We start from the raw sequence: 227,865 nt of genomic DNA, 5'->3' as shown, positions 1-227,865 counted from the left end.
CGCCGAACGAGGCGTGATCGACACCCTGCGGGTCCACGTGCCCGATGACGTGGCGGACCATCCCGCCCTTGCCCGCGGTGTCCATGCCCTGGAGCACGAGGAGCACCGACCGCCGGTCGCCGGATCGTCCGTTGGCGTAGAGCTTCTCCTGCAGGGCGGACAGCACCGCGCCGCGTTCCTCGAACAGCAGGACGCCGTCCGACTTGTCGCCGACGAATCCGGGGGTGCTCCCGCAGTCGAGTTCGGCGATCCGCCGGCCCGAGTGCGACCGCAGGGCCTCGGTGGCGGGCGTCTTCCAGAATCCGCGTGCGTTCTCTGCCATGTACAGACAGTGCCACAGGAGCGTTTCATGGAGGTGTGGGCGGCGAGGTGCATCCGTGTCGTGTCCTGGTGATCGGGACAGGGTTCTCCGGTCTGGGCACGGCCATCCAGCTACGCAAGCGTGGGCGCGACGACTTCATCCTGCTGGAGAAGGCGCAGGAGGTCGGTGGCACGTGGCGGGAGAACACGTACCCGGGCTGTGCGTGCGACGTGCCCTCGCACCTGTACTCGTTCTCGTTCGAGCCGAACGCGGACTGGACGCAGATGTGGTCGGGGCAGGCGGAGATCTTCGACTATCTGCGCGGACTGGCCGACAAGTACGACCTGCGGCGCAACATTCATTTCGGCCGCACGATGACGGGCGGCCACTGGGACGCCGAACACCGCCGGTGGCACATCCACACCGCGTCGGGCGACGAGTACGTCGCGCAGTTCGTCGTGTCCGGGATCGGCTCCCTTCACATCCCGAACGTCCCGGACCTGCCGGGCGCCGACACGTTCGAGGGCACCGCGTTTCATTCGGCGCGGTGGAACCACGACTACGACCTGCGGGGCAAGAAGGTCGCGGTGATCGGGACGGGCGCCAGCGCGGTTCAGTTCGTTCCCGAGATCGTGGGCGAGGTCGCCGAGTTGCAGTTGTATCAGCGGACGCCGCCCTGGGTCATCCCGGGCCTCAATTTCCGTATTCCGCCGAGGGCGCGGCGCCTGTTCGGCCGGGTTCCGCTGGTGCGGCGGATGGTGCGCGCCGCGGTCTACTGGACGTACGAATCGCTCGCGCTCGGATTCAACGGCCACTTCCGCCTGATGAAGCCGCTCGAGAGCGCGGCGCGGGGGAATCTGAACAGGACCGTCACCGACCCCGAGTTGCGCCGCAAGCTCACCCCGTCCTACGTCATCGGCTGCAAGAGGATCCTCGGATCGGACCGGTACTACCCGGCGCTGATCGCACCGCATTCGGTCGTGATCACCGAGGGCATCGCGCAGGTCCGGCCGCACGCCATCGTGGCGGGGGACGGGACGGAACGGGATGTGGACGCGATCATCTACGCCACCGGGTTCCACGTCACCGACGGCTTCGACAGCATCGCCCTCACCGGGGTCGACGGCAGGCGCCTCGCCGACGAATGGCAGGAGCACGGGATTCGCACCCACCTGGGAATCACCGTCGCGGGTTACCCCAACGCGTTCTTCCTCCTCGGCCCCAACACCGGGCTCGGTCACAATTCGGTGGTGTTCATGATCGAGTCGCAGATTCGTTACGTTCTCCGGCTGATGGATCTCGTCGACCGGCGCGGCGCGGACGCTGCGGTCGTCCGTTCGGCGGTGCAGAGCAGCTCCAACTCGGATATTCAGCGGAAGCTGTCGAAGGGTGTGTGGTCCCGCGGCGGATGCGTGAGCTGGTATCTCGACTCGCACGGCGTGAACCGCGCGATCTGGCCGGGCTCGACCGTGCGGTACTGGCGGCAGACGCGGTCGGTCGATCCGGCGGACTTCGAGTTCACACCCGGCTGAAGGGTGGGGGCGTCACTCCGTCGACGAGATGGCTTCCCCAGAGATCGACTCCGGTGATCCGGGCGGTGGCCGTGCCTTCCGGGGCGGTGATCCGGAGTTCCTTGCCTGCGGACAGGTCGGCGTCCGCGCCGAGGGCGTCCGTCAGGGTGCGGACGCGGCCGTGCCAGACGTATCGACCGCTGATGGGTTCGAAGTTTCCCGCCAGCTGGACCTGCACGGTCACGGCGGGACGGTCGCCCACGACGACGTCGGCGGGGCCGCGGTAGCCCTCTTCTTCTTCCTCGTGTTCGTTCACACGGGCGAGTTTACCTGTAACTGCTAGTTACACAAGAATCGGTCCGCGCCTAATCGGTCGCGTCGGCAGGCGGCAGCAGCGGGTGCGGGATCGCATTGAAGCGGGCGGGCGAACCGTTGACCGCGGCAATGCCCGTGACTCCACCCCAGGTCATCATCGTGAGGTAGTTGATCAGATCCTCGACCGACATAGACCGGTTGGAGATCCACCAGTGGGTGGCCAGTTGCACGCCGCCGACGATGCCGTACGCCCACGGAACTGCGCCGCCGGAGTCCATCTCCATCTGCCGCAGCCGCTCGCCGAGAACGGTGGAAAGCACCTCGGCGATCATCCGCTCGGAGTCGGCGACCGTCTCGCGGCCGGGGCCGGAACCGTTGGCCATGATGTAGAGGTAGACGTCGGGATCCGACGCCACCGTCTCGACGTACGCGGTGATCGTGGCGCGGGTCAGCTCGAAGTCGTCCAGGTCTCCGCCGATGGCCTCGTAGATCCGGGGGGCGAGCGTGGTCTCCACGTACCGAGCCATGGTCGCGTTCGTCAGGTCGCTCTTGTCCGCGAAATACCGGTACAGCACGGTCTTGGAGACACCGATCTCGGATGCGATCTCGTCCATCCCGATATCTCGTCCACGCAGGCGGATGGCGGCGATCGTTCCGTCGACGAGTTCTTCTCGGCGCGCGATCTTGTGCTCACGCCAGCGGCGCTTGCGCCCGTCGGGCTTAGCCGCCTTGTCCAGCTTCGTCATCGACCCGGTCACCTGCTCGGGATCCTTCACGTCGTCGTTCGCCACTGCGTCTCTTCACATCCGTTTCGTGTCGCGATCTCCTGCCAGCTTAGTGCGCGGGTCTTGTCGCACGGCACAACGCCGCTGTGCGGGCGCGCGTCCCGCGGCTGGGCGACCGCTCCCACGCCGACCTTGGGCACAATGGCGTCTGTGGATCAATTGAGCCTTTCCGCCTTCGACGACGAAGCGAAGCGTCGCGATCTTCGCAAGATGAAGGCTGTCGCGACGGGCTTCCTCGTCTTCGCCACCGTGGTCTACCTCGTGTGCCGGTGGCAGGAATCGCGAGGCGCCGGCGAATGGGTCGGATACGTCCGGGCCGCGTCGGAGGCCGGTATGGTCGGCGCGCTGGCCGACTGGTTCGCGGTGACGGCCCTGTTCCGGCATCCTCTGGGGTTGCCGATCCCGCACACCGCGATCATCAAGCGCAAGAAGGATCAGCTGGGGGCGAGCCTCAGCAGCTTCGTCGGCCAGAACTTCCTGGCCCCCGAGGTGGTGTCGGCCAAGGTGGAGGCCGCGGAGATCCCGCTCCGGCTGGGCACCTGGATGGCGCAGCCCAAGCATGCCGCGCGGGTCGCCGCCGAGACAGCCACCATCCTGCGCGGCTTCGTCGAGATCCTGCGCGACGAGGACGTGCAGCAGATCATCGACACCACGCTGGTGCGCCGGCTGGCCGAGCCCCAGTGGGGGCCGCCGATCGGACGGGTGCTCGGCGAACTCCTGCGCGAGAACCGGCAGCTGCCGATCCTGGATCTGCTCGCCGAGCGGGCTCACCAGTGGGCGCTCGGGAGTCAGGAGACCATCGACCGGATCGTCAGCCGCGATTCGCCCGCCTGGTCGCCCAAGTTCGTGGACGCCATGCTCGGCGAGAAGATCCACCGGGAACTCGTCGAATTCACCTGGAAGGTGCGGTCCAACCCGGAGCACGAGGTGCGGCAGGCGGCCAACCGGTTCCTCGTCGACTTCGCCGACGACCTGCAGAACGATCCCGCGACCATGGAGAAGGCCGAGAAGATCAAGGCCGAGATCATGGGACGCGAGGAGGTGACCGGCCTCGCCGCGGCGACGTGGAAGGTGGCCAAGCGCCTGATCATGGAGTCCGTCGACGACCCGGACAGCACGCTGCGCACGAAGGTCGCGGAGAACGTCGTCCGCTTCGGCGAGCGGCTGCGCGACGACCACGAGCTGAGGACCAAGGTCGACGGGTGGGTGCTCGCCGGTACGCGGTACATCGTCGTCCACTACACCGACGAGATCACCGCGATCATCTCCGACACCGTCGAGCGCTGGGACGCCGAGGAGGCGTCGAAGAAGATCGAGCTCCAAGTGGGACGCGATCTCCAGTTCATCCGGATCAACGGCACCGTGGTCGGGTCGATCGCGGGCCTGCTGATCTACACGTTCTCGACACTGCTGTTCGGCTGAGGTCCGGTGTTCGGCTGAGGTCCGGGTCACAACGACCCACCCGTTAGCTGGGTGCTAACAGGGTGCTTGCAATTGCTAGCACCCTGCTTTAGGCTTGGTGCTGCCCAGCAACACGGAGGACTGATGGCCAGCGATGACCGCGATGCGGCCGGTGCAGGAGATCTGGCAGCTCGCGTAGTCAGCAACGCCGCTCACGACATCGGAGGTTTCATTCGTGCCCAGCGCGAAGCGGCCCAGGTGTCGATGCGGCAGCTGGCGCAGCTGGCCGGTGTCAGTAATCCGTATCTGAGTCAGATCGAGCGTGGGTTGCGCAAGCCCTCGGCCGAGGTGCTTGGGCAGATAGCCAAGGGGCTCCGGGTCTCTTCGGAGGTCCTGTACGTCCAGGCGGGTTACCTCGAGCAGCGGCCACACGGTCCCCTCCGTGACGCTCTGCTCGCGGATACGGCCATCACGGAGCGGCAGAAGCAAGTGCTGCTCGAGATCTACGAGTCGTTCTGTCGTGAGAACGAATCGGCGGAAGCGGCCGAATCCCGGACGTCCGAGCTTCGGACAGAAGAACACCAGCGTTCTGATTCCCAGACGCCGGAACCAGAACCCCCCACCGTTGAAGAGGAGAAAGCCGATGACTGACCAGAAGACCATCGACAGCGTCAAGACCTCGCTGTACGCGGCCGTAGGTGCCGGAGACGTCGTGGTGCAGGCCGTGGCCGACGTCGTCGCCCAGGTCCGCTCGCGCGCCGAGTCCACCCAGGGTGACGTCGAAGAGCGCGTCGGCGGCGCCAAGGAGCGCTTCGCCGGACTGCAGGAAGAGGTCACCGAGGGTGTCGAGAACCTTCGCGACCGCCTTGCCGGACTGCCGTCCGAGCTGCCCGAGGAGCTTGCCGAGCTGCGTGAGAAGTTCACCGCCGACGAGCTGCGCAAGGTCGCCGAGGCCTACCTGAAGGTCGCATCCGACCTGTACACGTCCCTCGCCGAGCGCGGCGAGGACACCGTCGAGCGCATCCGCAAGCAGCCGGTCGTCGAGGAGGGTATCGGCCGCGCCGAGACCGCCTTCGGTGACGCCGTCGAGCTGACCGAGGAAGCTCTCGGCACCGTGGCCCGCCAGACGCGCGCCGTGGGCGAGCAGGCCGCGAAGCTCGCGGGCCTCGCCTCGGGTCGTATCTCCGACACCGCCGAGGGACTCGGCGAGGCCATCGCCGACGCCGGCGACGAGGCTGCCCTGAAGGTTCTCGACCTGGGCGATCAGGCCGAGGAGGCGTCGAAGGACGCCGCCGATCGCGTCACCGCCACTGCGGCCGACGTCGCCGACAAGACCGCTCCGGCCAAGCACGCTGCTCCGGCCCCCGCGAAGAAGGCTGCTCCGGCCAAGGCCGCGGCAACTCCGGCTCCCGCCAAGAAGGCTGCTCCGGCCCCCGCGAAGAAGGCTGCTCCGGCCAAGAAGGCTTGATCCTTCACGCTTTTCGGCCCCCGCACCGTTGGTGCGGGGGCCGTTTGCGTGCCGACCTCGTAGGATGGAGCTGTGATTCAAGTTGACGGCGTCGTCTCGGTGATCTTGTTGGTGATTCGCATCGTCGCTCTGGGTGGTGCGGCGTTCGCGCTGTTTCACGCGGCCCGCCAGCGCAAGGACGCATTCACCGCCGTGGACAAGCTGAGCAAACCGATCTGGCTGAGCATTCTCGCCGTCGCGTTCCTCGTTCTCCTGCTGTTCCCGGCGGTTCAGTTGTTCGGCATCGTCGCGGTCGTCGCGGTGTGCGTCTACCTCGTGGACGTGCGCCCCCGGGTCGACGACGTCCAGCGCGGGCCTCGCTGGTAGGCATTCCGGCCGGATAGGCCTCGCTCCTCGCGCACGGTCGTGCGAAAACCAGGTTCTTTCGCATCCTAATTATGACAATGGACATTGTGACAATGCTATTGTGGTGATACGGCTACCGAGGAGCGCATCGTCCGATGAAGGAGTACCGGATCGACGACCTCGCCCGCGAGGCGCGGGTGAGCGTGCGCAACGTGCGCGTCTACCAGGACCGCGGACTACTCCCGCCGCCGCGGAAGCAGGGGCGCACGGGGTGGTACAACGAATCGCACCTCGCCCGGCTGCACCTGATCGGGCGCATGCTCGATCGCGGCTACACGTTCGCGACCATCAGCGAGCTGCTCACCGCCGCGCACTACGGACTCCAGGTCAAGGACGTTCTGGAAACCGACGACCCGGGAAGCCGCTGGAAGAAGCGCAGGCGGGCGGCACGCCTGACGATCGCCGAGCTGAAACGCATGTTCGGGGCGCAGACCACCGAGGCCAACATCGCCCGCGGCACCGAACTCGGTGTGCTCGTTCCCGCCGGAGACGCCTATTCGGTGAACAATCCGAGACTGGTCGAGGCGGCGCAGGTGCTCGTCGACGCCGGCATCCCGCTCGAGGACGTCCTCGAGCAGACGGCGGCGGTGCGACGTGCCCTCTCGGACGTCGCCGCGCGGTTCGTCGCCGTCGTCGCGGACCGCTATCTCGCGGCCGAGGGTGAGCCACTCGAACTCGACGAGGCGAAGGTCTCGGACATCGCGCGACTCGTCGACCAGATGCGTCCCCTCGCACACGACGCCGTCCAGTCGCTGTTCGAAGAAGCGATGGAGGAGCAGATCTCCCAGGCCCTCGGGCGGGCGGCCCGGCAACTCGGCGAGACGCCGGGTCCGGCGTCGGGCACAGACACCAACAGAGCAAGTTAGACAGGACAGGGGTAGGAATGACCAGCAGTTCGCGCACCATCGCCTTCCGGGCGCTCGCAGGCGCAGCCGGGGTCGCCGCCGCCGCAGCAGCGGTAGCGGCAATCCGTTCCAAGCGGGCCACCCGCGGGTTGACGTTGTCGACCGAGGTCGCCCCGAACGAGTTGCTGCGCACCCCGGACCTGCGCCCGGACGTGACGGAGATCCTCACCGACGACGGCGCGACGCTGTACGTTCGCGCCTACGGTCCGGTGGACGGCGATCCCATTGTGCTGAGCCATGGTTGGACCTGTTCGACCGAGTACTGGTACCCACAGGTGAACGCGCTCGCCGAGGAGTACCGCGTCATCACCTACGACCAGCGAGGGCACGGCCGCAGCTCGGTCGGCTCGCTCCCGCTCGGCCCCGACGTCCTCGCCGACGACCTGTCGGAGGTACTGAAGGCGACGGTGCGCGAAGACAAGAAGGCCGTGCTCGTAGGCCACAGCATGGGCGGCATGAGCATCATGGCGTGGGCAGGCAGGCACCCGGACGAGGTCGGGAAATATGCGTCGGCGGTCCTGCTCGCCAGCACCGCGTGCGACCGGCTCGTCGCCGAGACCACCGTCATCCCGCTACCGAATCGCTTTCCGCGCGTGCCGGTTCCGGTCGGCCGCGCCGTTCTGAGCACGCCCGTGCCGTTGGTGTCTTCGCCGGTGATGACGCGCGCGCTGCAGTACGTGTCGATGTCGCCGAACGCCACTCGCGCCGAGGTCCAGTTCTGCGAGAACATCGTCCGGGACTGCAAGCCGCGCATCCGCGGCGGCTGGGGGGCTGCGCTCAGCGGCCTCGACATCCACGAGGCGCTCGACAACCTCGACGTCCCGACCACGGTGCTCGTCGGTTCCATGGACCGGTTGACCCCACCCGTCCACGCCCGCAAGCTTGCTCGCGTCCTGGACGAGGCCGGTCACCTCGAGCGGCTGATCGTCCTGCCCGGCGTCGGCCACATGAGTTCCGTCGAGAGCATCGACGAGTTCGACAAGGAGATCGTGCGGCTGCGAAACCTCTGACCTCAGGCTGCCCTGTAGTCGATCGGGCCCACACGCCGGTGGCGTGTGGGCCCGATTTTTGCGCCGGTGTGAGGCTTGACACATATCATCGTGACAACTAACGTAATTTGTATCACTGTAAAACGTGATGCGATTCAGCGTTCACCGATCCGGTCATCAGGCGATAGGAGCTCACGTTGGCTCATGTAGTTACGCAATCCTGCTGCAACGACGCGAGTTGCGTCGCGGTGTGCCCCGTCGATTGCATCCATCCCACTCCGAACGAGCCCGGCTACGGCCGGGCGGAGATGCTGTACATCGATCCGGTCGGTTGCATCGACTGCGGCGCCTGTATCGACGCGTGCCCGGTCGACGCGATTCTCCCCGACTATGACCTGACGCCGGAAACTGCGCGCTACGAGGAGATCAACGCGGCGTACTACCTGAACAGGGAGCCGCTCGCCCCGGCCGTGGAACCGCCCGGTGCCGCGGAGGTCCAGGTATCCGAACGCGCGTTGCTGCGGGTGGCGATCGTCGGGTCCGGGCCGTCCGGTTGCTACGCGGCCGAGAGCCTGCTGTCCCGGATCGGTCCCGCCGTGGAAGTTTCCTTCTTCGAGAAGCTTGCGACACCGTTCGGGCTGATCCGATTCGGTGTGGCACCGGACCATCAGGGGACCAAGGCGGTCGCCTCGCTGTTCCAGAAGACGGCGTCGCGGAAGAACGTGGACTTCTACCTCAACGTCGAGGTCGGCGAACACCTGACTCACGACGACCTGCTCGCGCATCACGACGCGGTGATCTACGCGGTCGGCGCTCCTGCCGATTGTGCGCTGGGGATTCCCGGCGAGGATCTTTCCGGAAGCCACTCGGCGACGGAATTCGTGGCCTGGTACAACGGTCATCCCGACCAGGCGCACCGCACCTTCGACTTGTCGGGTGAGCGTGCCGTGATCATCGGCAACGGGAATGTGGCGCTGGACGTGGCCCGGGTTCTCGTCGCGGGCACCGCCGAACTGGCGAAAACCGACATCGCCCCGCACGCGTTGGAAGCGTTGTCGGAGAGCAGGATCAGAGAAGTGCTCGTCGTCGGACGGCGCGGTCCGGCGCAAGCGGCGTACACGAGCCCGGAGTTGCTCGCACTCGGCTACCTGCCCGGCGTGAATGTCTCGGTGCAGCCCGGGGAGATGGTGGGGGAGGCGCAGGCGGGTGGGCGAGCCGACCCGATCGAGGCGATGAAAGCCAGGATCGTCGCAGAATTCGCTGCGGCCCCGCACGCGCCGGAGAACAAGCGTATTGCGTTGCGCTATCTGCTCTCTCCGGCCGAACTGATGGGACGAGGCCGGGTGGAGGGAATCCGCCTGGTCCGCAACGAGCTGGTTCAGGATCCGGACGGCCACTCGCGCGCGGTGCCGACAAGCGTCGTCGAGGACATCGATTGCGGGCTGGTCCTGCGATCGGTGGGGTACCGGGGGATCCCGGTTGCGGGGATTCCCGTGTCGGGTGCGCGCTCGACGATGCAGAACGACGGAGGTCGTGTGCTGGATCCGGATTCGGGAAGTCCGATGCCGGGCGTGTATACCGTCGGGTGGATCAAGCGTGGTCCTTCCGGCGTCATCGGCACCAACAAGGCCTGCGCCGCCGAAACTGTCGACAAACTGGTCGACGACTTCCAGGCCGGTCGATTGACCGTTCCCGCGGCCGGGCGGCAGGAGCTCCGCAGCCTCGTCGCGGATCGAAGGCCCGAGCGTATCGACTACGACGGATGGAAGGCGATCGACGCGCACGAGCGGCGACTCGGCAGAGAATCCGGCCGCCCGCGCGTGAAGCTGGTCGACACCGCCTCCATGGTTGAAATTGCTACGCGTGCAGCAGTTTCCGTATGACGCAATTCGGGCGCGCGGATTCGCCGCGCGCCGAAGAAAGTGATTGACGTCTCACCGCCTAACGGTATAAGGTTTATTTGGATCGGAGATGCGGCCCGCACCCGATCCTCTCGACCGGCGACAGCCCCCGCCGTCGAGGATCGGAACAGTCTCGCCGCCCGACTTCGCCGGACGATGTCCTCACACACCGCGAGTCTCCGGCATCTGAAAAATCATCACAGAGGAGTTCACATGAAACTTCAGGACAAAGTCGCCGTCATCACCGGAGGTGGGTCCGGGCTCGGGCGCCAGGGTGCGCAGTTGTTCGCATCGGAAGGTGCGAAGGTGGCGGTCGTCGACATCGACGGCGACCGGGCTGAACAGACCGCGAAACTGGTTGAGCAGCAGGGTGGAACGGCTATCGCCATCACCGCCGACGTGAGTGACGAGGCGGCCGTCTACCGCAGCGTAGAGACCACCGTCGAACAGTTCGGCAAGCTCGACATCATGTGGGCCAACGCGGGTGTCGTCTCCCGTGGCGGAGTCCCGTCGGTGGCGGGCGGCGAACACGTGGAGTTCCAGGACCTCACGGATGCCGACTGGCAGCACGTTCTCGGAGTGAACCTGAGCGGCGTCGTGTACTCCTGTAAGGCCGCGGTGCCGGCGATGCGGGCCAACGGCGGCGGCACCATCCTGGCGACGTCGTCTGCGGCGTCCTTCGCCGCCTATCACAGCATCGCGATGTACTCGGCGACGAAGGCCGGCGTCAACGGCCTGGTCCGCGGACTCAGTCTGGATCTCGGGCGCTACGGGATTCGCGTCAACGCCCTCGCCCCCACGCACGGAATGTCCCCGAACTTCCTGATGGGCCCGGGAACCCCGGTGATCGGCCAGTCCTATGAGGAGACGGCGGGACCGTGGGATCCGGGTGTCTCGCCGATTCCGCTCAAGCTCCAGCGACCGCCGTCGCTCGTCGACAACGCGAAGGTCGCACTCTTCCTCGTGTCGGACGACTCCGCATACATTTCCGGTCTCACGCTGCCCGCGACGGACGGCGGCACCCTGTCGCGTGTGGCGATGATGTTCGAGGAAGACACTCCGACTCCGACCCTTCCCGTCGACTGAGCGGGGCTGTCGTCGATGACCATTCATGCGCAGAACCGTGAGCAGTCGTTGAAAGTCGACCGATCCGCCTGTGCGGGGCACGGCCTCTGCTACGGCGCGGCGCCCGACATAGTCGACTGCGACGACCAGGGCTACCCCGTCGTCGTGGCCGAACCGGTTCCCGCGGAACTACGAGACCAACTGGGCGCCCTCGTCGAGATGTGCCCCGAACGCGCGCTGAGCGTCGAACTCCCGACTTCGGAAGGCTGAGAAGCAGTGACGACTACCCAACTACCCGACAAGCTCGTCGTGGACTTCGACGTCTACGACCAGACCTTGGCGATGCCCGAGGACGTATTCCAGGAACGTGCCGCGGAGCTGAGGGCCATCGGGCCCGTCGTGTATTCCACGGCTCACGGCGGACACTGGATCGTGACGCGTTACGAGGAAATCCATCAGGTCCTGCGTGATCCGGAGACGTTCTCCAGCTACCCGAACAACCTCGTGAACGCGGGCCAGGGAAAATTCATCCCGATCGAGCTCGACCCGCCGGAGCACACGTTCTACCGGCAGGCGCTGCAACCGCTGTTCAGTCCCAAGCGGATGAAGGAACTCGAGCCCCAGATCCGCGACGTCATCAACGAGCTCATCGACGCCTTCGTGGCGCGCGGTGAAACCGAGTTCATCTCGGAGTTCGCCCACGAACTGCCGACCCGGGTGTTCCTGGCCCTCATGGGCTGGCCGCTCGAAGACGCCGAGATGTTCACCAAGACGACGGACGTTGCACTGCAGGGCATTCCCGGTGGAACGGAGGAAGAATCCGCGAAGGCGCGTGAGGATGCGGCCAATCAGATCTTCGGCTACTTCGGTGCCATCGTGGCCGGGGTGCGCTCGGGTGAGAACACCTCGGACAGCCTGACCGCGCAGATCATCAACACCCCGATCGAGATGGAGGACGGTGTACGGCTGCTCACCGACGAAGAGCTGTACCGCATGTTCTTCCTCCTGCTCATCGCGGGCCTGCACACCGTCCAGGGATCACTTGCCTGGGGAATCATCCACCTCGCGAACAATCCGGGCCAGCGGCAGGAGATCGTGGACGATCCCGACACCATCCCGGCCGCGGTGGAGGAGATCCTGAGGATCGAGGCTGCCGTCATCGCGGGCCGGCGAGCGACCCGTGAGGTCGAGCTCGGCGGAGTCACGATCGCGCAGGGCGACCAGCTCATCGTGCTGCTCTGCTCGGCGAACCGCGACGGTGGCGAGTTCGAGGATCCCGACGAGCTGCGCATCGACCGCTCGCCGAACCGTCACCTGTCGTTCGGTGCCGGGCCGCATCGGTGCATCGGGTCTCACCTGGCTCGAATCGAGCTCAAACTGGCCATGGAGGCGATTCACCGGCGGTTGCCCGACTACCGCCTCGTTCCGGAGGACCCGCCGATCCTGCACGCCACGCAGGTGCGCGGTTGCATCCGGCTCCCGATCACCTTCACGCCCTCGTCCTAGGTTCGAGGCATGTTCGAGGCAGTTGTCCGCGGTCCCGAGGGCTTCGGGCAGCTGCCTCGCTCTTTTGGTGTAATGAACAGGGCGTGGCGGCCACCCTCGGTGCAACACTTTACGTGTATTGTCATTTGTATCGCGGCCGAGCGGGGTGGCCGGCCGGAAGTGACAGTGTCTGGAGCGAGGATGGCAAGAAGAAAGACCGCCGGGGTCCTGAGTCAGGACGCCGATGTGGCACGGTCTCAGATACTCGTGGCTGCTCAGACGATGATTCTTCGATTCGGTATCGCGAAGACGACCATGGAGGACATCGCGAAGGAGGCGGGGGTGTCTCGCCCGACCGTCTACCGGTACTTCCAGGATCGCGAAACGCTCACCACCGAGTTGATCAGGTGGCGATCGCGTCAGACGCTCGAGCGCGGCCGGAAGTTCCTGATGGAATGCGCGACGTTCGAGGACAGGCTGATCGAAGGCCTCATCTACCTGGTCTACGACGGGATCAACGATCCGATCGTACGCATCCTCGTCAGCCCCGAACACGTCGGCGGGGATTCGTGGCTCGAGACGATCCCTCTCGCGACGAGTCTCACCACCGAGCTGTGGGGGCCGATCTTCGACGACGCCAAAGCCGACGGCGAGATGCGGGTGGATATCGACACCGACGAGGCGTGCTCCTGGATCACCCTCGTGCAGCTGATGCTCGCACCGCGACTGGACAATTCGGATCCTGCCGATCCCTCGCACCGGCAGATGATGAGGCAGTTCGTCCTACCGGCCTTCCTGCCCTAGTTCGCCCGCGTCCCAGAGAAGCCGTGCCCTGAGAGGGGCACGGCTTCTTTGTGCTTTCTCGGGTAAATCTAACGTTCTTAGCTACGATGGTCGGCGGTTCCCGTGCCTGGTCACGGTCGGCTCGTGCGGGAATGCCTATGCCGGCAGGCATTTCGCGGGTGGGCTAATTCGTCTCCCGCCCTTGCGGCAAGAGTCAAAAGTCGTATAACGTAATACGTGCGACGTAATCTGTATCACAGTTAGAAGTCGTGACCTCGCCGTCGATCGAACGCGGCACACGATGAAAAGCACTGCGAACAAGCCCAATTCGAACAGTCCGGTCACCCGGCTGGGGCTTCGGCGTGGGCCGACGAGACGGCTGTGGGTTCCGGCCCGCCGTCGCAACGGCCCCGTGGGCACCCGAGTCGGCCCCGACACCTGAATACACGGAGGTAATGGTGGGAGTGGAGGTATCCGTCGAGGGACTGACCAAGTCCTTCGGCTCGCAGAGGATCTGGCAGGACGTCACGCTGACCCTTCCGGCCGGTGAGGTCAGTGCGTTGCTCGGGCCGTCGGGCACGGGTAAGTCGGTGTTCTTGAAGTCGCTGATCGGTCTGCTCCGTCCGGAGCAGGGGTCGATCGTGATCGACGGCACCAACATTCTGGAGTGCTCGTCGAAGGAGTTGTACGAGATCCGGAAGTTGTTCGGGGTGCTGTTCCAGGACGGTGCGTTGTTCGGGTCGATGAACCTGTTCGACAACGTGGCGTTCCCGTTGCGGGAGCACACGAAGAAGTCCGAATCCGAGATCCGCAAGATCGTGATGGAGAAGATGGAGCTGGTCGGTCTGCTGGGGGCCGAGGACAAGCTGCCGGGGGAGATTTCCGGTGGTATGCGCAAGCGTGCCGGGTTGGCGCGGGCGCTGGTTTTGGATCCGCAGATCATCTTGGTGGACGAGCCGGATTCGGGTTTGGATCCGGTGCGTACCACCTACATTTCGCAGACGTTGATCGATATCAATGCGGAGATCGATGCGACGATTCTGATCGTGTCGCACAACATCAATCTGGCGCGGACGGTGCCGGACAACATCGGGATGTTGTTCCGTCGTCATCTGGTGATGTTCGGTCCGCGGGAGGTGTTGTTGACCTCGGAGGAGCCGGTGGTCAAGCAGTTCCTGAACGGCACCATGATCGGTCCGATCGGGATGTCGGAGGAGAAGGACGAGGCGCAGATGGCGCAGGAGCAGGCGATGGTCGATGCCGGGCATCATGCCGGTGGTGTCGATGATGTGGAGGGGATCGTTCCGCAGATGAAGGCGACGCCGGGGATGCCGTTCCGGCAGGCGGTGGCGCGTCGTCAGGAGCGGGTGCGGCACATCATGCACACGTTGCCGGAGAACGCCCAGATCGCGATCCAGGAAAGCCTCGGAGCGGACTGCCTCGACGACGAGTGGGCCTCGAACGACGCGGATACGCAGGCTCTTCCGGTGATCACAGGAGTGGCACAGTGACGAGTGTGAGGGAGCCGATCGCGGTGGACGCCGTGCCGGCCGGGCCGGCGCAGGCAGATCGATCCGCACCGGAGAAGCGGCGGCGGCCGCGTCTCTCGGTTGCCGCGGTGGGGAAATACCTGAAGGAGACGCCCATCCGCAGCCTCGCGACGCTGGGCCGATCGGGTGAGCTCGCGGCGAACATTCTGAGATACACGGTGTCCGACACGATCGCCCTCCGATTGCCTCTCGAGGAGGTGGCCACCCAGATGTGGAAGCTCCTCAAGGTCACCGCACTGCCCGCGCTGCTGATGGCGGTGCCGATCGGTGCCGAGGTCTCGGTGCAGGTCGGTGGAATCATGAACCAGGTCGGCGCGAACTCGCTGGCAGGAGCGGCCAGTGGTCTGGGCGTGGTGGGGCAGGGGGCGCCGATGGCGGCGGGACTTCTGATGAGCGGCGCGGCCGCATCGGCGATCGCGTCCGACCTCGGTGCCCGCGCGATCCGCGAGGAGATCGAAGCGATCCGGGTCATGGGGATCGACCCGGTCCAGCGACTGGTCGTTCCGCGGTTCATCGCGATGATCGCCATCGCGCCGATGCTGTGCATCGTCATCGTCGCGGCGGGTGTGGCGGCGGGACTGGTGATTTCGGCCAACGTCAACGACGTGGTGCCCGGAAGTTTCTGGCAGTCGTTCGGCTCGTTCGCGACACCGACCGATCTGGTCTTCTCCGTCCTCAAGTCGGTGATCTTCGCGGCGCTCGTCGTGTTGATCGCAAGCCTGCGAGGTCTCGAAGCCAAGGGCGGCCCGAAAGGCGTGGCCAACGCGGTCAATGCCTCGGTGGTGCTCAGTGTCTTCTGCATCTTCATGACCAATCTCGTGGTCAGCCAGATTCAGATGATGTTCTTTCCGGCCCGGTTGGCGTGACGTGAACATACACTCCACGCACCGCAGAGGCTCGTCCGGTGGAATCCTGCTGCAACCGATTCGCTCGGTGGGCCGCGCTGCCACATCGGTGATCGAAGAAATCGGTCAGGTCACGGTCTTTTCCGTCAAGACGGTCGCATTGCTGCCCAAAACGCTGCGGCACTACCGCAAGCAGACCATGACCACCATGAACAACATGGCGTGGGGGAACGGATCCCTCGTCGTCGACGGCGGTGTCGTCAGCCTGATGTTCTTCCTGGGACTGGCTGTCGGCGCCGTGGTCGCGATCCAGGCGTTCATGGCCTTCGATCTGCTGGGATTCGGGGCGTTGACCGGCATCATCGGATCGTTCGGCAATGTCCGGGTCATCGCCCCGATCATCACCGGAATCGGATTCGCCGCGCAGGCCGGCTGCCGGATGACCGCCGAGATCGGCTCGATGCGCATCTCCGAGGAGATCGACGCCACCGAATCGATGGGCCTGCAGGCCATTCCGTTCGTGGTCGGGACGCGGCTGATCGGAAGCATGCTCATCGTGATCCCCGGGTATCTGATGGCGCTCGTGGTCAGTTTCTTCACCGGAGGGTTGATCATCAAGACGTTTCACCGTCAGCCGTCGGGCACCTACGACCATTACTTCAGTCAATTTCTCAGTGTTCCCGACCTGATGGCGTCGCTCCTCAAGGCAGTCGTCTTCTGCGCCGTCGTCACGATGATCCATTGCTACTACGGATACTTCGCGGACGGTGGGCCCGCCGGTGTGGGCGCGGCGTCCGGGCGCGCGATCCGGGCGAGCCTCGTCGCGATCGTCGTCCTGAATTTCTGTATGACTGTGGCGATCTGGGGTCTCAGTCCCGAACTGGTGTTCAAAGGATGAGTCAATGAGCAGAGCGAGGAGTCAGGACTTCCTGAGAGGGGTTCCCGGCCGTCAGAGCCGAGTGCTGCATGGGGCGGGGCTGGGGGTCGTCGTGACGACCTGTGCAGTTTTCGCCGCAGTCTGGGCATACCCGAGCGGTGCGGACACGGACGGGTTGCCGATCAGCATCGACGTCCCCTATGTGGGCCCGGGCGTCGACTCCGGCACGAAGGTGATTCTGCGGGGCGGTGAAGTCGGTGTCGTCACCGGACTGGAACGCACGGGAGCGGATTCCGTTCGCATGGACCTTCAGCTCGATCCGGATGAGATCGGCGGCCTGACCGATGCCTTCGATGTCGACTTCCGGCCGCAGAACTACTTCGGTTCCACCGCTGTCAATCTGGTCGGCAGGCCCGGCGGTTCCGATCTGGAGGCGCACCGCACGCTGGACCGCACGCCCACAGGAGATTTCACCATGTCGACCATGATCGAGAAGGGTTCGCTGGCCGTCGACGGCACGCTGACCGAATCGATGATCACCAGCCTGGACAAGGTCGTCCGCTACACCGACGGACTGACACCGATGTTCGATGCAGCACTCGTGCTCGCCGACCGGGTCGCCCAGACCCAGCAGGCGCTTCCGGCCGACCTGCTCGGGCGTGTCAACGACGTCCTCGACGTGTTCCCGGCGTTCAATCGCCAGGCGATCGATTCGCTGGCCCACATCTACAACAGCACCTACAACCAGCGGACCGACGGTTCGGTCGGCGTCGACGACCCGTTCATGGACGAGACGGACGCCGGCCTGACCCTGGCTGCCGGGCAGTTGTTCGGACAGGCCGGGCAGTTGCTGAAATCGCACGGCGACGAACTGGTGCCGGTCACCGAGGTGGTCTCGGAACTCGCAGGCGTGGTGCCGCACCTCTACGACGGCGGGGCGCGCCCCGAGCGACTGCGTACCGCGGTCGAGCGGCTCGAGTCCGCGTTCGAGGACAGCGGCGACGGGCAGCGACTGAATCTGCGGATCGTCCTGGACGATCTGCCCGCGCTGGCGGCTCCGCTGGCGTTGACCGGTGCCCCGCCGTCCGAGGACGGGGCCGGCCGATGAGCAACCGAACCAAGTACATCGTCACTGTCGTCAAGCTCGCCGTCGCGGCCGCGGTCTCCGTGGTCCTCTTCATCATCGTGATCAGCGCGATGAAAAGTCCGGTGACGAACGAGACAAACAGCTACACAGCGGAATTCACCGACGTATCCGGGCTCGGTGCGCACGGCGACATCCGGACGAAGGGGGTCCGGATCGGCAAGGTCGAATCGGTCGAACTGATTCGGGACGGCGGGCGGAGTCTGGCGGAAGTGCACTTCACGATGGAGAAGCCGTATCAGCTCACGTCCGACACGATCCTCGCGGTGAAGTACCAGAACCTCACCGGCGTTCGCTACCTCGACGCCGAATTCCCCGCCGATCCGGGCGACGCAGTCGATCGACTGCCCGCGGACAAGACACGGGCCTCGTTCGACATCACCGAGTTGTTCAACGGACTGCAACCGGTACTCGCCACCATGAGCACCGACGACATCAACACCTTCACCGAGAACGCGATCTCGCTTCTGCAGGGAGACGGAAACGGATTGTCACCGATGCTCGAAGACGCACAGAAACTCGCCGGCCTCGCCCACGACCGCGAACAGGTCATCTCGACCCTCACCGGCAACCTCGCACGGATCTCCGACAGCATGGGAGGCCGGTCCCCCGAGGTCGTCGAGTTCCTGCGCTCGGTGAGTTTCCCGATCGCGAAGGCGATGACGGTCATCGACGAGTTCCCGAAGACGGCTGCGTTCGGCCCCGAATTCCTCACACCGATCAAACGATTGATCGATGCTCTCGGTCTGCAACCCGGTATGGATATCGAGCAGATGCTGTCCGACGCATTCGCGTCGGTGCCGGAGACCGCCGAAGCGTTGCGACTGCTGCCGGCCGCCGTCGCCGGACTGCAGGTCCCGCAGACCGCCGCGGCAGGCCCGGGCGGTGTCCAGTGCACGAACGGTGTCGCGCAGCTACCCACCGACGTCGAGGTCCTGCTGAGAGGGAGCGAGGTCGTCGTATGCAACCCGTGACGAGAAGCAGCGGCCGGCGTCCGGCCCGGGTATTGAGCACGGTGCGGTTCTTGATGGGCCGGGAGGTGGCGTTCGGCGCGGGCATCGTCCTCCTGGTGGTTGTCGCGCTCGCGTCCACCGCCGTCCTCTACGCGAACCCACCGGGCCGCGCGTCGTTCTCGTTCCGCACCGACGACGCCTCCTCGATCGACATCGGTCAGGACGTCCGGGTGGCGGGCATCGGCGTGGGAACCGTCACCGACGTCTCGATCGAGCCGGACGCGGTACTGGTGACGGCAGAGATCGACGACGCGGTACCGGTCGGCTCGGATTCCCGGGTGGAGGTGCGGATGCTCACCCCGGTCGGGGGGTACGCGATCACCCTCGTCCCCCTCGGCGATCTGCCGCTCGGGGACGCGGCTCTGCCCGCCGAGCAGGTCAGCGTTCCGTATTCGATCGGCGACGTGCTCCAGGCCGCGCCGCACACGACCGACAACGTCGAGGGCGGCACCGTCGACGCGAACCTCGACGAGATGGCCCGGGCGCTCGAAGAGAACCCGACCTCCGTCGCATCGATGATCTCGGGTCTGACCAGCATCGCCCGCGTGATGGATCAGCAGCGAGCCCAGGTCCGCACGATCGCCGACCTCGCCGCGGAGTATCTCCAGAGCTTCGAGGCCGATCAGGGCATGGTGTTCGAACTGATCCGCGAGATCGATGTGGTCCTCTCGACGTACAACACCACTCACGCGGGTTTCAACGAGGCCTATTCCCTGCTCGGCAACGTCCTGATGACGATTCAGCCGTTCGAGGCGTTCTATCTCGACCACAAGACGGAGGTGCTCGACGCTGTGAACCACGCGAAGGGTGTGATCGACGAGTTCCGGACGTCGATGAGCCCGGCCATCGACAATCTTCAGTCGTTGCGCACTCAGCTCGCCGAATGGCTGACGCCCGAAGGGATGGCCGCGATCAAGGGCGGCACACTGATGGCCTCGGACTTCTGTGTCCCCGTTCCCGGACGGACGTGCTGAGATGTCCGGAAGATCACGCCTGATCGTCAAGGTGCTGGCCGTGGTGTGCGTGGCCGCCGCCGTGTGCGGCGCCGGTGTCGCGGTCGCGACGACACGGGAGCCGGCGGACCGGTCGGCGTTCTGCGCGCTCATGCCCGACGCCATCGGCCTCTACGCCGGAAACCCGGTCACCCAGATGGGGTACGAGGTGGGCCGTGTCGAAGGCATCGAGCCGCAGGGCGACCACGTGCAGGTCACCTTCTCGCTCGCGAGTGGCCGGTCCTATCCGTTCGATGTCCGGGCGGTCACCCGCTCGAAGTCCCTGCTCGCCGACCGGAGTCTCGAACTCGTCGGCAACTACACGACCGGTCCGGAACTCGCACCGGAGCAGTGCATCCCGCTCGAGCACACTCACACTCCGAAAAGCATCTCCGAGATCGCCGGTTCGGCAGCCGATTTCATCGACGCACTCGCCCCGGACGACGGTGGGGAGAACGTCCGGAGGACGGTGCTCGGTCTCGACGAGGCGCTGCGTGGCCAGGGGGAGAGCGCCGCGGACATGATGAGGCATGCCGCCGAGGCCGCGGCCGATCCGGACAAGCTCGTCGCCGATATCGGTTCGTCGATCGCGAACATGGCCCCGCTGACGGACGAGGCGCTCCGGCGGTGGAGTTCGATCCGGTCGATCGTCGAGCAGATGCCCGCCGTCGTGGCGGCCGGCATCGATCTGTGGCCCGGCGTGATCGAGGTGTGCGAGGGAATCGGTTGGCTGGTAGCGACTTTGCACGACATCCAGCAGAACTACGGTGCCGACATCTGGCCCTTCGTGCACGGACCGGCGACAGACGCCCTGAAGCTGGCGGCGACACGGTCGAACGACATGGCAGGCCTGATCTCGACGATACCGTCCGTCGCACCCTTCCTCGCGCAGCAGACGACGCGCGACGGCGCGCTCACCATTGCCTACCAGCCACCGACCGTGGCTCTGACGACCGCCGGAACCGAGGTGCCGATGGATCGGCTGCTGGACCTCGTGCGGACGGGGAGGAACTGAGATGAACCTGTCGAGAAGAACGCGGCAGATTCTGGGTGCCGCGTCCGTGAGCGCGGTGGTGCTGACGGTGCCGGCCTGTTCCCTGGGGCCGGACGACCTGCCCTCGGTCCGCGGCGGCGTCGGAGACACCTACGACCTGTCGCTCGAGTTCGCCAGCGTGATGAATCTGCCCGCCGGTGCCGACGTGGTGATGGACGGATTGCGGGTCGGCGAGGTCCGTTCCCTGCAGGTGTCCGGATCGACGGTGACGGTGTCGGCCGGCATCGGAAGCGGCACCAGGATTCCCGCCGACGCGCGGGCGATCGTCCGTCAGGACACACTGCTGGGCGACACGTACATCGCTGTCACCGATGAGGACGGCGGTGCCGGCGGCGGGTATCTGCCTGCCGGGGGCACCATCCCCGTGAGCCGCACCATCTCGCCGCCGCAACTCGAGGACACGATCGCCGTGCTGGCGAACTTCGTCAACGGCGGCAGTATCCAGCGAATCGAAGACGTGATGGCCCGGGTGAATTCCGTCGTGCCGCCGCTCCCGGCCGTGCGCGACGTGGCGTCCGTGGCGGCGCTGGACCTGCGGGACCTCGCCGGGCGAACCGAGGAGATCGACCGGACGTTGTCGGGGTTGAACGAGACCGCGCTGTCGTTCGACGACCGCACCGACGCCCTGTCGGCCATGTTCGACAGTTCCAGCGTGCACTACTGGCGGCGACTCGCGATCTCGGTGGTGTCGCACATCGGCCAGATCCTGCCCTCCGTCGGCAGCGTCTACGAAGGCGGACTGTGGATGGTTCCCATGCTGAACACGCTCGCCGACACGGGGGACGTGGCGCGCGAGACCTGGGACGAGGGGCCGGACACGACCGTCGTGCTGTCGCGTTTCCTGCGCAGCAGGATCGTGCCGTTCGCACAGAAGCCTTCCGTCGAGATCGAGGGCATCGAATCTGCCGGGGGAGACCAGATCGTGGCCGACGCGGAGAACCTGCTCCGCATGCTGGGAGCAGTGAAATGACCGTCAAGACTTCGTTGTCCATTCTCGGCATGGTGGTGATCGCCGTGCTGTCGTTCCTCTACATGGGCCGGGCGGGCCTGCACGTCGCCCGGTTCGACGACGTACGCACCGCCACGCTGGACGTACCGGACACGAATGGTCTCGTCGTCGGCTCCCGGGTGCTGCTCCGGGGGGTCGCCATCGGACACATCAGTGACGTGACGGCGTCGGCCGATCACATCGAGGTCGCGTGGAACTACGAGAGTGACCGGTCGATCCCCGCCGACAGCGAATTCCGCGTCGACAATCTGTCGGCCCTGGGTGAACCGTTCCTTGCGGTGCTGCCCTCGTCGGCCTCGGGACCGTATCTCGAGGACGGCGCCACCGTCCCGGCGGACCAGGTCGTGGTACCGACCACGTTCAAGGAGCTTTCGGAGCGCCTGACGCGGCTCCTCGAACAGGTGGATCCCGTTCGGGTACAGGCGATCTTCGACACCATCGATGTCGCACTGCCCGACGACTTCGCTGTCCTGAACAATCTCACGCGGGCCGGCGAGCTACTCGCGGCGACGCTCACCCAGCAGTCCGACAACCTCACGACGCTGTTCGACACCCTGCAACCGCTGTTGATGGACAGCGCCACCCTCCCGGAGGGTTTCCGGGGTGCGACACCGATCGTCGCCGAGTTCGGCAGTGGGTTCCGCGACGTCCTCGGCGGAATCCGGTTCGCCACCGAGAAGGGTCCGCTGCGCGACGGAATCGCCAACGGAGCAAGCCCTTTCATCGGGGAGCTGCAGACGTTCCTCGACCACACCGCCCCGGACCTGCAGGTGATCGGCGTGAATCTGCTGCCCTCGGTCCAGGCTGGAGCGGCCGCGATGCGGACCGTCGACGTGGGCCGCCTGCTCGACAACGTTCTGGCGTCCACCACATCCGGAGATGCACTGACCGTCCATCTCAGCCCCCCGGGACGGTAGACACAACCGCATCCCGAGACGTACTCGATCGTCCACCCCGGAGATCGGACAGCCCAGCGAAAGGCGAACGATGCAGAAATCAATGGAACTCGTGAACTCCGGAACCACCCCCGAGACGGATCCCTCCGATGGTGCGGGCGATCGCGAGCGTGGCGGGGGCAGGAACGTGCCGCTGCGGTCGGTGGTGGCCGGGGGTCTGGTCGCCGTGCTCGTCGTCGCACTGGCGGCGCTCGGGTGGCAACTGCGGAGCACGACGGACGAACTCGACCAACTCCACGACGCGGCGGCGAACAAGCAGCAGGCGGAACGAATCGCCCTCGACTACGCGACCGGCGCCGCCGAGATGGACTTTCGCGACCTGCCCGCGTGGCGGACACGGCTGACGGCGGGGACGTCCCCGGAACTGTCGAACCGTCTCACCCAGGCGGCGACGTCGATGGAGCAGATCATCGCTCCGCTCCAGTGGACGTCGACCGCGCAACCGATCTCGGCGAAAGCCGAACCGGGGCCGGACGGTACCTATTCCGTCGATTGCTTCGTGAGTGTCCTGACGAAGAACAGCCAGGCACCGGACGGACTGCAGTCGACGGCGACGTACGAGATGACGGTCGACGGCGGAAACGACTGGAAGATCACCGAGATCAGCGGCATCGACTCGGCACTCGACGGTGACAAGGCGCCGCGGTAGCCGGGGTCCGGGGTAGTCTGCCGGCGTCGTCGTACCTCGCGTACTTCAGGCGCCGGCAGGCAGAACCGAGGGAACCAGGAACGTGCGGATCTTCTCGCGGAACCGTTCCAGCGAGCCGGTGCCGCCGTTGAGTTGGCTGATACACATGATCTCGAGTTCCGAGATCCATTCGCACAGCAATGTCAGATCGAGGTCGGCGCGGAGGTCGCCGGCCTCCTGCGCTTCGCGCAGAATCGGCTCCCACAGCTCGCTCGTCAGTTCGACGGCCTTGCCCGACGTGGTCAGGAGCGAGTTGGCCAGCGTCATCTCCGACGGGGAGACCAGCAGGTGGACCATCGGGTCCCGCAGACCGCTTTCGACGTTCTGGCTGATGCCCTCCACGAGTCGCTCCTCGATCGTGGGCCACTTCGCTATGAAGGCGCGGGCGGGCGCCATGTTCATGCGCGCGCGTCGCGCGACCGATTCGATGATCAGACTCTCGCGGTCCGAGAAGTACCGGTAGACGGTCGCGCGGGACATGTCCGCGGCGCGGGCGACGTCTTCCATGGTCGTCTTGGTGATTCCGAAGCGTTCGAAGCACGACTCCGCTGCACCGAGGATCGTCGAGCGGACGTCGGTCGCGGGTTCGTTTCCAGTCCTTGCAGCCACCAGGAAACAGTACCGCCATCATTTCGCGTGAGACGCTAGACAATGAATGTCTCATGTGCCACTCTCGGTGTATGGAGCGCGCAGACAAGATCACACTCACCGAGCGACTGATCGCACACGTCGACAACAACAGCACCGACTACGCGGACGACCTGCTTCGAGTGCCGTTCTCGGTGTTCAACGACCCCGAACTCGCCGAACGGGAGCGCACGGTGGTCCGGCGCCTGCCGCACATCGTCGCCCACGTCGACGAGCTGAAGAAGGCGGGCGACTTCGTCACGACCGAGCTGATCGGCACTCCGCTACTGGTGGTCAAGCAGACGGACGGCAGTGTCAAGGCCTTCTCCAACGTCTGCAGGCACCGGGGCTCGAAGGTGGAGTTCGAGGAAGCCGGCTGCAAGCGTGTCTTCAGCTGCCCCTATCACAACTGGGCGTACGGCCGCGGCGGCGACCTGCGGGGAATGCCGCACGCCGAGGGCTTCGACGGCATGGACCGTTCGCAGTACGGGCTCGTCGAATTTCCCTGCGAGGTGCGGCACGGCCTGGTCTGGGTGGTCCCGACGGTCGGTGCGGAACTCGACATCGCCGGGATCCTCGGCCCCAAGCACGACGCGGAGGTCACGGCGACCGGCATGGCCGAGTCGTTCCAGGTGCGCAAGGAAACCTGGAAACTCGACATGAACTGGAAGATCGCCGTCGACGGCGTCCAGGACTCGTACCACCTGTGCCAGCTGCACACCAAGACCGTGTGCAACTACCTCGAGGGCAACATCACGGCGTACGACCTGGTCGACCGTTCGTGGCGAATCGTCGTGGCCCGCAAGTCGATCACCGAGGTGCGCGGAGCGGACCCTGACTCGTTCGACGTCCGCGACTACTCCCTCGCGAACTACACGATCTACCCGGGCACGATGCTCGTGACCGAGCCCAACCACTTCGAGATCTGGACCATCGTGCCCGACACCGAAGATCCCAACGTGTCGTACTGCACCATTCGCCTGCTGTCCCCGAAGGAACCCGAGACACCGCGGGAGAAGCGGATTCTCGACAAGAACTGGGAACTTCTCATGGAGACCCTGCACGCCGAGGACTGGTTCGTCACGAAGACGATCACGGCCAACGCGGCGCACGGGCAGGTCGACGAGCTGATCTACGGACGCAACGAGCTGCCCGGTCAGGTATTCCACAAGATGATCACCCGGGACGCCGAGGAGGTCGCTCGGCAGGAGGCCGCGGCCGGCGGTGTGAGGTGACGACGGGCGACCTGCGCCGATCGTCACCCGCATCCGGAGTGCTGCAACTCGACCTCGCGCGGCCCGACGTGCACAACGCGATCACCCTCGGCCTGCAACGTGAACTCGATGCCGCGCTCGCCGAGGCGGCGGACGACCCGGACGTCCGGGTGGTGCTGCTGGCAGGGGAGGGTACCGCCGCATTCTCGGCGGGATACGACCTGAAGGAACTCCGGGCGATGACGGCGGACGCCTGCGCCCTCAGCCTGCTCGAACGGGACGAACTGCTGTGGAGATACTTCACGTTCCCCAAGCCCACCGTCGCCGCGGTCCAGGGCATGGCCTACGGCGCGGGCACCCTGCTGGCGGTGTGTTCCGATCTGCGCGTGGGCGGCCCCGGCACCAGCATCACCGTCACCGCGGCGAAGTACGGCGGCGCCGACCTGACGTGGGTGCTCGACCACCTGATCGGCGCGGGGCAGGCCCGCGACCTGCTGATGACGTCCCGGGCGGTGACCGGTGAGGAGGCCTACAGGATGGGTGTCGTCTCCCGGTACGCGGCCGACGGCGACGTCCTCGCTGCCGCGCTCGAGGCGGCCGGGCAGATCGCCGCTCAGCCTCCGGAGTCGATGCGCGAGATCAAGGCTCTACTGCTCGACGGACCGGGACGCGACCTGCGGAGCCGGTACGACCGGGAGAACGTCGTGTCGCGCACGACGCTCCGACCGCGTCCGGTCGAGGAGATGTTCGGCTCGTACTTCGGACGGCGCGCCCGGTGAGCCGCACGTCGCCACTCCTCACCACCGAAAGCGAGGTCCGGGTGAACGGCACCGTCACGACCGACGACGACATCTGGAGCCCCAGCTGGGACGACCCGTTCGAACCGACCGCGGACGGCGACGACGAGTTCGCTGAACTGGCCGAGGCTTTGCGCTCCGTGCAGGAGGCCGTCACCCGCAGCCGACCGAGTCCGGACGCGGCTGGTCGCGCGGCGCGTACGCTCCGTGACCTCGCAACGCGACTGGCGGAGTTCGAGGTCGGCGAGGACGAACAGATCGCAGGCCGCCGCTGGGACCTTCCCGGCCGGGCACAGGCGCTCACGCCACCCCTCCATGTCGACGAGGTGACCGCGACCCGGGCGCGGGGGCGCGTCACGGTGGGCAGATTCCATTCCGGGCGCTACGCGATGAACGGCGGCGTGACGCCGCTGATCTTCGACGAAATTCTCGCGCGCCTCGCCAACAGCTCCGGCAGGCCGTGGGCCCGCACGGCGTACCTGCACGTCAACTACCGGGCCCCCGCTCCGCTCGGCGTCGAATTGCGGGTGGAGGCGGAGTTGGCCGGGCAGGAGGGCCGCAAGCGGTTCCTGCGCGGCGCAATGTATCACGGGGACGTTCTCGTCGCAGACGTCGACGGCCTCTGGATCGAACTGAAACCTGAACAGACGCACAATGTCTCGCTGGCCGACGGCCGGGAAATGGAGGATTCATGAGTGGGTACTCGCTGCTGGACGGCGTCCGGGTCCTCGAGGTCGCGCAGCTGGCGCCGTCGTCACTGGGCGGACATCTCGCCGATCTGGGCGCCGACGTGATCAAGATCGAATCCGGCCCGCTCGGGGACCCCGTGCGCGTCGGTGGCAGCCGTGCCGTCGGAGCGGAGGACGGTCCGGCGTTCATGCATCTGCGGTGGAACCGCGGCAAGAAGTCCGTCGCACTCGACCTGCGCAGCCCCGAGGGCAAGCAGGCCTTCCTCGATCTCGCGCGCTCGTGCGATGCCGTCGTCGAGGGCATGCGAGGCGGATATCTCGACTGGCTCGGCATCGGGTACGAGCAACTGCGGCAGGTGAATCCGAAGATCGTGCTGTGCACGGTGTCGGGTATGGGCACCGACGGTCCGTACCGTGTTCTCGGCACCGGTGGTCCGGTGTTCGACGCGTACGCCGGGCTCCGTTCCGTCGACACTCCCGCGGAGCCGCCGACCGAGGGTATGGCGGGGTCCACGACGCCGCCGATCGCGATGTACGCCCTCGGCGCCTACGGCGCGATGGGTTTGCTCGCCGCGCTGCACAAGGCCGGAGCCACCGGTGTCGGCTGCCACGTGGAGGTGGCGGGCATCGACGTCGCCGCCGCGTGGATGCCGGACCTCGTGGACGCGGAGTTGAACAAGGGCCGCTCGATTCCCCGCCCGACGTGGCTGCCCGACGGACGGCTGCCCGACTGGCCTCGGCTCGAGGCCTACCGTACCGCCGACGGCGAGGCGATCCTGTTCGGCTCGCACGTGGAGAAGTTCTGGCACAACTTCCTCGCCGCGGTCGGGCGTGACGATCTGATCGGCGTCGACCTCACCGGCACGGATGACGGTGCCGCCGCCCGCGCGGACCTGGTGTGGCGGGCGCTGACGGAGATCTTCGCGCAGCGCACCCGTGCCGAGTGGGTGCAGCTGTTCCTCGAACACGGTATCGCGGGAGGCCCGGTCAACAGCGTGGTCGACATGCTCGACGACCCGCACTTCCGGGCGCGGGAAAACACCTACCGGGTCGACTACCCGGGGGTCGGTGAGCTCGAGTTCGTCGTCAGCCCCGTGCGCGTCGCCGGGGAGAAGTTCGCGCCCGCGCTGCCGCCGGTCGTGGGCGCGGACACGGCGGAGGTACTGCGGACGGTGGCGCGGTACGACGCCGTGCGGATCGCCGCGGCGAGCTCCCGGCGCGAGGTCCCGCCGGCCGGCTGAACGCGCCCATTCCACGGAAGCGACACCCACACGAAATATACTGTGTGGGTGTCGTTTTCGTGCACGGAAACGGTTCTGCCGGGTGTCCGAATTTTCCGAATCGAGCATTGCGTCTCTCGCCTACAACTGTTAGGTTTACGGCACACGAAGTGAGGGTGGTCACACCCGGTTGACGAGCACGAGGAGCACAGATGAATCTCGCGGACCTGACCCGGTTCTGGGGTAAGACACGTTCGCAGCAGCAGGCCATCGTGTTCGGGGACACGTCGCAGACCTGGGCCGAGGTCGATGCGATCACCGACGCACTCGCCCGCGGTCTGGCAGCCCGGGGCGTCCGCAAGGGCGACCGGGTGGCGGTGATGATGCTCAATCGCCCCGAACTCGCCCACGTCATCCTCGCCACGCTCAAGCTCGGCGCCATCAGCGTGCCGCTGAACTTCCGGCTCACCGCGAAGGAGCTCGCGCCGATGGTGGTCGACTCCGCGCCGCGCGTGGTGATCGTCGAGGACGGCTTCGCCTCGCTGCTCGAGGTCGCCGCCGAGCAGGCGGAGTTCGAGACCTACGCGATCGGGGGCACCGCCCACCCGCCGTACGAGCGGCTGATCGACCCCGGGACCGCGCCCGTCGTCGCCATCGACGCCGACGACCCCGGCTTCATCTGCTACACGTCCGGGACCACCGGCGTGCAGAAGGGTGCCCTGATCACCCACCGCAACGCGATGACCCCCGGCATCTCCCAGTCGGTCACGTTCGGCTTCTCCTCCCAGGACCGGGTGCTGTGCTCGGCGCCGCTCGTGTACACCGGCTCGATCCTGTCGATCTTCATGCAGCTCGTCGTTCTGCCCGGCGCGACGATGGTCCTGCTGCGCGAGTACGACCCGGAGATCGCCCTCGACACGTTCGAGCGCGAGCAGATCACCGCCACCACCACCGTCCCGGTGATCTGGGAGCGGATGACGATGCTGCCCGACTTCGGCGCCCGCAAGCTGGCGAAGTTCACGTTCGCCGGCACGGGTGGCGCCCCGGTCAGCCTGGACCTGCTCGACTTCTACCGCTCGCACGGCATCCCGCTCACCCAGTGCTACGGCCTGACCGAGGCGTCCGGCATGGTCTCGACGCTCGCCTACGAGGACGCCGTGACCCGTCCCGGCTTCGCCGGGCTGCCGCTGGTCGGCACCCACATCCGGATCGGGGATCCGGGAGTCGACACCCCGGCCGGGGAGGTCGGCGAGATCCTGGTCCGCGGCGAGCACGTGCTGCGGGAGTACTGGAACAAGCCCGACGCCACCGAGGCGACCCTGGTCGACGGCTGGCTGCGCACCGGTGACCTCGGCATGCAGGACGAGGGCGGCTTCCTCAAGATCGTCGACCGCAGCAAGGACATGCTGATCTCCGGGGGCCTCAACGTCTACCCCGCCGAGATCGAGAACGCCCTGCACGGCATCGAGGGCCTCGTCGACCTCGCGGTCATCGGCGTCAAGGACGACCGGTGGGGCGAGGTGCCGATGGTGGTGTTCCACAGCGAGCGTCCCGCCGCCGAGATCGTCGCCGACATCGCCGAGGTCGCGGGCGAGAACCTGGCGAAGTTCAAGCGTCCCAAGCACGCCGTCGCGCTGGGTGAGCCCCTGCCGCGCACGTTCTCCGGCAAGCTCGCCAAACCGTCTCTGCGCCAACGGTTCCCCGAGGTGCCCGCCGACGCACTCGCGGTCGACGGCACCGTCACCCCGGTCTAGCGACACCAGTCCAGTCCTGAGGCTTCATCTCCGCGGTTCCCCCTCCCGAGAGGAATACACGTCGTGGCCCCAACTCGTGAAGTCGACATCTCCCAACTCATCGACACCGCCCCGGTGTCGGCCCTCCAGAAGCGCGCCATCGCGTTGTGCCTGGCGCTCGCAATCCTCGACGGCATGGACGCCCAGCTCATCGGATTCGCGATTCCCGCGCTGTCCGAGGACTGGGGCCTGTCCAAGGCCTCGTTCGGGCTGCTGCTCGCGCTGAGCAGCGGCGCGATGGTCGTGGGCAGCCTGCTGTTCGGTCCCGTCGCCGACCGCTGGGGCCGGCGCCGGGTGATCCTGCTGTGCACCGTGCTGTTCGCGGTGTTCACCCTCGCCTCCGCGTTCGCGCCGTCGATGGGCGTGCTGATCGTGCTGCGCATCCTCGCCGGAATCGGGCTCGGCGGTGTCACCCCGAACCTGATCGCACTGACCAGTGAGTACAGCCCCGCGCGCAGCCGCTCCACCCTCGTCACCATCGTCGTTGCGGGTATGTCCCTCGGCGGATTCCTCGGCGGACTCGCCGCCGCTCAATTGATTCCGGCATACGGCTGGCAGTCGATCTTCGTGGCCGGTGGCGTCCTCCCGTTGATCGTGGCAGCGCTCGCGTGGGCCGGACTGCCGGAGTCGGGCAAGTTCCTCGCCGCCCGGGGCGATCACGCCGGCGCCGCGAAGATCCTCTCGGCGATCGCCCCGCGGGCCGGAATCGACGGTTCGGTGACGTTCACCGTGGACGCGGCGGTGGCCACCAGGTCGCCCATCCGTGCACTGTTCGCGCGGGGCCGGGCGCTGGACACGATCCTGCTGTGGGTGGTCTTCGTCATCAACTTCCTGGTGATCTACTTCCTGTTCGGGTGGATGCCGTCGCTGTTCAGTCAGGCCGGGCAGAGCGCGTCCCACGCGATCCTCGCCGCGGCGCTGTTCAACCTCGGCGGTATGGCAGGCGCGCTGTCCGTCGGGTGGATCACCGACCGGGTCGGCACCATGTGGGCCCGGTCCCGGGGCTCGGACGCCGCCTACGCGGTGGTGATGGCCGGATACACGATCGGGGCCCTGTTCATCGGCGCCGTCGCGATACTGCTGGCGAATTCCACACTGCTGCTGATCACGATCTGCATCGTCGGATTCGGGATCTCCGGCAGTTCGGCCGGCATCATCGCGATCGCCGCATCGATCTATCCGGTGGCGGCGCGCTCCACCGGCATCGGCTGGGCCATGGGAGTCGGGCGCATCGGATCGATCGCCGGACCGACGCTGGGCGCCGCCCTGATCGCGGCCGGAATGGACGCCCGCACGATCTTCCTGCTCATGATCGTGCCGACCGCCACCGCCGTTCTCACCCTCGGGGTGCTGTTCGTGCGGGAGCGTCTGCGCGGACGCACCATGGTCGACGCCACGGAGTCGGTGTCCGTGGTCGAGGCGCACTGACCCCATGCGATCCGTCACCTCGAGGGTTACGTCGTTCTGCAGGCTGTGTGCGTCCTCGTGCGGTGTCCTGCTCGACGTCGAGGACGGACGGATCGCGCGGGTGCTCGGGGATGCCCACCACCCGATCTCCGGTGGGTACACCTGCCCGAAGGGGCGCCGTGGCGGCGACCTCGTCCACGGCCCGGACCGGCTGACCACGTCGATGCGGCGCACCGCCGCCGGCACCCACGAGCCGGTGCCGGTGGCCGGGGCCGTCACCGAGATCGCGGCCCGGCTGCGCACCATCGTGGACCGGCACGGGCCGGATGCGGTCGCGCTGTTCATGGGGACGCAGCAGAACTTCGCCGCACTCACCCCGCCGATGGCCCGGGCCTGGTTCCGGGGAACCGGCTCGCACAAGCTGTTCTCCACGATGACCATCGACCAGTCGGCGAAATGGGTTGTCGCCGAACGGATGGGAACATACCTCGGCGGCAGGCAGCGGTTCGAGGACGCGGACGTGTGGCTGCTGGCCGGCACCAACCCCGTCGTCTCCGCCAACGGCGGGGACGGGGACGGCGCGGTCGTGCAGAACCCGTCCGTCATCCTGCGGGCGGCGCGGGACCGGGGACTGCGGCTGATCGTCGTCGACCCGCGACGCACCGAGACCGCCGCCCTCGCCGACATCCACCTGGCGCCCCGCCCGGGAACGGACGCGGTGCTGTTCGCCGGACTCCTCCACGTCGTCCTCACCGAGAACCTGCACGACGCCGATTTCTGCGGGCGGTACGTCGCGGACCTGCCGGCGCTCGCGGCAGCGGTCGTCGGGGTAACACCCGCTGTGGTGCAGCGGATCTGCGGTGTCCCCGCCGACCGGGTCCGCGACGCCGCCCGGGTGTTCGCGGGCGGAGCGCGGGGGATGGCGACCACCGGGACCGGGCTGTGCATGGGCCCGCACTCGAACCTCGCCGAGCACCTCGTCGCCGCCCTCAACGTGGTGTGCGGCCGCTACCTGCGCGAAGGGGAGCGGGCCGACGACCGCGCCGTCCTGACCCGGCACGTGCCCGCCCGGGCGGAGGTCGCCCCGCCCACCCGCGCCTACGAGCACGGATTCCGCAGCCGGATCGGCGACGTGCGGGCGATCCGCGGCGAACTGCCGTCCGGCATCCTCGCCGACGAGATCCTCGAACCCGGTCCCGGCCGGGTGCGGGCGCTGATCGTCTCCGGCGGCAATCCGGCCGCGGCGCTGCCCGACCGCGGGAAGGCACTGCGCGCGCTGCGATCACTCGACCTCCTGGTGTGCGTCGACCCCCGCATGTCGGACACCGCCCGGCTCGCCGACTTCGTGATCGCGCCGACCACGATGTACGAGCGCGCCGACCACACCGCGATCATGGAGCCGTTCTTCCCGCGCCCGTTCGCGCAGTTCACTCCCGCTGTCGTGCCGCCGCCGCCCGGCGTCGTCGACGACTGGCGGTTCTTCCTCGACCTCGCCGCCGCCTCCGGGCAGCCGGTCAAGTTCGCCGGCCGCATCCTCGACCCCGCCGCACCGCCGACGTCGGAGCAGTTGCTGGCGATGATGGCCGAGCGGGGGCGCGTCCCGTTCGCCGACCTGGTCGCCGCCCCGCACGGGCATCTCGCCGGAGACAGTGGCGCCGTCGTCGGTCCGGCCGGCAAGGAAGGTGCCGGGCACCGTCTGGTGCTGATGCCCGGCGACGTGCGCGGCGAACTGCGCGCAGCACTGACGGACAGCCCTGTCACACCGCAGTTCCCGTTCCTGCTGACGGTGCGACGGATCCGCGAGGCCGTCAACTCCACCGGCACCCGCGTGCCCGGTCTCGTCCCCGGAGGAACGAACCCCGCGAGCCTGCACCCGGACGACCTCGCCGCCCTGGCCATCGCCGACGGTCAGGCGGTGACCGTGCGCTCGGCGTCCGGACGCCTGCGTGCGACCGCACGGGCGGACGGCACCCTGGCCCGGGGGACCGTGTCGATGACGCACTGCTTCGGGGGCGTCGACCCGCGCGACGACGTCGGAGTGAACGTGAACGCGCTGACCGGAACCGGTGACGGTGTCCAGTCGATCAACGCGATGCCCACCATGACCGCGGTTCCCGTCACGGTCGAGCCCACCGCAACCGAACAGGATGTGTGATGACCACGGCCACCGAACCGATTGCCGGGCACAGGATCTGCCCGCTGTGCGAGTCGACGTGCGGGCTGCTCGTCGAACTCGACGGACGAGCCATCGTGCGGGTGGCGCCGAACCCCGACGACGTGATGAGCGCCGGGCACAGTTGCGCGAAGGGGCTCGGCCTCGGCCGCATCGAGAACGACCCCGACCGGATCCGGACCCCGCTGCTGCGCACCGCGGACGGTGGATTCCGGGAGGCCGGCTGGGACGAGGCGTTCGCCGAGATCGAGCGGCGGCTACCGGAGTTCGTCACCGGCGACCCGGGCAGTTGCGCCGTGTACCACGGCAATCCGGCTGCCCACCACCTGGATTCGACGTTCTACCTGGGTGAACTGATCGGCGCGGTCGGCACCCGGAACATCTACTCGCCGGCCAGTGTCGACACCTGGCCGAAGAACCTCGCGCACATGCTGCTGTACGGCACCGGCCTGGGCATGACCGTCCCCGATCTCGACCGCACCGACTACCTGCTGATCCTCGGCTCGAACCCGATGGTCTCCAACGGCAGTACCGTCACCGCGCCGGGCATGCACCTCCGGTTGCAGGCGCTGCGCGAGCGGGGCGGCACCCTCGTCGTGGTGGACCCGGTGCGGACCCGCACCGCCGAGGTCGCGGATCTGCACGTGCCGATCCGGCCCGGCACCGACGCCCTGTTCCTGCTCGGGGTGCTGTCGGCGATCGCGACCGAGGGTCTGGCCAGGCCCGAGCGGCTACCGGACGTGGTGGACGGACTGGACGCCGCGCTCGCGATGGCGGCGGAATTCGACGCCGAAGCCGTCGCCGCAGCATGTGGGATCGACAGCGACCTGATCCGCGCGGTGGCCCGCGGGTTCGCGGGCGCTCCTGCGGCGGTAGCGCATTCGCGAATCGGGACGTGCATGCAGGAGTTCGGCACCCTCGCGAACTGGCTCGTCGAGGTGCTCACCATCGTCACCGGCAATCTCGACCGGCCCGGGGGCGCGATGTTCGCGCTGCCGCCGGCCGGCGGACAGAACACCTGGCCGGTGACCAGACCGCCGAAGCTGATGTTCGACCGGTGGCGTTCGCGGGTGCGGGGGCTGCCGGAGGCGATGGGGGAGCTGCCCGCGGTGTGCTTCGCGGAGGAGATCCTCACCCCCGGACCGGGCCGCACCCGGGCATTGATCACCCTCGCCGGGAATCCGGCCCGGTCCCTGCCCAACAGCGGTGCGATCGAGGAGGCGCTCGGTGCCCTCGAGTTCATGGTGTCGGTGGACTGCTACCTCAACGAGACCACCCGCTACGCCGACGTGATCCTGCCCCCGCCGCCGGTGACGACCCGAGGCCACCACGACGTGACGCTGGCGCACTTCCAGATCCGGAACGTCGCGCGGTACACCCCGCCCCTGCTCGACCTCGCCGACGGCGAACTGGCGGAATGGCAGATCCTGTTGCGGCTGGCCGCGATCGCCAAGGGAACCCCGCACCGTCCGGTGGAGGAGCTGGACGACGAGGTGGCAGTCGTCGCGGCCCGGCGCGCCGCGAAACTCGCCGGCTGCGAAACGGAACAGGCGCTGCGCGCGGTCACCGACCGCCGCGGCCCGCAGCGCCTACTGGATCTGCGTCTGCGCAGCGGGCCCTACGGCGACCGGTTCGGTCTCGACCCGGACGGGCTGACTCTCGCACTGCTGGAGGACAGCCCGGACGGCATCGACTACGGGCCGCTGGCGCCGCGCGTCCCGGAGGTGCTGCGCACGCCGGACGGGCGAATCGACCTGATGCCGGAGATGATCGTCGCGGATCTACCGCGGGTGCGGGCGAGCATGACGAGGGCGACCCCGGATCTGCTGCTGATCAACCGGCGTCAGCGGCGCGGCATGAACTCGTGGCTGCACAATGCGCTACCCCAACCGGACGGCGGCCAGTGCGCCCTGCTGATCAGCCCACGCGACGCGGCCGAGCGCGGCCTGGTCGCCGGTGACCGGGTTGCGGTGACGTCCAAGGTCACCACCGTGACGGCCGAACTGCGGATCGACGACACGCTGCGTCCCGGTGTGGTCAGCATGCCGCACGGGTGGGGCCACGACGGGCCGGGCCTGCGGACGTCCCGGTCGGCCTCGGTGCCCGGCAGCAACTACAACGCCCTGGTGGACGACACCACCGACCTCGAGGCGCTGACGGCGTCCCCGATCTTCAACGGCGTCCCGGTCACCGTGACGCGCACGAGCGAGGAGCATCCCTGATGGCGTACGTGGTCACCCAGAACTGCTGCAACGACGCGACCTGTGTCGCGGTGTGCCCGGTCGACTGCATCCACCCGACCCCCGCGGAGCGGGAGTACAAGCGCACCGAGATGCTGTACATCGACCCCGGCGCCTGCATCGACTGCGGCGCGTGCTCCGACGTGTGCCCCGTCGACGCGATCGTCCCCGGCGACGCGCCCGTACCCGACATCGACCGGTACCGCGACATCAATGCCGAGTACTTCCAGCGGAATCCGCGCAGCGCCGCGCCGGGTGCGCACGTGCAGCCGCTTCCGATCGCCCTCGCGACCGCCGGCGTCGACGACCCCCCGGCGCTGCGGGTGGCGATCGTCGGATCCGGGCCGTCGGCGTTCTACGCCGCCGAGGAACTGCTGGCGCGTCGCGACATCGCCGCTGAGGTCACCATGTTCGAACGGCTGCCCGTCGCCGGCGGACTCGTGCGGTTCGGCGTCGCGCCCGATCACTGGCACACCAAGACGGTGGACCGGGTGTTCGACCGCACCGCGCGGCGGGACGGCTTCACGTTCCATCTCGGCGTCGAGGTCGGGCGGGACGTGACGCTCGACGAGGTGCTGGCCCACCACCACGCGGTGATCCACGCGTCCGGGGCGTCGGGGGACCGCCGCCTCGGCATCCCCGGCGAGGACCTGCCGGGCAGCCACGCTGCCCGCGAATTCGTGGCCTGGTACAACGGGCACCCCGAGCACGCCGACCGCGAGTTCGACCTGACCGCGGAGCGTGCGGTCGTGGTCGGCAACGGGAACGTGGCGCTCGACGTCGCCCGCATTCTCGTCTCCGATGTGGAGACCCTGCGCCGGACCGACATCGCCGACCACGCGCTCGACGCCCTGGCCGGCAGCCGGATCGACGAGGTGGTGGTACTCGGTCGTCGGGGACCGGAGCACGCGGCCTGCACCACCCCGGAACTGCTCGCGCTCGGCTCGATGCCGGGTATCGACGTCCTCGTCGACGGTCTGGTCACGGCGGGACCGGATGCCCCGGCGAAGCTGAAGATCCTGGCCGAGTACTCCCGGCGGGAGGCGATTCCGGGGAACAAGCGCATCGTGTTCCGATTCGGTTGTTCCCCACAGGAAGTGGTCGGCGAGGACCAGGTGTCGGCGCTGGCGGTGTCGAACGACGACGCCGTCGACCGGATCGAGTGCGGACTGGTCCTGCGGGCCGTCGGGTACCGCGGACTGCCCATCGCCGGGTTGCCTTTCGACGAGTCCACCGGAACGGTTGGCAACGTGGCGGGGCGTGTGGTCGACGCGGGCACCGGGGAGGCCGTCACCGGCCACTACGTGGCGGGTTGGATCAAGCGCGGCGCGACCGGTGTGATCGGCACCAATCGCTACTGCGCGGCGGAGACCGTCGAGGCCCTGCTGGACGATCACCGCGCGGGCCTGCTCACCGCGCCGACCGGGGCCGCTGCGGACCTGACGGCGCTGGTGCACGAACGCCGGCCCGACGCGCTCGGTGGTGCGGACTGGCGCGCGATCGACCGTTTCGAGCGTGAGCGCGGCCGCGAGGAGGGCAGGCCCCGCATCAAGATCGTCGACGCCCGGGAGGCGGCGGTCGTCGTCGCGGGTGCGGCGACCCGATGAGCCCGGCGGAGGCGACGCGCGTACACACGTTCTGCCGGATCTGCGAGCCGGGTTGCGGCCTGCTCGCGGAGGTACGGGACGGCGAGGTTCTCCGGCTGCAACCGGACCGGGATCATCCCGTGCACAAGGGGTTCTCCTGCCACAAGGGCGTGCACTACCTTCAGGTTCACCAGGATCCGGATCGACTCGACCGGCCGCTGAAACGGACGAATCCGCGGAGCGAGGAGCGCGGCGTCTTCGAGCCGGTCGAGTGGGACGTCGCGGCGCGCGAGATCGCCGACAGGCTTGCAGAGGTGCGGCGCGTGTACGGCCGTAACGCCCTCGCCGTCTATCAAGGCAACCCGTCGGCGTTCAACGGCGCCTACTACGCGAACGCCGCCACGATCGCGCGCGGCTTCGACACCCGGATGCGCTTCAGTGCGGGAACCCAGGACACCTCGGCGAAATATGCTGCGAGTGAGGCGATCTACGGCGCGTCGATGGCACATCCGATTCCCGACCTGCTGCACACGGACTACTTCCTGTGCCTGGGCAGCAATCCGCAGGTGTCGCACATGACGCTGATCCACATCTCGGATCCGATGGCCAAGATCCGCGCCGTCAACAAGCGTGGCGGGACCGTGCTGTTCGTCAATCCGCGCCGCATCGAGTCGTCGTCGCCGGAGACCGGTGACGTCCTGCAGATCAAGCCGGACACCGACTTCTACTTCCTCGCAGGGATTCTGCACGAGATCGTCTTCCGGATCGGGTACGACCGGGCCGAGGTGGAACGTCACGCGCGACGCGTCGACGAGTTGCTCGACTTCGTCCGGCAATATCCCGTCGACCGGATCGCCGCGGTCACCGGAATCGACGCCGGCACGATCCGTCGGGTCGCGGACGACTTCTGTGCGGCGCCGAGCGCGAGCATCTACATGGCCACCGGTGTGAACCAGGGCCGGCAGGGCGCGCTGGCCTACTGGATGCTGACCATGGTCAGCCTGTTCTCCGGCAACCTCGGCAGGCGCGGCGGCAACATCTACTCGCGCGGAGTCTCCGACGTCGTGCAGGGCTCGAAACGCAAACGGAACGATCCGTTCTTCGATGGCCCCTTCGGGGAAATGCGCACCATCGGCGGTGACCTGCCCGCGGCCCTGCTCCCGGAGTTCATCGAGAACCCCGACGACCCGATCCGCGCACTGATCGTGGTGTCGGGCAACCCACTGCTGTCGGTCGGCGGCGACGACCGGCTGCGCCGGGCGCTCGAGCAGCTGGACCTGATCGTCACCGTCGATCTGTACCGTACCGTCACCGGGGAGATGGCCGACTACGTTCTGCCGGCGACGGATTGGCTGGAGCGAGAGGACGTCAACTTCCTCAACACCATGGGCGTCGCGATGGAGCCCTACGTCCAGTACACACCGGCGGTCGTCCCGGCGAAGGGGGAGCGTCGCGACGACTGGTGGATCCTGTCGCGCATCCAGCAGGCGATGGGCGTCCCGACCCTGCTCGACGAGCCGGATCCGAATCCGTTCGCCGCGGTCGACGCGACGATGCGGGAGTCGGGTCTGAGCATCGAGGCGTTGAAGGCGATGCCCTGCCAGACCGCGGTGCTGCCGGAGGCCGATCCCTCGCACGTGTTCAGCATCGCGGTCCAGCACGACGACGGCCTGATCGACTGCTGCCCGACGCTGTTCCAGCGCTCGTACGAGACCGCCGAACGCATCTTCGAGGAACTGGCCGCGGAGCCCGCCGACCAGCTCAAGCTGGTCACCCGCCGCACCCACTACATGGTCAACAGCTGGCTGCACAACCTTCCGGTGTTCAAACAGGGCGTCCACCAGAGCAATCCGCTGTGGATGAACCCGGACGACGCGCGGTTCCGTGGCCTCGTCGAGGGCGACGACGTCACCGTGCGCAACCGTCACGGCGAGGTCGACGCGGTGCTGGTGTGCGACGACACTCTCCGGCCAGGTGTCGTGGCGATGACCCACGGCTGGGGCCAGGGCACGGCCCGGGGTCTGGACGTCGCGCGGCGCAACCCTGGTGTGAACGTCAACCGGCTCGCGCCCACCGGCCGAGAGGGCTACGACCCGCTCAGCAATCAGTCGCAGCTCACCGGGATCAACGTGGAGGTCGTGCGGCTTCGCCACCCGTGAGTACTTGTCAACCGCCCGACGTCAATAAGTACTCACGGGTGGGGTTTCACTGAAACCTTGCCGGATTTAACAACAACCTTTAGATTTAGCGCTGTGATCGGCGCCACGGAGCATCCGTATGCACGAGGCCGTGTCACGGAGAACTTCGGGTTCGATCCCGCCGGTCGCGACCGGGCACACAGGAGGAATTCCATGAGCGGAACCGTTATCGACGCACTCACGTACTGGGTGCGGACCGTCCCCGACCAGCCGGCGATCGACTTCGCCGGCGACGTGGTGACCTACCGCGAACTCGACACCTGGGCCGACGCCGTCGCCCACGACCTTGCGGCGCGCGGCGTCACACCAGGCGACCGGGTCAGTTTCCTCGGAACCAACTCGCTCGAGTGGTGCGTGGCCGCGCTGGGCGCGATGAAGGTGGGGGCGATCGCGGCGCCGTTCAATCAGCGGATGCTCGCCGGCGAGCTGACCACCCTGGTCGAGGATTGCGAACCGGCCGTCGTGTACTGCGACGGGGCGCTGCGCTCGCGTCTCGACGACGTGTACGCGGCGCGCGGCACCTTCGCCATCGTGGAGTTCGAGCGGGACGTGCGGCCTCTTCGTGGCGGCACGCATCCGCCGTTCCGTACGCCGGTGACGGAGCAGTCCGAGCCCACCGCGATCGTGTTCACCAGCGGCACCACCGGCAAGCCGAAGGGTGTCGTGTTCACCCACGCCACGATCGCCGGCGAGATGCACGAATGGGCCCTGATGGAGCCGATCGAGCAGAACCGCTTCCGGCCGCTGCTCGTGCTGCCGCTGTTCACCGCGGCAGGCATCATCTGGGGCATCTCCCGCACCGTGCTGCACGGCGGCACCTTGCTGCTGCAGCCCGGGTTCGACCCCGAGGCCGCGCTGCGGGTGATGATCGACAGCCGGGCCACCACCCTGACCGGCCCGCCGATCCTGTTCGAGCAGATCTCCCGCGTGCCCGGCTTCGAAGGAGCGGACCTGAGTCACCTGACCACCGCCCACGTCGGTGGTGCCCGGGTCCCGTCGGCGCTGGTCGGGACGTGGCTCGCCCGGGGCGTCCAACTGCGGCAGATCTACGGGCAGACCGAGATCGGCGGGTCGGCCACCGCGATGCCGCGGGACGAGGCGGCCGAGCATCCCGACAAGTGCGGGTGGGGTGGCATCTTCACCAAGATCCGCGTCGTCGACGCCGACGGAACGGACTGCGCCCCCGACCAAGTGGGGCAGATCCTGCTGCGAGGCCCGGGCATGATGCCGGGGTACTGGTGCAACGAGGACGCCACCCGATCCGCGCTGATCGACGGCTGGCTGCACACCGGCGATCTCGGAAAGCTCGACGACAACGGCTACCTCACGTTCGTCGACCGGCTCAAGGACATGATCATCTCCGGTGGCCTCAACATCTCGCCCGCGGAGATCGAGCAGGTGATCAACCGGCTGCCCGGGGTGCAGGAGGTCGCGGTGATCAGCGTGCCCGACGAGAAGTTCGGCGAGACTCCGGCCGCGATCGTGAAGAAGGTCGAGGGACTCACCGAGGCGGACGTCGTCGAGTACTGCAACCAGAACCTCGCCGACTACAAGGTGCCGCGGTACGTGGTGTTCGTCGACGACGGACTGCCCCGGATGGCCAGCGGCAAGATCTCCAAGCGGGACCTGCGGGAAACGTACTCCGATGTGCCGCAGACCTATCCGAAGGTCCGGTGACGGCGATGACGGTCGTGAAAGCAGTGACGCAGCAGCGAGTGGCGGTCGTGACGGGCGGTGGCCGCGGTATCGGGGCCGCGATTTCCCGGCGGCTGGCGGCGGACGGATTCGCGGTCGCGGTCAACTACTCGTCCAGTGCTGCGGACGCACAGGGCGTGGTGGACAAGATCGTCGCCGGCGGCGGCCGGGCCACGGCGATTCGCGCGGACGTGTCCGACGCGGCGCAAGCCGAGGAGCTGATCGCCGCAACGACCACCGAACTCGGCGCGCCGACCGTGCTGGTCAACAATGCGGGCATGAACCTCGCGGGAGCGGCCCGCAAGCAGTCGCCGAGCGACTGGGACCGGGTGATCGGCGTCAACCTCAGCGGCGCCTTCTACACCACCCACGCCGCACTTCCCGCCATGTACGACAGCGGCTGGGGCCGCGTCGTCTTCGTCAGCAGCGCGTCCGGCGGGCGGCGACCGTCCCCGGGCATGAGCGCGTACTCCGCCGCGAAAGCGGGACTGGTGGGCATGACCCGGTCGATGGCGCTCGAGGTGGCGCGGCGCGGCATCACCGTCAACGCGGTGATGCCGGGGTTCGTGGAGACCGACATCATCGCCTCCGGCGGCGAGAACGCGGTCGAGACCCTCGCCGCCCACTGGCCGCGGATCCCGGCCGAGTCGATCGCGTCGACGGTGTCCTTCCTCGTCAGCGAGGACGGTAGACACGTGTCCGGGGAAGAGGTCGGTGTCTGGCTGGGCGGACCTGTCGGGGTGTAGGCGCCTTCGGCACCCGTGCGCACTTTTGGTAGCTACCACTACCAAAAGTGCGCACGGGTGCGTCAGCGCCTATCGGCCTCGGCGCGGTAGTTGCCGGGCCACGCCTTGCCGAGGGTGAGGCCACCGTCGACGACGATGTTCTGCCCGGTCACGAACGTGGCGTCGTCGGAGACCAGGTAGGCGATGGCGCCGGCGATGTCCTCGCCCTCGCCGGCGCGGGGGATCGGCTGGAACGACGCCAGCCCCTGCCGCACCCGGTCGACGCTGTCGTCCAGTGCGTCGCCATCCAGGCCGGCGCCGTGACCGACGATCCGGGTCGCGATTCCACCGGGGGTGACGGCGTTCACCCGGATGTGGAACTCGGCGAGTTCGCGCGCCGCACTGCGGGTGAGCTGCAGCACGGCGGCCTTCGCGGCGCCGTACGGGTGCGGGCCGAAGCCGGTGCGCACCCCCGCCACCGACGACACGTTGACGACGGTGCCGAAACCCTGTTCGCGCATGACGCGGGCGGCGTGTTTGGTGCCGAGGAACGCGCTGCGCGCCAGGACGGCGAACGAGGAGTCCCATTCGTCGACGGTGGTGTCCGCGACGTACGTCCAGGCGCCGACCCGGCCTGCGTTGTTGACCATGGCGTCCAGCCGCCCGAAGCGCTCGGTCGCGGTGCGGACCGCGGCCGCGACGTCCTCCTCGCGAGTGACGTCGGTATGGAGGTAGACGGCGCGCTCGCCGAGGGCGGCCGCGACCGTCTCGCCGCGCTCGTCGTCGATGTCCGTGACCACCACGGTCGCGCCCCGCTCCGCGAGAAGTGTGCAGGTCGCAGCCCCGATTCCGCTTGCGCCTCCGGTGACCACCGCGACCTTGCCGTGCAGTTCTGACATTGTGTCGAGTCCCTTCTCGCCGTCCGTTCGAACTGTGGATCTTGAGGTATTAACCTAAAGGTATTAGCTTGAGATGTCGACGGTCGTCAATGCGAAGCGGAGCCGTCGGCACCACACGAGGGGAAGGCCCCGAATGTCCGAACTGATACTGACCGAGCGCCCGCGGCCGGGCGTTCTGCTGATCCGCCTGAATCGCGCGGACGCCCTGAATGCGATGAACGTCGAACTCGTGGAGGCGCTGCACAGAGTGCTCGCCGACGTCCGCCACGACTCCGGGACCCGCGCGATCGTGCTGACCGGAAACGGGCGGGCGTTCTGCGCGGGAATCGATCTGCGCGGCTACGGCACCCCGCCCGGCGCGGTCGAGGGCGAGGGCCGGGCGCAGGCGGGCATGCGTGTACAGCAGCACATCGCCTCGCTCGTCGAGGCGTTCCGCGGCGCCAGGCCGCCGGTGGTCGCCGCGATCAACGGCGCCGCCGCGGGAGGTGGGATGGCGTTGGCACTGATGGCCGACGTCCGGATCATGGCCGACACCGCCGCGTTGCATGCGTCGTTCATCAACCGCGGACAGTCCAGCTGCGACATCGGCGTCAGCTGGTTGCTGCCCCGGATGATCGGATTCTCCAGGGCGGCAGAGATTCTCCTCACCGGCCGCCCCGTCGACGCAGCCGAGTGCGAGCGCGTGGGCATCGTGTCGTCGGTCGAACCGGCGGAGCGACTGCTGGACGCGGCGCTGGACACCGCCGAGAACATCGCGCGCAACAGCCCGTTCGGCGTGTGGATGACCAAGGAGGTGATGTGGTCCAACCTCGAGGTCCCGAGCCTGCGCGCCGCGATCGACCTGGAGAACCGGACCCAGATCCTCGCCGCCATGACCAAGGACCACCGCGAAGCCGTGTACTCGTTTCTCGAGAAGCGCCCGCCGGTCTATCGGAACCACTGAAAGACGACAGCTGTGACGAATCGAGACAGGGACGGGGGTCGACGGTGAAGGTCGGTATCGCCGCGGGTTATTGGGGCTCCGGTCCGCCGCGCAACGTCGAACGGATGCTCGCCGAAGCCGAGGCGCTCGGCGTGGACAGCTTCTGGACGGCGGAAACCTACGGGTCGGACGCGCTGACGCCGCTCGCCTGGTGGGGATCGCGCACCTCCACCATCAAGCTCGGGACCGCGGTCTGTCAGATGTCGGCCCGGACGCCGACCGCGCTGGCGATGGCGGCGCAGACGGTCGACCACCTCAGCGGGGGCCGGGTGATCGTCGGTATCGGCGCCTCGGGCCCGCAGGTGGTCGAGGGCTGGTACGGGCAACCGTATCCGCGCCCGCTCGAGCGGACCCGTGAGTACGTCGAGATCATGCGTGCGGTGTGGGCCCGGGAGAAGCCGGTGACTTATCAGGGACGGCACTACCAGCTCCCGCTGGACGGTGGCAGTGGTCTCGGAAAGCCGTTGAAGTCGATCGTTCACCCGCTGCGCGAGGACATCCCGGTGTACCTCGGAGCCGAGGGACCGAAGAACGTCGCGCTCGCCGCGGAGATCGCGGACGGCTGGACCCCACTGTGGTTCTCGCCCAAGAGCGACGAGTTCTACCGCGCCGCCCTGGCCGAGGGGTTCGCCCGTGACGGGGCACGCCGAACGCCGTCGGATTTCGAGATCGCCAACGTGTGCTGGCTGATCGAGAACGACGACGTGGAAAAGGCGGCGGCCAAGATCAAACCCGTCGTCGCGTTGTATGCCGGCGGAATGGGCGCGAAAGGCGCCAATTTCCACAACGACGTGTTCACCCGCATGGGCTGGGCCGATGCCTGCGCCGAGATCCAGGATCTGTATCTGCGCGGTCGGCCCGATCTCGCCGCGCAGGCGGTCCCGACCGAGATGGTCGAGGACGTCGCGCTGGTCGGGCCCGCCGACAAGATCTGCGAGGACATCGTGAACCGCTGGAAGCCCACCTGCCTGACGACGCTGATCCTCGGCGGCTGGCCCAGGCCCGAGAACCGGGAACGCATCCTCGAGGCGGTGATGTCATGACACTCGATCCGCGCACCCCGATCCTCGTCGGAGGCGGGCAGATCAACGAGCGGAGCGGGGGAGTGGAACCCGTCGACCTCATCGTCGCGGCGGCCCGTGCGGCCGCCGCCGAGGCGGGATCGTCGCGTCTGCTCGGACTCGTCGACTCCGTCCGGCTGATCGGCATGCTGTCGTGGCGGTACCGGGACCCGGGCGCCCTGGTCGGCGAACGCATCGGCGCGGCCGTCCGGCACACCGGGTACACCGGCAGCGGCGGCAGCGGACCGCAGGTTCTCGTCAACCAGGCCGCCGAGGACATCGCGGCGGGCCGGGCCGACGTGGTCCTGGTGGGCGGCGCCGAGTCGTGGCGGACCCGAATGAAGCTGCGGTCTCAGGGCATTCGCCCGGAGTGGACGGTTCAGGACGAGTCGGTTCCCTCCGCCGAGATCCTGGTTCCCGAGGTTCCGATGGTCTTCGACGGTCAGGCCAGGATCGGCCTCGACCGGCCGGCGTACGTGTACCCGCTCTTCGAACAGGCACTCCGGATCTCGGCGGGACGGTCGGTGGACGATCACCGCGCGGCGATCGGCGCCCTCTGGTCGGGGTTCAGCAAGGTGGCGTCGACGAACCCGCACGCCTGGTCCGGTCGTGAATACACGGCCGAGGAGATCGTCACGCCGTCCGAGGACAATCGGTGGATCAGCCGGCCGTACACCAAGCTGTTGAACTCCAACAACATGGTCGAGCAGGGCGCCGCACTGCTGCTCTGCTCGGTCGAGGTCGCCACCCGCCTCGGGATCGCCCGCGACACCTGGGTCTACCCGCAGGCGGGCACCGAGGCGCACGACACGTACGACATCTCCGAGCGGGAGGCGCTCGACCGGTCGCCGGCCATCCGGATCGCCGGGGCCCGTGCGCTGGAACTGTCGGGAATCGGGCGGGACGACGTCGCGCACGTGGACGTGTATTCGTGCTTCCCGTCGGCCGTCCAGGTCGCGGCGGCCGAGTTGGGTCTGCCCCTCGACGATCCCGGCCGGCCGCTGACGCTCACCGGCGGCCTCACCTTCGCGGGTGGTCCGTGGAACAACTACAGCACGCACGCGATCGCCACGCTCGCGACCCGGCTGCGCGAGGCGCCGGGAACGTACGGGCTGATCACGGCGAACGGCGGTTATCTCACCAAGCATGCGTTCGGTGTGTATCGGACCGAGCCGCCGCGCAGCGGTTTCCGGCGTCAGGACGTTCAGACCGAGGTCGATGCGCAGCCGGCCACGCGAGCGCTCACGAGCTATGAGGGATCCGGCTCGATCGAGTCCTGGACGGTGGTGCACGGCCGGGACGGCGCCCCGGAGCGCGGCTTCGTCGCGGTGCGGACCGGCACCGGCGAACGCACACTGGCCGCGACGACGGAGGTGGACGCGCTGACCCGGTTGATCAGCGCCGACGTCGCGCGGGACACGGCGGCCGTCGCGGCCGACGGCACGTTCCGGTTCGCCGACGATTGACGCGGGTTTACCTAACGACATAAGGTATTGGCAGTGAGAGCGTCCGCCGTGAGGCGTGAGGGCCTCACGGAGGAAAGGAGTTCGAATGTCTGTCGAAGACTTCCGCGAACTGTACGAGCGACACGTCGGATACGTGGTGTCCGGAGACATGAAAGCCGCCCTGGCCGACATGGTGCAGGAGAATCTGCCCGCCGTATTCGACGGCGTCACCGTTCCGCGCGGCGACGTCGACGGGTTCGAGATCAAAGATGTCCGGGCCGACGGTGACCGGCGCATCGGCGAGACGGTGTACACGACGCCGAAGGGCGTCATCGGCCTGCGCTCGATCTGGGAGCGCCACGACGGCCGCTGGCTGGCCGCGGCGCTCGAGAACTTCCCCGCGGACGAAGGGCAGCCCGCATGACGGACGAACCGTGGGGACCGTCCGCCGACGGCCTCGACCAACCCTATTGGGACGGTCTCACCGAGGGTGAGCTGCGCCTCCAACGGTGCGGCAACTGTAAGACCTGGATCTGGGGACCGCAATGGGTCTGCGGATCCTGCCACACCCTCGACCCGAACTGGGAGTCCGTGACGCCCGCCGGGACCGTGTACAGCTGGTCGCGTAGCTGGTACCCGTTCATCACCGAACTGGCCGACCAGGTCCCGTACGTGACGGTGCTCGTGGAACTTCCCGGGGCCGGGCACCGCCGGGTACTCGGAATCCTCACCGGCGACGACACCGACGCCATCCGCATCGGCGACCCGGTCGTCGGGCACATCGAACACGACGAAGGCGCGACCTGGCCGCTGCTGCGCTGGCGTCGATCCACGGAAGGAGCGCAGGCATGAGTGCACTCGCCATGCGTGGAGCGGCCGCCGTGGTCGGCGTGTCCGAACTCCACTACCGCCGCGGCGAAGCGCCCGCGGGTGAGCTGAGGCTGACCCTCGAGGCCATCCTCGCCGCGTGCTCGGACGCCGGCATCTCGCCGCGCGAGCTGGACGGGTTCGTGTCGTACGCGGGCGGTGGGCACGACGGCGCCGTGATCGGCGGTGCCCTGGGCGTCGACGACGTCCGGTGGTCGAACATGATGTGGGGCGGCGGCGGCGGGACGGTCGCCGCCGCGGTCAACAACGCCGCCGTTGCGATCGCGGCGGGGCAGGCCGAGTGCGTCGTCGTCTACCGCGCCATGGCGCAGGCGGACACCGGACGGCTCGGATATGCGAAATACCACTACGGTCCGCACTTCCTCGCGCACGGCGTCGGCTCGCCCGCCCAGGTCTGCGCATTGCGGACACAGCGACTGCTCGAGCACGACGGGGTGCCGCGGGAGACGATGCGGGCACTCGTGCTCGCGGCGTACCGGCACGCCCAGAACAACCCGACCGCGCAGGGCTACGGCAAGCCGCTCGACGAGGCGACGTACGAGTCGTCCCGGCTGATCACCGAGCCGTTCCACCTGTACGACTGCTCGCGGGAGAGCGACGGCGCCGTTGCGCTGGTGCTGGTCTCCGCCGCGCGTGCGAAGTCGCTGCGACCGGATCCCGCGTACGTTCTTGCGGGAGCCCAGGGCGCACCGGGCGGCTACTCCTCACTCATCGACAACGACGACCAGTACGCGACAGCGGGTTTCGCGGGCGCCGCCGGGCGTCCGGGCGTCGCGGACCGGCTCTGGGCCGCCGCCGGCCTCGGGCCCGACGACGTCGACGTCGTCCAGGTGTACGAGAACTTCAGCGGGCCCGCCGTCGCCGCGCTCATCGACCACGGCCTGGCACCGTCCGGTCCCGCCGCCGGCGAGGTCCTCACCGTCGACAACCTCACCGCGGGCGTGGGCAAGCTCCCCGTGAACACGAGCGGCGGCAACATCGCCGACTCGTTCGTCAACGGAATGGGCCTCGCGGTCGAGGCGGTGCGGCAGATCCGGGGCACGTCCACCAATCCGGTGGCGCACGCCAAGACGTCGCTGTTCATCGGCGGTCCGATGGCGCCGCTCGTCAGTTCGACGCTCTTCGCCCACGAAGACGTGCTGTAGCACCACCGACTCTGTGAGAAGGATCGACATGGACAACAAGACTGTGGACCGCGACGCGCTGTTCATCGGTGGCCGTTGGGTCGCCCCGCAGGAGGGTGCGACCGTCGACGTCGTCGAAGCTGCCACGGAGAAGGTGCTCGGACGTTCGGCCGTCGCCTCCGCCGCCGACATCGACGCCGCCGTCTCCGCCGCACGCGACGCACTCCGCGGTCCGTGGGGACAGCTCGACAACCGTGCTCGCGCAGACGTTCTCGATGCATTCGCGTCTGCCCTGAAGAAGCGTGGTCGCGACACGGCGACCCTGGTGAGCCGCGAGAACGGAATGCCGATCTCACTCTCCGCCGGGGTCAACGGATTCGGCCCGGCCGCCATGATCCGCTACTACGCCGCGCTCGTCCGCGAGGCTGCGCCGGAGGACGTCCGTCCCAGCGCGTTCGGCGGGCGCACCGTGGTCCGGCGGGAGCCGGTGGGTGTCGTCGCCGCGATCACACCGTGGAACTACCCGCAGCCGCTCGCCGCGATGAAGATCGCGCCCGCGCTCGCGGCCGGGTGCACCGTGATTCTCAAGGCGGCTCCCGAAACCGCGCTCGACGCGTTCGCGTTCGCCGATGCCGCCGAGGAGGCGGGTCTGCCTGCCGGCGTCCTGAACATCGTGCCCGCGGGCCGCGAGGCGAGCGCGTACCTGGTGCAGCATCCCGGGGTCGACAAGGTCGCGTTCACCGGTTCGACCGCGGCGGGACGAGCAATCGGCGAGGTGTGTGGCAGGCTGCTGCGCCCCGTCACGCTCGAACTCGGTGGCAAGTCCGCTGCGATCGTGGCAGCCGACGCCGACCTGTCCGTCTTCGCCGCGAACCTCGCCGAGGTGTCGCTGGTGAACAACGGCCAGACCTGCCACGCGAGCACCCGGATCCTCGCCCCCCGTGCCCGGTACGCCGACGTCGTCGAGGCCGTCACCGAGACCGTCCGCGGACTGGTCGTCGGTGATCCACTCGACAAGGCCACCGCGATCGGGCCGCTGGTCAGCGCCGCTCAGCGCGAGCGCGTGCTCGGGTACATCGAGGACGGACGCAGTGCGGGCTACCGCATCACGACGGGTGGAGGAGCACCGGATTCGCAGCCGCTCGGCTGGTTCGTCGAGCCGACGGTGTTCGTGGACGTGGACAACTCCGCCCGCATCGCCCAGGAAGAGATCTTCGGCCCCGTCCTCACGATCACCCCTTATGCGGACGAGGACGAGGCCGTCGCGATCGCCAACGACTCCGAATACGGCCTGGGCGGCACGGTCTGGACCGCCGACGAGGAGCACGGCCTCGCGCTGGCCGCCCGGATCCACAGCGGGACCGTCGGCGTCAACCACTACGCCCTCGACCTCGACGCGCCGTTCGGCGGCGTCAAATCCTCCGGACTCGGACGCGAACTCGGTCCGGAAGGCCTGAACCCGTATTTCGCGACGAAGTCCGTCTACTTCGGAACACGCTGAACACAAACGCTTTTCATCGACTATCAGATCTGATCGAACGGAGCAGGCGATGACGCTACCGCTGACCGGTATCCGCGTACTGGACCTCACCGACGGCCTCGGTGAGTCGTGTGGCCGGTACCTCGCCGACCTCGGCGCACAGGTGACGAAGGTGGAAGGTCCGGGAGGTGCGCGCTCACGCCGCGCCGAACCGGTGGTGGACGGCGTCAGCATCCCGTTCGCGCTGCGCAACGCGAACAAGCGGGGGATCGTCGTGGACCTCGACGATCCCGCAGGCCGGGACCGGCTCCGCGAACTCGCGACGGAATCCGACATTCTGGTGGAATCGCACGCGCCGGGGTGGCTGAGCGAACGGGGGGTGGGCGCGGCCGAACTCTCCGCTCTCGCACCGGCGCTGGTGTGCGTGTCGGTCACGCCGTTCGGGCAGACCGGGCCGTACCGGGACTGGGTGGCCACGGAGCAGGTGCTCTACGCACTGAGTGGCGTGCTGTCCCGCTCGGGTGCTCCCGGAGCCGAACCCCTGCTTCCTCCCGCCGGCCTGGTGGAGGAGACCGTGGGGATGCACGCGGCCTGGTCGGCGTTGCTCGCGTTCTACGGCCGCCTCCGGACCGGTCAGGGTCAAGTTGTCGATCTGTCCGCGTTCGAAGCGCTCGTCCACGGCTTCGACCCCGGATTCGGCACACAGGGTTCCGCCGCGGCGGGACGCTCGGACGACTTCCCCCGGGGGCGGCCGGACGCGTCGAACTTCTATCCGGTGTTCCCCTGCGCCGACGGCTACGTACGGATCTGCCTGCTGGCCAGGCGGCAGTGGCGGGGCATGTTCGAATGGCTCGGCGAGCCCGCAGAATTCGCCGACCCGAAGTACGACACCATCCCGGCCCGCTTCGCCGCCGCGGGCGCCCTGCACCCCCTCATCGAGGCGCTCTTCGCGACCCGCACCCGCGACCAACTGGTCGCGGAGGGTGCGGCCAGGGGAGTGCCGGTCGGCGGTGTGCTCTCGCTCGGGGAAGTCCTGACGACCGAGCACTTCGACGTGTCCGGTGCACTCGCGGACGTGGAGATCGCCACCGGGGTGCACGCCCGCGTTCCGACGGGATACGTGTCGATCGACGGCGCACGCGTCGGAATGAGGACCCCGGCGCCCGAGGTCGGGGAACACGACGCCGTGCCCGCGGCGACGAGGGAGAACCCCACTCGTGCGGGGCTCGGGAACCCGCAGCCGGGCACTCGCCCCCTCGACGGCCTTCGCGTCCTCGACCTGGGCGTGATCGTCTTCGGCGCCGAACTCAGCCGGCAGTTCGCCGACTACGGCGCCGACGTCGTCAAGGTCGAGAACGCCAAGTTCCCCGACGGGCTCCGCCAGTCGAAGCGGGGTGCGGCGCTGGCCGCGTCCGTCGCCTGGGGGCACCGCAACAAGCGCAGCCTCGGTCTGGACCTGCGCAGCCCGGGGGGCCGGGACGTGTTCCGTCGCCTCGTCGTCGAAGCCGATGTGGTGCTGGCCAATTTCAAGCCCGGCACACTCGCGTCGATGGGTCTGTCGTACGACGAACTCGCCGCCCTCAACCCGCGCATCATCGTGTCCGAGAGCAGCGCGTTCGGCAGCACCGGGCCGTGGAACAACCGACTCGGGTACGGCCCGCTGGTGCGTGCCGCGTGCGGTGTGTCCGCGCTGTGGCGGTACCCCGAGAACGAGGACCTGCTCTGTGACGGCTCGACCGTCTACCCCGACCACATCGCGGCGCACGTCACGGCGATCGCGGTGCTCGCAGCGCTGATCCAGCGGACCCGCACGGGTCGGGGCGCGGCGCTCGAGGTGGCGCAGGCGGATACCGCGCTCGTCCAGCTCGGTGCCCAACTCGTCACCGAATCGCTGCGTCCGGGCACCGTCGCCGCGCCCGGCAACTCCGACCCGTTCGCTGCGCCTGCCGGGGTGTTCGCCTGCGCGGGTGACGACGAGTGGTGCGTCGTGTCGGTCCGGGACGACGACGACTGGGTGCAACTGTGCGGAGTCATCGGCCGCCCCGAATTGGCGGACGTTCCGGCATTCCGCACACGGGCCGAGCGGATCCGGAATCGCGCCGACGTCGACGACGTGCTGGACGAGTGGCTGCGGACGCAGACTCCCGCACAGGCGGTCGCGGCGTTGCAGGCAGCCGGAGTGCCCGCCGGCATGATGCTGCGACTTCCCGAACTGCTCACCGACCCGCACCTGGCGGCCCGCGACGCCTACACGCTCACCCATCACGACCTGCTGCCCAAGGCGCTGCCCACGGCAGCCCGCGTCGCGCGCTTCTCGGCCATTTCCGATCCGCCGTTGCGGCAGGCCCCGGTCGCCGGGCAGCACAGCCGGGAGATCTGCGAGGACGTGCTGCGCATGACGACCGACGAAGTGGATCGCCTGGTGGCGGAGGCAGTCCTGCAGCCGCCCGTCGAGGAACCGGCACCGGTCTCCGAGACCGCCGCCGCGCTTCGGTGACGCGAACGGTTCAGGGCAGGACCGGTTTCAGGGCAGGGGCGGTTTCAGGGCGGGGGCGCCACGGGATGGTAGGCGGGAGCCACGGCCGTCTTGAACGACGACGTTGGACACGTTCGGCCCGGGTGGTCACTGAGACTCGTGCAGTTGCACGACGAGATCGGATCGCGAACTGACGGTGGCGTACTCGACTCCCGGGCGGGTCATCCCGCCCTGCCCGGTCTCCGTGACGAACGCGGAGCCTGCCGTCCCGTCGTCGACCGCCGGAATTACGCTTCCGACAGCGTCTTTCGCCTCGCGGTGCGCGGCGAGAAAATTCAGCATTCCGTAGGCGCTGATGCCGTTGGTGGCGGGAGCGACCCCGATCATGGTGCCGATCTTCGACTCTCCACCGAGATGGTTGATGAAGTACAGCGGCACGAGTCCGCCCTGGGAGTGCCGACGAGATCGACCCGGTCCGCACCGGTAGCGGCGAGCACCGTCTCGACGAAATCGCCGACCTGCCGGGCGGACACGCGCATGTCACCCGTCTGATGGAACGGGCCGGCGTCCGGTCCGCCGTAGTCCAGGCCGAAGACGCAGTAGCCGTCGGCTTTCAGCTGGGGGGAGTACATCGCCCAGTTGGCATAGCTGTTCTCGAATGTTCCATTGACGAGGACGACGGGCCGCGGATGAGCGGCGTCCGGCCTGCACGAGAAATCGTTCATGCCCTGCGGGATCGCGTCGGGGTGCTCGATGGAATAGGCCCACGCGGCAGGCCAGTTCGTTTGCGGCGGACCTTCGGGAGCTCGGTGGGGGGCCCCGCCGGCCGCACTCATCTCGTCCGACTCCTCCACCGCGGCCGATTTACCTATTCAGTGTAGTTCCCGGGCCGGTGCGCGCGGGGTGGGAACGGCGAAGAAGGGGTGCGGCGAATATTTCTTCGCCGCACCCCTTCTTGCCGGAATCGTTCAGGCCTTCATCAGGTCTCGATGGATGATTTCCTTCATGATCTCGTTGGTGCCACCGTAGATCCGCTGGATCCGCGCGTCGATGTACGCCTTCGCGACCGGGTACTCCATCATGTAGCCGTAACCGCCGTGGAACTGCACTCCGGCATCGATCACGCGACCCTGCAGTTCCGTGGCCCACAGCTTGGCCTTGGCGGCGTCCACGGCGGTGAGGGTGCCCGCATTGTGCTCACGCACGCACCGGTCGATATAGGCGCGGGACACCTCGACGGCCGTCTGCAGTTCGGCGAGGGTGAAGCCGAGGCCCTGAAACTCCCCGACCCGCTTGCCGAAGGCCGTGCGCTCCTTGACGTAGTCGAGCGTCCACCCGAGCACCGCCTCCGCGGACACCTGCGCGGCGATGCCGATACCGAGCCGTTCGAGGGGAAGGCTCTGCATCAGGTATGCGAAGCCCGAACCGACCTCGCCGAGCAGGTTCTCCTTCGGGACGCGGACGTCCTCGAAGAACAACTCGGCGGTGTCCTGCGCGTGCAGACCCAGCTTGTCGAGCTTGCGGCCCCGGGCGAATCCCGGCGTCCCGTCCTCGACGACGAAGAGGCTGAATCCGCGGGAACCGGCAGCGGAATCGGTCTTCGCGAACACGATCACCAGGTCGGCGAGAATGCCGCTGGTGATGAAGGTCTTGGACCCGTTGATCACCCAGGTGTCGCCGTCGGCGACGGCAGTGGTCTGGATGGCGCGCAGGTCGCTGCCCGCGGCAGGCTCACTCATCGCGATCGCACCGATCGTCTCGCCGGTGACGAATCCGGGCAACCAGCGGCGTCGCTGCTCCTCGTTGGCGTGCCGGAGCAGGTAGTTCAGAACGATGTCGTCGTTCGTCGAGAACCCGGACTGCAGGGCCGACGCGCCGACGCGGGCGATCTCCTGCTGGATCACGACGCGGAAGCGGTAGTCGAGTTCGCCCGGGCCGCCGAACTCCTCGGGAACGGTGAGCCCGAGCAGGCCCTGGCGACCTGCGGCCAACCAGGTCTCGCGATCGATCAGGCGATCCGCGTCCCATTTCTCGAGCTGGGGAACGACGTGCTTGTCGACGAATCCGCGGACGGATTCGCGGAACAGTTTGTGGTCCTGATCGAAGAGATCGCTCTGCATGCTTTCCTCCTGCGGCGGGGCGCCCGCCGGGCGCCCCGCACATCATGTGTTGTCGGTTAGTTCGTTGCCAGCAGTTTCTGGGTTTCGCGACGGAACACCTGATTGGCGACCTCGTTCTGGCCCAACACCATCCGTCCGGCGTTGGCGCTCGTCATGCCGTGCTGGGAGTCCCGCAGGAGCGGGAAGTCCTCGGCGTGCAGAACTGCGAGCAGAATCTCCCAGTTCTTGTTCCACAGGCGGGTCCACTTCTCCTCGGTCATCTCGGTGTCCGCGACCGGCGGCACGATCAGGCGCATCTCCATGCGGCAGCGCTGCGGATCGGTGGGGTGCGGACGGAACGTGAGGAGCTGGAAGTGATCCGGCTGCCGCAGCAGGGTGCTATTGGGCAGCAGGAAGTGGGTTTCCGTGATGTCCTTGGCCAGGCTGCGGTCGCCGGGATCCTCCTCGATCCACCGGTCGATCGACTTGCGCGGCGCGATGAAACGGCAGTGCCTGCCGAAGTCCTCGAACGCCATCACGTTGGTGTGGATGTGCTTGGCCGCGGTGTTGGGGTGGGCGTACTGGATGTGGTAGCCGTCGAGGAAGGCGTCCTGCATGATCTTCCAGTTGACCGGCTCGTCGAACCCTTCGGCCTGGAAGGCGATCTTCGAACCGAGGTCGTAGCCGGAGAGGATCGTGTCCATCTCCTCGCCGAGCCAGCCCGCCACGTCGATCTCGGCGTTCGCCTCGTCCACCACCCAGATGAACCCGTGACGCTCCTCGGTCGGCAGTTCCACCAGGCCCATGTTCGTGGTGTCGGTCTCGCCGAAGGTGTTGTCGCGGGTGATCGTCCGCAGGGAGCCGTCCGTGTCGTACGACCACCGGTGGTACGGGCAGGAGAAGAGGCGGCAGCGGCCCTTCTCCTCCTTCTCGAGGAGGGCGCCCCGGTGCCTGCAGAGGTTGACGAACGTCTTGACGCCGCCGTCGCGCTGGCGGACGACGATGATGTTGTTCCGCGGCATCTGCAGGGTGAAGAAGTCGCCGGAGCGGGGGATCTCCGAGCCGTGCGCGACGATCGAGGGAACCCGGCCGAAGATGAGGTCGCGTTCCTGCTTGGCCACGGCCGGATCGGTGAACTCCTCCGGCTGGAACCAGGTGATGTGCTCGAACTCGTCCGTCGTGTCGTTGCGCAGGTGATCCAGGGCCCGGCGAATGCGTTCCTCGCGGGGTGCTCCGACCTCGGTCATTGCGTTTCCTCCAGTGTCGTGCGGAGTCGATGGGCCGGCGTGGTCGCCGCTTCCCGCCACCGTCTCCGAGTGCGGTGTGGATCGACCCCATAAATCTAACTCACATAGATTTATGTGTAAACCCTCGCAGGTCCGGCCGTTGCGGGTTTAATCAATGAACATTAGGTTTGGGTGACACCGTCCGATGAGGAGTGATACGGATGATTTCCTGTCAGTGGTGCGAGGAACTCGCAGACGACGACCGCGACGAAGTGCTCGCCCTGGTGGCCGCGGCCGCGGAATACGACGACGAGGCGGGGTTCTCGCGCATCGAACCGCGCGACGTCACGGCCCGTTCGCGGAAGGGGGTGCGGGTATCGCACCTCGCGGTCAAGGCGCGTCGAGGGTTGAGCGCCCTCGAGGACGTGCCGCTCGTCGTCGTCGCATACCTCCACCTTGCTGTGGACGACGAGGGCCTCGGCACGGTCCAGTTCGTCGTGCACCCCGACTATCGATCGCGCGGAATCGCGACCCTGCTCGTCGAGGAGATGGGCCTCGACGTGGACCGCCCCGACGGCTGGATGGGTACCGGTGCGCGCGCCCTGCGCACCTGGGCTTTCGGTACGCACCCGGCGGCGGAGCGACTGACTCGGAGGTTCCGGATCGCGTCGGTCAGCCGGCTGTGGACCCTGTTCCGCAGCCTGACCGGGCCGTTCGCGGCTCCGCTCGACCCGGTGGACCTCCCGCAGGGGACGGTCCTGGAGGAACCGCGCGGGCTGGACGACCCTGCGTCGGAGAAAGCCCTCGACGACGTACTGGGCCGCGCGGGAATTCCCCCGGTGCAGCTCGAGAAGCTCTCGGAGAGTCGTGCCCACGGAGCCGGGTCCGTGATCGTCGCGTCCGGCGACGCCGGACGGCCCCGGGGTTTCGTCTGGCTGGACCCGTCGCTGCACACGCACCTCGAGCTGCGAGCGTCGTGGATCCGGGCTCTGGTGCTCGAAAAGGAGTCGCGTGGCGGCGGTCTGGGTGCCGGGCTGCTCGTGCGGGCGCTCGAGGTGCTGCGCGACGCCGGGGCTCAGATCGCCTTGATGCGAATCGATCCCGACGACGAGGGGGCCGTCCGCCTGTGCCGGTTGCTGTCGTTCGAGCAGGAGGATGCGCACACGTGCTACCAGGTCGGCGACTGGCACGAGGCTCCCGGCTACCTCTGAGGCATGAGACGTAGAACGATATTTGTCGCACTGTTGACGAGCGACGGTCGCCGCGCTACTGTCCTGTGACACGGCTCACAAGCGATGTCCGTGACGAGGGCGTCTCGCAGACGGCCCTCGAACCCAGGCTCACATCCAGTGCTACCGCGCGCACGCCGCGCGACATTTCGGCGCTCATCACCGACATCTCAGACTCGGTTGAACGGAAGGACACGTCATGACACGACTCGAGGGGAAGGTCGCGTTCGTCACCGGTGCCGCTCGCGGACAGGGACGTTCGCATGCCATTCGGCTGGCAGAGGAGGGCGCCTCGGTCATCGCGATGGACATCTGCGAGCAGATCGACACGGTCTTCTACCCGATGGCCACCACGGACGACCTCGCCGAGACCGAACGTCTGGTCAAGGAGGCCGGCGGCTCCATCGTCACGTCGGTGGGCGACGTTCGGAACCGGGCCGACGTCCAGCGCGCGTACGACGCCGGAATCGAACAGTTCGGGCACGTCGACATCGTCCTGCCCAACGCCGGGATCATGCCCGTCATCGAACCCGGTGATCAGCCGCAGGCGTGGCACGACGCGATCGACGTGATGCTCACCGGCGTGTGGCACGTCCTGGAGGTGACGGTGCCCGGACTGATCGAGCGCGGACAGGGCGGGTCGATCGTCATCACCAGTTCCGCCGCGGGCCTCACCAGCATCGGGCTGAACACGTTCCCCGGACAGGCCGGCTACTCCGCGGCCAAGCACGGCGTCGTCGGGCTCATGCGCCTGTACTCGAAGCAGCTGGCCAAGCACAGCATTCGAGTCAACACCGTGCATCCGACCGGGGTGAACACCCCGATGGTGGCCAACGCCGAATACGGCGAGTTCGTGAATTCGCACCCCGAGGTCGCGAACGACGAGTCGTACAAGAATCCGATGCCGGTCGAGCTGATCGAGGCCGTCGACATCAGCAACGCCATCGTGTTCCTCGCCTCCGACGAGGCGCGCTACGTCACGGGCGTGACCCTGCCGGTCGATGCCGGCTACAACAACCGCTGAGCGAAGGAGTTATCGAATGACGACAACAGAGTCGACGGCAGCAGCGCCGCCGAAGATCGCCGATCGCGAGCAGGTATTCGTGGGCGGCCGTTGGGTGGAGTCGACGGGAGACGAATGGATCGACCTCGTCGACCCGTGGACCGAGAAGCAGACGGCGCGAATCCGCAGCGCCACAGCGGAAGACGTCGCACGGGCCGTGCGGGAAGCGCGCGCGTCGTTCGACTCCGGCGAGTGGGCGTCGCGCACGATGGCCGAGCGCGCCGATGTTCTCGACGAGATCGCGAACCGGCTCGAGGGCCGGGTCGAGGAGTTGACCCCGCTCGGGGTCGTCGAGGTCGGCATCCCCGTCGCGGTCAGCGGACCGACCCAGCAGATGACTGCCGGATTGTTCCGCGCCGTCGCCGCGGTGGCCCGGAACTTCTCCACCCGTGAGGACCGGACCCGGGCCGACGGCGGAATCTCCCGCATCCTCAAGGAGCCGACCGGTGTGGTCGCCGCCATCATCCCCTGGAACGGGCCGATCGGGACGATCGCGTTCAAGCTGGCGCCGGCTCTCGCCGCCGGTTGCTCGGTGATTCTCAAGACGGCGCCGGAGGCCCCCCTCTCGCCGTCCGTGTTCGCCGACATCATCGGGGAACTGACGGCGGAAGGCGTGATTCCGCCCGGGGTCGTCAGCGTTCTCTGCGCCGATCGCGAGATCTCCGAAACTCTGGTCACCAATCCCGACGTCGATCACATCACCTTCACCGGAAGCACTCTCGCCGGGCGCCGCATCATGTCGCTCGCCGGCGAGCGGATCGCGCGGGTGTCCCTCGAACTCGGTGGGAAGTCGGCGGCCATCATCCTCGACGACGCCGATCTGGGGCACGTCATGCAGTCTCTCCCGATGGGTGGCTGCATGCAGAGCGGCCAGGCATGTATCGCGCTGACCCGTGTCCTCGTCTCCCGCAAGCGGCACGACGAGGTGATCGAAGCGTTCAAGGGTGCCCTGAGTTTCCTGCCGATGGGAAATCCGTGGGAGCAGACGAACTTCCTCGGACCGCTCGCCATGGAGCGGCAACGCGACCGCGTCGAGGGCTACATCGCCTCGGCCAAGGAGGAAGGCGCGACGATCGTGCTCGGCGGCGGGCGGCCCGCCGGGGTCGAACACGGCTTCTTCGTCGAGCCGACTCTCATCGACGGCGTGCGCAACGACATGCGAGTCGCGCAGGAGGAGATCTTCGGACCGGTCATCTCCGTGATCACCTACGAGGACGAGGAGGAGGCGATCGCCATCGCCAACGACTCGATCTACGGCCTGTCCGGTGCGGTGTACACCGAGGACCTCGATCACGGTTTCGAGGTGGCTCAGCGGATCCGGACCGGAACGATCAGCGTGAATGCGGCCATCATCGACTTCACGGTGCCGTTCGGCGGCTACAAGCAGTCCGGCGTCGGGCGTGAAGGCGGAATCGAGGGCCTCGAGGAGTTCTTCGAGACCAAGACGGTGCACCTGCCGGCGACCGGATAGCCGGCGCGCTCGCAGAGACGACGAACGGCCCCTGGAATCGAAGTCCAGGGGCCGTTCGCGTGCTCGGGTGGTGACGCTTCAGGCGGAGCGTTCCTCGGTGGCGGTCCCGGCGCCGGCCTGGTTCCGCATCACCCCGTACAGGAAGCTGCGGATCATCTCCTCGAACAGCCTCTTCGACGAGAGTTCGTTGGCAGCAAGGGCTTCCGCGAGGAGAGGCTGCGAGTCCGGGTCGACGTTCGGGAAGATCGTCGCGCGGGTGCTCGGTTTGCGCATCGCCTCGGTGAGAACGGCGCCGACGGACAACGTCTCCATTCCGTCCAGGATCTGCACGTGGAGATGCGTCGGGACGCCGGAGTCCAGGAGGAAGCGGGCCGTGTCCTCGTACGTGCCGATCAGGAGGTCGCGGGGCAGGTACTGCAGCAGGATCGGTGCCGCGTTACGGTGCCGGAGAATGGCCTGGCGGAAGTTCATGCTCAACGCCACGAAGAACTCGGGCCAGTCGGGACCGGGCTTGCGGCGGGGACGCACGACGGTGGCGCCGGCGATGTGGCGTGCCACCGCGGACAGGATCGCGCTCTTGTCCGCGAAGTGGTGGTACAACGACGGTGCCTGCACCCCGAGGTGCTTGGCCAGTCGCGGCAGGCTGAATGCCTCGAGCCCTTCGGAATCGATGATTTCGATGGACGCCTGCACCGCAGTTGCACGGCTGATCAGGGGCTTCGATGGTCGGGGCATGTCAGGCTTTCCGGTGGGGTTCGCTCGAGTGGTTATTTGGCATGGTGAGGTGAATCGTAGCGGGTCGCGGTCACCTCATGGGTGTAGGCGACCTCTCGGTCGAGGAAGTCGAGCAGTCCCTCGCTGAGCAGGTCGTTGTCGTCGCCGCTGACCATGTGCCCGGCGCCTCCGACGTCGATCTGCCGGGCCGTGGGGATCAGTTCCAGCAGGTCACGGGCACCGTCCGCGCTGACGACGTCGGACTGCGCGCCCCGGATCAGGAGGGTCGGGACGGTCACCGCGCGGGCCGCGGCACGGGCCCGTGCCTCCCGGGTCGCGGCCTCGTCGACGCTGTTCTCCCGATGCGTGATCATCCGGGGATCCCAGTGCCAATACCAGCGTCCGTCACGCTGTCGGAGGTTCTTGCGGAGGCCGTCGATCCGCGGCGGACGACGGCGGTGCGGGTTGTACGCGACGACCGCGGCGAGCGCGTCGTCGAGCGTGTCGAAACCGGAGAGTCCGCTCTCCAGGAACGCCGTGATCTTGGCGAGTCCGACGGGCTCGGCGCGGGGGGTGATGTCCACCAGGACCAGTGCGCGGCCGATGCCGTGGTCGCCCTGCGCGAGCAGCGACGCCATTCCGCCCATGGACGCGCCGACCAGTACCGGGGGTTCGCCGAGATCGGCGACGACGGCGGCGAGATCCCGCGCGTGGGCGTTGCTGCCGTAGTCGCCGTCCTCGGCCCACTCGCTCTCACCGTGACCGCGGGCATCGATCGCCAGTGCGCACCAGCCGTTGTCGGCGAGCCGAATTCCGGTGCGCTGCCACGAATGGCGGGTCTGCCCGCCGCCGTGGAGAAGCAGGACGATCCCCTTCTGCGGGGAGGTCGGCTCCCATCGGTCTGCGGTGAGCACGACTCCGTCGCCGCGGAGTTCGGTGCGAAGGGTGGTGAGGGGCATGATGTTCTCGCCTTTCGTCGGTCAGTGACCGGAGGTTCCGCCGTCGACGGCCAGCGTCGAACCGGTGATGTATCCCGACGCCCGGCTGGCGAGGAAGACCACCGCCGCGTCGAGCTCGCGCTGGGTGGCCGTCCGTCCCAGCGAGCAGTTGTGGAGGAAGGCCGCGAGGGTGTCCGCCGACATCTCACCGATCATGTCGGTGTCGACGAAGCCTGGCGCGATCGCGTTGACCCGGATGCCCTTCCGTCCGGACCACTGGTTCGACAGATCCCTGGTCAGCCCGATGAGCCCGGCCTTGCTCGACGAGTACGCGGCCTGTGGGAGGACGGACTTCACCAGGCCGAGCATGCTGGTGATGTTGACGATGCTGGAGCCGGGCCCCATCACGCGGGCGCAGGCCTGGGCGGCCCAGTAGGCGCCGAAGAGATTCACGTCGAGGACCGCCCGGTAGTCCTCGGGCCGTTCCCGGGTGGCGGGTGCGGCATGGGTGACCCCGGCGTTGTTCACCAGGACGTCGAGCCTGCCGAACCGGTCGATCGCAGCCTGTGCGAGCGCGTCGCACTGTTGCGGGTCGGTGACGTCGGTGGGGACCACGAGGCAGTCGCGACCGCGTTCGGTCACCGATCGGGCGACCGCGTCGAGTCTGTCGCGTCGTCGCGCGGCGATCACGACGTCCGCGCCGGCCTCCGCGAGGGCGCACGCGAACCCCGCACCGAGGCCGCTGCCCGCTCCGGTGACGACGGCCACGGAGTCGGTCAGGCGGAACAGGTCGAGCACCGATTCGGTTGCCGGCTGGTTCATGAGTGAGTACTCCCGTCGATAATTCTAATGATCATAGGTTTATCTCAGGTGCGGCCGCGGGGCAACACCTCCGACGGGCGCCTTGCGCGACATTAACCTAATTGCATAAGATTTATGGGCAAGCCGAGTCGAGTGGAACGAGACGTGAATGACCAGCAACGCGAACCAGCAACGGCGGCAGATGCAGGTTGCAGGCAAGGACACGCTCGCCGACGGCGTCGTGCGACTCACCCTGGTCGACCACGACGGTGCGACGGCCCCGGCCTGGACACCGGGTTCGCACATCGATCTGATCCTCGACGACACCACCACCCGCCAGTACTCGCTGTGCGGCGACCCCGGTGACACGACATCGCTGACCGTGGCCGTGCTCCGCGAGGCCGACGGCCGGGGTGGCTCGATCCGCGTCCACGACAAGCTCGAGTCCGGTGACCTCGTCGACGTCGGCGGCCCCCGCAACCACTTCGCGCTCGTCGATGCCGACTCGTACCTGTTCGTGGCCGGCGGCATCGGCATCACGCCGCTCCTTCCGATGACGAGGGAAGTGGACGCCAAGGGAGCGCCGTGGCGCCTGCTCTACGGTGGGCGGACCCGCGCGAGCATGGCATTCGCCGACGAACTCGCGGCAGCACACCCGGACCAGGTGCGCATCCGCCCGCAGGACGAGCACGGCCACCTCGACCTCGCGACGGCTCTCGCCGAGGTCGAGCCCGGAACCGTCGTGTACTGCTGTGGCCCGGAACCGTTGCTGCAGGCCATCGAATCGGCGTGCCGGGAACGTCCGCACGTCACACTGCACGTCGAACGCTTCGCGCCGAAGGAGCCCCCGGAGCACGGCGACGACGGAGCCTTCGAAGTCGAACTCGCCCGATCGGGGCGGACGGTCCAGGTCGCCGCGGACGAGACGATTCTCGACGCCGTCCTCCGGGAGGGCGTCGACGCCGACTTCTCCTGCCGGGAGGGCACCTGCGGAACGTGCGAGGTGGCGGTGCTCCGCGGCACTCCCGATCACCGCGACTCCGTCCTCAGCGAGGACGAGCAGGCGGAGAACGACGCCATGATGATCTGCGTGTCCCGGAGTTGCACACCCAAGCTGACCCTGGATCTGTGACAGATGGTCACGAAGGACGCCGAGTCGGTCACCGTCACGAACCAGACCCGGCGCCCGGCGTCCCGCGACCGATTCCTGGTCCCGGCGCTGTGCTTCGTCGTCATGACCACGGCCGTCATACAGACGGCGGTGGTACCGCTGCTCCCTGCTATGGCGTCGCAACTCGGAGTCGATTCGGCCGCAATCGGCTGGGTGGTGACGGCTAACCTGCTCGCCGCGGCAGTGAGCACGCCGGTCCTCGGCAGACTCGCCGACCGGCGCGGTCCGCGCCCGGTGCTGCTGGGGATTCTCGTCGTGGTCCTCCTCGGTTCGGTGCTGTGTACCGGCACCGGCCGACTCCCGCTCCTCGTGCTCGGCCGAATCCTCCAGGGGGCGGCGTTCGCGCTGTTCCCGATCGGCGTCGCCGTGCTGCGACGCCGGCTCGGCCCGCGACGGCTCCTGAGCGCCATCGGGCTGATGTCCGGGATCCTGGCCATCGGCGGAGGGCTCGGGATGATCGCCGCCGGGGTGCTGTGCACCGAGGGCGCGGATTTCCGGCGGGTGTTCGGGCTGCTCGTGGTGCTGAATCTCGCCGCACTGGTGGTTGCCTGGGTGACCGTCCCGCGTGGCGGGGCGGAAACATCCCGGGGTGGTCTCGATCCGGTCGGAGTCGCCCTGATGGCAGTGGGGCTGTCCGCGATTCTGATCGCCCTCGCCGAAGGCGGCCGGTGGGGCTGGGGGTCGCCGCAAACGGTCGGCGCCGCGGCGCTGGGGATGGTCGTCTCGGCCGGGTGGTATCTGCACGAGCGTCGGACCCGGAGCCCCCTCGTCCCTCCGATGCTGCTGTCCGGCCGGCGGGTTGCCGGCACTCATCTCGCGGCGTTTCTCGTCGGAATGGCCATGTACATCCAGTTTCTCGGCTCGGCCCAGTTCGTCCAGGCCTCGCGCGCGGCCGTCGGCTACGGCTTCGACGCGTCGGTGCTGCGGACGAGTCTTGTCGTGCTGCTCCCGGGTTCGGTCGCGGGCGTGACAGCGGCAATGGCGAGCGGCCGCTTCGTGCACCGCTTCCGCGCCGACCGGGTGTTCGTCGCGGCCTGCGGGATCGGGGTGGCCGGATTCGCGGTGCTGGCGGTGGCCCACACCCGGCTGTGGCAGGTTGTCGTCGCGCTCGTCGTGATCAACGTCTTCGTGAGTGCGTCGTTCGCGGTGCTGCCCGCGCTGCTCGTCGACGCGGTGCCGCCCGAATTCACCGGGGTCACCAACGGCATCAACGCGATTGCGCGGACCTTCGGTAGTTCGGTCGCCGGCGCCCTGGTGGCGACGCTGCTCGCCTCCGTGACCGTCCCCGGCACAGACCTGGCGTCCGAGCGCGCGTTCGTGATCGCGTTCTGGGTGGGCGGGGTGGCGGCGGGTGCTGCCGGACTGGTGGCAGCTGGTGCGGAGCGCGCGCGGAGAAAACATGCCGATCGGGGTGTCCGATTCGGTGCACCATCAGTTAATCTATAGATCGTAGGTTTTGAGCGGTGGCGCGAGGCGTCTGCCGTGACATCGATGTCGCCCGGCGGCGACGGCGGAAGGTTGAGTGGAGATGGCTGCGACAATCGGGTCGGCATTGCACTGGTGGGCGGCGACGAAGGGCGACCAGCGCGCGATCGTCGTCGACGACGACGCGCTCACGTACCGGGAACTGCAGGACTGGTCGAGCCGAGTTGCACGCCGGATCGCCGAGGCCGGGATCGGGCCGGGAGATCGAGTCGGTGTCCTCGGCCCGAACTCACTCGACTGGCCGGTTATCGCCCTCGGCGTGCTGAAGGCGGGAGCGGTCCTCGTGCCGTTGAACCCGCGACTGAAGCCCGCGGAACTCCGCAAGGTGGTCGACGACGCGGGAGTCCGGCTGGTGCTCGCGCCCGCCGAGTTCGGCGACTCCGTCGACGCGACGCGCTCCCTGGGCGGGGTTTTCGATTCGCTGCCGTTCGACGAATTCTCGGTGCTGCGCAGCGGCGGTATCGACGACTTCCGGATCGACGTCGGGCCCGAAGAGCCGACGGCGCTGCTGTTCACCAGCGGCTCGACGGGGCTCTCCAAGGGCGTCATCTGCACCAACCGCACCCTGCTCAATATCGTCTTCGAGGCGTCGCTGACGGAAGAGGGGCTGCGGCCCGGGTCGACGACGCTGCTGGTTCTTCCGCTCGTCTTCACACCCGGCCTCGTGTGGGGTCTGCTCATGACCACCGTGCTGGGTGGCACCATCATCATCGAACGCGAGCTGAAACCCGGTCGTGCCGCGGCGTTGCTGAGCGAACACCGGGTCCAGGCCCTGTTCGGTGTTCCCCTGATCTTCGACGCGATCTCCCGGGCCCCGGAATTCGAGAACGCCGACCTCGGTTCCCTGCGGACGGCGATCGTCGGCGGCGCTGCGGTCGCGCCTGCGCTTCTGCAGCGGTGGGCCGACAAGGGGGTGGCACTCCGGCAGATCTACGGCATGACGGAGGCCGGGGGAGTCGCGACCGCCACACTCGTCAGCGAGGCCTTCGACCATCCCGCGACGTGCGGAAACGGCTCCATCTTCACCGAGATGAAGGTGGTCCGCCCCGACGGAACCGAGGCAGACCCCGGCGAGGAAGGCGAAATTCTCCTCAGCGGACCCGGCGTCACGCCCGGCTACTGGAACGACGAGGAATCGACGGCGGCCGCGCTGCGGGACGGCTGGCTGCACAGCGGCGACCTGGGAACGCGGGACAGCGAGGGGCGGCTGCAGTTCGTCGACCGGCTCAAAGACCTCATCATCACCGGAGGAATCAACATTTCACCGGTCGAGTTGGAGCGCGTGATCGGTGAGATCGAGGGCGTCGAGGAAGTCGCGGTGATCGCCGCGAAGGACGCGCGGTTCGGCGAAACTCCCGCGGCGATCGTGACGGTCACCGGCGACGTCGACGAAGCCGCCATCATCGAGCACTGCGACCGGCTGGTCGCCGACTACAAGGTTCCCCGATATGTCGTGATCCGGAACGAACCCCTGCCGCGCCTGCCCAGCGGAAAGCTGTCGAAGACCGCGATCCGATCCGAGTACCGCGACGTGTCCGAGAGGTTCTCGAAGGTGCGCTGACGCTACACCCCCAGCGTGATTCGACGAAGAGGAAGAAGAAGAAATGACGTCTGTCGATGTCGAGAGCGTGGTCTTACTGGAACGCCGCGAGGAGATCGCCGTCGTGCGGCTGAATCGCCCGGAACGGCTCAACGCGTTCACTCTCGGAATGCGGGACCGCATCATCGAGGTCTTCGACGAGTGCGACGCGGATGATTCGATCCGGGCGATCGTCCTGACGGGAACCGGTCGCGCCTTCTGCGCCGGGGCCGACCTCGCGGCCGGCGGCGACACGTTCGTCATGGACGGCGATCCGGACACCGGCGAGGCGCCGCCGGATTCGGGAGGCCAGACGGCGCTGCGGATCTATCGGTCGACGAAACCGGTGATCGCGGCGATCAACGGTCCGGCGGCCGGCGTCGGTGTCACGATGACGCTGCCCGCCGACATCCGGATCGCCTCGGACACTGCGAAGTTCGGGTTCGTGTTCACCCGCCGAGGGCTCGTACCGGAGGCGTGTTCCACCTGGTTCCTACCCCGGATCGTCGGCATCTCGACCGCCGTCGAATGGGCCGTCGGCGGCAAGATGGTGCCGGCGGCGGAGGCCCTCGATCGCGGACTCGTCCGCGAGGTCGTCCCCGCCGACGATGTGCTGCCGCGAGCGATCGAGGTGGCGCGCGAACTGGCGGCGGGCACCTCGCCGGTCTCCGTCGCACTGACCCGGCAGTTGATGTGGAGAATGCTCGGGGCCGACAGCCCCGAGGTGGCGCACCGGGCCGAGTCGATCGCCATCCACGTGCGCGGCGCCTCGGCCGACGTCCGCGAAGGAGTCGCGGCGTTCCTCGACAAGCGGCAGCCCGACTTCCCGCAGTCGGTGTCCGACGGCCTGCCCGACGTCTTCCGCTGAACGCCGGAATCTACTGCTCGGCGACCACACCGAACCGGCGGAGCGTCAGCGCCGGATTCTTGGCGCGGACCTCGGCGACGCGGTCGGGGGAGACGGTGCCGATCGCCGTCCCGACCCGTTCGCCGAGGGACGCGATCACCACCCCCATCGGATCGACGATCAGCGACGCGCCCGAACCCACCGGGCCGCTCTGATCGGCCGCGGCGACGTACATCGTGTTCTCGATGGCCCGGGCGCGGACGAGCGTGGTCCAGTGGTCTTCCTTGAGCGGGCCCGACATCCACGCGGCCGGCAGGACCAGGACGTCCGCGCCCGCGTCGACGATGCGCCGGGTCACCTCCGGGAACCGCAGGTCGTAACACGTCTGCATGCCGACGGTGACGCCGTCGACGGTGAACGTCTCGGGGGCGCCGATCGAACCGGCCTGTACGACGTCCGACTCCCGGTAACCGAACGCGTCGTACAGGTGCAGCTTCCGATAGGTGGCGGCGATGCCGCCGTCGGGGGCGACCGCGACGAGGGTGTTGAAGATCCGGCGCTCGCCGGGGATCGCCTCGTTGATCCCGGCGACGACGGTCATCGCGTGCCGGGCGGCGACCTCGCGGAGGCCGGTGACGAACTCGCCGTCCAGGGATTCCGCGGAGTCCACGAATCGCTCGTCCATCGTCGGGATCGTGAACATCGCGAACTCGGGCGCCACCAGCATCCGCGCCCCGCCCGCCGCCGCCTCCGCGGCGAACTTCGCGATCAGCGCAAGGTTGTCCGCCTTGTCCGGGCCGGCAGCGAACTGTGCAATTGCTACGTCGACCATGTCAATGCCCTTTCCGAAGTGGACCGTGTGCGACGAAACTAGCTGAACACCACCGTCTTACGGCCGTGCACGAGGACGCGATCCTCGAGATGCCAGCGCAGGCCGCGGGAGAGGACGAGCTTCTCGATGTCGCGGCCCTGCCGGACCATGTCCGCGACCTCGTCGGCATGGTCGACGCGGATCACGTCCTGCTCGATGATGGGCCCCGCGTCGAGTTCGGCCGTCACGTAGTGGCACGTGGCGCCGATCAGCTTCACACCGCGGGCGAACGCCTGGTGATAGGGGCGCGCGCCGACGAACGACGGCAGGAAGCTGTGGTGGATGTTGATCGCCCGGCCCGCCCAGTGCTCGCACAGTTCCGACGGCAGCACCTGCATGAATCGGGCCAGCACCACGGCGTCGGGATCGTGGGCGTCGACCAGTTTCCGCACCTGCTCGAAGGCGGGGCCCCGGTCGGCGGGGTCCTTTGCGAACGGCACGTGATGGAAGTCGATGCCGTGCTGTCGCGTGACGTTCTCGAGGTCGCGGTGGTTGCCGATCACCGCGCAGATGTCGGCGGGCAACTCGCCGCCCGCCGCACGTCCCAGCAGGTCGTGGAGGCAGTGCGCCTCCTTGCTCACCAGCAGCACCACCCGCTTGCGCTGACCCGAGTCCGCCACCGTCCACTCCGTCTCGGGGCCCAGTTCGGCGGCGACCGCGGCGAACCGTTCCCGCAGCTCCTCGATGGACATGTCGACCGAAGACGCACGCACGGCCTGACGGGTGAAGAACCAGCCGGTGTCGGCGTCGGCGTGGTATGCCGCCTCGACGATCCAGCCGCCCACGTCGGCGAGGAACGTCGAGATCCGGGCGACGATGCCGGTGCGGTCGGGGCAGCCGAGTGAAAGAACGTACCGGTGATCCTCGGTCGAAGCAGCGCTCATGGTCAACAGTCTTTCAGGTCGCACTACGGCCGTTCACCACGGCGGTGCCCACGAGGGTCCCGGCGTCGACGTCGTGAATCGCGCGCTCGGTGAGCAGCTGCAGGAGATCGAGGCGGATCTGCTCGACCGTCCGGTCGTCGAACGGGGCGAGCGCGCGGCGGAAGTTCCCACCCAGGACGAGGTCCCAGGCGAACTCCGGGGTGGCGGGAATGATGTTGGACAGTTCCCGGACCTCGGTCGAGTGCGCGCCCAGCTCGCCCAGCCACTGGTGGAGCGCATCCGGGGTGTCGATGCGCGCGAGCGGGTCGAACGGCGATCCGGCCGGTTCCGGCGTGGGTTCCCGATGCCGCGCCACGGCGTCGTGGAACGCGTCCGCGAAGTCGCGCAGCGCCCCCCGCCGCCACACCGTCATCCCGACCTTCCCGCCGGGGCGGACGAGGCCCGCGAGCCGGGTGAAATCGGCGTCCATGTGGGGCAGGAAGAACACGCCGTACGAGCAGGCGAGCGCGTCGTAACCGGCTTCCGGGACGGTGCTCGGCGGCTCCCAGGTGGTGGCGTCCGCGCAGACGAACTCGATGTTCTGCAGCCCGCGTTCCGACGCCTTGACCCGGCCCTGCTCCAGGAGCTCGTCGGACAGGTCGACGCCGTGGACGAGGCCCGTCGGCCCCACCGCGGTGGCGGCCGGCAACGCGGAAGACCCTGCGCCGCAACACACGTCGAGGACGGCATCGCCGGGGCCGAGGCCGAGCTGGAAGGCGAGCGACTGGCCGGCAGGTGCCCACACGGCTGTCGACAGCCGGTCGAACTCGAGCCGTGCCTCGTCGAAGATCGATCCCGGATCACTCATACGGCGATGCTAGGCCGTGCCGCGACCCCCGGGCGGCATTGTGCGAAGCTCACAGGTATGTCCGACGTTGCACTGACCCGCTCCCAGGTGGCCGACCTCGTCGACCACACGCTCCTCAAGCCCGAGGCCACCACCGACGACGTGACGGCGCTGATCGACGAGGCGCGTGCACTCGGTGTGCTCGCCGTCTGCGTGTCGCCGTCGATGCTGCCGGTCAGGGCGCCCGGTCTCGTGACCGCGGCGGTGGTCGGGTTCCCCTCGGGGAAGCACCACTCGCTGGTCAAGGGGGCCGAGGCCAGGCTCGCCGTGGATCAGGGCGCGCAGGAGATCGACATGGTGATCGACATCGGCGCCGCCGTCGCCGGCGACTTCAACGCCGTGCTGGCCGACGTCCTCACCGTGCGCGAGGCCGTCGGCGACAGCACCGTGCTCAAGGTGATCCTGGAGACCGCCGCGCTGAGCGACGAGGCGATCGTGGAGGCATGCCGGGCCGCCGAGCGGGCAGGCGCGAACTTCGTGAAGACGTCCACCGGGTTCCATCCGGCGGGGGGAGCGACCGTGGAGGCGGTGCGGTTGATGGCCCAGACCGTCGGCGGGCGGATGGGCGTCAAGGCGAGCGGCGGCATCCGCACCGCGCAGGCCGCGCTCGAGATGATCGCGGCCGGGGCGACGCGGCTGGGCCTGTCGGGAACCCGTGCCGTCCTCGACGGGCTGCCCGACTGACCCGGCCGCCGATCAGACGAGGAGGCCGCAGCTGCTCTGCTGTTCCTGCTGCTGTTGCTGGGTGGGGGCGGCCGGCATCGTGTAGGCGCCGCCTTCGAGGGTGATCTCGATGGCGTCGTCGGTGACCTTCAGCGACGTCGGCTGCATGCCCAGCGGGTAGGTCTGCAGGCTCGAGGTCAGGATTTGGACCACCCCGTCGACGAGGTCGGTGGGGAGCCCGAAACCGAGGATCGCGGCACCCACCGTGTCCACCTTCACGGTCCCGTTCACGACCTCCGGTTTGACGGTCAGATCCGCGAGCCCGGCCGGGCCGACGGAGAACTTCAGGGTTCCCGCGCTCGAATCGGCGGTGACTCCGCTGATCAGTGAACCGAACGCCTGCTGCTGCAGCGTCGCGAGGATGCCTGCGGTCGACCAGGTGACGTCCGCGTCGGAGCTGCCGATGGTGCCGCTGCTGTCCGCGGTGTTCTCGATCCGGATGTCGTTGACCTGGGCGTGCACCTGCATCCCCTGCGCGGGGCCGAACTTGGTGTCGTCGCTGTCGATGGTGATGTACGGGACGTTCTTGTCGACGGACTGCAGCAGGACCGGCTTCCAGCTCAGTCCCACGTCCACCTGCGAGCCGAGTTGGCTCTCGAACTGGTCTGCCATGCACGTCTTCACCCTGTGGCGGACGAAGAGTTCGCCGCCGACGAGTACCGCCACGAGCGCGGCGATGACGACCAGAGAGATGACGAGCACACGGTTACTTCGGGGTGCGGAGTTCGTTCGGGCTGCCATTACACGGATTCTTCCCGACAACTCTGAACAAATTCTGTGAATGCGTCGGCGGCGCGTCGCCGAGATCCGCAGAAATTGTGATACGTGCCACAATTGCCCAGTAATGTAGGGGAATGTCCGGATGGTTGGCTCCACGTCCCGGTGACCCGGAGCGCGAAGGTGTCGGTGAAGAGCTGACACGCGTCGCGACGGCTCAGGCGGGTTTCTTCACCACTGCGCAGGTGCTGCGCCTCGGTTTCGCTGCCGACGAGATCGGCGAGCGACTCGCCGACGGCTCGTGGGTCAAGATAGAACGAGACCTGTTCCGCTTGAAGGATTGTCCGCACTCCGATCTCGAGGAGTTCGCGAAGTGGTGCACCTGGTTCGGTGCCGCCGCCGCGGTCTCCCACCAGAGTGCCGCCGAACTTCACGGTCTCGGACACCTGTACCCGCGGTTCATCCACCTCTCGACGGTGCTGTCGCCGCCCTCGCCGACGCAGCAGTTGGCGCTGCACCGGCGGTCGCTGCGCCCGGAGGACTGCGAGCAGGTCGGCCCCCTGCGCATCACCACGCCGCTGTGCACGGCACTCGACCTCGCCGCCAGCGGAATCTCGCAGGAACTGCTCGACGAGGTGGTCGCCGACGGCGTCGCGATCGGGCGACTGAACGCGCGCGCACTGCACAGCGAGTGCGGATCCCTGCCGGCACAGGTGGCGCAGCGCGTCGAACACGCACTGGCCACCTGCACCTGACGGGTCTCCCTGGGACTCAGAACGGCCACTCGCCGTCCCGGGTGCCCTCCAGCAGCGGGATCATCGAGAACCCCGCGTCCGACAGTCCGCCGAACGTGTGGCGGTTCGCGGACCCCGTCGGTCCGTGACCGTGCCGGTAGCCCGCCACGTTCCACGTGTACACGGGGACGTCTGCCGGGACGTGCCGGGTCGGATCACCCCACGTCGCCTGCTCGTCGGTGACGACGACGGCGCGATCGTGGCCGCGGTAATGCTTCCGCACTGCCGCCGCCGTGTCCGTGCCGCCCAGGTCGCCGAAGCTGTCGACCACCCGCAGCACTGCCTGATGCTCGAACGGCACGTTCCGGCTGTCCGTGCCGAACTCGACGAGATCCGCCCGCTCGGCGCGTGCCGCCAGCACGGTGCCGAACACGGCGGCCGCGTCCGCCCGCGTCAGTTCCGACCGCGCCGAGACGCGGCTGTAGAACATCGATCCCGACCGGTCGACGAGTACCAGGGTGCGTCCGGGCAGCGACGGGACCGCGGACAGTGACGCCCCGAGCGCACACTCGAGCGCGTGACCCCACCGCAGGCTCGGCGCGTTCCGGTACGCCGCGAGGAATCGCATCGGCAGCTGCCGCGACTTCGCGACCTCACCCGGATCCGCGATCCGGGCCGCCACCTGCTCCGCGACGTGGTCGGGGATCCCGGCCTCGTCGAAGTTCCTCAGATTGCGGAGAAGCGCCGTGTATCCCATGGACGGGATCACCGCCTGCCACGCCGCCGCATCCATCGGTCCCTGCAGCCAGCCGGCGAGCGACTCCCACGTCATGCCGGCCGCCGACAGCCGCTCCGGGGTTCGGAGGACGGCCCGCCGATCCTCCGGCGGGACCGCCGTCAGCGAGGCCCGTTCCGTGAGCATCCGCAGGCCGGCGGGGATCGTGTTCTCGCGCCCCTGCCGCCGGTCGATCGCGTGCCGGAACAGCTCGCCCTGCCACGGCGCCGACGGCGACGCGTGGGTGAGCTCGAGAACGTCGCCGAAGCGGACGTCCCTCTCCTCGGAATCCCACTTCAGCAGTGAGCGTTCCGAGTACAGCCGGACGACGGCATCGGCGATACCGCGCTTCACCGGCTTCGGGATCGAACGGCCGTGGCGCGCAATCCAGTAGGCGAGCAGCTCGCCCGGCTCGTCCGCCCGATCCAGGGCCGAGGAGATGACGGCACGGTTGCCGCCGTGCCGACCGGCACCCAGCCGGGCCCGGACGAACTCGGCGGCGGCCACCAGCGACGCCGAACGCAGATGCGCGTCGCGGCGCAGCCACCCGATCAGGCGGGCGGTCCACTCCGGATCCGACAGCGCGACCTCGTGGATCAGCGCGACGAACCTTTCGTCGCGGTCCGAGGCCGACTCGTAGAAGGTGTGCTCACCGACCATGTTCGTGACCGCGAGGAGGAACAGCTCGCTCTTCGCGTCGCGGGCATAGCCGATGCCGCCCTCGAAGGTGCGGCCGGCGGGTTGTGCGTCCGACGTAATAGGACTCTGTATCTTACTGCGGCGCAGCATCTTCAGGTTGAACTTGCTCATGGGTGTTCCTCCTTCCGGGAGGTGCCGGTGGACGTGCGGAGCGCGCGCCACCCGAGGTCGAGACGACGACGGGGTGCGGAGTCGAACCGCGTGCCCCACGCACTTCACCGGAGAAGTATCCGTCGTCTGCGCACCGGGTGGCGCGCACACCTGTCGTGCCGAGATCGGAGTCGGCGGAGGCACGGACGCGCTCTACCGCTGAGCTACAGGGACCTGCGCCCCTGACCGGATTCGAACCGGCGACCACGCGATTAACAGTCGAAGTAACCCTCGCCTGCGCACCGGCACAACATGTTTCGTAAACCGACTCTACGGGGCGATCTCGGGGATGTCGCGTGAATTAATTCGTGCCGGAACCGGGCGCGACCAGCGCCCACGGAACGGTGAGGATGTTGTCGCGGATGCGGCGGCGCTGCGGTTGCACGGGAAGACCCTGCGCGCGAAGTAGTTCGAGGGCGGCCCGCCACCGCACCCGCGGCCCGAACGAGCCGTGCGGCGCCGCGGTGGCCCACGCGCGATCCGCCGCCGCGAGGAGGGCGTGGACCGGCTCACCGGGGACGTTGCGATGGATCAGCGCCTTGGGCAGCCGTTCGGCGATGTCCGACGGCTTCTCCACGGCGAACGGATCCCACGCCAAAGTCAGCGACAGCGGGCGGGTGGCGTCGAGCAGCACCCACGCGCAGCGGCGGCCCAGCTCGTCACACGTGCCGTCGAGGATCAACCCGCCCGGTGCGAGCCCGGACTGCATCCGCGTCCAGGCCGGCCCGACCGCGTCCTCGGGGTACTGCCGCAACACGTTGAACGCACGGACGAGGACGGGCCGCAGTCCGGAGAGCTCGAACCCGCCGCGGGCGAAACTCACTCCGTTCCTGCTCTCGACCACACGCTCGGGGTCGATCTCGAGCCCGACCACCCGGCGGTCGCCGCGCACGGCCGTCAACCGGTCGGCGAGCTCGAACGTGGTGTGCGGGCGGGCGCCGTATCCGAGGTCGACGACGAGCGGGTCGGCGGACGCGTGCAGCGTTCGGCGCACCAGCGCGTCGTGGACGAGCCAGCGGTCGCTGCGGCGCAGCCTGTTGATGCCTGTCGTACCCCGGGTGATGACACCGTGGGGCCGCCTCAGCGTCGCTGAAGTCATGGGAAATCCGTGCGGTGAGTACTAGTGCTGCGACAACCAGGTTTCGGTGATCTCGGCCTCGGCGCGGAACAGGTCGATCAGGTTGACGAGCATCAGTTGCTCGAGCTTGCCGCCGATGAACGGCAGGTACACCTTCGCCTCGGACGAGGTGCGGAACGTGCACCCAGTCTCGGTGGCGAACAGCTTCATGGTGCCCGTGAGGCTGCCCGGGCCCGCCGGGATCGACGCCTCGTACGTGCCCGTGGTCGGCTCACCGAAGGGCGTGTACGACTCTTTGCGCGTGATGACCATGTCCTTCTTCATCACCGTCTGCGCGATCTCGGGCAGTTCCGACCGCGGCAGGATGTGGTGCAGGACGATGTCGATCCCGTCGTCGTTCACGTCGAAGTGCTCGATGTGGTTCTCGGAGTACTTCCGCATCTCCTCGATGCGCGCATCCCAGTAGTCGCGGTTGGTGAACGCGTTGTACACCTCTTTGGGGGTGTGCTTGTAGCGGGCTGAGTAGTCGATGCGGCGAGCCATGATCGCCAAGGTTACCGGCTGGGACCCAACCCAACGGACACCCGCCCCAGGTCAGGCCCCGAGCCACTGCTCCGTGAACTCCTGCTCCTTCGCGATCAGGCGAAGGACCTCGTCCGCGATCGCGTTCTCGATCTTGCCGCCGATCAGCGGGATCCTGACCTCGGCCTTGCCTTCGACCTGCACGTTCGCCCGCGAGCCGTCTTCTTTCAGCGTCTGGGTTCCGGAGATCGTCGCGGGCGCACCCACCACCTCGGCCGTGAACGTGCCCTCGGCGTGATCGCCGTCGAGCGTGCCCCACGTCTCCGTGCGCTTGATCACGAGGTCGCCCGGACGGACCTTCGAGACGATGCTGGGCAGGTGCTCCGCGGGAATCGACTGCGACATGGCGACCGAGATGGTGCCGGCTCCGGTCGTGACCTGGTCCAGGGTGGCCCCCGGTCCTCCGACCTTGTCGAGACGGTCGCGCCAGTACTGCTCGGTGATCAGGCCCGCATGGACCTGGGCGACGGGAAACGCATAGGACGACGAATGCTCGATGCGGCGGCTCACGATCGGCCAGGCTACCGTTTGCGGTTGTGTGGGATGTGAGCATTGTCAGTCAACTCGTCGATTCGGGCGCCTTCGTGTCGGAAAACCTCGAACTGTCGGGGATGACCACGCTGCGGGTCGGCGGTCCGGCGCGGATCGTGGCGGAGTGCCCGAGCACCTCGGTTCTCGTCGACGTGGTGCGTCTTCTCGACGCCGCGCACATCCCGACGCTGATTCTCGCCGGTGGCTCCAATCTCGTCGTCGGGGACGCCGGATTCGACGGCGTGGTGGTGCGTGTGTGCAACACCACCGTCGGCCTGGAGGAGAAATTCATCACTGCCGAGGCGGGCGCGGAGTGGGACCAGGTGGTCGCGCAGACCGTCGCCGCCGAACTGGGCGGGCTCGAATGCCTGTCGGGGATCCCCGGGTCGACCGGGGCCACCCCGGTGCAGAACGTGGGCGCGTACGGCGTCGAGATCGGGTCGATGCTTCGGCGGGTGCAGCTGCTCGATCGGCGCACCGGTGAGGCGCGCTGGGTCGAACCCGACGCGCTCGGCCTCGGGTACCGCACCAGTGTCCTCAAGCACTCCGACGCGGCCCTGGTGCTGGCCGTGGAACTGACCGTGCATCCCGACGGGCTGTCCGAGCCGCTGCGCTACCGCGAACTCGTCTCGGCACTCGGCGGTTCCGAGGGCGACCGGTTGCCGTCGGCGCAGGTCCGGGGCGCCGTGCTGGATCTGCGCCGGGGCAAGGGCATGGTGCTGGACCCCGACGACCACGACACGTGGAGCGCGGGCTCGTTCTTCACCAACCCCGTGGTGTCCGACGGCGAGCTGGCGGGCGTCCTCGCCGCGATCGAGACCCGCCTCGGCGACCTCCCCGTTCCGCAGTACCCCGCCGACGGCGGAACCAAGTTGTCTGCCGGTTGGCTGATCGAGCGGTCCGGCTTCTCGAAGGGGTATCCCGGCGAGAACGCGGTCGCGCGGCTGTCGACCAAGCACACCCTCGCGTTGACCAATCGAGGTGCCGCGAAGAGCGAGGACCTGCTGGCACTGGCCCGCGACGTGCGGGACGGCGTCCAGTCGGCGTTCGGTGTCCGGCTCGAACCCGAACCCGTGACGGTCGGCTGCGCGATCTGAGGCAGGTCCGTAGCGCAGGTAACCTGTTAGCTGTGCATGAACTGGGTTCTCGGACAAGTCGGTCGCGCGTCGCGCTGATCGCGACGGCGCTGATCGCGTTTCTCGTATTGCTGACCGGATGCACGGTCGGCTCCGAGTCGGGAACCGCCACCGCGCCGCCCGAACCGGCGGTCGAGGTCACCCAGAATCCGGCGTCGGGCACCGAGGACGTCAGTCCGGTGGCGCCGATCTCCGCGACCGCGTCGCAGGGCACGTTCACCGACATCGCCCTCGTCAACGCGGAGGGGCGCGTGGTGCAGGGTGTGCTGTCTCCGGACCGGACCACGTTCACCGTCGGGGAGGCGCTGGGTTACGGCGCCACCTACACGTGGAAGGGCACCGCGCTCGGCACCGACGGCAAGTCCGTCGCCGTCGACGGCAGCTTCACCACACTCGAACCCGAAGCGACGACCGGCGCCACACTCAACATCGGCGACGGTCAGGAAGTCGGGATCGCCGCCCCGATCATCGTGCAGTTCCACGACTCCGTCGAGGACAAGGCGGCGGTCGAGAAGGCGATGACCGTCACGACGAACCCGCCCACCCCCGGCTCGTGGGCGTGGCTGCCCGACGACAACGGGTCGCGCGCACACTGGCGTCCCCAGAATTACTGGGCACCCGGCACCACCGTCGCCCTGGATGCGAAGCTGTACGGCGTGGACTTCGGCGGGGGAGCGTACGGCGAGCAGGACCTGTCGCTGAACTTCACCGTCGGGCGCAGTCAGATCGTGATCGCGAACGCCCCCAGCCACCGTATGCAGGTGGTGCGCGGCGGCGAAACCATCATGGACATCCCCGTCAGCTACGGCGAGGGCAACGAGGCACGCAACGTCACCCGCAGCGGCATCCACATGGTGACCGAGAAGCACGAGGACTTCCTCATGTCCAACCCGCCGTTCTACGAGAACGTCCGCGAACGCTGGGCGGTCCGCATCTCCAACAACGGCGAGTTCATCCACGCCAACCCCGAGACCATCGGCGTCCAGGGTTCGTCGAACGTCACCAATGGCTGCATCAACCTCTCGCTCGAGGACGCGCAGCAGTACTTCGGCACGGCAATGTACGGCGATCCCGTCGAGGTGACCGGGACGTCCATCGACCTGTCGGCCGCCGACGGCGACATCTACGACTGGGCCATCAGCTGGCCCGAATGGCAGTCCATGTCGGCCCTCGCATAGGTGAGCGGCAAAGTGTGCTCGGGCACGCTTTGCCGCTCACGTGCGGGTGGGGCCGGCGAAACTTTCTTCACACTCGGTGGAACGGAAAGCGGATCCCTTGCGTCTACCTGAATGAGGACGCGTCAACGGCGCCGCGTTCTCGGGTGACACAACTGTGGGGAGTCGTCCGCTGTCGAGGGGTCGACGGACGACCCCGACAGTCCGTTTCGGTCGAAAGTCGTTGATCGGCAGGGGGCTGTGGGATGGGATGGATGTTGCTGGGTTCGGCGTCGATCGTGGCGGGACTGTGGGCGGTGGTCCTGTACCTCGAGCACCAGGACAGGCGGACCGCCGCGAAGGGGCCTACGTCGTACGGTGAAAACGTCCGGACGAAGCCTGATCTCGTGGCTTGACGACGATCTGGTCGATGTTCACATGGGGCGGCCGGGAGGCGACGAACCCGATGACGTCGGCGACGTCCGTGGCCACCAGCGGGGTGATGCCCGCGTAGACCTTGTCGGCGCGCTCCTGGTCGCCCTCGAAACGCACCAGCGAGAACTCGGTTTCCACTGCGCCCGGGGCGATCTCGGTGAGACGGACCGGCTTGCCGAGCAGTTCCCCGCGCAGCGTGCGGTGCAGGACGGCCTCCGCGTGCTTGGCCGTCGTGTACCCGGAACCGTTGTCGTATGCCTCGAGCGCGGCCAGCGACGTGACAGTGACGACCAGACCGTCACCCGACTCGATCAGCTTCGGCAACAACGCCTTGGTGACCCGAAGCGTGCCCAGGACGTTGGTCTCCCACATCCACCGCCAGTCGTCGAGATCGGCCTCCGCGACGGTGGCCAGTCCCTTGGCGCCGCCCGCATTGTTGACGAGCACGTCGACCCTCGGCAGTACCGCGGCGAACGCGTCCACGGAATCCTGATCCGTGACGTCGAGTTCGAGCGCGGTACCGCCGATGTCTTCGGCGATCTTCTCCAGACGATCCAGTCGCCGCGCCCCGATCACCACATGAAATCCCTGCTCGGCGAGGGTGCGGGCGGTGGCTTCGCCGATTCCGGAGCTCGCTCCGGTGACGACGGCGATGCGGGTGTCAGGTGAAAAGGTCATGCCGACATGTTAGGGCTCGTCGATGACGGAGTAGTCACTCGCGTCGCCCGCGACGCTGCGGCTGCGCTCGCCCCGGACGTCGACGGGGACGTCGCCGGCCAGGGTGATGCGGTTGAGTCGCCGGTACTGGTCGTCGTAGTCGGCGACGGCGTAGTGCTGAGTGGCGCGGTTGTCCCAGATCGCGACATCGCCCGACTGCCAGTTCCACCGGGTGGTGAACTCGAGCGAGATGGCGTGATCCTGCAGAACCTTGAAGAGCGCCTGCGACTGGGTGCTGCTCAGGCCGACCAGCTTCTTGACGAAGTGACCGAGCAGCAGTGTGCGCTCGCCGGTCTCGGGGTGGACCCGCACCACCGGGTGCTCCGTCTCGAAGTAGGTGGACTGGAACTCGGCGCGGTATTCCTGCGACTTCGCGTCCTGCGCGCGTTCGGCGCTGGTCGCCGCGTAGTCGTAGACGTTGGTGTGCGTCGCCCACAGGTTGTCGGCGAGGACCTTCAGCGGCTCGGGCAGCGCGTTGTAGGCGGCGACACCCGACGCCCAGGTGGTGGTTCCGCCGTACGTGGGGAGTTCCACGGCACGCAGGATCGACGCCTTCGGGATGCGGTCGACGAACGTGACATCGGTGTGCCAGCTGTTGGCCTTGCCGTAGTCGGAGTCGATGGGCAGCACCTTGGTGCCGCGTGAGGTGACCGTCGGGTGCGCCGTGGTGGGGGAGCCGAGAAGCTCCGCGAACTCGTACTGCGAGTCGTCGGTGAGATGGTCCTGGCCGCGGAAGAAGATCACCTTGTGCTCGAGCAGGGCCTGACGGATGAGCGACACGGTGGCGGGGTCGAGCTGGCCGCCGAGCTGGACGCCGTCGATCCGGGCGCCGATGTGGGCACCCAGCTTGACGACGCTCGCCGCGTTCGGAGAACCCTCGGCGGTCACGTGCTCGGGCGCGAAATCGATGGACATGGTGGGCCTTTCGGATACCGGAGACGGTGTGGAGTCCTGTAACCGAACCATCGGGAGTGTGCCGCCGGAAGGATTTGCGTCACCCTGATCGCAACGGGAGGGCACGCGACGACGACTCCGCCGCGCCGGCGGGCGGTGCGGCGGAGACGTCAATGGATCCCTCGGGTCGACGCTACGCGGCGGCGCGGACCTTCCGGGTGATCGCGACGACGCAGAGCAGGCTGAGCAGCGTGACCGCGGTGAGGTACGCGGAGATCGGTGCCGACGAACCCCAGCTCGCGTACAGCGCGGCCGCCACCGTCGGGGCGAGCCCACCGCCGAGAACCGAACCGATCTGATAGCCCAGCGACGCACCGCTGTACCGGACCTCGGCGCTGAACAACTCGGTGAACAGTGCGGCGATCGGCCCGTAGACGATGCCCATGAACACGGCCGTGCCGAGGAGGGCGAGCATCATCACCGCCGGGTTTCCGAGATCGATCAGCGGGAACAGCGCGGCCGCCCAGACCGTCAGCCCGATCGAGCCGGTGACGAGCAGCCGCCGCCGGCCGTACCTGTCCGACAGCATCGACGCGACGGGGATGACGATCAGCCACACGAACGACGCGACCAGCGTGAAGACGAGCACGATCGTCTTGCTCATGCCCAGGACCTTCGTCGAATAGGACAGCAGGTATGCCATGAAGATGTATCCGACGGTGTTGATACCGACGAACGCACCTGCGGACAGCAGCACTTCGCGCAGGTTCTCCCGCAGGACGGTGACGATCGGCAGTCGCTGATCGCGGTGCGTGTCCTTGACCTTCTCGAAGTCGGGGCTCTCGGTGATGGTGAACCGGATGACGAGCCCCATCAGCACCATGACCGCGCTGGCCAGGAACGGGATCCGCCAGCCCCAGGCCAGGAACGCTTCCTCGCTGAGGCTCGTCGACACGCCCAGGAACACGAGATTCGCCAGGATCAGGCCGCCGGGCACACCCATCTGCGGGAAGCTGCCGTAGAAGCCCTTCCGGTTGGCGGGTGCGTGCTCCACCGCCATCAGCACAGCGCCGCCCCACTCCCCGCCGACGCCGATTCCCTGAATGAAACGAAGGGTGACCAGCAGGATCGGCGCCCAGACACCGATGGTGGCGTAGGTGGGCAGCAGCCCGATGCCGACGGTCGCGCCACCCATCAGCATCAGCGACAGGACGAGCATGGACTTGCGTCCGATGCGGTCACCGAAGTGGCCCATCACGACGCCGCCGATCGGCCGCGCGACGAAGCCGACGGAGAACGTCGCGAACGCGGCCAGGGTGCCCGCGATCGAGGAGAAGGACGGGAAAAACAGCGGGCCGAACACGATCGCGGCGGCCATGCCGTAGATGAAGTAGTCGTACCACTCGATGGCGGTCCCGATGAGACTGGCGCCGGCCACCTTCAGCGGCCGGACGGGCGCCTGCGGTGTCACGGAGATCTGGGTGGAGGTCATTTCCATTTCCTTCAAGTCTCGACCGATTGTTCGGTCAGGATGTGGTTCTCCGAGATTGCATCGTTGATTCCACTGTGTTTACAGAGGTAGTTGGCGAATGTATAACCGTACGTTCGGTTGGTGTTCCGGTGAATTGTGTCTTGAAACACGATCGCCGTCAAGGGTGGTGACGGTCTCCCGGCGTCACGCCCGGAGCCGGTGCCGCGCAGCGGGGTGAGCTGCGCAAGCGCGGCGGCGCGGCGGTACACGCCGTCACGCTCGGATTGGTGAAACCGACCGAAGCTGCTACTTTCGTGACATGTCCTCAGGCCAGTCGACCGCTCCGCGGGTCACGTACGTGACCTCCGCGCTGGGTTCGCGGCTGCCCTTGGCGCGGGAACTGTGTTGTCGCTGTCTCAGCATCTGCAGCTAATTCGCGCAGTCTTCTCCTGATCGATCGTCCTCGGTCGTCCCCGTCTCCACCCGGGACCGATGCAGCGTTCGGACGAAGGTGCGCACCGCCTCCGCATGCAAGGACTGCCACGTGTCTACCCCCACCCTTTCCAGCCCCACCCGGACCGGATCCGCATCTCGATTCCAGCGGCCCGTGTCCCGGCCCCGTCTCCACATCGTTCCCCCCGAACTGCGGATCAGCGACGGCCCCGCCGCCGGCGTGCTGCGGGTCGCCCGGTCACGCGGGCCGCTGTCCCGGGACGTCGCCGCGAAGGCGACCGGACTGAGCATCGCCACCGTCAACCGTCAGGTGTCGGCGCTCCTCGACCTCGGGTTGCTGCGCGAACGCGGAGACCTCACGCCGTCCGGCGCGATCGGTCGTCCGCGGGTTCCGTTCGAGGTCAACCACGAGCCGTACCTGACCGTGGGCATCCACATCGGAGCGGTCGTGACCAGCATCATCGCCAGCGACCTCCGCGGGAAGGTTCTCGGCGCGGTCGAGGTGCCCACCCCGCAGGGTGCCTCCGCCGACGCGCTGACCGGCATCGCCCGCAGTGCAAGGGCTTTCGCGTCCCGCTGGCACCGGCGCCGCCCGCTGTGGGCCGGTGTCGCGCTCGGCGGGCGCGTCGATGCGCAGACCGGCGTCGTCGACCACCCCAGGCTGGGGTGGAAGTCCGCTCAGGTGGGCGCCATCATCGCGACCGGACTCGGGTTGCCCGTCTCCGTCGCGGCGCACGTCGAGGCGATGGCCGCGTCCGAACTGCTGCTGACCCCGGACAGCGAAGAGGGTGTCGCGCAAGGCGAAACGGGACTGTACTTCTACGCCCGTGAGACGGCCGGAATCGCGATCACCATCGACGGCCGCGTCCACACGCCGTCGAGCGGCCCGGGTTCGATCGCGCACCTGCCGACCGGATCTTCGGCGCAGTGCTCGTGCGGTTCACGCGGATGCCTCGAGGCGACGATCAGCGATCGCGCGGTCATCTCCGCCGCGCTCGCCGCCGGCATTCTCCCCGAGTCGAATCAGCGTCCGACGATGAGCGCGCTCTACAAGGCGGCGTCCTCGGATTCCGCTCCCGCGCACGAGATTCTGGTGGAGCGCGCGCAGGTGCTCGGGAAGACGGTCGCGATGCTGCGGGACCTGTTCAACCCGGACCGCGTGATCCTCGGCGGTCAGGCGTTCACCGAGTACCCGGCCGGAATCCCGCACGTCGCGGAGGCTTTCGCGCAGGCATCGTCGCTGGAGCGCAGGGACATTCGCATTTCCGGCTTCGGCAACCGGGTGCAGGAGTACGCCTCGACGGTGGTGTCGCTGAGCGCCATCTACTCCGATCCGGTCGGAGCGATGCGCCGGACGTCGCCGTAGCCACGGCAATTCGTCAGCCGCACCGGCAATAGACTGTGCGGCTGACGAATTCGCGTGCATCCGTCTCCGCGACCGGGCGTTCAGAGTTTGCGCAGCCCGTCGAGGACCCGTTCCATCAGCTTCCGGTCCGGGCCGGTGGACCCGGCCGTCTCGTTGACGGTGACCGCCCCGGCCGCCGCGAGGTCGCCGACGAGTACACGCGCGACCCCGAGCGGGATCGACGCGAGCGATGCGATCTCGGCCACCGACCGCGGTTCGGAGCACAGCGCGAAGACACGGCGCGGTTCGTCCGGCGCCGGCATCGCGTCCACGACGGCGTCCCCGTCCGCGCGGGCGACGATGACCGCCTCCAGCGGCAGATCGACCCCGGACTCGGTCCGCCCGCCCGTGAGAATGAACGGCCGGACGATGGAGACGGTCTCCTCGGTCTCCGCCCACTCGGCGGGCTCGGGCGCGCGCTCGGACACGGCCTCGTCCTGCTCGGGAACGGCCTCGGCCCGGCCGGGCTCCACCCACTCGACCGCCTGCGACGGGCTCGGCTCTGCCGTCGGCGACTGCTCTTTCCTGCCGCTTCGGCGCCGGCCGGCCGAACCGAAGCGCGCCCCGGTCGCGCCGATCATCGGCCAGTTCTCATCGCTCACAGTCATCGGTCGGGACCCTTCTCGCACTACCCCACCCGTTCCATGGTCCCAAACCCGCGTTTCATGCCGATGGTCCGGTCCCTGTGATTCCGGCTACAGCGACCGCGTGAGCGTTAGATTTGCTGCGTGACCCATTGGCGGCAGAACTCGGATCCGTTCCTCGCTCCCGATCTCGGCCGGTCCGCGCTGCTCGTCGTCGACATGCAGGTGGACTTCGTGGACGGCGGGACGGCCCCCGTCCCGGGAACCTCGGCGGTGCTGCCCGCGATCGCGCGTCTCGTGGACGCTTACCGGGAGTCCGCGGTCCCGATCGTGCACGTCGTCCGGTTGTACGAGGGCGAAGACGTGGACCTGTGCCGGCGCCGCGTGATCGCGGCCGGACTGGACCTCGCCAGGCCGGGCACCGCCGGATCCCAGGTGGCGCCCGCGCTGGGAGTGCCGGGCCTCGACCCGGGATCGCTCCTGGCCGGCGACCTCCAGACCGTCTCGCCCACCGAGCACATCCTGTTCAAGCCGCGGTGGAGTTCGTTCTACCGCACCGGGCTCGACGAGCACCTGCGCCGGTGGCGGGTCGACACCGTGGTGATCGCGGGGTGCAACTACCCCAACTGTCCGCGCGCCACGATCGTCGACGCCAGCGAGCGGGACTACAGGGTGCTCGTCGCAGCCGATGCGATCTCGGGCGTCGACGCGCGTCACCTGGAGGAGGCCGGAGGGATCGGGGTTCTGCACGCGGAGACCGACGAGATCGTCGAGGCGTTGCAGCCACCCGAACTCGAGGTGATCAGCTGAGGGGTGGCGCCGACATCGCGTCCGTCGGCGCACCCCGCCTCCGCAGTTCCGCGCGCGCCCGCTCGATCCCGCCGTGCTCCAACGCGGCGAGGGGCGATTCGTCCGCCCAGACGAGCTCACCACGGCGGCGGACCGTGACACTCATCGACCCGCCGAGGTGCTCGAGGGCGCCGGGAATGTTGCGACGCTCGGCGGGGAGCGGAACCGGCAGCACGTGGGCCGAGTCCAGCGGGGAGGCGCCCTCGATCTCGACGCTCCACGTGCGGCCGCGGCCGCGCAGCGACCACCGCTCGTCCGTCACGTGCGCCCGGACGGGGGAGGTGACCGGGTTGCCCAGGCGGAACACGGTGCCGCCCGGCAGCGCGACGACGACGGCCGTGACCTCTGTGCGCAGCCCGCCCGCGGTGATCTCGCCGCCGGCGAACGCGACACACGCCTGCCGGTCGGCGAAACCCTGGGCCTGGCCCCACCACCAGGAGTCGGGGAACCCGCCCTTACCCCAGTTCTTCTCGGCGTAGACCTGGGCGCCGTCGAGATCGATCTCGGTGCCGCCCAGCACCGCGGTTCCCTCGGCCCGTCCGCCGAGCAACCACGGATGCCAGTACTGGTTCAGCGCGGGCACGGTCTGGAACACGCTCGACCCACCGAGGCTGCGCCGCGGCCACGGGACCTGGGCGCCGATCCGGACGTCGAGGCGGGCGTCCGGCCCGAGATCCACCCGCACGCGGTCAATGGACCCGCGGAACGCGTCGCCGGCGAACGCGCCGAGTCCGGCCGGGTTGGCGTAGCCCTCCGGATGCGCGGCGGTCTGCACGAACCGGGTGGGGTGACCGGCCAGACCGAGGGTCGCCCAGTGGCCGTCCGCTGCTCGGTTGATGCCGGCCAGCGCGATGACCACGTGCCCCGTCGCGGGCTGGGTGAACCGCCAGAAATAGCCCTCCATCGCGACGTCGTGCGCGGCGAGGACGTTGCCGAACGGCAGGTCCGCGCCCGTGGACCGGTACGCCCGCAGCAGTCGGGACACGGGGTCAGCTTCCCGGCTGGGGGTACAGAACCGCCTGCGACTGCGTCACCTGCGCCACCAGCCGGTCCTCGTCGTCCCGCAATTCGGTGACGACGGCGACCGTGGTGCGTCCGGCGTGCAGCGGGCGCGCGGTCGCGGTGACGGTGCCCTTGCGGACCCCGCGGGTGAACACGGTGTTCGAACTCGTGGTCGACGTGGATGCCCCCGCCGGAAGATTCAGAAACGCGCAGACAGCGCCGACACTGTCGGCGAGTGTCATCAGCGCCCCACCGTGCAGGCCGTTTCCCGCCGTGGTGCGGTGCTGGTCCCACTCGAGGTGCCCGACGACCTCCTCGGGTGCGGCCTTGGTGAGGCGAACCCCGGTGTGCACGGCGAACGGCATGGTCGCGACGAGATCAGCGGGATCCATACCCGTGGATGCTAGGCGCGGACCCGAACCCGCGCAGGCAGTTCCGCTCAGAGCGGCAGCGACGACTCCGCGAGCCCCTCGGGCGCCCCGCGACGGCGGAACCATTCTTGACCGAACGCCGCCTGCAACTGCTCCTCGGGCATCTGCAGGAACGGGCCGAAATCCCCGATCTGGGTGGCGTGCGCGTGCATCGCGGCGCGCTTGGCGCCCATCGCCGAGGTGACGTCCACGACCGTGGTGATCTCGGAGTCCGGGAGACCGAACGTCTCGAGGTCCGGCGTCTGGGCGTTCTCGGACCATTCCGGATTCGCGGCCATCAAACGCCGGATGTGGTCCCGGCTGACCGCGGCCTCGTAGACGTGCGGCACACCGGCCAGTTCGGCGGCCCGGATGCCCACGTGATGCACCTGGACGTGATCGGGATGCCCGTAACCACCGTTGGGGTCGTAGATCGTGACCACGTCGGCGGATTCCTCGACGAGGATCGCAGCCAGCCGGGCGGCGGCCTCCTCGACGTCGACGTTGCAGAACGCCGCCGGGTTCTCGTTCTCCGGCGTTCCCGCCATCCCGGAATCCGCGTAGTGCAGCAGCACCACACGCTGGGCGCCGAGCAGCGACGTCGACTCCTCGAGTTCGCGGCGCCGACGCTCGGCGAGCGACTCGCCGTCGATCAGGATCCCCTCGGGCGCCTCGCCGAGCGCCCCGTCCGTCGCGGTGACCACGACGACGCGGTGACCGGCGTCGGCGGCCTGACGCATCACGCCGCCGGTGGTGAACACTTCGTCGTCGGGATGGGCGTGGAAACACACCAGGACACTCATGAGCGCAATACTTGCACGTGCTGGAAGTCGCGGCCACGATCTGTGAGGCTCGACGCGTGCTCGGTACCTATCGTCAGATCTTCGCCGCCCCCGGCTCCGCAGCATTCTCGGCAGCAGGATTCGTCGCACGCGTACCGATCGCCATGGTCGGCATCGGCATCGTCACGATGCTGTCCGAACTGCGCGGCGACTACGCGCTCGCCGGCGCCCTGGCCGCGGTGTTCGCACTGACCTACGCATTCATCACGCCGGTCGTGTCCCGGGCGGTCGACCGCTACGGGCAGTCCCGCGTCCTGCCCGTCGCGTCGGGGATCAGCGCGACGTCCCTCGCCGCGATGCTGCTGTGTGTCCGGTTCGGCACCCCCGACTGGGTGCTGTTCGTGTGGGCCGTGCCCGCCGGCTGCATGCCCACGATCGGTGCGATGGTGCGCGCCCGCTGGACCGAGCTGTACCGCGGCACGCCACTGCTGCGGACCGCGTTCGCGTTCGAGGCGGTGGTGGACGAACTGTGCTTCATCGCGGGACCGGTGGTCTCCGTCGGACTGTCCGTCACGGTGTTCCCCGAGGCGGGACCACTCGCGGGACTCGTGCTGCTGGTGGTCGGCACCCTGGCGCTCGTCGCTCAGCGGGGCACCGAGCCGCCCGTGCACTCGTCGCCGGACGACGGCAGACCGTCCGTCGTCCGGACGCCCGCGCTGTGGATCCTGGTGGCGGTCATGGTGTCGATGGGCACGATCTTCGGCGTCATCGACGTCGGTGCCATCGCCTTCACCCGAAGCCGTGACGCACCCGCCTCCGCCACCGTGGTGCTCGCCCTGTTCGCGGCCGGGTCCGCGGTGGCAGGCCTCGTGTTCGGCGCGATCCGGGTGTCGGCGTCGCTCCGGAAACAGCTGATGGTCGCGGTCCTCGCGGTGGCGGTGCTGACGGTGCCGCTGCTGCTGGCCGCCAGCATCCCGGCGCTCGCCGTCGCCTACGCGGTGGCGGGGATGACGGTGGCGCCGATCATGATCGTCACCACCGGCCTGGTCGAGCAGATCGTGCCCGCGGCCGCGCTCACCGAGGGCATCACGTGGATCGTCACCGGACTCGGTGTCGGCGTCGCCGTGGGATCGGCACTCGCGGGCCGGATGATCGACGAATTCGGCACCACCGCCGGGTACGCGGTGGCGGCGGTCGCCGCGCTGCTGGCCTCTATGGTGACCCCATGGCTATTCGTGAAGCAGTCGGCGTCGACGGAACGCCCCTCGTCTACTCGGTGACCGGTGACCCCGACGCGCGGGCCGTGGTTCTCCTGCACGGTTGGGCGCAGTCGTCGAAGTGCTGGGGTCCCACCGTGCTCGGCGAACTCGCCGCCCGCTACCGCGTGATCGCCGTCGACCTTCGTGGACACGGCTACTCGGGTGCCCCGGCCGCCGGCTACGACGACTCCGCCGTGTGGGCCGGGGACGTCGACGCGGTGCTCACGGCGGAGGGGGTCACCTCCGGCGCGGTGCTCCTCGGCTGGTCCTACGGCGGCCTCGTGATCTGCGACTACCTGGCGTCTCACGGCACGGCCGCCGTCGACGGCGTGGTCCTCGTCGGAGCCATCACCAGCATCGGCCGGGGGGAGGCGGGCGGCAAGGTCGGCGCGGCGATGCGCGCGGCGATCCCCGGCGCGATGTCCGAGGAGCCGCGCGAGGCGATCCGTGCGCTGGGCGCGTTCGGCAACGCGCTCACCGGACCGCCGGAAGGCAAGGGCGCGCAGTCGCAGGCGTTGTTCGGCGCCAGCCTCGCCACCCCGCCGCACGTGCGGGCCGCCTTGTTCAGCCGCTCCGCGAGCCACGACGACCTGCTCCGGTCGCTCGACGTCCCGGTGCTGGTCCTGCACGGCACCGCGGACTCCGTCGTCGATGTCTCGGCTGGTAGGCACGCCGCAGACCTGATCCCGCAGGCGTGGGCGTCGTTCTGGGAAGGCTGTGACCACGGGCCGTTCGTCGAGGATCCCGACCGGTTCGTGAAAGAGGTCGGCGAGTTCGTCGACAACCTCGGTTAAAGGCGCCGATCGGTGGGGGAGCACTATGGAGTGGTGACGCCCTTGCACAACTCGCGCCCCCGCAGGGTGGCCGTCCTCTCGGTCCACACCTCACCGCTGGCGCAGCCCGGTACCGGAGACGCGGGCGGCATGAACGTCTACGTGCTGCAGTCCGCCATCCAGATGGCCCGTCGTGGCGTGGAGGTGGAGATCTTCACCCGGGCCACGTCGTCCGCCGACGCCCCGGTCCAGGAAGCGGCGCCGGGCGTCCTCGTCCGCAACGTTGTGGCCGGGCCGTTCGAGGGGCTCGACAAGCAGGATCTGCCCACGCAGCTCTGCGCGTTCGTGGCCGGGGTGCTCCGCGAGGAGGCCCGGCACGAACCGGGCTACTACAACCTGGTGCACTCGCACTACTGGCTGTCGGGGCAGGTCGGCTGGCTCGCCCGCGACCGGTGGGGTGTGCCGCTCGTGCATACCGCGCACACGCTCGCCGCGGTCAAGAATCTGTCGCTGGCCGAGGGCGACACCCCGGAACCGGCCGCACGCCAGATCGGCGAGCAGCAGGTGGTGGCCGAATCCGACCGGCTCGTGGCCAACACGACCGAGGAATCCGATCAACTTGTCCGTCATTACGGCGCCGACCCGAACCGGATCGACGTGGTGGCGCCGGGCGCCGACCTGACGCGGTACCGCCCGGGCGACCGGGACGCCGCGCGGGCGACGCTGGGGCTCGACCCCCGCGAGACCGTCGTGACGTTCGTCGGACGGATCCAGCCGCTCAAGGCTCCCGACGTCCTGCTCCGCGCCGCCGCCGAACTGATCGCCCGGGATCCCGCGTCGTCGTTGCGGGTGCTGGTGGTCGGGGGTCCGTCCGGATCCGGGCTGGCACGGCCGGACGCGCTGATCGAACTCGCGTCCTCCCTCGGCATCGCGGCGCGGGTCACGTTCCTCCCGCCGCAGGCACCCGATCGGCTCGCCGACGTGTACCGGGCCTCGGATCTCGTTGCGGTGCCGAGTTATTCGGAGTCGTTCGGTCTGGTCGCGATCGAGGCGCAGGCCTGCGGCACCCCGGTGATCGCCGCGAACGTGGGCGGACTCGGCGTCGCGGTCCGTTCCGGCGAGACCGGGCTCCTCGTGGACGGGCACCGCACCGAGGACTGGGCGACGGCGTTGCAGTCGCTGGTCTCCGAGCCTGCCCGCCTCGCCGCGCTGGCCGCCGAGGCTCCGCGGCACGCCGAGAATTTCTCCTGGGAACATACCGCCGACGGCCTCCTCGAGAGCTATCGGATGGCGACCGTCAACTACAACTACGGACACGGCCCGAGCGAGTTCTCCCCGCGTCGCGGACGCGGACTGTGGAAGTTGCGCCGGGCCGGGGGAGTGCGCGCATGAGCGACCTGACCGACGTGATCGAGTCCGCCCTCACCGAACGGGAGCTGGACTTCACGAAAAAGGATTCGACGCACTTCGTCGTCGAGTTGCCCGGCGAGCGCAAGCTCAAGACCACCACGCTCCTGACCGTCGGCAAGCACGGCCTGCGCGTCGAGGCGTTCGTCTGCCGCAAGCCCGACGAGAACTTCGAAGGTGTCTACAAGTACCTGCTGCGACGCAACCGCCGGTTGTATTCGGTGGCGTACACGATCGACAAGATCGGCGACATCTACCTCGTCGGTCAGATCGCCGGGCACGCGGTGACCGCGGACGAACTGGACCGCATTCTCGGGCAGGTACTGGAGGCGGCCGACGGCGACTTCAACACTCTTCTCGAACTCGGTTTCGCGGGGTCCATCAAGCGAGAGTGGGAGTGGCGTGTCTCGCGCGGCGAGTCGCTGGCGAACCTGAAACCGTTCGAACATCTCATCGAAAACTCGCAGCCCTGAGTGCGGGTTGACTTCCCGCGGACGGGGATTGCGCGCGGGTAGAGTTGCGGCGAACCTGTGACTGGTGTCACAACTGCTGCTGCAACACTTCGAGGGAGTGACCCACGTGAGCTTCAAGAGCCCGTTTCCGGATGTCGAGATCCCGAACCTGAGTGTCTACGATTTCCTGTTCGGTGACCTCGCGCCGGCGGATGCGGACCGGCCCGCACTGGTCGACGGCGCCTCGGGTGCGGTGACCAGCTACCAGACCCTGGTGGGGCAGATCGACGCCGTGGCGGGGGCGCTGGCCGCCCGCGGCCTGGCGGTCGGGGAGGTGGTGGCCCTGCATTCGCCGAACGTGCCCGCGTTCGCCGCGGTGTTCCACGGCATCCTGCGCGCCGGGGGTGTCGCGACCACGATCAACGCCCTCTACACCGCCGAGGACATCGCCAAACAGCTCACCGACTCGCACGCGAAGTTCCTGTTCACCGTCTCCCCACTGCTCCCGCAAGCCAAAGATGCCGCGGCGAAGGTCGGTATCGCGGATCAGAATGTGATCGTCCTCGACGGCGCGGACGGGCACCCGTCGCTGCGTGATCTGCTGGCCGAGGCCCACCCGGCGCCGCAGGTGTCGTTCGACCCGGCCACCCAGCTGGCGGTGCTGCCGTACTCGTCGGGGACCACCGGCCGCCCGAAGGGGGTGATGCTCACCCACCGCAACCTGGTTGCCAACGTCTGCCAGATCAACCCGCGGATGGGCATCGGCGCCGACGACAGACTGCTGGCGGTGCTGCCGTTCTTCCACATCTACGGGATGACGGTGCTGCTCAACGCAGCCCTGTTCAACCGGGCGTCGCTGGTGACGATGCCGAAGTTCGACCTCGTCGAGTTCCTGTCCATCGTCTCCGGGCAGAAGTGCACGTATGTGTTCATCGCCCCGCCGGTCGCGGTCGCGTTGGCCAAGCACCCGTTGGTCGACGACTACGACCTGTCGAGTGTGCATTCGGTGTTCTCCGGTGCCGCCCCGCTGGATCAGGAACTGGGCAAGGCGGTGGCGAACCGGCTCGGCTGCCGGGTCCGGCAGGGCTACGGGATGTCGGAGATGAGCCCGGTCTCCCATGCGATCCCGTTCGACCGCGACGACATCGCCCTCGATTCGGTCGGCCCGACGATCGCGAACATGGAATGCAAACTCGTCGACCCCGCCACCGGGTGGGAGGTCGACTACCCCACCGAGGGGGTCAGCGCGCCGGGGGAGTTGTGGTGCAAGGGCCCGAACATCATGGCCGGGTACCTCGGCAACGAGCAGGCCACCGCCGAGACCCTGGACGCGGACGGATACCTGCACACCGGGGACATCGCGACCGTCGACGCGGCGGGGGTGGTGACGATCGTGGACCGGATGAAGGAGCTGATCAAGTACAAGGGGTATCAGGTGCCGCCCGCCGAACTGGAGGCGCTGCTGCTCACGCACCCGCAGATCGCCGACGCCGCCGTCATCGGCGTCCTCGACGACGAGGGTGAGGAGGTCCCGAAGGCGTTCGTCGTCCCCCAGCCAGGTGCCGAGGATCTGGATGAGGCCGCGGTGATCGCGTTCGTCGCCGACCGGGTCTCCCCGCACAAGAAGGTCCGCAAGGTCGAGTTCATCGACCTCGTCCCCAAGTCCGCCGCAGGCAAAATCCTCCGCAAAGACCTCCGGGCCGGCGAGGCCCGCCGGAGCTGACGGCGGGGGTTCACGGCGCGAGGGTTCCGGCAGGCATGCCAGGATGAACGGCATGAGTACCGGAACCCTTGTGCTGCTCCGCCACGGCGAGAGCGAATGGAATGCGCTCAACTTGTTCACCGGCTGGGTGGACGTCCACCTGACCGATAAGGGCATCGCCGAGGGCAAGCGCGCCGGCGAATTGCTGCTCGAGCACAACCTGCTCCCCGACGTGCTCTACACGTCGCTGCTGCGCCGCGCCATCAGCACCGCCAACATCGCGCTCGACACGGCAGATCGGCACTGGATTCCCGTCATCCGCGACTGGCGTCTCAACGAGCGCCACTACGGCGCCCTGCAGGGACGCAACAAGGCGCAGGTCAAGGACAAGTACGGCGACGAGCAGTTCATGCTGTGGCGCCGCAGCTACGACACCCCGCCGCCCACGATCGAGCCGGGCAGCGAGTACAGCCAGGACACCGATCCCCGCTACGCGAACCTCGACGAGGTCCCGCTCACGGAGTGCCTGAAGGACGTCGTCGTCCGCCTGATCCCGTACTGGGAAGACACCATCTCGGCCGACCTGTTGGCCGGAAAGACCGTCCTGATCACCGCACACGGCAACTCGCTGCGCGCCCTCGTCAAGCACCTCGACGGCATCTCCGACGAGGACATCGCCGGGCTGAACATCCCCACGGGCATCCCGCTGCGCTACGACCTGGACGAGAACCTGAAGCCGCTCAACCCCGGCGGCACCTACCTCGATCCCGAGGCCGCCGCCGCCGGCGCCGCCGCGGTCGCGAACCAGGGCGGGAAGTAACCCGTGCAACCGGCCGGACGTGCCGTTCGCGGGACGTCCGGCCAACAGCAGGTTAACGGCGGACGAAGACTCCGGTCGCCGCGTGTGACGTGCGCGGAAATGGCCGGACCCTGCGTAACCGGCCCGCCGCGCGAACGTACGATTCAGGCGTGAGTGTTGTTCAAGCCGTCCTGCTTGCCATCGTGGGCGGCTTCGTCGGTTACCTCGTCGGTGGCGTGCTGATCCCCATGCTGTCCACCCGGCAGGCGCAGCGAATGGAAGAGACCGCGGGGCTGACGATGTCACAGGTCCTGGACCTGATCGTGCTGGCATCCGAGAGCGGTATCGCCGTGGTCGACCAGTTCCACGACGTCGTCCTGTTCAATCCCCGTGCCGAAGAGCTGGGCCTGGTGCGGAACCGGCTCGTCGACGACCGTGCATGGGTCGCGGCGCTCCGCGTCCTCGAAACCGGTGAACCCGTCGAGGTCGACCTCAGCACCAAGACCCCGCAACGGGGACGCGACCGGATCGCGGTGCGCGGCACCGCACGCCTGCTCAGCAAGGAAGACCACAACTTCGTGGTCCTCTTCGCCGACGACGACTCCGAGCAGGTGCGGATGGAAGCGACCCGCCGCGACTTCGTCGCCAACGTCAGTCACGAACTCAAGACCCCGGTCGGTGCGATGGGACTGCTGGCGGAGGCACTCCTCGAATCGGCCGACGATCCCGAGTCGGTCCGGCACTTCGGCGAACGCGTGCTCGGTGAATCCGTCCGGCTCGGCAAGATGGTCACCGAACTGATCGCGCTGTCCCGGCTGCAGGGCGCCGAGAAGCTGCCCGACCTCGAGGCCGTCTCCGTCGACGAGGTGGTGGACGAGGCCCTGCAGCGATGCAAGATCTCCGCCGAAGCGGCAGGCATCGCCGTCACCACGGACCACCACAGCGGCTACGAGGTGCTCGGCGACCGCGCGCTGCTCGTCACCGCGCTGTCCAATCTGGTGCAGAACGCCATCGCCTATTCGCCGAAGGGATCCCCGGTCTCGGTGAGCCGGTCGATCCGCGGCGACAACGTGGCGATCTCGGTGACCGACCGCGGCGAAGGCATCGCCAAGGCCGACCAGGAACGCGTCTTCGAACGCTTCTTCCGCGTCGACAAGGCACGGGCCCGCGCGACCGGCGGAACGGGACTCGGCCTCGCGATCGTCAAACACGTGGCCGCCAACCACAACGGATCGATCGATCTGTGGAGCAAGCCCGGAACAGGTTCGACGTTTACCCTGCAGATTCCTGCACACATCGAGACAGTAGAGACGAACGGCGGGGACGCCGACGGCGGAACTGTCGGGAGGAGAGAAACCGGTATGGAGGCCAAGCGATGACAAGTGTGCTGATCGTGGAAGACGAGGAGTCACTGGCCGACCCATTGGCCTTCCTGCTCCGCAAGGAAGGATTCGAGACGACGATCGTCGGCGACGGACCGTCCGCGCTCGCCGAATTCGACCGGGCCGGCGCCGACATCGTCCTCCTCGACCTCATGCTGCCCGGCATGAGCGGCACGGATGTCTGCAAGCAACTCCGCAGCCGATCCGGTGTCCCCGTCATCATGGTGACGGCACGGGACAGCGAGATCGACAAGGTGGTGGGCCTCGAACTCGGCGCCGACGACTACGTGACCAAGCCGTACTCGGCGCGGGAACTGATCGCCCGCATCCGGGCGGTGCTGCGCCGCGGCGTCGACAGCGAACTCGACGTCGCGCAGGACTCGGCCGTCCTCGAGGCCGGACCGGTCCGGATGGACGTCGAACGGCACGTGGTCCAGGTGAACGGCGAGGCCGTCACGTTGCCGCTCAAGGAATTCGACCTCCTCGAGTACCTGCTGCGGAACTCGGGCCGGGTGCTCACTCGCGGACAGTTGATCGACCGGGTGTGGGGCGCGGACTACGTCGGCGACACCAAGACCCTCGACGTGCACGTCAAGCGTCTGCGCTCGAAGATCGAGACCGACCCGGCCAAGCCGGAACACCTCGTCACCGTCCGCGGGCTGGGTTACAAACTGGAGGCCTGAGCAAACACTACGCTGTCACAGACGCAGACGAATTCGTCAGCCGCACAGGCAATTGCATGTGCGGCTGACGAATTCGTGAGCGTGTGTCAGAACGGGTTGTACACCCAGACGCCGCGGAACGGCGCCGAGATGATCTGCGTGACGGCATGCTCGCGGCCCTGGTCGTCGAACTGCCTGCAGTAGACCGCGACGTAGTGTCCGTCGCCCTTGCACTCGATGACCCGGCCGGTTCCGTACGGGCTCAGCACGAGCGCCCGGTTACCCTTGTCCCCGAACGCGCCGGGATCGAACGGTGCGACGAAGTTCGCGGTCTTGTCGTAGAAGGTGTTCCAGTCCGGGGTCGGCTCGGCCGACGCGGTCGGCGCGAGGGCGAGCGTTGCCGCGGCGGTCAACAGGGCACCGGTCAGAATTCGAGCGAACATGATCTCTCCCGTCGTGGCTGTGCCCGGAATGGGGCCGTGACGGATAAATCGACCGGTAGGTCCGATCCGTTACCCGGCGGCCTTCTTCTGCGCGGCCACGGTGGCCGGATGGACGGCGACGAGTCCGAGGCCGGCCCTGCGCTTGCACAACTTCGCCAATTCCGCGTACGCGGCCTTGCCGAGCAGCTCCGTCAACTCCGGCGCATACGACTGCCAGACGGCCTTGGCGCCCACGTGGGCGTCGGGGGAGCCCGAGCAGTACCAGTCCAGGTCCGCGCCGCCCTCGCCCCAGCCACGCCGGTCGTACTCGGTGATGGTCGTCTTGAGGATCTGCTCGCCGTCGGGGCGTTCCACCCACTCCTGGGTGCGGCGGATCGGAAGCTGCCAGCACACGTCGGGCTTCACCTCGAGCGGCTCGATTCCGCGCTTGAGCGCCATCGAGTGCAGAGCGCAACCGACGCCGCCCTCGAAGCCGGGGCGGTTCAGGAAGATGCAGGCGCCGTGATACCGGCGGGTGCGCAGCGCGGGCTCGTCCTCGAGGTCGTCCTCCTCGATGTACCCCTTCTTGCCGAGCCCCTTCTCCATGAACTGCCAGTCCTCGGGTGTGAGCAGCTTCACTGACTCGTTCAGCTTCTCCAGATCCTCCTCGTCGGAGAGGAACGCACCGTGCGAACAGCAGCCGTCGTCCGGCCGGTCGCCGATGATGCCCTGGCAGGCCGGAGTGCCGAACACGCAGGTCCAATGGGATAGCAGCCACGTCATGTCCGCGGCGATGAGGTGCTCGGCGTTGTCGGGATCGGGAAATTCGACCCATTCTCGAGCGAAGTCGAGGGGTACTTCGGGGCTGGGTGTCATCTTGTGTGAACGCCCTGCATTACGTGCTGTCACAAAGCCCGACGGTAGACCCAGTACCGTGTCAATGTGCGACTAGGGGTACTCGACGTCGGAAGCAACACCGTCCATCTTCTCGTAGTGGACGCCCACAGGGGCGGCCACCCCACACCGATGAGTTCGACCAAGTCGACTCTGAGGTTGGCGGAAAACACCGACGACCGCGGTGACATCACCTCTCAGGGTGCAGATCGCCTGGTCACGACGGTGGCAGACTTCGCCAGCATCGCGAGGACATCCGGGTGCGGTGAACTCATGGCCTTCGCGACGTCCGCCGTCCGCGACGCCAACAACTCGGACGACGTGCTCGCGCGCGTGCACGACGAGACCGGCGTGACGCTCGAGGTCCTGTCGGGTGTCGACGAGGCCCGGCTGACGTTCCTCGCCGTGCGCCGCTGGTTCGGGTGGAGCGCGGGCCGCATCCTGAACCTCGACATCGGCGGCGGATCCCTCGAGCTGACGACGGGGGGCGACGAGGACCCGGACGTCGCGCTGTCGCTGCAACTCGGCGCCGGACGGCTCACCCGGGACTGGCTCGAGGCCGACCCGCCGGGCAAGCGTCGCGTGGCGGTGCTGAGGGATTGGCTGGACGCCGAACTGACCGTCCCGTCCAAGGAACTGCGCGCGGCGGGGCAGTGGGACCGCGCCGTCGGCACGTCCAAGACGTTCCGCTCACTGGCCCGGCTGACGGGCTCCGCACCGTCCGGTGCGGGCCCGCGGGTCAAACGCACGCTCACCGCCAGCGGTCTCAGGCAACTCATAGCTTTCATTTCGCGGATGACGGCCTCGGACCGTGCAGAATTAGAAGGGGTGAGCTCCGACAGGTCGCAGCAGATCGTGGCCGGAGCACTCGTTGCGGAGGCCAGCATGAGAGCACTGGGCGTGGAGGAACTCGAAATCTGCCCCTGGGCTCTGCGCGAGGGTTTGATCCTCCGCAAGCTCGATACGGAAATGGGCGGTGAATTGATGGTGGGTGCTCGATGACCGAGGACAGTCAGCAGATCTCTGTGTCAGAGCTGCTCAAACGTAACGGGCAGCAGGTGGAGTCCCGGGGCGGGCGGCGCCGGCGCGGCGTCGCGGGAGGAATCTCCGTGGCCGAGCTGACCGGTGAAATTCCGGTGGTCCGGGATCCGTCCGAATCGCGGGCACTCGAAGCCGAGCCCGAACCGGAACCCGCCGCGCCCGAGCCGTCGCGCACACCTGCGCAGGCAACGCCGTCGGCGAGGGCCGGCGAGCGCGCGGCCGCTGACAAGGCTCCGTCCGACGACAACGACGACGACGATGACGAACCCATCGCGAGTCGCCCCGCCGGCCGTGGCCGCGCTGTGGTGTCGGGCGGGACGTCGCGAGATCACCAGGGAACGTGGGTCAGCCGGTCCGTGCGGCAGGAACCGCCCGCGCCGGCCGCCGCCCCCACGCCGGCGCCGACGGTGGCCGCCCCGGTCGTGAAGAAGCCGGAGCCCGCCCCGACTGTCGCCGCCCCGCGGGTGACACCGGCGCCGAAGCCCGAAACCCCGGCCAAGACGGACGCCCCGGCCAAGACCGAACCGGCCGCGAAGTCCGGCACACCCGCGAAGCCCGAGGCACCGGCGAAATCCGGAACCCCCTCGAAGGCGGGTACCGCAGCGACGTCGAACGGCACGTCGAAGTTCGTGAACACGCCGAAGCCGGAGGCGCCCGCCAAGGCGAAACCGGAACCCGCGCTGCTGTCCGGATCGACGCTGGCCGGCGACCTGATGCGCCAGTCCCGGGACTCGGATGCCGCGAACGCGGCCGAGGAGACGGACCTCATCGAGGCCGCCACCGACGAGGCGGACACCGACCGGGACGACACCCAGAAGCCCGAGACCCCGCGCCGTTCCCGCAGGGAGGCGAAGGCCGAGAAGGCCGAGGCCGCGAAGGCGGGCAAGAAGGACGAGACCGGCGAGAACTCCACCCGCGAGTGGGCCGTTCTCATCGGCCAGGGTGTCGTGGCCGTGATCGCCGGGGCCCTGCTCTTCAAGGGTTTCGAGAAACTGTGGGACGTCTTCCCGTGGGTCGCGCTGATTCTGGCGCTGCTCGTCATCGTGGGCCTGGTCGCCATGGTCCGCATCCTGCGCCGCACCGACGACATCACCAGCTTCGTGATCGCCGTCGTCGTCGGGATGATCGTCACTCTGGGGCCGTTAGCCTTCATGCTTGCGTCGGGCTGAGTTGCTCATGGTCGGGGACAGTGGGCACGAGCAGGTTCGACGGTCACCGCGCGGGCGGAAGGTACTGGTGGGCCTGTCGACGGCCTCGGTGTACCCGGAGAACACCGAGGCGGCGTTCCGGTACGCGGCCGATCTGGGATATGACGGCGTCGAACTGATGGTGTGGGCCGAATCGGTCAGCCAGGACGCCGGCGCCGTGGCCGGGCTGGTGCGCAGGTACGCGATCCCGGTTCAGGCAATCCACGCGCCGTGCCTGCTCATCTCGCAGCGAGTGTGGGGCGCCGACCCGGTCGCGAAGCTGGAGCGGTCCGTCCGTACCGCCGAGTCGCTCGGGGCGACGAGCGTCGTGGTGCACCCCCCGTTCCGCTGGCAGCGCCGGTACGCCGACGGCTTCGCCGATCAGGTGGCCGACCTGGAACAGCGCAGCGACGTAATCGTCGCGGTGGAGAACATGTTCCCCATGCGGGCGGACGGCTTCTTCGGCAGCAAGGAGAGATCCGCCGAGCGACTGCGGCGGCGGGGCGGACCGGGGGCGGCGCTGTCGGCGTTCAGCCCGTCCTACGACCCCACCGATTCGGGGCACGCCCACTACACGCTCGACCTGTCGCACACGGCCACGGCCGGAATGGACGCGATGAAACTGGCGGAGCGCATGGGGGAGGGCCTCGCGCATCTCCACCTCGCCGACGGCCGGGGTGCGTCGATGGACGAGCACCTCATTCCCGGTCACGGCGCCCAGCCCTGCGCGCAGCTGTGCCGGCACCTCGTCGACACCGGGTTCGACGGCCAGGCGGTGGTCGAGATCAACACGCAGAACGCCCGGACCCGGCGGGAACGGTCGTCGATGCTCGCGCAGGCGCTGGCCTTCGCCCGTGAACACCTCGAACCGGGCCGCGCCGCGTCGGGGTCGCCGCGCAGCCGCTCCGGCGGCGATCACGACGACACCTGAGACGCCTGCCGAGTTCCTCCTGCGGTAAGCTCGTGGCCACATTGGATAGTTTCAGTATCCAGTCGATGCCGAAGGAGGGGCCGTGCGTGTGTCCGAGTTGGTCGCCCGTACCGGCGTTCCGCTCGCAACGGTGAAGTACTACCTGCGCGAAGGTCTGCTGATGCCCGGCGAGGCGACGAGCGCCACCCAGGCCCGGTACGGCGAGGAGCACGTGCAGCGACTCGGCCTCGTCAAGGCGCTGGCCGGAGCCGGACTGCCCATTCCGCGCATCCGGGAAATCCTCCGCCTCGTGGACCATCCCGACGGCTCGCTGTTCGACGTGCTCGGCCAGGCCATTGCGCAACTTCCGCCCTACCTCGACACCCCGGCCGACGACGTCGACGAGTTCCCGCGTGCCCGCGCCGTCCTCGAGAGGCTCGGGCAGGTGTACGACCCCCGGTACGTCGCGGTCGGTCAGCTCGAACGTGCCCTCGCAGCGCTCGAGGAAGCCGGCATCCCGATGACCGAGGAGCGACTCGACGCCTACGGGCGTCACGTGCGTGGGATCGCCGAGATCGACATCGGGCTCATGCCCACCGCATCGGCCGAGGACGCGATCCGGTACGCGGTGCTGGGCACGGCCGTCTACGAGCCGGTCATCGCCGCGATGCGCCGGCTCGCACATCAGGACGTCGCACAGAAGCGTCTCCGGAACCCCGAAGAACAGGACCAGCAGTGAGCTCAACTCCCTTCCGTGATCTCAACGCCCTCACCGCTGCCGGTGACGGGACGTACCGGGCCTCGATCGACCCGATCTGGACGATCGGCCCCAAGGTGCACGGCGGTTCGATGATGTCGCTCTGCGCCGCCGCCGCCCGCAGGCGACTGCTCGACGAGACCGGTGATGCCGGGCCGTCCCGGGTGCAGCCCCTCGCGGTCGGGGCCAACTACCTGTCCGCCCCCGATCCGGGTGAGGTGACACTGTCGACGACGGTGCGCAAGCAGGGCAAGCAGGTGTCGTTCGTCGATGTCGAGCTGGTGCAGGGCGATCGCGTTGCCGTGCGCGCGTCGGTCACGCTCGGCGTCCCCGACGCGGGGGAGCCGCAGTACAGCGGGAACCATGCCCTGGCCCAGCTCCCGGTGGAACCGCCCGCCGACGCCGTCGTGCTCACCGCCGACCATCCGATGGGGCAGATCGTCCACGTGGCCCAGGGCTGCGACATGCGGGTGGACGGGACGTCGGCGCACTTCCTGACCGGCAACCAGGGTGAACCCGAGGTCCGCATGTGGGTGCGGCCGCGCGCGGGCGACGAGAGCGATCCCGACACGGCGGCGCTGTTCGCGATCATGACCGGCGACATCAGCGCCCCCGTGACGATGAACCGGGGCATGTTCGGCTGGGCGCCCACGGTCCAGCTGACCACCTACCTGCGCAGGCAGCCCGCGCCCGGGTGGCTGCGCGTGATGGCCAGCAGCACCGTGCTCGGCGGCACCTGGTTCGAGGAGGACCACACCGTCCTCGACTCGACCGGTGCGATCGTCGTGCAGAGCCGGCAGCTGGCGATGATCCCCCGCTAGGAAGGCGCCGCAGAGCGTCGTGGCAGGCTGTTCGCCATGACGAGAATTGCGGTAATCGGAGGCGGCAAGATCGGCGAGGCCCTCATCTCGGGGCTTCTGCAGGCAGGTCACGCCGTCAAGGATCTGGTGGTGGCCGAGCAGCACCCGGTGCGCGCCGACGAGCTGGCAGCGGCGTACTCGGTGCGGGTCACCACCCCCACCGACGCCGCCGAAGGTGCCGACGTCATCGTGATGGCCGTCAAGCCCGGAGACGTCGAGTCCGCGCTCACCGAGGTGTCCAAGGTGGAACTCGACGGCGAGCGCGAGCAGCTGCTCGTCTCGCTCGCCGCCGGCATCCCCACCGCGTTCTACGAGACGAGACTGCCCGCCGGGTTCCCCGTGGTCCGGGTCATGCCCAACACGCCGATGCTGGTCGGTGAGGGCGTCAGCGTGCTCGCCCCCGGCAGGCACGTGAAGAAGGAACACCTCGAACTGGTCCGCGGCGTCCTGTCGTCGGTCGGCAAGGTCGTCGTCGTCCCCGAATCGCAGATCGACGCCGTCACCGCCGTCTCCGGCTCCGGTCCGGCCTATTTCTTCCTGGTCGCCGAGGCCATGATCGACGCGGGCGTGGGGCTCGGCCTGACCCGGGCGACCGCGACCGAGCTGGTCGTGCAGACCATGGTCGGCTCCGCGGCCATGCTCGACCGGTCGGGGGAGAGCGCGACCGAACTTCGCGCCGCCGTGACTTCGCCCGGCGGAACCACCGCGGCGGCAATCCGCCGCCTGGAGGGGAACGGTCTCAGGACAGCATTTTTCGACGCACTCGAAGCCGCGAAAATTCGTTCTGCCGAACTCGGCACGACGACCGAATGAATATTCGATTGCCCACACCCGTCGCAGTAACCCCATCCGTCCCGCTAAGCTCGAAGTAGCACGTGCGTGTCTGTTCCGCCGGAGGGGAAGCCGGCGGCGCGAGACGTGCCGGAGGTAAGTGGTTGATGACGTCTGCAAAAAAGCCGTCCAAGGGCTCGGCCCCGGACGGACAACCGGCACTGGCCGGAACGCAATTTCTCACCGTCGCCGAGGTAGCGACGCTGATGAGAGTGTCCAAGATGACTGTGTACCGGTTGGTGCACAGCGGCGAACTGCCCGCCGTCCGCGTGGGCCGCTCGTTCAGAGTGCATGCGAAAGCAGTGCACGACTACCTCGAAACCTCGTACTTCGACGCCGGTTGACCGATCGGCACGAAGAGGGTCATTCCGACCTCGTTTTCGGGGTGAGGGCCCGCACCGGTACGATTAGCGACTGTCGTACCAGCCAGCTGGTGTCGTAAGGCGCTGAGCTAGTTAAAACGAGGCCCAGGCGCCAGAGTGGCGCGAGCGTACGTGATCGGCGTGCGCAGGAACGCTAGAGAAGAACGTGAGGGACACCCGCTATGGGTTCAGTGATCAAGAAGCGACGCAAGCGCATGTCGAAGAAGAAGCACCGTAAGCTGCTTCGCCGCACCCGAGTGCAGCGCAGGAAACTCGGTAAGTAAAGAGTTGCGTCTGGATGCCCGTCACCTCCGGTGGCGGGCATCCTGCGTTTCGCGGCGGGCCTCCGCGTATTGAGCGACCGACCAATTGTCGTCGAGCGGAGCGCCATCCCCTTCCTGCACGTATCGTTGACGTCACTCGCTACGTGATCGGGGGTCTTGGTGGTTGTGAGTGACGAAGACAGTACTACGCGAACGGCGGTGCCGCGCGTCGTGCTGGTCACCGGGGCAAGCAGGTTTCTGGGTGGATACCTCGTCACCCGGCTCGCTCAGAATCCGGCCATCGAGCGGGTGATCGCGGTGGACGCGGTGTCGCCGAGCAAAGACATGTTGCGCCGCATGGGCCGCGCCGAGTTCGTGCGCGCCGACATTCGAAATCCGTTGATCGGCAAGGTTATTCGCAATGCCGAGGTCGACACCGTCGTGCACGCGTCGACGCTGGCGCGCCCGCCGAAGTCGGGTAGTCGCGCGGCCATGAAGGACATGAACGTCATCGGCGCGATGCAGTTGTTCGCCGTCTGCCAGAAGGCCCCGACCGTCCGCAAGGTCGTGTTGCGTTCGGCCTCCGTGGTCTACGGCTGCAGCGCCAAGGACCCGGCCAAGTTCACCGAGGAGATGAGCGCCCGGCGCCGCCCGGCCGGCGCGTACGCGCGGGACTGCATCGAGATCGAGGGGTACCTGCGCGGAATGGGGCGCAGGCGCCCCGACATCGCCGTGTCGATCGTCCGCCTCGCGCCGCTGGTCGGGCCGCGACTCAACGCGACGGTCGCGCAGTACCTCACCTCACCGGTCGTGCCGACCATTCTCGGGCGGGACGCGCGCCTGCAGGTCCTGCACGAGGAGGACGCGCTGGCCGCGCTGGAACGGGCCACCGTGTCGGGTCCGGCGGGCACGTTCAACGTCGCGGGCGACGGCGTCGTCATGATGTCGCAGGCCATCCGCCGGGCCGGGCGGATCGAGGTCCCGATGCCGTTCGGGTTGTTCCGCAATCTCGGACGTGCGCTGATGGGACCGGTCATGCGGTCGTACACCACCGAGCAACTCGAGTACTTCCATTTCGGTTGCGGACTGGACACCACGCGGATGCGAACCGAACTATCCTTCGAGCCACGGTGGACCTCGATGCAGGCGCTCGACGACTTCGCTCGTGCCGCCGGCGTCAAGGCGATCATCAAGAACGAATGGGTCGACGCAGCAGAAAACGCACTACTCGCTCTTACCGGCACGGCGAAAGGGGAGAGGTGAACGAAGTGGCGAAGGTCATTCCGCTGCACGGTGCGACAGCCGCGCGCGGGACCGCTATCGGACGTTCGAGGCGTGAGCAGAGCGAGAGCAGACATCCGTCCGCGATGCCGCCGCCCGCCGTGATCACCCCACCGGAGCCCCTCACCGAATCCTCGGCCGTCGACGCCGTCCGCCACGCCCTGGCCGAGCAGATCGTCAACACCGCAGAGTTCGTGCGTCGGCGGCTCTCGGGCGACTATCACGTCGACGACTTCGGCTACGACCCCCACTTCGCCGAGAACGTGTGGCTCCCCATCCTGCGTCCGCTGTTCGACAAATGGTTCCGCGTCGAGGTCAGCGGTCTGGAGAACATTCCGTCGACCGGCGGTGCGCTGGTGGTCGCCAACCATGCCGGCGTGCTGCCCATCGACGGCCTGATGACGTCCGTCGCCGTTCACGACCATCACCCCGCGCACCGACCGCTGCGGATGCTGGCCGCCGATCTCGCGTTCGAGATGCCGCTGGTCGGTGGTGTCGCCCGCAAGGCCGGGCACACGCTCGCGTGCCACCCGGACGCCGTTCGCCTGCTGCAGGACGGGGAGGTCGCGGCCGTGTTCCCCGAAGGGTTCAAGGGCATCGGCAAACCGTTCAGCGAACGCTACAAGTTGCAGCGGTTCGGCCGCGGCGGCTTCGTGTCCGCCGCCATGCGGACCGGTGCGCCGATCATTCCGTGCTCGATCGTGGGGTCCGAGGAGATCTACCCGAAGATCGGTGAACTCGGGACGCTCGCCCGGCTGCTGGGGATGCCGTATTTCCCGGTGACCCCGCTGTTCCCGCACTTCGGCCCGCTCGGGCTCGTGCCGCTGCCGTCGAAGTGGTACATCGAGTTCGGCAAGCCGATCGTCACCGACACGTACGACGCGTCGGCGGCCGATGACCCGATGGAACTGTTCGAGGTCACCGACCACGTCCGGGAGACCATCCAGCAGACGCTGTACCGGCTCCTCGCGAAGCGCCGGAACGTGTTCCTGGGCTGAGCCGCGGCGGGCGGCTCAGGCCGCCTGCTCGCGGCGGCGCGCGACGACGGCGGCGAGTGCGCCGCCTGCCGCGCCGAGGAGCAGCGCGGTGGGGACGCCGATCTTCGCGGCCTTGCGTCCGGTCCGGAAATCGCGGATCTCCCAGCCCCGGTTCTTGGCGAGCTCGCGCAGGTCGGTGTCGGGGTTGATCGCGACCGCGGTCCCGACGAGCGACAGCATCGGCACGTCGTTGTGGCTGTCCGAGTAGGCGGTGCAGCGCTTGAGGTTGAGGCCCTCGCGGACCGCAAGGGCGCGCACGGCATGCGCCTTGCCGAGGCCGTGGAGGATGTCGCCGACCAGACGTCCGGTGAACATCCCGTCCTCGCTCTCGGCGACCGTGCCGAGGGCGCCGGTGAGGCCGAGGCGCTTCGCGATGACCTGCGCCAGCTCCACCGGCGTCGCGGTTACCAGCCACACCTGCTGCCCGGCGTCGAGATGCATCTGCGCCAGCGCGCGGGTGCCGGGCCAGATCTTGTCGGCGATCACCTCGTCGTAGATCTCCTCACCGAGCCGGGCGAGTTCGGCCGTCGACCGTCCGGAGACGAACGACAGGGCCTTCTCGCGGCCGGAGGCGACGTCGTCGCTGCTCTCCTTGCCGGTGACGCGGAACTTGACCTGCTTCCACGCGAAGTCGACCAGGTCGGACGTTTTCAGATACTTACGGGCCGCCAGTCCGCGGGCGAAGTGGATGATCGAGGCGCCCTGGACCATCGTGTTGTCGACATCGAAGAACGCGGCGGCCGTCAGGTCGAGGGGAACGTCGTGTTCGACCAGCTCGGTGTCCTCGCCGGACGCGACGTGAAGTGCGAGGGCCGCGTCGGCACTCGCCTCACCTGCGACGTTGGCACGTACCTCGGCTTCGCTGGGTCCCAGCGGATTCCTGAACTGGCGTCGGCCCGGGAGAATGATCCCCGCCAGACCTGAACCGAAACCCGAGCCGTTCGGTAGTGATCGCGCAGGCACTCGCACCTCCCGTATCGCAGAAGCCTCTGGGAGCAGCCTATCCCCCGAGTCGGGGACGGGGCGGATGGATGGCCCCGCGGGAGGAACTGTGTGACGTTCATCTCCGAGCCGATTGGCGTCCGCGGACCCCGAAACGGCACAGTGACTCCACCGGAGGCGTCGAAAGGAAGTGGCGGGGCATGAGCACGGGCGGACACGAGGTGACGCTTCTCACCAGGGCGGGGTGCGGTGCGTGCGCGCCGGCCCGCGAGCGGTTGCTGGTTCTGTGCGAGGAGTTCGGGCTGGAACTGACGTGCATAGACGTCGACGAGGCGGCGGCAACGGACCCCGAAATCCGGGCCGAATTCGGCGACCGATTGCCGGTGGTGTTGCTCGACGGACGTGAGCACAGTTACTGGGAGGTCGACGAAGAGCGCCTTCGCTCGGATTTACGCAAGTAAGGGAACCCTAAAAGTGGGATCTTCCGATGCCGTGCAGGTAGGACCGCATGTCGCGCAGTCGCAGCGACTTTGTGCATGGGTTCACAAGCAGTTACCGTGGTGTGAACAATTCCCCGGAGCATCGTGAAGAACGGCATCGAATGCCGGTCGGACGAGGAGCCAACGACGTGACCGAAACGCACCAGACGCATGGGTCTGTGGCCCCTGGCGTCACGGGGGCGGTCGGGCAGTCGGTGGTCGGGTCGCCGGCCCCCTCGGTCACCGGCGCGGCCCCGCTCGCCGAATCGCGGGACATCCCCCAGGCTACGGTGACGCGTCTCGCGACGTACCTGCGGGTCCTCGGAGTGCTGACCGAACGCGGCACGATCATCGTCTCGAGCGAGGAACTCGCCGCCGCCTCCGGTGTCGGCTCCGCGAAGCTTCGCAAGGACCTTTCCTTCCTGGGGCCGAACGGCGTGCGCGGCGTCGGCTACGACGTGACGCGCCTGCGGGCCCGCATCGAGCGGGCGCTCGGCCTGGACCGCGGACACAAGGTGGTGCTCGTCGGCGTCGGGAACCTCGGCCAGGCGCTCGCCGGCTACGGCGGTTTCGGGCGTCGAGGGTTCTCCATGGTCGGGCTGTTCGACAGCGATCCGGCGCGGGTCGGTGCGCCGGTGGGCGACCTCACCGTGCGGCACGTCGACGAACTCGAGCAGGCCTGCGCCGAACTCGAGGCCACCATCGGCGTCATCTCGACTCCCGACGAGGCGGCGCAGGAAGTCGCCGACCGCCTCGTACGCGCCGGACTGCGCTGCATCCTCAGCTTCTCGCCCACAGCCCTCGACGTCCCCGATCACGTCGAGATGCGCCGCGTCGACCTCGCGGTCGAAATGCAGGTCCTCTCGTTCAACAGCGCACGCAACACGGAGTCGGTGCCCACCGCTCCCCGCGTCCGCATCGGACATTCGGCAGTCCCGTCCACCGCACCAAGAAACGGATCAGTGATCGCGCCGTGAGTGTTCTGCTTGTCGGGGTCTCGCACAGGACGGCCCCGGTGCCGGTTCTCGAGCGGGTGGCTGTCACCGACACCGATCGCCCGAAGTTGACGGACAAGCTTCTGGCGTCGTCGCACATCTCGGAGGCGATGATCGTCTCCACCTGCAACCGGGTGGAGATCTACGCCGTCGTCGACGCGTTCCACGGTGCGCTGGCGGAGGTCGGCGAACTGCTCGCCGACCATTCGGGGCTCGATCTGACCGATCTGCACCGGCACGCGTACGTCCGCTACAGCGAGGCCGCCGCCGAGCACCTGTTCGCCGTGGCCAGCGGTCTCGACTCGATGGTGATCGGCGAGCAGCAGATCCTCGGGCAGATCCGGACCGCGTACGCGTCCTCCGACGCCCAGCAGGCCGCCGGCCGCACGCTGCACGAACTCGCACAGCAGGCGCTGCGCGTCGGCAAGCGGGTGCACTCGGAGACCGGCATCGACTCCGCGGGCGCGTCCGTCGTGTCCGTGGCCCTCGACCGCGCCGCCGGCATCGTCGGCGCGGGCGGACTGACCGGACGCACCGCTGTCGTGGTCGGCGCCGGATCGATGGGCGGCCTGTCGGTCGCACACCTCACGCGTGCCGGCATCGGCCGCATCGTCGTCGTGAACCGCACCAGGGAGCGTGCCGAGCACCTCGCCGACACGGCCCGGTCGAACGGCGTCGCAGCGGAGGCCCTCGAGCTGGCCGAACTCCCGGACGCGATGGCCCAGGCGGATGTCCTCGTGACCTGTACCGGCGCGGTCGGCGCCGTCGTCACGCTCGCGGACACCCACCGCGCGCTGGCACAGCCCGGCCGCGACTCCGAACGCCCCCTCGTCATCTGCGACCTCGGACTGCCCCGCGACGTGGAACCCGCCGTGTCCGGCCTGCCCGGGGTCACCGTCCTCGACATGGAATCGCTGCAGCGCGATCCCGCCGCGGGCGCGGCCGCATCCGACGCCGACGCGGCCCGGACGATCGTCGCCGCCGAACTCGCCAACTACCTCGCGGGCCAGCGGCTGGCGGAGGTCACGCCGACCGTCACGGCCCTGCGCCAGCGTGCGGCGGACGTGGTCGAGGCGGAGCTCATGCGACTGGATTCGCGGCTGCCCGGGCTCGACGATCCCGAGCGCGACGAGGTCGCGCGCACGGTGCGGCGCGTGGTCGACAAGCTCCTGCACGCGCCCACCGTCCGGGTGAAGCAGCTCGCCTCCGCCCCCGGTGGCGACTCCTACGCCGCCGCCCTGCGTGAACTGTTCGAACTCAGCCCCGGATCCGTCGAGGCCGTCGCGAAACCCACCGAACTCGGTGGCGCCGACCTGGGTGCCATCGACATCACCGACGGCTTCATCGCAGGCCAGGACCCGCGTTTGCGCCGCTTCGTCGCAGACGACAACCGTGGGAAGGAATCGCAGGCATGAGCGCCGTCGGCACCCGTACGCTGCGGATCGGAACCCGTGGGAGCGAGCTCGCGACCACCCAGGCCGGAACCGTGCGCGACGCACTGATCTCGGCCGGGCACGACGCCGAACTCGTCATCATCAAGACCAAGGGCGACCAGTCCATGGAATCGGTGGAGAAGATCGGTGTCGGCGTCTTCACCGCCGAACTCCGGGAAGCGCTCGCCGACGGCCGGGTCGACGTGGCCGTCCACTCCTACAAGGACCTGCCGACCGCCCGCGACGAGCGGTTCACGATCGCGGCCATTCCGCCGCGCGAGGATCCCCGCGACGCACTCGTGGCCCGCGACGGACTGGTCCTCGGTGAGCTGCCCCCCGGGTCGAAGGTCGGCACGTCCGCGCCGCGGCGCACGTCGCAGTTGCGGGCGCTGGGCCTCGGCCTCGACATCCTGCCGCTGCGGGGCAACCTGCAGCGGCGCCTCGGCAAGGTCGAATCCGGCGAACTCGACGCCGTCGTCCTCGCCCGGGCAGGCCTGGCACGGATCGGGCGACTGGACCTGATCACCGAGTCCCTCGAACCGGTCCAGATGCTGCCCGCACCCGCGCAGGGCGCGCTCGCCGTCGAATGCCTGTCGGCGAACACCGCGCTCGTCGCGATCCTGTCCGAGCTCGACGACCCGAACAGCCGGGCCGCCGTCACCGCGGAACGCGCACTGCTCGCCGAACTCGAGGCCGGCTGCACCGCGCCCGTCGGCGCCATCGCCGAGGTCGTCGAATCCCTCGACGACGACGGCCGCATCTTCGACGAATTGTCCGTCCGGGGCTGCGCCGCGGCCATCGACGGTTCCGACGTCATACGCACGGGGGCCGTGGGCTCCCCGGAGAACGCCGAAGAACTCGGCCGCTCCGTCGCGCGGGAGCTTCTCGAGCTCGGGGCGCGGGAGCTGATGAATGTCACCGAGGTCGGTGATGCCGATGTTTGATGTGCGAAGGCCGACTGATCGGCCGATCCGCTACCTGTACCCATCTCGACACATGATCGCACTGGAGAATTACCGATGAGCCGAGTCCGTAAGAACACCCCCGGACGAATCCTGTTCGTGGGATCCGGACCGGGCGATCCGGCACTGCTCACCGTGCACGCACGGGACGTCCTTGCCGCAGCCACCCTCGCCTTCACCGACCCCGACGTCGACAAGGGCGTCACCGTCCTGGTGGGCACCGACCTGGGCGTCGACGCCGAGACCGGTGAGCCGCTCGCCGAGGTCCGTCCCGCACTGGGCGAGCCGGCGGAGGTCGCGAAGACCCTCGTCCACGAGGCGAAGAACGGCCACGACGTCGTGCGCCTGGTGTCCGGCGACCCGCTGACCACCGACTCCGTGATCGCCGAGGTCACCGCCGTCGCCCGCACCCAGGTGCAGTTCGAGGTCCTGCCGGGACTGCCGTCCGCGTCCGCCGTTCCGTCCTACGCCGGTATGGCACTGGGGTCGGGACACACCGAGGCCGACGTCCGCGGCGAGGTCGACTGGGCGGCCCTGGCCGCCGCACCCGGACCACTGGTCCTGCACGCCACGTCGGGTCATCTCGCCGAGACGGCGAGCGCCCTCGTCGAGCACGGCCTGGCCCCGCAGACCCCGGCGGCCATCACGGTCCGCGGCACGACCCGGCAGCAGCGCACCGTCGAGGCCACCCTCGCGACGCTGAACGAGGCCGGTTCCGAACTGGTCGGTTCGCTGGTCGTGACGGTCGGCAAGGTCGTCGCCCAGCGCAACAAGATGTCCTGGTGGGAGTCGCGCGCGCTGTACGGCTGGAAGGTCCTGGTGCCGCGCACCAAGGATCAGGCGGGCGAGATGAGCGACCGCCTCGTCACGCACGGCGCCATCCCGATCGAGGTGCCCACCATCGCCGTCGAGCCGCCCCGCAGCCCGGCGCAGATGGAACGGTCCGTGAAGGGCCTCGTCGACGGCCGCTACCAGTGGGTGGTCTTCACCTCCACCAACGCGGTGCGTGCGGTGTGGGAGAAGTTCGAGGAGTTCGGACTCGACGCCCGTGCATTCTCCGGCGTCAAGATCGCCTGCATCGGTGAGGCCACCGCGGCCAAGGTGCGCTCGTTCGGGATCAACCCCGAACTCGTGCCGTCCGGTGAGCAGTCGAGTGAAGGCCTGCTGGCCGAATTCGCCCCGTACGACGACGTTTTCGACCCCGTCAACCGGGTTCTGCTGCCCCGCGCCGACATCGCCACCGAGACGCTCGCCGAGGGCCTGCGCGAACGCGGCTGGGAAATCGACGACGTCACCGCGTACCGCACCGTGCGGGCCGCGCCGCCGCCGGCCGAGACCCGCGAGATGATCAAGACCGGTGGGTTCGACGCCGTCTGCTTCACCTCGTCCTCGACGGTCCGCAACCTCGTCGGCATCGCCGGAAAGCCGCACGCGCGCACCCTCGTCGCCTGCATCGGCCCGAAGACCGCCGAGACTGCCATCGAGTTCGGCCTGCGGGTGGACGTGCAGCCGGAGACCGCTCAGGTCGGGCCGCTGGTGGAGGCTCTCGCAGAGCACGCCGCGCGGCTGCGCGCGGAGGGCGCACTGCCCCCGCCGCGCAAGAAGTCCCGCGCACGGCGATAGGCGCTACGCGCCCGTGAGTGGTTGAGGAGTCCAGGCACTCCTCAACCACTCACGGGCCCGACGAAGGAGGGCATGTCCTTGTTCCCGACCCACCGGCCGCGGCGGCTTCGCCGGACGCCGGCGCTGCGTCGTCTCGTAGCCGAGACTTCGCTCGAGCCACGGCATCTCGTGTTGCCGATGTTCGTCGCGGACGGTATCGACGAGCCGCGTGAGATCTCGTCGATGCCCGGCGTGTTCCAGCACACGCCCGACTCGCTGCGGCGGGCGGCGACGGAGGCGGCGGAGGCGGGGCTCGGTGGGCTCATGCTCTTCGGGGTGCCGCGTCCCGACGACAAGGACGCCGAGGGTTCGGGCGCGTCCGATCCGGACGGCATCCTGAACCGCGGATTGCGCTGGCTCGCAGACGAAGTCGGGGACGCGACGGTGATCATGGCGGACACCTGCCTCGACGAGTTCACCGATCACGGCCATTGCGGTGTCCTCGACGCGAACGGTGCCGTGGACAACGACCTCACGCTGCAGCGGTACGTCGACATGGCGGTCGCGCAGGCCGAGGCCGGTGCGCATCTGCTCGGGCCGAGCGGAATGATGGACGGCCAGGTCGGCGCCATCCGGAAGGCGCTCGACGGCGCGGGCTACACCGACGTCGGTCAGCTCGCGTACTCGGCGAAGTACGCCTCCGCGTTCTACGGGCCGTTCAGGGAAGCGGTGGGTTCGTCGTTGCAGGGCGATCGCCGTACGTATCAACAGGACTCGGCGAACCGGCGCGAGTCGCTGCGTGAGGTGGACCTCGACGTCGACGAGGGCGCCGACATGGTGATGGTGAAGCCGGCGATGTCCTACCTCGACATCCTGCGCGAGACGGCGGACCGCTCTCAGGTGCCCGTTGCGGCGTATCAGATCTCGGGGGAGTACTCGATGATCACGGCAGCCGCGCAGAACGGCTGGATCGACCGGGACGCCGCGATCCTCGAATCCCTCACCAGCATCCGCCGCGCCGGCGCCGACGTCGTGCTGACCTATTGGGCCACCGAAGCGGCGGGCTGGTTGTGATCGCCGTGGCGGCGGATACGGTGGTGCCATGACCCAGCAGTGGCCACCGACACCGCCGCACCAGGCCCCGCATCAGCAGAGCCCGGCTCCGCACAATTTCCCGTACCCCCCGCCGGTGCCGCAGCCGAAGCCCGAACGCCCGGCACCGGTCGACGTGGGCACCGCGGCCCAGTTGCTGTGGGCGGTGGCCGTGCTCGGTCTGATCCAGGCTCTGGCCGCGATGGTTCTGGTGGTGGGGGAGAAGTCGACGTTCGTCGACGAACTGATGAAGAACCCCGGCTTCACGTCCGGCGAGGTCGACATGACCCGCGACAGCGTGGAAAAGCTGTTCTACGTGGGTATCGGATTCACGGTCGTCCTCATCCTGATCCTCACCGGGCTCTTCGTCCTGTTCGTGCACTTCATGCGGAAGGGCCGGAACTGGGCCAGGATGCTGATCACCATCGCGTGCGTGATGATGGTGGTGTGGACGATCCCGGTGCTCTTCGGCATCGGATCGGACGGAAGCGGAACCGCGCTCGCGCTCGGCGGCGTGCAGATCCTGCAGGCCGTCGTGGCCGTCGGCGCCGTCGTGCTGATGCACCGCAAGGATTCCAACAGCTACTTCCTGAGGTTGCCTCCCTCCGCGGAGTAGCTTCGATTTGCTCGTGAAATATAAAGATGTACCGTGAAGTACGTCACAAGGGCAGAACGGCAGACTTCATTTCGACCGAAGGACTTTTCTCCATGCGCGCTGACGATCGAGCACACGGGTCTCGCAAAGAAGCAATGATGTTCGCGATCATCGTGGCCTTCGTGCTGCTGACTTTGTTGCTCGTCGTGATCCCCGGCGTTCTCTCCTGACGAGCCCCACGCTTTCCTCGCGGACCGCGATGTCGCAGGATGAGCGGGTGAGCGAAACTGCCGTCTTGTTCAGTGAGCCGGGCGCCCGCTGGCGGATGGTGGCGTTCGGTCCGGTGTTCTGCCTGATCGCCTTGATCATCGAACTTCTCACCGGCCCTGTGGTGCACTGGTTCGCGCTGTCGCTGTTCGCGGTGCTGCTCAGCGGGTTCGTCTACGTGCAGGTGGTGGCCGCCCGCAGGCATGCGAGCGTCGAACTCACGACGTCGTCGTTGCGGCAGGGCACCGAAGACCTGCCGATCACCGAGATCGTGAAGATCATGCCCCCCGCCGACCCCGAGTCGTACGAGCAGCAGCCGTGGGAAACCGCCCGGAGTCTGGGCGAACTGTCCGCGGTTCCGCGACGCCGGAAGGGCATCGGACTGCGACTGCGGGGCGGCGCCCTGGTGCAGGCGTGGGCGAAGGACGACGTGGCACTGCGCGCACAACTCGAATCGCTGCTCGCGAAGTCGGCGGGCGGGTCTGCCGAATGAACTGCCGGACCGTGACGGCGGCAGCGGAGTGGCTCGGCGCCGTCGCCGCCCTCGCTGTCGCGGTGTGGTGCTGGAACCACGCCCGGATCACGTCGGAGTTCGGTCCCGTGGCGCCGGGTGCGCCCTCGTTCGAGGGCACCGCGTATTCGGGGTCCTGGATCGCCGTCGCCGCCGGACTGGTGACGGTCGCCGGACTGCTGGTGATCGATTCGGTGCGCAGGCTCCGGCCCGGCCCGGCGGGCGAATCCGCCGAGCCGGCCTCGTCACCGGAAGATCTGGGTCTTGCGGACGGTGTCGGTCCCGGGACCGTCGAGCATCGCGGAGCCGAGTAGCGCCTCGGGAACCCCGAGCCCCTCGATCAACGTCTGCGCGTGCGGCCGCAACGACCGGCATCGTTCGTTGATTCCCCGCTGCACCGCCTTCGACCGCTCCACCGACAGCTGCCGGTGCTCCATGAACCAGGCCTTGTCCTCCTCGATCACGCTCAGCGCGTAGAGGTCGCAGACATCGCTCAACAGGTCGCGGGCGTCGTCGTCCTCGCACTCGTCGATGCCGGCGACGAACGCCTCGAGCACGACCCGGTCGATGTGGGCCTGCGCGGCGTGCAGCACATGATCCTGCACGAAATTGAAGGCGTCGAACGGGTTCTCCTCGCGCTTCTGCGCACCCTGCAGGCGACGGGCGGCGGTCGAGAGCAGGTACTGCTCCCGGTCCTCGAACATGGTCAGCTGGGTGCCGCGGTTGAAGAGGCTGCCGTCCTCCTCGTTGTCCTGCCTCGTGTCGAGGATCGTCTGGATGATCTGCTGGGCGGCGGTGCGCTTCTTGACGACGTCGGAGACCGTGGTGGCCGCGAAGCGCATCCATTCGACGGGGCTCATGCCGCGCACCTCGTCCGCGTAGGACGTGAGCAGTTCCTTCGCCACCAGCTGCGTCAGGACGTGGTTGTCGCCTTCGAACGTGGTGAACACATCGGTGTCCGCCTTCAGTGCCGTGAGCCGGTTCTCGGCCATGTACCCGGCGCCGCCACACGCTTCACGGGCCTCCTGGATCGCGCGGGTGGCGTGCCAGGTGTTCGCAACCTTGAGCCCGGCGGCGCGGCCCTCGAGCTCACGCTGTTCCTGGGGGTCGGCGTCGGCGCTGCTCTGGATCTCGTGCATCGTGGCGACGAGCTCGTTCTGGGCGAACTGCAGAGCGTAGGAGCGCGCGATCAGCGGGAACAGCCTGCGCTGGTGGACGAGGTAGTCCATCAGCAGCACCTCGTCCTCGTCCTGCGGGGCGTTGAACTGCCTGCGCTGCAACGCATATCGGGTGGCGATCGACAGCGCGACGCGAGCGGCGGCGCCGGCGGACCCGCCGACGGTGACGCGTCCGCGCACGAGCGTGCCGACCATCGTGAAGAAGCGGCGGTTCGCGTTGTCGATCGGCGACGTGTACGTGCCGTCCGGCTCGACGTCGGCGTACTTGTTGAGCAGGTTCTCCCGCGGAATTCTCACCTGGTCGAACGTGATTCGGCCGTTGTCGACCCCGGGGAGGCCGCCCTTGTAGCCGCAGTCCGACGTGTGTACGCCGGGGAGGTCGTTGCCGTCCTCGTCCCGGATCGGCACGACGAAGCAGTGCACGCCCCGGGACTCGCCGCCCGTGATCAACTGCGCGAACACGGCCGCCGTGGTCGCGTGCTGCGCCGCGCCGCCGATGTAGTCCTTGCGCGAGGACGGTGTGGGGGAGTGGATGACGAATTCGGCCGTGTCCGGGTCGTACGTGGCGGTGGTCTCGAGTGCCTGCACGTCGCTGCCGTGACCCGTCTCGGTCATCGCGAAACAACCCAGCAGATCCAGGTCGACGAGACGCTTCACGTACGCCTCGTGATGACGCGCCGTGCCGAGGTTCTCGATCGCGCCGCCGAACAGTCCCCACTGCACGCCGGCCTTGACCATCAGCGACAGATCGGACATCGCCAGCATCTCGATGCTCGTGACGGCGGCGCCGGCGTCCCCGGTGCCCCCGTGATCCTTCGCGAACCCGGCGGCCGCGTAGCCGTTGCTCGCGAGCAGGCGCAATTGTGCCAGCGCCTTGGCGCGGGCCTCGTCGAGGTCGGGGGTGTAGTGCGGAGCGAAGTCGGGGGTGCCGGACAATTCCGCCCGGACGCGCTCGCGTACCTCGCGCCAGCGTCCGTCGAGTGTGCTTCTCAGGTGGTCAGCTGTGGTGGCCATGACTCGACAGTAGACGGCCGTCGTGACGGGTTGTGCGGTTCGGTTCGCCGGTACCGGGTACTCCTGCCTCGTGAGTCGTGCCCGCCATCCGATCAGCATCACCACGGCGTCGGTGTCACTCGAGGAACGACATCGGCTACGGGTGCGCAGGTACGTGATCGTGACGGCGGGCAGGCTTCTCGCGTTCGTGTTGTCGGCGGTGGTCTACGGGCTCACCGGCAACCCCTGGGTCGCAGTGGGGATCATCGGCATGTCGATTCCCCTGCCGTGGCTCGTCGCCCTCGTCGTCGACGACCTGCCGCCGTGGGGGTAGGGGATCACCAGAAGCGGCTGCCGGGGCCGCCCTTGAAAGGGCCGACGACCCGGTCGGTGATCCACCCGCCGTAGAAGCCCCCGGTCTGGGGCCGGACCCGCTCCCCGTCGACGAAACAGCCGTCCATCGAGGCCGGCATGACCGCCACGTGCCCGACGAGTGATGCGTATCCGGCAACCGGCTGCGGGTAATGCCACGCCGCACGGTCGGCGACGTGTCCGCCCGCGACGACGTCGAAATAGTCGGCCCGCCCCTTCCACTCGCACACCGTGCTCCCGTCGACCGGACGCAGAACGCCGTCGGCGAAGCACGCCCGCGGCAGGTAGTACGTCGGCGGGTGGCTCGTCTCGAGCAGTCGCAGCGGATTGCGGGTGCGTGCGACGAGCTGCCCGCCGAACCACACCTCGACCAGTTCGTCGCTCCGTTGCACCGCAGGCGGTCGCGGGTAGTCCCACACCGACTCCTGCCCCGGACCGACCGGATCCGGCGCCGGCCGGCCGCCGCTCACCGTACGTCCGCCGACGCGGCCAGGTACCGCATCGGGTCGGGCCAGAACCCGGTGATCAGGTCGGCGAGTCCCGCCGGGTCCGCGATGAGGGGTGTGATGTGGCCGGCACCGTCCACCGTGGCGGCGGCGGCGTGCGGCATCGTCGCCGCAGCGGCCCGTGCCTGCCCGACGGAGATCATCGTGTCTGCGCGGGGAACGATCATCAGCGTCGGTGCCGAGATCCGGGGGAGGAGAGGGCCCAGTCCCTCGCGGTGCAGCATGATCGACTGCATCGCCTCGTGCATGCCCCGCCGCGGCGCCTGCCGGAAGGTCCGGGAGACGGCCTCGAACTGTTGCGGGTGAGTCCGTGAAAGCTCCTTGCCGAGAAGGACGTTCATCACCGCGGTCGTGAGCGGGGGAATCGGCCCGGCGATGCGGTAGGCCCACACCATCGGCACGATCCTGGCACGCTCGGGCCCGGTGAGGGCCTGGACCGGTGTCCCGATCGTGACGACGGTGCGGCACCGGCCGGGACTGTGGGCGGCCGCGACGAGTCCGACGTGTCCACCCCAGGCGTTGCCCACCCAGTCGACGGATTCGGTGACGCCGAGCGCGTCGAGGACGGCGACGGCCGCCGCCGCGCACTCGCCGAGTGTGAACCGTCGCGGCACGGCGGTGCTCGCCCCGTGACCGGGTCCGTCGATCGAGATCAACTGCCGGTGCCCGACCAGGTGGCTGGACAGGGGTGCCCACGTCGTCGAGTCGACGAAAAGGCTGTGCCACAGCACGGTCGGCGGTCCGCTGCCGGTGACGTGGACGGCGAGGTTCCCGACGCTCGTCGGGATCGTGTGGGTGATCGTTCGTGTGTCCATGGGATGCCCCAGGTGAGGGAGGTTCGCGTTTTGCTTCGGAAACCGAAACTTCGGTAACCGTAGTATTCTCCTGTGTCATGGAACGGTCAAGAGGTCTGCCGACCGATCGGCCGGCGGTAGGACAGTTGCTGGTCCGATTGCTGCACGAGTTCCGCCGGGAGTTGAGCGAGCCCATGGCCGCGCGCGGGTACGGCGACATCCGGCCGCCGCATCTGCAGATCTTCGGCAACATCGGCTGGGACGGGCGCCGGCTGACCGAGATCGCCGCCCGGGCCGAATTGAGTCTGTCCGCCGCGTCCGAACTGATCAACGATCTCGAGGAACTCGGATACGTCGAGCGGGTGCCGGACGCGCGGGACCGGCGGGCGAAACTGGTCGTCCCGACCGTGCGGGGGCGGCAGGCGCTGCAGGACGCCGCGGTACGGGTCGCCGAGATCGAGCGCCACTGGGGCAGCCTCGTCGGCCACGACCGGTTCGACGACGCCTGCTACCTGCTCAGTTCACTGCTGGACGAGCTGAATCCCGAGGGTCGCTAGGCGCGCGGCGGAGGGACCGCCGCACGGACGAGCTGGTCGTGACGCAGCGCGATCTGGGTCTGCGTCGCGATGACCGTCGACGAACGAAGCACGTTGTGCCCGTCGACGATCGAGTTGATCACCCGCTGCAGGTCGGCGTGGGTGCGGGCCACCACCCGGACGAGGACGTCGCCGGCTCCGGTGATGGTGTGCGCCTCGAGCACTTCGGGGATGGCCGTCAGATGCTCGACCACGGCGGCGTGCCCGTTACCCTGGGCGATCTCGAGGGTGGCGAATGCGACCACCGGAAACCCCAGCGCCTCCGGGTCGAGGGTGGGTGCCGAGCTGGTGATCACGCCGGTGCGTTCGAGTCGGTCGAGTCGCGCCTGGACGGTGCCGCGGGCCACTCCCAGGCGTCGCGAGGCCTCGAGCACCCCGACCTTCGGTTCGGCGTGGAGCAGGTCGAGCAGCGCGGCGTCGAGTTGGTCGATATTCATCGCACTTCTGGGCAAGATGTACGGTCGATCCGTATTTTCATCCAGCATTGTGTACAGAGTGAACAGCGTCAAGGAGCACCGTTGCGCAGTAGTGTGTGCTGGATCACAGTGAGGTATGACTACCGCCGACATTCGCCTGACGCCCCGTGAGGTGGCCGCGCAGCTGGAGACCGACGAGCTCCGGCAGCTGGTCGGACTCGTCGAACACGACGACGCGTCGGACCCGTTTCCCGTGGTCGCGATGGACGCCGTGGTGTTCGTGTGCGGCAATGCGACGCAGAGCATGCAGTACTTCGTCTCCACCTGGGGCATGACCCTCGTCGCCTATGCCGGGCCGGAGACCGGCCAGCGCTCGCACAAGTCGTTCGTCCTCGAGTCCGGAACGGCACGATTCGTGCTGCACGGCGCCGTGGATCCGAAGAGCCCGCTCGCCGACCGCCACCGGGCCCACGGCGACGGCGTGGTGGACCTGGCCATGGAGGTGCTCGACGTCGACCGCTGCATCGCACACGCACGCGCACAGGGGGCCACCATCCTCGAGGAGCCGCGCGACGTCACGGATCGGCACGGCACCGTACGACTCGCGGCGATCGCCACCTACGGCAGCACCCGGCACACCCTCGTCGACCGCAGCCGGTACGACGGGCCCTACCTGCCCGGGTTCGTCTCGCGCTCCAGCTCTCACGTGGCGCGGCCGGGGAAACCGACACGACTGTTCCAGGCGCTCGATCACGCCGTCGGCAACGTCGAGATGGGCCGGATGGACCACTGGGTGCGGTTCTACAACCGCGTCATGGGATTCACGAACATGGCCGAATTCGTCGGCGACGACATCGCCACCGAGTACTCGGCGCTCATGTCGAAGGTCGTGGCGAACGGCAACCACCGGGTGAAGTTCCCGCTCAACGAGCCGGCGGTGGGCAAGAAGAAGTCGCAGATCGACGAATACCTCGAGTTCTACGGTGAACCGGGCTGCCAGCATCTGGCCCTCGCGACCGGTGACATCCTCGCGACGGTCGACGCGCTGCGCGCCGAGGGCGTCGAATTCCTGGCCACCCCCGACGCCTACTACGAGGATCCGCAGCTGCGCGCCCGGATCGGCACGGTGCGGGTGCCGGTGGAGGAACTGCAGAAACGCGGGATCCTCGTCGACCGCGACGAGGACGGATACCTCCTCCAGGTCTTCACCAAACCGCTCGGTGACCGGCCGACCGTGTTCTTCGAGGTGATCGAACGGCACGGATCGCTGGGGTTCGGTGCAGGCAACTTCCGGGCACTGTTCGAATCCATCGAGCGCGAACAGGCGGCCCGCGGCAATCTGTGATCGCCGGTGGCGCGACACGGCCGGGTCGAGGGATCGGCGGAGTGATCCTGGCCACCCACTACACCCTGTCGTTGGCAAATTCGACAGAACTGGGACACTGGAGGCCGTGACTGTTTCCTCCGGTGACCCCGACGTGCACGCATCCCGCTCCGCCCAGCTCTTCGAGAGGGCTGATCTGGTCATTCCCGGCGGCGTCAACTCCCCGGTACGGGCGTTCCACTCGGTCGGCGGCACCCCGCGGTTCATCAGGGAAGCGTCCGGCTACACGCTCACCGACGTCGACGGCAACGACTACGTCGACCTCATCTGCTCCTGGGGGCCGATGATCCTCGGGCACGCCCACCCCGCCGTCGTCGAGGCCGTGCAGACGGCGGCCACCACCGGCCTCTCGTTCGGCGCTCCCACCGAGGGCGAGATCGAACTGGCCGAGGAGATCGTCCGCCGCGTCGCGCCGGTGGAGAAGGTGCGGCTGGTCAACTCCGGCACGGAAGCCACCATGAGCGCCGTCCGCCTCGCCCGCGGATTCACCGGGCGGACGAAGGTCCTCAAGTTCTCCGGCTGCTACCACGGACACGTCGACGCGCTGCTGGCCGACGCCGGTTCGGGACTCGCCACATTCGGCCTCCCCACGTCGCCCGGCGTGACGGGCGCGCAGGCCGAGGACACCATCGTCGTGCCGTACAACGACCTGGACGCCGTCGCCGCGGCCTTCGCCGCCAACGAGGGCCAGATCGCGTGCGTCATCACCGAGGCCGCCGCGGGCAACATGGGCGCGGTGGCGCCGCAGCCCGGATTCAACGAGGGCCTGCGGACGCTGACCCGCGACAACGGCGCGCTGCTCATCATGGACGAGGTGATGACCGGCTTCCGCGTCAGCTCCGCCGGCTGGTACGGACTCGACGGCGTCGCCGGTGACCTCTACACGTTCGGCAAGGTGATGAGCGGTGGTTTGCCCGCAGCCGCGTTCGGTGGCCGCGCCGACGTCATGGCCCACCTCGCCCCGGCCGGACCCGTCTACCAGGCAGGCACCCTGTCCGGGAACCCCGTCGCCGTCGCCGCGGGTCTCGCCAGCCTCCGCGCCGCGGACCAGGGCGTGTACGACGCCCTCGAGCGCAACAGCGCGACCCTGCGCACCCTGCTGTCCGACGCGCTGACCGCGGCGAGCGTGCCGCACCGCGTGCAGACCGCGGGCACGATGCTCAGCGTGTTCTTCAGCGAAGACCCGGTGACCAACTACGAGGAGGCCAAGGCCGCGCAGACCTGGCGCTTCCCGGCCTTCTTCCACGGACTGCTCTCACGCGGCGTGTACCCGCCGCCGAGCGCATTCGAGGCATGGTTCGTCTCCGCCGCCATGGACGACACAGCATTCTCGATCATCGCCGACGCCCTGCCGTCCGCCGCGAAGGCCGCCGCCGCGGCCGTCCAGCCCTGACGAGTCTTCCCCTCCGGGTGCTCGGCGGCCCCGCCGACGGCACCCACCTGACCTCCCGCCCCGACCCGAGGAACCGCAACGTGACCGAAGCCGATCATCCCGACCACACACAGACCCGCACCATCGTGCACGTGCTCCGGCACGGCGAGGTGCACAACCCGCGCGGAATCCTCTACGGCAGGCTCCCCGGGTTCCGGCTGTCGGTGACGGGTGAGGCGCAGGCCCGCGCGGTGGCGTCGGTGCTGGCCAAGCACGACATCACGCACGTCGTGTCGTCGCCGCTGCAGCGGGCGCAGGAGACGGCGGCCCCGATCGCCGACGCGCACGGCGTCGACATCGCGACCGACGAGAACCTCATCGAGGCCGGCAACGAGTTCGAGGGACTCAAGGTGTCGGTCGGCGACGGCGCGCTGTCCCGTCCCCGGCACTGGTGGAAACTGCGCGATCCCTTCACACCGTCGTGGGGCGAGCCCTACCTGCAGATCGCGCACCGCATGCTGGCCGCCGTCAACACCGCCCGCGTGTCGGCGGTCGGACACGAGGCCGTCGTCGTCAGCCACCAACTCCCCGTCTGGACCCTCCGCCGGTTCCTGCAGGGCGAGCGGCTGTGGCACGATCCGCGCCACCGGCAGTGCGGTCTCGCGTCGCTGACCTCGCTCGTCTACGAGGGCGACACCCTCATCGACATCGTGTACTCGGAGCCTGCGGGCGCGTCGGATCCGAGGGTGACCGGGGCATGAACCGGGGGCGCTTCGCCGGGCTTCTCGCGGTGATCTGTACGGCCGCGGTGGCGCTGTCGGCGTGTGCGTCCGGCGACGACGCCGTGGCCCAGGGCGGCACGTTCGACTTCGTGTCGCCGGGCGGTCAGACGGAGATCTTCTACGACCCGCCTGCCGACCGCGGCACCATCGGCACGGTGTCCGGACCGGATCTGATGACCGAGGGCAAGACCACCTCGCTCGACGATTTCGAGGGCCAGGTCGTGGTCCTCAACGTGTGGGGCCAGTGGTGCGGACCGTGCCGGGGTGAGGCGAACGACCTCGAGCAGGTGTACGAGGAGACCAAGGATCAGGGTGTGTCGTTCCTCGGGATCAACGTGCGGGACAACCAGCAGGACAAGGCGCAGGACTTCGTGATCGACAACAAGGTGTCGTACCCGTCGATCTACGACCCCGCCATGCGGACGATGATCGCGCTGGGCCAGAACTACCCCACGAGCGTCATCCCCACCACGATCGTGCTCGACCGGGAACACCGCGTGGCCGCGGTGTTCCTGAAGGAACTGCTCGCCGAGGACCTGAAGCCGGTGGTCGATCGGGTGGCGCAGGAATCGTGAACACCAGCACCGCCCTTCTCGCCGGCGGCGTCGGCGACGCCTTCCAATCCACCGCGGCAACCGGACCGCTGCTCCTCGCGCTCGGTGCGTGCGTCCTCGCCGGTCTGGTGTCGTTCGCGTCGCCGTGCGTCGTGCCGCTCGTCCCCGGCTACCTGTCCTATCTCGCGGGTGTCGTCGGTGCCGACGCCCCCGCCGTCACCGCGGAGGAAGCAGCAACCCGGACGAAGACCGTGTCGGACGGACGGTTGCGGGTCGCGGGCGCCGCGGCCCTGTTCGTCGCCGGTTTCACCGTGGTGTTCGTGCTGGCCACCGCGTCGGTGTTCGGCGCCATCTCGGCCCTCGCGATCAACCGCGACATCCTGATGCGGGTCGGCGGGGTGATCACCATCGCCATGGGCCTGGTGTTCATCGGTCTGATCCCGGCCCTGCAGCGGGACACGAGGCTCGAGCCGCGGCGCATCTCCAGCCTGGCCGGGGCACCGTTGCTCGGCGCCGTGTTCGCGCTGGGCTGGACCCCGTGCCTCGGCCCGACCCTCGCGGGTGTCATCTCCCTCGCCGCGGGCACCGACGGTGCCACCGCGGCCCGCGGAGTGGCGCTCATCGTCGCGTACTGCCTCGGTCTCGGATTGCCGTTCGTGATCCTCGCGCTCGGCTCGTCCCGCGCGCTGCGCGGTGTCGGCTGGCTGCGCCGCAACGCGCGCACGATTCAAATCTTCGGCGGAATCATGCTGGTGGCCGTGGGCCTCGCCCTCGTCACCGGCGCGTGGGACCAGTTCGTCGGCTGGGTTCGCGACGCCTTCATCTCGGAAGTGACCCTCCCAATATGAGCGACACCCAGACCCCCGAGGCCCCGGAAGCCGCACCGGTACCGCGTCAATCGCTGCCGGGCCGAGCGTTCGCGTTGGTCCGTAACACGTGGCGCGGCCTCACGTCGATGCGCACGGCGCTGGTGCTGCTGTTCCTGCTGGCCCTCGCCGCGATCCCGGGCGCCCTGCTGCCGCAGCGCAGCCTCAACGCGGGCAAGGTCGACGAGTACATCGCGAACCGGCCCACCCTAGGTCCGTGGATGGACAAGCTCGAACTGTTCGACGTGTTCGGCAGTTTCTGGTTCACCGCGATCTACGTCCTGCTCTTCATCTCGCTCGTCGGCTGCATCCTGCCGCGCTGCGTCGACCACGCCAAGGCGCTGCGCACCCGTCCGGTGCCCGCCCCGCGGAATCTCGCGCGACTTCCGCACCACCACGAGGACCGGGTCGACGAGACCCCGGAAGAACTCGCCGCGCGCATCCGCACCCACCTGAAGGGGTGGCGGGTCGAGACCCGCGCGGGCGGGGAACGGGCCGCCCACGACGGCGAGATCACCCTCTCCGCGGAGAAGGGGTACTTCCGTGAACTCGGCAACCTCGTCTTCCACCTGTCGCTCGTCGCGCTGCTCGTCGCGATCGCCGTCGGCAAGCTGTTCGGCTACGAGGGCAACGTGATCGTCGTCGCCAACAACGGTCCGGGGTTCTGCACCACGTCGCCCGCGGTCTTCGACTCGTTCAAGGCGGGCAACACCCAGGACGGCACCGGCATGACGCCGCTGTGCATCAAGGTGAAGGACTTCGCCGCCGACTACCTCGACAGCGGTCAGGCCGAGATGTTCACGTCCAACATCGCCTACCAGGCCGGTGACGACCTCGAGACCAACACCTGGCGGGACGGCCAGTTGCAGGTGAACCACCCGCTGCGCGTCGAAGGTGACCGCGTCTACCTGCAGGGGCACGGGTACGCGCCGACGTTCACCGTCACGTTCCCGAACGGCGAGACCCGCACCGAGACGCTGCAGTGGCGTCCCGACGACGCGACGACGTTCCTGAGCAGCGGCGCGATGCGGTTCGACCCGCCCGGCGGCATGTACACCGACACCGACGAGCGCCGGAAGAACCAGATCGCGATCGAGGGGCTGTTCGCCCCGACCGCGCTGCTCCACGGCAACCTGCTGGCGTCGAGCTACCCGGCGATGAACGACCCGGCCGTCGCCATCGACATCTACAAGGGCGACACCGGCCTCGACACGGGCAACCCGCAATCGCTGTTCTCGCTCAACACGGAACTGATCAACCAGGGCCGCCTCGTGAAGCAGGACCGGGTGAATCTGAAGCCGGGGGAGAGTTCGACCCTGTCCGACGGCACCCAGGTGCGGTTCGACGGCGCCGTGGACTTCGTGAACCTGCAGGTGTCGCACGACCCGGCGCAGCAGTGGGTGCTGGTGTCGGCCCTGACGATGATGGCGGGACTGCTCGTCTCGCTGCTGGTCAAGCGCCGCCGGATCTGGGCCCGCATCTACCCCGCGGACGCCGCCGATCCGGGGCCACGACGTACTGTAGTAGAGCTTGGTGGACTCGCCCGGACCGATCAGGCCGGCTGGGGCGACGAGTTCGGCCGGCTCTGCACCCGTCTGCTCACGGACGACACGAAGCCTGACGCGCAGGAGAGCCAACGATGACGACCAACGAGACACTGGCGCAGTACAGCGACTGGGCCTTCCGATCAGCCTTCACCGTGCTGGTGCTGGCGCTCGTGCTGCTCATCGTGCAGTACGCGTCCACCCGGGCGCAGGCCGTGCAGGACCGGGAACTCGTGTCGGCCGGATCCGGCGCGCGGGCGTCGGAGGCGCCCGGCGTTCCCGGCCGGGTGGTCGAACAGCCGAAGAAGCCCCTGTCCGAGCGTTTCGGCGGCATGGGCGCCGCCGTGCTCGTCGTCGGCACGGTCCTGATCTTCGCGTCGATCGTGCTGCGCGGATTCGCGACCGAGCGGTTCCCGCTCGGCAACATGTACGAGTTCGTGACCATGGCCTGCGCAGCCGCGCTCGTCGTCGGTCTCGCGCTCCTGTCGAAGCCGGCGTACCGGTCGATGTGGGTGTTCCTGCTCGTTCCCGTCCTGATCCTGATGTTCCTCGCCGCCACCGTGCTGTACGCGGACGCGGCGCCCGTGGTGCCCGCGCTGCGGTCGTACTGGCTGCCCATCCACGTCACCATCGTCAGCGTCGGATCCGGTGTGTTCCTCGTGTCGGGCATCGCGAGCCTGCTGTTCCTGCTGCGCATGCGCTACCCGCGCGGCGAGGAGGGGACCGGCGTGTTCGCGCGGATCGCGGAGCGGTTGCCCGACGCGCAGACCCTGGACCGCCTGGCGTACAAGACCACCATCATCGGGTTCCCGCTGTTCGGCGCGGGCGTCATCCTCGGCGCCATCTGGGCCGAGGCCGCGTGGGGCCGATTCTGGGGCTGGGACCCCAAGGAGACGGTGTCGTTCATCGCCTGGGTGATCTACGCCGCCTACCTGCACGCCCGCGCGACCTCCGGATGGCGCGACACCAAGGCCGCATGGATCAACGTGGCGGGCTTCGTCGCGATGCTGTTCAACCTGTTCATCATCAACATGGTGGTGTCGGGATTGCACTCGTACGCGGGCCTGAACTGACGGTCGCCACCGACTGATATCCTTCCGCCGCGACGTCTCCGACCGGTGAGATCCGGTGGGGACGATGGAGACTTCACGAGGGGGACGTTCAGCCATGTCCGAAAACAACTCCGGGCTGTGGGAGCCGGTACGGCCTGCGTCGAACCCGGCCGCGGACGACACCGGATCGACCGTCGCCTGGAACGCCGCACGGCAGGCCCCGTACGTTCAGCCGCAGGGTCCCAATCCGTTCGCGCAGCCCGCTGCCCAGGCCCCCGCCGCCGCACCCGCGCGACCCCAGACCCAGGCCCCCGCTCCGCAACAGGCTCCGGCCGCGCAGCAGGCTCCGGCTCCGCAGCAGGCTCCGGCAGCCCAGCCGGCAGCGTTCACGCCACCGCAGCAGCCGCAGGTCCAGCACGCACCCCAGCCGGGAACGTTCACACCCCGGCAGCCTGCGAATCGTCCGCACGACACGAACGCCGATCAGCAGTACGCGGTTTCGGCGCGTGACCTGTCGACGTCGCTGCTCCTCAAGCAGGTCAAGCCGGCCCCCACCACCGGGTGGCGCAAGGCGCTGTACCGGTTGTCCGGCCGCTACATCAACGTCGGGAACAGTGCGAAGGAACAGCGCCGGATCGAGTTGACCAAGCAGGTCAACCAGCCGCTGCAGGGGTGCTACAAGATCGCGCTCCTGAGCCTCAAGGGCGGGGTGGGCAAGACCACGACCACCGCGACCCTCGGCTCCACGTTCGCGTCACTGCGCGGCGACCGCGTCATCGCCGTCGACGCCAACCCCGACCGCGGCACGTTGAGTCAGAAAATCCCCCTCGAGACCCCCGCGACGGTGCGGAACCTGCTGCGTGACGAGCAGAGCATCGAGAAGTACAGCGACGTCCGCAGTTACACGTCGCAGAGCAGGCACCGGCTCGAGGTCCTCGCGTCCGACAGCGACCCGGCCGTCTCGGAGGCGTTCAGTGCCGACGACTACGCCCGGACCGTCACGATGCTCGAGAAGTTCTACAGCATCGTCCTCACCGACTGCGGCACCGGCCTGATGCACTCCGCGATGCAGACCATCCTCGAGGAGGCCGACGCGCTCGTGGTGGTCAGCTCGGGGTCCGTCGACGGCGCCCGAAGCGCCTCCGCCACGCTCGACTGGCTCGACGCCCACGGGTACCGCGAACTCGTGGCCCGGTCGGTGGCCGTCGTCAATGCCGTGCGCCCGAGGTCGGGCAAGGTGGATCTGCCGAAGGTCGTCGAGCACTTCGAGCAGCGATGCCGACTGGTGCGGCTGATTCCGTTCGATCCGCACCTCGAAGAGGGCGCCGAGATCGAACTGGAGCGGCTGCGCCCGAAGACGCGCAACGCACTCCTCGAACTGGCCGCCGCGGTGGCCTCCGACTTCCCGGCGTCGAGTTTCGCGCTACAGGACCGTCGCTGAGGCAGTGATGCCGACGGTGCCGGCCGGACCGGCACCACGGCTGATGTTCACCCGGCCGGATCCGCCGGACCGGCATCGGGTTCGCCGGACTTCTTCCGACGCGTCTCCCGATCCACCTTCCACAGGAAATCCGGATCGTCGTCGGGTCCCTGCACCCGCGTGCTCAGCACGGGCCGCGTGTTCGGGCCGAACGCCTTCCACATCAGGACCGCCACTGTCACGAGCCCGATGAGTGCCAACAGATAGATCACCGCGCACCTCCTTACACCGCTCGAGGGTAGCCGGTATTCCTCGAGCGTAGCCGCGTCGGCGGCAGAGGGCACCTACCCGGGCGGGGAGCGTCCGGGTAGTGCGATTGCAGGCGGTCTTTACGGTCGGCCGGCCTGCAGCGTCAGGGTCGGCCCGCCTACAGCGTCAGGGTCGGCCCGCCTCCGTTGTCAGGGAGCGGAGCAGCTGCATGACTTCGGCCTCGCGGAAGCGGCGGTGCCCGCCGGGGGTGCGCAGCGATCCGAGCCGGCCCGCGTGCGCCCATCGCGTCACGGTCTTCGGGTCGACATGGAACAGGGCAGCCACCTGGCCCGGGGTCATGAGGGCTTCGTGGGATCCGCTGAATCCGGGTCCGTTGTAGGTGGGTGCGCTCATCGACGATCCTCCACTGCTTTCGACTGGTTGGTGCTGAAGCCGGCCGCTGTTGCGACTGATCTCGGTCATCGTGACATCCGAGACCCCGGGTACTCGAACGATCTAATGTTGGTAAAGGGGAGGTAATAGACAAATCGGATAAGTCGGACGTGTGGGGTGCCCCCTCGGCGATGGGTAACCTGGGAGCGTGAGCGAGTCATCCGAGAAGCCAGAAGACCAGGTCGAACCCGAAAATTCGAGCGCGAAAGCGAAGCGCGACGGGCGGGTGACCAAGGGCCGGCTTGCACGTGACGTGGCGATTTATTCGATCGCCCGGCTGCTGCTGGTCGTCGTCATCGGTGCCATCATCCTCGGAGTGGCCGCACTAGTCGGAGTCGCCGTGCCGCTGCTCGTCGCCGCGATCTTCGCGGTCCTCATCGCGCTCCCGCTGTCGCTGCTGCTGTTCGCGAAACTCCGCAAGCGGGTCAACGAGGGGATCGCCACCTTCGACGCGCAGCGCCGCGCGGACCAGGCCGACCTGCGTGCCCGGCTCCGCGGTGAGGGCACGTCCCGGTGACGGTCGACGACTGCGTCGTCATCGACCGGAGCCTGCCGCGGGATTGGGTGGACAACGCCGTCCGTCTCATCGACGCCGACGCGCAGCGCAGCGCCGACACGCACCTGCTGCGGTACCCGCTGCCCGCCGAGTGGGACGTGCAGCTCTACCTCAAGGACGAGTCGACCCACATCACGGGCAGTCTCAAGCACCGGCTGGCCCGGTCGCTGTTCCTGTACGCGATCTGCAACGGATGGATCACCGAGGGCACCACGGTCATCGAGGCGTCTTCGGGATCGACGGCCGTCAGTGAGGCGTATTTCGCGAAGATGCTCGGCCTCGACTTCGTGGCCGTCATGCCGCGCAGTACGAGCGGCGCGAAGATCGCCCTCATCGAGGCGCAGGGCGGTCGCTGCCATTTCATCGACCGGCCGCCGGAGATCTACAGCGAGGCCCGGCGGCTCGCCGCGGAGACGAACGGTCACTTCATGGACCAGTTCACGCACGCGGAGCGGGCCACCGACTGGCGGGGCAACAACAACATCGCCGAGTCGATCTACCAGCAGATGACCCGGGAAGAGCATCCGGTGCCGGAGTGGCTCGTCATGAGCGCCGGGACCGGGGGCACCAGCGCGACGCTGGGCAGGTACATCCGGTACCGCAGGCACGCGACCCGGCTACTCGTCGTGGACCCCGAGAACTCCGCGTTCTTCGGCGGCTACGAGATCAACTCCTGTGAATACGCGACCGGAATGCCCTCGCGGATCGAGGGCATCGGCAGGCCGCGGGTGGAGCCGTCCTTCGTCGGGCAGGTCATCGACCGCATGATGCGGGTGCCCGACGCCGCGTCCATCGCAACGGCCCGGCACGCCAGTTCGGTGCTCGGCCGCCGGGTCGGCGGATCCACGGGCACGAACCTGTGGGGCGCGTTCACCGTCGTCGCGGAGATGCTCGCGGCCGGACGGTCCGGCAGCGTCGTCACCGTCCTGTGCGACGGCGGCGAGCGGTACGCCGACACCTACTTCGACGACGACTGGGTGGCAGGGGAGGGCATCGACCTCTCGGGCCCGACCGCGGTGCTCGACCGGTTCGCGGCGACCGGGCAGTGGCCCGGTCAGCCCGGCTGAGGCGCCGCGGCACGCACCGGCGCGGTCACCGCGCGCGACATCGTGACCCGCGGCCACGCGGCGAGGCCGTGCCGGGCCTCGTCGTCGCGGATGCGCGACAGGCCCGGGGTGAGGTCGGTCTCCGGCAGGGGGCGGAAACCCAGCCGCTCGTAGTAGGGGGCGTTCCACGGGACGTCGACGAACGTGGTGAGCGTGAGAGCGGGCAGTCCGCGCACGGCCGCCCACGACGAGATCTCGTCGATGAGCTGTGCGCCGAGACCCTGGCGGGCGTGCCCCGGATGAACCGACACCTGTTCGATGTGTGCGCAGCCGTCGACGACGGCGACGAGTGCGTAGGCGACCGGGGCGTCGTCCGCGTCGACCGCGACCCAAATGCATTCCAGCTGGAGGTATTCGGTCAGCTCGTCGAGTGAGAACGGGGGATCGTCGGCAACGGCGTCCATTCCGATGTCGCGAAACGGCGCACCCGCCTCGATTTCGATGTCTTGCAGAGCGGGCAGGTCGGTGGAAGTGGCCGGGCGGATCACAGGTCTTTTGTACCTGAAATCGTGCTGTTCGCACAGTTTCCCTGCACTTTCCCGATACCTACTCCTCCGTAGGCTACGGGACCGTAGGTTGGTAGCCTGACGTTAGGACGACGGAGCGGGGACTCGCATGGACAAGCCCGAGGTGACTCTCGAGAACTACGAAGCGGTGTACGCGTACTACCGCGACCACCGGCAGAATCGGGTGCTCGCCAAGCTGGCGTACGCGTCGCTGTATGCGAAGTACCGGCCGCGGATCGTGTACGCGGACGACGCGAAGGCGCAGCTGGCCGGGTTGGTGAAGTCGGGAAGGGTGCTTATCGTCGCCGCCAATCACGTGACCCACAGCGATCAGTACACGCTGGCGGCGACGGCCTGGAACACGCCGTTGCGCCGCGCGATCGGGCGCACCCGGGTGCTCGCGAAAGACGAATTGTTCGTCGACCCCGACCTTCACAAGAAGGTCGACATGATGGGCGGTATCCCGGTGTTCCGCAGTAAAAACTACGGGCTGCGGGCGGTCGCCGACGCGGGCAGGCTCATGATGGACATCTCCGCCGAACGGCTCTGTCGCGGTGACAACCTGGCGATCTTTCCCGAGGGCACGTGCAACGAGGACGACCCGACCCGGCTGCAGCACATCAACAGCGGTATCGGTCACATCGCGAAACGTGCGGCAGATCGCGGAGTCTCGCCCGTGCTGCTGTCCATCGGCATCAGTTACGGGCCGGACGCTCACGGGCCCGACACCGAGAACGTGAAGTCTGCCAGCGTCTTCGTCGGGGAGCCGCTGTTCGACCTCCCGGCGAAACCGATGGACATCGCGCACGTCGTGCAGAAGGACCTGCAGATCGCCGTCGACGGGGCGGTCGCGGCGTACTGACGGCCCGCCTCGAATCTGTCAAGCAGGGTTGACGCCCGGTTGGTGTCAACCTAAATTGACATGCATGACCGAAGCAACCACGCTCGCCGCAGCGGCGGGCAGCCCAGACCCCGCCGAGGGGTTGCGGGCCGTGCGTGCGCTGCGGCGACTTCTCGAACGGCTCGAGGCCATCCAGGTCGCCAACGCCCGCGCCCAGGGCTGGTCCTGGCAGGCGATCGCCGACTCCCTCGAGGTGAGCAGGCAGGCCGTCCACCAGAAACACAACCGGAGAGGGAGGTAACGGCGCATGTTCGAACGATTCTCGAAGGACGCCCGGGCCGTGGTGATCGGCGCGCAGCAGGAAGCGCGCGACCTGAAGTCGCCGCAGATCGGGCCGCAGCACCTCCTACTCGCGCTGCTGTCCGTGAAAACCGAACCCGTCCACGGCATCCTCACCGACGCCGGCATCGAGGAGGACACGGCGCGAGCGACCGTCGCGACGCACGGCACCGCCCTGAGCGACGCCGACGCGGAAGCGCTCGAATCGATCGGGATCGACCTCGACGCCGTGCGGCAGAGTCTCGAGCAGAACTTCGGCAAGGGCGTGCTCGATCCGGAGCAACCGTCGGAGAAGCGCGGCTGGTTCGGCCGGAAGTCGGGGCACATCGGGTTCACCCGCGACGCGAAGAAGGCGATCGAACTGTCACTGCGGGAGGCGCTGGCGCGCAAGGACGATCACATCGGCGCCGAGCACATCTTCCTCGGGATACTGCGCGTCGCCGAGGGCACCACGAGACAGATCCTCGAGGTCCGGGTCGGGGTGGACGAACTCCGCCACCGAGTGCACGCGGCCCTCGACGACCGCGCGGCCTGACCGTCCCGCTCCGGCGTCGCCCGGTTCCCGTTTGTCCGATCGGTGTGCCAGCATGCACGCATGACCTTCTTGGTACGCCTCGTCATCAACGCGTTCGCGATCTGGCTGGCGGCAGCCTGGGTGTCGGGTATCGACATCTCCAGTTCGGGCAACGGAACCGGCTGGGACATCGTGGTGCTGCTCGGCATCGCGCTGGTGTTCACCGTCGTCAACATCTTCGTCAAGCCGTTGGTGAAGTTGCTGTCGCTGCCGCTGCTGATCCTGACGCTGGGGCTGTTCACCCTGGTGATCAACGCCCTGATGCTGATGCTCACCGCCTGGCTCAGTTCGCTGACCGACTACGGCCTGACCGTGGACGGCTTCTGGACGGCCGTGTGGGGCGGCCTGATCATCTCGATCGTCAACTTCGTTCTCGGCATTCTGCTGCCGGACGGCGACTGACCGGGACGCTCAGGCGGCCGACAGCGCCACGGCGGTCGCGGCGCCCCAGACCAGCATCGCCAGCCCCGAATCCCGAAGCGCGGGAATCAGTGCGAGCCCCAGGCCGCCCGAGCGGACGGGAGCGTTCGCCCGGACCGCAAGGGGCAGCGCGAGCAGCCCGACGAGCGCCCACGGGGTGCGCAGCACCAGGACCAGGGTCACGACGAACGGCACCGTCAGCGTGACCAGATGCAGGATGCGGGTACGCGAGTCGCCGAGCCGGACCGCGAGCGTGCGCTTGCCGGATGCGGTGTCGGTGGGAATGTCCCGCAGATTGTTGGCGACGAGAACGGCGCTCGAGAACGACCCGACGGCGACCGCGGACACGAGTCCGGCCCAGTCCACCGTCTCGGCCTGCACGTACTGGGTGCCCAGGACGGCGACGAGACCGAAGAACACGAAGACGGCGACCTCGCCGAAGCCGCTGTACCCGTAGGGCTTCTTGCCGCCCGTGTAGAACCAGGCGCCCACGATGCACAGGGCGCCGACCAGCACGAGCCACCACGCGGTGGTGACGGCGAGGACCAGGCCGGCCACCGCGGCGACCGCGAAGCAGGCGATGGCCGCCGCCTTCACCGCCGCCGGTTTCACCAGCTTGGAGCCGACGAGCCGCAGCGGTCCGACCCGCTCGTCGTCGGTGCCGCGAATCCCGTCCGAGTAGTCGTTGGCGAAATTGACTCCCACGATCAACGCGAGAGAGACCACCAGTGCCAGCACCGCCTTCCACCACACCGCGCCGCCGAGCGATGCCGCGGCGCCGGTGCCCACGAGCACAGGGGCGATCGCGTTCGGGAGGGTGCGCGGACGAGCGCCTTCGATCCATTGAGCAGCCGTTGCCATGCACCGATCTTTGCACCGAGCGAGAAGGCGCCCGCACCCACACCGAACTTCGAGAAGTTCGTGTCCGCCCGGTGCAATACCATCGAACGCGGTGGACCAGCAGATGAGCGTGGACGAGACGGTGGCACCGGCAAGCGCACCGATCCAGGTCGCCTTGTTGGGTGAGGTATCGACGTGGCGATCGGGTGCGCTCGCCCCGCTGCCCGGCACCCGCGCGCGCAGCCTGCTCGTTGCCCTCGCCCGCGATCCCGGCCGGAGCCGGTCCGCCCAGGCACTCATCGACGAGGTGTGGGGTGAGGATCCGCCGCGGTCGCCGATGAACGCGCTGCACACGCAGGTCTCCCGGCTGCGGGCGGCGTTGCCGGACGGAATGCTGGAGATCGGCCCGGCCGGATACCGGCTGGCGGTGTCCCGGGACGCCGTCGACCTGACCCGCGCGGAGGACGTGACGCGCCGGCTGCCGGGCCGGGGTGACGGCGGCGCCGGGCCGGACGAGATCCGCGATGCACTCGCACTGTGGCGGGGCGACCCGGGCGCCGACCTTCCCGCGGGCGCCGCGGCAAGGGAACTCGCAGCGGACGCCGCGGTGATCCGGGGCCGGCTCGAGGCCGCGGAACGGGCAGCGCTGGTCGACGCCGGCGACTGGGCGACCGCCCTGCCGAAGGCGCAGGCGCACGTGGCCGCGGAACCCCTCGACGAGCGGGCACACGCCGACCTCATGCGTGCCCTCGCCGGGCTCGGGCGCGACAACGAGGCGCTGGACGTGTTCGCGACCTTCCGCAGGCGGCTGGTCGATCGGCTGGGAGCAGACCCGTCCCCTGCCCTCGTCGCCCTGCACACCGAGATCCTGCGCGGCGACGGCGCACCCGGGCCGGACCGCCGGCGCCCCGCGGCGCCGGACCGCACGGCGATCGGCCTCCGGGCGGCACCGAACGCCCTGCTGGGCCGGAACACCGACGTGGTGGAGATCGAGGCACTGCTCACGTCCTCGCGCGTCGTGACCATTCTCGGACCGGGCGGTGCCGGCAAGACCCGCCTCGCACACGAACTGGGTGCGCGGGCCGCCGCGCGGACGTCCGTGGCCCTGGTGGAACTCGCGTCGCTGCGCAGCAGTGAAGACGTCGTGGCGGCGATCAGCAGCACCCTGGGTCTCAGTGAGATCGACATCGCACCGGGGCGACTCACGCTCAGCCGCATCCATTCCGCGCGGGAAAAACTCCGGGAAGCGCTGTCGGCGGGGCCGATGCTGCTGATTCTCGACAACTGTGAGCACGTCGTCGGGGCGTGTTCCGAGATCGTGGCCGACCTGGTGGCCGCAGGCGATCAGCTGACCGTCCTCGCGACCAGCCGATCGCCCCTCATGCTCGCGTCCGAGGCGGTGTACCCGCTGCCGCCGCTGGCGATCGACGACGAGGACGCGCCCGCCGTTCAACTGTTCACGGCCCGGGCCCGCGCCGTGCGACCGACGGCGCGGCTCGACCCGGAAACCGTGCGCAGTGTCTGCCGCACCCTCGACGGTCTTCCGCTCGCGATCGAACTGGCCGCCGCCCGGGTGCGCAGCATGAGCGTCGAGGACATCGGCCGCAGACTCGAGCACCGGTTCGCGCTGCTGCGCTCGCACGACCCGACGTCGCCCGAGCGGCACCGCACCCTGCATGCCGTCATCGACTGGAGCTGGCAGCTTCTGAGCGAGCAGCAGCAGATCGCACTGCGCCGACTGTGCCGATTCCCGGCGGGGTTCACGCTGGACGCCGCCCGGACGATCGCGGAATGGGACGGCGTCGACGATGTCGCGGAGGCTGTCGAGGGCCTCGTCAACCAATCGCTGCTGTCCGTGTCGGAGACGTCGGACACGCTGCGCTACTACATGCTCGAGACGGTGCGCGAATACGGCGAGGAGCGACTCGGCGAGGCCGCCGAGGAGCCGGAAGTATTTGCTCGCCAAAGGGTCTGGGCGGGACTGTTCGCGTCGGAGGCACTGGTGCGGTGCCGTGCCGACCAGGTCGCGCTCGCGGACGACATCGACGCCGACCACGACAACTTCCTCGCCGTGCTCCGGTGGGCGGTCGAGCGCGGCGACGCCGAGACCGTCGCGATCGTGTTCCCGGTGCTGGGCGGCCTGTGGGCCATTCGGGGCGCGCACTCGGAGGTGATGAACTGGACGCCGCGGATCCTGGCGGCTACGGAAGGCGCGGATCTGAGCGACGTCGACTCGGAGTTGGTGGCGTACACGTTCCTGCTCGCGGCGATGCATCTGGTGTTCGGCGGTCAGGCCCGCACCCTCGCCCGTACCCGGACCCGATTGCGGCACCTCGTCCGCCATCGCGCCGATCTGCCGCCGGTCTCCTCGTTCGCGGTGAACGTCATCCTGTCCCTGGGGTCGGGGCGGCGGCACGCCAGGGTGGTCGCGGAAGGGGTGCGCTCGCACGATCGGGAAACCCATGCGGCGGCGCTGGCGGCGCGGGCCAGCATGCGTGAGAACCTCGGCGATTTCCGCGGTGCCGTGCGTGACGCGCGGGCCGTCTCCGACCTGTGCGCCTCGATCGGTGACGTGTGGGGCGCGGCGATGGCGGCCCAGTTCCTCGGCTCGCTGTACAGCCAGTCCGGCCGGTACCGGGACGCGGTGTCGCTCTATCAGGACGCGGTCGCGGGGCTGCGGAAACTGGGCGCGCAGGAGGAGGCGGACCAGCTGTGGGGTTTCCAGGCTTCCGCGCTGATCGCGGACGGTGACGTCGAGGCGGGCCGCAAGGTGCTGGCAGAGACGCTGCTCGAGCATCGCGGTCCCGGCGCGGGCACCGACGACCAGCAGGACGAATGGCGGATCGCCGCCATGAGCAGTCTCGCGGAAGCCGATCTGGCGGACGGCGACGTCGAACGGGGGCTCGCCCGTTACCGGGAGGCGCTGGACCTGATGTACCCCCGGATCACGGCCGCGCCCTACGCCGATCCGTACGGACTCGTGCTCGCGGCCTCGGTGGTGTCCGCCCACGTGCTGCACGGCCGGTCCGAGATGATGGTGGACATCGTTCCGCAGCTCGCGGAGTGGGCACGGACCCGGCTGGGAGTGGGCGCATATCCGGATCTTCCCGTCACCGGCGCAGTCGCGGCGGCCATCGGATGTTTCGAGATCGCACGCGGTGAATCCGAACGCGGTCTCGCGCTCCTGGCCCTGTCCGTTCCGGCTCGCGCCCGGCAGGACAGCGTCTCGCTGCAACACCACCGCCACGTGGCCTTCGCACTCGAGAACGTCGATACGGACCGCTGGACGTCGGCGCAGGCGAGGGTCGGTACGTGGTCACGTCGCAGAGTGCACACCGAGATTCTGGATGTGCTCACCGCGGTGATCCGTGACGGCGGCTCACGCGGGCACCCAGCCGCCGACCCGCGCCGCGCAGGAGCGTAGAAGGTCGGTGAGTTCCGGGTCGTCGACCGCCAGCCGTCCCGTCTTCCCGATCGCCGCGAGGCACCCGGTCACCGCGTTCTGCGCGTCGCGCACCGGAACGGCGACCGCGCTGCGGCCGACACGCACTTCGTCGACCTCGCGGGCCGAACCGGTGTGCCGGACGGCGTCGAGTTCGGCCCGCAGCGTGCGGACGTCGGTGATGGTCGACGACGTCACCCTGCGCAGGCTCGGCGGGACCAGTTCGGGACGAGACGCGAGAAGGACCTTGCCGATGGCGGACGCGTGCAGGTGTGCGGCGATCGCGGTCTCGCCGCTGAGTTCGTGGTCGGGATCCCGGTCGACGAGGCGCACCCGGCCGCCGTCGAACGACGCCAGGTGAACGCCGAAACGGACCTGCTCCCGCAACTCGTCGAGGACGGCGTGGTGGTCGACCGGGTCGGGTGCGGCGTCGGCACCCGCCAGCTGCCGGGTCCGGCGGCCCAGCGCGAACCCGGACAGGTCGGCGATCCGCACCAGATATCCGTCGGCGGTCAGGAGATTGAGCAGCCGGTACGCCGTGGCCTGGGGGATCCCCGCGTGTGCGGCTATGTCTCTCGCGGTCGCCCCGGACCCGAGTTGCGCGACCGCCTCGAGCAGGGCGAGTGCCTTCTGCACGGCGCGCGGTTCGTGGCCCGCGATCTCCCCGGCTCGGGCGCCCATCACCGAGACCCGGGCGTGCGTCCAGCCGCCGTCAACGCGACGTTCCCGGCGGCATCCGTCGCGAACACCCCGGCCCCCGGCAGCACGTCGTCCGTCTCCGCCGTGTCGAACACACCCATCGACCGCAGGCTCGCCGGGTAGCGCCACCGCAGGTACAGCTGCCACGCCGAACCCGACAGCAACAGGGCCAGCACCACGGCCGGGACCATCGTGAAACCGTGCGCCACGTTCACGAACAGCATGTAGGCCAGCACGATTCCGCCGGCGGCGCTGCCCGAGACTCCGGCCGCGAGGACGAGGGGCGTGTGCTCTCCGATCCGGCGGAGGAAGAACACCGACGCCACCGCCACCAGCACGTACGCCGCGACCACCGCCGTTCGGGCGATCAACTGCACATGACCGAACGCCGCCGATTTGCCGACGAGGCCGAACGTCGCGGCACCTCCGCACACGACGCACACGATGACGGCCAGCGCCGCGTACGGGGTGCGGTAGCCGCGGTGCACCCGGGCGAACAGGCGCGGAACGACGGTTTCGATCCCCATCGAATACAGCAGGCGCGACGCGGCATTCGACGACGCCATCGACGACGCCAGCCACGACGTGCCCAACCCGAGGTTCAGGGCGATCACCACGGCCGGGTCGACACCGGTGCCGGTGCCGTGCAGGTACGCGTTGACCAAGGTGTCGGTGCGGCCGGACCACGCGGCCCACGCCGAGAAGATGAACAGGCCGCCGCAGATCATCGGCGTCAGCATCACGGTGCGGGTCACGGTGGCGAGGGGGCGCTTGGCCTCCGGACCGAAGAACGTGGCGCTCTCGAAACCGGCCAGGGCGAACACCGCGGCCAGCGTCATGAGCAGCGGCCCGTACGCCGAATCCGACGGTGGCACAAGGGCCTGCTGGCCGCCCGCACCCGTCACGATCATCAGACCGGCGATGAACAGCAACGAGCACGATTCGACGGCGAGGATGGCGAGGGCCGCGAACCGCACCCCGCGGACCAGGCAGGCGAGGATCACGATCGCGATCCCGGCGTAGACGAGGAGGCGCTCGGCCGGCCCGCGCAACTCCAGTCCGAAGAAGCCGAGCGTCGCGATCACGGCCTGGCCACCGTGGTACAGCGTCATCACCGCGCTGCCCACGTATTTGGTGAGCATCGCGACGCCCGCGGTCAGCGCGGCCCGGGTGCCGAGTCCCTGGAACACGAAACTGTAGAGACCACCCGCGGCCGCCATACGCCGCGTGAACTGCGAGACACAGATCGCGATGAGGGAGACGACCACGGTTGCGACGACGATCGTGATCAGACCGCTCAGCAGCATCTGGTGGGTGAACATGGTGACGGGCAGAACCACCATCGACACCGCCGGTGCCGTCGTGGCCACCGACTGGGCGAGTACTTCGACGCCCGACAACTGCCTCCGGCCCAGTGCCCGCAACGGCGACAATGCCTGACGTTCGGGCTCGCCGATGGCGAACGAACGCGCGATGGCGTCGGAAAGGGCTGACATGCGCGTGAAACTAATCGGGTCGTGTTGCGGAGACGTTTCGGTTTCGCGTCGAACTCCGACTTCGGAGTGAGAACGGTCCGCACCGGTTCTCACTCGGTTGCCTCACATTGTTTCGCCGTCGACAACTTCCCGACTCGCATCCCTCCCAGGATGAATCCGGACAAGTTACCCGGGTCGCCGGGCGCAAGAATGGGAGCGCGAATTGGCATTCACACGTAGATCTTTCATGAAGGGACTCGGGGCCACCGGGGGTGCGGGCCTCGCGTACGGCGCGATGTCGACGCTCGGGCTCGCGCCGTCGACCGCCGCGCCCGCCCGCACCTTCCAGCCTCTCGCGGCAGGCGACCTCATCGGCAAGGTGAAGGGCAGCCACTCCGTCGTCGTCCTCGGCGGCGGTCCCGCCGGACTGTGTTCCGCGTTCGAATTGCAGAAGGCCGGATACGAGGTGACCGTCCTCGAGGCCCGCACCCGGCCCGGCGGCCGCGTCTGGACCGCCCGCGCCGGAACGGAGGAGACCGACCTGAACGGTGAGACGCAGAAATGCACGTTCTCGGACGGCCACTTCTACAACGTCGGCGCCACACGCATCCCGCAGAGCCACATCACCCTCGACTACTGCCGCGAACTCGGCGTGGAGATCCAGGGCTTCGGGAACCAGAACGCGAACACGTTCGTGAACTACAAGAGCGACACGTCGTTGTCGAACCAGTCCGTCACCTACCGCGCGGCGAAGGCCGACACATTCGGCTACATGTCGGAGCTGCTGAAGAAGGCCACCGATCAGGGCGCTCTCGACCAGGTGCTGACCCGCGAGGACAAGGACGCGCTCTCGGAGTTCCTCAGCGACTTCGGCGACCTCTCCGACGACGGCCGCTACCTCGGATCCTCGCGTCGCGGTTACGAATCCGAACCCGGAGCCGGATTGAACTTCGGCACCGAGAAGAAGCCGTTCGCGATGCAGGAAGTGATCCGCAGCGGCATCGGCCGCAACTTCAGCTTCGACTTCGGCTACGACCAGGCGATGATGATGTTCTCCCCGGTCGGCGGCATGGACCGGATCTACTATGCGTTCCAGGACCGGATCGGCACCGACAACATCGTCTTCGGCGCCGAGGTGACGTCGATGAAGAACGTGTCCGGCGGTGTCACCGTCGAGTACACCGCCGATGGCGCGAGGAAATCGATCACCGCCGACTACGCGATCTGCACCATCCCGCCGCACCTCGTCGGGCGACTGCAGAACAATCTGCCCGCCGACGTGCTCACCGCGCTGAAGGCGGCCAAGCCGTCGTCGTCCGGGAAGCTCGGCATCGAGTACTCGCGCCGGTGGTGGGAGACCGAGGACCGCATCTACGGCGGCGCGTCCAACACCGACAAGGACATCTCGCAGATCATGTTCCCGTACGACCACTACAACTCCGACCGGGGTGTGGTCGTGGCCTACTACAGCAGCGGCAAGCGGCAAGAGGCGTTCGAATCCCTCACGCACCGCCAACGGCTCGCGAAGGCGATCGCGGAGGGCTCGGAGATCCACGGCGAGAAGTACACCCGCGACATCTCCTCGTCGTTCTCCGGTAGCTGGCGGCGCACCAAGTACTCCGAGAGTGCCTGGGCGAACTGGGCGGGAAGCGGCGGCTCGCACGGCGGGGCCGCCACGCCCGAGTACGAGAAGCTGCTCGAACCCGTCGAGAAGATCTACTTCGCCGGCGATCACCTGTCCAACGCCATCGCCTGGCAGCACGGCGCCCTGACGTCCGCCCGCGACGTCGTCACCCACATCCATCAGCGCGTGGCCCAGGAAGCCTGACCGTTCCCTCGAACAAGGAGTTGTGCACTGTGAAGTCGATTCGTACCAAGGCCGTCACCGCGGCCCTCGCGGCCTCCGCTCTGATTTTCGGGGCGACGTCGTGCTCCTCCGACGAGGCGGCGGCAGATGCGCCGAGCAGCACCTTCGTCTCCAAGTCGGTTCTCGAAGCTGGAGAAGCGAATCCGATGATCGCGCAGGGCGTGGTGATCGGTGGCGGCACCGCCGTCTACAAGTCGAGCGGAATCGGCCCCGGCGCGTCCAACAATGCAGCCCCCGAGGGCACCCCCGAGTCCTACATCGACACCGACGTGTTCGCGGGCGGCGCACTTCCGGCAGGCGTCACGATCACCGAGGCGCAGGGCATCAACGCGCTGAAGCGGATTCGCGACAATCTCGAGGCGCAGGGGCTGACCCTCGAAGACGTCGTGACCATGCGGGTGTTCCTCGACAACGCACCCGGCACCGACCGCGCCGACTACGCCGGCTGGAACCGCGCCTACCGGCAGTTCTTCGCGAACACCAACCTCGACACGGAAGACACGGAACTGGTCCCGCTCGGCACTGCGGAACCCGCTGCCCCGATGGAACGGAACTCCGCGCGGCCCAGCCGGTTCGCGCTGGAGGTCGCGAGCCTGCCCGCCGCCGGCTGGCTCGTCGAGGTCGAGGTGGACGCCGTGTACCCCGACGGCGAGGAGCCCCAGTAGTGGGGGCACTGAGCCCGAGCCACTGGGCAATCATCGCGGTGGTCCTCGTGGTGCTGTTTGGGTCGAAGAAACTCCCGGACGCCGCCCGCGGGCTGGGCCGGTCGATGCGGATCCTCAAGACGGAGGTGGGGGAGTTGCAGGCGGACGCCCCCGAACCGGAGAAATAGCCGAAGCGAGCCGGTGGACCCCGCGTCCACCGGCTCGCTTCGTTCTTCGGGTGTCAGGCCTTGCGCATGTACGTCCGGACCGTCAGCGGCGCCATGACCGCGACGATCACGGCGGCGCCGAGCAGCGACCACACCACGTGGACCCCGAAGTGGCCGTCGTTGACGAGTTCACGCACCGCCGTCACGACATGCGACACAGGGTTGACGTTCACGAACGCCTGCATCCAGCCGGGCATCGTGTTCGCGGGCACGAACGCGTTGGACATGAACGTCAGCGGAAACAGGATCAGCATCGAAATGCCCTGCACCGAAGATGCTTTGCTCATCAGGACGCCCATCAGCGCGAAGATCCAGCTGATCGAGAACGCGCAGACGACGACCAGCGCTCCGGCCGACAGCACGCCCACGACACCGCCGCCGGGCCGGTAGCCCATCGCGATGCCGACGGTGAACGTAATGGTCGTGGCGATGCCGTACCGCACGACGTCCGCCAGGAGCGCGCCCGACAGCGGAGCGATGCGGGCGATCGGCAGCGACTTGAAACGGTCGAAGACGCCCTTGTCCATGTCTTCCCGCAACTGGGTGCCCGTCACGATCGACGTGGTGATCACCGTCTGGACCAGGATGCCCGGGATGATGATCGGCAGATACGACGCCACGTCGCCGGAGATCGCGCCACCGAAGATGTACGTGAACATCAGCGTGAAGATGATCGGCTGGACGACGACGTCGAACAGTTGCTCCGGATTGTGCTTGATCTTGAGCAGACCGCGGTGTGCCATGGTCAGCGTGTTGGCAACGGACTGCTCGAGACTGATCCGGTTGCGGGCCTCCGGAATCGGTTGGGGGCCAGCGTGAGTGCGGGATTCGAGGGTGGTGGTCATGCGACGCTCCGTTCGGTGTCGGCCTCGGTGGCGTCTGCGCCGTGGCCGGTGATGGTGAGGAAGACCTCGTCGAGGCTCGGCTTCTGGACGGTGATCTCGTCGACGGCGATCCCGTGGTCGCGCAGCCGGATCAGCAGTTCCACGGTCAGCGACGGATCGGTCATCGGCGCGGTCAGGCGGCCGATCTCCGGCGTGATCGCCACTTCCACGCCGAGGGTGTGGGCGATGACCGACCGCGCGTCGTCGATCTGTCCGCGATCGGCGAGGGTCAACTGCAGCGACGAGACCCCGACGGACGCCTTCAACTCGTCGGCCGTGCCGTCCGCGATCACCTTCCCGCGATCGATGACCGCGATCCGATCGGCCAGCTGATCGGCCTCGTCCAGGTACTGCGTGGTGAGCAGCACCGTCGACCCGTCCGCGACCAGCCTGCGGATCGTGTCCCACATCTGGGCACGTGTCCGAGGGTCCAGACCCGTCGTCGGCTCGTCGAGGAACAGCAGCGGGGGATGGGCGATCAGGCTCGCCGCCAGGTCGAGGCGTCGACGCATGCCGCCCGAGAAATTCTTCAGCGGCTTCGTCGCCGCCTCGGTGAGGTCGAACTCCTCGAGCAGTTCCGTGCACTTGCGGCGGGCGTCACCCCGGCTCAGGCCGAGCAGTCGGGCGAAGATCACCAGATTCTCGACCGCCGACAGGTCCTCGTCGACGGACGCGTACTGGCCCGTGACACCGACCAGCGAGCGCACCGCGTTCGGTTCGCGCACCACGTCGTGGCCGAAGATGCGGGCCTCGCCGCCGTCCGGACGCAACAGCGTCGCAAGCATCCGCACCGTCGTGGTCTTGCCGGCGCCGTTCGGGCCGAGCACTCCGTACACCGACCCGGTCGGCACGGACAGGCTCACACCGTCGACGGCGCGCTGACGGCCGAAGAGCTTCACGAGCCCGTCGGCCTCGATGGCTGGGGGAGTTGCACTGAGGTTCATGCCGTAGACGATGCAGTCCGCCACTTGCAGCGGCCTTGCACGACTCTTGCACCGACTGGCGCGCACCCTCGACCTGCGGATTCACAGCCATTGGTCAGACGCGCGGAAATTGCGCGTCTGACCACAGTCTCCGCGAACGTCCCTCAGCGCCGGTGGCCCGAGCGCGCACACGCCCTCTCGTAGCGGGCCTTGACGGTGGCGAAGTCGAAAAGATCCCGCCACGTCCACCGGACCACCTCGTACCCGGCGTCGCGGATCGCATCCTCCCGGAGTTTCTCGCGATGGACGGCCACCGCCGCCTGGCTACCGTCGACACCGTATTTCCCCATCCCGTCGAACTCACCGACGACGCCGCTGCCCGCCCAGAAGAAGTCGACCCGGCCGAGGAAGGCGCCGGAGCCGTCGCGGAGAACGTGCTGGAGTTCGGGGGACGGCAGGCCGTGTCGCCGGATGCGGATTCGGCTCAGCGACTCTCCCGGGCTTTCGCTGCGCCCGTCGAGGAAGCCTGCTGCCCGTCGCGCGGTCGCGATGCCTTTGCGCGGTCCGGCCCGGCCGACTGCGTCCAGGATCTCCTGGGTCGTGACGAGTCGACGGTGCAGGGCCGAGTCTCCGAGGACGACGGCCTGATCGAACGTCGAGATGCGCGCCGCATCCACCACCGTCCGGGCGGGGGCGGTGACCGGCAGTCCGCCCAGGGTGACGACCTCGTCCGCGTCGAATGGTGTGGCGTGGACGTGCACCCCCGAGGTGCGTCCGCCGCCGGAGGCATGGTTCCTCGTCAGGTGCACCCGTTCGAGCGAAATGTCCCCGAGATCCATTCCGTGCAGCAGGGCTGCCGAGGCGTGGCTCACCACGACACCGGGTGGGCGCGACTGCAGGGCCGCGGCAATCCGGACTCGGTGCAACGCCGGTGCATCGAGCCCCGCGAAGTACTCGTCGGAGACGTATGCGCCCGTCGCAACGCGCACCAGCCGTCCGGAATTTCGTGCGTGCCGGATCTCGGAATCGGTGACGCCGTCGGCCAGGGCTCGGCGTCGGAAGATCACGTCGTCGGTCATGGCGACATCGTGCCGCACACCTCGGATGCGACTGGTGCGATCACCTGGGCTTTCGGCGGGCCTGTGGATAACGACCGGCCTGTGAACAACCGCATCCGCGTGGACTTTGGTCAGACGCGCGGAAATTGCGGGCGCGTCTGACCAAAGTCTCCGCGAACGGGCGGGCCCCTAGCCGAATTGCGCTTCGAGCGCGCGCCGGTCGACCTTGCCTGGACCGCGGAGGGGGAGGGCGCCGACGAGGTGGAGTTCGCGGGGGGCGGCGGTGGGGTCGAGGGTGCGTTCGACGAACGTGCGGAGTTCGGCGAGTGTCGGTGCGGTGCCGGGTTCGGCGACGACGACGGCGGTGAGGCGGCGGCCGAGTCGCTCGTCGGGCAGGCCGATCACCGCGCATTCCCGGACCGCGGGGTGGGCGACGAGAGCCGCCTCGACCACCTGCGGGACGACGGTGAGTCCGCCGGTGGAGATGGCCTCGTCGAGTCTGCCGGTGATGCTCAGGACGCCGTCGGTGACGGTGCCGGCGTCGTCGGTGCGGAACCAGCCGGGTTCGGCGAACGCGGGGTGGTCGGGGAGTCCGCGGTACCCGGACGCCAGCGTGGGGCCGCCGAGGAGGACCCGGCCGTCGCCGTCGAGGCGCACGCGGGTGCCGTCGAGGGGTATGCCGTCGTACACGCACCCACCGCAGGTCTCGCTCATTCCATACGTACGGACGACGGTGATGCCGGCGTCGACGGCGCGCCGCAGGACCGGTGCGGGGGTGGCGGCGCCGCCGAGGAGGACGGCGTCGAGCGCGGCCAGTGCGGCCACCGCATCGGGGTGGTCGAGGGCCTTGACCAGCTGGGTCGGGACGAGCGAGGTATAGCGGCGGGGGCCGGTCATCGCCCCGACGGCGGCGGGCAGCGTTCCGGGGTCGAAACCGTCGGACACGTCGATGACCACCGGCTCGGTACCGGCGAGGACACTGCGCAGCAGCACCTGCATGCCCGCGATGTGGTGGGCGGGCAGGGTCAGCAGCCAGGACCCCGGACCGCCGAGCCGCGTGTGCGTCGCCTCGCCGCTGGCGCGCAGGGCCGCTGCGGACAGCATGGCGCCCTTCGGCACACCCGTCGTCCCGGACGTCGCGACCACGAGTGTGACGCCGTCGTCGATGGGGTCGCCGGGCCGCAGCGCGTCCGTCAGCCGCCGGGTCTCCCGCTCGTCCGCGGCGGGAACCGGCAGCGCGGCCGGAGCGGTTCCGTCGAGAACCTCGGACAGCTGCGGCAGGATGCCGAGAACCCCGGCACCGGGTGGGACGGGCAGGACCCGCAACGCGTTCATTGGGCAGGCCCGGCAAGCGGCCAGCCGCCCACGGTGAGGTTGCTGCGCACCCGGTCGACGTCCGATTCCAGCGGCAACTCGTCGGTGACCTTCGTGATGAGCACCTGGATGTCGGTCTTCTCGATGGGCAGATCGCCCTCCTCGACGAGGGCGTCGGCGACGGCGTCCACCTCATCTTCCGACAGGCGGCGGGTGAGCAGCGCGAACAACGGAATGTAGTCCTGCTCGGGTACGCCGTTCGGGTAGCCGGCGCGCAGCCAGCCGATGATGGAGGAGAGAAACGGTGGGAGGCTCATCGCTAGCCTGCGTCGGGTGTTTCTTCCGCGTCGCCGGAACCTTCGCCGCATTCGGCGTCGGTACCGACCGGCCACCCTCCGGCCTCGAGGTTCTCCGTCACCCGGGCGACGTCCTCCTCGGACGGTTCCTCGTGGGTGATGTCGCTGATGAGGCGGCGGATGTTGTCGTAGTCGACGTGACGCTCGGGTGTCTCGTGGGCGGTTTCGATGGACAGCGCGACGACCTGTTCGATCTCCTCGTCGGTGAGACGGCGACGCAGCACGGCCAGCAATGCGAAATGGTCCTTCGCCGGAATTCCCTCGGGATACCCGGCGCGTAGCCAGTCGAGCACAGAGCGAAGTGAATACTTGGGCACGCGTTCGGCCTCTTTCGTCGATGGAACGGGGACTCGGGGTCGCCGCTCAGAAGATGTGGATACCGAAGCTGCTGGCCAGGAAATCCTGCATCAACAGAAGTATCCCAGTGATGATCGCGATCAGCACCACGGCGAAGCAGGCCCACGCGCCGATCCGGCCTGCGACGGTCGGCTGCGAGGTGCCCTCACCGGTGTCTGCGCCGCCGAGCGATCGCAGTCCGAGCGCGAAGATCGCGGGCAGTCCGGCGCCGAACAGCAGGCCCACGAGGACGACCTGCCAGAGCGAGTGGACGGTGGTGGTCAGCAGTGTCATGGGAAGTCCCTCTCAGCGATTCGCGGCGGGACCGGCGGAGTCCGCGGTCTCGGCCACACCCGGTTCGGGACGGTCGGCGGGAGCGGGGGCTTCGCCCGACTCCCACTCGGCGTTCACGTTGCCGGACGTCACCGGTTGCAGGCGGGAGCGCAGGTACATGAAACCGGCGAGCAGGATCAGGGCGGCGAATACGACGAGAACGCCTGGCAGGCCGCCGATCAGGTGGGCGACGACCCAGCACACTGCGCCGACGATCGCCGCCGACGGCAGCGTGACCAGCCATGCGACCGCCATGCGTCCGGCGATGCCCCAGCGGACCTCGGCGCCCTTGCGTCCGAGGCCGGTGCCGAGGATGGATCCGGTCGCGACGTGTGTGGTGGACAGCGGCAGTCCGAGGTGGCTCGAGGTGAGGATGATGGCGGCGGACGAAGACTCCGCGGCCATGCCCTGGGGAGCCGCGATCTCGACCAGTCCCTTGCCGAGTGTGCGGATGATCCGCCAGCCGCCGAGGTACGTTCCGAGCGCGATCGCGACGGCGCAACTCAGCTTGACCCAGAACGGCATCTCGTCGTCGGCGGACAGGCTTCCGTGCGCGACCAGTGCGAGGAAGATCACGCCCATCGTCTTCTGGGCGTCGTTGGTTCCGTGGGCCAGCGACACCAGGGAAGCGGAACCGATCTGGCCGAGACGGAACCCGTGCTCCTTGGTGCCCTCCGGCACGCCCGAGGTGATCCGGTAGACCAGCTTGGTGCCCGCGGTGGCGACCAGTGCCGCGACCACGGGGGCGAGGACCGCGGGAACGACGACCTTGCTGAGCACCCCGCCCCACTCGACGCCGCTCATCCCGATGGACGCGATCGCCGCACCGATCAGACCGCCGAACAGCGCGTGAGAGGAACTCGACGGCAGGCCGAGCAGCCACGTCGCCAGATTCCAGATGATGCCGCCGACCAGGCCCGCGAACACGATGAGCAGCAGATCCTCGCCGCCCACTTCTCCCAGGTTCACCACGCCCTTGGCGACTGTCGCCGCGACCTCCACGGACAGGAACGCGCCGACGAGATTCAACGACGCGGAGAGAGCGACGGCGACCTTGGGTCGCAGAGCTCCCGTCGCGATCGAGGTGGCCATGGCATTGCCGGTGTCGTGAAAGCCGTTCGTGAAATCGAAAGCGAGGGCGGTGACAACTACCACCAGGAGAACTACGAGCTCTGCGGTCACACCCAGATTGTGCGGATTTCAACTGAAAAAGTACAGCTGACGTCAGGTGTACAGGATCACCCCTGCGTGTGGCCTTCCGTCAGTTCTCACCCTGCGGTCGGGAGTCGCGGCGGATGGGGTGATCCTCCGGAATCTGCACCAGCACGAGCGGAATGCCGTCGGGGTCCGCGATCCACATCTCGAACAGCCCCCACGGTTCCTGCCGGGCCTCGCGGTCGATCTTCACCCCGGCGAGGACCAGCTCGGTCTGGACCGCGGTGAGGTCGCGAACCTGCAGCCAGAGAGCGCCGTCGAAGGACGTCGACTCACCCGTTCCGCCGTGCGCGGCAACCTCGATCAGGCCCTGACCGGCGAAGAAGACGGTGCCCCCGGGGTATTCGCGGGCCGTGGCCAGGCCGAGGATGTCGCGGTAGAAGCTCAGCGTCGTCGCGTAGTCGCGCGGCCGCAGAATCGTCCTGCTGCTGAGGATTTCCACCCGTTACCCTCCTTCGCCGGGGCGGGCTTCGTGTCCCGTCCGGCCGTGTGTGCGTCGATCTTCCTTCATCTCGGCCTCGAAGAGGTGCCGTCGTCCGTCCGCGAGTTCGTGACGTGCGCCACGTTCGTGTTCCCGCATCGGCGACCAGTAGTGGTCGTCGAACTCCTCGACGATCTGGAACGTCCACCGGCCCTCGACGACATTGCGGCCGACGAGCTCCGACTGCACTCGGTCCGCGACATCGGCGTGACCGGCGTCCCGCAGCGCGTCGACGGCCTCCCCGAGCTGGAGGTCGGCGTGGCCGATCAGCTGATGGAACGAGTACAGGTGGCCGCGGGCCCGTTCGACGGTTTCGAGGGCCTCGGATAGCTTGCCGAGCGCGGCGACGGTGTCGTCACTCACTCCGGGCGGGCGGCGATGTTCCGGCGCAGGGAGCTCGCGGTCGATGCTCATGTGGGTCAGTGTGCCCGAATCGGGGACGTCGCGCCCCCTCTCCTGCCGAGGCGGCGAATGCGGGCGCGTAATTCACCCTCCAAGGGTCTACTCCCACGTGCTCGCCCGGTGCTGGACTGGATTGACAGCTGTGGACGACGAGGGGATTGGGCCATGAGTTCGAGCGTGACAGGGAAGCCGATACCGGGCGGCGAATCGTTACCGTTCCCGCCGACGCCGTCGGGAAGCATCGCGGGCCGGACCATGCAGGAGTCGGTCTACAACCCGAGTCCGAAGGAGAGGCGGCTCCCCGACGACGCCCCGAACATCCTGATCGTCCTCGTCGACGACGCCGGGCCGGGTCTGCCGAGCGGACTCGGAGGCGAGGTGAACACCCCGACGCTCGACGCGATGTTGGGGGACGGTGTCGGCTACAACCGATTCCATACGACCGCAATGTGTTCGCCGACCCGGGCGTCGCTGCTGACCGGGCGCAACCATCACCGCGTCGGGAACGGGCAGATCGCGGAGCTGGCCAACGACTGGGACGGCTACTCCGGCCACATCCCGCGGTCGAGCGCGACGGGGGCCGAGGTGCTGCGCCAGTACGGGTACAGCACCGCCGCGTTCGGGAAATGGCACAACACTCCGGCCGAGGAGACCACCGCCGCCGGTCCGTTCGACAACTGGCCGACCGGTCTCGGGTTCGAGTACTTCTACGGCTTCCTCGCCGGCGAGGCGTCGCAGTACGAACCGAACCTGGTGCGGAACACGACGGTGGTGCTGCCCCCGAAGACTCCGGAGCAGGGCTATCACCTCAGCGAGGATCTCGCGGACGACGCGATCGGCTGGCTGCGCAGGCACAAGGCGTTCGAGGCGGACAAGCCGTTCTTCATGTACTGGGCCAGCGGCTGCCTGCACGGACCGCACCACATCATGAAGCCGTGGGCCGACAAGTATGCCGGGAAGTTCGACGACGGCTGGGACGCCTACCGGGAGCGGGTCTTCACGAGGGCGAAGGAGAAGGGCTGGATTCCGCCCGAGGCGGAGCTGACCGACCGCGACCCGACCATGGCGGCGTGGGACGACATTCCCGAGGACGAGAAGCCGTTCCAGCGCCGGCTGATGGAGGTGGCCGCCGGGTACGCCGAGCACTGTGACGTGCAGGTGGGCAGGCTGTTCGACGAACTGGACCGCCTGGGCTATCGGGACGACACCCTGGTGCTGTACATCTGGGGCGACAACGGCTCGTCCGGCGAGGGCCAGAACGGCACGATCAGCGAACTGTTGGCGCAGAACGGCATTCCGACCACGCCCGCGCAGCACATCGCGGCTCTCGAGGAACTCGGTGGCCTCGACGTCCTGGGGTCGCCGAAGACCGACAACATGTATCACGCGGGCTGGGCGTGGGCGGGCAGCGCACCGTACAAGGGGATGAAACTGCTGGCCTCCCACCTCGGTGGCACCCGCAACCCGATGGTCGCCCGGTGGCCGGCGAAGGTGGCACCGGACCCGGTACCCCGCACGCATTTCCTGCACTGCAACGACGTGATGCCGACGCTGTTCGACATCGTCGGGATCACTGCGCCGCGGACGGTGAACGGCGTTCCGCAGGACCCGATCGACGGCGCCGGCTTCGCGCAGACGCTCGTCGACCGCGACGCCCCGGGCGGGAAACTCACCCAGTACTTCGAGATCATGGGCAGCCGGGCGATCTACCACGACGGCTGGATGGCGTCCGCGTTCGGCCCGCGGGCACCCTGGTCGGCGGGCATGCCCGGCGGCATCCGCGACTGGAGCCCGGACGACGACACCTGGGAGCTGTACAACCTCGACGAGGACTGGACCCAGAATCGGGATCTCGCCGAGCAGCATCCGGAGAAACTGGCGCACCTGCGGGAACTGTTCGTGATCGAGGCGGCGAAGAACAATGTGCTCCCCGTCGGCGGCGGGCTGTGGGTGGTCGCGCTGCATCCGGAGCAGCGGATCACCACGCCGTACACGAGCTGGGAGTTCTCCGGCGACACGATCCGCATGCCCGAGTTCTGCGCTCCCGCGCTGGGCAACAAGAACAATCGGGTCACCCTCGACCTCTCCGCGCCGGAGAATCCGAGCGGGGTGCTGTACGCCCTGGGGAGCAACGCGGGCGGGCTCACGTGCTTCGTCGACGACGGCTACCTCTGCTACGAGTACAACCTGTTCATCCTGATGCGCACGAAGATCCGTTCGACCGTGCCGATCCCGCCGGGCACCCGCTCGGTGCAGGTGGTCACGGAGTTCGTCGAGGCGCGGCCCGGTGGCCCCCTGAGCGTGAAGCTCTGCGTCGACGGCAGTGTCGTCGGGGAGGGGCAGGTGCCGGTGAGCGTGCCGTTGCTGTTCACAGCCAACGACTGTCTCGACGTCGGCACCTGCCTCGGTTCCCCGGTGTCGCTGGACTACTACGACAAGGCGCCGTTCCCGTTCAACGGCACGATCGACCGCATGTCGGTCGAGTACACGTAGCGGCGGGCTTCAGAAGTACGGGATGCGGGTCGCCTCAGAAATACCAGGGGTACGGCTTCCAGTCGGGTTCGCGCTTTTCGAGGAACGAATCCCGGCCCTCGACGGCCTCGTCCGTCATGTACGCCATGCGGGTTGCCTCGCCGGCGAACAGTTGCTGACCGACGAGGCCGTCGTCCTGCAGGTTGAACGCGTACTTGAGCATGCGTTGCGCCTGCGGGGACTTGCCGTTGATCTTGGTGGCCCAGTCGATCGCGACGTCCTCGAGTTCGGCGTGGTCGACGACCTTGTTGACGGCACCCATCCGGTGCATCTCTTCCGCGGTGTACGTCTCGCCGAGGAAGAAGATCTCGCGGGCGAACTTCTGGCCGACCATCTTGGCGAGGTAGGCGCTGCCGTATCCGCCGTCGAAGCTGCCGACGTCGGCGTCGGTCTGCTTGAACCGGGCGTGTTCGCGGCTGGCGAGCGTCAGGTCGCACACGACGTGCAGGCTGTGTCCGCCGCCGGCGGCCCAGCCGTTGACGAGGCAGATGACGACCTTCGGCATGAACCGGATCAGCCGCTGGACCTCGAGGATGTGGAGTCGTCCGGCGCGCGCCTTGTCGACGGTGTCGGCGGTTTCGCCTTCCGCGTACTGGTATCCGCTGCGGCCGCGGATGCGCTGGTCGCCGCCGGAGCAGAACGCCCAGCCCTCGTCCTTGGGGCTCGGGCCGTTGCCGGTGAGCAGCACGGCGCCCACGTCGGACGTCATCCGGGCGTGGTCGAGCGCCCGGTACAACTCGTCGACGGTGTGCGGGCGGAAGGCGTTGCGCACTTCGGGGCGGTCGAACGCCACCCGGACGATCCCCTGGGTGACATGCCGGTGGTAGGTGATGTCGGTCAGGTTCTCGAAACCGGGAACCGGGCGCCAGTGCTGCGGGTTGAAAGTCACGGCTCCGAGGTTATCGGGTGCCGTTGGCGGGTGTCCGTGCGCGCAGGAGTTTGCCCGGGTTTACCGTGCAGGTATGAGCGAACAGGCTGCGGACGTCACCCGTCTCGACCACGAGGGCGACGACGAGTACGAGCACCACGGCGGGTTCCCCAAATACGAGCCGGTGACGCCCGGTCCGGACTGGGCCCGGTTCGTCGACGGAATGCGCACGTTGCAGGACCTCGCGGTGTCCGTGGACGCCCCGGACGACGTGCTCGCCGCGGCCGCGGACCAGGTGGAGAAGCTGACCGCACTGCTCGGGCCGCACGTCGCGCCGGAGGGGCGGTCGCCGGCGGGCCGCACGATCGAACTGCCGGGCCGGGGGAGTCTCCTTCTGCCGCCGTGGAACATCGAGAAGTTCGGACCCGACGGGGTGCGGAGCACCGGCATGTTCCGCCGGTACCACCTCGGTGGGAACGGCGCCGCGCACGGCGGCACGCTGCCGCTGCTGTTCGACGACCTGATGGGCATGATCGTCCACGCGTACGGCCGGCCGATCAGCCGCACGGCGTACCTGCACGTCGACTACCGCGCGATCACACCGCTGAACACCACGCTCGCCATCGAAGGCAAGGTGGACCGCGTCGAGGGGCGCAAAACATACATCACCGCCCGGCTGAAACGCGGGGAGACGCTCCTCGCCGAATGCGAGGCGATGATGCTCGTGCTCCTGCCCGGGCAGCCCTGACCCCCGTGACGTCCCTGCCCTCCCCCGGGGAGGTCCTGGCCGACGCCGTCGTGGTGAGTCTGCCCATGCGCGTGCGGTTCCGCGGCATCACGACGCGAGAAGCGCTGCTGTTGCGCGGTCCCGCGGGTTGGGGTGAGTTCGCCCCGTTCCCCGAGTACGCGGACGACGAGGCGGCGCACTGGTTGCAGTCTGCGATCGAGGACGCGTGGCTCGGACCGCCGCCTGCGGTGCGAACAGCGGTGCCGATCAACGCGACCGTTCCCGCCGTCGACGCCGGCCGGGTGCCCGACCTGCTCGCGCGGTACCCCGGCGCACGGACCGCGAAAGTGAAAGTGGCCGAACGTGGTCAGACCCTCGACGAGGACGTCGCAAGGGTGCGGGCGGTGCGCGAGCTCGTCCCGAACGTGCGCGTCGACGCCAACGGCGGCTGGTCGGTCGACGAGGCCGAGGCCGCCCTGCGGGCGCTGACCGCCGACGGTCCGCTCGAATACGCCGAACAGCCGTGCGCGAGCGTGCCCGAGCTGGTGGAGGTCCGCAGGCGGATGCCCGACGTGCGGGTGGCCGCCGACGAGTCCATCCGGCGGGCCGAGGATCCGCTGAAGGTCGTGCGGGCCGGCGGAGCGGACGTGGCCGTCGTGAAGGTCGCCCCGCTCGGCGGGATGCGACGGCTGCTGTCGCTCGCCGAGGAGTTGTCGTCGCACGGTGTGCCGGTGGTCGTGTCGAGCGCCCTGGACACCGCCGTCGGCATCGCTGCCGGTGTCGCGGCTGCCGCGGCCCTGCCCGAGTTGCAGTTCGCGTGCGGTCTGGGTACCGGGGGACTGTTCGAGGCGGACGTGGCCCGCGCCCGCGAACCGGTCGACGGTGAACTCGCCGTCGAGGCGGTGGCACCCGACGTCGAACGCGTCACGGCTCTCGCCGCGCCGGAGGAGCGTTCACGCTGGTGGATCGAGCGGGCACGCCGGTGCCATGGCCTGCTCGAACAACGCGGCGTCCGGTTTTTCGTATAGTGTCTGGCCGGACCTGATCGCTCAGTCAATACGGAGGCATTGAAAGTGGTTGCAGCTCTGAACGAAACCCTGCTCGACGAGTCGCGCGTTCCTGCGGTCGTCGCAGACGTCCAGGCTCTCATCGACGCGGAGGTTTCGGACAAGTCGGGGGCCTCGGGACTGGCACTGAAGGGTGGATACGGCGCCGTCAAGAAGGTGGGACCGTCGATCGTGCCGGACGCCATCGAGGGTCTGCTGCCGGCGTTCGTCACCAAGCTCGAGCCGTACTGGCAGGCCTTCACCGCCAGTGGTGAGGCCGGATTCTCCGAGTACCTGGTTGCGCGCAGCGACGAGGTCGCGGACTCGCTCCTCGGTGTGACCGACGAGCGCATCGAGGGCAGCGACCGCGGCGCTGTCAAGAAGGTGTACTCGTCGCTGCGTCCCTCGGCGAAGAAGAATGTGATCGAGGCACTTCCGCGTCTGGGCGCCCTCGTCCAGAAGCACGCCAACTGAGAACCCAGGTGAGTGGCAAAGAGTGCCCCGGCACTCTTTGCCACTCACCTGTGGTCAGTTCGCGGCGTGGCCGAAGCGCCAGTACCCGGTGAACGAGATGTTCGACTTCGGGATGCGGCGCTCGTTCACGAGGTGGCGCCGCAGCGCCGTCGTCAGCTCGCTCTCGCCGGCGACGAACGTGTAGGAGGGCCCGGCCGGCAATTCCGCCTGCTTCACCGTGTTCAGTGCGAGCACTCCCGGGCGGGCGTCGGCGTTCTCGCGGACCAGCCAGTGCACGTTCACGCCGTCACCCACCGAAACGTCCTGAGCGTCTTCGGGATCGGGAATCTCGACGAACACCTCGGCCCGCAGGTCCTGCGGTGCCGAGCGCAGGATCCCGACGATCGCGGGAAGCGCGCTCTCGTCGCCGACGAGCAGCTGCCACTCGGCGTCCGGCGTCGGGTTGTAGATCAGGCCCTCGTCGAGGATCGCCACCTGGTCACCGGCCGCGGCCGCGTTCGCCCACGCCGACGCGGGACCGAGGTCGCCGTGCGAGGCGAAGTCGATGTCGATCTCGGTGGTGTCGCCGAACGCTCCCGACCCCGCGACGCGAAGTTCGCGGACCGTGTAGTTGCGCACCACCGGCCGGGTGTCCTTGGACATCAGCTTGTACTGGGCGTACCAGAGGTTGCTCGCGCTGGTCGGAAGCCGCAGCGTGCTCTGTCCCCGCTGGGGGATGAACATCCGGAACCACTGGTCGAAGCCCATGGGGCTGACGGAGTCGAGTTCCTCGCCCGCGATGGTGACGCGGACGAAGTTCGGGCTGATCTGCTTGCCGGCGACCACTCGTGCGGACGCGATCCGGCGACTCTGAGGTTTGACGAACTTGCTGCGCTGGGCCATGTCGGTGATAGCTCCCCCGGTTGCGGTGCGGTTATCAGGTAAGCCTAACCAATCGATCCGCTATTCGGGGCGATGCGGACGGTCCAGCATCACGACCTTCGGCGGCAGACCCCACTGGTTGCGGCCGAGGCGGCTGAGCGGTGCGAGTTCGGCGAAGTCCGGAAGACCGTCGTCGGCGAGCGCCTCGGGACGCACCGCGATCGTGACGACGTCGCCCATCACCACGAACGAGTCACCGACCGGGATCACCCCGTGCAGGGTGCATTCGATGGCGACCGGCGAACCCGCGACCCGGACCGGGCGGACCCGCTCGCTGGGCTCGGTCCCGATTCCCAGCGCGGCGAACTCGTCGACGTCGCTGTCATAGGTGGCGGAACTGGCGTTGACCGCCGCCACCAGGGGCTCCGTCGCCAGGTTGATCACGAACTCACCCGTCGCCTCGATGTTCCGGAGACTGTCCTTGCGAGTGACGGACGTGAATTGCACGACCGGCGGCTGCGTGCTGGACACCGAGAAGAAGCTGTACGGGGCCAGGTTGGCCACCCCGTCCGCGGAGACCGTGGACACCCACGCGATCGGTCGCGGCACGACCGAGGCGGTCAGCACCTGGTAGATGCGGCGTGGGGGTAGCTCGGCGGGATCGAAGAGAGTGCGCATGCGCTCATGGTGTCAGCGCCGGGGATGTGGCCGTGAACTCACCCGGCCAGGTCGCCGGACGGGGGTGCCGGAGTATCTGACACTCTTGATGGCGTGAACCCGTCCACTGCTCAAGCCACCGCGGTCGTCGACGAACTGGTCCGCGGGGGAGTACGCGAGGTCGTGCTCTGCCCGGGTTCGCGGAATGCTCCGCTGGCGTTCGCCCTGCAGGCCGCCGACCTCGAGGGCCGACTGCGCCTGCACATGCGGATCGACGAGCGCACCGCGGGATTCCTCGCCCTCGGACTGGCCGTGGCGGGCAAGCGTCCCGTTCCGATCGTCATGACGTCCGGGACCGCGGTCGCGAATCTCGGTCCCGCCGTCCTCGAGGCGAACTACGCCCGGGTGCCGCTCGTGGTGCTCAGCGCGAACCGCCCCTACGAGATGCTCGGCACCGGCGCCAACCAGACCATCGAGCAACTCGGACTGTTCGGCAGCCAGGTGCGCGCGACCATCAGCCTCGGCCTGGCCGAGGACGACGCCGGGCAGAACAGCCAGTGGCGTTCGGCGGTGTGCCGGGTCCTCGCCGCGGCGCGCGGCACGAGGTCGGGCAACGCCGGACCCGTGCACTTCGACATCCCGCTCCGCGAACCGCTCGTCCCCGACGTGCACGCGCAGGGCCCGGTCCCGCAGGGACGGCCGGGTGGGGCGGCGTGGACCACCACCCAGCACGCGACGCTCGACGTGGCGATGGACCTCGACATCACCCCGGACACCATCGTGATCTCCGGGCACGGGTCGGCGCTGCGACCGGAACTCGCCGGACTGCCGACGGTCGCCGAGCCGACCGCGCCCCTGCACGGCATCCCCGTGCACCCGATGGCGCTGCCGCAGCTCAAACCGCGGCAGGCCGTCATCACCGGACGCCCCACCCTCCACCGGTCCGTGTCGAAGGTCCTCGCCGATCCGGCGGTGGCCGTCTACGCGCTCACCACCGGCCCCCGCTGGCCCGACGTGTCCGGGAACGTGCTGGCGACCGGAACCCGCGCGGTGGTGACCGGTGCACCCGACCGGGCCTGGATCAACCGGTGCCGCACGCTGTCCGAACACACCGACAAGGCGGTGCGCGCGCAACTCGCCGCCCACCCGAAGGCGACGGGCCTCCATGTGGCGGCCGCCGTCATGGACGCCCTGACCGACGGCGACCAGTTGCTGCTCGGCGCGTCCAACCCCGTCCGGGACGCGGCACTCGTCAGTTATCCGGCGCCGAAGGTCCGGGTGCTGTCCAACCGGGGTGTCGCCGGCATCGACGGCACCGTGTCCGCCGCCGTCGGGGCGGCGCTCGCCTACGAGGAGGGGCGTACGGTGGCCCTGCTCGGGGACCTCACGTTCCTGCACGACGCGTCCGGGCTGCTCATCGGCTCGGGCGAACCGCGGCCCCGGGACTTGACGATCGTCGTCGCCAACGACGACGGTGGCGGCATCTTCGAATTGCTCGAACAGGGCGATCCCCAGTACGCCGGGGTGTTCGAGCGGGTCTTCGGCACTCCGCACGGGATGGATCTCGCCGCCCTCTGCGCCGCGTACCGGGTGGAGCACCATCTGGTGGGTCTAGGTGAGCTGTCGACGCTGCTGAGCACGCCCGACGCGCCCGGCGATCGCGGAATCCGGGTGCTCGAGGTGACCACCGAACGTTCCGGGCTGCGCGAGTTGCACGCCGCGGTGCGGGCGCAACTGTGAATGCGCGGGTGACGCGGCGGGTCCGGCGCGGGGTGCTGGTGGCGGCGATCGGGATTTCGATCCTGGCCGTGCTCCTCGTTCTCGCCGCCTGGCGCAACGACCACACCATCCAGTCCGACCGCGGCGTGGCCACGGCGGAGGTGCTGTCGGCGGGGTCGTTGCGGTCGGCCATCAGCTTCGTCACCCCGGACGGGGTGACGCACAATCCCGAACTCGGCGTGCTGTACCCGACCAATCTCACCGTGGGCCAGCGGATCGACGTCGAGTACGCGCGCAGCGACCCCGACCTGGTGCGGGTGTCCGGGCGCGATGCCAGCGTGGCCGTGATCCCCGCCGGTTCGCTGATCGTGGTGACGTGGCTGATCGCCGGACCGGTGCTCTGGTACCTCCGGCGGCGGGAGATGTCGGCGGAATCCGAGCCGGCAGTGTCATCCTGAATTTCCCGGAACTTCGCGCGACAGTCACGTCGATCTCGCTGCTGTGACCACGAGCACTGCCACGCTGAGCGCGTGAGAGTAGCCATCGTCGCGGAATCGTTTCTTCCCAACATGAACGGTGTGACCAACTCGGTGCTGCGGGTTCTCGACCATCTGCAGCGCGCCGGACACGAGGCGATGGTCGTCGCCCCGGACTCGGTGGGATCGCAGGCGCCTGCGCCGACCGAACACGGCGGCGTGCCCGTCCACCGGGTGCCCGCGGTGATGGTTCCGAAGGTCAGTTCGCTCCCGGTGGGTCTGCCGCAGCCCGGGCTCACCGCCGCGCTTCGGGCATTCGACCCCGACGTCGTGCACCTGGCGTCGCCGTTCCTCCTCGGGGCGGGCGGGCTCGCTGCGGCGCACCGGCTCGACGTCCCGACGGTCGCGGTGTACCAGACCGACGTCGCGGGTTTCGCCGAGAGCTACGGCCTCGGCGTCACGAGCCGGGCGGCGTGGGCCTGGACCCGCCGGATCCACAAGGGCTGCACCCGCACGCTCGCGCCGTCCACGTCGGCGGTCGAGGCGCTCGCCGAGCAGCGGATTCCGAGGGTCCACCGCTGGGCGCGCGGCGTGGAGACCTCCCGGTTCGCGCCGTCCCGCCGCAGCACCGGCGTGCGGGACTCCTGGCTGCGTGGCTCCGACCGGCTCGTCGTCGGTTTCGTGGGCAGACTCGCGCCCGAGAAGCACGTCGAGCGGCTCGCCGCGCTGGCGGACGACGCCGCTGTCCGGCTGGTGATCGTCGGCGACGGTCCGGAGCGGGCCCGGCTGCAACGGCTGATGCCGGACGCCGTCTTCACCGGCCAACTCGGCGGTACCGACCTCGCCGAGGCGTACGCGAGCCTGGACGTGTTCGTCCACCCCGGCGAGCACGAGACGTTCTGCCAGGCGGTCCAGGAGGCGCTCGCGAGCGGGGTGCCGGTGATCGGACCGGATGCGGGCGGGCCCCGCGATCTCGTCGCCCACTGCCGCAACGGCTATCTGCTTCCGGTCGACCGGTTCGCCGAACTGCTGCCGAGCGCTGTCGACGCACTCCGGGACCGCCGGATGCGGGCCCGCTTCGGGGAGGCCGCCCGGCAGTCGGTGCTGCACCGCACGTGGCCCGCGATCTGCGACGAGCTTCTGGTCCATTATGCGGCGGTGGTCGGCGGTCAGGGCTTTCGCGAGTCCCGGGCGGCCTGACCACCGGATCGGAAGCCGCGGGAACTCGACGAGGCCGTCTCGTCGTTGCTCAGGCATGGCCAAGTACAAAACTGTCAACCCCGCGACCGGTGAAACCGTCCGGGAATTCACGACGTTGGACGAGGCAGGAGTGGAGTCGGCTCTCGCACGCGCCCACAGCGGATATCTCGAGTGGCGGAACGTCCCCGCCGAGGAGCGTGCCCGGATTCTCGGCCGGACGGCCGACCTCTACGCCGAGCGTGAGGACGAACTGGCGCGGATGATCGCCCTCGAGATGGGCAAGCCCGTCCGGGAGGCCAAGGGTGAGGTCAAGCTCTCCTCGGCGATCTACCGCTACTACGCGGACAACGGTCCGGCACTGCTCGAGGCGGAACGGCTCGACGTGCCCGGCGCCGACGAGTCCGTGGTCTACCGCAGGCCGATCGGTGCGCTGGTCGGCGTGATGCCGTGGAATTACCCGTACTACCAGGTCGCCCGCTTCGCGGCACCGAACCTCGTGCTCGGCAACACGGTGCTGCTCAAGCACGCCCCGAACTGTCCGCAGTCGGCGCTGCTGATGGAGGAGATCTTCCGGCAGGCGGGCCTCCCGGAGGACGCGTACGTCAACGTGTTCGCCACCAACGAGCAGGTCGCCGACATGATCGCGGATCCGCGCGTCCAGGGCGTCTCCCTCACCGGCAGTGAACGGGCCGGGATCAGCGTCGCCGAGACGGCGGGCCGCAACCTCAAGAAGGTCGTCCTCGAACTCGGTGGATCCGACGTGTTCGTCGTCCTCGACACCGAGGACATGGACGCCACCGTCAAGACGGCGACCAGGGCCCGCCTGTCCAACGCCGGCCAGGCCTGCAACTCGCCGAAGCGGTTCATCGTGACGGAACCGAACTACGACGAGTTCGTCGCGAAGCTCGCCGAGTCGTTCAAGGCCACCCCGACGGGCGATCCGCTCGACGCCAAGACCGTCCTCGGGCCGCTGTCCTCGCAGACCGCGGCCGATTCGCTGATCGAGCAGATCGAGGACGCGGTCGCCAAGGGCGCGACGCTCCTCGCGGGTGGGAAGAAGATCGACGGTCCCGGCTCGTACGTCGAACCGACGCTGCTCGTCGACGTGACTCCCGAGATGCGCGCGTACAGCGAGGAACTGTTCGGGCCGGTCGGCGTCGTCTACAAGGTCGCCACCGCCGACGAGGCCGTCGAACTCGCCAATTCCTCCGCCTACGGTCTCAGCGGGTCGGTGTGGAGCAGCGACCTCGACGGGGCCCGCGAGGTCGCCGACCGGCTCGACGTCGGGATGGCGTACGTCAACGAGCACGGCACGACACTCCCCGGGTTGCCGTTCGGCGGTGTCAAACGCTCCGGCGTCGGCCGGGAACTCGGTCCGTGGGGGATGGACGAGTTCGTCAACAAGAAGCTGGTGCGGGTCTCGAAGAAGTGACCGCCTCGTCACCGTGCCCGGCGCCGACGCCGCCGCCGGGCACGGTTGGTAGCGTTTCGGGCGTGGCAACTACACACGGTTCGCGGGCGTCGCTCGAAAAGGATCCGCACGAGGTCGCGTCGATGTTCGACGGCGTCGCGAAGCGCTACGACCTCACCAACACGATCCTGTCGTTCGGCCAGGATCGCAGTTGGCGCAAGGCGACGCGCTCGGCTCTGGCCCTGAAACCGGGCGAGCGGGTCCTCGACCTCGCCGCCGGGACCGGGGTGTCGACGGTCGAACTCGGGCGATCGGGCGCCTGGTGTGTGGCCACCGACTTCTCCAAGGGAATGCTGCAGGCAGGCAGCGGCCGCCACGTGCCGATGGTCGCGGGCGACGCCATGCACCTTCCCTACGCCGACGCCGTGTTCGACGCCGCCACCATCTCCTTCGGGCTGCGCAACGTCTCCGATTTCGACGCCGGTCTCCGCGAGATCGCCCGGGTCACCAAACCGGGCGGACGTCTCGTCGTGAGCGAGTTCTCGACCCCGGTGTTCGGGCCGTTCCGCACGGTCTACATGGAGTACCTGATGAAGGCGCTGCCGCGGGTCGCGCGCGCCGTCAGCAGCAACCCCGACGCCTACGTGTACCTCGCGGAATCCATCCGCGCCTGGCCGACCCAGCAGGAACTCGCGCTGCGCATCGAGGCGGCCGGGTGGCGGAACGTGCAGTGGCGCAACCTCACCGGCGGCGTGGTCGCCCTGCACCGCGCCACGCGCTGACCCTCAGCCGAACAGCGGCCGCGAGTCGACCTTCTGCGACACTCGGCCGGAGGCCCGCCACGCGCGGGCGGTGAGGTCGCTGTCCTCCTCGGTGACGAGGTTGCCCATGACGCGCACCGCGACGGTCATCAGAGCGCGGGACCGCATCGCCACCGGGCCGGACGCCGGCAGGACCCGGGGCACGGTCAGCAGTCCGGCGAGTCGCCGCGCCACCGAGAACGCCCGGCCGTACCGCTCCCTCAGAATCGACGGCCACAGCTGCGTCAGGTCGTCGGCGTCGAGGACCTCCGCGACCAGGCGCCCGCCCTCGAGCCCGTAGTCGATGCCCTCGCCGTTCAGCGGATTCACGCACGCCGCCGCGTCGCCGATGATCGCCCAGTTCCGGCCCGCGATGTGCGACACCGCACCGCCCATCGGCAGCAACGCCGACGCGACGGCCCGCAGCTCCCCGTCCCAGTTCCATTCCTCGCGGCGCTGCGCCGTGTACAGGTCCAGGAGGGGACGCAGCGCGCCCGGGGCCGGACGTTTGGCGGTGGCCAGGGTGCCGACGCCGATGTTCACCTCGCCGGTGCCCAGGGGGAACACCCAGCCGTAGCCCGACTGCAGCGTTCCTTCTCCGTCACGCAGTTCGAGGTGCGACGTGATCCACGGGTCGGCGCTGCGGTCGGTGGCGATGTAGGCGCGGGCGGCCACACCGTATGCCGTGTCCCGGTGCCATTCGCGACCCAGCTGCTTGCCGAGGGTCGAGCGGACGCCGTCGGCGACGATCAGCGTCCGGCAAGTGAGGGTGTGGGTCCCGTCGGCCGTCTTCAGGGTCACCGCCGTCACCCGCTCACCGTTCCGCTCGACGCCGATCGCCTTGGCGCCCTGCACCATGACGGCTCCGGCGTCGACGGCGGTCGCGCGGATCCGGTCGTCCAGTTCCGTGCGGGCCACGGCGCTGCCGACGGCCGGGAACGACCTGCCGGGCCACTCGAGTTCGAGCTCCTGCCCGAACCCGCTGAGCCTCAGCCCGCGATTGGTGCCCTTCGACCGCACCCAGTCGCCGAGGCCGAGATGATCGAGCTCGGCGACGGCGCGGGGGGTGAGTCCGTCGCCACACGTCTTGTCGCGGGGAAACACCGCCGCGTCGGCGAGGACCACGTCCCGTCCCGCGCGGGCCGCCCAGGCGGCAGCCGAGGACCCGGCCGGACCAGCACCGATGACGAGGACATCGGTGGCGGTGGGAAGCGGGGATCCCGCGGGCGACTGTTCTGCTGCGACCACGCCTACATCCTGTCAGGCTTCGCTACACGACCGCGGCGAGGCCGACGGGCGGCGGAACCGCTAGGTTCACTACCGTGGTAGCCGAGCCGCCACCGACGGCGCGGAGCCGCGCCGTCACTGACGACAGGAATGGGTACTGAGAACGTGAGCACCGAGGGCGCAGCACACACCGCTGCCGACGCTGTAGTGGGCACTACGGTCGCCGGGATCGATCTCGGCGACCCGCAGCTCGCCGCCACGGTCCGTGAGGGACTGAAGCAGGTCGAGGAACTGCTGGTCAGTGAGCTCTCCGACGGGGAGGATTTCCTGACGGAGGCGGCGTTGCATCTCGCGAAGGCGGGAGGCAAGCGTTTCCGCCCCCTCTTCACGGTGCTCACCGCCCAGCTCGGACCGAAGGCCTCCGACCCGTCGGTGGTCACGGCGGCCACCGTCGTCGAACTGGTCCACCTCGCCACCCTGTACCACGACGACGTGATGGACGAGGCGTCGATGCGCCGCGGTGCGCCGAGCGCGAACGCGCGGTGGGGCAACAGCGTTGCGATCCTCGCCGGCGACTACCTGTTCGCGCACGCGTCGCGTCTCGTGTCGACCCTCGGCCCCGAGGCGGTGCGCATCATCGCCGAGACGTTCGCCGAACTCGTGACCGGTCAGATGCGCGAGACGATCGGGCTCCGCGGCGAGCAGGATCCGGTCGAGCACTACCTCAAGGTGGTCTGGGAGAAGACCGGTTCGCTGATCGCGGCGTCCGGACGCTTCGGCGGCACGTTCTCCGGTGCGGACGCCGACCACGTGAAGCGGCTCGAACGGCTCGGTGACGCCGTGGGCACCGCCTTCCAGATCTCCGACGACATCATCGACATCTCCTCGGTGTCCGCGCAGTCCGGCAAGACCCCCGGAACGGACCTGCGCGAGGGCGTGCACACGCTGCCGGTCCTGTACGCGCTGCGCGACGAGGGTCCCGAGGCCGACCGCCTGCGCGTGCTCCTCGACGGTCCCGTCACCGACGACGGCGACGTCGCGGAGGCGCTCGCGCTTCTCGAACGCTCACCGGGCATGGCCGCCGCGAAGGCGAAGCTCGAGGAGTTCGCGGTCTCGGCCCGCGCCCAGCTCGCCGAACTGCCGCAGGGTCCCGCCAACGACGCCCTCGTGAAGCTGGTCGATTACACGATCGAGCGCGTCGGCTGAGCCGTATCGTCAGTACCCGGACTCGTCTTCACCCGATCCCGTTCGCCGAACGGGAACCGTCCCGCCACCGTGTTTCGTTGAATGGTCGAGATCGCGAAACTCGGACGACCGTGATCGGGTGACAACGACAAGGAAGGCGTGACGTGCGCTACGCAAACGGGGCGAAGACTCTGGTTCTGTTGGTCGGCATGTCGGCGCTGATCGTGTTCATCGGCGCGCTGTTCCGCAACCCGACCATCCTGCTGCTGGCCATCGTGTTCGCGGTCGGCATGAACGCGTACGTGTACTTCAACAGCGACAAGATGGCGCTCAAGGCCATGCACGCCCAGCCGATCACCGAGGTTCAGGCACCGGTCATCTACCGCATCGTCCGGGAACTGGCGACCACCGCGCACCAGCCGATGCCACGGCTCTACATCAGCCCCACCAGCGCGCCCAACGCGTTCGCCACCGGGCGCAGTCCCCGCCACGCGGCGGTCTGCTGCACCAGCGGCATCCTGCAGATCCTCGACGAACGCGAACTCCGGGCCGTGCTCGGGCACGAGCTGTCGCACGTCTACAACCGCGACATCCTCATCTCGTCGGTCGCAGGCGCGATGGCCGCCGTCGTTTCGGGACTCGCGAACTTCGCCATGTTCGCCAACATGTTCGGCGGCCGCGGCGGGGGACAGGGCGCCAACCCGATCGCGCTGCTCCTGGTGTCGCTGCTCGGGCCCATCGCCGCCACCGTCGTCAAGCTCGCGGTGTCGCGGTCCCGGGAGTTCCAGGCCGACCAGTCGGGCGCCGAACTGACGGGCGACCCCCTGGCGCTGGCGTCGGCGCTACGGAAACTGGAACGTGGCACTCAGGCCGCGCCGTTGCCGCCGGAGCCTCAGCTGGCAGCACAGTCGCACCTGATGATCGCCAACCCGTTCCGTACCGGCGAGAAGATGAGCCGGATGTTCTCCACCCACCCGCCGATGGCCGAGCGGATCGAGCGTCTCGAACGCATGGCGGGGATGTAGGCGGCGTTGCCGCCTGTGAGTGGTTGACGAGTGCAGGGACTCGCTAACCACGCACAGGCGCGGAGCGCCTCTACCGGTAGTTCACGAACTGCAGCGCGATCCCGAAGTCCTCACCCTTGAGCAGGGAGATGACGGCCTGCAGGTCGTCGCGCTTCTTGCTGCTCACGCGCAGTTCGTCACCCTGGATCTGCGCCTTCACGCCCTTGGGGCCCTCGTCGCGGATCTTCTTGGTGATCTTCTTGGCGTTCTCCGTGGTGATGCCCTGAACGAGGCTGCCGGACAGCTTGTAGGTCTTTCCGGACTGCGCCGGCTCGCCCGCGTCGAACGCCTTCAGAGAGATGTCACGCCGGATCAGCTTCTCCTTGAAGACGTCCAGGGCGGCGAGCAGTCGCTCCTCGGTGTCCGCCGTCAGGGTGATGGTTTCCTCGCCGGACCATTCGATCGAGGCTCCCGTGTTCCGGAAGTCGAACCGGGTCGACAGTTCCTTGCCGGCCTGATGCAGGGCGTTGTCCACCTCTTGACGCTCGACCTTGCTCACCACATCGAAGGACGAATCAGCCACTTCACACTCCCGGTTTCGTCTGTTTCTCCCCGCCGCGACCCGGCCGGGGGCCCGCCGAATGCCGGCGAGCAGATTCGACGCTATCGGTTCGCAACCGCCCGTATCCACCCGGTTTGCAAAACGGGGGGCCGTTCGTTGTATTCTTCTTTCCGCAGCGGAGAGCGATTTCCCACAGATTTCGCGCTCCTCGTGCAACCCCGGCAGATTGCCCGAGCGGCCAATGGGAGCGGACTGTAAATCCGTCGGCTTATGCCTACGTAGGTTCGAATCCTACATCTGCCACACACAGAACCCCGGTGAGCGAGAACTCACCGGGGTTCTGTCGTTCGTGGACGAGACCGGGCGCCGGGCCGGCTCACCCGCCGCTATGTGGGCCGGAGACGCGTAGTGTCGGGTGCAGCGACTTACGAAAGCCGCTGACCAGGCAATTTGTTTCTGGTCGCGACTTCTGTGTAATCTCGTCAAGGCTTCAGCGCGCAGCGATGTGCGAGCGAAGCACGCCCCCTTAGCTCAGTCGGCAGAGCGTTTCCATGGTAAGGAAAAGGTCAACGGTTCGATTCCGTTAGGGGGCTCGCTGGATTGAAGTGGAGCGCCTCGTGCGCGACACTCGACACCGAGGCGGTGTAGCTCAGTTGGTAGAGCAAACGACTCATAATCGTTGCGTCGCCGGTTCAAGTCCGGTCACCGCTACACAATATGCATGATCCACCCTGATTGTTCGTAATCAGATTCACCCGAAAGAAGGCATCCCGTGGCCTCCTCGACTGACGTTCGGCCCAAGATCACCTTGGCCTGCGAGGTATGCAAGCACCGCAACTACATCACCAAGAAGAATCGGCGTAACGACCCCGATCGCCTGGAGATCAAGAAGTTCTGCCCGAACTGCGGAACTCACCAGTCGCATCGCGAGTCCAAGTAACACGGTCCGGACAAGGACTGCGTTCGCGAAGGGAGTCCTCTAGGCTGCCCTCACGCGCTGACGTCAAGGGTAGAAGAGGTTCTTTCGCGTGACTGACACTGTGACAGAGACAGAGGCCTACGTGCCCGCGGCTGTTCCTGCTGATCCTGCCGCGCACGCACTGGCGATGGTCGGGCACCACTACCGCGTCGACGACTTCTACGAGGTCGGACGTGAGAAGGTGCGCGAGTACGCGCGTGCCGTGCAGGACTGGCACCCCGCTCACCACGACGAGGAAGCCGCGAAGGGCCTCGGCTACGACGGTCTCCTCGCACCTCTGACGTTCATCTCGCTCGTCGGCATCATCGCTCAGGGACGCCTCTTCAAGGAGATCGTCACCGGCTACGACCCGAGTCAGATCCTCCAGACCGATCAGCGGCTCGAGTTCCACAAGCCGATCAAGGTCGGCGACCGGCTGGTCTGCGACGTCTACCTGGAGTCGTTCCGTCAGATGGGTGGCAGCGACATCATCGTCACCAAGAACATCGTCACCGATCAGTACGACGAACTCGTCCAGACCACGTGGACGACGCTCGTCGCGCGTACCGGCGGCGAGGTCGACGAGAACATCGCTCACGCAGTCAAGGACGTGATCATGCATGGCGCTTCGTAAGTTCGAGGACGTCTCGGTGGGTGAGGAACTCCCCGAGCGCATCGTGAAGCTCACGCGCGGCGACCTGGTCAACTACGCGGGCGTGTCCGGCGATCCGAACCCGATCCACTGGAGCGACGAGGTCGTCAAGCTCGCCGGTCTGGACAACGTGATCGCACACGGAATGCTCACCATGGGTCTCGGCGGCGGGTTCGTCACGTCGTGGCTCGGTGATCCGGGTGCGGTGAAGGAATACAACGTTCGTTTCACGAGCTCGGTCTACGTCCGCGAGGACGAGGCCGCGCAGGTCGAGTACACCGGTAAGGTGAAGTCGCTCGACGAAGAAAGCAAGACAGCAGTAGTCGCGATCGTGGCGCGTTCCGAGGGAAAGAAGATCTTCGGTCGCGCCACCGCAACGGTCCGTCTGGCCTGACAGCCGGGTGGATTGGGTTTGTTCCGGGGCTTTGAAGTACACTGAGATTTCTGGGATTACTCAGCGCTGCGCGCTGCCCTACGGTGCTGTACGGCCGGCAAGGGTGGCGCGCGTGTCATGTAATCACAGAGAGGTCGGTCAAGAACTGGTCCGAGGCTAGATTCGGGTCAGGGCTCCCGACCAAAGGGGCGTAGCTCAACTGGCAGAGCAGCGGTCTCCAAAACCGCAGGTTGCAGGTTCAAGTCCTGTCGCCCCTGCCCCCGGATGCCAGCGACTGAGAGGAACGACGTGAGCGAGGAGCGCGCCAAGCGCGACGGCGACACTTCAGGGTCTACGCGCCCGGACGGTGCCGACGACACCGCGGCCGACGCCACCACCACGCGTTCCGCCACTCCCTCGGGAAAGCCCAGCGGTAAGCGCCAGGGCCGTCGCTCTCCGGCAGGCACCGACATCTCCGCGAGTTCCGTGAAGGCACCGGAACAGCCGAAGTCGGACACGACCACCAAGGTCAAGTCGGCGAAGAAGGATCGCGCCGACAAGCCGCGCAAGGAAAACATCTTCAAGCGCCTGCGCCGGTTCCTCCGCGAGGTCATCGCCGAGCTGCGCAAGGTCATCTGGCCCAATCGCAAGCAGATGATCACCTACACCAGCGTCGTCCTGGCCTTCGTGGTGTTCATGGTGACGTTCATCGGCGTGTTGGATCTGGCGGTCATCAAGGGCGTCACCTGGTTGTTCGGTTGACGGAATCCGCCCCGGTGGATCCGAAGTATGTGAGTGACGAGAGGAAGCGAGTGCCCCAGTGAGCACCCCCGAGAACGACACGAATGAGGCCTTGGCCGAAGAGCGTGTTTCTGCCGAGGCGGCAGCCGAAGTGGATGTCGAGGCTGCCGACGAGGGCACCGAAGCCGCAGAGATCTTCGGTGACGACGTCGCCGACGACGCCCCGGCCGACGAGATCATCGAGGACGAGGCGACTGCCGACGAGGCTGAAGCCGACGAAGAAGCTGTCGCCGTCGACGAGCCTGCGACCGCCGAAGAGCCCGAGGATCCCGTTGCGGAACTCAAGGCGGCTCTGCGTCGCGCACCCGGTGACTGGTACGTCATTCACTCCTACGCGGGCTACGAGAACAAGGTCAAGGCCAACCTCGAGACCCGTGTCCAGAATCTCGACGTCGGCGACTACATCTTCCAGGTGGAGGTTCCCACCGAAGAGGTCACCGAGATCAAGAACGGACAGCGCAAGCAGGTCAACCGCAAGGTTCTGCCCGGCTACATCCTGGTCCGCATGGACCTCAACGACGAGTCCTGGGGAGCCGTGCGCAACACGCCCGGTGTCACCGGATTCGTCGGTGCGACGTCGCGTCCGTCCCCGCTGACCCTCAACGAGGTCATCAAGTTCCTGCTCCCGCAGCAGGAGCAGAAGAAGCAGGCTGCCGCTGCGACCGTCTCGGCCGGCGAGACCGGCGGAGAGACCTTCGCGAAGCCGCTCATCGAGGTCGACTTCGAGGTCGGCGAATCGGTCACCGTCATGGACGGCCCGTTCGCAACGCTGCCCGCCAGCATCAGCGAGGTCAACGCCGAGCAGCAGAAGCTCAAGGTCCTGGTCTCGATCTTCGGTCGCGAGACCCCGGTCGAGTTGTCCTTCACGCAGGTCGCGAAGATCTAGCGCCACATACTTGCACTGCAGTAGCAAGAAACACACCCGGCAAGAATTAGGAAATCGAGATGCCCCCCAAGAAGAAGAAGCTCGCAGGGCTCATCAAGCTTCAGATCCAGGCCGGTCAGGCTAACCCTGCACCGCCCGTGGGTCCCGCGCTTGGTCAGCACGGCGTGAACATCATGGAGTTCTGCAAGGCCTACAACGCGGCGACTGAGTCCCAGCGCGGCAACGTGGTGCCGGTCGAGATCTCGGTCTACGAAGACCGGACCTTCGATTTCAAGCTGAAGACCCCTCCGGCTGCCAAGCTGCTGCTCAAGGCTGCAGGCGTGCAGAAGGGCTCCGGCGAGCCGCACAAGACCAAGGTCGCTTCCGTGACCATGGATCAGGTGCGCGAGATCGCGAAGACCAAGCAGGAAGACCTGAACGCCAACGACATCGAGCAGGCCGCGAAGATCATCGCCGGCACCGCACGCTCGATGGGTATCACGGTCGACGGCTGAGTCAGCCGAGATCTCCTGACGGCACCGCCGTCACGAAAGCGTGGGAGGGCCGGCCAGGCCCCGACCACTACTGAACCATTCACCACCGCAGACAAGACACACACTGCGGTGAGAAGTTAGGACAGAAGAAATGGCAAAGCGCAGCAAGGCGTATCTCGCCGCCGCTGAAAAGGTCGACTTCGACAAGCTGTACAGCCCGCTGCAGGCTGCGAAGCTGGCGAAGGAGACGTCGTCGAGCAAGATGGACGCGACCGTCGAGGTTGCAGTCCGTCTGGGCGTCGATCCCCGCAAGGCGGACCAGATGGTCCGCGGCACGGTCAACCTGCCGCACGGCACCGGTAAGACCGCCCGCGTCATCGTGTTCGCAGTCGGAGAGAAGGCCGCCGAGGCCGAGGCAGCTGGAGCCGACGCAGTCGGCGCCGAGGACCTCATCGAGCGGATCCAGGGTGGATGGCTCGATTTCGACGCCGCCATCGCGACTCCCGACCAGATGGCCAAGGTCGGCCGCATCGCCCGCGTCCTCGGACCGCGCGGCCTGATGCCGAACCCGAAGACCGGCACCGTGACGGCTGACGTCACGAAGGCCGTCGCGGACATCAAGGGCGGAAAGATCAACTTCCGCGTCGACAAGCAGGCCAACCTGCACTTCGTGATCGGCAAGGCATCGTTCGACGACGCCAAGCTGGTGGAGAACTACGGCGCCGCGCTGGACGAGATCCTGCGTGCGAAGCCGTCCTCCGCGAAGGGCCGCTACGTCAAGAAGGTCACCGTTTCGACCACCACCGGCCCGGGCATCCCGGTGGACCCGAACCGCACCCGCAACCTTCTCGAGGATGCCGACGCGTAAGTCTCTCCAACCACAGTTCGGCCGGTACGGAAATCTTCCGTACCGGCCGAACTGCATTTCCGGGTTCAGTCCTCGTCGGCTCGTTCCGGTGCGGGTTTCTTCCTCCAGGCGAGCATCACGGAATCCGTGCGCGCCGGCGCCCAGGGCATGAAGATCGCGACGACGACCGCGCACACCACGACGGCGCCTGCCGCGACGAGCGACGCGGTGTGCGAACCCTGCAGGACCGTCGTCTTCATGGTGAGGATGAGATTCTCTCGCTGCTGCTCGAGGAACGGCGGGATCTCGCGCTTGCGGATCTCGAGCACACTCAGGACCGTGGCGCGGGCGAAACCTTTCTCCTCGTCGTTCATCAACGCGGCCGGAATCCGGTCGAGCAGCGGACTCATCGTCGTCGCGTAGTACGACGCGACGATCGATCCGAGCACGGCGACCCCGAGCGTTCCCCCGATTTCCCTGGTCGTGTCGTTCACGGCCGACCCCGCTCCGGCCTCGTCGAGGGGGAGCGAGGCCATGATCGACTCGGTTGCCGGCCCCTGCACGATGGCCAGGCCCAGGGCCATCGACACCATCGACGGCAGTACGTCCGTCAGGTAACTGCTGTCGACGGCAACCTGGCCCCCGAGGTACAGGCCGACCCCGGTCAGGAGGAGGCCGAACACGATCACCGGGGTCGTCCCGACCCGCTGCGCGAGCAGCGTGGCGACCGGGGCGCCGACCGCCACCGACACCGCGAACGGCAGCGAGGCGATCCCGAACTCGAACGGCGTGTACTCGCGGACACCCTGGAAGTACTGCGTGATGAGGAACAGGAAGCCGAACATCGAGAAGTACCCGATGGCGATCGCGAGGGCGGGCAGGGAGAACCGCCGGTTGCGGAACAGTCGCAGGTCGAGGACGGGGTGGTCGGTGCGCAGTTCCCAGAAGACGAATCCGGTCAGCACCGCGATCGACACGGCGACGGCGCCGACGGTGACGGCCGACGTCCACCCGTGGTGCGGAGCTTCGATGATCGCCCACACGAGGACGGTGATTCCGGTGATCGAGGCCGCGACGCCGAGCAGATCCATGCGCCCGAGGACGGAGGCACGCGATTCCGGCACCAGCACGATCGTCGCAATCGCCGCCACGAGGGCGATCGGCACGTTGATCCAGAAGACGGAGTGCCAGCTGAAGTGCTCGAGCAGCCACCCGCCGGCCATCGGTCCGATGGCGATCGCGAACCCGGCCATCGCGGTCCACGCGGCGATGGCCAGCGCTCGTTCCCGCACGTCGGTGAAGATGTTGATGACGAGGGCGAGGGTCGCGGGGAAGACGGCGGCGGCGAACACGCCCATGGCGGCGCGGGCGGCGATGACCTGGCCCAGGCTCTCGGCGTTGGCGCCGGCGATCGACATGACGGCGACGCCGATCAGGCCGATGACCATCACGCGTCGACGCCCGTACCGGTCGCCGAGATTGCCGAACGCCAGGAGAAGCCCGGCGAACGTCAGTGTGTAGGCGTCGACGACCCACTGCAGGCCGCTGACGCTCGTGCGGAGTTCGACGCCGATCGACGGGAGGGCGACGTTGACGATGGTGTTGTCGAGCACCACCAGCAGTTCGGCCAGGCAGATCACGGCGAGCGCGAGGAAGCGGCGCGTCCGGGACCCGGCCACGACGGCTCGGGCTTCGAGGATTGTCATGAGAAAAAGCTAGCTCATACATGTTACGTGAAGTAACAGGTAATTGGAGACGACTTCGGTCCGATGGGCCACACCGTCGCACTGGAGTGACGCCGGTCACGTTCCAGGGGGTGGGTTGGATCGTGATTTGGCGGTTGAGCAGGACATGCCGTAATCTGTCCTGCGGAGTTCGATGCACTATTCGAGCTTCACCCCAAATCATGTTCTACCCAAGACCGTTGGTGATCGCTCCCGCGAGGGTGCGATTGAAAGTCCGGGAATGTCCGGCGGCCCACGCAGGAGGACGAGGTAGGGGGATGCGTATCGGTCGTGGGCTCGCGCCCTCGCCGAATGGCTTCCTTTCACGCCCCGTGTGCCCTGCACCGGGGCGTTTTGCATGTCGTGGATTGTGTGCTCCGGGGTACCCGGCGGTGCGCAGCGGTTCCGAAGTGGGATAACGACTGTCATGAGAGGAGGCGAAGTATGGCAAAGCCTGAGAAGGTTTCCGCGGTTGCGGAGATCACCGAGCAGTTCAAGGGTTCGACCGCTGCTGTGATCACGGAATACCGTGGTCTGACGGTGGGCAACATCACGACACTGCGACGCGCTCTCGGAGAAGGTGCCACCTACTCCGTCGCCAAGAACACCCTGGTCAAGCGTGCCGCTGCAGAGGCGGGCGTCGAGGGCCTTGATGACCTTTTCGTCGGTCCGACCGCCATTGCATTCATCAAGGGCGAGCCCGTCGATGCTGCGAAGGCTCTGAAGAACTTCGCTAAGGACAACAAGGCGCTCATCATCAAGGGCGGCTACATGGACGGCGCTGCGCTGTCCGTGGACGAGGTCAACAAGATCGCGGACCTCGAGTCCCGCGAGATCCTGTTGGCCAAGCTTGCCGGCGCGATGAAGGGCAACTTGGCAAAGGCCGCAGGCCTGTTCAACGCTCCTGCGTCGCAGGTGGCCCGTCTGGCCGCTGCTCTGCAGGAAAAGAAGGCCGCAGAAGGCGGAGCTGCCGAAGCTCCCGCCGAGGCTGCAGCCGAAAGCTGATCCGCACCCGCGCATCACTGCTATAACCCCGCCCGGTCGCGGATCAGCGACATGGGACTTACAGGAAGGACCGCCACAATGGCGAAGCTCAGCACCGAAGAGTTGTTGGACCAGTTCAAGGAGCTCACCCTCCTCGAGCTCTCGGAGTTCGTCAAGGCATTCGAGGAGACCTTCGAGGTCACCGCTGCTGCCCCGGTCGCCGTTGCCGCTGCCGGTGCCCCGGCTGCTGCCGGCGCCGACGCTGCCGAGGAGCAGGACGAGTTCGACGTCGTCCTCGAGTCGGCCGGCGACAAGAAGATCCAGGTCATCAAGGTCGTCCGTGAGGTCGTTTCCGGCCTCGGCCTGAAGGAAGCCAAGGACCTCGTCGAGGGTGCTCCGAAGGCCATCCTGGAGAAGGTTGCCAAGGACGCGGCCGACGCCGCCAAGGAGAAGCTCGAGGCTGCCGGCGCGAAGATCACCGTCAAGTAAGACGGTCTCTCCCGCGCTGCTCGCCGAGCAGACGAAAGGGCCACTCCCCATCCCGTGGGGAGTGGCCCTTTTTGCGTCCCCAGGGGCTTCGGAGTGTCGAGATTCCTGGCCGAAACCTGGACGCGCGACCGAAAATTTCGCTACCGTTATCCCAGTTCAGACGCGTTGTTTTGCATAGTGGGACCCGCTGTTGGCATGCTTCCTTACTCATGAGTAGCATCCCTTGTCACAGGTAACACGTCGATGCGATAGAGTGACCCAACCCACACGGGGTGAGTGCATCGAGCGGTCGCGGAGGTAATGGTGGGAGTCGAGGTATCCGTCGAGGGACTGACCAAGTCCTTCGGCTCGCAGAGGATCTGGCAGGACGTCACGCTGACTCTTCCGGCCGGTGAGGTCAGTGCGTTGCTCGGGCCGTCGGGCACGGGTAAGTCGGTGTTCTTGAAGTCGCTGATCGGTCTGCTCCGTCCGGAGCAGGGGTCGATCGTGATCGACGGCACCAACATTCTGGAGTGCTCGTCGAAGGAGTTGTACGAGATCCGGAAGTTGTTCGGGGTGCTGTTCCAGGACGGTGCGTTGTTCGGGTCGATGAACCTGTTCGACAACGTCGCGTTCCCGTTGCGGGAGCACACGAAGAAGTCCGAATCCGAGATCCGCAAGATCGTGATGGAGAAGATGGAGCTGGTCGGTCTGCTGGGGGCCGAGGACAAGCTGCCGGGGGAGATTTCCGGTGGTATGCGCAAGCGTGCCGGGTTGGCGCGGGCGCTGGTTTTGGATCCGCAGATCATCTTGGTGGACGAGCCGGATTCGGGTTTGGATCCGGTGCGTACCACCTACATTTCGCAGACGTTGATCGATATCAATGCGGAGATCGATGCGACGATTCTGATCGTGTCGCACAACATCAATCTGGCGCGGACGGTGCCGGACAACATCGGGATGTTGTTCCGTCGTCATCTGGTGATGTTCGGTCCGCGGGAGGTGTTGTTGACCTCGGAGGAGCCGGTGGTCAAGCAGTTCCTGAACGGCACCATGATCGGCCCGATCGGGATGTCGGAGGAGAAGGACGAGGCGCAGATGGCGCAGGAGCAGGCGATGGTCGATGCCGGGCATCATGCCGGTGGTGTCGATGATGTGGAGGGGATCGTTCCGCAGATGAAGGCGACGCCGGGGATGCCGTTCCGGCAGGCGGTGGCGCGTCGTCAAGAGCGGGTGCGGCACATCATGCACACGTTGCCGGAGAACGCCCAGATCGCGATCCAGGAAAGCCTCGACGAGAATTCCGGCGGCAACGGCGGCGGAGGCTACGACTACGCATACAGCCAGGAAGACACACAGGTCATCCCCGCGTACCGGGGCGAAGGATACGAAAACACCACTCACGGGCAAGGGTAGGCATATCGGATGGGGGTTACCCGCAGCTCGGTCTTGCGGCCGGTCAACGGTGCGCTGACGCAGGCCGGAAACATCGTCGAGCTCTTCGTCGACGTCGCACGAAACACGTTCAAACGGCCGTTCCAGTTCCGCGAGTTCATCGAACAGGCGTGGTTCATCGCCAGTGTCACGATCCTGCCCACGGCCATGGTCGCGATTCCGTTCGGCGCAGTGGTGTCACTGCAGACCGGATCGCTCATCAAACAGCTCGGTGCGGAGTCGTTCACGGGAGCGGCCAGCGTGCTCGCCGTCATCCAGCAGGGTTCCCCGCTGGTGACGGCACTACTGGTGGCCGGAGCTGCGGGCTCGGCTGTGACCGCGGACCTCGGTGCGCGGACGATCCGCGAAGAGATCGACGCCATGGAAGTGCTCGGCATCAACCCGATTCAGCGACTCGTCGTGCCCCGGGTGCTCGCCATGGTGCTCGTCGCGATCCTGCTCAACGGTCTGGTGTCCGTGGTCGGCATCGCGGGTGGCTACTTCTTCAACGTCATTCTCCAAGGGGGTAATCCCGGTGCGTACCTGGCATCGTTCTCGGCCTTCGCGCAGCTTCCCGACATCTGGGTCGGCGAGCTCAAGGCGGCTGTTTTCGGTGTCATCGCCGGTGTCATCGCCGCGTACAAGGGGCTTCATCCGAAGGGCGGACCCAAGGGCGTCGGTGACGCGGTGAACCAATCGGTGGTGATCACGTTCCTGCTGTTGTTCTTCGCGAACCTGATCCTGACCATGGTGTACCTCCAGATCGTTCCGGCGAAGGGATCGTGACCCGATGACAATCGCCAAGGGACGCGGTGACCGGACCATGATGGCGGCACGCCGAGTCGGTCGTGCACCGCTCAACGTGCTCGACCGGGCCGGCGAGCAGATGTCGTTCTACGCCAGGGCCATCGCCTGGTCGCCCCACACTCTCGTGCACTACCGCAAGGAGGTGCTGCGGCTGCTCGCCGAGGTCACCTTCGGCAGCGGCGCGCTCGCCGTCATCGGCGGCACCATCGGCGTCATCGCGATGATGTCCGGCTTCACCGGCGTCGTCGTCGGACTGCAGGGTTTCGCCGCACTCGAACAGCTGGGCAGCTCGGTCCTCACCGGCTTCCTGTCCGCCTACGTCAACACCCGTGAAATCGCGCCGATCGTTGCGGCACTCGCGCTCTCGGCCACCGTCGGCTGTGGTTTCACCGCGCAGCTCGGCGCCATGCGGATCTCGGAGGAGATCGACGCGCTCGAGGTAATGGCCGTGCCGAGTGTGCCGTTCCTCGTCACCACCCGCATGATCGCGGGATTCGTCGCCGTCATCCCGCTGTACATCGTCGGTCTGCTCGCGGCCTATCTCGCCTCCCGCGTCATCAGTACCGTGTTCAACGGCCAGTCGACCGGGTCGTACGACCACTACTTCAACCTGTTCCTGCCACCGCAGGACGTCCTCTACTCGTTCGCGAAAGTGCTGATCTTCGCGTTCGTGCTGATCCTGATCCATTGCTACTACGGCTATCACGCGTCGGGTGGTCCCGCCGGTGTGGGTGTGGCCGTGGGCCGCGCGGTCCGCACCGCGATCGTCACCATCGCCGTTCTCGATTTCTTCCTGAGCCTCGCCATCTGGGGCACGACGACCACAGTGAGGGTGGCCGGATGAGCAACACGACATCTGTTGTGGGACGACGGGTGCTGGGGCTGGTGTTCTTCCTCGTCCTCGCGCTGTTCCTGGCCTTCACCATCGGCATGTTCAACAAGACGTTCACCAAGGTCGTCAAGATCGACCTGCTCACCGATACCGCAGGAAATGCCCTGCCGCCCAACGCGGACGTGAAGGTTCGTGGCCTCATCGTCGGCGAGGTGCGCTCGGCGTCCTCCCAGGAGGGCGAGGTCACGCTCGCTCTCGCGATCCAGCCGGACAAGGCGCCGCTGATTCCGTCCAACGCGACCGCGCGGCTTCTGCCCAAGACGCTGTTCGGTGAACGCTATGTGTCGCTGATCGTTCCCGAGGGCGACACGGCCCCGCCGATCCAGGCCGGTGACACGCTGCGTCAGGACAAGAGCGGCAACGCCGTCGAGGTCGGCGAGGTGCTGGACGGCCTGCTGCCGCTCCTGCAGGCGATTCCGCCGCAGGATCTGGCGAACACGCTCGGCGCACTGTCCCAGGGGCTGAGCGGACGCGGCGCCGAACTCGGCCTGACGCTGGACCGGCTCGAGGAGATCTTCGGCGGGCTGAACACCGAGCTTCCCGCCATTCAGGAGGATCTGCGCGGCCTGGCGGACTTCTCGCAGACGTATTCGGAGGCGGCGCCCGATCTGGTCAACGCCCTCGACAATCTGCGGACCACCGGAAACACCGTGGTGGAGAAGCAGGGGGAGATCGCCACGCTGCTCGCCTCGCTGACCGGAACCGCGTCGAGCACCGCGGATCTCCTGCAGACCAATGCCGAATCGATCGTCAGCATCGCCGCCGATTCGCGTGAGGCGCTGCAGATTCTCGGCCGCTACTCACCGAGCTTCGAGTGCACGTTCGCGGGCTTCGCGAAGTCCGCTCCCGTGGCCCGTGAACTGCTGGCACCGGACGATCCGTACCCGGGTGTGCGTGCCAGCGTGCAGTTCGTCAACCCGAAGGGCCGCTACGTGCCCAACCAGGACGAGCCGCGCCTGCTCGACAACCGCGGACCGGCTTGCTACGACAACGTCACCGCACCGGGCGGGAAGTTCCCGCAGTACCCGGGCGGGTCGTCGTACAACGACGGCGCCTACCAGGTGCCGTCGCGGAATCCCGGACCGTCGACCATCGACTTCTTCCCGGCGCCCGCCGGCGTCCCCGATCAGGTCCCGGGATACGGGGCCGAGGTCACGCCCGCCAGCTACGCGGGTTCGAAGATGGAACAGGACACCCTCGACGTCGTCTACGGCGAGGCCGGGGGCATGGCGCCGGAGGACGTGCCGAGCTGGACGACACTCGTCGGTGCGCCGACCATGAGGGGGACTGAGGTGAGCTTCAAGTGAGGGGCCTGACCGCACCATTGGTCAAGCTGATCGTGTTCGCCGTGGTCACCATCCTGGCGACCGGTCTGCTGGCCGCCACCATCGCCAACCTCGGCGGTGGCGGTGGGACCAAGTTCAACGCGATCTTCTCGGACGTCACCTCGCTCAACGAGGGCGACGAGGTCCGCATCGCCGGTGTGCGCGTGGGTCAGGTCGAGAAGATCGCGATCCACGACGACCGTGAGGCAGAGGTCGAGTTCACCGTGTCGGAACGGGACTGGCTGCCCGCCAGCACCACCGCGACCATCCGCTTCCGGAACCTCGTGGGGCAGCGCTACATCGCGCTCGAACAGGGGGAGGGCCAGCAGGGCATGAAGATGAGCGGCGGCGACACCATCCCGATGGAGCGGACCAAGCCTGCCGTCAACCTCACCACGCTGTTCGACGGCTTCCGGCCGCTGTTCCAGACCCTCAGCGCCGAAGACGTGAACAAGTTGTCCTACCAGATCATCCAGGTATTCCAGGGTGAATCGGGAACCATCACGGAACTCGTCAAGAACACGGCAAGCCTCACCAACACCGTCGCCGACAAGGATCGCGTGATCGGTGCGGTGATCAACAATCTCAACGACGTGCTCGCCACGGTGAATCAGCGTGACGATCAACTCGATTCGCTGATCGTCAACACCCAGCAACTCGTCACGGGCCTGGCGAACGAGCGGGGAACCGTCGGATCGGCGGTGACGTCCCTCGCCGGACTCACCGACGCGACGGCCGATCTGCTCGAACCCACCCGACCGTCCATCCAGGAATCCATCACCTCGCTGAACACGCTGGCGACGACGTTGAACCGTAACTCCGACACGGTCAACAGCGTTCTCCAGACGCTTCCGGTCAAGCTCGAGAAGCTCGGCCGGGCAGCCAGTTACGGATCCTGGTTCCAGTTCTACCTCTGTGGAGTCGACATCGTCGCAGGACCAGGTACCGCGCCCCAACTGAACCTGCCCACGGGCTTGCCCACCGTCAACCAGCCGATCTATACGAACTCGGCGAAGCGGTGCACGCAGGACGGCCTACAGGAGTTGCAGACACGATGAGCAGACGTCGCAGCCCGGCAGTGGCTGGTGCCCTCGGCATTCTCGTGGTGCTGCTGGCCACCCTGTCGGCCTTCTTCCTCGATTCGCTGCCGTTCATCGGCGCCGGGTCGACCTATCACGCCCAGTTCACCGAGGCGGCGGGTCTCAAACCCGACAACGAGGTCCGGATCGCGGGTGTCAAGGTCGGCAAGGTGACATCCGTCGAACTCGACGGTGACCGTGTGGACGTCGCCTTCAAGGTGTCGGATGCGTGGGTCGGCAACGAGACGTCCGCGTCCATCCAGATCAAGACGATCCTGGGCCAGAAGTACCTGGCGCTCGATCCCCGCGGCTCGGACACGTTGAACCCGAGCGACGTGATCCCGTTGGACCGCACCACGTCTCCGTACGACGTGATCGAGGCGTTCTCGGCCGCCGCGCAGACGGTGGGTGACATCGACTCCGATCAGCTCGCGCAGAGCATGGTGACGCTGTCCCAGGCGTTCGAGGGGACTCCCACGGAGATCCGCGCGTCCCTGGACGGCGTCAGCCGGCTGTCGCAGACCATCGCCAGTCGCGATCAGGAACTGCAGAAACTGTTCGACGCGACCGGCAAGACCACCAAGGTCCTCGCCGACCGCAACGCCGAGTTCAACCGGTTGATCAGCGACGCCGGCCTGCTGCTCGGTGAGCTCAACAGCCGTCAGCAGTCGATTTCCCAGCTGCTCACCGGAACTCAGCGGCTGTCGCAGCAGTTGACCGGACTCGTGCGCGACAACGAGGCCGCGATCGGTCCCGCGCTCGAACAGCTCGACGGCGTCGTCGAGATCCTGAAGGCCAACAACGAGAACCTGGACAGGGCGATGAAACTGTACGAGCCGTTCGTCCGCCTGTACACGAACGTGGTTGGCAACGGTCGCTGGTTCGACCAGGTCGTGGTGAACCTCCTGCCGCCGGGGCTGCCCGACATTCCCGGACCGCGCGATCCGGTCCGCACGCTGGGGGGTAACTGATGGCAGACGTCGACAATGGAGCCGACCGCGGAGGACGCGGCGGGATCGCCCTCATCGCGGGAATCGTCATCGTCGCACTGGTGATCGCCGGCGCCCTGTGGTGGGTGTTCACCCGGGCCGGCACCACGAAGATCACCGCGTACTTCGACAAATCGGTGGGCATCTACGAAGGCTCGGATGTGCGGGTCCTCGGCGTGAAGGTCGGGTCGGTCGACGGCGTCGAGCCGCAGGGCGATCAGGTGAAGGTCGACATGCGCGTCGATCGCGGCGTCGACATTCCCGCCGACGCGAAGGCCGCGCAGGTCACGCCGTCCGTGGTGTCCGATCGCTACATCCAGCTCGCACCGGCGTACACGGGCGGCGAGACGATGGAGAGCGGCGCGGTGATCTCGCGCGACCGCACCGCGACCCCCGTCGAGGTCGACCAGCTGTACGCGAGCATCGAGGAGCTCTCCACCGCGCTCGGCCCGGAGGGGGCGAACAAGGAGGGCGCGCTGTCGCAGTTCGTCGAGACCGGTGCCGCCAACCTCGACGGCAACGGTGAAGCGCTGGGGCAGAGCATCAATCAGCTGTCCGACGCCGCCCGCACGCTCAACGAGAGCCGTGGCGACCTCTTCGACACCGTCAAGAACCTCCAGGTCTTCGTGGGCGCGCTGGCGGCCAACGATCAGCAGGTCCGCGACTTCAACTCGCAGCTGTCCGATCTGTCCGGGTTCCTGGCGGGGGAGCGGGAGAACCTCGGTGCCGCCCTGAACCAGCTGGCGATCGCCCTCGGCGACGTCTCGAAGTTCGTGGCCGACAACCGGGAGATCCTCGCCGAGAACGTCGACGATCTGGTTCCGGTGACGCAGACCCTCGCCGACAACCGGGAGTCGCTCGTCAACTCGCTGACGCTGCTGCCGCTGGCGATCAGCAACCTGGCCAACTCCTACGACGCGGAGTCCGGAAACCTGGCCTCCCGCCTGGCGTTCCCGGACCTGCAGGATCCGGCCGGCGTCGCCTGCAAGTTGATCGACCTCGGCAAGCTGGTTCCCGGCGATCCGCGATTCGAGCAACTCGGACGTCAGATGCAGCCGCTGATCGACAACTGCGCCAACATCACGTCGCAGATCACGCAATCGGCGAAGACTCCGTCGCTCGTGCTTCCGTTCGGGATCATGAGTGCGGACAACATTCAGCGGACCGTCACGCCCGGCACGGTGCCGGGTGTCGTGTCGCCGCGATTCGAAGGCGCAACGGGAGGTGAGGGCGAATGAAGCGGTCGGTAATCCTCGGCGCCGGTGCGTGCGCCGTCGCCATCGCGGTGACATCCTGCTCCTCGGAGGGGATCTACGGGGTTCCGCTGCCGGGAGGTCCCGACGTCGGGGACAACCCCATGCACCTGACGATCCAGTTCGACGACGTCCTCGACCTCGTCCCGCAGTCCGCGGTCAAGGTCGACGGCGTCCCGGTGGGCCGGGTCGAAACGATCAAGGTGGCACCGGACGGCTGGACGGCGGACGTGGAGGTCGTTCTCGACTCGTCGGTCGATCTCGCCGCCAACGCGGTCGCAGCGATCGAGCAGACGAACCTGCTCGGTGAGAAGTTCGTCCAGCTGTCCGAGCCGCCGGAGGACAAGGATCCCGCGCGGCTCGAGGACGGCGACACGATCTCCCTCGACCGCACCCGCCACGCCACGGAGATCGAGCAGGTTCTCGGCGCGCTGTCGCTGCTGCTCAACGGTGGCGGCGTGGGCCAGCTGCAGCCGATCGTGCACGAACTGACCACCGCCCTCGACGGGCGCGAGGACCGGGTCCGGGGGCTCCTCGAACAGGCGAACACGCTCATCGACGGCCTCAACCAGCAGCGCGACGACATCACCCGCGCCCTGGACGGCCTCGACGCGCTGACCACGCGCGTGAACGAACAGAACGAGAAGATCGGAATGATCCTCGACGAATTGCCGATCGCGGCGGAAGTGCTCAACGAGCAGCGCCCACAGCTCACCCAGATGCTCACCCAACTGGACCGGCTCGGCACCGTCGGAACCGACGTGATCAACAGGTCGAAGGACAACCTGATCGCGGATCTCCTCGCGCTGCGACCGACCCTGAAGGCACTCGCCGATTCGGGCGACAATCTGCCCAATTCGCTCGCGTTCATCCCGACCGTGCCGTTCCCGGACGGCGTCGAGAAGATCGCGCTCGGCGGATCGGTCAACCTGTTCCTCACGGTCGACCTGCAGATCGGCGATGCGCTGAGCGCACTCGGCGTCGGACAGGGCGACCCGGTGTACGTGCCGCCGAAGTTCGGTGAGCCCAAGCCGATCGTCGACCCGTCGAACCCCTACTACAACGGCAACGGTCCGAAGCCGGGGTGGCCGACGGTGTCCTTGCTGCCGATTCCGCCGATCGTCCCCGCCCCGACGGGGCTGCGGATCCCGGGCCTCCCCGGCACCACGCCCGCCGGCGGCGGCACGACGGACGGCGCAGCGCCGCCGCCGCAGAACCCGCTCGGGGGACTGCTGGAGCAGTTCGGAATCGGGGGTGGGCAGTGAGGTCACGACTGGTCAAGGTCCAGCTCGTCGCGTTCGCGATCGTCGCGATGCTCGGGCTGGTCTACGTCGGCGCCAAGTACGTCCGCCTCGACAATCTGCTCGGGTTCGGTGAGTACGACGTGAACGCGCAATTCAAGGACTCCGGCGGCATCTTCACCAACGCCGAGGTCACGTACCGCGGAGTTCCCGTCGGCCGCGTCGGCGACCTGTCGCTGACCGCGGACGGCATCAACGTCGAGTTGAAGATCTCCTCGGGCGGGCCCGACATCCCGGCGTCGGCCAAGGCGGTCGTCGCCAACCGGTCGGCGATCGGTGAGCAGTACGTGGACCTTCAGCCCGACAGCGACCAGGGGCCGTTCCTCGAACAGGGCTCGGTCATCACCGAGGCCGACACGTCGACGCCCGTTCCGGTCGAGCAGGTGCTGATGGCCACCGACGGTCTGGTCCGGTCGGTTCCGGTCGACTCGCTGCGCACCGTCGTCACTCAGCTGGGCACGGCGTTCAACGGCAAGGGGGAGGATCTGCAGACACTCGCGGATTCACTGTCGACGCTGACGAAGGACGGACTCGACGTCCTGCCCCAGACACTGGCGCTCATCCGGGACAGCCAGACGGTGCTGGCGACACAGTCCGATCAGTCGTCCGCGATCGAGCAGTTCAGTTCGGACCTCGACGCGGTGGCCGCGCAGCTGCGGACCAGCGACCCCGATCTCCGCGCGATCATCGACAAGGGGATTCCGGCGAGCGACGAGATCGGTCAGCTGGTCAACGAGACCGGTCCGAGCCTCACCACCGACCTGACGAATCTCGCCGCGGTCGGTGAGAAGCTGGCTCCGCAGGCGATCGCGCTGCGACCGATTCTGATGTTCCTGCCTGCCATCGCGGCGTCGGCGTCGACCGTGGCGCCCGGCGACGGCACGGTGCATCAGGGCATCGTCCTGGAAACCAACAATCCGCCGTCGTGCACAATCGGTTACGAAGGGACGCAGGAGATCCTGGCCGAGATGAAGCGGCAGGACCCGAACTTCGACGACACCCAGCAGGACTTCCCGTTCAACGCGAAGGCCAACTGCGACGCTCCCCAGGGAAGCGTGACGGGTGTGCGAAGTGCAGACCGCATCGTGTTCGCCGATCCGGACACGATCCAGCCGTGGGATTTCAAGCCGAAGGTCATGCCTGACACTCTCAACTTGAATCCCATCGCAACGCAGCTCGCTCCGCTGCTCGGGGTTACTCCCAAGTAGCATTCGGTTCCGGCAAGGGGCGAGGAGAAGAAAACAATCAGTAGGGTATTGGTGTGACGCGAATTACCACGCACCCGGAGTCGGGACGACCGGCTCCGGGGAAGGACAGAACTCTGAAGGCCTCGTTTGCTGCGGTAACCGCACTGGTGGTGATCGCGGTTGTCGCAGCCGGATGGTTCGGCTTCGGGTGGGCGCGAGCGCTCTTCGTGGACAAGCCGATCGCCGACGCACGCGATTCCGCGTTGACCGGCGCCCAGCAGGCCGCGATCAATCTCAATACCGTCGATTCCGCGGACCTCGAGGGATCCTTCGAGAACATGAAGTCGTCGATCACCGGCGACAAGATGAACCAGGACCTCCAGGCGACCGTGGACGGGTTCACCGACCAGATGCGTCAATCGGGCGCGGCGAGCAAGGCCGAGTTGATCCAGGGCACGCTCACGGAACTGAATACGGACGACGGCACGGCGAAGGCGCTGGTCGTCGTGGCCGTGACCACCACGTGGCCGGACCGCTTCGACAAGGCCAAGGTGACGATGCGGATGGACGTCCAGGACGTCGACGGGGTCTGGAAGGCCTCGTCGGTCGAACCGGTGGGCGGACGTATCCCGCTCGAGAGTGGTCCGGTACCCGGTGCGGCACCCGCCCCGGCTCCCGCCGATCAAGCGCCGGCCGATCAAGTGCCGGCCGAGCAGGCGCCGGCCGAGCAGGTGCCTGCCCCCGAAGACGACGGCGGCCAGTAGTCCTGATGCCCCGGTGGCGTGCTGCCGCGGCGTCCACGTCGAAAATAGCTCGTCGTGCAATGAGAAAGTGGTGAACTATGCCCCCCAAGCGCCGAAACAACGTGCCGGACAGCGCTGCAAAGGGCAGGCGTCCGCGCGTGGCGGGGACCCGTCAGACAACGCCGAAGGCTCCCGAAGTGACGAAGGCTCCCGAGGCGCCGAAGCCTTCCGAGGTGACGAAGGCTCCCGAGGTGACGAAGGCTCCCGAGGTGACGAAGGCTCCCGACGTGGAGAAGTCCGACGCGGCGGAGGCCGTGTCGCTGGCCAAGACCGTGTCCCCGGCCAAGACTGCGTCGGCGGGGAAGGCCGCGCCGGCGGGGAAGGCGAAGGTTCCCAACCTTCAACCGCGCATCGGCAAGCAGGCCCCCGCCGTCGACGCGAGCCCGACCGACGCAGGCAGCGGGACCGGTCGCATCACCTGGAAGCTCGTCGGGATCCTCGGAGCGGTCGCGGTGGTGCTCGGTGTGTTCGCGGTCGTCGCGGCGTTCAAACCCGGGGCGGACATCACGAACACCGCGTGGGTCGACGCGGCAGCGACCGCCGAGGTGACGAAGGCGGGCACCGAGGCGATCGAGACGCTGTACACCTACAGCTACGAGACCATCGATCAGGACTTCGACAAGGCGCGCGGCTACTTGAACGACGCCAAGCGGGAAGAGTTCGACTCGACCGCCGACACCACCAAACAAGCTGCGATCCAGACGAAGACGGCCACCCAGGCCTCCGTCACGGACATCGGGGTCACGGTGCTCGACGGTGACCGTGCCGAGCTTCTGGCGCACATGAACGTCAGCGCCACCGGTGACGCCGTCGCTCAGGGCAGTGCCGCCACACCGCTGTCGATCAAGATGGAGAAGATCGACGGCAAATGGGTGCTCTCCGACATTTCCGACAGTGAGGGCTGAATCGGCGCTCGAAAAGAATTGAGCCGGAATGGGAGTCGTGAGGCAGGCTTCACGGTTGGGCGGGAATCTCTTGCTGCGGTGACGGTTTCGGGCCTTCGGATGCCTGTGAACTCGGCGCCTTCCGCGCCAGGAATCCAGGCGCCCACCAATTGGCCTCGCCCATCAACTTGACCAGCGCGGGCACCAGCATCATGCGGATGACGGTGGCGTCGATGATCAGCGCGACGATCATGCCGAGGCCGATGAACCGCATCATCGTCAGTTCCGAGAGCGTGAACGCTCCGGTGACGACGATCAGCAGCGCGGCGGCCGCCGTCACGATGCGTCCGGTGTGCGCCGTGCCGATCCGCACGGCCTCCTCGGTCGAGGCGCCCGCGTCGTGGGCCTCGACCATCCGCGACATCAGGAAGATCTCGTAGTCGGTGGAGAGCCCGAACACCACCGCGATGATGAGGACCACCATCGTCGCGGGCAGGGGCCCCGGCGTCACGCCGAGGAATTCTGCGCCGTGACCGTCCTCGAAGATCCACGTGAGCACACCGAACGAGGCGGCGAGGCTGAGGGTGGCCATGGCGATCGCCTTCAGGGGTAGCACCACGGACCGGAATGCGAGCAGCATCAGCACGAAGGTGACGGCCACCATGATCCCGATCATCCACGGCAACCGGGCGCCCATCGCGTCGAGTCCGTCGGCGGTGAGGGCGTTGAGCCCGCCCAGCATCTTCTCGGTGCCTGCCGGGGTGGGGAGGTCGCGCAGGGCGGCGGCGGTCGCCATCGCCCCCGCGGTCCGGTCCGCGTCGTCGAAGACGGCCCGGATGGCGACGAACGTGCCGGTGGCGCCGACCGGGACCACCCGCTGGACGCCGTCGACCGCAGCGGTCGCTGCGAAGAACTGCGCCGTGGCCGCCGGCGGCGGCGCCTTGCCGTCGCTGCCCTGCAGCACCAGCGTGGCTCCGTTGTTGGCGAGCGGAAAATCTGCGGCGAGATCGTCGACGGCGACCCGGAGTGGGTGTCCCGCCGGCAGTCCCGTGTGATCGAGATCACCCAGCGACGCGCCTGCCAGGGGCGCGGCGAGCACGAGCAGCCCCGCGACGATCGCCGTCGCGATCGGAACGGGCCGCCGCATCACCCGCTCGGCGACGCCGCCCCAGAACCGGTGCGCCCGGTCCTCGCCGCGTTCGACCACTCCCCGTCGCCACGTCAGCGAGTTGATGCGCGGCCCGAGCAGTGCGAGGGCGGCGGGCAGTGCCGACAGCGTCAGCACTGCCGCGATCGCGATGGCCGCCATGCCCCCGTAGGCGAAGGACCGGACGATGGCCTGGGGAAACACGAGCATGCCCACGAACCCGCACACCAGGAGGAGGGCGGAGAACCCCACGGTCCGGCCTGCGGTGGCGAGCGTCCGGCGGACGGCGTCGTCGGTGGCGGCGCCGGACCGCAGTTCCTCACGGAACCGGGTCACCACGAACAGTCCGTAGTCGACCGACATGCCCAGCCCGACGAGACTTGCGATGTTCACCGAGAATGCGCTGACCTCGGTGAAGTAGGAGATCATCCGCAGGGCGCCGAGTGCGCCGAGGATCGCGAGACCGCCGACGCACAGCGGTACGGCCGCGCCGACGAGGCCGCCGAAGATGACGAGGAGCAGGAGCAGCAGGATCGGGAACGACACCGCCTCGGCCCGCAGAAGGTCGCTCTCGGACACCTCGTTGTAGGCGTTCGCGGCGGCGCTGAAACCGCTGAACTCCGCGTCCGTGCCGTCGATGACCAGCAGCGGCCGGAGGTCGTGGTAGGCGGAGATCCGGGTGTTCTCGTCGCCGCTCAGCGACAGCACCACGAGTCCCTCGGTGCCGTCGGTGGACCGCAGGAACTCCTTTGCCTGAGGCGGCGCGGACCAGTACGACAGGGGAGTGCCTGCGAGCACACCGGGGTCGATCCGCGCGAGGTGGCCGGCCACCTCGGGGCCGAGATCGTCGATCGTCGAACCCGGACGAGCGTGGTAGGTGACCGCGAGATCGGGGGTCTGCCTGCCGAACGCCTCCTCGATCAGATGCTCGACACGCGCGGACTCGCTGCCCGGGTCGGTGTACCCGCCGAGGCTGAGCCGGTCGAACACCCCGGAACCCCACGCCCCGCCGAGCAGCACCAGCAGCACCGTGGCGGCGAGAACCAGCTTCGGTCGGGCGACGACGAACGAACTCCAGCGCGTCACGGCTCTGCTTCCCTCGAGAAATCGACTTCCGATCGCGTGGGCATATTGTTCACCGCCCGTCGGCGGCGGGAAAGGGGTGCGGGGAACGGGCCGCGGGCCTCGTGAAACGACACGACACGCCCTCAGACTCTTGACGCCGCGATGATCACGCGTCACTCTGATGCGTGAACATGCGCAGTGACGCGTGGCCGAGCGCCCGGCTGGGTGCTGTTTCGGGTGCCCGACTCGACATCTACTGAGTTTGGGTGTACTTTTGGACGTTGCGCTGGCTGCCTCCTGTCCACCTCTCGTCCGTACCGCTGCGAAGTGATTCACTCTTCAGCAACTGTGACGAGTTTCGTTCGGGTTGTGACCAGCGAAATTCGAAGCAGATACAGCGGCGGTCGCAACAGCAAGAGCGGCCCGCGTGAGGTGCTGGAAGGACGCATCTTGGCAGTCTCTAGCCAGACCAAGGCAGTTTCCGGAATCCCCGGAGCCCCGAAGAGGGTTTCGTTCGCAAAGATTCGCGAACCCCTCGAAGTTCCCGGGCTTCTTGATCTACAAACCGATTCGTTCGAGTGGTTGATCGGTGCGCAGAGCTGGCGCGAACGCGCCGCCGCTCGTGGCGACAGCGCAATCTCCGGCGGTCTCGAGGACATTCTCGCGGAGCTTTCCCCGATCGAGGATTTCTCGGGCTCGATGTCTCTGTCCTTCTCGGACCCGCGCTTCGACGAGGTGAAGGCCTCGACGGACGAGTGCAAAGACAAGGACATGACCTACGCGGCGCCGTTGTTCGTCACCGCGGAGTTCATCAACAACAACACCGGTGAGATCAAGAGCCAGACGGTCTTCATGGGCGACTTCCCGATGATGACCGACAAGGGCACGTTCATCATCAACGGCACCGAGCGTGTCGTGGTCTCGCAGCTGGTGCGTTCCCCCGGCGTCTACTTCGACCACTCCGTGGACAAGGGCACCGAGAAGGACCTGCACAGCGTCAAGGTCATCCCGGGTCGTGGTGCATGGCTCGAGTTCGACGTGGACAAGCGCGACACGGTCGGCGTCCGCATCGACCGCAAGCGCCGCCAGCCCGTCACCGTGCTGCTGAAGGCTCTCGGCTGGACCACCGAGCAGATCGCCGAGCGCTTCGGCTTCTCGGAGATCCTCATGGCGACCCTCGAGAAGGACAACACCGCAGGCACCGACGAGGCGCTGCTCGACATCTACCGCAAGCTGCGTCCGGGCGAGCCGCCGACCAAGGAGAGCGCCCAGACGCTCCTGGAGAACCTGTTCTTCAAGGACAAGCGCTACGACCTGGCTCGCGTGGGCCGCTACAAGATCAACAAGAAGCTGGGCCTGAACACCGGGCAACCGATCGTCGCGTCGACCCTCACCGAGGAAGACATCGTCGCCACCATCGAGTACCTGGTGCGCCTGCACGCCGGTGACACCGAGATGACCGCCCCCGGCGGCGTCGCGGTGCCCGTCGAGGTCGACGACATCGACCACTTCGGCAACCGTCGCCTGCGCACCGTCGGTGAGCTCATCCAGAACCAGATCCGCGTGGGCCTGTCCCGCATGGAGCGCGTGGTTCGTGAGCGCATGACCACCCAGGACGTCGAGGCGATCACGCCGCAGACGCTGATCAACATCCGGCCCGTCGTGGCTGCGATCAAGGAGTTCTTCGGAACGTCCCAGCTGTCGCAGTTCATGGACCAGAACAACCCGCTGTCGGGGCTGACGCACAAGCGTCGTCTGTCCGCCCTCGGCCCGGGTGGTCTGTCCCGTGAGCGTGCCGGCCTCGAGGTGCGAGACGTTCACCCGTCGCACTACGGCCGCATGTGCCCGATCGAGACCCCCGAAGGTCCGAACATCGGTCTGATCGGTTCGCTGTCGGTGTACGCACGGGTCAACCCGTTCGGTTTCATCGAGACGCCGTACCGCAAGGTCGAGGGCGGCCAGGTCACCGACCAGGTCGACTACCTGACCGCGGACGAAGAGGACCGTCACGTCGTCGCACAGGCCAACTCGGCCGTCGACGCCAACGGTCACTTCACCGACGATCGCATTCTGGTCCGTCGTAAGGGCGGCGAGGTCGAGTTCGTCTCGTCCGCCGAGATCGACTACATGGACGTCTCGCCGCGGCAGATGGTGTCCGTCGCGACCGCGATGATCCCGTTCCTCGAGCACGACGACGCCAACCGTGCCCTGATGGGCGCGAACATGCAGCGTCAGGCGGTGCCGCTCGTTCGCAGCGAGGCCCCGCTGGTCGGTACCGGCATGGAGTTGCGTGCCGCCGTAGACGCGGGCGACGTCATCGTCACCGAGAAGACCGGTGTCGTCGAAGAGGTCTCCGCCGACTACGTCACGGTCATGGCCGACGACGGCAGCCGCAAGACCTACCGGATGCGCAAGTTCGCGCGCTCGAACCAGGGCACCTGCGCCAACCAGCGTCCGATCGTGGACGAGGGACAGCGTGTCGAGTCCGGACAGGTCCTCGCCGACGGCCCCTGCACCGAGAACGGTGAGATGGCGCTCGGCAAGAACCTGCTCGTCGCGATCATGCCGTGGGAAGGCCACAACTACGAGGACGCGATCATCCTGTCGCAGCGCCTCGTGGAAGAGGACGTCCTCACCTCGATCCACATCGAGGAGCACGAGATCGATGCCCGCGACACCAAGCTCGGTGCCGAGGAGATCACTCGCGACATCCCGAACGTCTCCGACGAGGTCCTCGCCGACCTCGACGAGCGCGGCATCATCCGTATCGGTGCCGAGGTTCGTGACGGCGACGTGCTGGTCGGAAAGGTCACGCCGAAGGGCGAGACCGAGCTGACCCCCGAGGAGCGCCTGCTGCGCGCCATCTTCGGTGAGAAGGCGCGCGAGGTTCGCGATACGTCGCTGAAGGTTCCCCACGGTGAGACCGGCAAGGTCATCGGCATCCGCGTGTTCTCGCGCGACGACGACGACGATCTGCCCCCCGGTGTCAACGAGCTGGTCCGCGTCTACGTGGCACAGAAGCGCAAGATCCAGGACGGCGACAAGCTCGCCGGCCGCCACGGCAACAAGGGCGTCATCGGCAAGATCCTCCCGCAGGAGGACATGCCGTTCCTGCCCGACGGCACGCCGATCGACATCATCCTGAACACCCACGGTGTTCCGCGTCGTATGAACATCGGTCAGATCTTGGAGACCCACCTCGGGTGGATCGGCAAGACCGGCTGGAACGTTCAGATCGCCGGCGACGGCTCGCGGCCCGATTGGGCGGAGCAGCTGCCGGAGGAGATGCTGTCGGCACCTTCCGACTCCAACATCGCCACCCCCGTGTTCGACGGCGCCAAGGAAGACGAGCTCACCGGTCTCCTCGGTTCGACGCTGCCGAACCGCGACGGCGAGGTCATGGTCGCGTCCGACGGAAAGGCCACGTTGTTCGACGGCCGTTCCGGCGAGCCGTTCCCGTACCCGGTCTCGGTCGGCTACATGTACATCATCAAGCTGCACCACCTGGTCGACGACAAGATCCACGCTCGCTCGACCGGGCCGTACTCGATGATCACCCAGCAGCCGCTCGGCGGTAAGGCCCAGTTCGGTGGCCAGCGATTCGGTGAGATGGAGTGCTGGGCGATGCAGGCCTACGGCGCGGCATACACGCTGCAGGAGCTGCTCACCATCAAGTCGGACGACGTGGTGGGTCGAGTCAAGGTGTACGAGGCCATCGTCAAGGGCGAGAACATCCCCGAGCCGGGTATCCCCGAGTCGTTCAAGGTGCTCCTGAAGGAGCTCCAGTCGCTCTGCCTCAACGTGGAGGTGCTGTCCTCGGACGGCGCGGCCATCGCGATGGCGGACGGCGACGACGAGGACCTGGAGCGGGCCGCAGCGAACCTGGGCATCAACCTGTCCCGGAACGAGGCGGCGACGGTCGACGACCTCGCGAACTAGTTTTCGGTCCCCGGGTCACGGAAATCCGTGACCCGGGGGCGTAGTTCACATTTGAATTGGCAGTCAGGAATCGGCGGGTGACCGCCATCCACAATCCCTCTGGGGAAAGGAAGTTACGTGCTCGACGTCAACTTCTTCGATGAACTCCGCATTGGCCTCGCCAGTGCAGAGGACATCCGCAATTGGTCCTACGGCGAGGTCAAGAAGCCGGAGACCATCAACTACCGCACGCTCAAGCCCGAGAAGGACGGCCTCTTCTGCGAGAAGATCTTCGGCCCCACCCGGGACTGGGAGTGCTACTGCGGTAAGTACAAGCGTGTCCGCTTCAAGGGCATCATCTGTGAGCGCTGCGGCGTCGAGGTGACCCGCGCCAAGGTTCGCCGTGAGCGCATGGGCCACATCGAACTGGCTGCCCCGGTCACCCACATCTGGTACTTCAAGGGCGTGCCCAGCCGTCTCGGCTACCTGCTCGACCTGGCGCCGAAGGATCTCGAGAAGATCATCTACTTCGCCGCGTACGTCATCGTCGGTGTCGACGAGGAACTGCGTCACAACGAGCTGTCCACGCTGGAAGCCGAGATGCAGGTCGAGAAGAAGACCGTCGCCGATCAGCGCGATGCCGACCTCGAGGCCCGCGCACAGAAGCTCGAAGCCGACATCGCCGAGCTGGAGGCGGAGGGCGCCAAGTCCGACGTCCGCCGCAAGGTCAAGGACGGCGGCGAGCGCGAGATGCGTCAGCTCCGTGACCGCGCGCAGCGCGAGCTGGATCGTCTCGACGAGATCTGGACCACGTTCACCAAGCTCAGCGTCAAGCAGCTCATCGTCGACGAACTGCTGTACCGCGAGCTCGTCGACCGCTACGGCGAGTACTTCACGGGCGCGATGGGTGCCGAGTCGATCCAGAAGCTCATGGAGAGCTTCGACATCGACGCCGAGGCCGAGAACCTCCGCGAGACCATCCGCAGCGGCAAGGGGCAGAAGAAGCTCCGCGCGCTGAAGCGTCTCAAGGTCGTCGCCGCCTTCCAGGCCAACCAGAACTCGCCCATGGGCATGGTTCTCAACGCAGTCCCGGTGATCCCGCCGGAGCTGCGTCCGATGGTTCAGCTCGACGGTGGCCGCTTCGCCACCTCCGACCTGAACGACCTGTACCGCCGCGTCATCAACCGCAACAACCGCCTCAAGCGACTGATCGACCTCGGTGCCCCCGAGATCATCGTCAACAACGAGAAGCGGATGCTGCAGGAGTCCGTGGACGCGCTGTTCGACAACGGCCGTCGCGGCCGTCCCGTCACGGGTCCCGGCAACCGCCCGCTGAAGTCCCTGAGCGACCTGCTCAAGGGCAAGCAGGGTCGTTTCCGTCAGAACCTGCTCGGTAAGCGCGTCGACTACTCGGGTCGTTCCGTCATCGTCGTCGGCCCGCAGCTCAAGCTGCACCAGTGCGGTCTGCCGAAGCTGATGGCTCTCGAGCTGTTCAAGCCGTTCGTGATGAAGCGTCTGGTCGACCTGAACCACGCGCAGAACATCAAGTCCGCCAAGCGCATGGTGGAACGTCAGCGCGCACAGGTGTGGGACGTCCTCGAAGAGGTCATCGCCGAGCACCCCGTGCTGCTGAACCGTGCACCGACGCTGCACCGCCTGGGCATCCAGGCCTTCGAGCCGCAGCTGGTCGAGGGCAAGGCCATTCAGCTCCACCCGCTCGTGTGTGAGGCCTTCAACGCCGACTTCGACGGTGACCAGATGGCCGTGCACCTTCCGCTGTCCGCGGAGGCCCAGGCCGAGGCGCGCATCCTGATGCTGTCGTCGAACAACATCCTGTCGCCCGCGTCGGGTCGACCGCTCGCCATGCCCCGTCTGGACATGGTCACCGGTCTGTACCACCTGACCCGGTTGGACGAGGGTGCCACCGGCGAGCTCGCGGCGTCGACGAACGAAGAGTCGGAGCAGGGCGTGTACTCCTCGCCGGCCGAGGCTCAGATGGCCGTCGATCGCGGTGCGCTCGTCGTGCAGGCGAAGATCAAGGTGCGGCTCACGCAGCAGCGCCCGCCCCGTGACATCGAGGCGGAGCTGTTCCCCGAGGGCTGGAACTACGGCGACGGCTGGACGGCGGAGACGACGCTGGGTCGCGTGCTCTTCAACGAGCTGCTTCCCGCGGACTACCCGTTCGTCAACGAGCAGATGCCGAAGAAGCGCCAGGCGACGATCATCAACGATCTCGCCGAGCGCTACCCCATGATCGTGGTCGCGCAGACCGTCGACAAGCTGAAGGACGCCGGCTTCTACTGGGCCACGCGTTCGGGTGTCACGGTCTCGATCTCCGACGTCCTCGTGCCGCCGGAGAAGGCTCAGATCATGGAGTCCTTCGAGGCTCAGGCCGATCAGATCGAGAAGAAGTACCAGCGTGGTGCTCTGAACAAGACCGAGCGCAACAGCGCCCTGGTCAAGATCTGGTCCGAGGCCACCGACGAGGTCGGTAAGGCCATGGAGGCCCACTTCCCCGACGACAACCCGATCCCGATGATCGTGAAGTCCGGCGCCGCCGGCAACATGACTCAGGTTCGCTCGCTCGCCGGCATGAAGGGTCTGGTGACCAACCCGAAGGGTGAGTTCATCCCGCGTCCGATCAAGTCTTCCTTCAAGGAAGGCCTGACCGTTCTCGAGTACTTCATCAACACGCACGGTGCCCGTAAGGGTCTGGCCGACACCGCGCTCCGCACCGCCGACTCGGGTTACCTGACCCGTCGTCTGGTGGACGTCTCGCAGGACGTCATCGTCCGCGAGGTCGACTGTGGAACCGAGCGCGGCATCGTCACCACGATCGCCGAGAAGCAGGCCGACGGATCGATGATCCGCGACGCCCACGTGGAGACGAGCACGTACGCCCGCACCCTGGCCGCCGACGCGGTCGACGAGAACGGCAACGTCATCGTCGAGCGTGGACACGACCTGGGCGACCCGGCCATCGACGCGCTGCTCGAAGCGGGCATCACGCAGGTCAAGGTCCGTTCGGTGCTCACCTGCACCACCGGCACCGGCGTCTGCGCCACCTGCTACGGCCGTTCCATGGCCACCGGCAAGCTCGTCGACATCGGTGAGGCCGTCGGTATCGTCGCCGCGCAGTCCATCGGTGAGCCCGGTACCCAGCTGACCATGCGTACCTTCCACCAGGGTGGTGTCGCCGGAGACGACATCACCGGTGGTCTGCCGCGTGTTCAGGAGCTGTTCGAGGCCCGCGTCCCCAAGGGCAAGGCCCCGATCGCCGACGTCAGCGGCCGTGTGCAGCTCGAGGACGGCGACCGCTTCTACAAGATCACCATCGTCCCGGACGACGGTGGCGAAGAGGTTGTCTACGACAAGCTCTCGAAGCGTCAGCGTCTGCGTGTCTTCAAGCACGACGACGGCACCGAACGCCTGCTGGCCGACGGTGACCACGTCGAGGTCGGTCAGCAGCTCATGGAAGGTGCTGCCGATCCGCATGAGGTGCTGCGTGTCATGGGCCCCCGTCAGGTGCAGATCCACCTCGTCAACGAGGTCCAGGAGGTGTACCGGAGCCAGGGTGTGTCGATCCACGACAAGCACATCGAGGTCATCGTGCGCCAGATGCTGCGTCGCGTCACGATCATCGACTCGGGTGCGACGGAGTTCCTGCCCGGTTCGCTGACCGAGCGTGCCGACTTCGAGGCGGCCAACCGCCGGGTCGTCGCCGAGGGTGGCGAGCCGGCAGCCGGACGTCCGGTGCTGATGGGTATCACCAAGGCATCGCTGGCGACCGACTCGTGGCTGTCTGCGGCGTCGTTCCAGGAGACCACTCGCGTGCTGACCGATGCGGCGATCAACTGCCGCAGCGACAAGCTGATCGGTCTGAAGGAAAACGTGATCATCGGAAAGCTGATCCCTGCCGGTACCGGTATCAACCGTTACCGCAACATCCAGGTTCAGCCGACCGAAGAGGCCCGCGCTGCCGCGTACGCGGTTCCGTCGTACGACGACCAGTACTACAGCCCGGACGGCTTCGGCCGGAACACCGGTGCCGCGGTGCCGCTGGACGATTACGGTTTCAGCAACGATTACCGGTAGGCGCTCCGCGCCTGTGAGTGGTTGACGAGTCCCAGGACTCGCTGAGCACTCACCAACGGACGAAGGCCCCACCCCTCTCTCTTCGGGGGTGGGGCCTTCATCCGTTTCGACGCCGTCCTCCGTTTCGAGTCTTGTCGCCGGATGTTCGCCGTTGCTAGCGTCGAATGATGGCCCGGTCGAGGTTCGCCGTCGCGCTCGTACTCGCCGCCGTCGTGGGAGTCGCGACCTCCTGCACGGCCTCGGACACCCAGCAGAGCGAGGCGACGTCGTCTGCGGCGCCGTCCTCGTCCGGCACCCCGACGGTGATCACTCCGGTGGTCGCGGACGTGGTGGCCGCACCGATCCCGGTGACGGGCAGCGACGGCCGCGTGCACCTGGCCTATGAACTGCGGCTGACGAACACCGGTTCGCAGCCGGCGACGATCACGTCGCTGCAGGTGAAGGGTGACGACCGCACGCTGGTGGACCTGAGCGGCGAGGCGCTGACCCCGTGGTTCCAGGCCCTGGGCGGCGGTCCGAAGGTCGGCACCGTCCTCGCCCCCGGACAGCAGGGGCTGGTGTGGATCGACGCGACCCTCGACGGTCCCGACGACGTTCCGCGCAGCCTCGACCACGTCGTGAACGTCGACTTCCCGCAGGCGACGTCGCTCGTGCCGAAGCAACTCGCCGAGAACGTCGCGGACACGGACGTCGACACCCGCGACGCCGTCCGGATCCGCTCACCCCTCGACGGTCCGCGCTGGCTCGACGGCACCGGCTGCTGCACGGTCACCTCCCACCGCGCCGCCGTGCTCCCGATCAACGGCCGGATGCTCGCGGCCGAGCGTTTCGCGATCGATTTCGTCCAGCTCGACGATCAGGGTCGCATCTACACCGGCGACCGAACCCAGCTGTCGAGCTACGAGTACTACGGCGCACCGGTCCGCGCCGTGTCGGACGGCGAGATCATCGCCGTCGTGGGCGATCTGTCCGAACAGGTTCCGGGGGCCAGTCCACAGGGACTGCCGCTCGACCAGTACGGCGGAAACCACGTCGTCCAGGCCATCGGAGACGGCCGGTTCGCGTTCTACGCGCACCTGCAGCCCGGCAGCGTGGACAACATCAGCGTCGGCCAGAACCTGCGGGCCGGCGAACAGATCGGTTTGCTGGGCAACAGCGGCAACACCGACGCGCCGCATCTGCACTTCCACGTGATGGACGGGCCGGACTTCCTGGCGTCGAACGGCATTCCGTTCGAGTTCGAGAACTTCGACCTCGACGCCCGGGTGACGGGGGAGAGCCTCGAGGCCGCTGCGACCGCCGGCGCCCCGGTCGTCGACGAAGCGGGGGTGCAGACCGGATCGCGTTCCGACGAGATGCCGCTGTACCTCGACGTCGTGACGTTCCCCGGAAGCTGACCACCGGCGGCGCGACTATCCTCGACCACACCTGTCCGATATGCGTGGTTCGCTGAACGGAGACGACATGTCCGAGAAGAAGATCGATCGCGTGAAGGCCGAGTCGGCACTCGAAGTCGTGCGGGAAAGCCCGACGATCGCACTCATCACCGTCGCGCCGGCGCTGGTCGTCTTCGGTGTGGTGTGGTGGCTGTTCGGATTCTGGTCCGCGCTGGTGCTGGTCCTGATCCTGGGTGTCGTTGCCGTCGTCGGCCGCAAGCTGTTCTGAGGCCGTTACCGCGGAACGTGGAACGTGGCGAGTGACGCCGCGCTCGAGGTGAGTTCGTCCCAGTCGCACGGCACCGTGAGGACGGCGAGCGCCGATGTCGGGAACTTCTCCCGCATGAGGTCGGCGTCTCCGGTGTCGGGGTTGCCCGCCAGATCCAGCGCCGTGGACGGCATGCCGGGGGCGTGCCCGACCACCAGCAGGGTACGCACCGACGGCTCGACCCGCACGATCTCCATCAGCACTTCCGACGGGTACGCGCCGTAGAGTTCCTCGGCGAACCGGGTGGGAGCGGCGACCCGGGTGGCCTCCAGCGTTTCCCGGGTTCGCCGCGACGTCGAGCACAGCACCGCGTCGATCGCCGGCTGAGTGGACCGCAGCCACTCGCCGGCCAGGCCCGCCTGCGTGCGCCCACGCGGCGCCAGCGGCCGTTCGTGATCCGCGACCCCCTCCGGGTACGCGGACTTGCCGTGGCGCATGAGGATCAGCGTGCGATTCCGCGACGGGCTGTGCGAGGCCATGGCTAGACGTTAGCTCCCCACGGCGGTGCGTTCACTGTCGAGCTGGGCCATCTGCGCGGGCGCGTAGCGCTGCCCGGCGACAGCGGTGTCGGGGACCGCCGCGGCGATCGCCGCGAGGTCGGCGGCCCCGAGGCGGACGTCGAGCGCGCCGAGCGTCTCCGCGAGCCGGGCTACGGTGCGCGCTCCGACCACCGGCACGATGTCCTCGCCCTGGGCGAGAACCCACGCGATCGCCAGCTGCGCGGCGCTCACCCCGTGCTGCGCGGCGACGGCGGCGAGCGAATCGACGAGGGTGAGGTTCTGCCGGAGGTTGGCACCCTGGAACCGGGGGCTGTGCGCGCGGAAGTCGTCGGCCCCGAGAGCCTGACCGGTGCGCAGCGAATCGCTGAGCAGACCCCGGGAGAGCACGCCGTACGCCGTGACGCCGATCCCGAGTTCCCGGCACAGGGGCAGGATCTCGGCCTCCATGCCCCGGGAGAGGAGCGAGTACTCGATCTGCAGGTCCGCGATCGGGTGCACCGCCGCCGCTCGGCGGAGCGTCTCGGGACCCAGCTCGGACAGGCCGATGTGGCGGACGTAGCCGGCGTCGACGAGTTCGCCGATGGTGCCGACGGTGTCCTCGATCGGCACATCGGGGTCGAGTCGGGCGGGACGGTAGATGTCGATGTGGTCGACGCCGAGCCGCTGCAGCGAGTACGCGAGGAAGTTCCGGATCGATTCGGGCCTCGTGTCGACTCCGCCCCACGTGCCGCCGGGGCCGCGCAGCCCGCCGAACTTGACGCTGAGGATCACGTCCTCACGCCTGCGACCGGTGAGGGCCTTGCCGATCAGGGATTCGTTGTGGCCCGATCCGTAGAAGTCGCCGGTGTCGACGAGATCGATCCCGGCGTCGAGGGCCGCGTGGATGGTGGCGACGGACTCCACGTCGTCGGAACTGCCGTACATCCCGGACATTCCCATGGCGCCGAGGCCGAGGCGACCGACGGTCGGACCTGTGGTTCCGAGTGCGGTGGTGCTGATCATGTTCTGCTCCGATGATCGGTGTGTTGCTGACCGTCACCAGCGTCGCCGTCGCCGGGAGCGGCAACCAGAGACCGTTCATCGGGGGACCGGCGATCCCTGGCAGCGCCTCGGCCGGTCCGGCACAGTGGATTCATGGATCGCTCCGAGCTGGCCGACTTCCTCCGCCGTCGCAGGGAACAGCTGGTGCCTGCGGACGTCGGCTTGGCACCGGGTGTGCGGCGGCGGACGCCGGGGCTGCGGCGCGACGAGGTGGCGCTGCTGGCGGGAATGTCCACCGATTACTACACGCGGCTCGAGCAGGCTCGCGGTCCGCACCCGTCGACGCAGGTCCTGGCGTCGATGGCGCGGGCTCTGCGGCTGACCGACGATCAGCGCGATCACCTGTATCTGCTGTCCGGGCAGGTGCCGCCGATGCGGGCCGCGGGCAACAAGCACGTCGGCCCGGGGCTGCTGCACCTGCTCGACAAACTCGACGACACCCCCGGCTGCGTCATCTCGGACCTCGGGGAAGTGCTGGTCCAGAACCGGATGCACGTGATCCTGTTCGGCGACGCGACCCGGTATGCGGGACTCGACCGGTACATCACGTGGCGGTGGTTCGCGCACCCCGCCGAGCGCAGCCTGTTCCCCGCGGACGATCACGATCGCCTCTCCGGACAGCACGTCGCGGATCTGCGGGCGACTGCCGCCCGGCGTGCGGGCGACGCCGACGTCACCGAACTCGTCGCCCGGCTGTACGAGACGAGCACCGAGTTCACGGCGCTCTGGGACCGGCACGACGTGGCCGTCCGCCGATCCGACACGAAGAGCGTTCTCCACGACGAGGTCGGGCGCATCGACCTCGTCTGCGAGACGCTGCTGACGCAGGGCGCATATCAGCACCTGCTCGTGTACATGCCGCAGCCGGGCTCCGATGCGCGGGCCAAGCTCGACCTGCTGCGGGTGATCGGCACCCAGCAGATGGTGTGATCAGGCGGTGAGCGGCCCTACGTGGGCCACCGCCCGCAGCGCGTCGTCGACCAGGAACCAGACGGTCAGCGACGTGTCGTCGCGGCGGCTGCGCAGGACGATCTTGTCGGTCGACACGATGGGCGCGAGGTATTCGAGCACCGCGCGGTGGGGATTGTCGACGAGCCGTCCGCCGCCGGGATGCTCGTGGTCGGCGAGCAGTTCCTCGACCGCCTGCCAGTAGACCGCGTTGTTGACGTGGTCGAAGGGGTCGATGTCGGTGCGGCGCAGGACGAACTCGCTGTCCTCGATCCCGTCCTCGTCGGCGGCGGGCGCGTTCTCGACGAGCCACCGCTTCCACTTCAGCCGGTGCTCCTCCGCGGACTCCCCGAGGCGTTCGATGAACCCGTCGTCGATGCGGGTGGGCATGCCCGTCTCGCCGCTGATGTGGATCCAGAACCCTTCGGTCTCGATCAGCGCGCCCGCTTCGCCCCGGATCTGGACGCGCATGTTCGTCCAGCGGGTCGACAGTGCCGAGCACCAGCGGCGGAGGTGCACGCGTTCGGGCCACACCGCGGGCCGCAGGACGTCGATGACGGTGCGCCGGACGATCCACAGCGGGTGGCTGTCGGCGGCGTCGACCGCGTCGAGGTTGTCCAGACCGGCGTCCTGCAGATAGCGCGCGATGCCGTCGAGGCGGAGTCGTTTGGCGGCGTCGATGTCGCCGGTGCGGACCGGCCAGGACGTCTCGAAGAAGCGGCCGCGTGAGGGCGGAGCGGCGAGGGGTCGGTCGAGTGCCAAGATGCGGTTCCTTCGCTCGTGGACGGGCCCTGATTCTCCCATCCGGGCGCCGGTGCTTGTTTGCGGACGCGATTCTCAGTAGAGTTCATATAACTGTTACTACGTGTAACACAAAGAAGTCGATGGTCCGGACAGGTGTGAGGAAACCGCAATGGCATATGTCATCACCCAGGCGTGCTGCAACGACGCGAGCTGCGTCTCCGCATGCCCCGTGAACTGCATTCATCCGACACCGGAGGAGCGGGAGTTCGCGCAGACCGAGATGCTGCACATCGACCCGGAAACCTGCATCGACTGCGGGGCCTGCGTCGATGCCTGCCCGGTCGACGCGATCTTCCCCGAGGACAAGCTCGTCGGCTCTCTCGCCCGCTACAAGGACATCAACGCCGAGTACTACACGACCAACCCCATGCCGACCGGATGGATCCCCCTCACGCCCGCGACGCCGCCGCGCCGCGACCTCGGCAAGCTCCGGGTCGCCGTCGTCGGCGCCGGCCCGGCCGCCTGCTACGCCGCCGGTGAACTGCTCGAACGTTCGGACGTCGAGGTCGAGATGTTCGAGAAGCTGCCGACCCCGTGGGGGCTCGTCCGCGCCGGTGTCGCGCCCGACCATCCCGGCTCCAAGGAGGTGACCCGGATGTTCGAATGGAGTCTCGACCGGCCGAACTTCGAGTTCCACCTCAACGTCGAGGTCGGCACGCACATCACCCACGACGAACTGCTGGAGAATCACCACGCCGTCATCTACGCGGTCGGGGCGTCGAGCGACCGGCGGCTGGGAATCCCGGGCGAGGACCTCCCCGGCGTGCACGCCGCCACGGAGTTCGTGGCCTGGTACAACGGCCATCCGGACTACGCGGGGCGCACGTTCGACCTGTCCGCGAAGCGGGCGGTGATCGTCGGCAACGGCAACGTCGCGCTCGACGTGGCCCGCATCCTCACGATGAACGTCGAGGAGCTGGAGCGGACGGACATCGCCGATCACGCCCTCGCCGCGCTGCGGCGCAGCAACATCGAGGAGGTCGTGCTCCTCGGCCGCCGCGGGCCGGCGCAGGCCGCCTACAGCAACCCCGAGTTCCTGGCGCTCGGCGACCTCGAGAACGTGGACGTCGTCATCGACGACGCGGACCTGGACCTCGACCCGGCCAGCGCGGCGCTGCTCGACGATCCTGCCGTCGCGATGAAGGTCCGGCTGGCGCGGGAGTTCGCGCAGCGCGCGCCCCGCCCCGGTTCCAAGCGCATCGTGTTCCGCTACCTGACGTCTCCGATCGAGGTCACCGGTACCGGCAAGGCCGAGGCTCTGCGCTACGGGCGCAACGAACTCGTGGCCGACGAATCGGGCGCGCTGTCCGCCCGGGCCTGCGGCGAGGAGGGTTCGCTGGACGCCTCGCTCGTGCTGCGCTCCATCGGGTACCGCGGCAATCCCGTCGGCGGCGTCGCCTTCGACGACAAGCGCGGCGTGATCCCCAACGAGCACGGCCGGGTCACCGACCGGGTGTACGTCACCGGGTGGATCAAGCGCGGTCCCAGCGGCGTCATCGGCACGAACAAGGCGTGTGCGAAAGAGACCGTGTCCGCGCTGCTCGCGGATTTCGAGGCCGGCAAACTCCTCGGTTCGGTCGGCACCCGCAAGGACGTGAAGAAGCTCGTCGAGCGGCGCCGGCCCGAGCAGATCGGCTTCTCCGGGTGGCGCGCCATCGACAAGGCGGAGACCGCACGTGCGGCAGGGTCGGCCCGTCCGCGCGTGAAGATGACCGACACGGTCGAGATGGTGACCGTCGCCCGCAGGCGGAAGCGGCTGTTCGCTCGTTGAGTTGCCGGGTATCACCGTCGGCGAGTGTGATACCTGACACCATTAATTCGGTTGCGCCTTAGTTGCTATTGGGCAATAGTTGCATGAGCGCTAGCATTCGAGGGTGTCCGACAATTCTCCTGACCTTCTCTTCGAACTACTCAACGACTTCTTCACCCAACTGTTGAGTGCGGGGGAGTCGGAGTCGATGGACAACCTCATCGAGCTGGACCTCACGTTTTCGCAGGTGCGGATGCTCTTCGCGCTCGGCCAGCACGGTGAGCCACTTCCGATCAACGAAGTGGCCGAGCGGCTGCGGCTCTCGGTTGCCGCGGCCGGTCGAAACGTCGATCAACTCGTGAAGCTGGGTCTGGTCGTTCGCCGGGAGGACGAGCGCGACCGGCGGGTCAAGCGGGTCTCCTTGTCGGAGGCCGGACATAAGGTCACGAACCAGCACATCGAATGCAAGCGTGATCAGTTGCGACGGTTCGCATGGCGGGTTCCGGAGAGTGAGCGGACTCGGCTGATCGAGGCACTACAACCGATCCTCGCGGGGGAGTCCCTGCGAGAACTCAACCAGGAGATATTCGGATGACATCGCCGACCGCCGCGGACGCGGCGCCCGACAAGCTCGACGGCACGGTCCTCAAGATCGCGTCCGTGGTGGTGCTCGGTGCCATCATGTCGATCCTCGACGTGACCGTCGTCAGCGTCGCGCTGCCGACGTTCGCCACCGAGTTCGACACCACCTACGCCACCGTCGCATGGACGATGACCGCGTACACCCTCGCCCTGGCGACGGTCATCCCCGTCACCGGGTGGGCGGCCGACCGCTTCGGCACCAAACGCCTCTACATGACGGCCCTCGTGCTGTTCGTCCTCGGCTCGGTGCTGTGCAGTTTCGCGTGGGACATCACGTCGCTGATCGGCTTCCGCGTCCTGCAGGGGCTCGGCGGCGGCATGCTGATGCCGCTCGGCATGACGATCATGACCAAGGCGGCAGGACCCGACCGCGTCGGCCGGGTCATGGCGGTTCTCGGTATCCCCATGCTGCTCGGTCCCATCGGCGGCCCGATCCTCGGTGGCTGGCTGATCGAGGCGGCGAGCTGGCACTGGATCTTCCTGATCAACCTGCCCATCGGCGTCATCGCCCTGGCGGCCGCGTTCGTCATCCTGCCGTCCGACAACGCCTCGCCGTCCGAGTCCTTCGACTTCCTCGGCATGCTGCTGCTGTCGCCGGGTCTGGCACTGTTCCTGTTCGGTGTGTCGTCCATTCCGGAGGTGGGCACCGTCGCCTCGGCCCGCGTGCTGGTGCCCGGTGTGATCGGCCTGGTCCTGATCGTCGCGTTCATCTTCCACGCGCTGCGTAAGGACCACCCGCTGATCGACCTGCACCTGTTCAAGAACCGGCAGCTGTCGGTCGCGGTCATCACGACTTCGCTGTTCATCGTCGCGTTCATGGGTGCCGGTCTGCTGTTCCCGAGCTATTTCATCCAGGTCGGCGGGCACACCACGCTCGCGGCCGGTCTGCTGATGGCTCCCCAGGGCATCGGTGCGATGCTGACGATGCCCGTGGCCGGACGTCTGGTCGACAAGATGGGCCCCGGCAAGATCGTGCTGACGGGTCTGCCGCTGATCCTGATCGGCATCGGCGTCTTCACCCAGGTTGCGTCGGACTCGCCGACGTGGCTGCTGATGGGTGCCCTGTTCGTGATGGGCATGGGTATGGGCTGCACGATGATGCCGCTGATGACCGCGGCGATCGTGACGCTGTCCAACGATCAGGTTGCGCGTGGTTCGACCCTGATGAACATCGTCCAGCAGACCGCGGGCTCGATCGGTACCGCCGTCATGTCGGTGGTGCTGACCAACCAGCTGCTCGATCGTGGTCTGGACAGCCAGACCGTCGCGATGCAGCACGTGCCCGAGGTCGCCGCGCAGGAGCCTCCCGGAATGGTGGACCAGGTCCTGAGTCAGGCCGCCGATGCATTCGGCAACACGTTCCTGGTCGCCGCCGTGCTGATCGCGTTGACGTTCATCCCGGCGTTCCTGCTGCCGCGGAAGAAGTCGGTCAACCCGCACCTCGAGGCCGAAGGCGCCCCGACGGTCATGATGCACTGATCGGGTTCGTCCGGTCCGAACGTCGCCGAGGGCGGCAAGCGCACTGCGCTTGCCGCCCTCGGCCGTTTCCGGAATAGGCCGAAGTGGTTGAATGTTGGAATAGGTTCATGCAAATGCATGGAGTTCTGACGCGAGAGGAACAGCTATGCAGTTCGGAATCTTCACCGTCGGCGACGTCACGGCAGATCCCACCACCGGCCGCACCCCCACCGAGCACGAGCGCATCAAGGCGATGACGACCATCGCCAAGCACGCCGAGGACGTCGGGCTCGACGTGTTCGCCACCGGCGAGCATCACAACCCGCCGTTCGTGCCTTCGTCACCCACCACCATGCTGGGCTACCTCGCCGCCCAGACCGAGAAGATCATCCTGTCCACGTCCACGACGCTGATCACCACCAACGACCCGGTGAAGATCGCCGAGGACTACGCGATGCTGCAGCACCTCGCGGACGGCCGGGTGGATCTGATGATGGGCCGCGGAAACACGGCCCCCGTCTATCCGTGGTTCGGTCAGGACATCCGGCAGGGCATCCCGCTGGCACTCGAGCACTACCGGCTGCTGCGCCGGCTGTGGGACGAGGACGTCGTGGACTGGCAGGGGCAGTTCCGCACCCCGCTGCAGGGGTTCACCTCCACGCCGCGGCCGCTCGACGGCATCCCGCCGTTCGTCTGGCACGGGTCGATCCGCAGCCCCGAGATCGCCGAGATCGCGGCGTTCCACGGCGACGGCTTCTTCGCCAACAACATCTTCTGGCCCAAGGAGCACTACATCGCCCTGATCAACCTCTACCGGGAGCGGTACGAGCACTACGGTCACGGCCGCGCGGATCAGGCGATCGTCGGTCTGGGCGGGCAGGTGTTCATGCGCCGCAACGCCAAGGACGCCGTCGACGAATTCCGGCCCTACTTCGACAACGCCCCGGTCTACGGCCACGGGCCGAGCCTCGAGGACTTCACCGATCAGACCCCGCTGACCGTCGGCACGCCGGAGCAGGTGATCGAGAAAACCCTGACGTTCGCCGACTTCTTCGGCGACTACCAACGGCAGTTGTTCCTCGTCGACCACGCGGGACTTCCCCTGAAGACAGTGCTCGAACAGCTCGACCTGCTCGGCGGCGAGGTCGTGCCCGTGCTGCGCGAGGAGTTCGCCGCCCGCAGGCCCGCCGGGGTGCCGGACAACCCGCCGACGCACGCGTCGATGAAGTCCGATCGCGAGCCGGTCGATGCCGCCCGTCAGTAGGACCGAACGGGCGGCCGCGGCGTGGGAGTCGCTGTTCCGCGCGCAGGTCGCGGTGATGCGGAACCTCGCAGCCGACGACGTGTGGGACGAGCTGAGCATGCGCGAGTACGACGTGCTGTTCACCCTCGGCCGGGCACCCGAGCGCAGATTGCGCCTGCACGATTTGAATCGGGAGATCCTGCTCAGCCAGCCGTCGCTGAGCAGGCTCGTCGAGCGGCTGGCCGGCTCCGGGTACGTCACCAGGGAGGGCGATCCCGGCGACCGCCGGGGGACCGTCGTCGTGCTGACCGCGGAGGGTGCGCGGGTGCAGAAGTCCGTCGGACGCAGGCACGCGGCGAGCATCCGGCGGCACGTCGGGCCGGCACTGTCCGAGGACGAACTCGACACGCTCAGCGAACTCTGCGCGAAACTGCGCGGCGCACAGGACTGACGAAAGGCACGATGGAGCAGTGAGCAATCTGGAGACGAACACGGTGGAAGAGCGGTGCGAGTCGCACCCCGACGGCGGCGGCATCCAGGTGCTCGGCGCGCGCGAGGTCCCGCTCGGAGGCCCCCGCGCGATGCCGGTCCGGCGCACCCTGCCGCAACGCGACCGATCGCTGATCGGTGCCTGGTGCTTCGCCGACCACTACGGTCCGGACGACGTCGCGAAGACGGGCGGGATGAACGTGCCGCCGCACCCGCACACGGGACTGCAGACGGTGAGCTGGCTGTTCACCGGCGAGATCGAGCACCGCGACAGCATCGGCTCGCACGCGATGGTGAGGCCCGGTGAGGTCAACCTGATGACCGCGGGGCGGGGGATCGCGCATTCCGAGGTTTCGACACCGCAGACGCGCATCCTGCACGGCGCGCAGCTGTGGGTGGCGTTGCCGGCGTCGGCGCAGGACGCGGAGCCGGCCTTCGAGACGTACGCGCCCGACCCGGTCGTCCGGGGCGGGGCGACCGTGCGAGTGTTCCTCGGAAGCACGGTGGGCTCCACGTCGCCGGTGCGCACGTTCACGCCGCTGCTCGGTGCGGAGATCCTGCTGGAACCGGGTGCCGACATCACCCTCGACATCGAGCGCGGATTCGAGGTCGGGGTGCTCGTCGACGAGGGCGAGGTGCAGCTGCGCGGGACCACGCTGCGGTGGGCGGAACTGGGCTATCAGCCGCCCGGCGAGTCGCTGGTCGCGCTGCGCAACACGGGCGGAACCCGGGCGCGGCTGCTGGTGCTCGGCGGCGAGCCGCTCGGCGAGCAGGTGATCATGTGGTGGAACTTCCTCGGCCGCAGCCACGAGGACATCGTCGGCTACCGCCGCGAGTGGCAGTCCGAACTCCGCGGCGCGGCGCCCGCCGACCCCCGGTTCGGCGCGGTCGAGGGCTACGACGGCGATCCGCTGCCCGCCCCCGAACTGCCGAACAGCCGCCTGAAACCGCGCAGCTGACGGGCGGCCGGATCAGTAGCTGGTCAGCGACGTGTTGGCGCCGCACAGCACCACGCAGAGCGGTTTGTCGCCGGTGGGGCGGAGTTGGCCGGTGACGATCGCGGCGAGCGCGGCCGCGGTGCCGTGTTCGACGACGATCCGGAATTCCTCCCACAGCAGCGTTCGGGCGTCGATCAGGGCGTCGTCGTCGACGATCAGGCTGGAGACGGGCCGCGCGCGGACCGTCTCCCAGGCGATGGAGCCGATCCTGGTGGCGCCGAGGGAGTCGCCGGCGATGCTGTCGATGTCGATGTCCGCGGGTTGCCGGGCGGCGACCGCCGAGTGCAGCGTCGCCGCTCCGCTCGGCTCCACGCCGAAGATGGCATCGTCCTCGCCGCTGCCGGCGATGACGCCGGACAGCAGTCCGCCGCCGCCGACCGCGATCACGTAGGACAGCGGCTCGTCGACGTCGTCCTGGATCTCGAGTGCGATGGTGCCGGCCCCGGCGACGATGTCGGGGAGATCGTAGGCGTGCAGGGCGAGGGCGTTCGACGACGCGGCGAGTTCCTTCGCATACTCGGCCGCCTCGGCGTACCGGTCGCCGACCTTGCGCACGTCCGCGCCGAGTGCGATCAGCTTGTCGATCTTGACGTCCGGCGCCGTGACCGGGACGACCACCGTGCACTTCACACCCCTGAGCCGCGACGCCCAGGCCGCTCCGATGGCGGCGTTGCCGCCGGACGCGATGACGACGCCTGCGTCGTCGAGCCGCCCGTCCTCCTCGGCGTGCAGCAGCGCGTTGAGGCTGCCCCGGACCTTGAACGAGCCGCCGTACTGCAGGAACTCGAGTTTGAAGATCACCGGCACGGCGCCGTGGACGGTGGGCACGGTGGTGCGGAACGTGGGTGTCCGGCGGATCAGGCCGGTGATGCGCTCACGCGCCCTGTCCACGGATGCGCGATCGACGGAGTCAGCCATGATCTCATCGTTCCACCCCAGGCGGCGCGCGCCAGCCCCGTTCCGGTCACGGCGACAGCGAGTTCGGAGGATTACGGCGAAGTGCGACCACGTTCCTGAGACGATGAGGACGTGCGCACTCCGCGACAGCCCCGACGGATCACGCCCCGGACGGGGCGTCTGGTGTCCCCGCCGACCCGCCCGCTGCGACGCCCGGGCCCGCCGCCGTCGCTACTCCACGAGTTCGAACGCGCCGGCCTCCTCGACGGGCTCAGCGGGCCGGACCGGTCCGCGCGCATGGGGGTGCTGAACACCCTGATCGAGGACGGGGCGTCCATCGACGACCTCCGCGGTGCCGCGCGGGGCGATCGCCTCGCCCACCTGCTGCTCGAGCACGCGCTGTCGCCGAAAGGCAGGTACAGCATCGACGACATCGCCCGGAAGGTGGGTGTGACGGTCGACGACGCCCGCCGGTGGTTCCGGGCCATCGGCCGGGGTGCGTCGTCGGACGGCACGTTCTACGACGACGGCGACCTCGATCTCGCGCGCGGACTCGAGCAGTACCGGGACCTGGGTCTCGACGAGAGCGCCATCTTCGCTGCCGCCCGGGTTCTCGGCCGCAACCTCTGGACGGTCGCCGGCGCGGCCGATTCGCTCCTGCAGGAGCGGCTCGAGGCGACGCGGGAGCACCCCGAGGTGGCTTTGCGGTATGCGGTGGAGGTGCGTCGCATCGTGGATTTCGAGGCGCAGATCCTGGCTCATCTCATCGCGACCGCTCTGCGCCACCAATTGCGGTCCGATGCGGTGGGGATCGCGGGCGACTCGAACCTGCGGGTGCGGGGAGCGCAGGAGGTCGGGGTCTGTTTCGCGGACCTCGTCGGATTCACGCTGCTCGGGGAGCAGGCGGCGCCCGCCGATCTGGGCCGGGTGGCCGAGCGCCTCGACCGGGTGGCCACCGATCTGGTGTCGCCCCCGGTGCGTCTGGTGAAGACGATCGGGGACGCCGTCATGATGGTCTCGCCCGATCCCAACGCGCTGGCCCACGTCGCGCTCGACCTCGTGCAGGCCGCGCGTACCGAGGGGCTTCCGCAGTTGCGGGCCGGGATCGCCTGGGGCACCGCGGTTCCGAGCGCAGGCGACTGGTTCGGCAGGCCGGTCGGCACGGCCGGTCGCGTCGTCGCGGTCGCGCCGTCCCAGGAGGTGGTGGTGACGGGAGAGTTCTACGACGAGTTGGACAGCGACGAGTTCTGGGGCGAACCCGCGGGCAGTCACCAGCTCGAGGGAATCGACGCCCCCCAGAAGCTTTTCGGGATCGGCCGCCGGTCCGTGGCCTGACCGGCGCGGCGCCGAAACGTGTCGTACCCTCGCGATACCGTCATGGCACAGCTCACAGAAGCACAACGAGCGAGGCGCAACATGACTGGCGATCCGGGCGCAGACTGGCATTTCTACGCGGTGGTGGAGACCGCGGTGGACGGCGGTCACACGCTCGCCGCGTTCGGGCCGAGGCCGACGGCGCTCGACGCCCTCAGGCTGGCCGTCCATTCGGTCAACCACACCGCGTATTCGGTTCTCGAACAAGGGATCGCGGGCGATCCGCGAGCCGACGCGAGAATCGTCGAGCGGCTGCCGATCACGTCGTTCACCATCCGGCGACACCGGCGCAGCACGAGTGAACTCGATGCCCGCTGGATGCTGAACGGCGGCAGGCATCACCGGTAGGGCTACCGGGTTTCCGTGGTGAGGTAGTACTCGAGCACGGGCCCGACCCACCGCATCAGCTGTTCGTGCGTCATGTCCGCGAGGGGCGGTACCCGGAGTACGTAGCGGGAGAAGGCGAGTCCGAGGACCTGCGACCCGACGAGGGCCGCGCGCTCGTCGGCGTGATCGACCGCGACCGCTGCGAGTGCGGGCGCCACCTGGCGGGCGAAGACCTGCAACATCGCTTCGGCGGCCCGTGGGCTGCTGGCCGCGGCGCGGAGCAGGGGGAGGAACGCGCCGTCGTTCTCCCATACCGCGAAGAAGCGCGGCATCAGCACGGTCGCGAGTTCCTGCACCGGAACGTCGTGGAGGTCGGGTAGGTGCAGTTCGAATTCGGCGGCCTCGGCGAACAGTGACTCCTTGTTGGTGAAGTACCGGACCACGAGTGCGGGGTCGACGCCCACGTCCGACGCGACGGCGCGCATCGTCGTGCGTTCGTAGCCGTCGGTGCCGAACCGGGCGCGGGCCGCGTCGAGGATCGCGGCGCGGGTGGTGACGGCGGAGCGGGCGCGGCGTTCAGGCATTCCCGCAGTGTAGTCAACAACTGTTGACCTGGCGTCGGGACGCGTCTAACGTCGAAGTCAACAGTTGTTGACTTGCTGGGAACCTTTCGATCGGAGGCAGCATCATGAAGCACATCGACGTGGTGGTGATCGGCGCGGGACCCACCGGATGCATGCTCGCGGCCGAGTTGGCGACGGCGGGCCGATCCGTGACGGTGCTCGACAAGCGCGCGGCGCCGTCGACCCTCAGTCGCGCGTTCGGCGTCCACGCCCGCACTCTCGAACTGCTCGACGCCCGCGGACTCGCCGACCGTCTCGTGGCTACCGGCGCCGCCTCGCCGGGTCTGAAACTGTGGCGCGGCGCAGCGCTGAACCTCGGGCGCCTGCGGTCCCGCTTCCCGTACGTCCTCGTCACCCCGCAGCAGAACGTCGACGCTCTCCTCGAGGCGCACGCCCGGGAGCGCGGCGCCGACTTCGTGCGGGGATTCACCGTCACCGGGGTGGAGCAGGACGGCGACGGCGTCCGCGTTCACGGCCACGACGGCTCGGGCCGCGCCGGCACCTTCCACGCGACGTATGCGGTCGGTGCCGACGGCGCGCACAGCGGGGTGCGCACGATGATCGGGCAACCGTTCCCGGGCAAGGCCGTGCTGCGGTCGATCATGCTCGCTGACGTCGAACTCGAGAATCCACCGGACAACCTCGTGACCGTCAACGCCGTCCGCGACGGATTCGCCTTCATCGCGCCTTACGGCGACAACCTGTTTCGTGTGATCGCCTGGAACCGCAGGCATCAGGTGGACGACAGTGCCCCCGTGGACCGGGAGGAACTGCGCGCCACCATCCGGACCGCGATGGGCACCGACTACGGACTCGGCGACGTGCGGTGGCAGTCGCGATTCCACAGCGACGAACGGCAGGTCCCGCAATACCGGACGGGCCGGGTGTTCCTTGCAGGCGATGCGGCCCACGTGCATTCACCGGCGGGCGGTCAGGGGATGAACACCGGCATCCACGACGCGATGAATCTCGGCTGGAAACTCGCGGCCGTCCTGGGTGGCGCGGACGACGCGGTGCTCGACACGTATCACTCGGAGAGGCACCCGGTGGGGCGGCTGGTACTGCGGTCGAGCGGAGTCACGATGCGCATGATGACCGTTCGGCCGTGGATTCTGCGGAAGCTCCGGAACGGCGCAGTGGCGGCGCTTCTCGGATTCCCGCCGATCGGTGACGCGGTCGCGCGGATGTTCTCGGGCATCGGTATCGGCTACGGCCGCGACGCCGGGGAGAGCGCCCTGGTGGGCCGGCGCGCCGAAGATCTGGCCACCGACGCCGGCCGGCTGTACGAGGTGCTGCGCTCGGGCGGGTTCGTCCTGGTCGTCGAGCCGGGGGCGCCGGTTCCCGGCGATCTTCCCGCGGTGACCCGGACCGCGGACGGACCCGCGCTGCTCGTCCGTCCCGACGGCTACATCGCCTGGGCCGGCGACAGCGCGTCGGGCGAGTGGCGAGGCGTCCTGAAACGGTGGACTGCAACGACCAACGGCGCCCGCGCGGTCAGCCGGTGACGTCTGGGCTGTTGAACGCCTGCGCTCGCAGGTCCCGGGCGAGGTGATCCCGCTGCTCGACCACCAGTCGGCGCAGCGCAGCGGGTGCATCGGTGTGGCCGGCGAGCCATCCGTCCGCGGCGTCGAGATTCGTCTCGGACGGAAACAGCCCGACCACGATCCGCCGGGCGATCTCGATGCTGCGCGACTCCCACACCGAGCGGATCGACGCGAAGTATTCGGCGGCGAATCCCGCGACGAGGTCGTGCCGGGCGCCTGCGCGGAACCCGGCGATGATCGCGCCGAGATGGTCGTTGGACAGTGTGTGGTCGTGGAAGATCGATTCCCAGGCCTTCGCCTTCACGTCCGGTTCCGGTCGCGAGAACGTCGCCCGCAGGTACGCGGTGCGGCCGGAACCGGTGTCGTCGCGGCGCAGTTCACCGTCGAGGTCCGCGTCGTCGGCGTGCCCGGTGGCGGCGAGCGCGCCCCGGAACGCCCACCGCAGGTCCGGGTCGAGCGACAATCCCGTCGGTGCCTGCCCGTCGGTGTCGAGCAGCGAACGGATGTTCACCGCGCGACTGTCGTCCACCTCGGCGGCGGCCGCCACCGCACGTGCCCAGGCGAGTTGGCTCCCCGACGCCGGCGGGGCGTCCCACAACGCACGCCACGTGTGGTCGAGCCACTCGCGGCGGGCGGCGACGCGAGAAGGCTCGGGCAGGTAGTGCTCGATCGCGTACGGGGCGTTGGCCAGCACGGACGAGAGGAGCGTCAGATGCGACTCCGCCGGGGAGAACCGCTGGGCCATCGACAGATACCGTTGCGCGCCCAGTTCGCTGTCGCGGGTCGTGTTCCACAGCGACGACCAGATCAGGCCGCGCGCCAGCGGGTCCCGCACGCGGTCGAGGGACTGCTCGGTGGTGCTCAGCGAGCGGTCGTCGAGCCGCACCTTCGCGTACGTCAGGTCGGCGTCGTTGAGCACCACGAGCGGTGCGTCGCCGAGGTCGATCGGGGTGCTCGGGTCGGCGAGGTCGACCTCGATGCGCTGCACGCACACGAGATCGCCGGCCCCGTCGAAGTCGAAGCGACCCACGCCGAGCCGATGTGGCCGGGGGTCGGTCTGCACGATCGCGGCGCGCCCGTCGGCGTCCCGTTCCAGGCTCAGCGCCGACACCCCGGTGGTCTGCAACCAGGCGCGTGCCCAGCTCGTCAGGTCCCGGCCTGACGTCGCCGACAGTTCCGTCAGCAGATCCGTGAGGGTGGTGTTCCCGAACGCGTGGGCGCGGAAATAGCGGCGCGCCCCCTCGAAGAACGCCTCCCGCCCGGCGTACGCGACGAGTTGTTTGAGGACGCTGGCGCCCTTCGCGTACGTGATGCCGTCGAAGTTCAGTTTCGCGGCCTCGAGGTCGACGATGTCCGCCACGATCGGATGCGTCGTCGGCAACTGGTCCTGCAGGTACGCCCACGCCTTGCGGCGGTTGGCGAAGGCGACCCACGCGTCGGTCCACCGGGTGGCTTCCGCGTTCGCCAGTGCGCCCATGTAGTCGGCGAACGATTCCTTGAGCCACAGGTCGTCCCACCACACCATCGTGACGAGGTCGCCGAACCACATGTGGGCCATCTCGTGGAGGATCGTGTTCGCGCGGCCCTCGTACTGGGAATCGGTGGCGGCCCCGCGGAACACGTACGCCTCGGTGAACGTCACGCAGCCCGGGTTCTCCATGGCCCCGAGGTTGTACTCGGGGACGAACACCTGGTCGTACTTGCCGAACGGGTACGGGTAGTCGAAGCCCTCGGCGAAGAAGCCCAGCCCCTGCCGGGTGATCTCGAAGATCGTGTCGGCGTCGAGGTACTGCGCGAGCGACGCCCGGCAGAGCACGCCCAGTGGGATCGTGAGGTCGCCGCCGCTCCACTCCGCGTCCACCCGGTGGTAGGGCCCGGCCACGACCGCGGTGATGTACGTCGAGATCGGCAGGGTCGGCGCGAACGTGACGACCTGCCCGCCCGCGGTGTCGTCGCGCTCGGCGACCTGCTGGTTGGAGATCACCTCCCACTCCTGCGGCGCGGTGACGACGAACGTGAACGGCGCCTTCAGGTCCGGCTGCTCGAAGCACGCGAACACCCGCCGCGCGTCCGCCGGTTCGTACTGTGTGTAGAGGTACGTCCGGCCGTCGGCCGGGTCGAGGAAGCGGTGCAGTCCCTCACCGGAACGGCTGTACTCGCCCCGGGCGGTGACGGTCACGACGTTCGACTCCCGCAGCCCGGCCAGCGCGATGCGGGCGCCGTCGTAGTCGACGGGAACGCCGGCGCCGTTGACCGTCACCGAGTCCACGCCGGCGCCGAGGAAGTCGAGCCAGGTCGTGGACGTTCTCGCGGTGAACTCGACGGTGGTCGTGGTCGCGAACGTCCCGACGTCCGGATCGATTGCGCCGAGGACGTCCAGTTCCACCCGATAACCGAGAACCTCGATCGCGCGGGAACGTTCGGCGGTTTCGGCTCGGGTCAGGTTCGCGGTGCTCACGTGTCGATCCTGCCAGCCGGGCCCGTCACACGGGCCGCTACCGGTTGCTCAGCACGGATCCGACGCCCGCCGCGACGACGAGCGCGATCGCGGCGAGCGACTGCAGCCCGAGGACCTGCCCGAGCACGATCACCCCGGCGAGGGTGGCGGCCGCCGGTTCCAGCGCGATGAGCACGGCGAACACCTTCTTGCTCATCACCTGCAGCGCCCGCAGTTCGAGCGAGTACGGAATCACCGAGGACAGCAGGGCCACCGCCGCGCCGACGGCCAGGATCCGGGGGTCGAACAGTGCGGTGCCGCCGGACGCCGCGCCGAGCGGAATCGTCAGCGCCGCTGCGACGATGCTCGCTCCGGCGAGGCCGTCCGCGCTGGGCACCCTCGCGGCGAGGTGGGAGCCGGCGACGATGTAACCGGCCCACGCCGTGCCGGCGACGAGTGCGAACCCCACCCCCACGAGGTCCAGGGAGTCGGCGCCCGAGTTCTCGCGCAGCCCGAGCAGCACCACGCCGGTCAGCGCCGCGAGCACCCACACGCCGTCCTGCAGCCTTCGCGACAGCACGGCGGCGAGGGTGAGCGGACCCAGGAATTCGATGGTGACGGCGGTGCCGAGCGGGAGCCGCGCGAGGGCCTCGTAGAACGCCGAGTTCATCACGGCGAGTGCCACTCCGAGGGCGAGAATTCCCTGCCTCTGGGTTCGTGTCCACCGTCGCCACCGCGGCCGCACGATCACCCCGAGGATGATCGCCGCGATCGTCAGGCGCAGGGACACGGCGCCGCCGGCGCCGACCGCGTCGAACAGGGTGCTCGCGAACGCCGCACCGAACTGGACGGACAGCACCGACCCGAGGACCGAGACGACGGGAAGAAGCTGGCTCCGGGGTTCGGCTGTCACCGGGGTGCTGTCAGCGGCCGGTGAAGGTCGGGGAGCGCCGGTCGAGCATCGCGCCGACCGCCTCGTGGTGGTCCTCGGTGTGGTGGGCGAGCGACTGCATGGCCGCCGACAGTTCGAGGAGACTTTCGAGGCTCTGGTGACGGCCCTCGCGCAGCAGTTTCTTGGTCATCCGCAGCACCTGCGGCGGGTTGACCGCTACCCGGTCGGCGAGCGCCCGCGCCGCGCCGAGGAGTTCCCCGGGTTCGACGACCTGCGAGACGAGTCCCCACTCGAGGGCCTTCGCGGCGTCGATCGCGTCGCCGGTGAACGCCATCTCGCTGGCCCGTGCCATCCCGACGGACTGCGGCAGGAACCAGGCGCCGCCGTCACCGGGAACGAGCCCGACCTTGACGAAGCTCTCGGCGAACACGGCGGCCGTGGAGGCGATCCGCATGTCGCACATCAGCGACAGATCGCAGCCGGCGCCGATCGCGGGCCCGTTGACGGCGGCGATGGTCGGCACCTCGCAGTGGTAGAGGGCGAGCGGAATGCGCTGGATGCCGTGCCGGTAGCCCTGCCGCAGATCGGCGGGCGAGCCGCCGAACATTCCTGCGCGGTCGCGCATGTGTTTGACGTTGCCGCCGGAGGAGAACGCCGAACCTGCACCGGTGACGATCGCGGCGCGCACGCTGGGGTCACCGTTGACATCGGCCACCGCATTCTCGAGCGCCTCGATCACGTCCGGCTCGGAGATGGGATTGCGGGCCTCCGGGCGGTTGAGCGTCCAGGTGACGATGTCGCCATCGCGGGTGGTGAGCACGGCGTCGGTCATGGACGACTCCCTCGGGTGAGCGCGGATTCGAGACCGTCCCAGTCTGTCATCCCGCTCAGATACCGGTGCGCCGCACCAGAGCGTCGGTGGCGGACGGCGCGAACGTGCCGAGCAGCCGGAACAATTCGGCGTAACTGGGCAGCAGTTCGATCGGCCGGGTGCGCACGGCTGTGACGAACCATTCCGCTGCCTGCTCGGGAGTCAGGGCCGCCATCGCGTCGTAGTCCGTGGTGGGCGCGATCATCGGCGTCCGGACCAACGGGAAGTCGAGGGTGGTCACCGAGATTCCGCGGTCGCGCAGTTCGGCGCCGAGGCTCCGGCCGAACGCGCCGACGGCTGCCTTGGACGCGTGGTAGGCGGAGAACTTGGGCATGACCCCGGCGGGCACGCCCCACGTCGCGACGTTGATCACGTGGCCCTCGCCCCGCTCGATCATCGACGGCAGGAAGGCCAGGGTCAGCCGCGTCGAGCCGAAGTAGTTGACGGCCATGGTGCGTTCGAAGTCGTGGAACCGGTCCAGTGAGTCCTCGACGGTCCGCCGGATCGACCGTCCGGCGTTGTTGACGAGAACGTCGACGGGGCCGATCTCCCCGAGCACCCGCGCGGCGAGAGCGTCGACGGACTCGGGGTCCGTGAGGTCGCAGGGGACGGCGTGCGCGTCGCAGCCGGACCGGAGGATGTCGTTGCGCACGGCCTCGAGTGCGTCGGCTCCGCGGGCGACGAGGACGACCTCCGCGCCGAGCGCGGCCAACCGGCGTGCGGCGGCCTCGCCGACCCCCGAGGAACCGCCGGTGACGAGGATTCTCTTGCCGGCGACACGGTGGCCGGATCCCGGGACCAATCGCGCCGCCAGGGCGCGCGGGGAGGGAAGTGGGTTGAGCGCGGCCTGGGTGAGCATCTGTCGGATCACCTGACCAGGATGTCAGCTCGCCGATCGAATAACAATCAGGCGTGCTTGCTTTTTTCTCGGTCCGGTGTGATGCTGGTCGCATGGCTGAACTGCAGAGGTTCATCGATGATTTGTGCGCCGAGAGCGATTCCCTGGACGCCCTGGTCGCCGAACTCCCCGACTCCCGCTGGGCCGATCCGACACCGGCCGCGGGCTGGACCATCGCCCACCAGATCGGACATCTGCTGTGGACCGACGAGGCCGCGCTGCTCGCGATCACCGACCCCGACGGCTTCACCGAGCAACTGACGGTGGCCGCTTCCAATCCCGGCGGCTTCGTCGACGCCGGCGCCGCCGAACACGCCCGGCGCTCGCCCGCAGAATTGCTCGCGGCCTGGCGCTCGGCCCGGACCCGGCTCGCGGAGGCGCTCCTGGCGGTGCCGCCCGGGCAGAAGATCCTCTGGTACGGGCCGCCGATGAAGGCGGCGTCGATGGCCACGGCCCGGTTGATGGAGACGTGGGCGCACGGCCAGGACGTCGCCGACACACTCGGGGTGCCCCGCAAACCCACCGAGCGGTTGAAGAGCATCGCCCATCTCGGAGTCCGCACCCGCGACTTCGCCTACGCCGTCAACGAACTCGCCCCACCCGCGGACGAGTTCCGCGTCGAACTCACCGCCCCCGACGGAGTGTCCGTCTGGACCTGGGGCCCCGAGGACGCCGCGCAGAAGGTCACCGGTCCCGCGGAAGACTTCTGTCTCCTCGTCACCCAGCGCGCGAACCGCGCCGACCTCGCCCTCGAGGCCACCGGCGCGGACGCCGACGCGTGGCTGAACATCGCTCAGGCCTTCGCCGGCCCCGCGGGCGGCGGCCGGGAGGCGGGAACCCGATGAGCGTGCGGATCGGCAACTGCTCCGGCTTCTACGGCGACCGCCTGTCGGCGATGCGCGAGATGCTCGAGGGCGGCGAACTCGACTACCTGACCGGCGACTACCTCGCCGAACTCACCATGCTGATCCTCGGCCGCGATCGCATGAAGGACCCGAACCGCGGCTACGCCAAGACGTTCCTCCGTCAGGCGGAGGACTGCCTGGGTCTGGCCCTGGACCGCGGTGTCCGCATCGTCGCGAACGCGGGCGGGCTCAATCCGGCTGGGCTCGCGGACGCGTTGCGGGAGGTGAACGACAAGCTGGGGCTGCAGGCGAAGATCGCCCACGTCGAAGGCGACGACCTGATCGGCCGGGCCGCGGAACTGGGGCTGGGCAGCCCGCTGACCGCCAACGCCTACCTCGGCGCGTGGGGCATCGCCCGGTGCCTGAACGCCGGTGCCGACGTCGTCGTCACCGGACGGGTCACCGACGCGTCCGTGATCGTGGGCCCGGCGGCCGCGCACTTCGGCTGGCAGCGAGACGATTTCGACCAGCTCGCCGGCGCCGTGGTCGCCGGCCACGTCATCGAGTGCGGCACCCAGGCGACGGGCGGCAACTACGCCTTCTTCACCGAGATCGACGACCTCGACCGTCCCGGGTTCCCGATCGCCGAGATCGACTCGGACGGCTCGTCCGTCATCACCAAGCACCCCGGCACGGGCGGCGCCGTGACCGTCGGCACCGTCACCGCGCAGTTGCTGTACGAGGTAACGGGCGGCCGGTACGCCGGCCCCGACGTGACCGCACGAATCGACACCGCCGCCCTGACCCAGGACGGCCCCGACCGGGTCCGGATCAGCGGCGTCACCGGGGAGGCGCCGCCGCCGCAGCTCAAGGTGTCGCTGAACAGTCTCGCCGGCTTCCGCAACGAGGCCGTGTTCGTGCTCACCGGCCTCGACATCGAGGCCAAGGCGGCGCTGGTGAAGCGGCAACTCGAAGGCTGGCTGCCCGTCCGGCCCGCCGAGCTCGACTGGTCGCTCGCCCGCACCGACCACCCGGACGCCGACACCGAGGAGGCGGCCAGTGCGCTGCTCCGCTGCGTCGTCCGGGACCCCGACGCCAACGCCGTCGGTCGCGGATTCTCCTCGGTCGCAGTCGAAATGGCACTCGCGAGCTACCCGGGCTTCACGCTGACGGCGCCGCCCGGTCAGGGGCAGCCCTACGGCGTGTTCACCCCCGGATACGTGTACGCCAAGGAGGTCCCGCACGTCGCGGTGCTGCCGGACGGAACCCGCGTCGACATCGAACCGGCCACCGACGTCCGGGAACTCGCGGACGTCGACGAGCCCGCACTCCCGGAGCCGCGTGCGGCAGAGCCCACCGTCCGCGCCGCGCTCGGCACCATCGCCGGGGCGCGCAGCGGCGACAAGGGCGGCAACGCGAACGTCGGCGTGTGGGTGCGCACCGACGAACAGTGGCGATGGCTGGTCCACGCGCTGACCGTCGACGAGGCGAAGCACCTCCTCCCGGAGGCCGCCGACCTCACCGTCACGAGGTACGTGCTGCCGGAACTGCGCGCCGTCAACTTCGTGATCGAGGGAATCCTCGGGCAGGGCGTCGCGTCCCAGGCCCGGTTCGACCCGCAGGCCAAGGGGCTCGGCGAATGGCTGAGATCCCGGCACCTCGACATACCGAAGGCACTCCTCCCCGAAGGGACAACGTAGTGAGCGTGTGGGACACACCGGAGCGGCAGGAGCTGCGCAAGACGGTGCGCAGCTTCGTCGAACGACAGGTACTGCCCAACCTGGACGAGTGGGAGCGCGACGGTGAACTGCCCCGCACTCTCCACCGTGACGCCGCCGAGCTGGGACTGCTGGGCGCCGGCTTCCCCGAATCCGTCGGCGGCGAGGGCGGCGACCTCGTCGACGCGGTGCTGATCTGCGAGGAATTCCACCAGGCAGGTGCGTCGGGCGGCGTGTTCGCCTCCCTGTTCACCTCCGGCATCGCGCTGCCGCATCTCGCCGCGGCCGGGAACCCCGAGCAGATCGAGAAGTGGGTCCGCCCCACGCTGCGCGGAGAGCTCATCGGCTCGCTCGCCATCACCGAACCCGGCGGCGGTTCCGACGTCGGGCACCTGCGGACCGCCGCGGTCCGCGACGGCGACCACTTCGTCGTCAACGGCGCCAAGACGTTCATCACGTCCGCCGTCCGCGCCGACTTCGTGGTCACCGCCGTCCGGACCGGCGGCGCCGGGGCGGCCGGGGTGTCCCTCCTCGTGATCGAGAAGGGCACACCGGGATTCGAGGTGGCCCGAAAACTCGACAAGATGGGCTGGCGGGCGTCCGATACCGCCGAGCTGTCGTTCGTCGACGCACGGGTCCCCGCGGCCAACCTGGTCGGCGAGGAGAACAGCGGATTCGCGCAGATCGCCCAGGCGTTCCTCACCGAGCGCATCGCCCTCGCGGCCCAGGCGTATTCGAGCGCGCAGCGGTGCCTCGACCTGACATTGCAGTGGGTGCGCGACCGCGAGACGTTCGGCCGGCCACTGATCAGCAGGCAGTCGGTGCAGAACACCGTCACCGAGATGGCGCGGCGAACGGACGTGGCCCGCGTCTACACCCGGGCGCTGGTGGAGCGATCGCTCGTGTCGAACGAGGACTTCATCGCGGAGGTCTGTTTCGCGAAGAACACCGCCGTCGAGGCCGGCGAGTGGGTGGCCAACCAGGCCGTCCAGCTGTTCGGCGGTCTCGGCTACATGCGGGAGAGCGAAGTGGAACGGCAGTACCGCGACATGCGCATCCTCGGAATCGGTGGCGGGACCACCGAGATCCTGACGGGGCTCGCGGCAAAGCGATTGGGGTATCAGTCATGACCACGTTGAAATCCGCTCTGGACACCGGTTCGGACGAGTACACCGCCGCCGCAAACGCGATGACGGAGAAGCTCGCCGAGATCGAGACCGAGCACGCCAAGGCGCTCGCGGGCGGCGGCGAGAAGTACACCGAGCGGCACAAGAAACGCGGCAAGCTCCTCGCCCGGGAGCGCATCGAACTGCTCCTCGATCAGGACTCGCCGTTCCTGGAACTGTGCCCGCTCGCGGCGTGGGGCAGCGATTTCCCGGTCGGCGCCAGCACCGTCGTGGGTATCGGGGTGGTCGAGGGCGTCGAGTGCCTGATCGTCGCCAACGATCCGACGGTGCGGGGCGGCACCAGCAATCCGTGGACGCTGCGGAAGGGGTTCCGCGCCAACGACGTCGCCCGGCAGAACCGGCTTCCCGTCATCTCCCTCGTCGAATCCGGGGGCGCGGACCTTCCGACGCAGAAGGAAGTGTTCATTCCCGGGGGCCGCATGTTCCGCGACCTCACCCAGCTGTCCGCGGCCGGCATCCCGACCATCGCTCTCGTCTTCGGCAACTCGACGGCGGGCGGCGCCTACATCCCGGGCATGTCCGATCACGTCGTCATGATCAAGGAACGGTCCAAGGTATTCCTCGCCGGACCGCCGCTGGTCAAGATGGCCACCGGCGAGGAATCCGACGACGAGACCCTCGGCGGCGCCGAGATGCATGCCCGCAAGTCCGGTCTCGCCGACTACTTCGCCGTCGACGAGCAGGACGCCATCCGGATCGGGCGTAGCATCGTCAAACGACTGAACTGGAAGAAGCAGGGGCCCGCGCCCCGGGCCGAGGTGATCGAGCCGCTCGAGGATCCCGAGGAACTGCTCGGCATCGTTCCCGCCGATCTCAAGATCCCGTTCGACCCGCGCGAGGTCATCGCCCGCATCGTCGACGGCTCCGACTTCGACGAGTTCAAGCCGATGTACGGATCGTCCCTCGTCACCGGCTGGGCCGAGCTGCACGGGTACCCGGTGGGCATCCTCGCCAACGCACGCGGCGTGCTGTTCAGCGAGGAATCGCAGAAGGCCACCCAGTTCATCCAGCTGGCCAACCGCTCGAACACCCCACTGCTGTTCCTGCACAACACGACCGGCTACATGGTCGGCAAGGAGTACGAGGAGGGCGGGATGATCAAGCACGGGTCGATGATGATCAACGCCGTCTCCAACTCCACCGTCCCGCACATCTCGATCCTGCTCGGCGCGTCCTACGGCGCGGGCCACTACGGCATGTGCGGCCGCGCGTTCGACCCCCGATTCCTGTTCGCCTGGCCGAGTTCCAAATCCGCCGTCATGGGCGGCGCGCAGCTGGCCGGCGTCATCTCCATCGTCAGCCGCGCCTCGGCCGAGGCCCGCGGGCAGGCATTCGACGAAGAAGCCGACGCCGGGATGCGCGCGATGATCGAGAACCAGATCGAGGCCGAATCGGTGCCGATGTTCCTGTCCGGTCGCCTCTACGACGACGGCGTCATCGACCCGCGCGACACCCGAACCGTGGTGGGAATGTGCCTGTCGGCCATTGCCAACGCCCCGATCGAAGGCGCCGGGAACTTCGGCGTCTTCCGGATGTGAGGCACGAACATGATCGAGTCCGTATTGGTTGCCAACCGCGGTGAGATCGCCCGCCGCGTCTTCGCCACCTGCCGCCGGGCAGGCATCGGGACCGTCGCGGTGTTCTCGGACGCCGATGCACTCGGCCCGCACGTCACCGAGGCCGACGCCGCGGTCCGGCTGCCGGGCAACAGTCCCGGCGACACCTACCTGCGCGGTGACCTCGTCATCGAGGCGGCGCTGCTAGCCGGCGCCGACGCCGTCCACCCCGGCTACGGGTTCCTCTCCGAGAACGCGGCTTTCGCGCGCGCCGTCCACAACGCGGGGCTGACGTGGATCGGACCGCCCGCGCCGGCCATCGAGATGATGGGCTCCAAGGTGGAGTCCAAGAAGTTGATGGCCGCCGCCGGGGTCCCGGTGCTCGCCGAACTCGACCCGGACGCCGTCACCGAAGCCGATCTGCCGGTTCTCGTCAAGGCGTCCGCCGGCGGCGGCGGGCGCGGCATGCGCGTCGTGCGGGCACTCGCGGACCTGCCCGAACAGCTGGAAGGCGCCCGACGCGAGGCGCAATCGGCGTTCGGCGACCCGACCGTGTTCTGCGAGCGCTACCTCGAAACGGGCAGGCACATCGAGGTCCAGGTGATGGCCGACCGGCACGGAACCGTCTGGGCGGTGGGGGAGCGCGAATGCTCCATCCAGCGCCGGCACCAGAAGGTGGTGGAAGAGGCGCCGTCGCCACTGGTCGAGACCGTCCCCGGGATGCGTGAGCGGCTGTTCGAGGCCGCCCGGCTCGCGGCGAAGGCCATCGACTACGAGGGGGCGGGAACGGTCGAGTTCCTGGCCGACCATGCGGGCGACTTCTACTTCCTCGAGATGAACACCCGCCTGCAGGTGGAGCATCCCGTCACCGAATGCACCACCGGACTCGACCTCGTGGACCTGCAGTTGCAGGTCGCGAACGGGCTGGCGCTGGGCGCCGAGTCGCCCGCCGTGTCCGGCCACTCCATCGAGGTCCGGTTGTACGCGGAGGATCCCGCGCAGAACTGGCAGCCACAGAGCGGTCCGGTCCATCACCTCGAATTGCCGGGCAATGCGGTCGAATTCGACGTTCTCCGCTCGCCGGGAATCCGGCTGGACTCCGGGGTGGTCGACGGATCGGCCGTCGGCGTGCACTACGACCCGATGCTCGCGAAGGTCATTTCGTTCGCGCCCACCAGGACGCAAGCCGCGACCCGGCTGGCGACGGCGCTGGGCCGCGCGCAGATCCACGGTCTGCGCACCAACCGCGACCTCCTGGTCAACGTGCTCCGCCACCCGGCCTTCCTGGCCGGCGACACGGACACCGCCTTCTTCGACACCCACGACCTGGACGTGCTGTCGTCGCCGCTGGCCTCGGCGGAGGCGGAGCGACTGTCGGCGCTGGCCGCCGCGCTCGCCGACGCCGCGCACAACCGCGACGTCGCGACGGTGAATCCCTCGCTGCCCAGCGGGTGGCGAAACCTTCCCTCCGTGCCGCAGAGCAAGACGTTCACCGGCACCGGCGGAGACCTCGAGATCCGGTACCGGCACACCCGGTACGGGCTGAAGGCCGAGGGCTTCGACGACGTCGCACTCGTGTCGGCGACGGCACGGCACGTCGCACTCGATGTGGCGGGGCTGCGCCGGTCGTTCGCGGTGTCCCGGTACGGGAACGACGTCTTCGTCGATTCCGCACTGGGCCCGGTGAGCCTGCACGCCGCACCGCGTTTCACCGATCCGAGTGCCGTCGTCGCCGAGGGGTCGCTGCTCGCGCCGATGCCGGGCTCGGTCATCCGCGTCGGGGCCGAGGCCGGTGATTCGGTGACCGCCGGTCAGCCGATCGTGTGGCTCGAGGCGATGAAGATGGAACACACGATCAAGGCACCGGCGTCCGGTGTCCTCACCGAACTGTCCGTGACCGCCGGTCAGCAGGTCGACGTGGGAACGGTTCTGGCAGTTGTCGAAGCAGCGCACGCTGAAGGAGAGTCATGAGCTTCATCGAGACCGAAGAACAGAAGGAACTGCGCGCCTCCGTGTCGAGGCTCGGGGAGCGCTTCAACTACGTCGACTACGTGCTGCCCCGGGCGCGACGCGGCGAACCGCTGACCGAACTGTGGAACGAGGCCGGGAAACTCGGCTTCCTCGGCGTCAACCTTCCCGAGGAATACGGGGGCGGCGGCGCAGGCATCTACGAATTGGCCCTCGTCCAGGAAGAACTCGCCGCCCACGGAGCCGGCCTCCTGCTGGTGGTCGTCTCGCCCGCCATCTGCGGCACGATCATCGGCAAGTACGGCACACTCGAACAGAAGCAGACCTGGCTCCCCGCGCTCGCCGACGGTTCGAAGATCATGGCGTTCGGCATCACCGAGGCCGACGCGGGGTCCAACTCGCACCAGATCACGACCACCGCTCGCCGAGACGGCGAGGACTGGCTGCTGACCGGGAACAAGATCTACATCTCCGGCGTCGACCAGGCCGACGCCGTGCTGATCGTCGCGCGGACCGAGGACTCGAAGACCGGCAAGCTGAAGCCTGCGCTGTTCATCGTCCCCACCGACGCCGAGAACTTCGTGAAGACGCCGATGGAGATGGACATCGTCGAGCCCGACCACCAGTTCATGCTGTTCCTCGACGACGTCCGGTTGCCCGCCGACGCGCTCGTCGGCGAGGACGACGCGGCCCTGATGCAGCTGTTCGCGGGTCTCAATCCCGAACGCATCCTCGGCGCCGCCATGGCGATCGGCATGGGCCGGTACGCGCTGGACGCCGCGGTCCGGTTCGCGAAGGAGCGCACGGTGTGGAAGGAGCCGATCGGCGCGCACCAGGGCATCTCGCATCCGCTGGCACAGATCAAGATCGAACTGGAACTCGCCAAGCTGATGATGCAGAAGGCCGCGGTCCTCTACGACAGCGGCGACGACTTCGGTGCCGCCGAGGCCGCCAACATGGCCAAGTACGCCGCCGCCGAGGCCAGCATCAAGGCGCTCGACCAGGCCGTCCAGACGCACGGCGGCGCCGGCCTGACCAAGGAATACGGTCTCGCGGCCATGCTCGGTGCGGCACGCATCGCCCGCGTCGCCCCGGTGAGCCGGGAAATGGTCCTGAACTTCGTCTCCCAGCATTCGCTGGGGCTGCCGAAGTCGTACTGATGTCGAACGGACAGCCCATGACCGATGTGGAAGCCGACCGGTACGTCCGGTACGAGGTGAACCGGGGGTTTGCCACACTCACCCTCGACTCGCCGCACAACAGGAACGCGATCTCCGGCAGGCTCGTGGACGAACTGCTGCAGGGATTGCGGGACGCCGCCGCGGACAACGACGTCCGCGGCGTCGTCCTCACCCACACCGGCGGCACGTTCTGCGCCGGGGCGGATCTGAGCGAGACGTCCGGCGACGTCGGCTCGCGCACTCGGCAGATGGCCGAACTGCTGCGGGCCATCGTGGAACTGCCGAAACCAGTGATCGCCCGGATCGACGGTCACGTCAGGGCCGGGGGCATGGGCCTGGTCGGGGCGTGCGACCTCGCCGTCGCCGGGCCGCGCAGCACGTTCGCGCTCACCGAGGTCCGGCTCGGACTCGCGGCGTCGATCATCTCGTTGACCGTGCTGCCCCGGATCGATTCGCGCGCCGCGAGCCGCTACCTGCTGACGGGTGAGAAGTTCGGGGCCCACGAGGCGGAGGCGATCGGGCTGATCAGTGAGTCCGCCGAGGATCCGGCGGACACCGTCGAGGAGTTGCTGGACCAGCTGCGGCAGGCGTCGCCGCAGGGCATGGCCGAATCGAAGACGTTGACGACGCGCGCAGTTCTCGCCGACTTCGACCGCTATACCGACGAGCTGACCGCCCAGTCGGCGAGGCTGTTCGAATCCGAGGAGGCGCGGGAAGGCATGATGGCGTTTCTGCAGAAGCGGCCGCCGAGATGGGCGTCCGGCCCCGTGCGTGGTTGACGAGTCTCAGGACTCGCTCACCGCGCACGGGCGCGCAGCGCGACGAGAGGAAGTGACACATGACCCGCGAACCGAAGCAGGACCGTAGCCGGGTCACGCGCGGGCACCTCCTCGAGGTCACCATCGACTGCCTCGCCGAACTGGGCTGGGGCGCGACGACGGTGAGCCTCGTCGCGCAGCGCGCCGGCGTGTCCCGCGGCGCGACCCAGCACCATTTCCCCACCCGCGAAGACCTCATCACCGCGGCGCTCGAGGTCATGTTCGACGCCCGGATGGAACAGGCCCGGCGCGAGGCCACCGATCTGCCGACCGGGGAGGGGCGCACCGAGGCGGTGGTGTCGCGGCTCGTCGACTACTACACCGGCACCCTGTTCAAGGCGGCGCTGCAGGTGTGGACGGCGGCCGCCGCCGACCCCGAACTCCGGGCCCGGATCGTGCCGCTCGAGGAACGGTTCGGCCGGGTCGCGCACCGCACGGCGGTCGAACACTTCGGGTTCGACGACGCCGATCCGGTGGCGCACCGGCTGGTCCAGGCCACCCTCGATCTCGCCCGCGGACTCGGCCTGGCCGACGTGCTCACCGACGACTCCAAGAGACGCGCGGAGATCGTGCGGCAGTGGGCGGCGCAGCTGGATGCGGCATTGCCGCGGAACGGTGAGTTGGCGGAGCCGTGGAGCCTCGACGCGGCCGTCCTCGACTGACCGGGCAAAGATCGCGGGGATCGGTAGAGTCACCGACCATGGGCCGGAAATGGGGAGCGCTCGTCCTGATCACCGTCGCGGCCGGTCTGGCCGGCTGTGGGGGAGACGGAGACGATTCCGGTACCGCACCCGCCGCGCAGAGTCTTCCGCAGGTGACCGATC

General features: G+C 68.2%; 222 protein-coding genes and 4 tRNA genes (2 of these 226 only partly in view). 160 read left to right on the top strand and 66 right to left on the bottom strand.

Annotation, left to right across the window (positions count from 1 at the left end; genetic code table 11):
• A protein-coding gene (locus ROP_RS09100; RefSeq protein ID WP_012689034.1) for a polyphosphate kinase 2 family protein crosses the window boundary here: on the bottom strand, positions 1-322 show its 5' end (the start). It extends 539 nt beyond the left edge of the window; 322 of the gene's 861 nt are visible here — the first part of the coding sequence; its start codon is at positions 320-322; its stop codon lies off the left edge, out of view.
• A 35-nt stretch (positions 323-357) separates the two neighbouring features.
• On the opposite strand from ROP_RS09100, the gene ROP_RS09095 reads away from it, so the two are divergent.
• Positions 358-1,833: a flavin-containing monooxygenase gene (locus ROP_RS09095; RefSeq protein ID WP_012689033.1), complete on the top strand. Its 1,476-nt coding sequence runs from the start codon at positions 358-360 to the stop codon at positions 1,831-1,833.
• Here ROP_RS09095 and ROP_RS09090 read toward each other — a convergent pair.
• Positions 1,820-2,128 (bottom strand): DUF4873 domain-containing protein, encoded by a 309-nt coding sequence (locus ROP_RS09090; RefSeq protein ID WP_012689032.1) that lies wholly within the window; start codon positions 2,126-2,128, stop codon positions 1,820-1,822. The two genes, ROP_RS09095 and ROP_RS09090, sit on opposite strands and share 14 nt — an antisense overlap.
• A gap of 49 nt (positions 2,129-2,177) precedes the next feature.
• On the bottom strand, positions 2,178-2,918 hold the full coding sequence (locus tag ROP_RS09085) for a TetR/AcrR family transcriptional regulator (protein WP_012689031.1): 741 nt from the start codon (positions 2,916-2,918) through the stop codon (positions 2,178-2,180).
• A gap of 144 nt (positions 2,919-3,062) precedes the next feature.
• On the opposite strand from ROP_RS09085, the gene ROP_RS09080 reads away from it, so the two are divergent.
• From ROP_RS09080 to ROP_RS08980, 21 genes are all read left to right on the top strand, one after another.
• Complete coding sequence (locus ROP_RS09080) at positions 3,063-4,334, top strand: DUF445 domain-containing protein (protein WP_012689030.1); 1,272 nt, start codon at positions 3,063-3,065, stop codon at positions 4,332-4,334.
• Between the two features lie 123 nt (positions 4,335-4,457).
• The gene (locus tag ROP_RS09075; protein WP_012689029.1) at positions 4,458-4,964 is read left to right on the top strand and encodes a helix-turn-helix domain-containing protein; all 507 of its coding nucleotides are present in this window, start codon (positions 4,458-4,460) and stop codon (positions 4,962-4,964) included.
• The gene (gene tadA / locus ROP_RS09070; RefSeq protein WP_012689028.1) at positions 4,957-5,781 is read left to right on the top strand and encodes a major lipid droplet protein TadA; all 825 of its coding nucleotides are present in this window, start codon (positions 4,957-4,959) and stop codon (positions 5,779-5,781) included. The genes ROP_RS09075 and tadA overlap by 8 nt, the downstream gene beginning before the upstream one ends.
• A gap of 72 nt (positions 5,782-5,853) precedes the next feature.
• Positions 5,854-6,147 carry a DUF2516 family protein gene (locus ROP_RS09065; protein ID WP_012689027.1) on the top strand — a complete coding sequence of 98 codons (294 nt, stop codon included), beginning with the start codon at positions 5,854-5,856 and terminating at the stop codon, positions 6,145-6,147.
• Positions 6,148-6,281: 134 nt separating this feature from the next.
• Positions 6,282-7,052 carry a MerR family transcriptional regulator gene (locus tag ROP_RS09060; protein WP_012689026.1) on the top strand — a complete coding sequence of 257 codons (771 nt, stop codon included), beginning with the start codon at positions 6,282-6,284 and terminating at the stop codon, positions 7,050-7,052.
• Positions 7,053-7,069: 17 nt separating this feature from the next.
• Positions 7,070-8,101 carry an alpha/beta fold hydrolase gene (locus ROP_RS09055; RefSeq protein ID WP_012689025.1) on the top strand — a complete coding sequence of 344 codons (1,032 nt, stop codon included), beginning with the start codon at positions 7,070-7,072 and terminating at the stop codon, positions 8,099-8,101.
• Positions 8,102-8,277: 176 nt separating this feature from the next.
• Positions 8,278-9,963 (top strand): FAD-dependent oxidoreductase, encoded by a 1,686-nt coding sequence (locus tag ROP_RS09050; protein WP_012689024.1) that lies wholly within the window; start codon positions 8,278-8,280, stop codon positions 9,961-9,963.
• 231 nt (positions 9,964-10,194) lie between these two features.
• Positions 10,195-11,067 carry an SDR family NAD(P)-dependent oxidoreductase gene (locus ROP_RS09045; RefSeq protein ID WP_012689023.1) on the top strand — a complete coding sequence of 291 codons (873 nt, stop codon included), beginning with the start codon at positions 10,195-10,197 and terminating at the stop codon, positions 11,065-11,067.
• 15 nt (positions 11,068-11,082) lie between these two features.
• The gene (locus tag ROP_RS09040) at positions 11,083-11,316 is read left to right on the top strand and encodes a ferredoxin (protein ID WP_012689022.1); all 234 of its coding nucleotides are present in this window, start codon (positions 11,083-11,085) and stop codon (positions 11,314-11,316) included.
• 6 nt (positions 11,317-11,322) lie between these two features.
• Positions 11,323-12,552 (top strand): cytochrome P450, encoded by a 1,230-nt coding sequence (locus ROP_RS09035; protein WP_043824465.1) that lies wholly within the window; start codon positions 11,323-11,325, stop codon positions 12,550-12,552.
• Between the two features lie 180 nt (positions 12,553-12,732).
• On the top strand, positions 12,733-13,335 hold the full coding sequence (locus ROP_RS09030) for a TetR/AcrR family transcriptional regulator (protein WP_043824462.1): 603 nt from the start codon (positions 12,733-12,735) through the stop codon (positions 13,333-13,335).
• Positions 13,336-13,769: 434 nt separating this feature from the next.
• Positions 13,770-14,825 carry an ABC transporter ATP-binding protein gene (locus tag ROP_RS09025; RefSeq protein ID WP_012689019.1) on the top strand — a complete coding sequence of 352 codons (1,056 nt, stop codon included), beginning with the start codon at positions 13,770-13,772 and terminating at the stop codon, positions 14,823-14,825.
• A 107-nt stretch (positions 14,826-14,932) separates the two neighbouring features.
• Positions 14,933-15,730, top strand: coding sequence for an ABC transporter permease (locus ROP_RS09020; RefSeq protein ID WP_043826392.1), 798 nt, complete (start codon positions 14,933-14,935; stop codon positions 15,728-15,730).
• Positions 15,731-15,818: 88 nt separating this feature from the next.
• Entirely contained in the window at positions 15,819-16,607 is a 789-nt protein-coding gene (locus ROP_RS09015; RefSeq protein WP_231869039.1) for an MlaE family ABC transporter permease, read from the top strand.
• A gap of 4 nt (positions 16,608-16,611) precedes the next feature.
• Complete coding sequence (locus ROP_RS09010) at positions 16,612-17,694, top strand: hypothetical protein (RefSeq protein WP_012689016.1); 1,083 nt, start codon at positions 16,612-16,614, stop codon at positions 17,692-17,694.
• Positions 17,691-18,704 (top strand): MlaD family protein, encoded by a 1,014-nt coding sequence (locus tag ROP_RS09005; protein WP_012689015.1) that lies wholly within the window; start codon positions 17,691-17,693, stop codon positions 18,702-18,704. Before ROP_RS09010 ends, ROP_RS09005 begins: the two co-directional genes overlap by 4 nt.
• A complete protein-coding gene (locus ROP_RS09000; RefSeq protein ID WP_080512447.1) occupies positions 18,692-19,717 on the top strand; it encodes an MlaD family protein in 1,026 nt (341 codons plus the stop codon). The genes ROP_RS09005 and ROP_RS09000 overlap by 13 nt, the downstream gene beginning before the upstream one ends.
• Before the next feature lies 1 nt (position 19,718).
• Complete coding sequence (locus ROP_RS08995) at positions 19,719-20,750, top strand: MlaD family protein (RefSeq protein WP_012689013.1); 1,032 nt, start codon at positions 19,719-19,721, stop codon at positions 20,748-20,750.
• Position 20,751: 1 nt separating this feature from the next.
• Positions 20,752-21,759, top strand: a complete 1,008-nt coding sequence (locus ROP_RS08990) for an MlaD family protein (protein WP_012689012.1) — start codon at positions 20,752-20,754, stop codon at positions 21,757-21,759.
• Positions 21,756-22,715: an MlaD family protein gene (locus ROP_RS08985; RefSeq protein ID WP_012689011.1), complete on the top strand. Its 960-nt coding sequence runs from the start codon at positions 21,756-21,758 to the stop codon at positions 22,713-22,715. Before ROP_RS08990 ends, ROP_RS08985 begins: the two co-directional genes overlap by 4 nt.
• Positions 22,716-22,785: 70 nt before the next feature.
• The gene (locus ROP_RS08980) at positions 22,786-23,403 is read left to right on the top strand and encodes a hypothetical protein (protein WP_012689010.1); all 618 of its coding nucleotides are present in this window, start codon (positions 22,786-22,788) and stop codon (positions 23,401-23,403) included.
• 45 nt (positions 23,404-23,448) lie between these two features.
• Here the strand turns inward: ROP_RS08980 and ROP_RS08975 are convergent, their stop codons facing one another.
• A complete protein-coding gene (locus ROP_RS08975; RefSeq protein WP_012689009.1) occupies positions 23,449-24,051 on the bottom strand; it encodes a TetR/AcrR family transcriptional regulator in 603 nt (200 codons plus the stop codon).
• 71 nt (positions 24,052-24,122) lie between these two features.
• On the opposite strand from ROP_RS08975, the gene ROP_RS08970 reads away from it, so the two are divergent.
• The 12 genes from ROP_RS08970 (at position 24,123) to ROP_RS08915 (ending at position 41,827) form a co-directional block, all read left to right on the top strand.
• On the top strand, positions 24,123-25,304 hold the full coding sequence (locus ROP_RS08970; protein WP_043824455.1) for an aromatic ring-hydroxylating oxygenase subunit alpha: 1,182 nt from the start codon (positions 24,123-24,125) through the stop codon (positions 25,302-25,304).
• A complete protein-coding gene (locus tag ROP_RS08965; protein WP_012689007.1) occupies positions 25,301-26,062 on the top strand; it encodes an enoyl-CoA hydratase/isomerase family protein in 762 nt (253 codons plus the stop codon). The genes ROP_RS08970 and ROP_RS08965 overlap by 4 nt, the downstream gene beginning before the upstream one ends.
• Positions 26,059-26,775, top strand: coding sequence for a PaaI family thioesterase (locus tag ROP_RS08960; RefSeq protein ID WP_012689006.1), 717 nt, complete (start codon positions 26,059-26,061; stop codon positions 26,773-26,775). Before ROP_RS08965 ends, ROP_RS08960 begins: the two co-directional genes overlap by 4 nt.
• Positions 26,772-28,010, top strand: a complete 1,239-nt coding sequence (locus tag ROP_RS08955) for a CaiB/BaiF CoA transferase family protein (RefSeq protein WP_012689005.1) — start codon at positions 26,772-26,774, stop codon at positions 28,008-28,010. Before ROP_RS08960 ends, ROP_RS08955 begins: the two co-directional genes overlap by 4 nt.
• Before the next feature lie 191 nt (positions 28,011-28,201).
• On the top strand, positions 28,202-29,743 hold the full coding sequence (locus ROP_RS08950; RefSeq protein WP_012689004.1) for a class I adenylate-forming enzyme family protein: 1,542 nt from the start codon (positions 28,202-28,204) through the stop codon (positions 29,741-29,743).
• A gap of 63 nt (positions 29,744-29,806) precedes the next feature.
• The gene (locus ROP_RS08945; RefSeq protein ID WP_012689003.1) at positions 29,807-31,210 is read left to right on the top strand and encodes an MFS transporter; all 1,404 of its coding nucleotides are present in this window, start codon (positions 29,807-29,809) and stop codon (positions 31,208-31,210) included.
• Positions 31,211-31,214: 4 nt separating this feature from the next.
• A complete protein-coding gene (locus ROP_RS08940; protein ID WP_012689002.1) occupies positions 31,215-33,344 on the top strand; it encodes a molybdopterin-containing oxidoreductase family protein in 2,130 nt (709 codons plus the stop codon).
• Entirely contained in the window at positions 33,344-35,584 is a 2,241-nt protein-coding gene (locus ROP_RS08935; protein ID WP_043824453.1) for a molybdopterin-dependent oxidoreductase, read from the top strand. The genes ROP_RS08940 and ROP_RS08935 overlap by 1 nt, the downstream gene beginning before the upstream one ends.
• A complete protein-coding gene (locus ROP_RS08930; RefSeq protein ID WP_012689000.1) occupies positions 35,584-37,209 on the top strand; it encodes an FAD-dependent oxidoreductase in 1,626 nt (541 codons plus the stop codon). The genes ROP_RS08935 and ROP_RS08930 overlap by 1 nt, the downstream gene beginning before the upstream one ends.
• Complete coding sequence (locus tag ROP_RS08925; RefSeq protein ID WP_012688999.1) at positions 37,206-39,347, top strand: molybdopterin-containing oxidoreductase family protein; 2,142 nt, start codon at positions 37,206-37,208, stop codon at positions 39,345-39,347. Before ROP_RS08930 ends, ROP_RS08925 begins: the two co-directional genes overlap by 4 nt.
• A gap of 192 nt (positions 39,348-39,539) precedes the next feature.
• A complete protein-coding gene (locus tag ROP_RS08920; RefSeq protein WP_012688998.1) occupies positions 39,540-41,063 on the top strand; it encodes a class I adenylate-forming enzyme family protein in 1,524 nt (507 codons plus the stop codon).
• 5 nt (positions 41,064-41,068) lie between these two features.
• Positions 41,069-41,827, top strand: a complete 759-nt coding sequence (locus ROP_RS08915) for an SDR family oxidoreductase (protein ID WP_043826387.1) — start codon at positions 41,069-41,071, stop codon at positions 41,825-41,827.
• Positions 41,828-41,889: 62 nt separating this feature from the next.
• Here ROP_RS08915 and ROP_RS08910 read toward each other — a convergent pair whose 3' ends face one another.
• Complete coding sequence (locus ROP_RS08910; protein WP_012688996.1) at positions 41,890-42,705, bottom strand: glucose 1-dehydrogenase; 816 nt, start codon at positions 42,703-42,705, stop codon at positions 41,890-41,892.
• A gap of 133 nt (positions 42,706-42,838) precedes the next feature.
• On the opposite strand from ROP_RS08910, the gene ROP_RS08905 reads away from it, so the two are divergent.
• The 8 genes from ROP_RS08905 (at position 42,839) to ROP_RS08870 (ending at position 52,182) form a co-directional block, all read left to right on the top strand.
• Complete coding sequence (locus ROP_RS08905) at positions 42,839-43,648, top strand: enoyl-CoA hydratase-related protein (RefSeq protein WP_012688995.1); 810 nt, start codon at positions 42,839-42,841, stop codon at positions 43,646-43,648.
• 44 nt (positions 43,649-43,692) lie between these two features.
• Entirely contained in the window at positions 43,693-44,730 is a 1,038-nt protein-coding gene (locus ROP_RS08900) for an LLM class F420-dependent oxidoreductase (protein ID WP_012688994.1), read from the top strand.
• Positions 44,727-46,214 (top strand): acetyl-CoA acetyltransferase, encoded by a 1,488-nt coding sequence (locus ROP_RS08895; protein WP_012688993.1) that lies wholly within the window; start codon positions 44,727-44,729, stop codon positions 46,212-46,214. The genes ROP_RS08900 and ROP_RS08895 overlap by 4 nt, the downstream gene beginning before the upstream one ends.
• Positions 46,215-46,299: 85 nt before the next feature.
• Positions 46,300-46,617: a hypothetical protein gene (locus tag ROP_RS08890; RefSeq protein ID WP_043824450.1), complete on the top strand. Its 318-nt coding sequence runs from the start codon at positions 46,300-46,302 to the stop codon at positions 46,615-46,617.
• Positions 46,614-47,045, top strand: coding sequence for a Zn-ribbon domain-containing OB-fold protein (locus tag ROP_RS08885; RefSeq protein ID WP_012688991.1), 432 nt, complete (start codon positions 46,614-46,616; stop codon positions 47,043-47,045). Before ROP_RS08890 ends, ROP_RS08885 begins: the two co-directional genes overlap by 4 nt.
• Positions 47,042-48,226 (top strand): thiolase C-terminal domain-containing protein, encoded by a 1,185-nt coding sequence (locus tag ROP_RS08880; RefSeq protein WP_012688990.1) that lies wholly within the window; start codon positions 47,042-47,044, stop codon positions 48,224-48,226. The genes ROP_RS08885 and ROP_RS08880 overlap by 4 nt, the downstream gene beginning before the upstream one ends.
• A 28-nt stretch (positions 48,227-48,254) precedes the next feature.
• Positions 48,255-49,706 (top strand): aldehyde dehydrogenase, encoded by a 1,452-nt coding sequence (locus ROP_RS08875; protein ID WP_043824449.1) that lies wholly within the window; start codon positions 48,255-48,257, stop codon positions 49,704-49,706.
• A gap of 49 nt (positions 49,707-49,755) precedes the next feature.
• Positions 49,756-52,182, top strand: a complete 2,427-nt coding sequence (locus tag ROP_RS08870) for a CaiB/BaiF CoA transferase family protein (RefSeq protein WP_012688988.1) — start codon at positions 49,756-49,758, stop codon at positions 52,180-52,182.
• A gap of 126 nt (positions 52,183-52,308) precedes the next feature.
• On the opposite strand, the gene ROP_RS08865 is transcribed toward ROP_RS08870, so the two are convergent.
• From ROP_RS08865 to ROP_RS08850, 4 genes are all read right to left on the bottom strand, one after another.
• The gene (locus ROP_RS08865) at positions 52,309-52,548 is read right to left on the bottom strand and encodes a hypothetical protein (RefSeq protein ID WP_231868873.1); all 240 of its coding nucleotides are present in this window, start codon (positions 52,546-52,548) and stop codon (positions 52,309-52,311) included.
• Positions 52,545-52,997 (bottom strand): esterase/lipase family protein, encoded by a 453-nt coding sequence (locus ROP_RS08860; RefSeq protein WP_012688986.1) that lies wholly within the window; start codon positions 52,995-52,997, stop codon positions 52,545-52,547. The genes ROP_RS08865 and ROP_RS08860 overlap by 4 nt, the downstream gene beginning before the upstream one ends.
• Before the next feature lie 132 nt (positions 52,998-53,129).
• Positions 53,130-54,281: an acyl-CoA dehydrogenase family protein gene (locus tag ROP_RS08855; protein WP_012688985.1), complete on the bottom strand. Its 1,152-nt coding sequence runs from the start codon at positions 54,279-54,281 to the stop codon at positions 53,130-53,132.
• Between the two features lie 56 nt (positions 54,282-54,337).
• Complete coding sequence (locus ROP_RS08850) at positions 54,338-55,507, bottom strand: aromatic ring-hydroxylating oxygenase subunit alpha (RefSeq protein WP_012688984.1); 1,170 nt, start codon at positions 55,505-55,507, stop codon at positions 54,338-54,340.
• 200 nt (positions 55,508-55,707) lie between these two features.
• Here ROP_RS08850 and ROP_RS08845 point away from each other — a divergent pair, with 200 nt between their 5' ends.
• The 3 genes from ROP_RS08845 to ROP_RS08835 all read left to right on the top strand — a co-directional run bounded on the left by ROP_RS08845 (position 55,708) and on the right by ROP_RS08835 (position 59,249).
• A complete protein-coding gene (locus tag ROP_RS08845; RefSeq protein ID WP_012688983.1) occupies positions 55,708-56,697 on the top strand; it encodes a GNAT family N-acetyltransferase in 990 nt (329 codons plus the stop codon).
• Between the two features lie 217 nt (positions 56,698-56,914).
• A complete protein-coding gene (locus ROP_RS08840) occupies positions 56,915-57,739 on the top strand; it encodes a mycofactocin-coupled SDR family oxidoreductase (protein ID WP_012688982.1) in 825 nt (274 codons plus the stop codon).
• A gap of 16 nt (positions 57,740-57,755) precedes the next feature.
• Complete coding sequence (locus ROP_RS08835; RefSeq protein ID WP_012688981.1) at positions 57,756-59,249, top strand: aldehyde dehydrogenase; 1,494 nt, start codon at positions 57,756-57,758, stop codon at positions 59,247-59,249.
• A 78-nt stretch (positions 59,250-59,327) separates the two neighbouring features.
• Here ROP_RS08835 and ROP_RS08830 read toward each other — a convergent pair whose 3' ends face one another.
• Genes ROP_RS08830 through ROP_RS08820 form a run of 3 tightly spaced genes read right to left on the bottom strand, consistent with a single transcriptional unit; the run spans position 59,328 to position 61,723 of the window.
• The gene (locus ROP_RS08830) at positions 59,328-59,984 is read right to left on the bottom strand and encodes a TetR family transcriptional regulator (RefSeq protein ID WP_012688980.1); all 657 of its coding nucleotides are present in this window, start codon (positions 59,982-59,984) and stop codon (positions 59,328-59,330) included.
• A gap of 32 nt (positions 59,985-60,016) precedes the next feature.
• On the bottom strand, positions 60,017-60,922 hold the full coding sequence (locus ROP_RS08825; RefSeq protein ID WP_012688979.1) for an alpha/beta fold hydrolase: 906 nt from the start codon (positions 60,920-60,922) through the stop codon (positions 60,017-60,019).
• Between the two features lie 21 nt (positions 60,923-60,943).
• On the bottom strand, positions 60,944-61,723 hold the full coding sequence (locus tag ROP_RS08820; RefSeq protein WP_012688978.1) for an SDR family NAD(P)-dependent oxidoreductase: 780 nt from the start codon (positions 61,721-61,723) through the stop codon (positions 60,944-60,946).
• Positions 61,724-61,871: 148 nt separating this feature from the next.
• On the opposite strand from ROP_RS08820, the gene ROP_RS08815 reads away from it, so the two are divergent.
• The 4 genes from ROP_RS08815 to ROP_RS08800 all read left to right on the top strand — a co-directional run bounded on the left by ROP_RS08815 (position 61,872) and on the right by ROP_RS08800 (position 66,805).
• Positions 61,872-62,834: a PDR/VanB family oxidoreductase gene (locus tag ROP_RS08815; RefSeq protein ID WP_012688977.1), complete on the top strand. Its 963-nt coding sequence runs from the start codon at positions 61,872-61,874 to the stop codon at positions 62,832-62,834.
• A gap of 3 nt (positions 62,835-62,837) precedes the next feature.
• Entirely contained in the window at positions 62,838-64,319 is a 1,482-nt protein-coding gene (locus tag ROP_RS08810) for an MFS transporter (protein ID WP_012688976.1), read from the top strand.
• A gap of 82 nt (positions 64,320-64,401) precedes the next feature.
• The gene (locus ROP_RS08805; RefSeq protein WP_012688975.1) at positions 64,402-65,919 is read left to right on the top strand and encodes a class I adenylate-forming enzyme family protein; all 1,518 of its coding nucleotides are present in this window, start codon (positions 64,402-64,404) and stop codon (positions 65,917-65,919) included.
• A gap of 43 nt (positions 65,920-65,962) precedes the next feature.
• Positions 65,963-66,805, top strand: a complete 843-nt coding sequence (locus ROP_RS08800) for an enoyl-CoA hydratase-related protein (protein ID WP_012688974.1) — start codon at positions 65,963-65,965, stop codon at positions 66,803-66,805.
• 10 nt (positions 66,806-66,815) lie between these two features.
• On the opposite strand, the gene ROP_RS08795 is transcribed toward ROP_RS08800, so the two are convergent.
• The 3 genes from ROP_RS08795 to ROP_RS08785 are packed head-to-tail and all read right to left on the bottom strand — an operon-like array spanning position 66,816 to position 69,386.
• Positions 66,816-67,616 (bottom strand): carbon-nitrogen hydrolase family protein, encoded by an 801-nt coding sequence (locus ROP_RS08795; protein WP_012688973.1) that lies wholly within the window; start codon positions 67,614-67,616, stop codon positions 66,816-66,818.
• Between the two features lie 38 nt (positions 67,617-67,654).
• Complete coding sequence (purU, locus tag ROP_RS08790; RefSeq protein ID WP_012688972.1) at positions 67,655-68,539, bottom strand: formyltetrahydrofolate deformylase; 885 nt, start codon at positions 68,537-68,539, stop codon at positions 67,655-67,657.
• Between the two features lie 13 nt (positions 68,540-68,552).
• On the bottom strand, positions 68,553-69,386 hold the full coding sequence (locus tag ROP_RS08785; protein WP_012688971.1) for a class I SAM-dependent methyltransferase: 834 nt from the start codon (positions 69,384-69,386) through the stop codon (positions 68,553-68,555).
• Positions 69,387-69,443: 57 nt separating this feature from the next.
• Between ROP_RS08785 and deoC the strand changes: the two genes are divergently transcribed.
• Positions 69,444-70,109 carry a deoxyribose-phosphate aldolase gene (deoC, locus tag ROP_RS08780; protein ID WP_012688970.1) on the top strand — a complete coding sequence of 222 codons (666 nt, stop codon included), beginning with the start codon at positions 69,444-69,446 and terminating at the stop codon, positions 70,107-70,109.
• 12 nt (positions 70,110-70,121) lie between these two features.
• Here deoC and ROP_RS08775 read toward each other — a convergent pair whose 3' ends face one another.
• A complete protein-coding gene (locus ROP_RS08775; protein ID WP_043824446.1) occupies positions 70,122-70,889 on the bottom strand; it encodes an LmeA family phospholipid-binding protein in 768 nt (255 codons plus the stop codon).
• Positions 70,890-71,002: 113 nt separating this feature from the next.
• Between ROP_RS08775 and ROP_RS08770 the strand changes: the two genes are divergently transcribed.
• The gene (locus ROP_RS08770) at positions 71,003-71,620 is read left to right on the top strand and encodes a type IV toxin-antitoxin system AbiEi family antitoxin domain-containing protein (protein WP_012688968.1); all 618 of its coding nucleotides are present in this window, start codon (positions 71,003-71,005) and stop codon (positions 71,618-71,620) included.
• A 16-nt stretch (positions 71,621-71,636) separates the two neighbouring features.
• On the opposite strand, the gene ROP_RS08765 is transcribed toward ROP_RS08770, so the two are convergent.
• The 4 genes from ROP_RS08765 to ROP_RS08750 form a co-directional block, all read right to left on the bottom strand.
• Positions 71,637-73,184 (bottom strand): TROVE domain-containing protein, encoded by a 1,548-nt coding sequence (locus ROP_RS08765; RefSeq protein WP_012688967.1) that lies wholly within the window; start codon positions 73,182-73,184, stop codon positions 71,637-71,639.
• A gap of 340 nt (positions 73,185-73,524) precedes the next feature.
• Positions 73,525-74,322, bottom strand: coding sequence for a hypothetical protein (locus ROP_RS08760; protein WP_012688966.1), 798 nt, complete (start codon positions 74,320-74,322; stop codon positions 73,525-73,527).
• A gap of 21 nt (positions 74,323-74,343) precedes the next feature.
• Positions 74,344-74,844 carry a DUF2505 domain-containing protein gene (locus ROP_RS08755; protein ID WP_005560412.1) on the bottom strand — a complete coding sequence of 167 codons (501 nt, stop codon included), beginning with the start codon at positions 74,842-74,844 and terminating at the stop codon, positions 74,344-74,346.
• 51 nt (positions 74,845-74,895) lie between these two features.
• Positions 74,896-75,393 (bottom strand): DUF2505 domain-containing protein, encoded by a 498-nt coding sequence (locus ROP_RS08750; protein WP_012688965.1) that lies wholly within the window; start codon positions 75,391-75,393, stop codon positions 74,896-74,898.
• Positions 75,394-75,419: 26 nt separating this feature from the next.
• Here ROP_RS08750 and ROP_RS08745 point away from each other — a divergent pair, with 26 nt between their 5' ends.
• Both ROP_RS08745 and ROP_RS08740 read left to right on the top strand, forming a co-directional pair.
• Positions 75,420-76,511: a UDP-N-acetylmuramate dehydrogenase gene (locus tag ROP_RS08745; RefSeq protein WP_043824443.1), complete on the top strand. Its 1,092-nt coding sequence runs from the start codon at positions 75,420-75,422 to the stop codon at positions 76,509-76,511.
• 32 nt (positions 76,512-76,543) lie between these two features.
• Positions 76,544-77,728, top strand: a complete 1,185-nt coding sequence (locus ROP_RS08740; protein WP_012688963.1) for a L,D-transpeptidase — start codon at positions 76,544-76,546, stop codon at positions 77,726-77,728.
• A gap of 342 nt (positions 77,729-78,070) precedes the next feature.
• Here ROP_RS08740 and ROP_RS08735 read toward each other — a convergent pair whose 3' ends face one another.
• From ROP_RS08735 to ROP_RS08725, 3 genes are all read right to left on the bottom strand, one after another.
• A complete protein-coding gene (locus ROP_RS08735) occupies positions 78,071-78,817 on the bottom strand; it encodes an SDR family NAD(P)-dependent oxidoreductase (RefSeq protein WP_012688962.1) in 747 nt (248 codons plus the stop codon).
• Between the two features lie 9 nt (positions 78,818-78,826).
• Entirely contained in the window at positions 78,827-79,771 is a 945-nt protein-coding gene (locus ROP_RS08730; RefSeq protein ID WP_012688961.1) for a TauD/TfdA dioxygenase family protein, read from the bottom strand.
• Positions 79,772-79,943: 172 nt separating this feature from the next.
• Entirely contained in the window at positions 79,944-81,242 is a 1,299-nt protein-coding gene (locus ROP_RS08725; protein WP_012688960.1) for an MFS transporter, read from the bottom strand.
• A 523-nt stretch (positions 81,243-81,765) separates the two neighbouring features.
• Here ROP_RS08725 and ROP_RS08715 point away from each other — a divergent pair.
• Positions 81,766-83,040, top strand: a complete 1,275-nt coding sequence (locus tag ROP_RS08715; RefSeq protein WP_043824439.1) for an ROK family transcriptional regulator — start codon at positions 81,766-81,768, stop codon at positions 83,038-83,040.
• Between the two features lie 80 nt (positions 83,041-83,120).
• Here ROP_RS08715 and ROP_RS08710 read toward each other — a convergent pair whose 3' ends face one another.
• The gene (locus ROP_RS08710; protein WP_012688958.1) at positions 83,121-83,687 is read right to left on the bottom strand and encodes a DUF742 domain-containing protein; all 567 of its coding nucleotides are present in this window, start codon (positions 83,685-83,687) and stop codon (positions 83,121-83,123) included.
• 120 nt (positions 83,688-83,807) lie between these two features.
• Here ROP_RS08710 and ROP_RS08705 point away from each other — a divergent pair, with 120 nt between their 5' ends.
• On the top strand, positions 83,808-84,473 hold the full coding sequence (locus ROP_RS08705) for a cysteine hydrolase family protein (protein ID WP_012688957.1): 666 nt from the start codon (positions 83,808-83,810) through the stop codon (positions 84,471-84,473).
• Here ROP_RS08705 and ROP_RS08700 read toward each other — a convergent pair.
• The 3 genes from ROP_RS08700 to ROP_RS08690 are packed head-to-tail and all read right to left on the bottom strand — an operon-like array spanning position 84,466 to position 86,727.
• Positions 84,466-85,497, bottom strand: a complete 1,032-nt coding sequence (locus ROP_RS08700; RefSeq protein WP_012688956.1) for a tocopherol cyclase family protein — start codon at positions 85,495-85,497, stop codon at positions 84,466-84,468. The two genes, ROP_RS08705 and ROP_RS08700, sit on opposite strands and share 8 nt — an antisense overlap.
• A 4-nt stretch (positions 85,498-85,501) precedes the next feature.
• Positions 85,502-85,906: a PaaI family thioesterase gene (locus tag ROP_RS08695; RefSeq protein ID WP_012688955.1), complete on the bottom strand. Its 405-nt coding sequence runs from the start codon at positions 85,904-85,906 to the stop codon at positions 85,502-85,504.
• A gap of 47 nt (positions 85,907-85,953) precedes the next feature.
• Positions 85,954-86,727 (bottom strand): PIG-L family deacetylase, encoded by a 774-nt coding sequence (locus ROP_RS08690; RefSeq protein ID WP_012688954.1) that lies wholly within the window; start codon positions 86,725-86,727, stop codon positions 85,954-85,956.
• A gap of 56 nt (positions 86,728-86,783) precedes the next feature.
• Between ROP_RS08690 and ROP_RS08685 the strand changes: the two genes are divergently transcribed.
• From ROP_RS08685 to ROP_RS08650, 8 genes are all read left to right on the top strand, one after another.
• Positions 86,784-87,986, top strand: coding sequence for an MFS transporter (locus ROP_RS08685; protein ID WP_012688953.1), 1,203 nt, complete (start codon positions 86,784-86,786; stop codon positions 87,984-87,986).
• On the top strand, positions 87,932-88,759 hold the full coding sequence (locus ROP_RS08680) for an alpha/beta fold hydrolase (protein ID WP_012688952.1): 828 nt from the start codon (positions 87,932-87,934) through the stop codon (positions 88,757-88,759). Before ROP_RS08685 ends, ROP_RS08680 begins: the two co-directional genes overlap by 55 nt.
• 12 nt (positions 88,760-88,771) lie before the next feature.
• The gene (gene mshA / locus ROP_RS08675) at positions 88,772-90,130 is read left to right on the top strand and encodes a D-inositol-3-phosphate glycosyltransferase (protein ID WP_193384851.1); all 1,359 of its coding nucleotides are present in this window, start codon (positions 88,772-88,774) and stop codon (positions 90,128-90,130) included.
• The gene (locus ROP_RS08670; protein ID WP_012688950.1) at positions 90,127-90,618 is read left to right on the top strand and encodes a YbjN domain-containing protein; all 492 of its coding nucleotides are present in this window, start codon (positions 90,127-90,129) and stop codon (positions 90,616-90,618) included. The genes mshA and ROP_RS08670 overlap by 4 nt, the downstream gene beginning before the upstream one ends.
• Positions 90,619-90,724: 106 nt before the next feature.
• The gene (locus ROP_RS08665) at positions 90,725-92,320 is read left to right on the top strand and encodes an AMP-binding protein (protein ID WP_043826382.1); all 1,596 of its coding nucleotides are present in this window, start codon (positions 90,725-90,727) and stop codon (positions 92,318-92,320) included.
• 43 nt (positions 92,321-92,363) lie between these two features.
• Positions 92,364-93,119, top strand: coding sequence for a phosphoglyceromutase (locus ROP_RS08660; protein ID WP_012688948.1), 756 nt, complete (start codon positions 92,364-92,366; stop codon positions 93,117-93,119).
• 149 nt (positions 93,120-93,268) lie between these two features.
• Complete coding sequence (locus ROP_RS08655) at positions 93,269-94,477, top strand: sensor histidine kinase (RefSeq protein ID WP_012688947.1); 1,209 nt, start codon at positions 93,269-93,271, stop codon at positions 94,475-94,477.
• The gene (locus tag ROP_RS08650; protein ID WP_005251956.1) at positions 94,474-95,163 is read left to right on the top strand and encodes a response regulator transcription factor; all 690 of its coding nucleotides are present in this window, start codon (positions 94,474-94,476) and stop codon (positions 95,161-95,163) included. The genes ROP_RS08655 and ROP_RS08650 overlap by 4 nt, the downstream gene beginning before the upstream one ends.
• Before the next feature lie 86 nt (positions 95,164-95,249).
• Here the strand turns inward: ROP_RS08650 and ROP_RS08645 are convergent, their stop codons facing one another.
• Positions 95,250-95,585 carry a hypothetical protein gene (locus ROP_RS08645; RefSeq protein WP_012688946.1) on the bottom strand — a complete coding sequence of 112 codons (336 nt, stop codon included), beginning with the start codon at positions 95,583-95,585 and terminating at the stop codon, positions 95,250-95,252.
• Positions 95,586-95,654: 69 nt separating this feature from the next.
• Positions 95,655-96,440, bottom strand: coding sequence for a hypothetical protein (locus ROP_RS08640; protein WP_012688945.1), 786 nt, complete (start codon positions 96,438-96,440; stop codon positions 95,655-95,657).
• 66 nt (positions 96,441-96,506) lie between these two features.
• Between ROP_RS08640 and ROP_RS08635 the strand changes: the two genes are divergently transcribed.
• The 10 genes from ROP_RS08635 to ROP_RS08595 all read left to right on the top strand — a co-directional run bounded on the left by ROP_RS08635 (position 96,507) and on the right by ROP_RS08595 (position 104,948).
• Entirely contained in the window at positions 96,507-97,460 is a 954-nt protein-coding gene (locus tag ROP_RS08635; protein ID WP_012688944.1) for a Ppx/GppA phosphatase family protein, read from the top strand.
• Positions 97,457-98,668, top strand: coding sequence for a hypothetical protein (locus tag ROP_RS08630; protein WP_012688943.1), 1,212 nt, complete (start codon positions 97,457-97,459; stop codon positions 98,666-98,668). Before ROP_RS08635 ends, ROP_RS08630 begins: the two co-directional genes overlap by 4 nt.
• A 7-nt stretch (positions 98,669-98,675) precedes the next feature.
• Positions 98,676-99,617 (top strand): sugar phosphate isomerase/epimerase family protein, encoded by a 942-nt coding sequence (locus tag ROP_RS08625; protein WP_012688942.1) that lies wholly within the window; start codon positions 98,676-98,678, stop codon positions 99,615-99,617.
• Positions 99,618-99,699: 82 nt separating this feature from the next.
• Positions 99,700-100,335 (top strand): MerR family transcriptional regulator, encoded by a 636-nt coding sequence (locus ROP_RS08620; RefSeq protein WP_012688941.1) that lies wholly within the window; start codon positions 99,700-99,702, stop codon positions 100,333-100,335.
• Positions 100,332-101,174, top strand: a complete 843-nt coding sequence (locus ROP_RS08615; protein WP_012688940.1) for a thioesterase family protein — start codon at positions 100,332-100,334, stop codon at positions 101,172-101,174. The genes ROP_RS08620 and ROP_RS08615 overlap by 4 nt, the downstream gene beginning before the upstream one ends.
• Before the next feature lie 36 nt (positions 101,175-101,210).
• Entirely contained in the window at positions 101,211-102,026 is an 816-nt protein-coding gene (gene proC, locus ROP_RS08610) for a pyrroline-5-carboxylate reductase (RefSeq protein ID WP_012688939.1), read from the top strand.
• Positions 102,027-102,151: 125 nt separating this feature from the next.
• Positions 102,152-102,388 carry a helix-turn-helix domain-containing protein gene (locus ROP_RS08605; RefSeq protein WP_005258384.1) on the top strand — a complete coding sequence of 79 codons (237 nt, stop codon included), beginning with the start codon at positions 102,152-102,154 and terminating at the stop codon, positions 102,386-102,388.
• A gap of 200 nt (positions 102,389-102,588) precedes the next feature.
• Positions 102,589-102,690, top strand: coding sequence for a 30S ribosomal protein bS22 (locus ROP_RS41025; protein WP_003402602.1), 102 nt, complete (start codon positions 102,589-102,591; stop codon positions 102,688-102,690).
• 198 nt (positions 102,691-102,888) lie between these two features.
• A complete protein-coding gene (locus ROP_RS08600) occupies positions 102,889-103,932 on the top strand; it encodes an NAD-dependent epimerase/dehydratase family protein (RefSeq protein WP_043824430.1) in 1,044 nt (347 codons plus the stop codon).
• Positions 103,929-104,948 carry a lysophospholipid acyltransferase family protein gene (locus ROP_RS08595; RefSeq protein WP_012688937.1) on the top strand — a complete coding sequence of 340 codons (1,020 nt, stop codon included), beginning with the start codon at positions 103,929-103,931 and terminating at the stop codon, positions 104,946-104,948. Before ROP_RS08600 ends, ROP_RS08595 begins: the two co-directional genes overlap by 4 nt.
• Positions 104,949-104,963: 15 nt before the next feature.
• Here ROP_RS08595 and ROP_RS08590 read toward each other — a convergent pair whose 3' ends face one another.
• Positions 104,964-105,950 carry an HAD family hydrolase gene (locus tag ROP_RS08590; RefSeq protein ID WP_012688936.1) on the bottom strand — a complete coding sequence of 329 codons (987 nt, stop codon included), beginning with the start codon at positions 105,948-105,950 and terminating at the stop codon, positions 104,964-104,966.
• Between the two features lie 179 nt (positions 105,951-106,129).
• Here ROP_RS08590 and ROP_RS08585 point away from each other — a divergent pair, with 179 nt between their 5' ends.
• The 9 genes from ROP_RS08585 to ROP_RS08540 all read left to right on the top strand — a co-directional run bounded on the left by ROP_RS08585 (position 106,130) and on the right by ROP_RS08540 (position 114,179).
• On the top strand, positions 106,130-106,390 hold the full coding sequence (locus tag ROP_RS08585; RefSeq protein ID WP_012688935.1) for a glutaredoxin family protein: 261 nt from the start codon (positions 106,130-106,132) through the stop codon (positions 106,388-106,390).
• Positions 106,391-106,530: 140 nt separating this feature from the next.
• Positions 106,531-107,385, top strand: a complete 855-nt coding sequence (locus tag ROP_RS08580; protein WP_043824428.1) for a redox-sensing transcriptional repressor Rex — start codon at positions 106,531-106,533, stop codon at positions 107,383-107,385.
• A complete protein-coding gene (locus tag ROP_RS08575; RefSeq protein ID WP_012688933.1) occupies positions 107,382-108,818 on the top strand; it encodes a glutamyl-tRNA reductase in 1,437 nt (478 codons plus the stop codon). The genes ROP_RS08580 and ROP_RS08575 overlap by 4 nt, the downstream gene beginning before the upstream one ends.
• Positions 108,815-109,780, top strand: a complete 966-nt coding sequence (hemC, locus tag ROP_RS08570; RefSeq protein ID WP_012688932.1) for a hydroxymethylbilane synthase — start codon at positions 108,815-108,817, stop codon at positions 109,778-109,780. The genes ROP_RS08575 and hemC overlap by 4 nt, the downstream gene beginning before the upstream one ends.
• A gap of 75 nt (positions 109,781-109,855) precedes the next feature.
• On the top strand, positions 109,856-111,421 hold the full coding sequence (locus tag ROP_RS08565) for a uroporphyrinogen-III synthase (RefSeq protein ID WP_005566479.1): 1,566 nt from the start codon (positions 109,856-109,858) through the stop codon (positions 111,419-111,421).
• Between the two features lie 78 nt (positions 111,422-111,499).
• Complete coding sequence (gene hemB, locus ROP_RS08560) at positions 111,500-112,474, top strand: porphobilinogen synthase (protein WP_043826380.1); 975 nt, start codon at positions 111,500-111,502, stop codon at positions 112,472-112,474.
• A 28-nt stretch (positions 112,475-112,502) separates the two neighbouring features.
• Positions 112,503-113,108: a hypothetical protein gene (locus tag ROP_RS08555; protein ID WP_012688930.1), complete on the top strand. Its 606-nt coding sequence runs from the start codon at positions 112,503-112,505 to the stop codon at positions 113,106-113,108.
• Positions 113,109-113,364: 256 nt separating this feature from the next.
• On the top strand, positions 113,365-113,847 hold the full coding sequence (locus ROP_RS08545; RefSeq protein ID WP_043826377.1) for a hypothetical protein: 483 nt from the start codon (positions 113,365-113,367) through the stop codon (positions 113,845-113,847).
• Entirely contained in the window at positions 113,844-114,179 is a 336-nt protein-coding gene (locus ROP_RS08540; RefSeq protein WP_012688928.1) for a hypothetical protein, read from the top strand. Before ROP_RS08545 ends, ROP_RS08540 begins: the two co-directional genes overlap by 4 nt.
• Here the strand turns inward: ROP_RS08540 and ROP_RS08535 are convergent.
• Positions 114,111-116,057, bottom strand: a complete 1,947-nt coding sequence (locus ROP_RS08535; protein ID WP_012688927.1) for an acyl-CoA dehydrogenase — start codon at positions 116,055-116,057, stop codon at positions 114,111-114,113. The genes ROP_RS08540 and ROP_RS08535 overlap by 69 nt on opposite strands.
• Positions 116,058-116,127: 70 nt before the next feature.
• Between ROP_RS08535 and ROP_RS08530 the strand changes: the two genes are divergently transcribed.
• Positions 116,128-116,370, top strand: coding sequence for a DUF3099 domain-containing protein (locus ROP_RS08530; protein WP_012688926.1), 243 nt, complete (start codon positions 116,128-116,130; stop codon positions 116,368-116,370).
• Between the two features lie 4 nt (positions 116,371-116,374).
• On the opposite strand, the gene ROP_RS08525 is transcribed toward ROP_RS08530, so the two are convergent.
• Positions 116,375-116,878 (bottom strand): DUF427 domain-containing protein, encoded by a 504-nt coding sequence (locus ROP_RS08525; protein WP_012688925.1) that lies wholly within the window; start codon positions 116,876-116,878, stop codon positions 116,375-116,377.
• Positions 116,875-117,729: an alpha/beta fold hydrolase gene (locus ROP_RS08520; RefSeq protein ID WP_012688924.1), complete on the bottom strand. Its 855-nt coding sequence runs from the start codon at positions 117,727-117,729 to the stop codon at positions 116,875-116,877. The genes ROP_RS08525 and ROP_RS08520 overlap by 4 nt, the downstream gene beginning before the upstream one ends.
• A gap of 77 nt (positions 117,730-117,806) precedes the next feature.
• On the opposite strand from ROP_RS08520, the gene ROP_RS08515 reads away from it, so the two are divergent.
• Positions 117,807-118,265 (top strand): MarR family winged helix-turn-helix transcriptional regulator, encoded by a 459-nt coding sequence (locus ROP_RS08515; protein ID WP_012688923.1) that lies wholly within the window; start codon positions 117,807-117,809, stop codon positions 118,263-118,265.
• Here ROP_RS08515 and ROP_RS08510 read toward each other — a convergent pair.
• Positions 118,262-118,741, bottom strand: a complete 480-nt coding sequence (locus ROP_RS08510) for an Lrp/AsnC family transcriptional regulator (RefSeq protein ID WP_012688922.1) — start codon at positions 118,739-118,741, stop codon at positions 118,262-118,264. The genes ROP_RS08515 and ROP_RS08510 overlap by 4 nt on opposite strands.
• Positions 118,742-118,856: 115 nt before the next feature.
• Here ROP_RS08510 and hppD point away from each other — a divergent pair, with 115 nt between their 5' ends.
• From hppD to ROP_RS08470, 8 genes are all read left to right on the top strand, one after another.
• Positions 118,857-120,065 (top strand): 4-hydroxyphenylpyruvate dioxygenase, encoded by a 1,209-nt coding sequence (hppD, locus tag ROP_RS08505; RefSeq protein WP_012688921.1) that lies wholly within the window; start codon positions 118,857-118,859, stop codon positions 120,063-120,065.
• Between the two features lie 106 nt (positions 120,066-120,171).
• The gene (gene hemL / locus ROP_RS08500) at positions 120,172-121,497 is read left to right on the top strand and encodes a glutamate-1-semialdehyde 2,1-aminomutase (RefSeq protein ID WP_012688920.1); all 1,326 of its coding nucleotides are present in this window, start codon (positions 120,172-120,174) and stop codon (positions 121,495-121,497) included.
• Between the two features lie 80 nt (positions 121,498-121,577).
• On the top strand, positions 121,578-122,237 hold the full coding sequence (locus ROP_RS08495; RefSeq protein WP_043826371.1) for a histidine phosphatase family protein: 660 nt from the start codon (positions 121,578-121,580) through the stop codon (positions 122,235-122,237).
• The gene (locus ROP_RS08490; protein WP_012688918.1) at positions 122,234-122,833 is read left to right on the top strand and encodes a TlpA disulfide reductase family protein; all 600 of its coding nucleotides are present in this window, start codon (positions 122,234-122,236) and stop codon (positions 122,831-122,833) included. The genes ROP_RS08495 and ROP_RS08490 overlap by 4 nt, the downstream gene beginning before the upstream one ends.
• Positions 122,830-123,660, top strand: a complete 831-nt coding sequence (locus ROP_RS08485) for a cytochrome c biogenesis CcdA family protein (RefSeq protein WP_012688917.1) — start codon at positions 122,830-122,832, stop codon at positions 123,658-123,660. Before ROP_RS08490 ends, ROP_RS08485 begins: the two co-directional genes overlap by 4 nt.
• On the top strand, positions 123,657-125,321 hold the full coding sequence (gene resB / locus ROP_RS08480) for a cytochrome c biogenesis protein ResB (RefSeq protein WP_012688916.1): 1,665 nt from the start codon (positions 123,657-123,659) through the stop codon (positions 125,319-125,321). The genes ROP_RS08485 and resB overlap by 4 nt, the downstream gene beginning before the upstream one ends.
• Positions 125,318-126,295: a c-type cytochrome biogenesis protein CcsB gene (gene ccsB, locus ROP_RS08475; protein ID WP_012688915.1), complete on the top strand. Its 978-nt coding sequence runs from the start codon at positions 125,318-125,320 to the stop codon at positions 126,293-126,295. Before resB ends, ccsB begins: the two co-directional genes overlap by 4 nt.
• A 94-nt stretch (positions 126,296-126,389) precedes the next feature.
• Entirely contained in the window at positions 126,390-127,715 is a 1,326-nt protein-coding gene (locus ROP_RS08470) for a MinD/ParA family ATP-binding protein (protein ID WP_012688914.1), read from the top strand.
• A gap of 47 nt (positions 127,716-127,762) precedes the next feature.
• Here ROP_RS08470 and ROP_RS08465 read toward each other — a convergent pair whose 3' ends face one another.
• A complete protein-coding gene (locus ROP_RS08465; protein ID WP_043824423.1) occupies positions 127,763-127,966 on the bottom strand; it encodes a hypothetical protein in 204 nt (67 codons plus the stop codon).
• 163 nt (positions 127,967-128,129) lie between these two features.
• Positions 128,130-128,357 (bottom strand): BldC family transcriptional regulator, encoded by a 228-nt coding sequence (locus ROP_RS08460; protein ID WP_012688912.1) that lies wholly within the window; start codon positions 128,355-128,357, stop codon positions 128,130-128,132.
• A gap of 187 nt (positions 128,358-128,544) precedes the next feature.
• Between ROP_RS08460 and ROP_RS08455 the strand changes: the two genes are divergently transcribed.
• Together ROP_RS08455 and ROP_RS08450 are read left to right on the top strand one after the other, a co-directional pair.
• Positions 128,545-128,913, top strand: coding sequence for a DUF4229 domain-containing protein (locus ROP_RS08455; RefSeq protein WP_012688911.1), 369 nt, complete (start codon positions 128,545-128,547; stop codon positions 128,911-128,913).
• Positions 128,910-130,019 carry a PLP-dependent cysteine synthase family protein gene (locus tag ROP_RS08450; RefSeq protein WP_012688910.1) on the top strand — a complete coding sequence of 370 codons (1,110 nt, stop codon included), beginning with the start codon at positions 128,910-128,912 and terminating at the stop codon, positions 130,017-130,019. The genes ROP_RS08455 and ROP_RS08450 overlap by 4 nt, the downstream gene beginning before the upstream one ends.
• Here the strand turns inward: ROP_RS08450 and ROP_RS08445 are convergent.
• A complete protein-coding gene (locus ROP_RS08445) occupies positions 130,007-130,546 on the bottom strand; it encodes a GNAT family N-acetyltransferase (RefSeq protein ID WP_012688909.1) in 540 nt (179 codons plus the stop codon). The genes ROP_RS08450 and ROP_RS08445 overlap by 13 nt on opposite strands.
• Positions 130,547-130,673: 127 nt before the next feature.
• On the opposite strand from ROP_RS08445, the gene ROP_RS08440 reads away from it, so the two are divergent.
• The 4 genes from ROP_RS08440 (at position 130,674) to ROP_RS08425 (ending at position 132,720) form a co-directional block, all read left to right on the top strand.
• Positions 130,674-131,426, top strand: coding sequence for a lysophospholipid acyltransferase family protein (locus ROP_RS08440; RefSeq protein ID WP_012688908.1), 753 nt, complete (start codon positions 130,674-130,676; stop codon positions 131,424-131,426).
• Positions 131,427-131,490: 64 nt separating this feature from the next.
• Positions 131,491-131,706 carry a hypothetical protein gene (locus ROP_RS08435; protein ID WP_005258323.1) on the top strand — a complete coding sequence of 72 codons (216 nt, stop codon included), beginning with the start codon at positions 131,491-131,493 and terminating at the stop codon, positions 131,704-131,706.
• Positions 131,707-131,712: 6 nt separating this feature from the next.
• Positions 131,713-132,279 carry a Clp protease N-terminal domain-containing protein gene (locus ROP_RS08430; RefSeq protein WP_012688907.1) on the top strand — a complete coding sequence of 189 codons (567 nt, stop codon included), beginning with the start codon at positions 131,713-131,715 and terminating at the stop codon, positions 132,277-132,279.
• A 60-nt stretch (positions 132,280-132,339) separates the two neighbouring features.
• Positions 132,340-132,720 (top strand): phage holin family protein, encoded by a 381-nt coding sequence (locus tag ROP_RS08425; protein ID WP_012688906.1) that lies wholly within the window; start codon positions 132,340-132,342, stop codon positions 132,718-132,720.
• 9 nt (positions 132,721-132,729) lie between these two features.
• Here the strand turns inward: ROP_RS08425 and ROP_RS08420 are convergent, their stop codons facing one another.
• On the bottom strand, positions 132,730-133,599 hold the full coding sequence (locus ROP_RS08420; protein WP_012688905.1) for a 1,4-dihydroxy-2-naphthoate polyprenyltransferase: 870 nt from the start codon (positions 133,597-133,599) through the stop codon (positions 132,730-132,732).
• 103 nt (positions 133,600-133,702) lie between these two features.
• On the opposite strand from ROP_RS08420, the gene ROP_RS08415 reads away from it, so the two are divergent.
• A complete protein-coding gene (locus tag ROP_RS08415) occupies positions 133,703-137,002 on the top strand; it encodes a BTAD domain-containing putative transcriptional regulator (protein WP_050785190.1) in 3,300 nt (1,099 codons plus the stop codon).
• Here the strand turns inward: ROP_RS08415 and ROP_RS08410 are convergent.
• Positions 136,958-137,701, bottom strand: coding sequence for an IclR family transcriptional regulator (locus ROP_RS08410; RefSeq protein WP_043824421.1), 744 nt, complete (start codon positions 137,699-137,701; stop codon positions 136,958-136,960). The two genes, ROP_RS08415 and ROP_RS08410, sit on opposite strands and share 45 nt — an antisense overlap.
• Entirely contained in the window at positions 137,701-139,215 is a 1,515-nt protein-coding gene (locus ROP_RS08405; protein WP_012688902.1) for an APC family permease, read from the bottom strand. Before ROP_RS08405 ends, ROP_RS08410 begins: the two co-directional genes overlap by 1 nt.
• A 226-nt stretch (positions 139,216-139,441) precedes the next feature.
• On the opposite strand from ROP_RS08405, the gene ROP_RS08400 reads away from it, so the two are divergent.
• The 3 genes from ROP_RS08400 to tatA are packed head-to-tail and all read left to right on the top strand — an operon-like array spanning position 139,442 to position 141,893.
• Complete coding sequence (locus ROP_RS08400) at positions 139,442-141,022, top strand: flavin monoamine oxidase family protein (RefSeq protein WP_043824419.1); 1,581 nt, start codon at positions 139,442-139,444, stop codon at positions 141,020-141,022.
• A 29-nt stretch (positions 141,023-141,051) separates the two neighbouring features.
• A complete protein-coding gene (locus tag ROP_RS08395; protein ID WP_012688900.1) occupies positions 141,052-141,726 on the top strand; it encodes a Rid family hydrolase in 675 nt (224 codons plus the stop codon).
• Positions 141,726-141,893, top strand: coding sequence for a Sec-independent protein translocase subunit TatA (gene tatA, locus ROP_RS08390; protein ID WP_012688899.1), 168 nt, complete (start codon positions 141,726-141,728; stop codon positions 141,891-141,893). The genes ROP_RS08395 and tatA overlap by 1 nt, the downstream gene beginning before the upstream one ends.
• Before the next feature lie 53 nt (positions 141,894-141,946).
• On the opposite strand, the gene ROP_RS08385 is transcribed toward tatA, so the two are convergent.
• From ROP_RS08385 to ROP_RS08340, 10 genes are all read right to left on the bottom strand, one after another.
• Positions 141,947-142,777, bottom strand: a complete 831-nt coding sequence (locus ROP_RS08385) for an ABC transporter permease (RefSeq protein ID WP_012688898.1) — start codon at positions 142,775-142,777, stop codon at positions 141,947-141,949.
• Complete coding sequence (locus tag ROP_RS08380) at positions 142,774-143,760, bottom strand: daunorubicin resistance protein DrrA family ABC transporter ATP-binding protein (RefSeq protein WP_043826369.1); 987 nt, start codon at positions 143,758-143,760, stop codon at positions 142,774-142,776. The genes ROP_RS08385 and ROP_RS08380 overlap by 4 nt, the downstream gene beginning before the upstream one ends.
• A 143-nt stretch (positions 143,761-143,903) precedes the next feature.
• Complete coding sequence (locus ROP_RS08375) at positions 143,904-144,818, bottom strand: hypothetical protein (RefSeq protein WP_043826367.1); 915 nt, start codon at positions 144,816-144,818, stop codon at positions 143,904-143,906.
• A 168-nt stretch (positions 144,819-144,986) separates the two neighbouring features.
• Entirely contained in the window at positions 144,987-146,132 is a 1,146-nt protein-coding gene (gene menE, locus ROP_RS08370; RefSeq protein ID WP_012688895.1) for an o-succinylbenzoate--CoA ligase, read from the bottom strand.
• Complete coding sequence (locus tag ROP_RS08365) at positions 146,129-146,428, bottom strand: DUF3349 domain-containing protein (RefSeq protein ID WP_012688894.1); 300 nt, start codon at positions 146,426-146,428, stop codon at positions 146,129-146,131. The genes menE and ROP_RS08365 overlap by 4 nt, the downstream gene beginning before the upstream one ends.
• 2 nt (positions 146,429-146,430) lie before the next feature.
• Positions 146,431-146,784, bottom strand: a complete 354-nt coding sequence (locus ROP_RS08360; RefSeq protein WP_012688893.1) for a DUF3349 domain-containing protein — start codon at positions 146,782-146,784, stop codon at positions 146,431-146,433.
• Between the two features lie 46 nt (positions 146,785-146,830).
• Positions 146,831-147,097: a hypothetical protein gene (locus ROP_RS08355; protein WP_012688892.1), complete on the bottom strand. Its 267-nt coding sequence runs from the start codon at positions 147,095-147,097 to the stop codon at positions 146,831-146,833.
• A gap of 12 nt (positions 147,098-147,109) precedes the next feature.
• Positions 147,110-148,318 (bottom strand): inorganic phosphate transporter, encoded by a 1,209-nt coding sequence (locus tag ROP_RS08350; RefSeq protein ID WP_012688891.1) that lies wholly within the window; start codon positions 148,316-148,318, stop codon positions 147,110-147,112.
• Between the two features lie 79 nt (positions 148,319-148,397).
• Positions 148,398-148,793 carry a VOC family protein gene (locus tag ROP_RS08345; protein WP_012688890.1) on the bottom strand — a complete coding sequence of 132 codons (396 nt, stop codon included), beginning with the start codon at positions 148,791-148,793 and terminating at the stop codon, positions 148,398-148,400.
• Positions 148,794-148,796: 3 nt separating this feature from the next.
• Positions 148,797-149,246 carry a hypothetical protein gene (locus ROP_RS08340; protein ID WP_012688889.1) on the bottom strand — a complete coding sequence of 150 codons (450 nt, stop codon included), beginning with the start codon at positions 149,244-149,246 and terminating at the stop codon, positions 148,797-148,799.
• A gap of 153 nt (positions 149,247-149,399) precedes the next feature.
• On the opposite strand from ROP_RS08340, the gene ROP_RS08335 reads away from it, so the two are divergent.
• Positions 149,400-151,727, top strand: a complete 2,328-nt coding sequence (locus tag ROP_RS08335; protein WP_043824418.1) for an arylsulfatase — start codon at positions 149,400-149,402, stop codon at positions 151,725-151,727.
• 34 nt (positions 151,728-151,761) lie between these two features.
• On the opposite strand, the gene ROP_RS08330 is transcribed toward ROP_RS08335, so the two are convergent.
• A complete protein-coding gene (locus ROP_RS08330; protein ID WP_012688887.1) occupies positions 151,762-152,655 on the bottom strand; it encodes a 1,4-dihydroxy-2-naphthoyl-CoA synthase in 894 nt (297 codons plus the stop codon).
• A gap of 73 nt (positions 152,656-152,728) precedes the next feature.
• Between ROP_RS08330 and ROP_RS08325 the strand changes: the two genes are divergently transcribed.
• From ROP_RS08325 to ROP_RS08315, 3 genes are read left to right on the top strand one after another with little or no spacing between them, the layout of a single operon-like run.
• On the top strand, positions 152,729-153,382 hold the full coding sequence (locus tag ROP_RS08325) for a PaaI family thioesterase (RefSeq protein ID WP_012688886.1): 654 nt from the start codon (positions 152,729-152,731) through the stop codon (positions 153,380-153,382).
• A 5-nt stretch (positions 153,383-153,387) separates the two neighbouring features.
• Positions 153,388-154,389 carry an o-succinylbenzoate synthase gene (locus ROP_RS08320; protein ID WP_012688885.1) on the top strand — a complete coding sequence of 334 codons (1,002 nt, stop codon included), beginning with the start codon at positions 153,388-153,390 and terminating at the stop codon, positions 154,387-154,389.
• A gap of 45 nt (positions 154,390-154,434) precedes the next feature.
• Complete coding sequence (locus tag ROP_RS08315; RefSeq protein ID WP_012688884.1) at positions 154,435-154,881, top strand: DUF6918 family protein; 447 nt, start codon at positions 154,435-154,437, stop codon at positions 154,879-154,881.
• A 54-nt stretch (positions 154,882-154,935) separates the two neighbouring features.
• On the opposite strand, the gene ROP_RS08310 is transcribed toward ROP_RS08315, so the two are convergent.
• Entirely contained in the window at positions 154,936-155,763 is an 828-nt protein-coding gene (locus ROP_RS08310; RefSeq protein WP_012688883.1) for a siderophore-interacting protein, read from the bottom strand.
• Positions 155,764-155,823: 60 nt separating this feature from the next.
• Positions 155,824-156,420 carry a flavin reductase family protein gene (locus ROP_RS08305; protein WP_012688882.1) on the bottom strand — a complete coding sequence of 199 codons (597 nt, stop codon included), beginning with the start codon at positions 156,418-156,420 and terminating at the stop codon, positions 155,824-155,826.
• A 93-nt stretch (positions 156,421-156,513) separates the two neighbouring features.
• Between ROP_RS08305 and menD the strand changes: the two genes are divergently transcribed.
• The 5 genes from menD to ROP_RS08280 all read left to right on the top strand — a co-directional run bounded on the left by menD (position 156,514) and on the right by ROP_RS08280 (position 161,987).
• Entirely contained in the window at positions 156,514-158,139 is a 1,626-nt protein-coding gene (gene menD / locus ROP_RS08300) for a 2-succinyl-5-enolpyruvyl-6-hydroxy-3-cyclohexene-1-carboxylic-acid synthase (RefSeq protein ID WP_012688881.1), read from the top strand.
• A complete protein-coding gene (locus ROP_RS08295; RefSeq protein WP_012688880.1) occupies positions 158,136-158,576 on the top strand; it encodes a DUF3592 domain-containing protein in 441 nt (146 codons plus the stop codon). Before menD ends, ROP_RS08295 begins: the two co-directional genes overlap by 4 nt.
• Positions 158,577-158,648: 72 nt before the next feature.
• Complete coding sequence (locus ROP_RS08290) at positions 158,649-159,794, top strand: glycosyltransferase family 4 protein (protein ID WP_012688879.1); 1,146 nt, start codon at positions 158,649-158,651, stop codon at positions 159,792-159,794.
• Between the two features lie 55 nt (positions 159,795-159,849).
• Positions 159,850-161,226 carry an NAD-dependent succinate-semialdehyde dehydrogenase gene (locus ROP_RS08285; RefSeq protein ID WP_012688878.1) on the top strand — a complete coding sequence of 459 codons (1,377 nt, stop codon included), beginning with the start codon at positions 159,850-159,852 and terminating at the stop codon, positions 161,224-161,226.
• 62 nt (positions 161,227-161,288) lie between these two features.
• The gene (locus ROP_RS08280; protein ID WP_012688877.1) at positions 161,289-161,987 is read left to right on the top strand and encodes a demethylmenaquinone methyltransferase; all 699 of its coding nucleotides are present in this window, start codon (positions 161,289-161,291) and stop codon (positions 161,985-161,987) included.
• Positions 161,988-161,990: 3 nt separating this feature from the next.
• Here ROP_RS08280 and ROP_RS08275 read toward each other — a convergent pair whose 3' ends face one another.
• Positions 161,991-163,253 (bottom strand): geranylgeranyl reductase family protein, encoded by a 1,263-nt coding sequence (locus ROP_RS08275; RefSeq protein WP_012688876.1) that lies wholly within the window; start codon positions 163,251-163,253, stop codon positions 161,991-161,993.
• 129 nt (positions 163,254-163,382) lie between these two features.
• On the opposite strand from ROP_RS08275, the gene ROP_RS08270 reads away from it, so the two are divergent.
• Both ROP_RS08270 and htpX read left to right on the top strand, forming a co-directional pair.
• Positions 163,383-164,438: a polyprenyl synthetase family protein gene (locus tag ROP_RS08270; RefSeq protein WP_012688875.1), complete on the top strand. Its 1,056-nt coding sequence runs from the start codon at positions 163,383-163,385 to the stop codon at positions 164,436-164,438.
• 143 nt (positions 164,439-164,581) lie between these two features.
• Positions 164,582-165,442 carry a zinc metalloprotease HtpX gene (gene htpX / locus ROP_RS08265; protein ID WP_012688874.1) on the top strand — a complete coding sequence of 287 codons (861 nt, stop codon included), beginning with the start codon at positions 164,582-164,584 and terminating at the stop codon, positions 165,440-165,442.
• A gap of 70 nt (positions 165,443-165,512) precedes the next feature.
• Here the strand turns inward: htpX and ROP_RS08260 are convergent, their stop codons facing one another.
• Positions 165,513-166,004, bottom strand: coding sequence for a YajQ family cyclic di-GMP-binding protein (locus tag ROP_RS08260; RefSeq protein WP_012688873.1), 492 nt, complete (start codon positions 166,002-166,004; stop codon positions 165,513-165,515).
• 199 nt (positions 166,005-166,203) lie between these two features.
• Here ROP_RS08260 and ROP_RS08255 point away from each other — a divergent pair.
• From ROP_RS08255 to rplA, 11 genes are all read left to right on the top strand, one after another.
• Positions 166,204-166,286: transfer RNA gene (locus ROP_RS08255), tRNA-Tyr, on the top strand.
• 217 nt (positions 166,287-166,503) lie between these two features.
• Positions 166,504-166,576, top strand: a tRNA-Thr gene (locus tag ROP_RS08250).
• A gap of 45 nt (positions 166,577-166,621) precedes the next feature.
• Positions 166,622-166,694 (top strand) — tRNA-Met (locus ROP_RS08245).
• A 61-nt stretch (positions 166,695-166,755) separates the two neighbouring features.
• Entirely contained in the window at positions 166,756-166,923 is a 168-nt protein-coding gene (gene rpmG / locus ROP_RS08240) for a 50S ribosomal protein L33 (protein WP_005252089.1), read from the top strand.
• Positions 166,924-167,011: 88 nt separating this feature from the next.
• Complete coding sequence (hadA, locus tag ROP_RS08235; protein WP_043824409.1) at positions 167,012-167,575, top strand: (3R)-hydroxyacyl-ACP dehydratase subunit HadA; 564 nt, start codon at positions 167,012-167,014, stop codon at positions 167,573-167,575.
• Positions 167,562-167,987, top strand: a complete 426-nt coding sequence (hadB, locus tag ROP_RS08230) for a (3R)-hydroxyacyl-ACP dehydratase subunit HadB (protein ID WP_005252091.1) — start codon at positions 167,562-167,564, stop codon at positions 167,985-167,987. The genes hadA and hadB overlap by 14 nt, the downstream gene beginning before the upstream one ends.
• 184 nt (positions 167,988-168,171) lie before the next feature.
• Positions 168,172-168,244 (top strand) — tRNA-Trp (locus ROP_RS08225).
• A 31-nt stretch (positions 168,245-168,275) separates the two neighbouring features.
• Positions 168,276-168,728, top strand: coding sequence for a preprotein translocase subunit SecE (gene secE / locus ROP_RS08220; protein ID WP_043824408.1), 453 nt, complete (start codon positions 168,276-168,278; stop codon positions 168,726-168,728).
• A gap of 58 nt (positions 168,729-168,786) precedes the next feature.
• A complete protein-coding gene (nusG, locus tag ROP_RS08215) occupies positions 168,787-169,653 on the top strand; it encodes a transcription termination/antitermination protein NusG (RefSeq protein WP_012688870.1) in 867 nt (288 codons plus the stop codon).
• Positions 169,654-169,712: 59 nt separating this feature from the next.
• The gene (gene rplK, locus ROP_RS08210; RefSeq protein ID WP_005252095.1) at positions 169,713-170,147 is read left to right on the top strand and encodes a 50S ribosomal protein L11; all 435 of its coding nucleotides are present in this window, start codon (positions 169,713-169,715) and stop codon (positions 170,145-170,147) included.
• A 130-nt stretch (positions 170,148-170,277) separates the two neighbouring features.
• Positions 170,278-170,994, top strand: coding sequence for a 50S ribosomal protein L1 (gene rplA, locus ROP_RS08205; RefSeq protein ID WP_012688869.1), 717 nt, complete (start codon positions 170,278-170,280; stop codon positions 170,992-170,994).
• A 65-nt stretch (positions 170,995-171,059) separates the two neighbouring features.
• Here rplA and ROP_RS08200 read toward each other — a convergent pair whose 3' ends face one another.
• Positions 171,060-172,679 (bottom strand): MFS transporter, encoded by a 1,620-nt coding sequence (locus ROP_RS08200; RefSeq protein ID WP_012688868.1) that lies wholly within the window; start codon positions 172,677-172,679, stop codon positions 171,060-171,062.
• 462 nt (positions 172,680-173,141) lie between these two features.
• On the opposite strand from ROP_RS08200, the gene rplJ reads away from it, so the two are divergent.
• From rplJ to ROP_RS08135, 13 genes are all read left to right on the top strand, one after another.
• On the top strand, positions 173,142-173,702 hold the full coding sequence (rplJ, locus tag ROP_RS08195) for a 50S ribosomal protein L10 (RefSeq protein WP_005252102.1): 561 nt from the start codon (positions 173,142-173,144) through the stop codon (positions 173,700-173,702).
• A gap of 78 nt (positions 173,703-173,780) precedes the next feature.
• On the top strand, positions 173,781-174,170 hold the full coding sequence (gene rplL / locus ROP_RS08190) for a 50S ribosomal protein L7/L12 (RefSeq protein ID WP_012688867.1): 390 nt from the start codon (positions 173,781-173,783) through the stop codon (positions 174,168-174,170).
• Between the two features lie 300 nt (positions 174,171-174,470).
• Positions 174,471-175,565: an ABC transporter ATP-binding protein gene (locus tag ROP_RS08185; RefSeq protein ID WP_043824406.1), complete on the top strand. Its 1,095-nt coding sequence runs from the start codon at positions 174,471-174,473 to the stop codon at positions 175,563-175,565.
• Between the two features lie 9 nt (positions 175,566-175,574).
• A complete protein-coding gene (locus ROP_RS08180; protein WP_005252107.1) occupies positions 175,575-176,369 on the top strand; it encodes an MlaE family ABC transporter permease in 795 nt (264 codons plus the stop codon).
• A gap of 4 nt (positions 176,370-176,373) precedes the next feature.
• Positions 176,374-177,234 carry an MlaE family ABC transporter permease gene (locus ROP_RS08175; RefSeq protein WP_012688865.1) on the top strand — a complete coding sequence of 287 codons (861 nt, stop codon included), beginning with the start codon at positions 176,374-176,376 and terminating at the stop codon, positions 177,232-177,234.
• Positions 177,231-178,589 carry an MCE family protein gene (locus ROP_RS08170; protein WP_012688864.1) on the top strand — a complete coding sequence of 453 codons (1,359 nt, stop codon included), beginning with the start codon at positions 177,231-177,233 and terminating at the stop codon, positions 178,587-178,589. Before ROP_RS08175 ends, ROP_RS08170 begins: the two co-directional genes overlap by 4 nt.
• The gene (locus ROP_RS08165; RefSeq protein WP_012688863.1) at positions 178,586-179,665 is read left to right on the top strand and encodes an MCE family protein; all 1,080 of its coding nucleotides are present in this window, start codon (positions 178,586-178,588) and stop codon (positions 179,663-179,665) included. The genes ROP_RS08170 and ROP_RS08165 overlap by 4 nt, the downstream gene beginning before the upstream one ends.
• Positions 179,662-180,657 (top strand): MCE family protein, encoded by a 996-nt coding sequence (locus ROP_RS08160; RefSeq protein ID WP_012688862.1) that lies wholly within the window; start codon positions 179,662-179,664, stop codon positions 180,655-180,657. The genes ROP_RS08165 and ROP_RS08160 overlap by 4 nt, the downstream gene beginning before the upstream one ends.
• On the top strand, positions 180,657-181,913 hold the full coding sequence (locus tag ROP_RS08155; protein ID WP_012688861.1) for an MCE family protein: 1,257 nt from the start codon (positions 180,657-180,659) through the stop codon (positions 181,911-181,913). Before ROP_RS08160 ends, ROP_RS08155 begins: the two co-directional genes overlap by 1 nt.
• Complete coding sequence (locus ROP_RS08150) at positions 181,910-183,193, top strand: MCE family protein (protein WP_012688860.1); 1,284 nt, start codon at positions 181,910-181,912, stop codon at positions 183,191-183,193. The genes ROP_RS08155 and ROP_RS08150 overlap by 4 nt, the downstream gene beginning before the upstream one ends.
• Positions 183,190-184,437: an MCE family protein gene (locus ROP_RS08145; protein ID WP_012688859.1), complete on the top strand. Its 1,248-nt coding sequence runs from the start codon at positions 183,190-183,192 to the stop codon at positions 184,435-184,437. The genes ROP_RS08150 and ROP_RS08145 overlap by 4 nt, the downstream gene beginning before the upstream one ends.
• A 53-nt stretch (positions 184,438-184,490) precedes the next feature.
• Complete coding sequence (locus ROP_RS08140) at positions 184,491-185,180, top strand: hypothetical protein (RefSeq protein ID WP_012688858.1); 690 nt, start codon at positions 184,491-184,493, stop codon at positions 185,178-185,180.
• Positions 185,181-185,257: 77 nt separating this feature from the next.
• Positions 185,258-186,124, top strand: coding sequence for a hypothetical protein (locus ROP_RS08135; protein ID WP_043824404.1), 867 nt, complete (start codon positions 185,258-185,260; stop codon positions 186,122-186,124).
• A 49-nt stretch (positions 186,125-186,173) separates the two neighbouring features.
• Here the strand turns inward: ROP_RS08135 and ROP_RS08130 are convergent, their stop codons facing one another.
• Entirely contained in the window at positions 186,174-188,336 is a 2,163-nt protein-coding gene (locus tag ROP_RS08130; RefSeq protein ID WP_012688856.1) for an MMPL family transporter, read from the bottom strand.
• A gap of 411 nt (positions 188,337-188,747) precedes the next feature.
• Here ROP_RS08130 and ROP_RS08125 point away from each other — a divergent pair, with 411 nt between their 5' ends.
• From ROP_RS08125 to ROP_RS08110, 4 genes are all read left to right on the top strand, one after another.
• The gene (locus ROP_RS08125; protein WP_012688855.1) at positions 188,748-192,254 is read left to right on the top strand and encodes a DNA-directed RNA polymerase subunit beta; all 3,507 of its coding nucleotides are present in this window, start codon (positions 188,748-188,750) and stop codon (positions 192,252-192,254) included.
• A 117-nt stretch (positions 192,255-192,371) separates the two neighbouring features.
• Positions 192,372-196,328 (top strand): DNA-directed RNA polymerase subunit beta', encoded by a 3,957-nt coding sequence (locus ROP_RS08120; RefSeq protein ID WP_012688854.1) that lies wholly within the window; start codon positions 192,372-192,374, stop codon positions 196,326-196,328.
• 164 nt (positions 196,329-196,492) lie between these two features.
• Entirely contained in the window at positions 196,493-197,725 is a 1,233-nt protein-coding gene (locus ROP_RS08115) for a M23 family metallopeptidase (RefSeq protein ID WP_012688853.1), read from the top strand.
• Positions 197,726-197,792: 67 nt separating this feature from the next.
• Positions 197,793-197,993 (top strand): hypothetical protein, encoded by a 201-nt coding sequence (locus ROP_RS08110; protein WP_043826362.1) that lies wholly within the window; start codon positions 197,793-197,795, stop codon positions 197,991-197,993.
• A 5-nt stretch (positions 197,994-197,998) separates the two neighbouring features.
• On the opposite strand, the gene ROP_RS08105 is transcribed toward ROP_RS08110, so the two are convergent.
• A complete protein-coding gene (locus ROP_RS08105; RefSeq protein WP_012688851.1) occupies positions 197,999-198,511 on the bottom strand; it encodes a SixA phosphatase family protein in 513 nt (170 codons plus the stop codon).
• A 9-nt stretch (positions 198,512-198,520) separates the two neighbouring features.
• Positions 198,521-199,534 carry an aldo/keto reductase gene (locus tag ROP_RS08100; RefSeq protein WP_012688850.1) on the bottom strand — a complete coding sequence of 338 codons (1,014 nt, stop codon included), beginning with the start codon at positions 199,532-199,534 and terminating at the stop codon, positions 198,521-198,523.
• Positions 199,535-199,666: 132 nt separating this feature from the next.
• On the opposite strand from ROP_RS08100, the gene ROP_RS08095 reads away from it, so the two are divergent.
• A complete protein-coding gene (locus ROP_RS08095; RefSeq protein ID WP_012688849.1) occupies positions 199,667-200,503 on the top strand; it encodes a helix-turn-helix transcriptional regulator in 837 nt (278 codons plus the stop codon).
• Here the strand turns inward: ROP_RS08095 and ROP_RS08090 are convergent, their stop codons facing one another.
• Positions 200,504-201,283: an acyl-[acyl-carrier-protein] thioesterase gene (locus ROP_RS08090; RefSeq protein ID WP_012688848.1), complete on the bottom strand. Its 780-nt coding sequence runs from the start codon at positions 201,281-201,283 to the stop codon at positions 200,504-200,506.
• A gap of 151 nt (positions 201,284-201,434) precedes the next feature.
• Here ROP_RS08090 and ROP_RS08085 point away from each other — a divergent pair, with 151 nt between their 5' ends.
• The 6 genes from ROP_RS08085 to ROP_RS08060 all read left to right on the top strand — a co-directional run bounded on the left by ROP_RS08085 (position 201,435) and on the right by ROP_RS08060 (position 207,866).
• The gene (locus ROP_RS08085) at positions 201,435-203,096 is read left to right on the top strand and encodes an FAD-dependent oxidoreductase (RefSeq protein WP_012688847.1); all 1,662 of its coding nucleotides are present in this window, start codon (positions 201,435-201,437) and stop codon (positions 203,094-203,096) included.
• 103 nt (positions 203,097-203,199) lie between these two features.
• A complete protein-coding gene (locus ROP_RS08080; protein ID WP_012688846.1) occupies positions 203,200-203,670 on the top strand; it encodes a MarR family winged helix-turn-helix transcriptional regulator in 471 nt (156 codons plus the stop codon).
• Positions 203,667-205,196 carry a DHA2 family efflux MFS transporter permease subunit gene (locus ROP_RS08075; RefSeq protein ID WP_012688845.1) on the top strand — a complete coding sequence of 510 codons (1,530 nt, stop codon included), beginning with the start codon at positions 203,667-203,669 and terminating at the stop codon, positions 205,194-205,196. Before ROP_RS08080 ends, ROP_RS08075 begins: the two co-directional genes overlap by 4 nt.
• Before the next feature lie 145 nt (positions 205,197-205,341).
• Entirely contained in the window at positions 205,342-206,439 is a 1,098-nt protein-coding gene (locus ROP_RS08070; protein ID WP_012688844.1) for an LLM class flavin-dependent oxidoreductase, read from the top strand.
• Positions 206,423-206,869, top strand: coding sequence for a MarR family winged helix-turn-helix transcriptional regulator (locus tag ROP_RS08065; protein WP_012688843.1), 447 nt, complete (start codon positions 206,423-206,425; stop codon positions 206,867-206,869). Before ROP_RS08070 ends, ROP_RS08065 begins: the two co-directional genes overlap by 17 nt.
• A 19-nt stretch (positions 206,870-206,888) precedes the next feature.
• Positions 206,889-207,866, top strand: coding sequence for a pirin family protein (locus ROP_RS08060; RefSeq protein WP_012688842.1), 978 nt, complete (start codon positions 206,889-206,891; stop codon positions 207,864-207,866).
• Positions 207,867-207,878: 12 nt separating this feature from the next.
• Here ROP_RS08060 and ROP_RS08055 read toward each other — a convergent pair whose 3' ends face one another.
• On the bottom strand, positions 207,879-208,823 hold the full coding sequence (locus ROP_RS08055; protein WP_012688841.1) for a serine/threonine dehydratase: 945 nt from the start codon (positions 208,821-208,823) through the stop codon (positions 207,879-207,881).
• A gap of 111 nt (positions 208,824-208,934) precedes the next feature.
• On the opposite strand from ROP_RS08055, the gene ROP_RS08050 reads away from it, so the two are divergent.
• Together ROP_RS08050 and ROP_RS08045 are read left to right on the top strand one after the other, a co-directional pair.
• Positions 208,935-210,137: an adenylate/guanylate cyclase domain-containing protein gene (locus tag ROP_RS08050; RefSeq protein ID WP_043824399.1), complete on the top strand. Its 1,203-nt coding sequence runs from the start codon at positions 208,935-208,937 to the stop codon at positions 210,135-210,137.
• Between the two features lie 81 nt (positions 210,138-210,218).
• On the top strand, positions 210,219-210,524 hold the full coding sequence (locus ROP_RS08045; protein WP_012688839.1) for a hypothetical protein: 306 nt from the start codon (positions 210,219-210,221) through the stop codon (positions 210,522-210,524).
• 2 nt (positions 210,525-210,526) lie between these two features.
• Here ROP_RS08045 and ROP_RS08040 read toward each other — a convergent pair whose 3' ends face one another.
• Positions 210,527-211,087, bottom strand: a complete 561-nt coding sequence (locus tag ROP_RS08040; protein WP_012688838.1) for a TetR family transcriptional regulator — start codon at positions 211,085-211,087, stop codon at positions 210,527-210,529.
• 104 nt (positions 211,088-211,191) lie between these two features.
• Between ROP_RS08040 and ROP_RS08035 the strand changes: the two genes are divergently transcribed.
• The gene (locus tag ROP_RS08035) at positions 211,192-212,631 is read left to right on the top strand and encodes an FAD-dependent oxidoreductase (protein WP_012688837.1); all 1,440 of its coding nucleotides are present in this window, start codon (positions 211,192-211,194) and stop codon (positions 212,629-212,631) included.
• On the opposite strand, the gene pepN is transcribed toward ROP_RS08035, so the two are convergent.
• The 4 genes from pepN to ROP_RS08015 are packed head-to-tail and all read right to left on the bottom strand — an operon-like array spanning position 212,621 to position 217,729.
• Positions 212,621-215,128, bottom strand: a complete 2,508-nt coding sequence (gene pepN, locus ROP_RS08030) for an aminopeptidase N (RefSeq protein WP_012688836.1) — start codon at positions 215,126-215,128, stop codon at positions 212,621-212,623. The genes ROP_RS08035 and pepN overlap by 11 nt on opposite strands.
• 37 nt (positions 215,129-215,165) lie before the next feature.
• On the bottom strand, positions 215,166-216,020 hold the full coding sequence (locus ROP_RS08025) for an EamA family transporter (protein ID WP_012688835.1): 855 nt from the start codon (positions 216,018-216,020) through the stop codon (positions 215,166-215,168).
• 10 nt (positions 216,021-216,030) lie between these two features.
• Entirely contained in the window at positions 216,031-216,831 is an 801-nt protein-coding gene (locus tag ROP_RS08020; RefSeq protein WP_012688834.1) for a crotonase/enoyl-CoA hydratase family protein, read from the bottom strand.
• 55 nt (positions 216,832-216,886) lie between these two features.
• Positions 216,887-217,729 carry an SDR family oxidoreductase gene (locus ROP_RS08015; protein WP_012688833.1) on the bottom strand — a complete coding sequence of 281 codons (843 nt, stop codon included), beginning with the start codon at positions 217,727-217,729 and terminating at the stop codon, positions 216,887-216,889.
• A gap of 92 nt (positions 217,730-217,821) precedes the next feature.
• Here ROP_RS08015 and ROP_RS08010 point away from each other — a divergent pair, with 92 nt between their 5' ends.
• The 9 genes in view from ROP_RS08010 to ROP_RS07970 are tightly spaced (at most 59 nt apart) and all read left to right on the top strand, a layout consistent with a single transcriptional unit that may run on beyond the window.
• The gene (locus tag ROP_RS08010; RefSeq protein WP_012688832.1) at positions 217,822-218,613 is read left to right on the top strand and encodes a TIGR03084 family metal-binding protein; all 792 of its coding nucleotides are present in this window, start codon (positions 217,822-217,824) and stop codon (positions 218,611-218,613) included.
• The gene (locus ROP_RS08005) at positions 218,610-220,313 is read left to right on the top strand and encodes an acyclic terpene utilization AtuA family protein (RefSeq protein WP_012688831.1); all 1,704 of its coding nucleotides are present in this window, start codon (positions 218,610-218,612) and stop codon (positions 220,311-220,313) included. The genes ROP_RS08010 and ROP_RS08005 overlap by 4 nt, the downstream gene beginning before the upstream one ends.
• Complete coding sequence (locus ROP_RS08000; protein WP_012688830.1) at positions 220,313-221,461, top strand: acyl-CoA dehydrogenase family protein; 1,149 nt, start codon at positions 220,313-220,315, stop codon at positions 221,459-221,461. The genes ROP_RS08005 and ROP_RS08000 overlap by 1 nt, the downstream gene beginning before the upstream one ends.
• Positions 221,458-223,056: an acyl-CoA carboxylase subunit beta gene (locus tag ROP_RS07995; RefSeq protein ID WP_012688829.1), complete on the top strand. Its 1,599-nt coding sequence runs from the start codon at positions 221,458-221,460 to the stop codon at positions 223,054-223,056. Before ROP_RS08000 ends, ROP_RS07995 begins: the two co-directional genes overlap by 4 nt.
• Before the next feature lie 9 nt (positions 223,057-223,065).
• Positions 223,066-225,045 carry an acetyl/propionyl/methylcrotonyl-CoA carboxylase subunit alpha gene (locus ROP_RS07990; RefSeq protein WP_012688828.1) on the top strand — a complete coding sequence of 660 codons (1,980 nt, stop codon included), beginning with the start codon at positions 223,066-223,068 and terminating at the stop codon, positions 225,043-225,045.
• A complete protein-coding gene (locus ROP_RS07985; RefSeq protein WP_012688827.1) occupies positions 225,042-226,202 on the top strand; it encodes an acyl-CoA dehydrogenase family protein in 1,161 nt (386 codons plus the stop codon). The genes ROP_RS07990 and ROP_RS07985 overlap by 4 nt, the downstream gene beginning before the upstream one ends.
• The gene (locus ROP_RS07980; RefSeq protein WP_080512444.1) at positions 226,202-227,002 is read left to right on the top strand and encodes an enoyl-CoA hydratase family protein; all 801 of its coding nucleotides are present in this window, start codon (positions 226,202-226,204) and stop codon (positions 227,000-227,002) included. Before ROP_RS07985 ends, ROP_RS07980 begins: the two co-directional genes overlap by 1 nt.
• 59 nt (positions 227,003-227,061) lie before the next feature.
• A complete protein-coding gene (locus ROP_RS07975; protein WP_012688825.1) occupies positions 227,062-227,703 on the top strand; it encodes a TetR/AcrR family transcriptional regulator in 642 nt (213 codons plus the stop codon).
• A gap of 38 nt (positions 227,704-227,741) precedes the next feature.
• On the top strand, positions 227,742-227,865 hold the beginning of the coding sequence (locus ROP_RS07970) for a DUF3558 domain-containing protein (RefSeq protein ID WP_012688824.1). 401 nt of this gene lie beyond the right edge of the window; only the first 124 of its 525 coding nucleotides appear in the window; its start codon is at positions 227,742-227,744; the stop codon falls past the right edge of the window.

This window comes from Rhodococcus opacus B4 (assembly GCF_000010805.1).
In the GTDB taxonomy this organism is placed as follows: domain Bacteria; phylum Actinomycetota; class Actinomycetes; order Mycobacteriales; family Mycobacteriaceae; genus Rhodococcus_F; species Rhodococcus_F opacus_C.
Note: the sequence above shows the minus strand (reverse complement) of the source record. Positions and strands in the feature narration are given on the sequence as shown.

Excerpts from the sequence above, each read along its gene's own strand:
- ROP_RS09075 (WP_012689029.1), top strand. The coding sequence starts at position 4,458 with ATGGCCAGCGATGACCGCGATGCGGCCGGTGCAGGAGATCTGGCAGCT.
- tadA (WP_012689028.1), top strand. The coding sequence starts at position 4,957 with ATGACTGACCAGAAGACCATCGACAGCGTCAAGACCTCGCTGTACGCG.
- ROP_RS09060 (WP_012689026.1), top strand. The coding sequence starts at position 6,282 with ATGAAGGAGTACCGGATCGACGACCTCGCCCGCGAGGCGCGGGTGAGC.
- ROP_RS09055 (WP_012689025.1), top strand. The coding sequence starts at position 7,070 with ATGACCAGCAGTTCGCGCACCATCGCCTTCCGGGCGCTCGCAGGCGCA.
- ROP_RS09045 (WP_012689023.1), top strand. The coding sequence starts at position 10,195 with ATGAAACTTCAGGACAAAGTCGCCGTCATCACCGGAGGTGGGTCCGGG.
- ROP_RS09040 (WP_012689022.1), top strand. The coding sequence starts at position 11,083 with ATGACCATTCATGCGCAGAACCGTGAGCAGTCGTTGAAAGTCGACCGA.
- ROP_RS09030 (WP_043824462.1), top strand. The coding sequence starts at position 12,733 with ATGGCAAGAAGAAAGACCGCCGGGGTCCTGAGTCAGGACGCCGATGTG.
- ROP_RS09025 (WP_012689019.1), top strand. The coding sequence starts at position 13,770 with ATGGTGGGAGTGGAGGTATCCGTCGAGGGACTGACCAAGTCCTTCGGC.
- ROP_RS09010 (WP_012689016.1), top strand. The coding sequence starts at position 16,612 with ATGAGCAGAGCGAGGAGTCAGGACTTCCTGAGAGGGGTTCCCGGCCGT.
- ROP_RS09005 (WP_012689015.1), top strand. The coding sequence starts at position 17,691 with ATGAGCAACCGAACCAAGTACATCGTCACTGTCGTCAAGCTCGCCGTC.
- ROP_RS09000 (WP_080512447.1), top strand. The coding sequence starts at position 18,692 with ATGCAACCCGTGACGAGAAGCAGCGGCCGGCGTCCGGCCCGGGTATTG.
- ROP_RS08995 (WP_012689013.1), top strand. The coding sequence starts at position 19,719 with ATGTCCGGAAGATCACGCCTGATCGTCAAGGTGCTGGCCGTGGTGTGC.
- ROP_RS08990 (WP_012689012.1), top strand. The coding sequence starts at position 20,752 with ATGAACCTGTCGAGAAGAACGCGGCAGATTCTGGGTGCCGCGTCCGTG.
- ROP_RS08985 (WP_012689011.1), top strand. The coding sequence starts at position 21,756 with ATGACCGTCAAGACTTCGTTGTCCATTCTCGGCATGGTGGTGATCGCC.
- ROP_RS08980 (WP_012689010.1), top strand. The coding sequence starts at position 22,786 with ATGCAGAAATCAATGGAACTCGTGAACTCCGGAACCACCCCCGAGACG.
- ROP_RS08970 (WP_043824455.1), top strand. The coding sequence starts at position 24,123 with ATGGAGCGCGCAGACAAGATCACACTCACCGAGCGACTGATCGCACAC.
- ROP_RS08955 (WP_012689005.1), top strand. The coding sequence starts at position 26,772 with ATGAGTGGGTACTCGCTGCTGGACGGCGTCCGGGTCCTCGAGGTCGCG.
- ROP_RS08950 (WP_012689004.1), top strand. The coding sequence starts at position 28,202 with ATGAATCTCGCGGACCTGACCCGGTTCTGGGGTAAGACACGTTCGCAG.
- ROP_RS08940 (WP_012689002.1), top strand. The coding sequence starts at position 31,215 with ATGCGATCCGTCACCTCGAGGGTTACGTCGTTCTGCAGGCTGTGTGCG.
- ROP_RS08935 (WP_043824453.1), top strand. The coding sequence starts at position 33,344 with ATGACCACGGCCACCGAACCGATTGCCGGGCACAGGATCTGCCCGCTG.
- ROP_RS08930 (WP_012689000.1), top strand. The coding sequence starts at position 35,584 with ATGGCGTACGTGGTCACCCAGAACTGCTGCAACGACGCGACCTGTGTC.
- ROP_RS08925 (WP_012688999.1), top strand. The coding sequence starts at position 37,206 with ATGAGCCCGGCGGAGGCGACGCGCGTACACACGTTCTGCCGGATCTGC.
- ROP_RS08920 (WP_012688998.1), top strand. The coding sequence starts at position 39,540 with ATGAGCGGAACCGTTATCGACGCACTCACGTACTGGGTGCGGACCGTC.
- ROP_RS08915 (WP_043826387.1), top strand. The coding sequence starts at position 41,069 with ATGACGGTCGTGAAAGCAGTGACGCAGCAGCGAGTGGCGGTCGTGACG.
- ROP_RS08910 (WP_012688996.1), bottom strand. The coding sequence starts at position 42,705 with ATGTCAGAACTGCACGGCAAGGTCGCGGTGGTCACCGGAGGCGCAAGC.
- ROP_RS08905 (WP_012688995.1), top strand. The coding sequence starts at position 42,839 with ATGTCCGAACTGATACTGACCGAGCGCCCGCGGCCGGGCGTTCTGCTG.
- ROP_RS08895 (WP_012688993.1), top strand. The coding sequence starts at position 44,727 with ATGACACTCGATCCGCGCACCCCGATCCTCGTCGGAGGCGGGCAGATC.
- ROP_RS08890 (WP_043824450.1), top strand. The coding sequence starts at position 46,300 with ATGTCTGTCGAAGACTTCCGCGAACTGTACGAGCGACACGTCGGATAC.
- ROP_RS08885 (WP_012688991.1), top strand. The coding sequence starts at position 46,614 with ATGACGGACGAACCGTGGGGACCGTCCGCCGACGGCCTCGACCAACCC.
- ROP_RS08880 (WP_012688990.1), top strand. The coding sequence starts at position 47,042 with ATGAGTGCACTCGCCATGCGTGGAGCGGCCGCCGTGGTCGGCGTGTCC.
- ROP_RS08875 (WP_043824449.1), top strand. The coding sequence starts at position 48,255 with ATGGACAACAAGACTGTGGACCGCGACGCGCTGTTCATCGGTGGCCGT.
- ROP_RS08870 (WP_012688988.1), top strand. The coding sequence starts at position 49,756 with ATGACGCTACCGCTGACCGGTATCCGCGTACTGGACCTCACCGACGGC.
- ROP_RS08865 (WP_231868873.1), bottom strand. The coding sequence starts at position 52,548 with ATGATCGGGGTCGCTCCCGCCACCAACGGCATCAGCGCCTACGGAATG.
- ROP_RS08860 (WP_012688986.1), bottom strand. The coding sequence starts at position 52,997 with ATGAGTGCGGCCGGCGGGGCCCCCCACCGAGCTCCCGAAGGTCCGCCG.
- ROP_RS08855 (WP_012688985.1), bottom strand. The coding sequence starts at position 54,281 with ATGCAGAGCGATCTCTTCGATCAGGACCACAAACTGTTCCGCGAATCC.
- ROP_RS08850 (WP_012688984.1), bottom strand. The coding sequence starts at position 55,507 with ATGACCGAGGTCGGAGCACCCCGCGAGGAACGCATTCGCCGGGCCCTG.
- ROP_RS08845 (WP_012688983.1), top strand. The coding sequence starts at position 55,708 with ATGATTTCCTGTCAGTGGTGCGAGGAACTCGCAGACGACGACCGCGAC.
- ROP_RS08840 (WP_012688982.1), top strand. The coding sequence starts at position 56,915 with ATGACACGACTCGAGGGGAAGGTCGCGTTCGTCACCGGTGCCGCTCGC.
- ROP_RS08835 (WP_012688981.1), top strand. The coding sequence starts at position 57,756 with ATGACGACAACAGAGTCGACGGCAGCAGCGCCGCCGAAGATCGCCGAT.
- ROP_RS08830 (WP_012688980.1), bottom strand. The coding sequence starts at position 59,984 with ATGCCCCGACCATCGAAGCCCCTGATCAGCCGTGCAACTGCGGTGCAG.
- ROP_RS08825 (WP_012688979.1), bottom strand. The coding sequence starts at position 60,922 with ATGCCCCTCACCACCCTTCGCACCGAACTCCGCGGCGACGGAGTCGTG.
- ROP_RS08820 (WP_012688978.1), bottom strand. The coding sequence starts at position 61,723 with ATGAACCAGCCGGCAACCGAATCGGTGCTCGACCTGTTCCGCCTGACC.
- ROP_RS08815 (WP_012688977.1), top strand. The coding sequence starts at position 61,872 with ATGACCAGCAACGCGAACCAGCAACGGCGGCAGATGCAGGTTGCAGGC.
- ROP_RS08810 (WP_012688976.1), top strand. The coding sequence starts at position 62,838 with ATGGTCACGAAGGACGCCGAGTCGGTCACCGTCACGAACCAGACCCGG.
- ROP_RS08805 (WP_012688975.1), top strand. The coding sequence starts at position 64,402 with ATGGCTGCGACAATCGGGTCGGCATTGCACTGGTGGGCGGCGACGAAG.
- ROP_RS08800 (WP_012688974.1), top strand. The coding sequence starts at position 65,963 with ATGACGTCTGTCGATGTCGAGAGCGTGGTCTTACTGGAACGCCGCGAG.
- ROP_RS08795 (WP_012688973.1), bottom strand. The coding sequence starts at position 67,616 with ATGGTCGACGTAGCAATTGCACAGTTCGCTGCCGGCCCGGACAAGGCG.
- purU (WP_012688972.1), bottom strand. The coding sequence starts at position 68,539 with ATGAGCGCTGCTTCGACCGAGGATCACCGGTACGTTCTTTCACTCGGC.
- ROP_RS08785 (WP_012688971.1), bottom strand. The coding sequence starts at position 69,386 with ATGAGTGATCCGGGATCGATCTTCGACGAGGCACGGCTCGAGTTCGAC.
- deoC (WP_012688970.1), top strand. The coding sequence starts at position 69,444 with ATGTCCGACGTTGCACTGACCCGCTCCCAGGTGGCCGACCTCGTCGAC.
- ROP_RS08775 (WP_043824446.1), bottom strand. The coding sequence starts at position 70,889 with ATGGCAGCCCGAACGAACTCCGCACCCCGAAGTAACCGTGTGCTCGTC.
- ROP_RS08770 (WP_012688968.1), top strand. The coding sequence starts at position 71,003 with ATGTCCGGATGGTTGGCTCCACGTCCCGGTGACCCGGAGCGCGAAGGT.
- ROP_RS08765 (WP_012688967.1), bottom strand. The coding sequence starts at position 73,184 with ATGAGCAAGTTCAACCTGAAGATGCTGCGCCGCAGTAAGATACAGAGT.
- ROP_RS08760 (WP_012688966.1), bottom strand. The coding sequence starts at position 74,322 with ATGACTTCAGCGACGCTGAGGCGGCCCCACGGTGTCATCACCCGGGGT.
- ROP_RS08755 (WP_005560412.1), bottom strand. The coding sequence starts at position 74,844 with ATGGCTCGCCGCATCGACTACTCAGCCCGCTACAAGCACACCCCCAAA.
- ROP_RS08735 (WP_012688962.1), bottom strand. The coding sequence starts at position 78,817 with ATGACCTTTTCACCTGACACCCGCATCGCCGTCGTCACCGGAGCGAGC.
- ROP_RS08730 (WP_012688961.1), bottom strand. The coding sequence starts at position 79,771 with ATGTCCATCGATTTCGCGCCCGAGCACGTGACCGCCGAGGGTTCTCCG.
- ROP_RS08725 (WP_012688960.1), bottom strand. The coding sequence starts at position 81,242 with ATGACCTCCACCCAGATCTCCGTGACACCGCAGGCGCCCGTCCGGCCG.
- ROP_RS08710 (WP_012688958.1), bottom strand. The coding sequence starts at position 83,687 with ATGACTGTGAGCGATGAGAACTGGCCGATGATCGGCGCGACCGGGGCG.
- ROP_RS08695 (WP_012688955.1), bottom strand. The coding sequence starts at position 85,906 with ATGGATCCCGCTGATCTCGTCGCGACCATGCCGTTCGCCGTGCACACC.
- ROP_RS08690 (WP_012688954.1), bottom strand. The coding sequence starts at position 86,727 with ATGAGTGTCCTGGTGTGTTTCCACGCCCATCCCGACGACGAAGTGTTC.
- ROP_RS08680 (WP_012688952.1), top strand. The coding sequence starts at position 87,932 with ATGGCTATTCGTGAAGCAGTCGGCGTCGACGGAACGCCCCTCGTCTAC.
- ROP_RS08670 (WP_012688950.1), top strand. The coding sequence starts at position 90,127 with ATGAGCGACCTGACCGACGTGATCGAGTCCGCCCTCACCGAACGGGAG.
- ROP_RS08660 (WP_012688948.1), top strand. The coding sequence starts at position 92,364 with ATGAACGGCATGAGTACCGGAACCCTTGTGCTGCTCCGCCACGGCGAG.
- ROP_RS08650 (WP_005251956.1), top strand. The coding sequence starts at position 94,474 with ATGACAAGTGTGCTGATCGTGGAAGACGAGGAGTCACTGGCCGACCCA.
- ROP_RS08645 (WP_012688946.1), bottom strand. The coding sequence starts at position 95,585 with ATGTTCGCTCGAATTCTGACCGGTGCCCTGTTGACCGCCGCGGCAACG.
- ROP_RS08640 (WP_012688945.1), bottom strand. The coding sequence starts at position 96,440 with ATGACACCCAGCCCCGAAGTACCCCTCGACTTCGCTCGAGAATGGGTC.
- ROP_RS08630 (WP_012688943.1), top strand. The coding sequence starts at position 97,457 with ATGACCGAGGACAGTCAGCAGATCTCTGTGTCAGAGCTGCTCAAACGT.
- ROP_RS08625 (WP_012688942.1), top strand. The coding sequence starts at position 98,676 with ATGGTCGGGGACAGTGGGCACGAGCAGGTTCGACGGTCACCGCGCGGG.
- proC (WP_012688939.1), top strand. The coding sequence starts at position 101,211 with ATGACGAGAATTGCGGTAATCGGAGGCGGCAAGATCGGCGAGGCCCTC.
- ROP_RS08605 (WP_005258384.1), top strand. The coding sequence starts at position 102,152 with ATGACGTCTGCAAAAAAGCCGTCCAAGGGCTCGGCCCCGGACGGACAA.
- ROP_RS41025 (WP_003402602.1), top strand. The coding sequence starts at position 102,589 with ATGGGTTCAGTGATCAAGAAGCGACGCAAGCGCATGTCGAAGAAGAAG.
- ROP_RS08585 (WP_012688935.1), top strand. The coding sequence starts at position 106,130 with ATGAGCACGGGCGGACACGAGGTGACGCTTCTCACCAGGGCGGGGTGC.
- ROP_RS08580 (WP_043824428.1), top strand. The coding sequence starts at position 106,531 with ATGCCGGTCGGACGAGGAGCCAACGACGTGACCGAAACGCACCAGACG.
- hemC (WP_012688932.1), top strand. The coding sequence starts at position 108,815 with ATGAGCGCCGTCGGCACCCGTACGCTGCGGATCGGAACCCGTGGGAGC.
- ROP_RS08565 (WP_005566479.1), top strand. The coding sequence starts at position 109,856 with ATGAGCCGAGTCCGTAAGAACACCCCCGGACGAATCCTGTTCGTGGGA.
- ROP_RS08555 (WP_012688930.1), top strand. The coding sequence starts at position 112,503 with ATGACCCAGCAGTGGCCACCGACACCGCCGCACCAGGCCCCGCATCAG.
- ROP_RS08540 (WP_012688928.1), top strand. The coding sequence starts at position 113,844 with ATGAACTGCCGGACCGTGACGGCGGCAGCGGAGTGGCTCGGCGCCGTC.
- ROP_RS08535 (WP_012688927.1), bottom strand. The coding sequence starts at position 116,057 with ATGGCCACCACAGCTGACCACCTGAGAAGCACACTCGACGGACGCTGG.
- ROP_RS08520 (WP_012688924.1), bottom strand. The coding sequence starts at position 117,729 with ATGGACACACGAACGATCACCCACACGATCCCGACGAGCGTCGGGAAC.
- ROP_RS08515 (WP_012688923.1), top strand. The coding sequence starts at position 117,807 with ATGGAACGGTCAAGAGGTCTGCCGACCGATCGGCCGGCGGTAGGACAG.
- ROP_RS08510 (WP_012688922.1), bottom strand. The coding sequence starts at position 118,741 with ATGAATATCGACCAACTCGACGCCGCGCTGCTCGACCTGCTCCACGCC.
- hppD (WP_012688921.1), top strand. The coding sequence starts at position 118,857 with ATGACTACCGCCGACATTCGCCTGACGCCCCGTGAGGTGGCCGCGCAG.
- ROP_RS08490 (WP_012688918.1), top strand. The coding sequence starts at position 122,234 with ATGAACCGGGGGCGCTTCGCCGGGCTTCTCGCGGTGATCTGTACGGCC.
- resB (WP_012688916.1), top strand. The coding sequence starts at position 123,657 with ATGAGCGACACCCAGACCCCCGAGGCCCCGGAAGCCGCACCGGTACCG.
- ccsB (WP_012688915.1), top strand. The coding sequence starts at position 125,318 with ATGACGACCAACGAGACACTGGCGCAGTACAGCGACTGGGCCTTCCGA.
- ROP_RS08470 (WP_012688914.1), top strand. The coding sequence starts at position 126,390 with ATGTCCGAAAACAACTCCGGGCTGTGGGAGCCGGTACGGCCTGCGTCG.
- ROP_RS08460 (WP_012688912.1), bottom strand. The coding sequence starts at position 128,357 with ATGAGCGCACCCACCTACAACGGACCCGGATTCAGCGGATCCCACGAA.
- ROP_RS08440 (WP_012688908.1), top strand. The coding sequence starts at position 130,674 with ATGGACAAGCCCGAGGTGACTCTCGAGAACTACGAAGCGGTGTACGCG.
- ROP_RS08435 (WP_005258323.1), top strand. The coding sequence starts at position 131,491 with ATGACCGAAGCAACCACGCTCGCCGCAGCGGCGGGCAGCCCAGACCCC.
- ROP_RS08430 (WP_012688907.1), top strand. The coding sequence starts at position 131,713 with ATGTTCGAACGATTCTCGAAGGACGCCCGGGCCGTGGTGATCGGCGCG.
- ROP_RS08425 (WP_012688906.1), top strand. The coding sequence starts at position 132,340 with ATGACCTTCTTGGTACGCCTCGTCATCAACGCGTTCGCGATCTGGCTG.
- ROP_RS08420 (WP_012688905.1), bottom strand. The coding sequence starts at position 133,599 with ATGGCAACGGCTGCTCAATGGATCGAAGGCGCTCGTCCGCGCACCCTC.
- ROP_RS08415 (WP_050785190.1), top strand. The coding sequence starts at position 133,703 with ATGAGCGTGGACGAGACGGTGGCACCGGCAAGCGCACCGATCCAGGTC.
- ROP_RS08410 (WP_043824421.1), bottom strand. The coding sequence starts at position 137,701 with ATGGGCGCCCGAGCCGGGGAGATCGCGGGCCACGAACCGCGCGCCGTG.
- ROP_RS08405 (WP_012688902.1), bottom strand. The coding sequence starts at position 139,215 with ATGTCAGCCCTTTCCGACGCCATCGCGCGTTCGTTCGCCATCGGCGAG.
- ROP_RS08400 (WP_043824419.1), top strand. The coding sequence starts at position 139,442 with ATGAAGGGACTCGGGGCCACCGGGGGTGCGGGCCTCGCGTACGGCGCG.
- ROP_RS08385 (WP_012688898.1), bottom strand. The coding sequence starts at position 142,777 with ATGACCACCACCCTCGAATCCCGCACTCACGCTGGCCCCCAACCGATT.
- ROP_RS08380 (WP_043826369.1), bottom strand. The coding sequence starts at position 143,760 with ATGAACCTCAGTGCAACTCCCCCAGCCATCGAGGCCGACGGGCTCGTG.
- ROP_RS08375 (WP_043826367.1), bottom strand. The coding sequence starts at position 144,818 with ATGACCGACGACGTGATCTTCCGACGCCGAGCCCTGGCCGACGGCGTC.
- menE (WP_012688895.1), bottom strand. The coding sequence starts at position 146,132 with ATGAACGCGTTGCGGGTCCTGCCCGTCCCACCCGGTGCCGGGGTTCTC.
- ROP_RS08365 (WP_012688894.1), bottom strand. The coding sequence starts at position 146,428 with ATGAGCCTCCCACCGTTTCTCTCCTCCATCATCGGCTGGCTGCGCGCC.
- ROP_RS08355 (WP_012688892.1), bottom strand. The coding sequence starts at position 147,097 with ATGACACTGCTGACCACCACCGTCCACTCGCTCTGGCAGGTCGTCCTC.
- ROP_RS08340 (WP_012688889.1), bottom strand. The coding sequence starts at position 149,246 with ATGAGCATCGACCGCGAGCTCCCTGCGCCGGAACATCGCCGCCCGCCC.
- ROP_RS08335 (WP_043824418.1), top strand. The coding sequence starts at position 149,400 with ATGAGTTCGAGCGTGACAGGGAAGCCGATACCGGGCGGCGAATCGTTA.
- ROP_RS08325 (WP_012688886.1), top strand. The coding sequence starts at position 152,729 with ATGAGCGAACAGGCTGCGGACGTCACCCGTCTCGACCACGAGGGCGAC.
- ROP_RS08310 (WP_012688883.1), bottom strand. The coding sequence starts at position 155,763 with ATGGCCCAGCGCAGCAAGTTCGTCAAACCTCAGAGTCGCCGGATCGCG.
- ROP_RS08305 (WP_012688882.1), bottom strand. The coding sequence starts at position 156,420 with ATGCGCACTCTCTTCGATCCCGCCGAGCTACCCCCACGCCGCATCTAC.
- ROP_RS08285 (WP_012688878.1), top strand. The coding sequence starts at position 159,850 with ATGGCCAAGTACAAAACTGTCAACCCCGCGACCGGTGAAACCGTCCGG.
- ROP_RS08270 (WP_012688875.1), top strand. The coding sequence starts at position 163,383 with ATGGGTACTGAGAACGTGAGCACCGAGGGCGCAGCACACACCGCTGCC.
- hadB (WP_005252091.1), top strand. The coding sequence starts at position 167,562 with ATGGCGCTTCGTAAGTTCGAGGACGTCTCGGTGGGTGAGGAACTCCCC.
- rplK (WP_005252095.1), top strand. The coding sequence starts at position 169,713 with ATGCCCCCCAAGAAGAAGAAGCTCGCAGGGCTCATCAAGCTTCAGATC.
- rplA (WP_012688869.1), top strand. The coding sequence starts at position 170,278 with ATGGCAAAGCGCAGCAAGGCGTATCTCGCCGCCGCTGAAAAGGTCGAC.
- ROP_RS08200 (WP_012688868.1), bottom strand. The coding sequence starts at position 172,679 with ATGACAATCCTCGAAGCCCGAGCCGTCGTGGCCGGGTCCCGGACGCGC.
- rplJ (WP_005252102.1), top strand. The coding sequence starts at position 173,142 with ATGGCAAAGCCTGAGAAGGTTTCCGCGGTTGCGGAGATCACCGAGCAG.
- rplL (WP_012688867.1), top strand. The coding sequence starts at position 173,781 with ATGGCGAAGCTCAGCACCGAAGAGTTGTTGGACCAGTTCAAGGAGCTC.
- ROP_RS08185 (WP_043824406.1), top strand. The coding sequence starts at position 174,471 with ATGGTGGGAGTCGAGGTATCCGTCGAGGGACTGACCAAGTCCTTCGGC.
- ROP_RS08180 (WP_005252107.1), top strand. The coding sequence starts at position 175,575 with ATGGGGGTTACCCGCAGCTCGGTCTTGCGGCCGGTCAACGGTGCGCTG.
- ROP_RS08175 (WP_012688865.1), top strand. The coding sequence starts at position 176,374 with ATGACAATCGCCAAGGGACGCGGTGACCGGACCATGATGGCGGCACGC.
- ROP_RS08170 (WP_012688864.1), top strand. The coding sequence starts at position 177,231 with ATGAGCAACACGACATCTGTTGTGGGACGACGGGTGCTGGGGCTGGTG.
- ROP_RS08160 (WP_012688862.1), top strand. The coding sequence starts at position 179,662 with ATGAGCAGACGTCGCAGCCCGGCAGTGGCTGGTGCCCTCGGCATTCTC.
- ROP_RS08155 (WP_012688861.1), top strand. The coding sequence starts at position 180,657 with ATGGCAGACGTCGACAATGGAGCCGACCGCGGAGGACGCGGCGGGATC.
- ROP_RS08150 (WP_012688860.1), top strand. The coding sequence starts at position 181,910 with ATGAAGCGGTCGGTAATCCTCGGCGCCGGTGCGTGCGCCGTCGCCATC.
- ROP_RS08135 (WP_043824404.1), top strand. The coding sequence starts at position 185,258 with ATGCCCCCCAAGCGCCGAAACAACGTGCCGGACAGCGCTGCAAAGGGC.
- ROP_RS08115 (WP_012688853.1), top strand. The coding sequence starts at position 196,493 with ATGATGGCCCGGTCGAGGTTCGCCGTCGCGCTCGTACTCGCCGCCGTC.
- ROP_RS08110 (WP_043826362.1), top strand. The coding sequence starts at position 197,793 with ATGTCCGAGAAGAAGATCGATCGCGTGAAGGCCGAGTCGGCACTCGAA.
- ROP_RS08105 (WP_012688851.1), bottom strand. The coding sequence starts at position 198,511 with ATGGCCTCGCACAGCCCGTCGCGGAATCGCACGCTGATCCTCATGCGC.
- ROP_RS08100 (WP_012688850.1), bottom strand. The coding sequence starts at position 199,534 with ATGATCAGCACCACCGCACTCGGAACCACAGGTCCGACCGTCGGTCGC.
- ROP_RS08095 (WP_012688849.1), top strand. The coding sequence starts at position 199,667 with ATGGATCGCTCCGAGCTGGCCGACTTCCTCCGCCGTCGCAGGGAACAG.
- ROP_RS08085 (WP_012688847.1), top strand. The coding sequence starts at position 201,435 with ATGGCATATGTCATCACCCAGGCGTGCTGCAACGACGCGAGCTGCGTC.
- ROP_RS08075 (WP_012688845.1), top strand. The coding sequence starts at position 203,667 with ATGACATCGCCGACCGCCGCGGACGCGGCGCCCGACAAGCTCGACGGC.
- ROP_RS08070 (WP_012688844.1), top strand. The coding sequence starts at position 205,342 with ATGCAGTTCGGAATCTTCACCGTCGGCGACGTCACGGCAGATCCCACC.
- ROP_RS08065 (WP_012688843.1), top strand. The coding sequence starts at position 206,423 with ATGCCGCCCGTCAGTAGGACCGAACGGGCGGCCGCGGCGTGGGAGTCG.
- ROP_RS08055 (WP_012688841.1), bottom strand. The coding sequence starts at position 208,823 with ATGGCTGACTCCGTCGATCGCGCATCCGTGGACAGGGCGCGTGAGCGC.
- ROP_RS08045 (WP_012688839.1), top strand. The coding sequence starts at position 210,219 with ATGACTGGCGATCCGGGCGCAGACTGGCATTTCTACGCGGTGGTGGAG.
- ROP_RS08040 (WP_012688838.1), bottom strand. The coding sequence starts at position 211,087 with ATGCCTGAACGCCGCGCCCGCTCCGCCGTCACCACCCGCGCCGCGATC.
- ROP_RS08035 (WP_012688837.1), top strand. The coding sequence starts at position 211,192 with ATGAAGCACATCGACGTGGTGGTGATCGGCGCGGGACCCACCGGATGC.
- ROP_RS08020 (WP_012688834.1), bottom strand. The coding sequence starts at position 216,831 with ATGACCGACGCCGTGCTCACCACCCGCGATGGCGACATCGTCACCTGG.
- ROP_RS08015 (WP_012688833.1), bottom strand. The coding sequence starts at position 217,729 with ATGCTCACCCAGGCCGCGCTCAACCCACTTCCCTCCCCGCGCGCCCTG.
- ROP_RS08010 (WP_012688832.1), top strand. The coding sequence starts at position 217,822 with ATGGCTGAACTGCAGAGGTTCATCGATGATTTGTGCGCCGAGAGCGAT.
- ROP_RS08005 (WP_012688831.1), top strand. The coding sequence starts at position 218,610 with ATGAGCGTGCGGATCGGCAACTGCTCCGGCTTCTACGGCGACCGCCTG.
- ROP_RS07995 (WP_012688829.1), top strand. The coding sequence starts at position 221,458 with ATGACCACGTTGAAATCCGCTCTGGACACCGGTTCGGACGAGTACACC.
- ROP_RS07990 (WP_012688828.1), top strand. The coding sequence starts at position 223,066 with ATGATCGAGTCCGTATTGGTTGCCAACCGCGGTGAGATCGCCCGCCGC.
- ROP_RS07985 (WP_012688827.1), top strand. The coding sequence starts at position 225,042 with ATGAGCTTCATCGAGACCGAAGAACAGAAGGAACTGCGCGCCTCCGTG.
- ROP_RS07980 (WP_080512444.1), top strand. The coding sequence starts at position 226,202 with ATGTCGAACGGACAGCCCATGACCGATGTGGAAGCCGACCGGTACGTC.
- ROP_RS07975 (WP_012688825.1), top strand. The coding sequence starts at position 227,062 with ATGACCCGCGAACCGAAGCAGGACCGTAGCCGGGTCACGCGCGGGCAC.